At 61.5% G+C, this 194,166-nt stretch carries 169 protein-coding genes, 8 tRNA genes and 1 pseudogene (1 of these 178 cut by a window edge); 83 read left to right on the forward strand and 95 right to left on the reverse strand.

The features are described from left to right. On the reverse strand, nt 1–1,185 hold the 5' portion of the coding sequence (locus ABAC460_RS36575) for an SEL1-like repeat protein (RefSeq protein WP_023453678.1). Its footprint begins 297 nt before the window's first position; 1,185 of the gene's 1,482 nt are visible here — the first part of the coding sequence; its start codon is at nt 1,183–1,185; its stop codon lies off the left edge, out of view. Between the two features lie 88 nt (nt 1,186–1,273). After that, nucleotides 1,274–2,275 carry a porphobilinogen synthase gene (hemB, locus tag ABAC460_RS36580; protein ID WP_023453679.1) on the reverse strand — a complete coding sequence of 334 codons (1,002 nt, stop codon included), beginning with the start codon at nt 2,273–2,275 and terminating at the stop codon, nt 1,274–1,276. A 391-nt stretch (nt 2,276–2,666) separates the two neighbouring features. Between hemB and lon the strand changes: the two genes are divergently transcribed. The 3 genes from lon to ABAC460_RS36595 all read left to right on the forward strand — a co-directional run bounded on the left by lon (nt 2,667) and on the right by ABAC460_RS36595 (nt 5,962). Beyond that, on the forward strand, nt 2,667–5,063 hold the full coding sequence (gene lon, locus ABAC460_RS36585; protein ID WP_031236812.1) for an endopeptidase La: 2,397 nt from the start codon (nt 2,667–2,669) through the stop codon (nt 5,061–5,063). A 439-nt stretch (nt 5,064–5,502) separates the two neighbouring features. After that, nucleotides 5,503–5,775 carry an HU family DNA-binding protein gene (locus ABAC460_RS36590; protein ID WP_023448659.1) on the forward strand — a complete coding sequence of 91 codons (273 nt, stop codon included), beginning with the start codon at nt 5,503–5,505 and terminating at the stop codon, nt 5,773–5,775. Between the two features lie 111 nt (nt 5,776–5,886). After that, nucleotides 5,887–5,962: transfer RNA gene (locus tag ABAC460_RS36595), tRNA-Val, on the forward strand. 181 nt (nt 5,963–6,143) lie between these two features. On the opposite strand, the gene ABAC460_RS36600 is transcribed toward ABAC460_RS36595, so the two are convergent. From ABAC460_RS36600 to ABAC460_RS36610, 3 genes are all read right to left on the reverse strand, one after another. Beyond that, a complete protein-coding gene (locus ABAC460_RS36600; RefSeq protein WP_023453681.1) occupies nt 6,144–7,043 on the reverse strand; it encodes an endonuclease/exonuclease/phosphatase family protein in 900 nt (299 codons plus the stop codon). Between the two features lie 69 nt (nt 7,044–7,112). Beyond that, nucleotides 7,113–10,328: an autotransporter outer membrane beta-barrel domain-containing protein gene (locus ABAC460_RS36605; RefSeq protein ID WP_235075806.1), complete on the reverse strand. Its 3,216-nt coding sequence runs from the start codon at nt 10,326–10,328 to the stop codon at nt 7,113–7,115. A gap of 545 nt (nt 10,329–10,873) precedes the next feature. Continuing rightward, nucleotides 10,874–10,950, reverse strand: a tRNA-Asp gene (locus ABAC460_RS36610). Nucleotides 10,951–11,283: 333 nt separating this feature from the next. Between ABAC460_RS36610 and ndhC the strand changes: the two genes are divergently transcribed. The 19 genes from ndhC (at nt 11,284) to ABAC460_RS36705 (ending at nt 29,994) form a co-directional block, all read left to right on the forward strand. Continuing rightward, nucleotides 11,284–11,661, forward strand: coding sequence for an NADH-quinone oxidoreductase subunit A (ndhC, locus tag ABAC460_RS36615; protein ID WP_031236814.1), 378 nt, complete (start codon nt 11,284–11,286; stop codon nt 11,659–11,661). Continuing rightward, nucleotides 11,631–12,212 (forward strand): NuoB/complex I 20 kDa subunit family protein, encoded by a 582-nt coding sequence (locus ABAC460_RS36620; protein ID WP_162150326.1) that lies wholly within the window; start codon nt 11,631–11,633, stop codon nt 12,210–12,212. Before ndhC ends, ABAC460_RS36620 begins: the two co-directional genes overlap by 31 nt. Nucleotides 12,213–12,227: 15 nt before the next feature. Next, nucleotides 12,228–12,830: an NADH-quinone oxidoreductase subunit C gene (locus ABAC460_RS36625; RefSeq protein ID WP_023453685.1), complete on the forward strand. Its 603-nt coding sequence runs from the start codon at nt 12,228–12,230 to the stop codon at nt 12,828–12,830. A gap of 44 nt (nt 12,831–12,874) precedes the next feature. Continuing rightward, entirely contained in the window at nt 12,875–14,089 is a 1,215-nt protein-coding gene (locus ABAC460_RS36630) for an NADH-quinone oxidoreductase subunit D (protein WP_023453686.1), read from the forward strand. Next, nucleotides 14,086–14,493, forward strand: a complete 408-nt coding sequence (locus ABAC460_RS36635; RefSeq protein WP_031236815.1) for a hypothetical protein — start codon at nt 14,086–14,088, stop codon at nt 14,491–14,493. Before ABAC460_RS36630 ends, ABAC460_RS36635 begins: the two co-directional genes overlap by 4 nt. A gap of 70 nt (nt 14,494–14,563) precedes the next feature. Continuing rightward, entirely contained in the window at nt 14,564–15,220 is a 657-nt protein-coding gene (nuoE, locus tag ABAC460_RS36640) for an NADH-quinone oxidoreductase subunit NuoE (protein ID WP_031236816.1), read from the forward strand. Continuing rightward, the gene (gene nuoF / locus ABAC460_RS36645; RefSeq protein WP_031236817.1) at nt 15,220–16,533 is read left to right on the forward strand and encodes an NADH-quinone oxidoreductase subunit NuoF; all 1,314 of its coding nucleotides are present in this window, start codon (nt 15,220–15,222) and stop codon (nt 16,531–16,533) included. Before nuoE ends, nuoF begins: the two co-directional genes overlap by 1 nt. Before the next feature lie 4 nt (nt 16,534–16,537). Beyond that, the gene (locus ABAC460_RS36650) at nt 16,538–16,972 is read left to right on the forward strand and encodes a TM2 domain-containing protein (protein ID WP_023453690.1); all 435 of its coding nucleotides are present in this window, start codon (nt 16,538–16,540) and stop codon (nt 16,970–16,972) included. 72 nt (nt 16,973–17,044) lie between these two features. After that, nucleotides 17,045–19,105, forward strand: coding sequence for an NADH-quinone oxidoreductase subunit NuoG (nuoG, locus tag ABAC460_RS36655; RefSeq protein WP_023453691.1), 2,061 nt, complete (start codon nt 17,045–17,047; stop codon nt 19,103–19,105). Between the two features lie 12 nt (nt 19,106–19,117). Beyond that, complete coding sequence (gene nuoH, locus ABAC460_RS36660) at nt 19,118–20,209, forward strand: NADH-quinone oxidoreductase subunit NuoH (protein WP_023453692.1); 1,092 nt, start codon at nt 19,118–19,120, stop codon at nt 20,207–20,209. Beyond that, nucleotides 20,206–20,697: an NADH-quinone oxidoreductase subunit NuoI gene (gene nuoI / locus ABAC460_RS36665; RefSeq protein ID WP_023453693.1), complete on the forward strand. Its 492-nt coding sequence runs from the start codon at nt 20,206–20,208 to the stop codon at nt 20,695–20,697. The genes nuoH and nuoI overlap by 4 nt, the downstream gene beginning before the upstream one ends. 17 nt (nt 20,698–20,714) lie before the next feature. Next, nucleotides 20,715–21,329, forward strand: a complete 615-nt coding sequence (locus ABAC460_RS36670; protein WP_023453694.1) for an NADH-quinone oxidoreductase subunit J — start codon at nt 20,715–20,717, stop codon at nt 21,327–21,329. Then, complete coding sequence (gene nuoK / locus ABAC460_RS36675; RefSeq protein WP_023453695.1) at nt 21,326–21,652, forward strand: NADH-quinone oxidoreductase subunit NuoK; 327 nt, start codon at nt 21,326–21,328, stop codon at nt 21,650–21,652. The genes ABAC460_RS36670 and nuoK overlap by 4 nt, the downstream gene beginning before the upstream one ends. A gap of 105 nt (nt 21,653–21,757) precedes the next feature. Continuing rightward, nucleotides 21,758–23,782 carry an NADH-quinone oxidoreductase subunit L gene (gene nuoL, locus ABAC460_RS36680; protein ID WP_023453696.1) on the forward strand — a complete coding sequence of 675 codons (2,025 nt, stop codon included), beginning with the start codon at nt 21,758–21,760 and terminating at the stop codon, nt 23,780–23,782. A gap of 18 nt (nt 23,783–23,800) precedes the next feature. Next, nucleotides 23,801–25,315 (forward strand): NADH-quinone oxidoreductase subunit M, encoded by a 1,515-nt coding sequence (locus ABAC460_RS36685; RefSeq protein WP_023453697.1) that lies wholly within the window; start codon nt 23,801–23,803, stop codon nt 25,313–25,315. A gap of 2 nt (nt 25,316–25,317) precedes the next feature. Beyond that, the gene (nuoN, locus tag ABAC460_RS36690; RefSeq protein ID WP_031236819.1) at nt 25,318–26,763 is read left to right on the forward strand and encodes an NADH-quinone oxidoreductase subunit NuoN; all 1,446 of its coding nucleotides are present in this window, start codon (nt 25,318–25,320) and stop codon (nt 26,761–26,763) included. 11 nt (nt 26,764–26,774) lie between these two features. Continuing rightward, nucleotides 26,775–27,533 carry a biotin--[acetyl-CoA-carboxylase] ligase gene (locus tag ABAC460_RS36695; RefSeq protein ID WP_023453699.1) on the forward strand — a complete coding sequence of 253 codons (759 nt, stop codon included), beginning with the start codon at nt 26,775–26,777 and terminating at the stop codon, nt 27,531–27,533. Nucleotides 27,534–27,550: 17 nt separating this feature from the next. Continuing rightward, nucleotides 27,551–28,324, forward strand: coding sequence for a type III pantothenate kinase (locus ABAC460_RS36700; protein ID WP_023453700.1), 774 nt, complete (start codon nt 27,551–27,553; stop codon nt 28,322–28,324). Nucleotides 28,325–28,326: 2 nt separating this feature from the next. Further along, on the forward strand, nt 28,327–29,994 hold the full coding sequence (locus ABAC460_RS36705) for a ribonuclease J (RefSeq protein ID WP_023453701.1): 1,668 nt from the start codon (nt 28,327–28,329) through the stop codon (nt 29,992–29,994). 313 nt (nt 29,995–30,307) lie between these two features. Here the strand turns inward: ABAC460_RS36705 and phaC are convergent, their stop codons facing one another. Then, entirely contained in the window at nt 30,308–32,293 is a 1,986-nt protein-coding gene (gene phaC / locus ABAC460_RS36710) for a class I poly(R)-hydroxyalkanoic acid synthase (RefSeq protein ID WP_023453702.1), read from the reverse strand. Nucleotides 32,294–32,515: 222 nt separating this feature from the next. Here phaC and ABAC460_RS36715 point away from each other — a divergent pair, with 222 nt between their 5' ends. The 10 genes from ABAC460_RS36715 to ABAC460_RS36760 all read left to right on the forward strand — a co-directional run bounded on the left by ABAC460_RS36715 (nt 32,516) and on the right by ABAC460_RS36760 (nt 38,610). After that, nucleotides 32,516–32,887, forward strand: coding sequence for a hypothetical protein (locus tag ABAC460_RS36715; protein ID WP_155914645.1), 372 nt, complete (start codon nt 32,516–32,518; stop codon nt 32,885–32,887). Nucleotides 32,888–33,054: 167 nt separating this feature from the next. After that, nucleotides 33,055–34,029 carry a class II fructose-bisphosphatase gene (gene glpX, locus ABAC460_RS36720; RefSeq protein WP_031236820.1) on the forward strand — a complete coding sequence of 325 codons (975 nt, stop codon included), beginning with the start codon at nt 33,055–33,057 and terminating at the stop codon, nt 34,027–34,029. A 31-nt stretch (nt 34,030–34,060) separates the two neighbouring features. After that, on the forward strand, nt 34,061–35,917 hold the full coding sequence (recJ, locus tag ABAC460_RS36725) for a single-stranded-DNA-specific exonuclease RecJ (protein WP_023453705.1): 1,857 nt from the start codon (nt 34,061–34,063) through the stop codon (nt 35,915–35,917). 87 nt (nt 35,918–36,004) lie between these two features. Next, nucleotides 36,005–36,079, forward strand: a tRNA-Glu gene (locus ABAC460_RS36730). A gap of 257 nt (nt 36,080–36,336) precedes the next feature. Further along, the gene (locus ABAC460_RS36735) at nt 36,337–36,900 is read left to right on the forward strand and encodes a cold-shock protein (RefSeq protein ID WP_023453706.1); all 564 of its coding nucleotides are present in this window, start codon (nt 36,337–36,339) and stop codon (nt 36,898–36,900) included. A gap of 117 nt (nt 36,901–37,017) precedes the next feature. Beyond that, complete coding sequence (locus ABAC460_RS36740; RefSeq protein ID WP_031236821.1) at nt 37,018–37,533, forward strand: DUF192 domain-containing protein; 516 nt, start codon at nt 37,018–37,020, stop codon at nt 37,531–37,533. Nucleotides 37,534–37,626: 93 nt separating this feature from the next. Beyond that, nucleotides 37,627–37,703, forward strand: a tRNA-Pro gene (locus ABAC460_RS36745). 25 nt (nt 37,704–37,728) lie between these two features. Further along, nucleotides 37,729–37,805 (forward strand) — tRNA-Pro (locus ABAC460_RS36750). A 349-nt stretch (nt 37,806–38,154) separates the two neighbouring features. Next, nucleotides 38,155–38,460: an ETC complex I subunit gene (locus ABAC460_RS36755; RefSeq protein WP_023453709.1), complete on the forward strand. Its 306-nt coding sequence runs from the start codon at nt 38,155–38,157 to the stop codon at nt 38,458–38,460. A 73-nt stretch (nt 38,461–38,533) separates the two neighbouring features. Beyond that, nucleotides 38,534–38,610, forward strand: a tRNA-Arg gene (locus ABAC460_RS36760). A 38-nt stretch (nt 38,611–38,648) separates the two neighbouring features. Here the strand turns inward: ABAC460_RS36760 and sseA are convergent. Together sseA and ABAC460_RS49010 are read right to left on the reverse strand one after the other, a co-directional pair. Beyond that, entirely contained in the window at nt 38,649–39,479 is an 831-nt protein-coding gene (gene sseA, locus ABAC460_RS36765) for a 3-mercaptopyruvate sulfurtransferase (RefSeq protein ID WP_023453710.1), read from the reverse strand. Further along, nucleotides 39,463–40,881 (reverse strand): cryptochrome/photolyase family protein, encoded by a 1,419-nt coding sequence (locus ABAC460_RS49010; protein WP_081716545.1) that lies wholly within the window; start codon nt 40,879–40,881, stop codon nt 39,463–39,465. The genes sseA and ABAC460_RS49010 overlap by 17 nt, the downstream gene beginning before the upstream one ends. Nucleotides 40,882–40,943: 62 nt before the next feature. Here ABAC460_RS49010 and ABAC460_RS36775 point away from each other — a divergent pair, with 62 nt between their 5' ends. From ABAC460_RS36775 to ABAC460_RS36785, 3 genes are read left to right on the forward strand one after another with little or no spacing between them, the layout of a single operon-like run. After that, on the forward strand, nt 40,944–41,711 hold the full coding sequence (locus tag ABAC460_RS36775; RefSeq protein ID WP_023453712.1) for a glycosyltransferase family 2 protein: 768 nt from the start codon (nt 40,944–40,946) through the stop codon (nt 41,709–41,711). After that, nucleotides 41,708–42,637, forward strand: coding sequence for a lysophospholipid acyltransferase family protein (locus ABAC460_RS36780; protein ID WP_023453713.1), 930 nt, complete (start codon nt 41,708–41,710; stop codon nt 42,635–42,637). Before ABAC460_RS36775 ends, ABAC460_RS36780 begins: the two co-directional genes overlap by 4 nt. Before the next feature lie 49 nt (nt 42,638–42,686). Next, the gene (locus tag ABAC460_RS36785) at nt 42,687–43,814 is read left to right on the forward strand and encodes a DUF3089 domain-containing protein (protein ID WP_235075807.1); all 1,128 of its coding nucleotides are present in this window, start codon (nt 42,687–42,689) and stop codon (nt 43,812–43,814) included. On the opposite strand, the gene recG is transcribed toward ABAC460_RS36785, so the two are convergent. Beyond that, nucleotides 43,815–45,881: an ATP-dependent DNA helicase RecG gene (gene recG / locus ABAC460_RS36790; protein WP_031236825.1), complete on the reverse strand. Its 2,067-nt coding sequence runs from the start codon at nt 45,879–45,881 to the stop codon at nt 43,815–43,817. 63 nt (nt 45,882–45,944) lie between these two features. On the opposite strand from recG, the gene ABAC460_RS36795 reads away from it, so the two are divergent. Then, a complete protein-coding gene (locus tag ABAC460_RS36795; protein ID WP_023453716.1) occupies nt 45,945–46,226 on the forward strand; it encodes an FAD assembly factor SdhE in 282 nt (93 codons plus the stop codon). Beyond that, the gene (gene mfd / locus ABAC460_RS36800; protein ID WP_023453717.1) at nt 46,223–49,708 is read left to right on the forward strand and encodes a transcription-repair coupling factor; all 3,486 of its coding nucleotides are present in this window, start codon (nt 46,223–46,225) and stop codon (nt 49,706–49,708) included. Before ABAC460_RS36795 ends, mfd begins: the two co-directional genes overlap by 4 nt. Here the strand turns inward: mfd and ABAC460_RS36805 are convergent. From ABAC460_RS36805 to ABAC460_RS36830, 6 genes are all read right to left on the reverse strand, one after another. Then, entirely contained in the window at nt 49,705–51,033 is a 1,329-nt protein-coding gene (locus ABAC460_RS36805) for a diguanylate cyclase domain-containing protein (RefSeq protein ID WP_023453718.1), read from the reverse strand. The genes mfd and ABAC460_RS36805 overlap by 4 nt on opposite strands. Nucleotides 51,034–51,139: 106 nt before the next feature. Continuing rightward, nucleotides 51,140–51,364 (reverse strand): sulfurtransferase TusA family protein, encoded by a 225-nt coding sequence (locus ABAC460_RS36810; protein ID WP_031236827.1) that lies wholly within the window; start codon nt 51,362–51,364, stop codon nt 51,140–51,142. An 82-nt stretch (nt 51,365–51,446) separates the two neighbouring features. Next, complete coding sequence (locus tag ABAC460_RS36815; protein WP_031236828.1) at nt 51,447–52,802, reverse strand: glycoside hydrolase 5 family protein; 1,356 nt, start codon at nt 52,800–52,802, stop codon at nt 51,447–51,449. A gap of 264 nt (nt 52,803–53,066) precedes the next feature. After that, nucleotides 53,067–54,332 (reverse strand): solute carrier family 23 protein, encoded by a 1,266-nt coding sequence (locus ABAC460_RS36820; protein ID WP_023453721.1) that lies wholly within the window; start codon nt 54,330–54,332, stop codon nt 53,067–53,069. 79 nt (nt 54,333–54,411) lie between these two features. Then, a complete protein-coding gene (locus ABAC460_RS36825; protein WP_023453722.1) occupies nt 54,412–55,353 on the reverse strand; it encodes a homocysteine S-methyltransferase family protein in 942 nt (313 codons plus the stop codon). Nucleotides 55,354–55,424: 71 nt separating this feature from the next. Continuing rightward, nucleotides 55,425–55,514, reverse strand: a tRNA-Ser gene (locus ABAC460_RS36830). 181 nt (nt 55,515–55,695) lie between these two features. On the opposite strand from ABAC460_RS36830, the gene ABAC460_RS36835 reads away from it, so the two are divergent. From ABAC460_RS36835 to ABAC460_RS36855, 5 genes are read left to right on the forward strand one after another with little or no spacing between them, the layout of a single operon-like run. Continuing rightward, complete coding sequence (locus tag ABAC460_RS36835; protein WP_031236830.1) at nt 55,696–56,466, forward strand: SPOR domain-containing protein; 771 nt, start codon at nt 55,696–55,698, stop codon at nt 56,464–56,466. A 47-nt stretch (nt 56,467–56,513) separates the two neighbouring features. Next, nucleotides 56,514–57,170, forward strand: a complete 657-nt coding sequence (tmk, locus tag ABAC460_RS36840; protein ID WP_023453724.1) for a dTMP kinase — start codon at nt 56,514–56,516, stop codon at nt 57,168–57,170. A gap of 1 nt (nt 57,171) precedes the next feature. Then, nucleotides 57,172–58,173: a DNA polymerase III subunit delta' gene (locus ABAC460_RS36845; protein WP_023453725.1), complete on the forward strand. Its 1,002-nt coding sequence runs from the start codon at nt 57,172–57,174 to the stop codon at nt 58,171–58,173. 18 nt (nt 58,174–58,191) lie between these two features. Further along, the gene (locus tag ABAC460_RS36850) at nt 58,192–58,980 is read left to right on the forward strand and encodes a TatD family hydrolase (protein WP_023453726.1); all 789 of its coding nucleotides are present in this window, start codon (nt 58,192–58,194) and stop codon (nt 58,978–58,980) included. Next, nucleotides 58,977–59,789 (forward strand): MBL fold metallo-hydrolase, encoded by an 813-nt coding sequence (locus tag ABAC460_RS36855; protein WP_023453727.1) that lies wholly within the window; start codon nt 58,977–58,979, stop codon nt 59,787–59,789. Before ABAC460_RS36850 ends, ABAC460_RS36855 begins: the two co-directional genes overlap by 4 nt. Nucleotides 59,790–59,861: 72 nt before the next feature. Here ABAC460_RS36855 and ABAC460_RS36860 read toward each other — a convergent pair whose 3' ends face one another. Beyond that, on the reverse strand, nt 59,862–60,143 hold the full coding sequence (locus ABAC460_RS36860; RefSeq protein WP_023453728.1) for a hypothetical protein: 282 nt from the start codon (nt 60,141–60,143) through the stop codon (nt 59,862–59,864). Between the two features lie 422 nt (nt 60,144–60,565). Here ABAC460_RS36860 and ABAC460_RS36865 point away from each other — a divergent pair, with 422 nt between their 5' ends. The 5 genes from ABAC460_RS36865 (at nt 60,566) to ABAC460_RS36885 (ending at nt 65,702) form a co-directional block, all read left to right on the forward strand. Then, complete coding sequence (locus tag ABAC460_RS36865) at nt 60,566–61,987, forward strand: nucleoside hydrolase-like domain-containing protein (RefSeq protein ID WP_023453729.1); 1,422 nt, start codon at nt 60,566–60,568, stop codon at nt 61,985–61,987. A gap of 179 nt (nt 61,988–62,166) precedes the next feature. Further along, the gene (locus ABAC460_RS36870; RefSeq protein ID WP_023453730.1) at nt 62,167–63,504 is read left to right on the forward strand and encodes an MFS transporter; all 1,338 of its coding nucleotides are present in this window, start codon (nt 62,167–62,169) and stop codon (nt 63,502–63,504) included. Beyond that, on the forward strand, nt 63,476–64,282 hold the full coding sequence (mazG, locus tag ABAC460_RS36875) for a nucleoside triphosphate pyrophosphohydrolase (RefSeq protein ID WP_023453731.1): 807 nt from the start codon (nt 63,476–63,478) through the stop codon (nt 64,280–64,282). Before ABAC460_RS36870 ends, mazG begins: the two co-directional genes overlap by 29 nt. An 81-nt stretch (nt 64,283–64,363) precedes the next feature. After that, the gene (locus ABAC460_RS36880; protein ID WP_023453732.1) at nt 64,364–64,960 is read left to right on the forward strand and encodes a DUF6438 domain-containing protein; all 597 of its coding nucleotides are present in this window, start codon (nt 64,364–64,366) and stop codon (nt 64,958–64,960) included. Nucleotides 64,961–65,213: 253 nt separating this feature from the next. Beyond that, nucleotides 65,214–65,702 (forward strand): winged helix-turn-helix transcriptional regulator, encoded by a 489-nt coding sequence (locus ABAC460_RS36885; protein WP_023453733.1) that lies wholly within the window; start codon nt 65,214–65,216, stop codon nt 65,700–65,702. Between the two features lie 113 nt (nt 65,703–65,815). On the opposite strand, the gene ABAC460_RS36890 is transcribed toward ABAC460_RS36885, so the two are convergent. The 7 genes from ABAC460_RS36890 to dusB all read right to left on the reverse strand — a co-directional run bounded on the left by ABAC460_RS36890 (nt 65,816) and on the right by dusB (nt 74,003). Next, complete coding sequence (locus ABAC460_RS36890) at nt 65,816–66,583, reverse strand: tetratricopeptide repeat protein (protein WP_023453734.1); 768 nt, start codon at nt 66,581–66,583, stop codon at nt 65,816–65,818. Between the two features lie 25 nt (nt 66,584–66,608). Beyond that, nucleotides 66,609–67,928, reverse strand: coding sequence for a GTPase HflX (gene hflX / locus ABAC460_RS36895; protein ID WP_023453735.1), 1,320 nt, complete (start codon nt 67,926–67,928; stop codon nt 66,609–66,611). 23 nt (nt 67,929–67,951) lie between these two features. Further along, a complete protein-coding gene (gene hfq, locus ABAC460_RS36900) occupies nt 67,952–68,200 on the reverse strand; it encodes an RNA chaperone Hfq (RefSeq protein WP_006274368.1) in 249 nt (82 codons plus the stop codon). 126 nt (nt 68,201–68,326) lie between these two features. Then, nucleotides 68,327–69,190, reverse strand: coding sequence for a D-amino-acid transaminase (locus tag ABAC460_RS36905; protein WP_023453736.1), 864 nt, complete (start codon nt 69,188–69,190; stop codon nt 68,327–68,329). Between the two features lie 8 nt (nt 69,191–69,198). Further along, nucleotides 69,199–70,599: a nitrogen assimilation response regulator NtrX gene (gene ntrX / locus ABAC460_RS36910; protein WP_031236834.1), complete on the reverse strand. Its 1,401-nt coding sequence runs from the start codon at nt 70,597–70,599 to the stop codon at nt 69,199–69,201. Further along, nucleotides 70,599–72,845, reverse strand: a complete 2,247-nt coding sequence (locus ABAC460_RS36915; protein WP_023453738.1) for a sensor histidine kinase — start codon at nt 72,843–72,845, stop codon at nt 70,599–70,601. The genes ntrX and ABAC460_RS36915 overlap by 1 nt, the downstream gene beginning before the upstream one ends. 162 nt (nt 72,846–73,007) lie before the next feature. Beyond that, nucleotides 73,008–74,003, reverse strand: coding sequence for a tRNA dihydrouridine synthase DusB (gene dusB / locus ABAC460_RS36920; RefSeq protein ID WP_023453739.1), 996 nt, complete (start codon nt 74,001–74,003; stop codon nt 73,008–73,010). Nucleotides 74,004–74,079: 76 nt separating this feature from the next. Here dusB and ABAC460_RS36925 point away from each other — a divergent pair, with 76 nt between their 5' ends. The 4 genes from ABAC460_RS36925 to ABAC460_RS36940 all read left to right on the forward strand — a co-directional run bounded on the left by ABAC460_RS36925 (nt 74,080) and on the right by ABAC460_RS36940 (nt 76,909). Further along, nucleotides 74,080–74,508: a GNAT family N-acetyltransferase gene (locus ABAC460_RS36925; RefSeq protein ID WP_023453740.1), complete on the forward strand. Its 429-nt coding sequence runs from the start codon at nt 74,080–74,082 to the stop codon at nt 74,506–74,508. Continuing rightward, the gene (locus ABAC460_RS36930; RefSeq protein WP_023453741.1) at nt 74,505–75,626 is read left to right on the forward strand and encodes a bifunctional 2-C-methyl-D-erythritol 4-phosphate cytidylyltransferase/2-C-methyl-D-erythritol 2,4-cyclodiphosphate synthase; all 1,122 of its coding nucleotides are present in this window, start codon (nt 74,505–74,507) and stop codon (nt 75,624–75,626) included. Before ABAC460_RS36925 ends, ABAC460_RS36930 begins: the two co-directional genes overlap by 4 nt. A gap of 126 nt (nt 75,627–75,752) precedes the next feature. Further along, nucleotides 75,753–76,364 carry a superoxide dismutase gene (locus tag ABAC460_RS36935; protein WP_023453742.1) on the forward strand — a complete coding sequence of 204 codons (612 nt, stop codon included), beginning with the start codon at nt 75,753–75,755 and terminating at the stop codon, nt 76,362–76,364. Nucleotides 76,365–76,411: 47 nt separating this feature from the next. After that, nucleotides 76,412–76,909, forward strand: a complete 498-nt coding sequence (locus tag ABAC460_RS36940; RefSeq protein ID WP_023453743.1) for a CinA family protein — start codon at nt 76,412–76,414, stop codon at nt 76,907–76,909. Nucleotides 76,910–76,912: 3 nt separating this feature from the next. Here ABAC460_RS36940 and ABAC460_RS36945 read toward each other — a convergent pair whose 3' ends face one another. Together ABAC460_RS36945 and lipA are read right to left on the reverse strand one after the other, a co-directional pair. Beyond that, nucleotides 76,913–77,371, reverse strand: a complete 459-nt coding sequence (locus ABAC460_RS36945) for a type II toxin-antitoxin system RatA family toxin (protein WP_023453744.1) — start codon at nt 77,369–77,371, stop codon at nt 76,913–76,915. Between the two features lie 122 nt (nt 77,372–77,493). Continuing rightward, the gene (gene lipA / locus ABAC460_RS36950) at nt 77,494–78,450 is read right to left on the reverse strand and encodes a lipoyl synthase (protein ID WP_023453745.1); all 957 of its coding nucleotides are present in this window, start codon (nt 78,448–78,450) and stop codon (nt 77,494–77,496) included. Nucleotides 78,451–78,664: 214 nt separating this feature from the next. Here lipA and ABAC460_RS36955 point away from each other — a divergent pair, with 214 nt between their 5' ends. The 7 genes from ABAC460_RS36955 (at nt 78,665) to ABAC460_RS36985 (ending at nt 87,604) form a co-directional block, all read left to right on the forward strand. After that, the gene (locus ABAC460_RS36955) at nt 78,665–79,561 is read left to right on the forward strand and encodes a hypothetical protein (RefSeq protein WP_155914647.1); all 897 of its coding nucleotides are present in this window, start codon (nt 78,665–78,667) and stop codon (nt 79,559–79,561) included. Between the two features lie 54 nt (nt 79,562–79,615). Then, nucleotides 79,616–80,011, forward strand: coding sequence for a BlaI/MecI/CopY family transcriptional regulator (locus ABAC460_RS36960; protein ID WP_023453747.1), 396 nt, complete (start codon nt 79,616–79,618; stop codon nt 80,009–80,011). Further along, nucleotides 80,008–81,846, forward strand: a complete 1,839-nt coding sequence (locus ABAC460_RS48325) for a M56 family metallopeptidase (RefSeq protein WP_023453748.1) — start codon at nt 80,008–80,010, stop codon at nt 81,844–81,846. Before ABAC460_RS36960 ends, ABAC460_RS48325 begins: the two co-directional genes overlap by 4 nt. A 339-nt stretch (nt 81,847–82,185) precedes the next feature. Further along, on the forward strand, nt 82,186–83,727 hold the full coding sequence (locus ABAC460_RS36970) for an AMP-binding protein (protein ID WP_023453750.1): 1,542 nt from the start codon (nt 82,186–82,188) through the stop codon (nt 83,725–83,727). A gap of 54 nt (nt 83,728–83,781) precedes the next feature. After that, a complete protein-coding gene (locus ABAC460_RS36975) occupies nt 83,782–84,183 on the forward strand; it encodes a hypothetical protein (protein WP_023453751.1) in 402 nt (133 codons plus the stop codon). A gap of 56 nt (nt 84,184–84,239) precedes the next feature. Continuing rightward, nucleotides 84,240–86,300 carry a TonB-dependent receptor family protein gene (locus ABAC460_RS36980; RefSeq protein WP_023453752.1) on the forward strand — a complete coding sequence of 687 codons (2,061 nt, stop codon included), beginning with the start codon at nt 84,240–84,242 and terminating at the stop codon, nt 86,298–86,300. Nucleotides 86,301–86,302: 2 nt separating this feature from the next. Then, nucleotides 86,303–87,604 (forward strand): PepSY-associated TM helix domain-containing protein, encoded by a 1,302-nt coding sequence (locus ABAC460_RS36985; RefSeq protein ID WP_023453753.1) that lies wholly within the window; start codon nt 86,303–86,305, stop codon nt 87,602–87,604. 439 nt (nt 87,605–88,043) lie between these two features. Here ABAC460_RS36985 and lpdA read toward each other — a convergent pair whose 3' ends face one another. The 11 genes from lpdA to ABAC460_RS37040 all read right to left on the reverse strand — a co-directional run bounded on the left by lpdA (nt 88,044) and on the right by ABAC460_RS37040 (nt 98,758). Further along, nucleotides 88,044–89,444 (reverse strand): dihydrolipoyl dehydrogenase, encoded by a 1,401-nt coding sequence (gene lpdA / locus ABAC460_RS36990; RefSeq protein ID WP_023453754.1) that lies wholly within the window; start codon nt 89,442–89,444, stop codon nt 88,044–88,046. A gap of 14 nt (nt 89,445–89,458) precedes the next feature. Beyond that, nucleotides 89,459–90,721: a pyruvate dehydrogenase complex dihydrolipoamide acetyltransferase gene (locus tag ABAC460_RS36995; RefSeq protein WP_023453755.1), complete on the reverse strand. Its 1,263-nt coding sequence runs from the start codon at nt 90,719–90,721 to the stop codon at nt 89,459–89,461. Nucleotides 90,722–90,733: 12 nt separating this feature from the next. Further along, the gene (locus ABAC460_RS37000) at nt 90,734–92,086 is read right to left on the reverse strand and encodes a pyruvate dehydrogenase complex E1 component subunit beta (protein WP_031236841.1); all 1,353 of its coding nucleotides are present in this window, start codon (nt 92,084–92,086) and stop codon (nt 90,734–90,736) included. Nucleotides 92,087–92,182: 96 nt separating this feature from the next. Then, nucleotides 92,183–93,190, reverse strand: a complete 1,008-nt coding sequence (pdhA, locus tag ABAC460_RS37005) for a pyruvate dehydrogenase (acetyl-transferring) E1 component subunit alpha (RefSeq protein WP_023453757.1) — start codon at nt 93,188–93,190, stop codon at nt 92,183–92,185. 142 nt (nt 93,191–93,332) lie between these two features. Next, entirely contained in the window at nt 93,333–93,623 is a 291-nt protein-coding gene (locus ABAC460_RS37010) for an FtsB family cell division protein (protein WP_369794106.1), read from the reverse strand. Between the two features lie 309 nt (nt 93,624–93,932). Further along, on the reverse strand, nt 93,933–95,210 hold the full coding sequence (gene eno, locus ABAC460_RS37015) for a phosphopyruvate hydratase (protein WP_023453759.1): 1,278 nt from the start codon (nt 95,208–95,210) through the stop codon (nt 93,933–93,935). A gap of 96 nt (nt 95,211–95,306) precedes the next feature. Next, nucleotides 95,307–95,654, reverse strand: coding sequence for a hypothetical protein (locus ABAC460_RS37020; RefSeq protein ID WP_023453760.1), 348 nt, complete (start codon nt 95,652–95,654; stop codon nt 95,307–95,309). A 41-nt stretch (nt 95,655–95,695) separates the two neighbouring features. Further along, the gene (locus tag ABAC460_RS37025) at nt 95,696–96,322 is read right to left on the reverse strand and encodes an HAD-IA family hydrolase (protein WP_023453761.1); all 627 of its coding nucleotides are present in this window, start codon (nt 96,320–96,322) and stop codon (nt 95,696–95,698) included. Nucleotides 96,323–96,381: 59 nt separating this feature from the next. Next, the gene (locus tag ABAC460_RS37030) at nt 96,382–97,776 is read right to left on the reverse strand and encodes a M56 family metallopeptidase (protein WP_023453762.1); all 1,395 of its coding nucleotides are present in this window, start codon (nt 97,774–97,776) and stop codon (nt 96,382–96,384) included. 2 nt (nt 97,777–97,778) lie between these two features. Further along, nucleotides 97,779–98,156 (reverse strand): BlaI/MecI/CopY family transcriptional regulator, encoded by a 378-nt coding sequence (locus ABAC460_RS37035; RefSeq protein ID WP_023453763.1) that lies wholly within the window; start codon nt 98,154–98,156, stop codon nt 97,779–97,781. An 89-nt stretch (nt 98,157–98,245) separates the two neighbouring features. Continuing rightward, nucleotides 98,246–98,758: a hypothetical protein gene (locus ABAC460_RS37040; RefSeq protein WP_023453764.1), complete on the reverse strand. Its 513-nt coding sequence runs from the start codon at nt 98,756–98,758 to the stop codon at nt 98,246–98,248. Between the two features lie 145 nt (nt 98,759–98,903). On the opposite strand from ABAC460_RS37040, the gene ABAC460_RS37045 reads away from it, so the two are divergent. Continuing rightward, nucleotides 98,904–99,146, forward strand: a complete 243-nt coding sequence (locus ABAC460_RS37045; protein WP_023453765.1) for a hypothetical protein — start codon at nt 98,904–98,906, stop codon at nt 99,144–99,146. Here ABAC460_RS37045 and ABAC460_RS37050 read toward each other — a convergent pair whose 3' ends face one another. From ABAC460_RS37050 to tpiA, 9 genes are all read right to left on the reverse strand, one after another. Next, a complete protein-coding gene (locus ABAC460_RS37050) occupies nt 99,147–100,613 on the reverse strand; it encodes a hypothetical protein (protein ID WP_155914648.1) in 1,467 nt (488 codons plus the stop codon). 137 nt (nt 100,614–100,750) lie between these two features. Beyond that, nucleotides 100,751–100,933: a 50S ribosomal protein L32 gene (gene rpmF, locus ABAC460_RS37055; RefSeq protein ID WP_023449553.1), complete on the reverse strand. Its 183-nt coding sequence runs from the start codon at nt 100,931–100,933 to the stop codon at nt 100,751–100,753. 113 nt (nt 100,934–101,046) lie between these two features. Next, the gene (locus tag ABAC460_RS37060; RefSeq protein ID WP_023453767.1) at nt 101,047–101,544 is read right to left on the reverse strand and encodes a hypothetical protein; all 498 of its coding nucleotides are present in this window, start codon (nt 101,542–101,544) and stop codon (nt 101,047–101,049) included. 38 nt (nt 101,545–101,582) lie between these two features. Further along, nucleotides 101,583–101,969: a RidA family protein gene (locus tag ABAC460_RS37065; RefSeq protein WP_023453768.1), complete on the reverse strand. Its 387-nt coding sequence runs from the start codon at nt 101,967–101,969 to the stop codon at nt 101,583–101,585. A gap of 37 nt (nt 101,970–102,006) precedes the next feature. Then, nucleotides 102,007–103,008 carry a hypothetical protein gene (locus ABAC460_RS48330; RefSeq protein ID WP_155914649.1) on the reverse strand — a complete coding sequence of 334 codons (1,002 nt, stop codon included), beginning with the start codon at nt 103,006–103,008 and terminating at the stop codon, nt 102,007–102,009. Nucleotides 103,009–103,084: 76 nt separating this feature from the next. Next, nucleotides 103,085–103,528, reverse strand: coding sequence for a hypothetical protein (locus ABAC460_RS37070; protein ID WP_023453770.1), 444 nt, complete (start codon nt 103,526–103,528; stop codon nt 103,085–103,087). Nucleotides 103,529–103,626: 98 nt separating this feature from the next. Beyond that, nucleotides 103,627–105,264, reverse strand: coding sequence for a CTP synthase (locus tag ABAC460_RS37075; RefSeq protein ID WP_023453771.1), 1,638 nt, complete (start codon nt 105,262–105,264; stop codon nt 103,627–103,629). Between the two features lie 77 nt (nt 105,265–105,341). Next, nucleotides 105,342–105,884 (reverse strand): preprotein translocase subunit SecG, encoded by a 543-nt coding sequence (gene secG / locus ABAC460_RS37080; protein ID WP_023453772.1) that lies wholly within the window; start codon nt 105,882–105,884, stop codon nt 105,342–105,344. Between the two features lie 399 nt (nt 105,885–106,283). Then, nucleotides 106,284–107,021, reverse strand: coding sequence for a triose-phosphate isomerase (gene tpiA / locus ABAC460_RS37085; protein ID WP_023453773.1), 738 nt, complete (start codon nt 107,019–107,021; stop codon nt 106,284–106,286). 234 nt (nt 107,022–107,255) lie between these two features. Between tpiA and ABAC460_RS37090 the strand changes: the two genes are divergently transcribed. After that, complete coding sequence (locus tag ABAC460_RS37090; RefSeq protein ID WP_023453774.1) at nt 107,256–109,196, forward strand: peptidylprolyl isomerase; 1,941 nt, start codon at nt 107,256–107,258, stop codon at nt 109,194–109,196. A gap of 11 nt (nt 109,197–109,207) precedes the next feature. Then, nucleotides 109,208–110,710 carry an anthranilate synthase component I gene (gene trpE, locus ABAC460_RS37095; RefSeq protein ID WP_023453775.1) on the forward strand — a complete coding sequence of 501 codons (1,503 nt, stop codon included), beginning with the start codon at nt 109,208–109,210 and terminating at the stop codon, nt 110,708–110,710. Between the two features lie 129 nt (nt 110,711–110,839). Here trpE and ABAC460_RS37100 read toward each other — a convergent pair whose 3' ends face one another. Continuing rightward, complete coding sequence (locus tag ABAC460_RS37100) at nt 110,840–111,082, reverse strand: hypothetical protein (RefSeq protein WP_023453776.1); 243 nt, start codon at nt 111,080–111,082, stop codon at nt 110,840–110,842. Between the two features lie 134 nt (nt 111,083–111,216). Here ABAC460_RS37100 and ABAC460_RS37105 point away from each other — a divergent pair, with 134 nt between their 5' ends. The 4 genes from ABAC460_RS37105 to lexA all read left to right on the forward strand — a co-directional run bounded on the left by ABAC460_RS37105 (nt 111,217) and on the right by lexA (nt 114,464). Further along, nucleotides 111,217–111,810 carry an anthranilate synthase component II gene (locus ABAC460_RS37105; protein WP_023453777.1) on the forward strand — a complete coding sequence of 198 codons (594 nt, stop codon included), beginning with the start codon at nt 111,217–111,219 and terminating at the stop codon, nt 111,808–111,810. Beyond that, nucleotides 111,803–112,816 carry an anthranilate phosphoribosyltransferase gene (trpD, locus tag ABAC460_RS37110; protein WP_023453778.1) on the forward strand — a complete coding sequence of 338 codons (1,014 nt, stop codon included), beginning with the start codon at nt 111,803–111,805 and terminating at the stop codon, nt 112,814–112,816. The genes ABAC460_RS37105 and trpD overlap by 8 nt, the downstream gene beginning before the upstream one ends. A 64-nt stretch (nt 112,817–112,880) precedes the next feature. Continuing rightward, the gene (trpC, locus tag ABAC460_RS37115; protein ID WP_023453779.1) at nt 112,881–113,675 is read left to right on the forward strand and encodes an indole-3-glycerol phosphate synthase TrpC; all 795 of its coding nucleotides are present in this window, start codon (nt 112,881–112,883) and stop codon (nt 113,673–113,675) included. An 87-nt stretch (nt 113,676–113,762) separates the two neighbouring features. Continuing rightward, nucleotides 113,763–114,464 (forward strand): transcriptional repressor LexA, encoded by a 702-nt coding sequence (gene lexA, locus ABAC460_RS37120; RefSeq protein ID WP_023453780.1) that lies wholly within the window; start codon nt 113,763–113,765, stop codon nt 114,462–114,464. Here lexA and ABAC460_RS37125 read toward each other — a convergent pair. Then, entirely contained in the window at nt 114,461–116,611 is a 2,151-nt protein-coding gene (locus ABAC460_RS37125) for a ComEC/Rec2 family competence protein (protein ID WP_023453781.1), read from the reverse strand. The two genes, lexA and ABAC460_RS37125, sit on opposite strands and share 4 nt — an antisense overlap. A 401-nt stretch (nt 116,612–117,012) precedes the next feature. Here ABAC460_RS37125 and gltA point away from each other — a divergent pair, with 401 nt between their 5' ends. Next, the gene (gene gltA / locus ABAC460_RS37130; protein WP_023453782.1) at nt 117,013–118,302 is read left to right on the forward strand and encodes a citrate synthase; all 1,290 of its coding nucleotides are present in this window, start codon (nt 117,013–117,015) and stop codon (nt 118,300–118,302) included. A 40-nt stretch (nt 118,303–118,342) separates the two neighbouring features. On the opposite strand, the gene lpxB is transcribed toward gltA, so the two are convergent. From lpxB to dnaE, 16 genes are all read right to left on the reverse strand, one after another. Next, on the reverse strand, nt 118,343–119,488 hold the full coding sequence (lpxB, locus tag ABAC460_RS37135; RefSeq protein WP_023453783.1) for a lipid-A-disaccharide synthase: 1,146 nt from the start codon (nt 119,486–119,488) through the stop codon (nt 118,343–118,345). Between the two features lie 13 nt (nt 119,489–119,501). Continuing rightward, on the reverse strand, nt 119,502–120,338 hold the full coding sequence (locus tag ABAC460_RS37140) for an LpxI family protein (RefSeq protein ID WP_023453784.1): 837 nt from the start codon (nt 120,336–120,338) through the stop codon (nt 119,502–119,504). Between the two features lie 148 nt (nt 120,339–120,486). Next, nucleotides 120,487–121,278, reverse strand: a complete 792-nt coding sequence (gene lpxA / locus ABAC460_RS37145; RefSeq protein WP_023453785.1) for an acyl-ACP--UDP-N-acetylglucosamine O-acyltransferase — start codon at nt 121,276–121,278, stop codon at nt 120,487–120,489. Beyond that, nucleotides 121,275–121,781: a 3-hydroxyacyl-ACP dehydratase FabZ gene (gene fabZ / locus ABAC460_RS37150; RefSeq protein ID WP_031236848.1), complete on the reverse strand. Its 507-nt coding sequence runs from the start codon at nt 121,779–121,781 to the stop codon at nt 121,275–121,277. The genes lpxA and fabZ overlap by 4 nt, the downstream gene beginning before the upstream one ends. 8 nt (nt 121,782–121,789) lie before the next feature. After that, nucleotides 121,790–122,818, reverse strand: coding sequence for a UDP-3-O-(3-hydroxymyristoyl)glucosamine N-acyltransferase (gene lpxD / locus ABAC460_RS37155; protein WP_031236849.1), 1,029 nt, complete (start codon nt 122,816–122,818; stop codon nt 121,790–121,792). Nucleotides 122,819–122,833: 15 nt separating this feature from the next. Further along, nucleotides 122,834–123,523 (reverse strand): OmpH family outer membrane protein, encoded by a 690-nt coding sequence (locus ABAC460_RS37160; protein WP_023453788.1) that lies wholly within the window; start codon nt 123,521–123,523, stop codon nt 122,834–122,836. A 17-nt stretch (nt 123,524–123,540) separates the two neighbouring features. Further along, entirely contained in the window at nt 123,541–125,916 is a 2,376-nt protein-coding gene (gene bamA / locus ABAC460_RS37165) for an outer membrane protein assembly factor BamA (RefSeq protein ID WP_023453789.1), read from the reverse strand. A gap of 59 nt (nt 125,917–125,975) precedes the next feature. Next, entirely contained in the window at nt 125,976–127,178 is a 1,203-nt protein-coding gene (locus tag ABAC460_RS37170) for a M50 family metallopeptidase (RefSeq protein ID WP_023453790.1), read from the reverse strand. A gap of 27 nt (nt 127,179–127,205) precedes the next feature. After that, nucleotides 127,206–128,408, reverse strand: coding sequence for a 1-deoxy-D-xylulose-5-phosphate reductoisomerase (gene dxr / locus ABAC460_RS37175; RefSeq protein WP_023453791.1), 1,203 nt, complete (start codon nt 128,406–128,408; stop codon nt 127,206–127,208). After that, nucleotides 128,408–129,214, reverse strand: a complete 807-nt coding sequence (locus ABAC460_RS37180) for a phosphatidate cytidylyltransferase (protein WP_023453792.1) — start codon at nt 129,212–129,214, stop codon at nt 128,408–128,410. The genes dxr and ABAC460_RS37180 overlap by 1 nt, the downstream gene beginning before the upstream one ends. Before the next feature lie 22 nt (nt 129,215–129,236). Continuing rightward, on the reverse strand, nt 129,237–129,998 hold the full coding sequence (gene uppS / locus ABAC460_RS37185; protein ID WP_023453793.1) for a polyprenyl diphosphate synthase: 762 nt from the start codon (nt 129,996–129,998) through the stop codon (nt 129,237–129,239). 56 nt (nt 129,999–130,054) lie between these two features. Continuing rightward, on the reverse strand, nt 130,055–130,612 hold the full coding sequence (gene frr, locus ABAC460_RS37190) for a ribosome recycling factor (RefSeq protein ID WP_023453794.1): 558 nt from the start codon (nt 130,610–130,612) through the stop codon (nt 130,055–130,057). 15 nt (nt 130,613–130,627) lie between these two features. Next, complete coding sequence (pyrH, locus tag ABAC460_RS37195; RefSeq protein WP_023453795.1) at nt 130,628–131,353, reverse strand: UMP kinase; 726 nt, start codon at nt 131,351–131,353, stop codon at nt 130,628–130,630. A 203-nt stretch (nt 131,354–131,556) separates the two neighbouring features. Continuing rightward, nucleotides 131,557–132,462 carry a translation elongation factor Ts gene (gene tsf / locus ABAC460_RS37200; RefSeq protein ID WP_023453796.1) on the reverse strand — a complete coding sequence of 302 codons (906 nt, stop codon included), beginning with the start codon at nt 132,460–132,462 and terminating at the stop codon, nt 131,557–131,559. A 143-nt stretch (nt 132,463–132,605) separates the two neighbouring features. After that, nucleotides 132,606–133,412, reverse strand: coding sequence for a 30S ribosomal protein S2 (rpsB, locus tag ABAC460_RS37205; RefSeq protein ID WP_023453797.1), 807 nt, complete (start codon nt 133,410–133,412; stop codon nt 132,606–132,608). A 469-nt stretch (nt 133,413–133,881) separates the two neighbouring features. Then, a complete protein-coding gene (dnaE, locus tag ABAC460_RS37210; protein WP_023453798.1) occupies nt 133,882–137,304 on the reverse strand; it encodes a DNA polymerase III subunit alpha in 3,423 nt (1,140 codons plus the stop codon). Nucleotides 137,305–137,979: 675 nt separating this feature from the next. Between dnaE and ABAC460_RS37215 the strand changes: the two genes are divergently transcribed. The 7 genes from ABAC460_RS37215 (at nt 137,980) to ABAC460_RS37245 (ending at nt 147,300) form a co-directional block, all read left to right on the forward strand. Next, nucleotides 137,980–138,876, forward strand: a complete 897-nt coding sequence (locus ABAC460_RS37215) for a BadF/BadG/BcrA/BcrD ATPase family protein (RefSeq protein WP_023453799.1) — start codon at nt 137,980–137,982, stop codon at nt 138,874–138,876. Further along, nucleotides 138,873–139,640: a copper homeostasis protein CutC gene (locus tag ABAC460_RS37220; protein WP_023453800.1), complete on the forward strand. Its 768-nt coding sequence runs from the start codon at nt 138,873–138,875 to the stop codon at nt 139,638–139,640. The genes ABAC460_RS37215 and ABAC460_RS37220 overlap by 4 nt, the downstream gene beginning before the upstream one ends. A 24-nt stretch (nt 139,641–139,664) precedes the next feature. Next, the gene (locus tag ABAC460_RS37225; protein WP_023453801.1) at nt 139,665–140,438 is read left to right on the forward strand and encodes a GntR family transcriptional regulator; all 774 of its coding nucleotides are present in this window, start codon (nt 139,665–139,667) and stop codon (nt 140,436–140,438) included. A 282-nt stretch (nt 140,439–140,720) separates the two neighbouring features. Then, entirely contained in the window at nt 140,721–141,431 is a 711-nt protein-coding gene (locus ABAC460_RS37230) for a GntR family transcriptional regulator (protein WP_023453802.1), read from the forward strand. Nucleotides 141,432–141,564: 133 nt separating this feature from the next. Next, nucleotides 141,565–143,646, forward strand: a complete 2,082-nt coding sequence (locus ABAC460_RS37235; protein ID WP_023453803.1) for an alpha-L-fucosidase — start codon at nt 141,565–141,567, stop codon at nt 143,644–143,646. A gap of 8 nt (nt 143,647–143,654) precedes the next feature. Further along, the gene (locus ABAC460_RS37240) at nt 143,655–145,802 is read left to right on the forward strand and encodes an endo-beta-N-acetylglucosaminidase (protein ID WP_023453804.1); all 2,148 of its coding nucleotides are present in this window, start codon (nt 143,655–143,657) and stop codon (nt 145,800–145,802) included. Nucleotides 145,803–145,806: 4 nt separating this feature from the next. After that, on the forward strand, nt 145,807–147,300 hold the full coding sequence (locus tag ABAC460_RS37245; protein ID WP_023453805.1) for a tryptophan halogenase family protein: 1,494 nt from the start codon (nt 145,807–145,809) through the stop codon (nt 147,298–147,300). Here ABAC460_RS37245 and ABAC460_RS37250 read toward each other — a convergent pair. The 9 genes from ABAC460_RS37250 to ABAC460_RS37290 all read right to left on the reverse strand — a co-directional run bounded on the left by ABAC460_RS37250 (nt 147,297) and on the right by ABAC460_RS37290 (nt 166,748). Continuing rightward, a complete protein-coding gene (locus ABAC460_RS37250) occupies nt 147,297–148,304 on the reverse strand; it encodes a N(4)-(beta-N-acetylglucosaminyl)-L-asparaginase (RefSeq protein ID WP_023453806.1) in 1,008 nt (335 codons plus the stop codon). The genes ABAC460_RS37245 and ABAC460_RS37250 overlap by 4 nt on opposite strands. Nucleotides 148,305–148,316: 12 nt before the next feature. Continuing rightward, the gene (locus tag ABAC460_RS37255; protein ID WP_023453807.1) at nt 148,317–150,602 is read right to left on the reverse strand and encodes a GH92 family glycosyl hydrolase; all 2,286 of its coding nucleotides are present in this window, start codon (nt 150,600–150,602) and stop codon (nt 148,317–148,319) included. Beyond that, nucleotides 150,599–152,005: a glycoside hydrolase family 125 protein gene (locus ABAC460_RS37260; protein WP_023453808.1), complete on the reverse strand. Its 1,407-nt coding sequence runs from the start codon at nt 152,003–152,005 to the stop codon at nt 150,599–150,601. The genes ABAC460_RS37255 and ABAC460_RS37260 overlap by 4 nt, the downstream gene beginning before the upstream one ends. Before the next feature lie 2 nt (nt 152,006–152,007). Next, complete coding sequence (locus tag ABAC460_RS37265; RefSeq protein WP_023453809.1) at nt 152,008–153,843, reverse strand: glycoside hydrolase family 35 protein; 1,836 nt, start codon at nt 153,841–153,843, stop codon at nt 152,008–152,010. A 5-nt stretch (nt 153,844–153,848) separates the two neighbouring features. Further along, a complete protein-coding gene (locus tag ABAC460_RS37270; RefSeq protein ID WP_235075808.1) occupies nt 153,849–156,473 on the reverse strand; it encodes a glycoside hydrolase family 3 C-terminal domain-containing protein in 2,625 nt (874 codons plus the stop codon). A gap of 65 nt (nt 156,474–156,538) precedes the next feature. After that, entirely contained in the window at nt 156,539–159,172 is a 2,634-nt protein-coding gene (locus tag ABAC460_RS37275) for a beta-mannosidase (RefSeq protein WP_031236855.1), read from the reverse strand. Between the two features lie 12 nt (nt 159,173–159,184). After that, a complete protein-coding gene (locus ABAC460_RS37280) occupies nt 159,185–161,503 on the reverse strand; it encodes a family 20 glycosylhydrolase (protein ID WP_023453812.1) in 2,319 nt (772 codons plus the stop codon). A 342-nt stretch (nt 161,504–161,845) separates the two neighbouring features. Beyond that, nucleotides 161,846–163,456: an alpha-L-fucosidase gene (locus tag ABAC460_RS37285; RefSeq protein WP_023453813.1), complete on the reverse strand. Its 1,611-nt coding sequence runs from the start codon at nt 163,454–163,456 to the stop codon at nt 161,846–161,848. A 496-nt stretch (nt 163,457–163,952) separates the two neighbouring features. Beyond that, the gene (locus ABAC460_RS37290) at nt 163,953–166,748 is read right to left on the reverse strand and encodes a TonB-dependent receptor (protein ID WP_023453814.1); all 2,796 of its coding nucleotides are present in this window, start codon (nt 166,746–166,748) and stop codon (nt 163,953–163,955) included. A 508-nt stretch (nt 166,749–167,256) separates the two neighbouring features. Between ABAC460_RS37290 and ABAC460_RS37295 the strand changes: the two genes are divergently transcribed. From ABAC460_RS37295 to secB, 4 genes are read left to right on the forward strand one after another with little or no spacing between them, the layout of a single operon-like run. After that, entirely contained in the window at nt 167,257–168,834 is a 1,578-nt protein-coding gene (locus ABAC460_RS37295; protein WP_023453815.1) for a tetratricopeptide repeat-containing sulfotransferase family protein, read from the forward strand. Between the two features lie 2 nt (nt 168,835–168,836). Beyond that, complete coding sequence (locus tag ABAC460_RS37300; protein WP_023453816.1) at nt 168,837–169,529, forward strand: hypothetical protein; 693 nt, start codon at nt 168,837–168,839, stop codon at nt 169,527–169,529. 42 nt (nt 169,530–169,571) lie between these two features. Then, nucleotides 169,572–170,180, forward strand: a complete 609-nt coding sequence (locus ABAC460_RS48335) for an aspartyl/asparaginyl beta-hydroxylase domain-containing protein (protein WP_023453817.1) — start codon at nt 169,572–169,574, stop codon at nt 170,178–170,180. Nucleotides 170,181–170,214: 34 nt separating this feature from the next. Next, nucleotides 170,215–170,616, forward strand: coding sequence for a protein-export chaperone SecB (gene secB / locus ABAC460_RS37305; protein ID WP_023453818.1), 402 nt, complete (start codon nt 170,215–170,217; stop codon nt 170,614–170,616). Nucleotides 170,617–170,758: 142 nt separating this feature from the next. Here secB and ABAC460_RS37310 read toward each other — a convergent pair whose 3' ends face one another. The 8 genes from ABAC460_RS37310 to rplM all read right to left on the reverse strand — a co-directional run bounded on the left by ABAC460_RS37310 (nt 170,759) and on the right by rplM (nt 177,227). Next, nucleotides 170,759–171,499 carry an ABC transporter ATP-binding protein gene (locus ABAC460_RS37310; protein ID WP_023453819.1) on the reverse strand — a complete coding sequence of 247 codons (741 nt, stop codon included), beginning with the start codon at nt 171,497–171,499 and terminating at the stop codon, nt 170,759–170,761. Beyond that, a complete protein-coding gene (locus tag ABAC460_RS37315) occupies nt 171,492–172,775 on the reverse strand; it encodes a lipoprotein-releasing ABC transporter permease subunit (RefSeq protein WP_023453820.1) in 1,284 nt (427 codons plus the stop codon). The genes ABAC460_RS37310 and ABAC460_RS37315 overlap by 8 nt, the downstream gene beginning before the upstream one ends. Next, on the reverse strand, nt 172,772–174,091 hold the full coding sequence (gene proS, locus ABAC460_RS37320) for a proline--tRNA ligase (protein WP_023453821.1): 1,320 nt from the start codon (nt 174,089–174,091) through the stop codon (nt 172,772–172,774). Before proS ends, ABAC460_RS37315 begins: the two co-directional genes overlap by 4 nt. A gap of 260 nt (nt 174,092–174,351) precedes the next feature. Next, entirely contained in the window at nt 174,352–174,777 is a 426-nt protein-coding gene (locus ABAC460_RS37325) for a DUF1801 domain-containing protein (protein WP_023453822.1), read from the reverse strand. Nucleotides 174,778–174,780: 3 nt separating this feature from the next. Then, complete coding sequence (locus ABAC460_RS37330) at nt 174,781–175,044, reverse strand: DUF1467 family protein (RefSeq protein WP_023453823.1); 264 nt, start codon at nt 175,042–175,044, stop codon at nt 174,781–174,783. Between the two features lie 13 nt (nt 175,045–175,057). After that, complete coding sequence (gene argC / locus ABAC460_RS37335; protein WP_023453824.1) at nt 175,058–175,996, reverse strand: N-acetyl-gamma-glutamyl-phosphate reductase; 939 nt, start codon at nt 175,994–175,996, stop codon at nt 175,058–175,060. 275 nt (nt 175,997–176,271) lie between these two features. Next, entirely contained in the window at nt 176,272–176,751 is a 480-nt protein-coding gene (gene rpsI / locus ABAC460_RS37340; protein ID WP_023453825.1) for a 30S ribosomal protein S9, read from the reverse strand. 2 nt (nt 176,752–176,753) lie between these two features. Next, the gene (gene rplM / locus ABAC460_RS37345; protein ID WP_023453826.1) at nt 176,754–177,227 is read right to left on the reverse strand and encodes a 50S ribosomal protein L13; all 474 of its coding nucleotides are present in this window, start codon (nt 177,225–177,227) and stop codon (nt 176,754–176,756) included. A 251-nt stretch (nt 177,228–177,478) separates the two neighbouring features. On the opposite strand from rplM, the gene ABAC460_RS37350 reads away from it, so the two are divergent. After that, complete coding sequence (locus tag ABAC460_RS37350) at nt 177,479–178,906, forward strand: alkaline phosphatase PhoX (protein ID WP_023453827.1); 1,428 nt, start codon at nt 177,479–177,481, stop codon at nt 178,904–178,906. 525 nt (nt 178,907–179,431) lie between these two features. Here ABAC460_RS37350 and ABAC460_RS37355 read toward each other — a convergent pair. Further along, nucleotides 179,432–180,484, reverse strand: a complete 1,053-nt coding sequence (locus ABAC460_RS37355; RefSeq protein WP_031236861.1) for a COX15/CtaA family protein — start codon at nt 180,482–180,484, stop codon at nt 179,432–179,434. Nucleotides 180,485–180,636: 152 nt separating this feature from the next. Between ABAC460_RS37355 and ABAC460_RS37360 the strand changes: the two genes are divergently transcribed. Both ABAC460_RS37360 and ABAC460_RS37365 read left to right on the forward strand, forming a co-directional pair. Then, nucleotides 180,637–180,894: a transglycosylase gene (locus ABAC460_RS37360; RefSeq protein WP_023453829.1), complete on the forward strand. Its 258-nt coding sequence runs from the start codon at nt 180,637–180,639 to the stop codon at nt 180,892–180,894. A 3-nt stretch (nt 180,895–180,897) separates the two neighbouring features. Continuing rightward, nucleotides 180,898–181,146, forward strand: a complete 249-nt coding sequence (locus ABAC460_RS37365) for a DUF2842 domain-containing protein (RefSeq protein WP_023453830.1) — start codon at nt 180,898–180,900, stop codon at nt 181,144–181,146. Nucleotide 181,147: 1 nt separating this feature from the next. Here ABAC460_RS37365 and ABAC460_RS49720 read toward each other — a convergent pair whose 3' ends face one another. The 4 genes from ABAC460_RS49720 to ABAC460_RS37380 form a co-directional block, all read right to left on the reverse strand. Continuing rightward, nucleotides 181,148–181,324 (reverse strand): hypothetical protein, encoded by a 177-nt coding sequence (locus ABAC460_RS49720; protein ID WP_023453831.1) that lies wholly within the window; start codon nt 181,322–181,324, stop codon nt 181,148–181,150. Between the two features lie 302 nt (nt 181,325–181,626). Next, nucleotides 181,627–181,899: a hypothetical protein gene (locus ABAC460_RS37370; protein WP_023453832.1), complete on the reverse strand. Its 273-nt coding sequence runs from the start codon at nt 181,897–181,899 to the stop codon at nt 181,627–181,629. A 22-nt stretch (nt 181,900–181,921) separates the two neighbouring features. After that, complete coding sequence (locus tag ABAC460_RS37375) at nt 181,922–182,818, reverse strand: glycine-rich domain-containing protein (RefSeq protein WP_023453833.1); 897 nt, start codon at nt 182,816–182,818, stop codon at nt 181,922–181,924. 73 nt (nt 182,819–182,891) lie between these two features. After that, complete coding sequence (locus ABAC460_RS37380; protein ID WP_023453834.1) at nt 182,892–183,491, reverse strand: hypothetical protein; 600 nt, start codon at nt 183,489–183,491, stop codon at nt 182,892–182,894. 158 nt (nt 183,492–183,649) lie between these two features. On the opposite strand from ABAC460_RS37380, the gene ABAC460_RS37385 reads away from it, so the two are divergent. Both ABAC460_RS37385 and ABAC460_RS37390 read left to right on the forward strand, forming a co-directional pair. Continuing rightward, nucleotides 183,650–184,558: a hypothetical protein gene (locus ABAC460_RS37385; protein WP_023453835.1), complete on the forward strand. Its 909-nt coding sequence runs from the start codon at nt 183,650–183,652 to the stop codon at nt 184,556–184,558. Between the two features lie 106 nt (nt 184,559–184,664). Next, a tRNA-Pro gene (locus ABAC460_RS37390) sits at nt 184,665–184,741 on the forward strand. A gap of 69 nt (nt 184,742–184,810) precedes the next feature. On the opposite strand, the gene ABAC460_RS48340 is transcribed toward ABAC460_RS37390, so the two are convergent. From ABAC460_RS48340 to ABAC460_RS37420, 6 genes are all read right to left on the reverse strand, one after another. After that, the gene (locus ABAC460_RS48340) at nt 184,811–185,332 is read right to left on the reverse strand and encodes a MerR family transcriptional regulator (protein ID WP_023453836.1); all 522 of its coding nucleotides are present in this window, start codon (nt 185,330–185,332) and stop codon (nt 184,811–184,813) included. A gap of 38 nt (nt 185,333–185,370) precedes the next feature. After that, nucleotides 185,371–185,673 carry an integration host factor subunit alpha gene (locus ABAC460_RS37400; protein WP_023453837.1) on the reverse strand — a complete coding sequence of 101 codons (303 nt, stop codon included), beginning with the start codon at nt 185,671–185,673 and terminating at the stop codon, nt 185,371–185,373. A gap of 178 nt (nt 185,674–185,851) precedes the next feature. Further along, nucleotides 185,852–186,832 (reverse strand): beta-ketoacyl-ACP synthase III, encoded by a 981-nt coding sequence (locus ABAC460_RS37405; RefSeq protein WP_031236863.1) that lies wholly within the window; start codon nt 186,830–186,832, stop codon nt 185,852–185,854. A gap of 15 nt (nt 186,833–186,847) precedes the next feature. Further along, nucleotides 186,848–187,975, reverse strand: a complete 1,128-nt coding sequence (gene plsX / locus ABAC460_RS37410) for a phosphate acyltransferase PlsX (RefSeq protein WP_023453839.1) — start codon at nt 187,973–187,975, stop codon at nt 186,848–186,850. 106 nt (nt 187,976–188,081) lie between these two features. Further along, nucleotides 188,082–188,621, reverse strand: coding sequence for a YceD family protein (locus ABAC460_RS37415; protein ID WP_023453840.1), 540 nt, complete (start codon nt 188,619–188,621; stop codon nt 188,082–188,084). Between the two features lie 12 nt (nt 188,622–188,633). Beyond that, nucleotides 188,634–189,215 carry a ubiquinol-cytochrome C chaperone family protein gene (locus tag ABAC460_RS37420; RefSeq protein ID WP_023453841.1) on the reverse strand — a complete coding sequence of 194 codons (582 nt, stop codon included), beginning with the start codon at nt 189,213–189,215 and terminating at the stop codon, nt 188,634–188,636. A gap of 143 nt (nt 189,216–189,358) precedes the next feature. Between ABAC460_RS37420 and ABAC460_RS37425 the strand changes: the two genes are divergently transcribed. Further along, the gene (locus tag ABAC460_RS37425) at nt 189,359–189,853 is read left to right on the forward strand and encodes an outer membrane protein assembly factor BamE (RefSeq protein WP_023453842.1); all 495 of its coding nucleotides are present in this window, start codon (nt 189,359–189,361) and stop codon (nt 189,851–189,853) included. 565 nt (nt 189,854–190,418) lie between these two features. On the opposite strand, the gene ABAC460_RS37430 is transcribed toward ABAC460_RS37425, so the two are convergent. The 4 genes and pseudogenes from ABAC460_RS37430 to ABAC460_RS50170 form a co-directional block, all read right to left on the reverse strand. Then, nucleotides 190,419–192,566, reverse strand: a complete 2,148-nt coding sequence (locus ABAC460_RS37430; RefSeq protein ID WP_023453844.1) for a sodium-translocating pyrophosphatase — start codon at nt 192,564–192,566, stop codon at nt 190,419–190,421. Between the two features lie 258 nt (nt 192,567–192,824). Beyond that, nucleotides 192,825–193,247, reverse strand: a complete 423-nt coding sequence (locus tag ABAC460_RS37435; RefSeq protein ID WP_023453845.1) for a hypothetical protein — start codon at nt 193,245–193,247, stop codon at nt 192,825–192,827. Between the two features lie 76 nt (nt 193,248–193,323). Beyond that, nucleotides 193,324–193,788: a glycine zipper 2TM domain-containing protein gene (locus ABAC460_RS37440; protein WP_023453846.1), complete on the reverse strand. Its 465-nt coding sequence runs from the start codon at nt 193,786–193,788 to the stop codon at nt 193,324–193,326. Between the two features lie 15 nt (nt 193,789–193,803). Further along, nucleotides 193,804–194,166 (reverse strand): annotated as a pseudogene (locus ABAC460_RS50170) (hypothetical protein); the annotation flags it as partial.

Below are 194,166 nucleotides of genomic sequence, written 5' to 3' on the forward strand. Positions count from 1 at the left end.
GTTCTGAGCCGCCGGCTGGTCCTTCAGCGCGGCCTCCTTGTAGTAGACGAGGGCTTTTTGCGAATCCTGGGGCAGGGTGTCGCCCAGGTCGTACATCCGGCCGACCTCGTACAGGGCGTCGGGGTGGCCACCGCTGGCCGCCGCCATCAGCCATTGCGCCGCCAGTTTGCGGTCTTCCGGCACCCCGTCGCCCGTGTAGTAGATCAGGCCCAGTTCGTACTGGGACGGGGTAAAGCCGAATTCGCCGGCGCGTTTGTAATATTTGATCGCCTTGTCGATGTCCGGCGTCACTTCGAGGCCGTTTTGATAGATCTGGCCGAGGATATGAGCGGCCGGGATGAAGCCGATACTGTCGGCCTTTTCGAACCACTTGCGGGCCTCCTTGGCGTCACGCGGCACGCCGGCGCCGGTCAGATAGATGTTCGCCAGGGTCATGGTGGCGTCGGCGCGCGTGCTCAAGGCGTAGGGATCGGCCGGGTCGAATTTTTCCTCGTCCTTGAGCTCGAACGGGGCTTCGGCGACCTTCTTCAGCCAGAAGATACCCTTTTCAACATTGGCGGGCGTGCCCAGGCCGGCCAGGTACATCTTGGCCAGCATGAAGGCGGCCTCGTCATAGCCGATCTTCTGATAGGATTTTTCGAACAGTTCCAGGGCCTTGGGGTAATCGCCTGAGTCAAAGGCTTCGAAGGCCTGGGTCAGGGATTTGTCATGGCGCAGAATGGAGTTGCGGCCGGAGGCGGCGGCGACATCGGCCTGGGTACAGCCGCCCGGCGTCGTCGAGGTAAAGCGGTCGCCGGGTGAACTGCCCTGGCCGCTATTGTCCTGGGAGGCGTTGCCGAACGGCGCGATGTCGCGAACGCGGGCGCCGGGCCGCAGTGGATCGGTTTCGTCGCCGCCCGGATCGTTGACGGCGGAGTCGCGGTTGCCGCCGAAATGTTCGAGGTAGTCCTGCATGACGCCTTCGTCATAGGCGCTGAAGCCGCGCATAAAGGCGCAGGAACTGCCGGTGTGGGCGTCGATGCGGACGCTCTTGCGGTCGCGGCGGATTTTTTTGCCCTGGATGATCACCGACTGGGCATTGGGTGTTGCCGGAGAGGCCGGCGGTGGCGCGTTCTGGGCGAAGGCCGGTGCGGCGACCAGACAGGCGAGCAGCGACGCAGCGGCAAGATGGTGACGTTTCGGCATGACCCTTATCCCCCAGTTGTCATTCGGGGGATAATGGCCTTTGCCGCGTCATCGTCAAGCGAAAATGTTTATCGATGATTGAAGTTGATCAATTCTTCAACAGCTGGGCCACGTGCTTGGCGAAGTAGGTCAGGATACCCGACGCGCCGGCGCGTTTGAAGGCCAGCAGGGTTTCCAGAACGGCACGGTCATGGTCCATGAAGCCCTTTTCGACCGCGGCCTTGATCATCGCGTACTCGCCGCTGACCTGATAGACGAAGGTCGGGACCTTGAAGGTTTCCGAGACGCGCTGGACGATGTCGAGATAGGGCAGGCCGGGTTTGACCATGACCATGTCGGCGCCTTCGGAGATGTCGATGGCGACCTCGCGCAGGGCTTCGTCGCTGTTGGCCGAGTCCATCTGGTAGGTTTTCTTGTCGCCTTTCAGCGCCTTGACGCCGATGGCGTCGCGATAGGGACCGTAGAAGGCCGAGGCGTATTTGGCGGCGTAGGACATGATCAGGGTATCGTGGTGGCCGGTCGCTTCCAGGGCATTGCGGATGGCGCCGATGCGGCCGTCCATCATGTCCGACGGCGCGACGATGTCGGCGCCGCCTTCGACCTGGACCAGGGTTTGCTGGATCAGCATCTCGACCGTGGCGTCGTTGACGATGTTGCCGTCAACCAGAAGGCCGTCGTGGCCGTGGTCCGTATAGGGATCGAGCGCAACATCGACCAGCAGGCCGATATCGGGAACGGCGGATTTGATGGCGCGGCAGGCGGTCGGGATCAGGCCGTTCGGGTCGATGGCGGCTTTTGCGTCGGAGGTGCGCAGGCGTTCGTCGAGGTGCGGGAACAGGGCCAGGACATTGATGCCAAGGTCGCGGGCTTCTTTGGCTTCCTGCACGGCCTGGGCGATGCTGAGGCGATCGACGCCTTGCAATGAGGTGATGGGCTCGCAGGCGACGTCGCGGTCGTGGACGAAGATCGGCCAGATCAGGTCGGAGACGTGCAGGCGGTTTTCAGCCACCAGGTCGCGGGTCCAGGCGGATTGGCGCAGCCGGCGCGGGCGGGCGGCGGGGAAGGGGGCGAGGATGGGAGTAAAGCTCATGAGTTTCGCTTTAAGCTGAACAGCGAAGGTTGCCAAGGGTTTGAAGTGTCGGAATATGGGCAGGCGACAGTGCACCTGCCCTATACCCCTCCACCGCTTCGCGGTCCCCCTCCCCATTGTCATGGGGAGGAGAAGTAAGGACCAATTCAGTCTGCTTCATCTAAAGGGCGCCCAGTGACGTATGGGAAGAGTGGGGTGTTCACAACGGTGTCGCAGTTCCGTCTTGCGCAAACCGGCGGAACACACCACATGGGTCAGGAAGCGATAAACCGTGACACTTTTGTCTCCGTCACCGGTGACGCGCTCTTTATGTTAAGACTCTGTTGAGTACGCGAGCTTAGGCTCTTAAGCTTGGGTTAAGGCGGCGGCTGAGTCTTGTGAAGGAGTTATGATGTTAGAAACCCTGACCATTCCTGTCCTGCCGCTGCGCGACATCGTCGTCTTCCCGCACATGGTGGTGCCGCTCTTCGTCGGCCGCGAGAAGTCCGTGCACGCCCTGGATGAGGTCATGCGTGGCAACAAGCAGATCCTGCTGGCCACCCAAAAGAATTCTTCCGACGATGATCCCGATACCGACGCCATCTACGAAATCGGCGTGCTGGCCAACGTCCTGCAACTGCTGAAGCTGCCCGATGGCACCGTCAAGGTTCTGGTCGAAGGCAAGGCGCGCGCCCGTATCAAGCGTTTCGTCGGCACTGACAAGTACTATGAAGCCGAGGCCTATGTGCTGGAGGCCAACCTGTCGGAAGGTCCCGACCTGGAAGCCCTGGTTCGCGCCGTGTCGGAACAGTTCGAAAACTATATCAAGCTGAACAAGAAGATTCCGCCGGAAGCGCTTCAGGCAATTGGTGAAATCACCGACCCCGGCACCTTGGCCGATTCGATTTCGGCGCATCTGGTCGTCAAGATCGGCGAGAAGCAAGGCCTGCTGGAGCAGCTTTCGGTCACCAAGCGGCTGGAGAAGATCTACGCTCTCATGGAGGGCGAAATCTCGGTGCTGCAGGTCGAGAAGAAAATCCGCTCGCGCGTCAAGCGCCAGATGGAAAAGACCCAGCGCGAATATTACCTCAACGAGCAGATGAAGGCCATCCAGCGCGAACTCGGCGAACAGGACGAGGGCAAGGATGAGCTGGCCGATCTCGAAAAGAAGATCAAGGGCACCAAGCTTTCCAAGGAAGCCCGCACCAAGGCCATGGCCGAGCTGAACAAGCTTCGGCACATGTCGCCGATGTCGGCCGAAAGCACCGTCGTGCGCAACTATCTCGACTGGCTGCTGTCGATCCCCTGGGGCGCCACCAAGCCCAAGGCTATCGACCTGCAGAAGGCCGAGGACACGCTGGAAGCCGATCACTATGGCCTGGACAAGGTCAAGGAGCGCATACTGGAGCACCTGGCCGTCCAGGCGCGCATGGGCACGCTGAAAGGCCCGATCCTGTGCCTGGTCGGTCCTCCGGGCGTCGGTAAGACCTCGCTGGGCAAGTCGATCGCCAAGGCCACGGGCCGTGAGTTCGTTCGCATCTCGCTGGGCGGCGTGCGCGACGAGTCGGAAATCCGCGGCCACCGCCGGACCTATATCGGTTCCATGCCGGGCAAGATCATCCAGTCGATGAAGAAGGTGAAGACCACCAACGCCTTCTTCCTGCTGGACGAAATCGACAAGATGGGCGCCGACTGGCGCGGCGATCCCGCTTCGGCTCTGCTGGAAGTGCTGGATCCGGCGCAGAACTCGACCTTCAACGACCATTATCTCGAGGTCGATTACGACCTGTCGAAGATCATGTTCGTCACCACGGCCAATTCGCTGAACATGCCGCAGCCGCTGCTGGACCGGATGGAGATCATCCGCATCCCGGGTTACACCGAGGATGAAAAGGTCGAGATCGCCAAGCGTCACGTTCTGCCGACGCTGATGAAGGACCATGGTCTGACGGTCGACGAGTTCGTGGTGCCGGAAAAGGCGATCCGCGACATCATCCGCTATTACACCCGTGAAGCCGGTGTGCGGTCGTTGGAGCGCGAACTGAGCAATCTGGCGCGCAAGGTCATCCGTGACCTGGTGCGTGAGAAAGCCAAGTCGATCACAATCGATGACGAGCGTCTGGCCAAATATTCCGGCGTCAAGAAGTTCCACTACGGCGCCACCGACGAAACCGACCAGGTCGGCATCGTCACTGGCCTGGCCTGGACCGAGTTCGGCGGCGACATCCTGACCATCGAAGCCATCAAGATGGCCGGCAAGGGCGGGATGAAGGTGACTGGCAACCTCAAGGAAGTGATGAAGGAATCCGTCTCCGCGGCCAACTCCTATGTCCGCGCCTTGGGGCCGCGCTTCGGCATCATTCCGCCGGTGTTCGACAAGACCGACGTCCACGTCCACGTCCCGGAAGGCGCTACGCCCAAGGACGGTCCGTCGGCCGGCGTCGCGATGGCGACCGCTATGGTCTCGGTCCTGACCGGAATTCCGGTGCGCAAGGATTTGGCCATGACCGGTGAGATCACCCTGCGCGGCCGTGTTCTGCCGATCGGCGGGTTGAAGGAAAAGCTGCTGGCGGCTCTGCGTTCCGGTATCAAGACCGTTCTTATTCCCAAGGAGAACGAGAAGGACCTGATCGAACTGCCGGCCAACGTCAAGTCGGGGCTGGAAATCATTCCGGTGGCCCTGGTTGAGGAGGCGTTGCAGCATGCCCTGACCAAGCCGCTGACCCCGGTGGAATGGATCGAGCCGGTGATTGCCGCTTCGGCCACGTCGACCGCGGTGGATGACGCCGATAGTGCCACCGCGCACTGAGGATTGTCGTCTTGAAATAGATCAGAGCCGCGCAGCGATGTGCGGCTCTTTTTTATATGCGTTTGAGCTTCCGACTCCCCCTCCGTCTCGACGCGCTTCAGCCTTCGGCCTCCGCTTGCTCGACACCTCCCCCGCCAACGGGGGAGGATAAGTGATTCCTTTTACCATAAGGCTTTGGGCCGAAAATCGCTGCGCGACTGTACCGCGTGGTTCAATTTCCGCGATTTTCCGTGAACGGAGCCGTCAAAACACCGTGAAAACGCGCAAACCCTTTAAAAAACACGGTTTGCAGTGCAATAAATCGTGATTATTGCTTTGACGCTCGTTAATTTTTGTAGTCTCTATCGGCTTCACCCGACGGCGACTCAAAGCCTTGCTGGGCAAGCACCGACGGGAGCCTGAAGCTAACCGCCCTATCGTGGGTAAGGGAGAAAATAAAATGACGAAAGCTGAACTCGTGGCCGCCATCGCCGATCAGGCCGGTCTGACCAAGGATCAAGCCAAGAAGGCGCTCGACGCTTTCACCGACTCCGTTGTCGGCGCCCTGAAGAAGGGTGACGATGTCCGCCTCGTTGGCTTCGGTACCTTCCTCGCGGTCAAGCGCGAAGCCGGCACCGCCCGCAACCCGCGCACCGGCGAAACCGTCCAGCGTCCGGCTTCGGTCACCGCCCGCTTCCGCGTCGGTGAAGGCCTGAAAGGCGCTCTGAACTAAGGTTTTCACCTGAGGTCAGGTTTTACAGAGCCGTTTCCGCCAACCGCGGAAACGGCTCTTGACTTTTCGGGGGGCGCACGGCAAACGGAGCGTCCCTTTGCAGACTGGAAAGGGCGATTAGCTCAGCTGGTAGAGCGGCTCGTTTACACCGAGTAGGTCGGCGGTTCGAACCCGTCATCGCCCACCAGGCCGCTCATGCGAGGCATGAGAACCTGGTTTTTTTTAGTTGGCGTTCAGGCGCAGAGCGCCTTGGCGCCCAAAGAATCAAGAGAGTTGGGGCTGCGCTCCCGTTGGTCGCAAGTCTCTTCGCTCCAAAGGCCGCAGGCCCTGGACCCTGAATCGCTATAGCGTTGCCATGGGCTTATTTCCTAGAATTGCAGATCAGCACGCACCGGTCGGTGATCCGAGCCGATCGGTTCCAGAACCCTGAACCGGCCCGCCTTCATTCGCTGCGTCAGGATGTGGTCGATCTGGATGCCCAGAAATGATGCCCCCACAGGCCAGGTATAGGCCGCGCCCGAGCCTGACGGCCATTGCCAGCGGTCCTGGATCAAGGGCCGGATGTTCGATGACCACAGGGTGGTGTTGAAATCGCCGGCCAGCACGACCGGTTTGGTTTCGGTCCGCGCCGTCTCGGCAAGCTGTTGCAGGTAGATCCCGTTTTCGGCGGCCTTGTCCGACGATCCCGGCGGCATGGGGTGAACGGCATAGACAACATAGGTGTCGAACTCCGCCCGAATCAGCGGCAGGCGTTCAGGCCCGAGTTCGAGGATTGTGGCCTTCATCGGCGATTTGGCGTGGACGCTCAGGCCGAACGCGCCCCGGCCGGGAATCGTCTCGCTGTAGGGATAGACGTCTTTCAGGTGCTGAAAGTGCGCGATCCACTCCGGATCGGTCTCGCTGGCCACGACGACGTCGGCGTTCTCGCGCCGTATCAGGGCTTCGGCGCGGGTATATTGGGTGTTTTGGTAGAGGACGTTCAGCGACAGGACACTCAGGTTAGGCGTTTCGGATGCCGGCAGAACGGGCCGGCCGAACCAGCGCATCGCCATCGGCCCGGCGTTCAGGGTCGCGACCGCGGCGACAGCCAAGGTCAACTTCCAGGACAGGAAGGGCAGGCTGGCCACGACCAGAATCAGGGTTCCTACCAGCATCTGCGGCCGGAACGGCGCCAGCATTTCTCCCGGCCAGGGCAACAGACTCAGCAGGATGATGAAGGTCGCCAGCCCGCTAAGCAGGCACAGACCGATGAAACAGAACCGGCGCATGTAATCCCCCAAAAAAGAAGCCCTCTCCGGATACGGAAAGGGCTTCGATCATAAACGAAACAGCTCGCTTTAGAACTGGAACCGGGTCCGCAGCGCGATGCTGTAGTTGGTGTAGGTGTCCTGCTTTTCGTAATCGCCTTCGATGCCGAAATAGCTCCATTCATTGTCCGCCGAAACGCGGAAGCCGGCAATCGGGCCGCCGCCTTCCAGGTCGCCGCCTGTTAGGGTGAACGGCGCGCCGTTCTTGAACATGGCAACCGTGTCGGCGATTTCCGCCGAGATGTTTTGCTTGTAGCCGACCCACAGTTCCGGCTTCAGGAAGAAGCGTCCGTAGCTGAAGTTCAGCATGGCGGTCGAGGACAGCAGGTGACTATCGCGCTTGCCGATCGAAAGGTCGAAATAGTCGCCGCCGCCGCTTTCGGCATGTTCCTTTTCGCTGAGCGCGTAATAGTCGGCCAAGACCATCGGCGTGACACTGAATTTGCCCAGCTTGTAGTCGACCGAGGCCCCGACGCCGCCGCTGTAGGAGAAGCCGCTCCATTCCGCCTTCGACGTATAGGCCAGGGTGGAATTCTGACGCAGCGACTCGAAGTTGGTGAAGCCGATCCCGGCATGGGCCCAGCCCTTGAAGGCGCCCGTTTTCAGGCGCCAGTAGCCACCGACGGTGACGTCGGAGTTGATCATCTCTTCTTCGCTGACGGCGAAGGTGTCGGTCGGCGTCGCTGAGGTGTAGGACAGATAGAAGCCGACGGTCTGATTACCGTAGACCTCGGCTTCGCGGCCGGCGGCGAAGCTGAATCCGGTCGATTCAAAGCCAGCCGTGTCGGCGTAGTCGCGCGTGGTGTGGTAGCCGTACTCCTGGAGCCAGTATTGGCCGGCGTCATTACCCGGAATCAGGGTCAGCGAACCCAGCGAACGGTTCAGCGAGTGCGAGCCCAGCGAAAGGCCCAGGATATTTTCGCCCGAATAATCCGGGAGGTACTGATTGTAGACTCGATCGAAGCCTTCCTTGGTCATTTGCGCCATGACCTGGGTCTCGGCGGCGGAGTCCTTGGCGATGACGGTCAGCACAGGCACGAGGGCGGCATACTGGTTGTCCGAGAAGGCCGCTTCCGACTGGGTCTTGAGCCGCATATTGGCGTAGAGCTCGGTATTGCCGGCATTCTTCGACAGATTGGCTGTGTAGAGGTACGAGACGGTCGGCGTCAGGCCGCCGAGATCGATGCTGGAACCCGTCAGAAGCGTGAAGGTCTTCGGATCGGTGAACAGCTTGGTCGGTGCCAGATTCATCTTGGCGCCCGTGGCAAAGGTTACGGCCCCGGTTCCCACCAGCATCGGCGTTGTCGGCGTGGCGGTGTCGACCACCAGGCTAAGCGTACTGGTCGCGCCGACATTCACCGTCGTTGTGTTCAGGTGCGTTCCACCCAGGAGCGCAACGGCCCCGTCGGTGATGTTGAGCGCGACAGTACCGCCCGTGCCATTCGTCATCTTGCCGAAGTAGGTGGCCTTGTTGGTCACGGTGAAGCTGTTGGCGCCTGTACCATAGTCGATATTACCGACAATGTTGCCGCCGGACGAGGAGATGGCGTCATTGCCCGAACCCAGCAGAATGTCGCCCAGGATGGCCGGGGCAGGGATGTCTGTATCGGCTTTGGTGTCACCGGGATTGGTGTCGACCTGGGTCAGGGTCAGGCCTGCCGAGTTGGTGCGCGTATCAATAGCGATGGCCCGGTTGACCAGGGCTTCATTCACCGAGTCGCCATTGTCGTCGGCACTCGTCAAGCTGGCGCTGATCAGGCCATTGTTGGTGATGTTGATCAGACTGTTGGACGAGTCGCGGATGGCGACAGCCTTGTTCTGCGTCCCGGCCGATACCGCCAGAATACCGCCGCTGGTCTTGACATTGATCACCGGCAGGGTCGCCCCTGCCGCGATATCGATAGCCCGGGCTTCGCCGGCGACGATGTCGTAGGTGGTGGTTGTGCCCGAGGTGGTGGTCAGCAGGCTGCGGATCGCCGTTGCCTGCACCTTTCCGTCAATGTCGAGCCGGGGCGTGGTGGCGCCGCTGCCGACCAGCAGGCCGGTCGCGATGCCGCCAACCGCGTTGCCAAGGACCTGGCCCTTAACCTGAATACCATTGGCCAGGTTGACGGCGTGGCCAAGACCGCCCAGTTGGACGCCTGTGGCGTTGACATTGCGGTAGAGGCCGCTGCCATTGATGGTGCCGCGGATGGACAGAGCATAGTTGACGGTGGGGGGGCTGACGGCGCTGGCATTGTAAACCAGGCCACCGATGGTGAGGTCCTGACTGTCCGAGGCGATGCGCAAGGCCGGTTGACCGCCATACGAGGTCAGGGAAGCCGTCGTCTGGGTGTCGTCCGGGATGCCGTTACCGTCTTCATCCGTGCTGGAGGTCGAGCTGTCGCTGACGGTCGAGCCGATCAGGATGCCCTTGTCGACATTACCTCTGATATCGACCAAAACGCCGGATTGCCCCATGTCTTCCGGCGTCGCCAGGACCTTTTTTAGGGCGTCATTGGCCAGGGCGTCGATAGTCGCGTAACCGTAGCCTGTATAGCTGCCATCAATAATGACGGAACCATCGAATTCGCCGGCCAGTTTGACGGCGGAGCTGCCGGTGCCGTGGGTGGCGATCACGCCACTGAGATAGGTCGTGCCGGTCACTCCGTTTTCAAGGGAAACGGCGGTGTTGTTGTCGCCTTCCATCTTGATCCCGCCGTCCATGGTGAGATTGCCCTGGACGTTGTTTTCAAAGCGGATGCCGTAGGCATTGCTGCCTTCGACCTGAATGATGTTCACAGGCGTGCCGGTCGCAGTCGATGCTCCGGACTTGAACTCGAAGTTACCAATGAACGGCGTCGTGCCGGTGGACCGGATGCCGTAGCGCGTCTTGTCGTCGGCAAAGGGACCATCGAGGATGGTGTCCGTATTCTTGGTGTCGGTGGCCGTGTAGTCGTCGGTGACGGTGATGTTGGCGTTGACGATCAGGTCAGACGTGCGTCCGCCATCGATCAGGATGCCCGTCGAGCCCGCGGCCGACTTGGCCATATCGATCTTGCCGTTAAGCGTGACGTCATTATCGGAATTTACCGTAATGGCCGTGCCGCTGGTCAGGGTGATGCTGCCCGTGCTGCTGACGGTCAGGTCGCCTGTGGTCGTGGTGTTGACCGGCGCCGTCGTTGCCGTCGAGATCGTGGTGGCGGCAAGAGTCGGGCCGGCCAGGCTCAGGGCCGCAAGCGTCAAGCTGAGAGCGGTTGCGGTCATAAGTCGGTTTTTGCGCATATGCATAAGCTTCCCTGAGGTGCTCTTCGTCACGATTCATATATGTGGACGGCGTTTGTGTCGCCGCAGTGCCAGTAGCCACCTATTAACCTCAAAAGGCGCAGGCGAAAAGGTGCACGTCACAGATTCGTAACGTTCCATCACCTTTCCGCCACAGGCGGTCATTTTGGTTGTCAAACTTGAAAACAAACAGGGCTTAATTAAGGCACCTGCGACAGCAACGCCATGATTCCTTAGGGGTACGTAACAGGAAAGACGCGGTTGTCGATGAAGTATGATTTTGAAGTGGGGCCGATGACGGCGGGCCAGATCCCCCACCGTCTCATTTGCTTCCAGCAAATGATCCACCGCCCCGTAACACGGGGAGGGATAAGGCATTGGTAATATGTAACTATTTGGGAGTTTATCGTAACAGCTCGCACGGCATACAAGAACGAGCGCGCAGTTTTCGCACAGCGTCGCGACGATGCATTTAAACGATTTACATTTCCAGGAGAGGAGGGATGCGATTGCCACCCGGCGAGGGGTGGCGCGAGTGACGGGGCTCGAACCCGCGACCTTCGGCGTGACAGGCCGACACTCTAACCAACTGAGCTACACCCGCATCCCTTATCTTCGTTGGCGTCGCCGCCCGTCGAAGAGGTGTGCTTGATAGGCGGGGCGGTTTTCTGTGTCAAGCGTGATGTCACGATTAATTCGACAAACTGTGGAAACTTTGGGAAAACGTGCGAATGATTTTCATATACATTTCGGCAATGCGGCATTTCACTGCAACGCCCACCGAAAAAATAAAGAAAATGGCCAAAACGCGGTTTTTTCGCACCGCAATGGTTTGAAGCGCGGCGCGGACTGGTCTAATACGCACTTGTTCTGAGTCCGCCGCATCGTTAATGCGGCGCTTGTCGGCTGCGTAGAGGTGCCCTTCATGAATGACGAAATGGCCAAGTTCCTGCTGAACTATCTGCCGGTCATCATCTTTTTCGCCATCGCCACCGCCCTGGGCCTGGGTTTTCTGATCGCCGCCCTGGTCGTGGCGCCCAAGGCGCCGGATACGGAAAAGCTGTCAGCCTATGAATGTGGCTTTCCTGCCTTCGATTCGGCGCGGCAGAAGTTCGATGTCCGATTCTATCTGGTATCGATCCTCTTCATCGTCTTCGATATCGAGGCCGCCTTCCTGTTTCCCTGGGCCGTGTCGCTGTTCGACATGACGCCGTCGGGGATGCAGTACGCCTTCTGGACGATGATGATCTTCCTGGCCGAACTGGCGCTGGGCTATATCTATGTGTGGAAAAAGGGAGCCCTGGAATGGGAGTGATTATACCTGCGGGCTCGGCGGGACGGTCTTCGGTCGAGGGCTATGACCCCGCGGTCCACGACAAGTTCTTCGAATCGGTGTCCGCCGAACTGGATACCAAGGGTTTTCTGGTCGCTTCGGCCGATGACGTCATCACCTGGGCGCGCACGGGCTCGCTGATGTGGATGACCTTCGGCCTGGCGTGCTGCGCCGTCGAAATGATGCAGGCCTCGATGCCGCGCTACGACATGGAGCGGTTCGGCATGGCGCCGCGCGCTTCGCCGCGCCAGTCAGACCTGATGATCGTCGCCGGCACCCTGACCAACAAGATGGCGCCGGCATTGCGCAAGGTTTACGATCAGATGCCGGATCCGCGCTACGTCCTGTCGATGGGCAGCTGTGCCAATGGCGGCGGCTATTATCACTATTCCTATAGTGTCGTGCGCGGCTGCGATCGAATCGTGCCCGTCGATGTCTATGTTCCGGGCTGTCCGCCGTCGGCGGAAGCGCTCCTGTACGGTCTTTTGCAGTTGCAGAAGAAGATTCGCCGTACCGGCAACATCCGCCGCTAAGAGAGGAGGGGGCTTATGTCGATCGAAAAACTGCAATCCCTCGCCGAACGGGCGCAAGCCGAGTTCAAGGAAGCGATTCTGGACACAAAGTTCGCCTTTGGTGAACTCACCCTGACGGTAGCGCGTGAGCGCATCGTCGAGATTTTGAGTAAGCTGAAGGTGGAGCCGTATCGCTTCCATCAGCTGATCGACCTGTGCGGGGCCGACTATCCGAAACGTGCCGAGCGGTTCGATGTCGTCTACCACCTGCTGTCGCTGAATCATAATGTGCGCCTGCGCCTGAAGGTCACGACCGACGAGGTCGTTCCGGTGCCCAGCGTCCGTTCGGTTTATCCGAATGCCGACTGGTACGAGCGCGAAGCTTTCGACATGTATGGCATGCTGTTCTCGGGCCACCCGGACCTGCGCCGGCTGCTGACCGACTATGGCTTCTCGGGCTACCCGCTGCGCAAGGATTTCCCGATGACCGGTCACGTCGAGGTCCGTTACGACGAGGAGCAGAAGCGCGTGGTGTACGAACCCGTGAAGCTGACCCAGGAATATCGCAAGTTCGACTTCCTGTCGCCGTGGGAGGGTGCGAGTTACGTCCTTCCGGGTGACGAGAAGGCCAAGGCCTGAGGCGGTCGAACGCATAAAGTAGTTGAGGGCTAAGGATTTTTCCTATGGCAGATGATGTAACATCTCAGGTCGGACATAAGGGCGAGGACGATCGTAAGTTCACGATCAACTTCGGTCCGCAGCACCCTGCGGCCCACGGCGTGCTGCGCCTGGTCCTCGACCTGGACGGCGAAATCGTCGAGCGCGTCGATCCGCATATCGGCCTGCTGCATCGCGGCACCGAAAAGCTGATGGAAGCGCGCACCTATCTGCAGAATATCCCGTATTTCGACCGCCTGGACTATGTGGCGCCGATGAACCAGGAGCACGCCTTCTGCCTGGCCATCGAAAAGCTTCTGGGCCTCGAAGTGCCCAAACGGGCGCAATATATCCGCGTCATCTTCTCGGAAATCGGCCGCATCCTGTCGCACCTGCTGAACGTGACGACCCAGGCCATGGACGTCGGCGCCTTGACGCCGCCGCTGTGGGGCTTCGAAGAGCGCGAAAAGCTGATGGTGTTCTATGAACGTGCCTGCGGTGCCCGCCTGCACGCCAACTATTTCCGCCCGGGCGGCGTCCACCAGGATTTGACGCCGGAGCTGATCGAGGACCTTATCGCCTGGTGCAAGTATTTCCCGAAGCCTTTGGCCGATATCGAAAGCCTGGTGACGGAAAACCGCATCTTCAAACAGCGCAATGTCGACATCGGCGTGGTCAGCAAGGAACAGGCCTTTGACTGGGGCTTTACCGGCGTGCTGATCCGCGGTTCGAACGTCGCCTGGGATCTGCGCAAGTCGCAGCCCTATGAGTGCTATGACGAACTCGAGTTCGACATCGTGCTGGGCAAGAACGGCGACTGCTGGGACCGTTATCTGTGCCGTATCGAGGAGATGAAGCAGTCGGTCAAGATCATGCTGCAATGCCTTGATAAACTTAAGCAAACGCCGGGCGAAGTTCTGGCAAAAGACCATAAGGTGACGCCGCCGCGCCGCGCCGAGATGAAAAATTCGATGGAAGCTTTGATCCATCACTTCAAGCTGTATACCGAAGGTTTCAAGACGCCGGAAGGCGAAGTCTATGCTGCCGTCGAAGCCCCCAAGGGCGAGTTCGGCGTCTATCTGGTGTCCGACGGCACCAACAAGCCCTATCGCTGCAAAATCCGTGCGCCGGGCTTCCCGCACCTGCAGGCCATGGACTGGCTGAACCGCGGCCATCTGCTGGCCGACGTGTCCGCCATCCTGGGCTCGCTCGACATCGTCTTCGGGGAGATCGACCGGTGAACCCGCACGACCAGCAACTGCAATACATGCATCAGCATCCAGTGATGATGGCCGCCTTACCGCTGGCCTTCGCCATCACGGTTATTGCGTTGATTATCCTCGGGCGCTGGTATTTCAGCCGCCAGGCCTGGACCTACCATCCTGGTGGCAAGGACGGATTTCTGCGCGATGAATTCCTGCGGTTGGGCGCCATCTTCCTGCCCGTGGCGGTGCTGATGGTGGCGGTACGCTGGTACATCTACACCTTCGACATTGGCCTGATGAATTCGCCTTGGATCTATGCGGCCTTCCTGTCGGTGTTCGTGTTTCGTCGTCTGGCGGGTTTCCTGCCGTTCGTCCGCGACGCCGGCCGCCGCCTCGATGCGGCGCGGAAACAGGCGCATGACGCAAAGGTGGCGGCATGATGTATGTAAAGTTTCGACTGTGTTCGACCGGCTTTGGTTTCAAAGCCGTCCTTAAGAGTAGAGAGGCCTGATGTCCGTACGTCGTCTCGCGGCGGTACAGCCGGCCAGTTTCGCTTTTTCTCCGGAAACCATGGAGAAGGCCAACTGGTGGATCGCCAAATATCCGGAAAATCGCCGCCAGAGCGCGGTGATCCCGATCCTGTGGCTGGTGCAGAAGCAGGAAGGCTGGGTCAGTGAACCCGCTATCTCCGCCATCGCGCGGCTGCTGGCCATGCCGCAGATCCGCGTCTATGAAGTCGCAACCTTCTACACCATGTTCATGCTGGAGCCCGTGGGTTCGGCGGCGCTGATCCAGGTGTGCGGCACGACGCCGTGCATGCTGCGTGGTTCGGACGCGCTGATCGCCGTGTGCAAGGCCAAGATCGGCCCGAAGGACAAGCTGTCGGCCGACGGCCTGTTCACCTGGCAGGAGGTTGAATGCCTGGGCGCGTGCTGCAATGCGCCGATGGCCCAGATCAACGACTATTTCTACGAAGACCTGACCGCCGAAAACATGGTGCAGATCATCGACGACTTCGCCGCCGGCAAGAAGCCTGCGCCCGGCCCGTACAACGGCCGCAAGACGTCGGAACCGCTGGGCGGCGCCACGACCCTGTCCGACCCGAAGCTGTTTGACGGCTCGGCCGCCAAGGCGATCAAGATCCCCAACGCTCCGGAGAAGGCATGATGGTCGGTATTCTGGAAGACAAGGATCGCATCTTCACCAACCTCTACGGCTTCCATGACTGGGGCCTGGAAGGCGCCAAGCAGCGCGGTTGCTGGAACGCGACGCGGGACATCCTGTCCTACGGTGCGCCGTGGATCATCGACAATGTCAAGAATTCCGGCCTGCGCGGCCGCGGCGGCGCCGGTTTCTCGACCGGCCTGAAGTGGTCCTTCATGCCGAAAGAGGTCAAGGATCGCCCGCATTACCTGGTGGTCAATGCCGACGAGTCCGAACCCGGCACCTGTAAAGACCGCGAAATCATGCGCCATGATCCGCACCTGCTGATCGAGGGCTGCCTGATCGCGTCGTTCGCCATGCAGGCCCATGCCTGCTACATCTATCTGCGCGGCGAATACATTCTGGAGCGTGAGCGCCTGGAAGCCGCCGTCAAGCAGGCTTATGAGGCCAAGCTGATCGGCAAGAACAATATCCATGGCTGGGACTTCGACGTCTATGTCCACCATGGCGCCGGCGCCTATATCTGCGGCGAAGAGACAGCTCTGCTGGAATCGCTGGAAGGTAAGAAGGGCCAGCCGCGCCTGAAGCCGCCGTTCCCGGCTGGTTCGGGCCTCTATGGCTGTCCGACCACGGTCAACAATGTCGAGTCGATCGCTGTCGTCGGCACCATTCTGCGCCGCGGTGCTGCCTGGTTCGCTTCGTTCGGCGCGCCGAACAACACAGGTACCAAGCTATTCTGCATTTCAGGTCACGTCGAGCGGCCGTGCAATGTCGAAGAGGCGATGTCGATCCCGTTCCGCAAGCTGGTCGAGGACCATTGCGGCGGTATTCGCGGCGGCTGGGGCAATTTGAAGGCGGTCATTCCGGGCGGTTCGTCCGTGCCGATGATCCCCGCCGAACAGTGCGAAAACCTGGCCATGGATTTCGACACCCTGCGCAACCTGCGTTCCGGTCTCGGTACGGCGGCGGTCATCGTCATGGACAAGTCGACCGACCTGATCCGCGCCATTGCGCGCCTCAGCTACTTCTACAAGCACGAGTCCTGCGGCCAGTGCACGCCGTGCCGCGAAGGCACCGGCTGGATGTGGCGGGTGATGGAGCGCATGGTGAAGGGCGATGCCGAGCCGTCGGAAATCGACACGCTGCTGGAAGTCACCACCCAGGTCGAGGGTCACACCATCTGCGCGCTGGGCGATGCTGCGGCGTGGCCGATCCAGGGCCTTATCCGTCACTTCCGTCCGGAAATCGAAGCGCGCATCGCGGCCTACCGGTCGCGCCGCGCCATCCATACCGGCCACGTGATCGCGGCGGAGTAGGGATATGCAGGGCAAGGTCTTGAGCTACAACGGGTCGACGGGCGTTATCAGCGGTGATGACGGCCGGCGCTACACGTTTTCGGCCGCCGACCTTGGCGATGGCGTCACCTATGTGCCGGCAGGGTCCGCCGTCGATTTCGAAGTTGTGGGTGATACGGCCACCAGCATCTATGTGATCGTGACCGCGCTGGGTGAAAAGAACAAGTGGATCGCCGCCCTGCTGTGCTTCTTCTTCGGCTGGTTCGGGGTCCATAAGTTCTATCTCGGCAAGACCAATGCCGGCATCATCATGGCGCTCTGCGGCACGGTCGGCTGGGTCGTGGTGCTACCGGGGCTGGCTATGATGTTCATCTCGTTTATCGAGCTGATCATCTATCTGGTGAAAAGCGACCAGAGTTTTTATGAGGACTATGTTGCAGGGAATCGTTCCTGGTTCTAGCAGCAAGTCGCAAAGGCCGCGGAAAGTTGATAATTTTCTGCAACTTGTTTGAATGTTTTGAGGTTAAGGCAGATGCCCAAGGCTAAAGTCAACGGTGTGGAGGTCGAGTTCGACCCCGGCATGACCGTGCTTCAGGTGGCGGAACTGGCGGGGGAGGAAATCCCGCGCTTCTGTTATCATGAGCGCCTGTCGATCGCCGGCAACTGCCGCATGTGCCTGGTTGAGGTAAAGCCCGGACCGCCGAAGCCGCAGGCTTCGTGCGCCCTGCCGGCCGCCGATAACCAGGAGATCTTCACCAATACGCCGATGGTCAAGAAGGCCCGCGAAGGCGTGATGGAATTCCTGCTGATCAACCACCCGCTGGATTGCCCGATCTGCGACCAGGGCGGCGAATGCGACCTGCAGGACCAGTCGGTGGCTTACGGCAAGGGCGATTCCCGCTATGGCGAGAACAAGCGCGCCGTCGAGGAAAAGCATCTCGGGCCGACGATCAAGACCTTCATGACCCGCTGCATCCAGTGCACGCGCTGCGTTCGTTTCACCACGGAAGTGGCCGGCGTCACCGAGATGGGCATGATTTCGCGCGGCGAGGGCGCTGAGATCACCTCCTACTTGGAACAGGCCGTGACGTCGGAACTGTCGGGCAATGTCAACGACCTGTGTCCGGTCGGTGCGCTGACGCACAAGCCGTGGTCGTTCAACTATCGCCCGTGGGAGCTGACCAAGACCGAGACCATCGATGTTCATGACGCCTTGGGCGCCCATATCCGCATCGACAACCGCGGTCCGGCCGTGCTGCGCGCCCTGCCGCGGCTGAAGGAAGACGTCAACGAGGAATGGCTGACGGACAAGTCGCGCTATGCCGTCGACGGGCTTTCGCGCAAGCGTCTCGACCGCCCTTACGTCCGCAAGGGCGGCAAGCTGGAACCCGTGTCGTGGGATGAGGCCCTGAACGCGGTGGCCGGCAAGCTGAACGCGACAGCCAAGAATAAGATCGGCGTCATCGCCGGTGACCTGACCGATGCCGAAACCCTGAAGGCCGCCAAGGACCTGTTCTACGCCATGGGCGTGACCAACCTGGATTGCCGTCAGGACGGCGCCAAGATCGGTCCGGTCAGCCAGTCTACGCCGCGTGAATCGTGGCTGTTCAATTCCGGCATCGCCGGGATTGAGGACGCCGACGCCATCCTGATCGTCGGCAGCGACCTGCGCCTCGAAGCCAGCCTGATCAATACCCGTATCCGCAAGACCTGGCTGCGCAACGCCGTCCAGGTCGGGGTGATCGGCCAGGCGGTCGACCTGACCTATGACTATACGCACGTAGGTGTCGGCCCGAAGGCGCTGAAAGATTTCAAGAAAAATGGCTTCCGCGATGTGCTGAAAAACGCTCAGCGTCCGGCCATCCTGGTCGGTTCCGGCGCCTTGGCCGGCGATGACGGTGCGGCAGTGCTGCGCGAAGTCGCCGAGATCGCCGAGAGCTGCGGCGTCGTCAAGGACGGTTGGAACGGCTTCAACGTCGTCCATGCCGCCGCTTCGCGGGTCGCCGGCCTGGATCTCGGCTTCGTGCCGGTGGGTGAGGCGATCGACGCCACCGCCATGCTGAAAGGCGCGGTCGATACCCTGGTCCTGCTGGGCGCCGACGAATTTGACTCCTCCGGCCTGGACAAGACCTTCGTCGTCTATATCGGTTCGCACGGCGACAAGGGTGCGGCGACGGCCGATGTCATCCTGCCGGGCGCGGCCTATACCGAAAAGTCGGGCATCTACACCAATCTGGAAGGCCGGGTTCAGATCGCCGAACGCTGCGTCTTCCCGAAGGGCGAAGCGAAAGAAGACTGGGCCATCCTGCGCGCTCTGTCGGACAAGGTCGGCCACACCCTGCCGTATGACAACTTGGCGCAGCTGCGTGAGAAGCTGATCACCGACCACCCGGTGTTCGGGCGTATCGACGTCAAGCCGGCCGCCAAGACCTTCGACCTGAAAGCGGTCGGCGCCAAGGGCGACATCAAGGACCGCGTGTTCGTGTCGCCGATCGTCGACTTCTATCTGACCAACCCCATCGCCCGGGCGTCCGTCGCCATGGCGGAGTGCTCGGCGGCGCGCGGCGCTCATCTCAAGGCCGCGGCTGAGTAAGGAACCTGGACTATGGATGCTAATTTTTGGGCAGGACCGATCGGCTGGACGATCATCACGGTGGGGCAGGCGCTGGCCGTCATCATGGGCGTGATGGTGTCTCTGGCCTTCCTGCTGTGGGGTGACCGCAAGGTGTGGGCCGGCGTGCAGATGCGCAAGGGCCCGAATGTGGTCGGTCCCTTCGGCCTGTTTCAGTCCTTCGCCGACTTCTTCAAATTCGTCTTCAAGGAAGTCATCATTCCGGCCGGCGCCGACAAGGCCGTGTTCCTACTGGCGCCGCTGATCTCGTTCGTCCTGGCGTTCGCGGCCTGGGCCGTTATTCCGTTCGCCCCTGGCTGGGTGGTGTCGAACATCAATGTCGGCATCCTGTACCTGCTGGGGATCTCGTCGTTGGGCGTCTACGGCATTATCATGGGCGGCTGGGCGTCGAACTCGAAATACCCCTTCCTGGGTGGCCTGCGTTCGGCAGCCCAGATGGTGTCCTACGAAGTCTCGATCGGCTTTATCCTGGTCACGGTCATCCTGCTGACCGGTTCGATGAACCTGAGCGACATCGTCAATCACCAGAAGAGCAGCATCCTGAACTGGAATTTCCTTGGCGGAAGTCTGGCTTCACTGCTGGGCGGCAACCTGTGGGCGCTGATCCCGCTGGTCGTCATGTTCCCGATCATGGTCATGTTCTTCATCTCGGCCCTGGCCGAAACCAACCGTCCGCCGTTCGACCTGCCGGAAGCGGAATCGGAACTGGTCGCCGGCTATCAGGTTGAATATTCCTCGACGCCGTACCTGCTGTTCATGATCGGTGAATACGCCAACATCGTTCTGATGTGCGCCATGATCACCATCCTGTTCTTCGGCGGCTGGTACCTGCCGTTCCCGATCGACGGACTGGGGATGCCTGCCTGGCTCGAAACCGTCGTCTACCTGCTGACCTTTATCGGCAAGGTGGTGTTCTGGTTCATCATGTTCGCTCTGGTCAAGGCGATCGTGCCGCGCTACCGCTACGACCAACTGATGCGTCTGGGCTGGAAGGTCTTCCTGCCGCTGTCGCTGGTCGCCGTGGTCATTATCGCTGCTTACCGCGTTTATGGAGGCGCCCTGTGATTTCCCGCATCCTCAATGGCATCAAGGCGGCGCTGCTGCTCGACTTCGTCGGCGCGACCTTCCTGGCCGTGAAATACATGTTCCGCCACAAGGCGACCATCAACTATCCCTTCGAAAAGGGTCCGATCTCGCCGCGTTTCCGCGGTGAACACGCCCTGCGCCGCTACGCCAACGGCGAAGAACGCTGCATCGCCTGCAAGCTGTGCGAAGCCATCTGCCCGGCCCAGGCCATTACCATCGAGGCCGAGCCGCGTGATGACGGTTCGCGTCGTACGACGCGCTACGACATCGACATGGTCAAGTGCATCTATTGCGGTCTGTGCCAGGAAGCCTGCCCGGTCGACGCCATCGTTGAAGGGCCGAACTTCGAGTTCTCGACCGATACGCGTGAAGAACTGCTGTACGACAAGGACCGGCTGCTGGCCAACGGCGACCGCTGGGAGCGCGAAATTGCTCGCGCTCTCGAACTCGACGCGCCCTACAGGTAAGGTGAGGATTTAAACACATGACCTTGATGGCAATCGCTTTTTACCTGATGGCTGCGGTGACGCTGGTCGCCGGCCTGCTGGTGGTCACGGCGCGCAATCCCGTGCACAGCGTCCTTTACCTAATCCTGGCCTTTTTCTCGGCGGCCGGCCTGTTCGTCCTGTTGGGGGCGGAGTTCCTGGCCATGCTGCTGATCGTCGTCTATGTCGGCGCCGTGGCCGTGCTGTTCCTGTTCGTGGTGATGATGCTCGACGTCGACTTCATCAAACTGCGCCAGGGTTTTGCCAATTATCTGGCGCCTGGTGCGGTTGTCGCCGGCATCCTGGCCTTCGAGCTGGTCTTCGTCGGGTGGGCCGTGGCCGAACGTGGCGCCGCCGCCGGCAAGACGCCCCAGACGGCGACCGCCGAGGCGACCAACATCCAGACCATCGGCCTGGAGCTGTACACCACCTACGCCTACATCTTTGAAGCGGCCGGCTTTGTCCTGCTGGTCGCCATGATCGGGGCCATCGTCCTGACCCTGCGCCACCGCACCTACGTCAAGCGCCAGGACATCTTCAAGCAGGTGACGCGCCGCCGCAAGGACTCGGTCGCTGTCGTCCCCGCCAAGACCGGAGAAGGAATCCAGGAATGAACGCCGTCGAACCGCTGACCATCGGCCTGGTCCACTATCTCACCGTCTCGGCGATCCTGTTCACCATCGGGGTGTTCGGCATCTTCGTGAACCGCCGCAACATCATCATCATTCTGATGTCGGTTGAACTGATCCTGCTGTCGGTGAACATCAACTTCGTCGCCTTTTCCAGCTTCCTGCACAATGTGCAGGGCCAGGTCATGGCGATGTTCGTGCTGACCGTTGCCGCGGCCGAAGCCGCCGTCGGGCTGGCCATTCTTGTGACCTTCTTCCGTAATCGCGGCGATATCGCTGTCGATGACGCCAGCATGATGAAAGGATAGGTCGTCGTGCTTTTCGAGACCTCCGCTCACGCCGCACCCGCCGCGCACGGGGCCGCGCATGTTGCCGAAGCGGCGCATGCTATAGCTTCCGCGCCGCCTGAGGGCATGGCGACCATTGTTACCGTCTGCGTTCTGGCGCCCATTGTCGGCGCGGCCATTGCTGGCTTCTTCGGCCGCCGCATCGGTAATATCCCGTCGCAACTGGTGACCACGGGCCTGCTGTTCCTGTCCTGTGTCCTGGGCTGGTACACCTTTATCCAGCACACCTGGGGCGGCATGCCCGACTTTACGATCAAGCTGCTGGACTTCATCAATATCGGTGATTTCAAGTCGGCTTGGTCGGTGCGCATCGACGCCCTGTCGGCGACCATGCTGGTCGTGGTGACGACGGTGTCGTCGCTGGTCCACCTGTATTCCTGGGGCTACATGTCCGAGGACGACTCGCGGCCGCGTTTCTTCAGCTACCTGTCGCTGTTCACCTTCGCCATGCTGATGCTGGTGACCGCCGCCGACTTCATGCAGCTGTTCTTTGGCTGGGAAGGGGTGGGCCTGGCGTCCTACCTGCTGATCGGCTTCTGGTTCCAGAAGGACAGCGCCAGCTCAGCCGCCATCAAGGCTTTCGTGGTCAACCGGGTCGGTGACTTCGGCTTCGCCCTGGGCATCATGACCATCTTCTGGCAGTTCGGCACGATCAATTTCGGCGAACTGTTCCCGCTGCTGGCCAACCAGCACGGGCATGCCTGGGAATTTGCCGGGATGTATTTCTCCGCGCTGGATCTGGCCGCCTTCCTGCTGTTCATCGGCGCCATGGGCAAGTCGGCGCAGTTCTTCCTGCACACCTGGCTGCCCGACGCCATGGAAGGCCCGACCCCGGTTTCGGCGCTGATTCACGCCGCCACCATGGTCACCGCCGGCGTCTATATGGTCTGCCTGCTGTCGCCGCTGTTCGAAATGGCGCCCCAGGCCAAGATGATCGTCGCCTATGTCGGCGCCATCACCGCCATCTTTGCGGCTTCGATCGGCTTTACCCAGAACGACATCAAGCGGGTCATCGCCTATTCGACCTGTTCGCAGTTGGGCTACATGTTCTTCGCCGCCGGGGTTGGGGCCTATCAGGCGGCCATGTTCCACCTGTTCACCCATGCCTTCTTCAAGGCGCTGCTGTTCCTGGGCGCCGGTTCGGTCATCCACGGCATGCACCATGAACAGGATATGCGGAAGATGGGCGGCCTATGGAAGTACCTCCCGGTCACCTATGCCGTCATGACGATCGGCACCATCGCCATCACCGGTCTGGGCATTCCCTATACTGAAATTGGTTTCGCCGGCTTCTTCTCCAAGGACGCCATTATCGAATCCGCCTGGGTTATGCACGGTACGGCGCAAGGCACGTTCGCCTTCTGGATGGGTATCCTGGCGGCGCTGCTGACTTCGTTCTACAGCTTCCGCCTGGTCTTCATGACCTTCCATGGCAAGAAGACCTGGGAGCAAGGGAAGCATGGGGACCACGGCCACGACGATCATCACGCGCATGACGATCACGGCCATGGCCATGCCCACACGCCGCACGAAAGCCCTTGGATCATGCTGGTGCCGCTGATCGCCTTGGCGGTCGGCGCGGTCGCTGCCGGTTTCGTCTTCGCGCCGTATTTCATCGGCGAACACGCCCACGCCTTCTGGGGCAACGCCATTCAGGTGGCTGCCGACAACCACGTCATGCACGACGCTCATCATATCGAAGAGGTGTGGGTCAAGCTGGCGCCGCTGGTCGTTACCCTGATCGGTCTGGCCCTGGCGTGGTACTTCTACCTGCTGCGCCCGTCGCTGCCGAAGAAGATGGCCGCCAACGAAGGCCCGATCTGGACCTTCCTGTACAACAAGTGGTTCTTCGACGAGATTTACCAGGCGACCTTCGTCAAGCTGACCAAGTGGCTGGGCGACGTCTTCTGGAAGATCGGCGACGTCAAGATCATCGACGGCCTCGGTCCCAACGGCGTTGCCTGGACGGCATTGAAGTCGGCCAAGAATCTGGTCAAGACCCAGACCGGCTACGTCTATCACTATGCCTTTTTCATGTTCCTCGGCGTTGTCGGCCTGCTTACCTGGGCTGTCTTCGGACTGGCGCACTAAGGGGAGACGGAACACATTATGCTACCTGCCATCCCCAACCTCCTCAGCATCATCACCTTCGCGCCGCTATTCGGTGCGGCGGTGATCATGATCCTGCGCGCGCTGTCGCGCCGGGACGACGAGGCCGTCATCGCCCGCAACGCCAAATGGATCAGCCTGTGGACCACCCTGGTCACCCTGGCCCTGTCGGTCGTCATGCTGCTGCAGTTCAAGGGCAGCGACGCCGGCTACCAGTTTGTCGAACGCTATACGTGGTTCGGACCGATTTCGTACCATATGGGTGTCGACGGCATTTCGATCCTGTTCGTTGCGCTGACGGCCTTCCTGATGCCGCTGTGTATCGCCGCCTCTTGGACCTCGATCAGCCAGCGCGTGACCGAATATATGGTCGCCTTCCTGCTGCTGGAGACCCTGGTCATCGGCGTCTTCACGTCGCTGGACATCTTCCTGTTCTATATCTTCTTCGAAGGCGGCCTGGTGCCTATGTTCCTGATCATCGGGATCTGGGGCGGCAAGGACCGGGTCTACGCGGCTTACAAGTTCTTCCTCTACACCTTGCTGGGGTCTGTGCTGATGCTGGCGGCCATGTTGTACATGGTCAACAAGCTGGGCACCGCCGATATCCCGGAAATGACGCGACTGCTCACCGAGGCGCCATTCCCGGTCGATGTCCAGGGCTTCCTGTGGTTCGCCTTCTTCGCCTCGTTCGCTGTCAAGATGCCGATGTGGCCGGTCCATACCTGGTTGCCCGATGCCCACGTCCAGGCGCCGACGGCCGGTTCGGTCATGCTGGCCGGCATTCTGCTGAAGCTGGGCGGTTATGGCTTTATCCGCTTCAACTTGCCGATGTTCGCGCAAGCGTCGGAGATGTTCGCGCCGCTGGTCATGGCCCTGTCGGTGATCGCCGTGGTCTATACCTCGCTGGTCGCCTTCCGCCAGACGGACATCAAGAAGCTGATTGCCTATTCGTCGGTCGCCCACATGGGCTTCGTGACCATGGGTATCTTCGCTGGTAACCAGCTCGGCGTCGAAGGCGCCATCTTCCAGATGATCAGCCACGGCCTGATTTCGGGCGCGCTCTTCCTCTGCGTCGGTGTCGTCTATGACCGCTGGCATACGCGTGAGATCGCCTTCTATGGCGGCCTGACCAAGCTGATGCCGCACTTCGCGTTCATCTTCCTGCTGTTCACCATGGCCAATGTCGGCCTGCCGGGGACGTCGGGCTTCATCGGCGAAATCACCACCATGACCGGCGCCTACGACTGGGGCACCTGGGTCGCGCTGGTCTCGGCCTCGGGCGTCATCTTCTCGGCGGTCTATGCCCTGAACCTCTATAAGCGCGTGATGTTCGGCGTCGTTACCAATGACGAGCTGAAGAAATATCCCGATGTCGACGCCCGTGAGATCGCGATCTTCACGCCGCTGATCATCGGCACGCTTGTGCTGGGTATCTATCCAGCCTTTGTTTTTGACTTCACCACGGCCAGCGTCGATGGGCTTGTAAAAGCCTATCAGGCCGCGATCGGCGGATGAGGATGGATTTCGTTATGGACTTTCCCGCTCTAAGAGAAGCACTTCCCGAAACCATCCTTGGGCTCAGTGCGGTTCTGATCCTCGTCTTCGGCGCTTTCCGGGGCGACAAGGGCATGACCTCGATCAGCGCCCTGTGCGGCGCTGCCCTGATCGGTGCGGCCTTCGCCGCCGCCTGGTCGCCGCTGGGCACGGTTTTCTCCGGCGCCTTCGTGTCCGACGGCGTTTCGGTCTTCGCCAAGGTGGCCATGTATGTCGCCGCCTGTTTCATCATTGTCCTGGGGCAGGGCTATTTCGACCGGCTGAACAACCGCCGCTTCGAATTCCCGATACTGATCCTGCTGGCGACGCTGGGCATGAGCATCATGGTCTCGGCCGGCGACCTGATCTCGCTGTATGTCGGCCTGGAGCTGCAATCCCTGGCGCTGTACGTCCTGGCGGCCTTCCGCCGCGATGACGCCAAGTCGTCGGAAGCCGGCCTGAAGTATTTCGTCCTGGGCGCCCTGGCGTCGGGCCTGCTGCTGTACGGCGCTTCGCTGGTCTACGGTTTTGCCGGCTCGATGAACTTCAACGACATCGCCGCGGCGTCGACCACCAATATGAATGTCGGCTTGATCTTCGGCCTGGTGTTCGTAATCTCGGGCCTGGCCTTCAAAGTGTCGGCCGCGCCGTTCCACATGTGGACGCCCGACGTTTATGAAGGCGCGCCGACCCCAGTCGTGGCCTTCTTCGCCGGCGCTCCCAAGTTCGCGGCCATGGTCCTGCTGGCCCGCGTGCTGGAAACCGCTTTCCTGGCCGAGATCGACCAATGGCGTCAGGTTCTTCTGGTCATCGCTGTGCTCAGCTTCGCCGTCGGCGGTCTGGGCGGGTTGATGCAGAAGGATTTCAAGCGCCTGTTGGCCTATTCGTCGATCGCCAATATGGGTTACGCGCTGTTGGCTATCGCCGCCGGCACCACCCAGGGCATCCAGGCGCTATTGATGTTCTTCGTCCTGTATATGGTCGACACGCTGGGCCTGTTCTCCGCCCAGATGTCGCTGAGCCGCAAGGATGGCGAGCCGGTCACCCGCATCGACCAATTCGCCGGCTTGGCCAAGGTCAATATGCCGATCGCCATCGCCATCACCGTCATGGCGCTGTCGGTTCTGGGCATGCCGCCGATGGGCGGGTTCTGGAGCAAGTACTTCGTCTTCGGCGCGGCGCTGAATGCGGATCTGGCCTGGTTTGCCGTGGCCGGCCTGGTCGCTTCGGTGATCGCCGCCTTCTATTACCTGCGCCTGATCAAGCTGATGTGGTTCGATGCGCCGGTCGTGGAATTCGCCAAGGCGCCGCCGGAAACACGCTGGATCGCCCTGGCCTCGGGGGCCTTCTCCTTCCCGGGGGCGATTGTCTTCCTGATCTTCGGATCGGTGCTGGCGGCGGCTGCGGTCGTCGGCTTCGGCGCCCACTAGGTCCGCGGGCGGTGGCCGATTTCGAGATCTTCGATACCCTGCCATCGACCCAGGATCTGGCTCTGACCCGGCTGCGCGCCGGCCGTAAAGGGCCGGGATGGGTTCTGGCCCGCGAGCAGACCAAGGGCATAGGCCGTCATGGTCGGACCTGGATCGGCCAGAAGGGCAACTTCATGGCGTCGCGCTGGGAGGCTATGCCGCTGGATGTCCGCCGTGCGCCGCAGCTCAGTTTCGTCACGGCCTTGGCCATGTATGAGATGCTGCGGCCGTTGATCCCGGATACGGATGCCAATATGCGCATCAAGTGGCCGAACGATATCCTGCACCGTGGACGCAAGATGTGCGGCATCCTGGTCCAGACCGAGGCGTCGAACGAGCCTGAAACCCTGGGCATCGTCATCGGTATCGGCATGAACCTGCGGGTGGCGCCGATCCTCGAAGGCTATCTAACGGTGGCGTTGAAAGAGATCAATCCGGATGCGGTGCGGAACTTCGATGCGATAGGTATGTTGCATAAGCTGAACGGTCACCTCGACGGCGTACTGGACCTGTGGCGCAACAAGGATTTCAGCGACATCGCCAAGGCGTGGCTGAAACGGGCCTATGGCAAGGACCGCACGGTCAGCGTTACGGTCGACGGCGTCAAGGTCAGTGGCGACATCGTCGGACTCGACGAATTCGGTGCGCTGCAGGTTAGGGCAGGCGACGGCCAGATCTACACCGTCACCGGTGGCGACGTCGAATACGGCGCGCTTAAACAATCCCAATAAATTTTCAGGGAAATCGTATGCTGCTGGCCATTGAACAGGGCAATACCAATACGCTGTTCGCCATTCACGATGGCGCCGACTGGGTGGCGCAATGGCGGGTGGCGACCGAAACCCGGCGCACGGCCGATGAATATGCCGCGTGGCTATATCAATTGATGCAGATGCACGATCTGGATCTCAAGCAGATCGATGACTGCATCATCTCGTCCGTGGTGCCGCAGTCTTTGTTTAACCTGCGCAAACTGGCGCAGCGATACTTTAATAAAACGCCGTATGTCGTTGGCGACAATGCGGTTTTGAACCTGGACATTCGTATCGACAAGCCGCGTGAAGCCGGCGCTGACCGCTTGGTCAATGCCATCGGCGGCTATATCACGTATGGCGGACCGCTGCTGATCATCGACTCAGGCACGGCGACCACGTTCGATGTCGTCGCGGCCGATGGCGGCTATGAAGGTGGTGCGATCGCGCCTGGAATCAACCTGTCGCTCCAGGCGCTGCACGCCGCCGCGGCGAAGCTTCCTAGGGTGGCGATCGAGAAGCCGGCGCGCAAAATCGGCAAGGATACGGTCAGCGCCATGCAATCCGGCATCTTTTGGGGATATGTTGGCTTGATTGAATACCTTATCGCCGCTATTGAGGCCGAATACGGCCAGAAGATGAGCGTCATTGCCACCGGTGGGGTAGCGTCCTTGTTTGAAGGTGCAACGGAGAAGATCGATCACTTCGATCACGATCTGACTCTGCGCGGCCTCCTCGAAATCTATAAGCGTACCTTGTCACACAGCTGATTATGCAAAAAAATCAAAACGAACTGGTGTTCCTGCCGCTGGGCGGCTCGAACGAAATCGGCATGAACCTGAACCTGTATGGGTTCGGCCCGGCGGACGACCGCCAATGGATTATCGTCGATGTCGGCGTGACCTTCGGCGACCTGACGACACCGGGGATCGAGGTGATTGCTCCGGACCCGGAATTTCTGGTGGGTGAGAACCTGCTCGGTATCGTCCTGACCCATGCACATGAGGACCATATCGGCGCCTTGGGCTGGCTGTGGGATCGCATCAAGGCGCCGGTGTTTGCCACGCCGTTCACCGCCTTCCTGATCCGTGAGAAGTTGCGTGAAGCCGGGGTCGATGACGCCGACATCACCGAAGTTCCGTTGAATGGGAATGTGAAGTTAGGCCCGTTCGATATTGATTATATTACGATTACGCACTCAATTCCGGAGCCCAACGGGCTGGCGATCAAGACGCCGCTGGGGACCATCCTGCATACCGGCGACTGGAAGATCGACGAGGAGCCGATCACTGGTCAGCCGACCGACATCGCGGAGCTGAAGCGCCTGGGCGACCAGGGCGTGCTTGCCATGGTGTGCGATTCGACCAATGTCTTCGTCGAAGGCCGTGCCGGGTCCGAAGCCGGCGTGCGCGAAGAACTGGAAAAGCTGATCCGCACCTTCAAGAAGCGCGTGGCCGTGGCCTGTTTCGCATCGAACGTGGCACGGATGGATTCGGTAATGCGCGCCGCCATGGCGTGTAAGCGGCAGGTCTGCCTGGTTGGCCGTTCGATGCACCGTATGCTGGCGGCTTCGCGCCACGTCGGTCTGATGCAGGGGATTCCCGACCCGATTTCGGAAGGTGAGGCCGCCAATCTCAAGCCGCACCAGGTTCTGTATCTGTGTACGGGATCGCAAGGCGAGCCGCGTGCGGCTTTGTCACGGATTGCGGACGGCAACCATCCGCTGGTCAAGCTGAAGGAAGGCGATGTCTGCGTCTTCTCGTCCCGGGTTATTCCTGGGAATGAGATCGCCATCCGTTCCTTGCAGAATCGTTTGTCTGACCTGGGTGTTGAAATCCATACCGAGCGTGATCACCCGGGCATTCACGTGTCCGGCCACCCGTGCCGTGAAGAGCTGAAAGATATGTATCAGTGGGTGCGTCCGGCGATCGCCGTACCGACCCATGGCGAGCGCCGGCATCTGCTAAAGCATGCTGCCCTGGCGGCCGAGCTGGGTGTGCCACGACAGGTGACGCCGCGTAATGGTGATATGGTGCGTCTGGCGCCAGGGCTACCCGAGATCATCGATGAGGTTCCGTCGGGCCGGCTTTTCGTCGACGGCGGTATGCTCGTGCCGGAAGCGTCGGAGGCTCTGCGTGAACGCCGTCATGCGGCCCATAATGGCATGATCTTCGTGGCGTTCGCTTTGAACAGCAAAAACCAACTGGCCTCGATTGTCGATGTCCGAGGATTGGGCCTGGCGTTCGAAAACGACGACACGATTTCAGATCAGCTTGAGTCGCTATGCGCCACGGTTGAAAAGGCTGTGAAGGCCATGCCGAACGAAGCGCGCGACGATGACGAAACAGTTGAGACCGTTGTGGCTCGTGTGGTCAAGAAGGCAGCTCAGGCTATCTGGGACCGCCGCCCAATCGTCGAAACCATTATTCTTCGTACTTGAACCGTTTCGCGCCCGGCGTGAAATCATCAAGGAGGGGAGCGACCTGAAATTGCAGGCGCGGCAGGCGAATTTGCACCATGTTGTCAATGTTGATTGGTCGTTTTTCAACGAATTGGGTTAAGTTTATTTGTTAATGAATATTAACTATATAATACATTGAATAAATGAAGTTTTGTCAACTCTACCCACCGAATTTCAACGTTGATTATATATCCGAAAGTGTCGGTTGAAATGAAACCAAAACCGTCAGAGTTTCATTTCAACCATTTGGATTCGTTAATATCTTCGTTATGGCGAGTTTTTCGCGTGGCGATCACGATTTAACCAAGACATAGGTCCCTGGCGCATCGCCCAGAACCTTGAACTCACCCTTGGAGGGATCGCGCGCTGCAATCTTTTTGCCGGACTGTTTACCCAGCCAACCGGCCCAATGCGGCCACCAGGAACCCGGATGTTCGGTGGCACCTTCCAGCCATTCTTCCAGGGTGTCCGGATGAGCGTCGTTCAGCCAGTGCATATATTTCTGCGCCGCCGGGTGATTGACCACGCCGGCGATATGGCCTGAGCCCGCCAGCATGTAGGTTACCGGGCCGCCGAACAGTTTCGAGCCCTTATAGACCGAAGCCGGTGGGGCAATGTGGTCCTCTCGGCCGGCCTGTTCGTAGATCGGCACCTTGACCTTCTTGAGGTCGAGCTTTACCCCGCCCAGGGTCAGTTCCCCCTTTGACAAGGCGTTGTGGCCGTAGAAGTTGCGCAGATAGAAGATGTGCAGCGCCTTGGGCATGCGCGTCTGGTCGGCGTTCCAGCACAACAGGTCGAACGGTGTCAGGTCCTTGCCCAGGAGATAGTTGCTGACGAAGAAGGACCACACGAGGTCGTTAGCGCGCAGGGCGTTGAAGGTGTCGGCCATGGCCGAGCCGGGCAGGACGCCACCGGCGGCATCCATCTGACGTTCCAGTTCCTTCAGCCAGTTTTCCGATGTGAACAGCAGCAGGTCGCCGGCTTCGGTAAAATCGTGCTGGGCCGTGAAGAAGGTGGCAGAATTGATCGAGGTGTCGCCTTTTTCGGCCATGTGCGCCAGCGTACAGCCCAGCAGGGTGCCGCCGATGCAATAGCCGACGGTATTGACCGTCTTGGCGCCGGTCTGTTCGATGACCTTTTGGGTGGCTTCATAGATGCCGCCGAACATATAGTCTTCGAACGTCGTATCCTTCATAGAGGCGTCAGGATTGACCCACGACACCACGAAGACGGTGAAGCCCTGGCCGACCAGCCACTTGATCAGGGAGTTCTTGGCCTGCAGGTCCAGGATATAGAACTTGTTGATCCACGGCGGGAAGATCAGCAGGGGAATCTCATAGACCTGTTCCGTCGTCGGCGCGTATTGCAGCAGCTCGAAATAGTCGCCGCGGTAGACCACCTTGCCGGGTGTGGTGGCGACGTTTTCGCCGACCTTGAAACGGCTGTAGTCGGCCTGGCTGATCTTGAGTTTGCCGTCGCCGCGCGCCAGGTCATCCGCGAACATCTGCATGCCCTTGACCAGGGTTTCGCCCTTCGAATCGAGCAAGGCGTTGATCGCGACCGGGTTGGTCAGCAGGAAGTTGGCCGGCGACATGGCGTCGGTCAGCAGCTTGGTGAAGAACTCGGCGCGGCGTTTAACCAGCGGATCGATGTCGTCGACGCTGCCGATCAGCTTGTTCAGCCAGTTGGACGACAGCAGGTAGGACTGACGCATCATGTCAAAGACCAGGTTCTGCTCCCAGCGCGGATCGGCGAAGCGTTTGTCCTTGACCGGTTTCTTCTCATCCGGGGCGCCGAGCGTCCGGCGGGCCATCTGGCCCCACAGTTCGAGGTAGCCATTGAGCAGGTCGCTTTGGGCTTCGACAACCTTGTCCGGACGCGTGGCAAGCGACTTCATTACCTCGGTCATGGCTGGACCGACCTGGAAAGGATCGGACGGGGCTCCGGCGGCTTCGAGATCGGGCTGTTTCATGACCGTGCGGGCCAGGACGTTTTGCGCCGTCATGGTCGCCTTGGCGATGTTGAGCGACAGCTCCTCCAGGCGGCGGATATTTTCGGCGTCGAACAGAGGCGAGGCAGCGGCCGTATGGGGTTGCGGCGCCGCTTTCGGCTCTGGGCTGGGCTGTTGAGTGATAGATTCGGGTTTTGGCGCGGGTTTCGGTTTGACGGTCTCGACCTTGGCCTCGGCGACCGTCGCCCTGGCTTTGGCGGGCGCCTTCCGGGCCGTGGTTTTGGCCGAAGTCTTCGTTGTCACAGGGGTTTTCGGGGTCTTGCTCATCCACATCCTCGCAGGTCGAGAGGCCGTCCAATGGGCTTGCAGTGCGGTAAATCACGCCGTAAATCCACTCACATATTATTTTTGTTGTCGTAAGTCTGTTCACGAGCGTAGAATTTTGCCATGCAGTCTGTGGTTACTGCGGAGACGGTTGTCATGATCCTGGCGGTTTGGATGCGTTGTTTGGGCGTAGCGGTGTGCGCCGCAACGTTCGGCGCAAGTGCGATGGCACAGGAATCGGCCGAATCGGCCGCCCAGCGTCCGCTGGCGCCGCTGCCCGGCGTTACGCCGGCGACGACAGCGACACCCGGCATACCCAAGTGGTCTGATTTCCCAGCACCGCCGGGAGATGTTCCGACCGTGGCTGAGTTTGCCCAACGGGTCAAAACCCAGACGGCCGCGTCTGACAAGCTGGCGGCGGAGGTACGTGTCCTGGTGTGGGACAAGGAGCAGCCTGAGCCCTATGCCGCGGCGTCGATCGCGCGCATCAACCCCGTCTATCTCAAGCCGGTCGATGCGATCATGACGGTCGAGCAGATCGAGCGTTTGGCCGAGGATTTGCGCCGGCGGGCGGTGCCCCCGCCGATGGCTGACTGACGTAACGTCAAGGCTGTTCAAGCCTTGGCCAGTCTGATACACGCATTCGACGTGACGATTGCCACGTCGCCACATGACACGACGCATAAAAACCAGAAAGTCGTGGTTCGATAAACTTAAAGCCAGAAGACAGCCACATGCCAGAAACTCTTGAAATTTTGAAAAATATGTCCAGCACAATATCCGGATTTGACCTCAGCCTCGACATTGTTCGGGTCGCCGAGGAAGCCGCCATTGCCGCCTATTCGTGTGTTGGCGGGGGCGACGAAAAGGCCGCCGACCAGGCCGCCGTCGACGCCATGCGCCGCGCGCTCAACGCCATCGAGATGGACGGCCGTATCGTCATCGGCGAAGGCGAGCGCGATGAGGCGCCGATGCTGTACATCGGCGAGAAGGTCGGCACCGGCAACGGCCCGGCGATCGATATCGCCTTGGACCCGCTGGAAGGCACGACCCTGGCGGCCAAGGCCATGGCCAACGCGCTGGCGGTTATCGCCTTTGCGCCGCGCGGCGGGATGCTGCACGCGCCGGATACCTATATGGACAAGCTGGCTATCGGGCCCGGTTACGACAAGGGTGTCGTTGACCTGGATGCCACGCCGGAAGAGAATGTCCGCGCCCTGGCCAAGGCCAAGGGCGTCGATGTTTCGGAAATCGTCGCGTGCGTGCTGGATCGTCCGCGCCACGACGGCATTATCACCTCGCTGCGTAAGGCCGGCGCCCGGGTGCACCTGATCACGGACGGCGATGTCGCCGGCGTTATCCACACCGCCCAGCCGGAAACCGGCATCGACATCTATATGGGGCAGGGCGGGGCACCGGAAGGCGTCCTGGCCTGCGCTGCGCTGAAATGCGTCGGCGGCCAGTTCCAGGGGCGGCTGGTGTTTCGCAACAATGACGAACGCACCCGTGCCGAGCGGCTGGGTTTGACGGATTTCGACCGCAAATACGATCTGAACGACCTCGTCAGCAGCGACGCGGTCTTTATCGCTACGGGCGTTACGCACGGCGCGCTGCTGGACGGCGTGCGCAAGGAGGTCACCGCGCGCGGTGAGGTCTTCCACACCACGGAAAGCCTGGTCATGATTTCCAAGACCGGCACGGTGCGCAAGCTGTCGATGCGCCGGCCCTTGAAAGCTTGATCCAAACCCAGCGGCGTGACAGATTCATGCGATGAGTCTGTCCGCCATTCTGAATCCGCCCGTTCAATCCGAACCTTATCTCGGCGTCCGTGCCTCCCTGACAGGCCGAGGCTGGCGCGAGCGCCTGGCTGCGCACAATGTCGCGCCGGAAGTCTTGCGGGAGGTCACCCATCGGTTGGGATTGATGAATGTCGCCGAGCCGGCCTTTGTTGATACGCTGGCGCGGTTTGTTGCCGGACGCGGCATTACCCCCGATACGCTCGAAACTTTCATATACCCAACCCTGAAGGCGCTGTTTCCCGATCCGTCCTGTTTTATGGACATGGACCGCGCAGTCAGTGCCATGCTGGATGCCTTTCAGGCCAAGGCGAAGATCTGCGTCTTCGCCGACTATGATGTCGACGGTGCCACCTCGGCGGCGCAACTGGTGCGCTGGTTCCGGCATATGGGGCACGATCTGACGGTCTATGTGCCGGATCGGGTGACGGAGGGCTATGGTCCGTCCAACGCCGCGTTCGACAGCTTGAAGCGTCAGGGCGCTGATCTGGTGATCACGGTCGATTGCGGCGCCATGGCACACCGGGCGCTGGATCATGCCGCCGATATCGGACTCGATGTCGTTGTCATCGACCACCACCTGATGCGCGAAGATCCCCCCAAGGCACTGGCGGTCGTCAATCCCAACCGGCCGGGATGCACGTCGGCCCAGGGCAACCTGGCCGCCGCGGGTGTGGTGTTCGTGGTGCTGGCGGCGTTGAACCGAGAAGCCGAAAAGCGCGGCCTGTTTGCCGGGCGCAACCGGCCGGACCTGATGCAGTGGCTGGACCTGTCGGCGCTAGGTGCGATCTGCGATGTGACGGCGCTGACCGGGTTCAATCGCGCCTTGGCGGCCCAGGGGCTGAAGATCATGTCGCAACGGAAAAATCCGGGTATCAAGGCGCTGATGGAGATCGCCGGGTCGGCCAACGAGGCCGGCAAACTGATGAGCACCTTCCATTCCGGTTTCGTCATCGGACCGCGCATCAATGCCGGCGGCCGGGTCGGGCGATCGGACCTGGGGGTGCGGTTGCTGTCGACCGACGACCCGGCCGAAGCCGCCAGCCTGGCAGAGGAACTGGACGAATTGAACCGGCTGCGACGCGACGTCGAAACCCAGGTGCTGGAAGAGGCGGCGCGCATCGCCGAGGACCAGGGGCTGTGGCCCAGCGACGATCCGGTCATCGTGGTGGCGCATCAGGATTGGCACCCCGGCGTCATCGGTATCGTGGCCGGGCGCCTGCGCGAACGCTGGCATCGGCCTGTCATTATTATAGGCGTCGATCCGGTCAGCGGAATGGGGAAGGGGTCTGGCCGCTCCCAGGCCGGCGTCAATCTGGGCGAAGCGGTCGGGGCGGCCTTCGAATCAGGCCTGCTTCTGTCGGGCGGCGGTCACGCCATGGCGGCCGGGTTGAGTGTCGAACGTGATCGCGTTGCCGAGCTGCGGCGTTTCCTGAACGACTATATAAATACGCATGTGGCTGAGGCGGACCAGGTCGAGACAGTCGATATCGATGCGGTGCTCAGCCTCAAGGCCGCGTCACGCGAGTTGTATGACCGATTCGATGTGCTGGCGCCGTTCGGTCAGGGCAATCCGGAACCGTTGCTAGCCTTTACGGATGTCCGTGTCGGATTTGCCCAAGCCTTAAAAGGCGGTCATGTCCGTTTTGAGCTAAGTGACGACAGCGGCGCCAAGGTCAAGGGTATTATATGGCGTGCAGAGGGTACCGCATTGGGCGATGCACTGTTGCGCCCGTCCGGCAAAATCCATGTCCTGGGGCGGATCAAGGCCGATGATTATATGGGGAGGCGTGGAATACAGCTTGAGATTGAAGACATTGCGTTGGCCTGACGAAGTTCGTAACGCGCCTGTGAAAAACTTTAAAATAGGGCTTGCACCGCCAAATGTGAAAGGGTAACAAGCGCACCTCTTGTTCGCGGTCCCTTCGTCTATCGGTTAGGACGTCAGGTTTTCAACCTGAAGAGAGGGGTTCGACTCCCCTAGGGACTGCCACAAGATCTTCGCTTTTTCCGACAAAATTTATGCCATACATCTCCCGACGGTTGCGCGAGGGAGACTTATCCACATGTTTTATTACGCTGGTACCGGTCCCAATTCGTGATCACGATAAATTTCCACTCGCTATAAGTGAGTTTTTGCACTAAAATTCGCAAATACTGCGAAATATCTCTCTTTTTGAATGCCAAAACGAGATATCCGTGTTATGGTTGCGTATGTCACTTGAGTTTCATGCGACATGGTGAGGATAGATGAGTTTGTTTGATTATAATAACAAGAACGATGCCGACGAGTTAGTAACGATCTCAGGTCATGTAAAATGGTTTGATGCCGCCAAGGGTTACGGCTTTATCGTTCCGCAGGATCCCACGTTGACAAGCACGCGTGACGTCCTGCTCCACATCTCAAGCCTGCGCGACTTGGGTCGTGACAGTGCACATGAGGGCGCAAAGATCACCTGCAAGATTGCCAAGCGATCCAAGGGCTGGCAGGTCATCGAAATCGACCATCTCGATCAGGCGGCGGAACAGCCGCATGTGCGCAGCGATGTCAGCCACACGAGGTCCAGCCGTGCCCTGCCGGAAGGCATGCGCGTCGGTGATCTCGAAGCGGCCACCATCAAGTGGTTCAACCGTACCAAGGGCTATGGCTTTGTGGTGCGTGGCAATGATCCCACGGACATCTTCATTCACATCGAAACCCTGCGCCGTTACGGCCTGGAGGATGTGCAGCAGGGCGATACCATCATGGTGCGCTTCGGCGAGGGGCCTAAGGGCCTGGTCGTGACGGAAGTTCATCCGAAGGCCCTGGTCTAAAAGTCAGTATTCGTATCGATTACCGACAAAAAAGCGCGGCAGGCCACTGTCGCGCTTTTTGCCTTGAAAAGGCCATGCACCGGCGGCAGGTTTGGCGCAGAATTCACGGGGTTGACCATGTCGCGACATTTCATTGCCATTTCCTTTTTGGGCGCGCTCGCCTTGGGTGCTTGCGGGGCTCAGGCGTCTCCGTCGGCAGCCGTGCCGCTGAGCCAGGCACCGTCGGAATGCCGCTATATGAACCTGTCGCGCTATTCGGCGCCGGAAAGGCTTGAGGTCGCCTCGGCCAAGGGCAAACGCGTGTTCGCGGTCGAAATTGCGGCAAGCTTCGAGGCCCGCGCCCAGGGCATGATGTGCCGTACGCAGATGGCCGACAACGAAGGCATGCTATTCGAATTCCAGGATGTGGCCGAGCGCGCCTTCTGGATGAACAACACCCTGTTGCCGCTGGACATCATCTATATCGGTTCGGACGGACGTATTGTCTCGATCCAGAAAAATGCCCGACCTCTGGACCGCACGCCTCTGCCGTCGCGCGGTGCGGCCAGCGGGGTGCTTGAGGTGAAGGGGGGCTTGAGCGACCGGTTGGGGCTGAAGCCGGGTGACAAGGTTATCCACCCGTTTTTCCAATAAGCGGAAGAAACGCGCTTTTTCATCGTTTTGGGGGCTTGCGGAGCCTGATCTAAAATGGCATGTAGCGCGCCTCTCAAGTCTCGGCTGAGGGCTCGGGGTGTAGCGCAGCCTGGTAGCGCAGCTGTTTTGGGTGCAGCAGGTCGGAGGTTCAAATCCTCTCGCCCCGACCAAAAGCTGAGAGAGATTTTAAAGTGTCGGGGCGTAGCGCAGCCTGGTAGCGCGTCTGCTTCGGGAGCAGAAGGCCGGAGGTTCGAATCCTCTCGCCCCGACCATTAAAAAAAGGCGGCCCCTTGAGGGCCGCTTTTTTTAATGTCTGCGGCGATCGGTTCGAACCTCCTTGGTTCGTAACTCATGATTTGCCGGTCCAAATCATGAGTTCGGCGGAGCGAAGCGGAGCCAATCCTCTCGCCCCGCGGTGCACAGGCCGCTTTCTTACATAACCTTCTGGTTATGCGACAATGTTCGAGCTTTCGGCTCCCCCTCCGTCTCGAGCCTCGCCGGCAGGCAACGCGGGGGAAGATGAGGAACGGCGCTCCAAAAAGACTCTGAAGTGCACCGCCTTATTGCAACTGCGTTGGATAGTGTAGTAATCACGTTCAGGATTCTTCGTCGGAGCCACCCATGTTCGCGCGTATTTTCAAGCCTGCCAAGACCGCCATGCAATCCGGCCGCGCCAAGACGCACGAATGGATCCTGGAGTTCGAGCCGAAATCCGCGCGCACGCCGGATCCGTTGATGGGCTGGTCGTCGTCGGCGGATACCGATGCGCAGGTGCGGCTGACCTTCGAGACCAAGGATCAGGCCATGGCCTATGCCGAGCATCACGGCATTCCATTCCGTCTGGTCGAGCCGGAACTGCCGCCAAAGATCATCAAGGCCTATGCCGACAATTTCGCCTTCACGCGCCGCCAAAGCTGGACGCACTGATTTTGACGCCTCATGTTATCCAAAAAGTGCACAATTGATATCTTTACACTTTTTGGCATGAGGCTCGCTCTGAGGCTCCGTAGCTCAACTGGATAGAGCATCCGCCTTCTAAGCGGACGGTTACAGGTTCGAGCCCTGTCGGAGTCGCCACGCGTTAACGCTTGATCAACCCAATCACGCCATTCTGACTATTCCGCGCCGGTGACCACCGGTGTGTCGAGCTTATTCTGACCCCATTCCGCCCACGACCCGTCATAGAGTAGGGCCGAGGTATGGCCGGTTTCCGCGAGGGCCATACTGATGATGGCCGCGGTCACACCGGAGCCGCAGGAGGTGACGACCGCAACCTCGTCATGAACACCGACATCGGCAAGGATCTCCTTCAACTCCGCTTCTGGCTTCAGCGAGCCGTCGCGAATCAGGTCTCCGAACGGCAGGCTGCGGCTGCCCGGCATGTGGCCCGACCGCAGGCCAGCGCGCGGCTCCGGCGCCGTACCTTCAAAGCGAGCGCGCGAGCGGGCGTCTAACACCAGATAGTCGTTAGAAGATTCGGCCAAGGTCTTCATATCGATGATTTTTCCTCTCAGCGGGTAAGGGGTATAGGTCACCGCACTGGCCGGTACAACATGGTCCTCAATCGGCAGCCCGGCGGCCTTCCACCCCAGCAGGCCGCCGCGCAGGATCTGAACCTTTTTGTGGCCCATCACCACGAAGGTCCACCACACCCGCGCCGCCGAGAACAGGCCCTGGCGATCATAGATGACGACGTGATCGTCGGCCGAGATGCCCAGTCGCCCGACGGCCGCGGCGAACTGTTCGGGTGAGGGGGCCATGTGCGGTAGATCGGTGGAATGGTCGCTGACAGCCTCGATGTCGAAGAACTGCGCTCCAGGGATATGGTCGGTCTCGAACAGGGCGCGCATATCTGTGCCGTCCAATGCCCAACTGCCGTCGATGACCTTCACGGTCTTCGTGCCGATGAGTCGGCTAAGTTCGCCTGCATCAATCTGAGTCGTCATCCTTGTCTCTTTCTGGCCTGTCTCTCCGGCGATAGGCGTCGAGCGCGCGATCGCGGGCGAAGGCGTGGTCGACGATAGGGGCGTGATGGGAGCCCTCTTCGGCCGATTTGTCAAACCGCCGGCGATAGAGTCCGTCGGGATCGAACTTGTCCGCCTGGGTCGTGGGATTGAAAATGCGAAAGTACGGCGCCGCGTCAGCACCGCAGCCGGCCACCCACTGCCAGTTCCCCGGGTTGTTGGCCGGGTCGGCGTCGACCAGGCAGTCCCAGAACCACTGCTCGCCCCGCCGCCAATCGATCAGCAGGTGTTTGACCAGGAAGGACGCGCAGACCATGCGCACGCGATTGTGCATGAAGCCGGTTTGCCAGAGTTGCTTCATGCCGGCGTCGACCAGGGGATAGCCGGTTTCACCACGGGTCCAGGCGCGGAAATCCTTATCGCTGTCGCGCCACGGAAAGCCGTTAAAATCGTCGCGGAAATTATGGGCGTCGAGTCGCGGTTGTAGGTGGAGGATATTGTAATTGAACTCTCGCCATACCAGTTCCTTGCGGAATTTCTCTGCCGGTGCGGCGAGACGGAGATGGTCACGGGCGGCCTTGTCGAGTTCGATCAGGATTCGGTGCGGGCTGATCTCACCGAAGCGCAGATGAGGTGAAAGGTAGGAGGTCAGGTCCTTATCGGGACGGTCCCGGCCGTCTTCGTAGTCGGCTAAGCCGTGGGCCAGGAAGCGGCGCAGCGCGCCGCGGGCACCCGGTTCGCCCGGTTTGAAGATCGAGAAGCCTTCGGACCAGTCTTTTCCCGATAGCGTTTTTTTCGGTTTGAGGTTCAGGTCGTCGATGGCCAGAGACGGTGGCCAATGGACCAGCGCCGGCCAGTCATGCGTTGACAGGGTAGGGATGGAATCAACATTCAGAGCGCCCGAGGCATCGACGGCTTTGAAAAACGGGGTGTAGACCCGGTAAGGGTTATTTTCCTTGGTTCTGATGTCGCCCGGCTCGGTCAGAAAGCCGGTATTATGACATTGAAGTTCGACGTCGAGGTCAGCCAGTGCCGTTGCGAGTTCGCGATCCGACTCTTCACTTACGGGTTCAAATGTCTTCGAGCAAATTACAGTTTTTGCTGAGGTTTTTCGGCACAAATCGGCCAAAACGAGCTGGGCTTGGCCTCGCTCAATAATCAATCTTGACCCGAGTTTGCGTAATTCTTCATCCAAAACATGAAAAGATTGGTGCAACCACCAGCGCGAAGCGGATCCGAGGGGGCGGGTGTAGTGATCCTCATCCCAGATATAGACCGGCAAAATCGGTCTTTTTGTGGCAAGTGCCGCCGCGACGCCGGCATGGTCGTGCAGACGCAGGTCGAAACGGAACCAGAGGATAACGGGATGTTCTGAAGGGGTCATGGTCACGACAATGTTGCTGAAAAAACTTGCCTGTCAAACAGGTCTTGGGCACAAGGACGATCATGGGCCCGACTTCTCTAAGCTGCTGTATTATCGCCAGGAATGAAGGCGACCGGATAGGTGATGTCATCCGCGCCGTTTCCGGTCTGGTCGACGAGGTGGTCGTGATCGACAGCGGGTCGACCGACAACACGATTGTCGTTGCGGAAGCTCTGGGGGCGCGGGTGGTGCATCATGACTGGCCGGGATACGGACCGCAAAAGCGGTACAGCGAGGACTGTGCCGCATACGACTGGATTCTCAATCTGGATGCCGACGAAGTGGTGACGCCGGAACTTTATTCCGAGATCAAAGCGCTGATGTCCGCCGGACCGACGCTGAACGCCTATCGCTTCCGCATCATGAATGTCTATCCCGGCTGGAATGCGCCGCGACTGTGGGCCGATTTTCATAACTATGTCCGGCTCTACGACCGGCGAGTGGTGCGGTTCCGTGAAAGCCCGGTTCATGACACGGTCGATACCCGAGATGAGCCGGTCGGTCAGTTGACCGGAACGGTGACGCATTTTTCGTCGCGGTCGTTCGAGCACATCCGGCAGAAGTTTGAATCCTACAATACGCTGCAGGCCAAGGTGCTGAAGAAGCCGTCATGGCAATTGTGGGCACGGCTGCCACTGGAATATCCGTTGGGCTTCCTGCGTTATTATGTCTTCCGGCGCCATTTCACCGGTGGCGTCGACGGGCTGCGAGTGAGCCATATCGCCGCCGAGGCCCGTTTCAAGCGGATCCTCAAGTTCCTGGCCGCCAAGCGCAATGGACGGGTTGCATGAGCGACAAGGTGAGCTTCTGGCAGGACCTGATGTGGCGGATTGAGGCTGCGGCTTTTGACGCCACGGTGGGATTGTTGCGGCTGCTTCCGGTCGACACCGCCTCCGACATGGGGGCCGGTCTGCTGAAATTGCTGGGGCCGATCTCGCCGGTGCAACGGGTGGTCGGCCGCAACCTCGACCTGGCCTTTCCGGAGAAGGACGCCGCCTGGAAGGCGCAGATATCGAAGGCGCAGTGGGATAATCTGGGGCGGACCTTCGCCGAGATCGCCATGATGGACCGGATCACAGTCGCCAACGGGCGCATTGTGGTCGAGAATGCCGAGCGGCTGGAAGCGATCCGAACTTCGGGCACGCCGGTCGTCTTCATTTCCGGCCACTTCGCCAACTGGGAAATCATGCCGTCGGTGATCAATGAATCCGGCGTGATCTGCCAGATGACCTACCGCGCTGCCAACAACCCTTATGTCGACGCACGCTGGCGCAAGGCGCGGGAACGTTATGGTACCCAGTTGTTCGCCCCTAAAGGCGGCGACGGCGCCAAGGAACTGCTGGCCGGGATGGCACGCGGCGAGTCCGTGGCGCTGATGAACGACCAGAAGTTCAACCGCGGCGTCTCGACACCGTTTTTCAGCCGGCCGGTCGATACGGCGCCGGGGCCGACACGGCTGGCCATGCGGTTCGGCACGGTGTTGCAGCCGATGACGGTCGAGCGGACCGGCGCAGGGCGCTTCAAGGTGACGGTGTGCGATCCGATCGAGGTTGTCGATACCGGCCGAAAGTCAGAAGATATCGACGCCACCGTATGTCTGGTGAGCCGCTTTATCGAAGACGCTGTCCGCGCCCGGCCGGAGGAATGGTTCTGGGTCCACAAGCGCTGGCCGAACGACGCCTACAGGCGGACGGAAACTCCGGGTCACAAAAATTGAAACCCGCGATCTGGTCAATCCGTCTTGCACGCCTTAGGCTCTTCTGCCGATGAGCATGTGGACACAAATATTGCAGAAGCGCTGGCTGAGCCTGCTGATCGGCGGTGTGGCGGGAGCGTTTGTGACCGTCGCGTGGATTTACCTGCAGAACGACATTCACCGCAACTATCTCGACCCCAAGCTTCCGTTTCAAGTCTATACACCGCCGCGTGCCCCCGATTACGCCAGACCGACGGCGTGGCATCTCAATCCGCAAATGGCGGGCTATTACGCCGACCCGCGCAAGGTCGACGTCTTCTTCGTTCACGGGACGACCTTCAACGGCGGCCGAGACTGGCTGGCGCGGATCGACAGCAAGGCCGTCGACCAGGATGTCCATGCCATCCACCTGCCCAACTATGCGGCGCCGTTCGCCATCATGGGCAATGTCTATGCGCCGAAATACCGCCAGGCCAGTCTTTATACTCAGTTGACCTTACGGGAGGATGCACGCGAGGCGCGGCAGTTTGCCTATCGTGATGTCGAGGCGGCGTTCCGCGCCTTCCTGAGTCAACGCAAGGGCGGCCGCGGCTTCGTCATAGTCGGCGTCGAGCAGGGCGGCGTTCTGGCCGAACGGCTCCTGCGCGACGTGGTGGCGCCCGATCCAGAACTGAAAGGGCAACTGGTCGCCGCCTATCTGCTGGAGACCCTGGTGCCCGAACGCCAGTTTGGCAGCGAGGGCCTGTTCACGCCGGCCTGCCTGTCGCGCAACCAGGTCGGATGCGCCGTGAGCTATCTTAGCGTCGAAGCCAACCGGCCGGACAAGGCGCTGCAGCGGCAGCAGAAGGCCGTCTACTGGGAAGGCGATCGGCTCGAGCCGCTCAACGCCCAGAAGGCGATCTGCGTCAATCCGATCCTGGGCGGCCTCAGTGACGAAAGCGCCGATGCCAAGCGGTCTCTGGGCGCGACCAATGCCACGGGTCTGGAATGGGGCGTGGAACCGGCGCTGATCCCGCGCAAGGTGTCAGCGCGATGCGTGCGTGGTCTGCTGCTGGTCGAAAAGCCGGGGTCATCGTCTTTCCAGGACGCAGGCACATGGGAAGATCAGCGAAAGGTCAATGCTTACAATCTGTTCTACGGTGATCTTCAGGAAGATTTCCAGAAGCGATGGACCGCTTTCCGGACCATTCAGCCCTGATCAATCCTGTTTATCGGCGATGTCAGCGCGCCAGTCGAACAGTTGTTTTAAGACCTCGATGGCCTTGCGCCGCGGCTCCGGCAGGGCATCCCCCTGCTGCAGGATATAGACGGCGTCGCGTGCGGCGGTCGCAATCAGCGCGGTGTGGCGCGTGGGATCGACAAAGCGATAGTCGGGGAAGCCGGACTGTTTGGCCCCCAGGATGTCGCCTTCACCACGCAGTTGCCAGTCCATTTCGGCGATCTTGAAGCCGTCTTCGGTATCGCGCAGCAGTTCCAGCCGCGCCTTCGCGCCCTTCGACAATGGGACGTCATACAGCAGGATGCAGGCGCTTTTGGCGGCGCCACGGCCAACGCGGCCGCGCAGTTGATGCAGCTGCGCCAGGCCGAAACGTTCCGCCTGTTCAATGATGATGATGGAGGCGGTGGGGACATCGAAGCCGACCTCGACCACGGTCGTGGCGCACAGCACGCGCAATTCGCCGGCGGCAAAGCGGGTGATCACGCTGTCTTTGGTTTCCGACGGCATGCGGCCATGGACCAGGCCGATCTCTATGCCGAGGGCTTCCTGAAGCTCTTCATGGCGCTTTTCGGCCGCGATCAGGTCGGATTCGGCGGTGTCTTCAACCAGGGGACAGATCCAGTAGGCCTGCTGTCCGTCGTCCAGGGCGGCTTTCAGGCGTTGCATGACATCGGCCAGACGGGCGCGTGGCACCACGGCAGTGTGGATCGGTTGGCGGCCGGCCGGCTTTTCATCGAGGATACTGAGATCGGCTTCGCCGTACTGTGTCAGGGCCAGGGTGCGAGGGATTGGCGTCGCCGACATCGACAGGTAGTGGACGGCTTCGCCCTTGGAAAACAGCTTCTGGCGCTGGCCGACGCCGAAGCGATGTTGTTCGTCGATGACCGCCAACTGCAGGTTTTTGAAATCGACACCTTCCTGGAAGACGGCATGGGTACCGAAGACCATCCGGACCTCGCCGGAGGCCACGGAAGCCCGTTTGCGTTCTCGCTCCTTGCCCTTGTCACGGCCGGTCATGATTGTGCAGGAAATGCCTAGAGCCTCCAGAATCGGCAGGCTTTTTTCGAAATGCTGCCGCGCTAGGATTTCGGTCGGCGCCATCAGGACACTTTGCAGGCCGTCCTCGGCGACATCGATCATGGCCAGCAGCGCGACCAGGGTTTTGCCGGCGCCGACATCGCCTTGGATCAGCCGGTTCATGCGGTGGCCGGAACGCAGGTCGCTGCGAATGTCGGCCAGAGCGCGGACCTGGGCGCCGGTCAGGCCGAAGGGTAGGGTGGCGAGGGCCTGGTCGGCCCAGTCGTGGCGATCGATCACCCGTGACGGTGTGTTCTGGCGGTATTGCTTTCGGGCTTTTAGCGCCAATTGGTGAGCCAGGGCTTCGTCGTAGGCCAGGCGCTGGCGCGGCTTGGCGTCGGCATCGAGATCAAGCTCGCTCAAGGGCGAATGGGCGGCGGCCAGGGCTTCGTGAAAAGACGGCCATAAGTGTTTGTCGATAAAAGCCTTATCGTGCCATTCGGGTAGGATGGGTGTGGCGGCCAGGGCGCCCTGAACCAGTTTGCGGATCGTGCGCGAACCCAGGTCCAGGGTGGCGGGATAAACGGGTTCGCAGACCGGAATTTCGTCGGCGCGGCCTTCTTCGACAATATAGTCGGGATGCGGCATCTGCAGATAGCCGTTGAAACTTTCCAACTTGCCGCTGATCAGGCGTCTGGCGCCTACCGGGTGCTGGTTTTCGAAGCCGCGGATGCGGTGAAAATAGACCAGGGTCAGGCGGTTGTTGCCGTCGAAGGTATCGATTCGCTGCGGCCCCTTGGGCGGCGATGGCGGATAGCCGCCGATGGTCACCGCCACGGTCTGGACCTCACCGATTCGGGCGCCATTCAGCGGTACAAGTGGACGTTTGATAACGCCCGACGGCAGGAAAAAGGCCAGGTCGCGGACATGGGTTCCCACATGCTGGGCCAGGATCGGCGCCAGCTTGGGGCCGACACCCTTTATCGTGGTGACGGCGGCATAGTAGGGGAACAAAATTTCCGGACGCATGGGCTTATCAAGCACCAAAAATGGTTTATGAGAAGGCCCTCAGTAAAACGAGGACCTGCCGCCGTGAGCGATGCCCGTGAAGCCCGCCTGAAGAAACTGTCCTTCCGCGCCTGGCGCCGTGGTTTCAAGGAGGCCGACATCATCCTGGGTCACTTCGCCGACGAGCGTCTGGGCCAGATGAGCGACGCCGAACTGGACATCTTCGAAGTGCTGCTGGAAGTGCCGGATCATGACCTCTATGGCTGGATCATCGAACGCGATCAGACACCGGTCGAGTTTGATTCGGGAATCATGAAGCAGCTCAATCAGTTCTATAAGTCAGCTTACAAAAAAATTCAGCCATGACCAGCCTGAGCGAGATTACCGGTGCGGCGGCATCCCTGATCCTGAGCGGCAGCCCCGAGGGCTATGAGAGCCTGGTCGCCGCTGACCTGGCCAAGGCCGGCGGGGTCAGCGTGTTTATTGCCCGCGATTTCGGCCGGATGAACGCCGTGGCCGAGGCACTGAAGTTCTTCGCACCGGACCTGGATACCCTGACTTTTCCGGCGTGGGATTGTTTGCCCTACGACCGGCTGAGCCCGACGCCGGGCATCGTCGCTCAGCGCATGTACGCCCTGTCGCAGCTGTCAGCTTATCGCGATAAGCGCCCTGAAAAGCCTGTGCTTTTTCTGACCACGGCCTCGGCGATGGCGCAACGCGTGCCGCCGCTGTCGGTGATCAATCAGGGCCGGCTGAACCTGAAGCCCGGCCTGACGATCGATATCGCTGAACTGGACCTCTATTTCGTCAATAACGGCTATACCCGGGTGTCGACCGTATCCGAACGCGGCGAATTCGCCGTACGTGGCGGCCTGGTCGACGTGTTTCCGCCTTCGGCCACCGAACCGGTGCGACTGGACTTTTTCGGCGACAGCCTGGAATCGATCCGCAGCTTCGATCCCGAAAGCCAGCGATCGCTGAAACAGATTCCGCAACTGAACTTCACCGCTGTGTCGGAAATCCGCATGGATGCGGACAGCATCAGCCGTTTCCGCCAAGGCTATCTGGCGGCGTTCGGCGCCGCCGGAGACGACCCCATCTATGCTGCGCTGTCGTCCGGTATCCGGCGCCAGGGTGTGGAGCATATGCTGCCGCTGTTCTACGACCATCTTGACAGCGTGTTCGACTATTTGCCGGCGCGCAGTCTGGTGATGCTGGACGCCCTGGCCGACAACGCCTTTGCCGAACGTGCCGAGACGGTGGCCGATGCCTATGAGCTGCGCGCCGCCGCCATGAAGGAGAAAGGCGGGTCGGCTTACCGCGCCATCGCGCCCAAGCGGCTGTATCTCGACGATGGCGAATGGCAGCGGGGACTGGCAAGCCATAGGGTTCGCCGTTTCGAGCCGTTCGAGCGCGAAGGCAGCGATGTCATCGATCTGGGCGGACGCCCGGGACGCAACTTCGCGGAAGCCCGCAAACTGGACAGCATGAACCTGTTCACCACGGTGGCCGATCATGCCCAGGCCCTGGCCAAGCAGGGCAAGCGGGTCATTTTCGCATCGTGGACGGACGGGTCTTCGGACCGTCTGGCTGCCATGCTGGCCGATCACGGCTTGACCGCACCGCGTTTGGCGGCCAGCTGGGGGGATGCCCAAACCTACGGCGTCGCTGGCACCAAGGTGAAACCGATTCAGCGCGCCGTCCTGCCGCTGGATCATGGTTTTGAAACCGAATCCCTGGCTGTCATTTCCGAGACGGATATTTTAGGTGACCGTTTAGCTAGGCCGCGTAAGCGACGGAGAGCACAAAACTTTCTGGCCGAAGCGTCTTCTCTGTCGCCGGGCGATCTGGTGGTTCATATCGAGCACGGCATCGGCCGCTATGAGGGGCTGAAAACGCTCAGCGTCAATGACGCGCCGCATGACTGCCTGGAACTGCATTACGCCGCCGAGTCGAAGCTTTATCTGCCAGTCGAAAACATCGACCTGCTGACGCGCTATGGGGCCGACAGCGACAGCGCGCAACTGGATCGGCTGGGGTCGGCCAGTTGGCAGGGACGCAAGGCCAAGGCCAAGCAAAAGCTGCGCGAGATGGCTGAGGGCCTGATCCAGCTGGCGGCGGCGCGGGCCTTACGCGAAGGCGCCCAGATCGATCCGCCGTCGGGTCTTTACGACGAGTTCTGCGCCCAGTTTCCGTATGAGGAGACCGACGACCAGTTGCATGCCATCCAGGATGTGCTGGAGGACCTGGGCAAGGGCCAGCCGATGGATCGCCTCATCTGCGGCGATGTCGGCTTCGGCAAGACCGAGGTAGCGCTGCGTGCGGCTTTCGTTGTCGCCATGTCCGGCAGCCAGGTGGCGATCGTCTGTCCGACGACTCTCCTGGCGCGACAACATTTCAAGACCTTTACCCAACGCTTCCAAGGCTGGCCGGTGCGTGTGCGGCAGTTGTCGCGCCTGGTCGGACGCAAGGACGCCGACGAGACCCGCGAAGGCCTGAAGAAGGGCGAGATCGAGATCGTCATCGGCACGCACGCCCTATTGTCGGAGCAGGTCAGCTTCAAGGACCTGGGCCTGGTCATTGTCGACGAAGAGCAGCATTTCGGCGTGAAGCATAAGGAAAAGCTGAAGGCCTTCCGCGCCGATGTCCATATGCTGGCGCTGTCGGCGACGCCTATCCCGCGCACCCTGCAGATGGCGCTGTCGGGCATCCGTGACATGTCGATCATCGCCACGCCGCCGGTTGATCGCATCGCCGTTCGAACCTATGTGCTGCCGCACGATCCGGTGGCGTTGCGCGAAGCCCTGCTGCGGGAAAAATACCGCGGCGGCCAGGCCTATTACGTCGTCCCGCGTCTTAGCGATTTGCCGGATGTGGCTGATTTCCTTCGCGTTCAGGTACCCGAGATCAAATTCGTCATCGGCCATGGCCAGTTGGCGCCGACGGCTTTGGAAGACGTCATGACCGCCTTCTATGAAGGGCAGTATGATGTCCTGCTGTCGACCACCATCGTCGAGTCGGGCCTGGATGTGCCGACAGCCAACACGTTAATCGTCCATCGCGCCGACATGTTCGGCCTGGCGCAGCTATATCAGATCCGCGGCCGGGTTGGTCGGTCCAAGACGCGCGCCTTCGCCTACCTGACGACCCCGCAGCACCGGACATTAAGCGTCGCTTCAGAAAAGCGGCTCAAGGTATTGCAATCGCTGGATAATCTGGGGGCTGGATTCCAGCTGGCAAGCCATGACCTGGATATACGCGGTGGGGGCAATCTGCTGGGTCATGAGCAGTCGGGTCATATCCGCGAAATCGGGGTCGAGCTGTACCAACAGATGTTGGAAGACGCCGTCGCCGAACTGCGTCAGAAGTCGGATGAGAACCTGTCCGATCACCGGAGTTGGTCTCCGCAGATCAATGCCGGCGCTGCGGTGATGATCCCGGAGAGCTACATTTCTGACCTGAACATCCGCCTGGCGCTATATCGCCGGGTTTCGGAGGCCGAAAAGCTGGCCGATCGTGAGGCCCTGGCGTCGGAACTGATCGACCGGTTCGGTCCCATCCCGCAGGAAGCCGAACAGCTGCTGAAAGTGGTGGGAATCAAGGGCTTGTGCCGGGAAGCCAATGTGGCGAAGCTGGATGTCGGCCCCAAGGGCGCCGTCGTAACCTTCCGCAATGACACCTTTAACAACCCGATCGGGTTGGTGAAGCATATCCAGAGCCGGCCGAACGATTGGAAGCTGCGGCCTGACCAAAAGCTGCTGGTCAAGGGCGAATGGCCCGAGGCGGTTCAGCGTCTCGCGGCGGCGGAAATCATCATGAAGGATCTGGCGCGGCTGGCCGGGGCCTAAACGGCCTGGCGGTCGCGGTTGCCGGCAGCCGCAGCGGCGCGCATAAGGACGTCGGCCGCCGGTTCGCCGGGCCGCATCTCGGCCACGCCGACGTCAAATTCGACCACGAAGGGCGGGCGGCCATGGCCGGAATCGAACGCCGTGCAGCCGATGACCGCTGAAATCCGTTCGGCGACATTGCGCGCGGAATTCAGGGTCGTGGCGGGCAGGGCGAGGGCGAAGACATCATTGGACAGGCGGCCGCCGGTGTCTTCGGCGCGAACCAGACGGGCGATCATCGAACCGATCTGGGGCACGGCGCGGTCCAGCATCTTCTTTTGACGGGCGCGGAGAATCTCAGGAGTTTCGGTGATCTTGAGCACGCAGATGCTCATTGGGCGCTGGCGGTCGACCGCGCCCTTGGCCAGGCGCGCCAGGTGGGAAGCGAAGAGATCGCGGCCGAACAAACCGGTCCCCTTGTCCATCTGGGGCTCTCCACGCATGGCTTCCAGGGTCTTGCGGATGGTCATATGTCGGCGGTGAACGCGTGCCAAACGCATCAGGCGATCGGAGATTTCAGCAATGCCGGCCGAGGGATTGGCAATATCACTGACACCACGCAGAAAGGCGTCGCCCAGGTCGAGTTCCACCACGCGGTTCAGGCGCAGCAGCACCGGGGTATGATAGAGGCGGGTATTGCGACGCATACCCGACGCAATGGCCAGGGCCTCTGACGGCTGATCGCTGCCCCAGAGCAGGACGGCATCGAAAACGCGGTCGTGCAGGTAGTCGAAGGCGCTGTAGCTGGACAGGGCAGCAACGATATCACAGCCCTGGGCCCTGAGCGCGTGACTGAGCGCCAGAAACTCCGGGTCCGGCTGCCCGATCGACAGCAGGCTGAGTGCCGGCTGATTTTGCATAAGCTGATCAAGGCTTTGCGCGCCATTGTTAAAGGTCTGGCAGCGCAGGTCGTATTCTTCCTCGGCGACGCAGGCGCGGACCAGGTGTTCGACGCTGAGCGAAATCTGCTGCGGATGGGCATCCTTGGTGAAGACCATGTCCCAGCCGGGTGGAATGACATAGTCATCGTCGTGCCGCATCATGATGGCGGCGATACGGCGCGGGCGGCAGGCGTCGCGCAATTGATCAAGCAGGCCTGGCCAGGCCTTTTCGCAGGTTTCATTGACCAGGACGGCTTCAATGCCGAGGTCGGCGAGGGCGGCGCAGGCGGCGTCCGGCGTTTCGGCCGAGAGGGTACGCGTGCCCAGGCGATCGAGGTCGCGGCTCAACCCTTGCAGCCAGCCGTCGTCGCGACTCAACAGCAACAGACGCGCATGAAGGGTCAATGCTTACGCTCCTCTACCTTTACCTAAGACGGAATCGCTTCCGTCCGCCCCAGCCGGCCCGATTCTTAGCGGTGAAACCGTAAACAGACTTGTAACACAAAACGGTTCAGTCCGCGCGACAGATTTCAAAGCGCCACCCTTCGGCAGCCGTTTCGGTTGATAGCAACAAATAACTGTTTTGATTGCAAAAATGCGGGACATCGATCTGGGCCATGGGATCGTCGGCCAAGAGCACAACTGTCGTGCCGGCGGGCTGCTCCGCCAGGTAACGGCGCAGCTTGAGCGTCGGAACCGGACAGCGGTGACCGCGGGCGTCGATAATGTGCGTCATGGCCTTGTCCTGGCACAGGATCGTCCGAAAAGCAAAAAGGCCGCGCACGATCGCACGGCCTTTTCGCGAGTCTGAGAGGTTATCAGCCTGCCGACAGGCTATGGATATGGCCGGCGTGGGTCTTGATCAGGGCCTGGGTTGAGGTGTCGGTATTGAACACGCTGTACCAGCCCTGGGGTTCGTGCGGGGGGTCCCCGACATAGGCGGTTTCGCCACGCAGCATGTGGTAGTCGGCGTGCAGGGCACGGCCAGCGCCTCCCCAGGCCCAGAAGTTGGATCCGGCGACCGGCGTGTTGTTTTTAATGGCGTCTTCGACAGCGGCGTAGATCAGGCCGTAGAACTTGTCCTTATAGGTGGTCGGGGTGCCGGGTTCATAGGCAACGTCATCGCGCGGGAAGCCGAATTCTTCGAACACCACGGGCTTGTTGAGCTTGCGGGCAATGTCGATATGGGCCTGGATGTAGGTTTTCACCTTGTCGGCGCCGCCTTCAAAGGTACCGGCCAGGTTCTTGCCGTCGACCCAAGACCAGTTCTGCGGCCAGATGTGCGCCGTCAGATAATCTATGTGTTCATGGGCCTTTACGACGATATCCTCACGTCCGTTGGCGCCCATCAGGCCTTCATGGCCCAGCGATACCAGGTGGTTGGAATCGAGCGAACGAATGAGCGCGGCCGTGTCCTTGATCCAGCCGTAATAGGACTCGACATTCTTATCGATGGCGGCGTCGCTGCCACCCGGACGGGGCTCGTTACATAGCTGCCAGGCCATGATGGCCGTGTCGTCCTTGTACGGCTTGCCGGTGATCGAGTTGGTGCGCGACACCAGCATGCGGACATAGTCGTAATAGACCGCCTTGGCGGCGCCGCTGGCGTAGAACTGGGCCGAGAAATCGGCAAAGGCCGGCCACGGATGGGCCGGGTCGCCCATATTGATGTAGTTGCCGCCGTTGGAATAGTACTGGTTGGTCACCAGGCCGCCCGACCATTCCCAGAAGTTGGTCAGGTAGAGCACGGCCTTCATGTCGCGCTTGGCCATTTCGGCGAGCAGGAAATCGAGGCCGGTCAGCAGATCATTATTGTAGTCGCCCGGCTTGTTGGTGAAGGCCGGATCCAGCGAATTGTTCAGCGGCGACAGCTCCGACGAACCCAGAACCCGCAGGTTATCGATCCCCAGGGCCTTCATGTCGTCCAGTTCTTTGAGGAGACGGGCGCGGTTGCCGAAGGCCGCCGTGGCGCCGAGATAGGCGCCGTACCAGATGTTGGCGCCGACATAGTGGTAGGTGTCGCCCTTCAGCTTGAATTTGATGCCGTCAACAGAGACGAAATCGTCCTTGGCAGGGGCCGAGGTGTTCAGGGACGGCAGGCTGCAGCCCGACAGGGTCAGGCCGGTCGCAGCGGCGGCGGTCCCCATAAGGTGACGACGTGAAATCTCGGGCATTAGGAATCTCCCTGGTTTTGATTGCGGGCAACTTAGGGCAATTCGGCGATTAATTAAATACGAAATAATTATGTCCCGTCCGGGCAGGCCTGGAAATACCAGGCATGACGAAGCGCTACCGGATAAGCCATACCCGGTAGTCTCGCAGTTTGTGGCGGTTGTGAATAGCCCCAGCCTTAATCGTCGCATGATACGCGACGACGATTCCGCAACCTGACCAGAGGGTTGCAGACAGGTCTTGAGAAAGGGTTACAATTTGACGGTTTAGGATCGGCGCGCCGTCTTCAGGTTCAGGATGTGATACAGGGCCATGGCGAAGAAGGTTGCCAAGGCAATGGCGCCGAAGTCGAAGTTGCCGATTTTGAGGCTCAGATTGCCGGCGCTGATGACGGCTGCGACGCCAACGACGATCAAGTTCTTTGGGTCGGTAAAATTGACCTTGTTGTCGACCCAGATGCGGCCAGCCGTCGAGGTGATCAGGCCGAAAACAACGAAGGACAGGCCGCCGATCAGCGGCGTCGGAATGGTTTGAATGAGAGCACCGAACTTCGGTGACAGGCCTAGCAGAATGGCAAAAATCCCCGCAGTTACAAAGGTTATGGCGGAAAAGTTCTTGGTAATCGCCATGACGCCCATGTTTTCGGCATAGGTGGTGACACCCGTACCGCCAAAGCCGCCGGCGAACATGGTGGCGATCCCGTCGCCAAAGAAGGCGCGTCCCAGGTATGGATCCATGTTGCGGCCGGTCATGGCCGAGATCGCGCGGACATGGCCCAGGTTTTCAGCCACCAGAATGATGGCAACCGGCGCGATCAGCAGCATGGCATTGGGCTCGAACACCGGCGTTGTAAAGTGCGGCAGACCGAGCCATGCAGCGTCATTTACCTTCGTAAAATCAATTGGATTTTCCATTTTGTTGAGGTTGCAGGCGACGAAATAGAGCAGGTAGGCGATACCGCCACCGATCAGGATCGGCAGGCGTGCCAGGAAGCTGGGCAGGAAGACGGCGCTTAGGGCGACGAGGACGACGGTGAGCAGGCCGAACAGGATATTGAACTGGGAGCCGCCGACCTGTTGCACGGCCACGGGCGCCAGGTTCAGGCCGATGGTGGCAACGATAGCGCCGGTCAGAACCGGCGGCATCAGCCTTTCAATCCAGCCGTGGCCGGTCTTCATGACGATCAGGCCGATGACAGCGTAGACCGCACCCGCCGCGATGATGCCGCCCAGGGCCAGGGGAATATTGGGATTGGGCCCCGTGCCTGAATAGGCCGTTACGGCGATGATCGCGGCGATAAACGAGAAGCTGGAGCCGAGATAGCTGGGGACCTTGCCGCCGACGACGAAGAAAAACAGAATGGTTGCGATGCCGGAAAAGAAGATGGTGGTGTTGGGATCGAACCCGATCAGCAGAGGGCAAAGGACCGTGCCGCCGAACATGGCCACGACATGCTGCAGGCCGGCCACCAGGTTCTGCCCGATCGGCAGGCGGTCTTCAGGATAGATGATTTGAGTCGGTTCGTTCGCCATGACATTGCCCCTTCAGCTTTCGCATGAGGCAGATAGTGCGGCGCGAACGGCGTTTTGGCAAGGATATCAGGGAGAACGGCTACAGTCTTGCCTGACGCACATTGCGGGCGATTTCATCAAGGTGGGCCTCCCAGGTGCCACAACAGCCGCCCCAGATGTCCATATGCGGATATGTCCGCGCCAGCCGCCCCATGGTTTCGCCGAGGTCGACCGGATTACCGTCATCGAGATGGCCGATCTGACAGAGCTCCCCCTTGTCCTTGGCGCTGGCATTGGGGCGCAGACTGCGCAGGCGCAGGATCCAGTCTCCCGGTTGCAAAGCCGGTTCAAATTCAATGGGATGCGAGCAATTGATGCCATAAACATCCGGCCGTGCGTCGCCGGCTTCGGCGTCGATGGTTTCGATGGCCTCTTTCAAGCTGGGGCCGGACTTAAGGCGGTGATTACCGTCCAGGGTAAAGGAGAGGCTCAGCGGCATGCCGACCCGGGCGGCCGCGCGGGCCACGCCAAGGCCTTCGGCGACACTGTTGAAGGTAACGGCCGTACAGAAATCAACCTGGGCACTCTTGAGAGTTTCGAGTTGGAAACTGTGATAATCCTCTGATTCTTCAGCGGTCATTGTCCGGTTTAGGGAATAGGCGTCGCCGCGTGGACCCATCATACCGCCGATCAGGATTTCAGGAATCTGGCCCTGATAGGGACGCGCAGCATCACGCAGAAAGTCGATCGACTGGAGCAGGGCATCCGCCAGGGCCTGGCGGGAATAGCCCAATTTTTCGCCCCAGTCCGGGCTGGCGCGGTAGTCGAGACCGCTGACCAAGGCAGAAAAGCCGTGTTTTGCCGCTGCATCCAGGAAGCGCGCATACATGCCGTGCAGATCGGCCATGGCCTTGGGATTGTCGAGGAGAGGATACATGGCGAATTCGGGCAGGGCGTGGCCGAATTTGTACATGATCTCGGTTTCCTGGCCGCCTTCGGTCAGATAAAGGACGCCGTCACGCTGTACCGGAAAGCCTGTCATAACAAAACCTCCTGCTGATATGGCAGGGTTAGCAGAGCAGGTCTTGTTCAACAAGACGTTGTAAGGGGAAATGGCGGACAAGGTGGGATTCGAACCCACGGTAGGCTTCCACCTACGGCGGTTTTCAAGACCGCTGCCTTAAACCACTCGGCCACCTGTCCGTGCTTTGAGCGGAAGCGGCTTTTAGCCTGAGTTCGCGTCAGATGCCAAGGCGTTTTTTGAAGAGATATCGCGCTGCCAACCAGCCTCCTTAGTTGCCAAACTTTCGCCGTCAGGATTTCTTAACCAAGTTCTTGATAGTTTGGATGAAGTGAGTGCGTAGAGGGGCGGGATTGCGACCGCATGACGGTTCGAGCAACAGATTCCACATTCAATATCGCGGGCCTAGTCATTGTTTTGACTATGACTTTGAGCGCGTGCGCCTCAACGCCGGGCGGCAGTTCCGGAGTCAATGTGCGTGGGCCCGACGTCGCCGATGAGGCCCGTTATAACAAGGGTAACCTGAAGTCCTATACCGTGCGCGGCAAGACCTACCGTCCGGACATACCCCAAGTAGGACATGAGGAGACCGGTATGGCTTCGTGGTATGGCCACGAATCGCCGAACCTGCGCACCGCCGATGGCGAGGTTTTCGTTGCTGATGGCATTTCGGCGGCTCACAAGACGTTTCCGCTGCCCAGCGTCGCCGAAGTCACCAATCTCGATAACGGCAAGACTATTCGCGTGCGGGTCAACGACCGCGGGCCGTTCAGCGAAGGCCGCATCATCGACCTGTCGCGTGGCGCCGCGAAAGCACTGGGCGTCTACACCACAGGAACCGCAAAGGTGCGAGTGAAGTTCCTGGGACCGGCCGAGCCGCTCACATCGACGCCCGTTTATATTGCTGCGCAATCAGGCGATGACCAAAGCTATATCGTGCAACTCGGCGCGTTTTCTCAAAAAGACAACGCCGAGCGCACGCAGGATAAAATTGACGATGCCAAGGTCGATCGGCGCGACGACATATATATAGTGTATCTTGGTCCCTTTAAGGGCGCGGCTTCGGCCGAAAACCGGCGTCAGAAAGCCATCGATGCCGGATTTACCGGCGCTATCTTGAAGCGCGCCGAATAGGCGAAATAGAGCTTGAGAAATCGCCGGAAGGCGGGCTATTTCAGCGCGTGAGCCATATATCTAACAGCAGGGGCCGGTTCATCGTCTTTGAAGGCGGTGAAGGTGCCGGTAAATCCACCCAGGTTCAGGCCTTGGTCAAGCGGTTGCGCGACTTTGGCCTGGAGGTCGTCCAGACGCGCGAGCCCGGTGGATCACCCGGCGCCGAATTGTTGCGCAATCTGCTGGTTCAGGGTGACGCCGGGCGCTGGTCGCCGATGAGCGAAACCCTGATGATGTACGCCGCACGATCCGACCATCTCGAAACTGTTATCCGGCCGGCTCTGGCGCGCGGCGCCTGGGTGGTGTGCGACCGTTTCGCCGACTCGTCGCGCGCCTATCAGGGCGCCGGTGGCGGTGTGGCGCCGGACTTCATCGAACAGGTCGACGCCGCTGTGGTGGCCGACACCCAGCCGGATTTGGTCCTGGTACTGGATATGCCGGTCGAAGCCGGATTGGCCCGGGCGTCCGCGCGTGGCGACAAAGAAAACCGTTTCGAGTCCAAAGGCCTGGCTTTCCATGAACGCCTGCGCCAGGGATTCCTCAATCGCGCCGCCCAGGTGCCGGAGCGTTACCGCGTGCTGAATGCCGATCAGCCGATCGAGCCGTTATTCAAAGATATTTGGCACGTTATGACCCGCTCTTTTCCCGAGTTGAGAGTTACCTGAGATGGCCGATGACCTCCGCCTGACGCTGCCGCGCGAAAGTTTCGCCTTCGAAGGCGGGGAGGCGGTCGACCGCGCCTTTGTCACGGCGTTTCAACGTGACCGCCTGCACCATGCCTGGCTGTTGTGCGGACCGCAGGGGCTGGGCAAGGCCAGTTTCGCCTTTCGCTGTGCCCGGTTTTTGATGGGCCACGATCGCGACGAAAGCTATGGCGCGCTCGGGATGTCGCCCCAAGATGCCGATGTCCGGCTGATCACTGCCCAGTCGCATCCGGATCTCCTGGTGCTGGAACGCGAGATGGGCGACACCAAGCTGAAGAAGAATATCTCGGTCGATGCCGTTCGCGAGGTTGGGGAATTCTTCTCGAAGGCACCGTCGCGGTCAGCCTTCCGGGTGTGTATCATCGACTCCGTCGACGACCTGAATATCAATTCCGCCAATGCGTTACTGAAAATTCTTGAAGAACCACCTCACAAGGGCATCATCTTCCTGATCTCGCATTCGCCGGGAAAGCTGTTGGCCACCATCCGTTCGCGCTGCCGCCGGCTGAACTTTCCGCCGTGGAGCGACACCGAGGTCAATGCCTTCCTGCGTCAGCGGATCGAACTAGAGGACGAGGCCGTCGACCGTCTGGTCCGCCTGTCGCATGGCGCCCCCGGCCGAGCGCTAAGCCTTATGGAAGAAGGGGCTCTGGAGATGGACAGCCTGGCCGGCAGGATGCTGGAGGCCGCCAAGCCGGCGCGCCAGGAGTTGATGGCAGCGGCGGCACTGTTCAAATCGTCGAGCGCCAAAAACGACGGCGCCCGCAAATTCGCTACCTTTATCATGTGTCTGTGCGACCGGTTACAGGATCGCGCCTTGGGCGCTGAGACGTCGCAGAAGGGCCAATCGGTGGCGAAGTTATGGTCTCGGCTGCAAAATGTGCCGGCGGAAGCGGAATCCGTCAACCTTGATCGCGGCGACTATTTTTGGTCTATTTATAATGACTTATCGGCACTAAGCTAAGATAGAATGTGAATTGAGATGATTGATTGCCGATATATTGATTCCCACGTCAACCTGCATGCGCCACAGTTCGATGAAGACAGGGCCGAGGTGATCGAGCGCGCCCGGGCGGCCGGGGTCGATCTGATGATAAACATCTGTGACCGGCTGTCAAATTTCGATGCGGTTTACGCCATTGCCGAAGCCAACGACGACATATGGGCCACAGTCGGAACCCATCCGCACGAGGCCAAGGAAAATCCGGACCTGACGGTCGAGGATCTGCTGACCCTGGCGCAAAAGCCCAAGGTCGTCGGGATTGGCGAATGCGGGCTGGACTTCCATTACGATTACAGTCCGCGCGACATCCAGGCAAAGGTCTTTCGCGTCCATGCCATGGCGGCGCGCGAAAGCGGATTACCCTTGGTGGTCCATACGCGCGAAGCCGATGACTGGATGGGCCAGGTCCTGGAAGAGGAAATGGCGAAGGGCGCGTTCAAGCTGCTGTTGCACTGCTACACGTCGGGCCCGGAGCTGGCGCGTAAATGTGCGGCGATGGGCGCGTATTTTTCGGTGTCGGGCATAGCGACGTTCAAGGCTGCCCAGGACGTGCGCGACGTCATCAAGGATATGCCGGGCGACCGCATTATTATAGAGACGGATTGTCCCTACCTGGCGCCGATGCCGATGCGCGGTCGCCGCTGCGAGCCGGCCTTCGTGCCGCATGTCTATGACAAGCTCGGCGAGATCCGCGGCTGGACCGCGGATGAGGTGAGGGGGCGTACCCACGAAGCGCTGTTCGAGCTGTTCGACAGGATTCAGCCATGAGCCGGATTTTGACCGTCAAGATTTTGGGTTCGGGTTGTTCGACCGGTGTGCCGCGCATCGACGGTTATTGGGGAGCGTGCGATCCGGACAATCCGAAGAACCGGCGGACCCGATGCTCGGCCTGGTTCGGTCTTCGCGATCTGGAGACCGACGGTGTAACATCAGTCGCTGTGGATACATCGCCGGAGTTTCGCGAACAGATGGTGCGCGCGCAGGTGAAGCATCTCGACGCCATCCTTTGGACCCATGACCATGCCGACCAGGCGCACGGCCTGGACGACATGCGCGCCTATACCTTCGCGCGCGGCGGGCCGATCGACGGTTACATGGACGAAGCGACGCGAGAAACCTTCCTGGCGCGATTCGGTTATGTCTTTGCCGGCAAGTTCAACTATCCGCCGATCTGCGTTCCGCACCTCATTCCAGCTCACGGGTCGGTCTGGGGTGTAGACGGTGCCGGCGGGCATCTGCCGGTTGTGACCTTCGACCAGGAACATGGGCCTATCCGTTCGGTCGGTTACCGCATCGGTGACGTGGCCTATTCCAGCGACATCAATGGCCTGCCGGAAGAGAGTTTTGCGGCTTTAGAGGGTGTGAAGGTGTGGATTGTCGACGCCTTGCGCCGGCGCACGCATCCGACACATGCCCATCTCGATTTGGCTTTGGAATGGATCGCGCGGGTCAAACCGCAGCGCGCCATCCTGACCAATCTGCACCACGATATGGACTATGAGACGCTAAAGGCGGAACTGCCGGATCACGTCGAGCCGGCCTACGATCAGATGCAGATCGACATCACGATCGGATAAAAGTCGTTTTGATTTAATGTATTACATCAACTATTTAGTACCGGATATCAGACTCCGGTGCATGGTTGAGTTTTAATTGTAGTCGATCAAGGACACGCCGCCGTAATAGACTTGGCTTGGCTGCTCGGCGCCAAAGGCCATCTGATCGAACACGAAAAGACCGGCCAGAGCGGCCAAGAAGCCAGCCAGGAACAGCACCATGATCAGTGTATGGGTCAGAGCCTTGCGGTCGATGCCAGCGGACAGGCTGTCCCAGGCCGTGCTGGTGAAATAGGAACCGAAACGGCGGGCGCGCAGAGTCAGTTCGCCAAAAGTGTCAGTGGTGGGTTGAAAATGCGTGGCGGACTTGGCCATGACGAAATCCCCGATAAACTTGGTTACACGACGCCGGGATGGCGTTGATATGAACCTAACGCAAACTCTGTAAGGGGTATGTGGCAAAGCCCGCCGTGTTGCGTAAGGAAGACATAAGCCAGGAAGGTATCCGGCTGTTGACCATAATCAGCCGGTTGCGGCCGGTCGTAGTTCAGCGTGGCGATGGCGGAATATGCCCGTTCCGCACATCTAATTTCCCATAATATTTATTATGCGATATTTGTGTGTATCCCTCCGCAGGCATTGTTTTGCATGATGGGTTCCATGAAGCGATTGAATTTCCCCTTTTGGTCTGGCTGGGTCTTCTATGGCGGCAGACAAAAAATAAGCCAGGAATGGACATCGTGGGCAGCGCGACCGAATTGCCGCATTTTAGCGTCTTGCGAAGGCGCCGCCACGGAATGTGGGCACTCGTACTTGCGTCGGCCGGCCTGCTCTTCACGATCGCCTTTCCGGTCCATGCCACAACAGTGAGCACGCCGGCCGCGCTCCAGACCAAGCCGCGTGTCATCATCCTCACCGACGTGCTCAACGAGCCGGACGACAGCCAGTCCCTAATCCGGGCCCTTCTGTATAGCAATGATATCGACATTCGCGGTCTGGTGGCGACGACCTCGACGTGGCAGAGATCGGTCGTCCATCCGGAAGAAATCGAACGCCTGGTGCTGGCATACGGTCAGGTCCTGCCCAATTTGCGCGTCCATTCGCCTTCCTATCCCGATTCCCAGGCCCTGTTGTCTGTCGTGCGCGCCGGGCGCGCCGCCTACGGCATGAGCGGGGTCGGCCAAGGGCTCGACACCGATGCCTCCCGGCTGATTATCGCCGAAGTCGACAAGGCCGACGCCCGGCCGGTATGGATTTGCATCTGGGGTGGCGCCGTCGACCTTGCCCAAGCGCTTGACCACGTCCAGCGGACGCGGACACCGCGAGAGGTCGAGGCCTTTGTCGCCAAGTTGCGCGTCTATTCGATTTCCGACCAAGACGATGCCGGCCCCTGGATCCGCGCCACATTCCCAAGACTGTTCTGGATCGCCAGCATCCACGCCTTCAACGACTATCCGCGGGCGGCATGGCAGGGCATGTCCGCCGACACCGTTTTTCCCGATCCGGGGCCCGATACTTCCCTGATGAGCCCGCCCTGGCTGGATGCACATATCCGCGTCGGCCCGTTGGGCAGCCTCTACCCCAAGCCGCTGTTCGCGGTCGAGGGTGACAGCCCGTCCTTTCTTTACCTCATTCCAAACGGCCTAGGCGTCCCTGAACGTCCGGACTATGGCGGCTGGGGCGGCCGCTATGGCGCCGTCAGCCCGCAATTCGGTCTGCATGCCGATACCGGGGACACCGCTGTCGGGCATGACGGACAGTTGCATACCGGGAACCGCGTCGATGTCTGGCGATGGCGCGAGGCGGTCCAGCTCGATTTCGCCAACCGTATGCAATGGACGCTTGCAGGGAGCTATGCGGCGGCCAATCATCCGCCCCAGGTTGCCCTGCAAGGCGATCAGAGCCTGGAGCCGATGGAACTTACCGTCAGATATGGCGATACAATCCACCTGAGCGCGGCGGGTTCGACGGATCCGGACGGCGACGGGCTGGCCTATAGATGGTGGTGGTACCGTGATCCCTCGCCGCCCCTGTTCGCGATGACGCCGCAGATCAGCGCGCCGGATGCACCCGAGACCGATATCACCTTACCGGACCAGCAGGTCGTTCCGGGCGAAAAGGTTTATCACATCATCCTGGAAGTTCGCGACCGCCCCAAGACCGGTGATCTGCCCTTTGTGCGCTATCGCCGGGCGGTCATCCACATCCTCCCAAAGTAAGAAATGAACTTAAGTCTCAATATTGATCCGGAGTTCACTCCTTACTTTAACTGTAATCCAACTTGGCTTTTGCCGGGACGCGGCCTAAGACTCGCTATAGAGGTCTGAGGATCGGGATATTACAGGAGAATCGCATGCCATCGGGGGGGACGAATTCCAACAGCGAACGACAAGTGTCGATGGCGCAGATGCTGGCCTTTATTGGCCCATGCCTGCCCTTTGCCGCGCTTGGCCTTCCCCTCGCGGTTATTCTGTCGGAATATTACGCCAGCGAAATCGGATTGAGCCTGGGCGTTGTCGGCGCCGTGTTCATGGTGGTGCGTCTGTTCGATATTTTCGTCGATCCGCTGGTCGGCTGGGGCATGGACAAGACGCGGACGCGATGGGGTCGGTTCAAACTGTGGATGTTCATCTGCCTTCCCATACTCTTCGTGTCGACGGGGTTTATATTTCTGGCGCCTGCCGGCGTGTCGCCAATCTACCTCGGCTGCTGGCTGATCATCATCTATATCGGTTTTTCCATAGCTGCGCTTAGCCAGTCCAGTTGGGGCAGCATTCTGACCGACAATTATAACGAGCGGACGCGGATTTTTGCCTGGTGGCAAATGGCGAATATCGTTGGCATTATTGCGGTTCTGCTGATCCCCATTCTTGTGATGAACGTCATGGGCGGATCCAAAACCCTGGCCGTTCAGGCCATGGGGGTATTCATCATGGTTCTTTTGCCGGTGATGATCGGTATCGCGCTTTGGGTTGTACCGGAAAAGATCTCCAATACCTCGGCGCACGATGTCAGGTTAAGCGACTATTTTCGAATGCTGCGGCGACCAAACGTCATTCGTGTCTTGCTGGCCGACCTGTGGTTGGGTCTGGCGCCGGGCATTATGGGCGCCCTCTTCTTCTTCTACTTCATTCAGACCAAGGGGCTGAACCGCGAGCAATGCAATATTGCCATGTTCCTCTATTTCTTTGCCGGCCTGGTCGGCGCACCGATCTGGAACTGGGCGTCCAAAAAGTACAATAAACACCGCACACTGATTGCTTCCAGCCTGATCTTCGCTGTGATTTATGCCGGCCTGGGCTTCTTGCCGGAAAAGAATTTCCCGGTGACCGCCGGGCTGGTGTTTCTCGCCGGCATTCCTTATGCCGCGTCCCTTCTGCTGACTCGCGCGCTTATGGCCGACATCGGGGATGAGGTCCTTCTGGAAACAGGACATGACCACAAGGGAACCCTGATGGCGATTTTGTCGGCGACGACGAAACTGGGTTATGCCTTTTCGGTCCTGACCATGTCCGCGCTGGCGGCGCTGGGCTTCGACAACAGGGTCGAAACCAATAGTACCGAGGCGCTGATGTGGGTGCAGATATTTTTTGTCGGCCTGCCGGTCGCTTTCCTCTTGCTCGGCGCCCTTGCAATGCGCTCCTATAACCTGACGCCTGAACGCTATGCGGAAATTCAGGCAGGATTGCGTGAAAAGGGCATTTCCAATGACACAGGAACCGCACCCGGCCATTGAGGGTTTGCTGGAAGTCATGCGCCGGCTGCGCGATCCGGTCGGGGGCTGTCCCTGGGATCGGGAACAGACCTTCGCGACGATCGCGCCCTATACCGTCGAAGAATCGTACGAAGTCGCCGACGCTATCCAGCGCGACGATATGCGCGACCTGAAAGAGGAACTGGGCGACCTTTTGTTCCAGGTCGTTTTTCATTCGCGCCTGGCGGAAGAGCAAGGGTTGTTCGACTTCCATGACGTCGCCGCCGCCATGTCGGAAAAGCTGATCCGCCGCCATCCTCACGTTTTCGGCGATGTCGGCGACCGCACGGCCGACGAACAGAACGCTGCCTGGGAAGTGACCAAGGCGTTAGAACGCAAGGCCAAGAACAAGACCGGTATTCTGGACGATGTTCCGGTCGGCCTCCCTGCCCTCACCCGTGCTGCCAAACTGACCAAGCGCGCCGCGAGGGTCGGGTTCGATTGGCCCACCGTGCGTGAGGTGGTCGACAAGCTGGACGAGGAAACCGCCGAGTTAAAGGCCGAACTCGACCACGGCGATCTGGACAAGGCACGCGCCGAACTTGGCGACCTGCTGTTCGTCCTGGCCAATCTGGCGCGCAAGCTGGATGTCGAGCCGGAGGATGCGTTGCGCCTGACGAATGCCAAGTTCGTGCGACGTTTCGAGTCGATCGAAAACGCATTGCACGCCGAGGGCCGGACACCCGACCAGTCCAACCTGGAAGAAATGGACGCCTTGTGGAACGCTGCCAAGCACAAAGAGCGTGAAAGCCAGCCGTGAGTTTCAGCGAGAATTCGTAAGCCGGGCGTAATTGGTGAAAACCTGCCCCTGGCGTAAACTCCGTTAAATCGGAGTTTGTGCATGCTGAAGGCCAAGGCCACCGCTATCAAACGATTAGTCCTATGGGGCGCGCTGGTCGCCGGCGCCGCAGCTTTATTCGGTTTTGCCGCCCCGGCCTGGCAAACCTGGCGTGAAGATGCGGCGCTACGCGACGCCCATATCAGTTATGTGCAATTTCCCTGCACCACCATGACAACGGCCGCCGATTGTCCGAGTTACCGGATCGATGCGTTCGGTGACGGCACCGTGGTCTACCAAGGCGGCGCGGGAACCAAGGTCCAGGGCAGCTACATCTACCGAGTCTCGGACGAGGATTTGCGCGCCTATATCCGCGACTTGCAGGTTTCGTCCTTCTGGTCGCAGGCTATGCCGGCGGGCCCAAACCGGATCGGCGGTTCCTGCCTGATCACGCTTCATGTCAAGAAGGAGGTGCGGCGGAATGGCTGCCTGAAATGGAAACCGGGCAGCGACCAGGCCATGGATGACGCTTCCGTTTCAGATAGCGTAGCACAATTGGAAGCGTTGACCCGCGTCAACAGCCTGGCTCGCGGCGACGCCGGCACCGAAGAGGTGAAGCGCCATATCCGGCCTTTCAAACCGAAGAAAAATACATTTTGATTTGAAAGCGTTCCTGAATGCCCATTGCCATCAGCAAGTTAATCACAATATCGCTTTTAATTTAAAAGTTGCGTTTTCGTTCTGATTGCGAATCGAAAGGCGGTCGCGTTAAGACTTGCGCCACGCCATTCAAAATGACCGGTGCCGCGCCATGAAACGAACCGCTAAAGCTTCACCTCCGCCCCCTGCCCCGCGGCCTTCGGGGCCCAGGTCGCGGCTGATCCGGGCCGAAGCGCCGGCGGCGAAGCCCCCCTTGATCAAGAAGCCTGCGCCGGACAAGACACACCGGTCTCTGTGCCCCGTCAATCTGACGCTGGAGCAGATAGGTGACTCCTGGACCATGCTGATTATCCGTGACCTTATGCTGCGCGGGCATACCGGCTATCAGGCGTTCCTGCGATCGGAAGAGAGGATCGCCACCAACATCCTGGCCGACCGCCTGTCACGGCTGGAGCAAAACGGACTGGTGGTCAAAAAGCCGGATCCGGCCGATGCGCGAAAATTCATCTACAGCCTGACCGAAAAAGGCGCTGATCTGGCGCCGCTGCTGGTCGAACTGGCGCTCTATTCGATTAAGCACGAACGCCGTACCGACATGCCGAAGGATGTCGTGGCCGAGATGCAGCGCAATAAACCGGTCTTCGTCTCGCGTCTGGTCAGGGCCAATACGCCGAAGTCGCCAATAAAGCGCCGCAAGCCGGAACCGCGCGAAGCCGCGGACGAGACCCTGAGCCTGTTCTGAGGTAAGGGAAATTCAGATTTTCTGTCTACAGATCAAATATTTATGAGTTAATCCTCATGCATTTTGGCAGGCCTGAAGCGCAGCTGAATTCGCTGATCACAATCGGGCGTCGATCAGTTTTTCAGACCTCTGACCTCATCCAGAAAGTTTTGGAAGATTTCACTATGTTCGGGAAACTTCAGTAGGCCGGCGGCGAAAACCTGTTCCGCCTCTCTCAGCGATCCCAGGCGCAGCAGGCATTCTCCCTTGGAAAAGAAAGCCGCCATACCATCGGGATTCACGTGCAACGATTCGCGAAAGCCGGACAGCGCCCGATCAAAGAGGCCCAGTTCCATGAGAGCAAAAGCACGGTTGTCGATAGCCTCAAAGAACAAGGGGAAGACGTCTATGGCCTTCTCGTACTGCGGAATTGCCGCCGCGGCCTTCCCCTGATCGTGCAAGATGAGCGCTTCATGATAGTGGGCGTTGGCGCGATTGATCACCTGCTCGACATCCTGGCCGGTAAATTCGATGTAGCGCGGAAAGTCTGTGAGCTTGAGATATTCGACAAAGCCGCCGAGCTCGTCCGGACTGACCTTCTGATTGCCGATATGCTTCCAATCGTGTTCAAAGGCTCCGGCGGAGATCGGGGCATGCCAGACCTTCACGGCCAGGCCGGAAACGGTGACGAGCGTCGGTTCCTGCGGCGTGTAATCGTAGGTCAGGCAATGCGCCGTCGGTGAATGTCCGTCAAAAGGGTCGATGGCCAGGATTTTTACGGCGCACCAACCCTTTCGATCCTTGTGTTGAATGATGATATCACCGGGTTTGAGGACGACATCATTGGCGCCCGGTTCGCGCGCACTGAACCAGCCGGCGAACTTTTGAAAAACGTCTTTCATGTGCGCTCCCCCAATCTCCGCAGTGTTATCCGGCGGCCATCCGCTCATAGCGGCCATAGGCCATGTCCGACAGCTTGACCTTTACGTGGACCCTGCCGTCCTCGTCCTCGTGGCGGGCGATGATCCGGCCATGCTGATACAGGAAGGCCAGGGCCTCGCCTTGGTGCGGTTCCAGAACCAGGTCGATTTCCTCGCCTTCGGCATCGACCAAGGCGGCGATACGCGATAGCAGGGCTTCTATCCCCTCACCCGTGACGGCGGAGACGGGTATGGGTTTCTGGGCATCGCGGGCGGTGACGGCGCGGCTGTACAAAACCTCTTTGGAATCAGCATCCAACAGGTCGATCTTATTCCAGACTTCGAACATGCGGCCGCGGTCGAGATCGGGCAGGATCTGCTGCAGAACCTGTTCGACGTCCTGGCGCTGAGCCTCGGTTTCCTCATTGGAAACATCGCGAACATGCAGGATCAGGTCGGCTTGCTCGACCTCCTCCAGGGTGGCGCGGAAGGCGGCGACCAGTTCGTGCGGCAGGTCCGAAATGAAACCCACCGTGTCGCTGAGCATGGCCGAGCGGCCGTTGGGCAGCTTCAGGGTGCGCAGGGTGGTGTCGAGCGTAGCGAACAGCAGGTCCTTGGCAAGGACCTCGGCCCGGGTCAGGTTGTTGAACAGGGTCGACTTGCCGGCATTGGTATAGCCGACCAGGGCAACGATAGGATACGGCACCTTCTTGCGCTGGACGCGATGCAGGTTGCGCGTCCGGCGGACGTCGTCCAGCTCGGTTTTCAACTGCTTGATCTTGTCGGCGATCATGCGGCGGTCGAGTTCGATCTGGGTTTCGCCGGGACCGCCCGTGGTGCCGGTGGCACGCTGGCGTTCCAGGTGGGTCCAGGTCCGCACCAGGCGCGACTTTTCATATTCCAGCCGCGCCAGCTCGACCTGAAGCTTGCCTTCGCGCGTGCGGGCGCGGCGGCCGAAGATCTCCAGGATCATGCCGGTGCGGTCGATGACCTTTCGCTCCAGTTCCTTTTCCAGGTTGCGTTGCTGGATCGGGGTCAGGGCGCCGTTGACCACGCACAGGGAAGCTTCAGCGTCCTCACACAGGGCCTTGATCTCTTCGACCTTACCGGCGCCGAACAGGGTGGCAGGATTGAGTTTGCGCACACGCACCGACAGCGAGCCCACGATTTCGAGGTCCAGCGCCAGGGCAAGGCCGATGGCCTCTTCCAGACGCGAGTCCTCATGCAGGCGCGGCGCGGCGCGCTGGTCGGCAGCGTGCGCGATATCCGGGTCGACGACAACCGCCCGGACGATGTCGGGGGCGTGATCGATATATTTGTCAGTCAATGAAGAATCCCCTTTTAGGGATATCAATCATCGGCGTCGTCTTCTTGCTCATAGAGCTGGACGGGTGCGGCCGGCATGATGGTCGAGATCGCGTGCTTGTACACCAGTTGCGATTGGCCATCGCGGCGCAGCAACACGCAGAAATTGTCGAACCAGCTGACGATACCTTGCAGCTTGACGCCGTTGATCAGAAAAATGGTCAAGGGAGTTTTTGTTTTGCGGACACTGTTCAGAAACGTGTCCTGCAGGTTTTGCTTCTTGTCGTGGGACATTAATCGGCCCTTCTCATTTCATAAAAATTTGGGGAGCACGATACCCCCCACACAGACAACGCGCGATAATAGGCAAATAACTTCCGTGATTTCAACCGCACTGCGGTAAAATTATTTTGCAAGTCTTCACACCAAAGCCGTACGGCGGGCCCGGCCGATATACGAATCCCTTAAGCCGCTTGCCACCGGCCCGGGTTTGCCATCGCCTATGAGGTGACCATCGATAGCAACAATCGGCATGACTAGGGAAGTGGCGGCGGTAATAAACACCTCCGAAGCCGCTTTCGCAGCCTCGAGTGTAAAGGCTTCCTCGCGGATTTCGAGCCCGGTATCCGAAACCATGTCGAGCAAGGTGAGTCGGGTGACGCCCGCCAGGATGTTCGCCTTAAGGTCGCGCGTGCGGATGACGCCATCATCGCCGACCATGTAGACGTTGGTCGAGCCGCCTTCAGTGACGAAGCCGTCCTTATCGACGAAGATAACCTCGCCAGCGCCCTCTTCCTTGGCCGCCTGCTTGGCCAGGACATTGGGCAACAGGCCCACTGTCTTGATGTCACAGCGTCCCCAGCGGATGTCCGGCATCGACTTGGCCTTGAGGCCGATCAGAGCCTTATTCGCGGCGGCGAGGCGGTCGACCGGCCGGGCTGTGACCACCATGGCCGGGCGGACATTGGTCGGGAAGACGTGGTCGCGCGGCGCGACACCGCGCGAGATCTGGAGGTAGACCATGCCCTCGCGGATATGGTTGCGCCGGACGACCTCGGTCAGCACGACCAGCAGCGCGTTGCGCGGCATGGGCATGACGATCTTCAGTTCGCTTAACGAACGTTCCAGCCGGTTCAGATGGCCTTCGAGATCGGCCAGGCGGCCATCGAACACCGACCAGACTTCGTAGACGGCATCGGCGAACTGATACCCGCGGTCCTCGATCGAGACAACGGCTTCGGACTGGCGGACATAGGCGCCATTGACATAGGCAGTGCGTGACATGGGGTGGGTTACGCGTCCTCTTCCTCGCCGCGGATGTGAGCCAAGCCCAGCGACTTCAGCTTGCGATGCAGGGCCGAGCGTTCCATGCCGATAAAGGTAGCGGTGCGCGATATATTGCCGCCGAAGCGGACGATCTGGGACGACAGATATTCGCGTTCGAACACTTCGCGGGCGTCGCGCAGCGGCAGGGCGATGATGCGTTCCGGCCGGATGGCGCCGGCTACCGCCGATTCCACCACTTCCGACGGCAGCATCTGGGCGGTGATCGGCTCATTGGGCGAGCCCGAGGCCAGGATCAGCAGGCGTTCGATGTTATTGCGCAGTTGGCGGACATTGCCGGGCCATTCGTGGACTTGCAGAGTCGCCATGGCGTCTTCCGACAGGTTGCGGCGTGGCAGGCCCTGCGCGGCCGCAATGCGTTCGATGAAGTAGGTCACCAGTTCGGCAATGTCGCTGCGGCGCTCGGACAGGCCTGGCACGCGCACGGGCACCACGTTCAAGCGGTGGAACAGGTCTTCGCGGAAGCGGCCGCCACCGATCTCCTGGGCGAGGTCCTTGGAGGTCGAAGAGATCACACGAACGTCGACCTGAACATCCTGGGCGCCGCCAACGCGCTGGAAGCGCTGTTCGACCAGCACGCGCAGAATCCGGCTTTGGGATTCCGGCGGCATATCGGCGACTTCATCGAGGAACAGAGTGCCGCCATGGGCGCGTTCGAACACGCCGATCTTGCGCGGCTTGCCGCCCTCGCCTTCTTCGCCGAACAGCTCGACATCGAGACGCTCGGGCGTCATGCCAGCGGCCGAGATGGGCACGAATTCGCAGCGCGCCCGCGGCGAAGACTCGTGGATCATCCGCGCGACCAGTTCCTTGCCGGAACCGGCCGGACCGGAAATCATGATGCGCGAATTGGCCGGCGCCACCTTGGCGATGGTCGAACGCAGCAGTTGCGCCGCCGCCGAATTGCCAATCAGGCCATCCGGCACGACCGCCTGGGAGCGCAGGCGCTTGTTCTCACGGCGCAGGCTGGTCAGCTCAAGTGCACGCTGAACAACCATGATCAAGCGCTCGGTTTTAAAGGGTTTTTCGATGAAATCGAAAGCGCCCTTCTTAATCGCCGTCACCGCTGTCTCGATGGTGCCGTGGCCCGAAATCATGATGGCTGGAATATCGGGATCCAGTTCGTGGATGACGCCCAGCAGCTCGATGCCGTCGAGGCCGCCGCCCTGCATCCAGATGTCCAACACGCACAGGCTGGGCTTTCGTGCCTTGATGGCCCGCAAGGCGGCATTGGAGTCGGCAGCGGTGCGCACGGCATAGCCTTCATCCTCCAATATGCCCGCGATCAGCTCGCGAATGTCGGCTTCGTCGTCGACAACCAGAATATCTACGCCAGACGATACTTTCATCATACCCTCATCAGCTTGCTCCCGGCCGTGGCCGGGATATCGGTGGCAGCGGGCATCAGGCCCGACTGCTGGCGCGGCAGACGCAATACGGCCCGCGCGCCGCTCAGGTGGACAGCGTCGGTGAGCCAGAACTCGCCGCCGTGGTCCTCCAGAATTCTCTTCACAATGGCCAACCCCAGGCCGGTCCCCTTTTCACGCGTCGTGACATAGGGCTCGGTCAGGCGGTCCCTGTCTTTTTCCGGCAATCCGATGCCGTCGTCCTCGACGGTGATCAGCAGGAAGCCTTCCTCCGCGGTCATTTCGACGCGCAGGTGACCCACAATGCCATCGGCCGGCGTGATGACATCGCTGCCGCGGTCGCGAAGCAACCGCGACGATATGGCTTCACCGCCGTTTTTCAGAACATTGCCCAGGGCCTGGCCCAGCATGCGACCATCGCAGACAACCCTTAGCTCGGGCAAGGGTTCGACGATGTCGATGATAATGTCGGCGCGGGCGACGCGTTGGGAGAAAACGCAAGACCGCACCAGTTCGGCAGCCTCTTCCTCGGCGAAATTCGGCGCCGGCATGCGGGCGAACGAGGCAAATTCGTCGACCATGCGGCCGATATCGCCGACCTGGCGGATGATGGTGTCGTTGAGACGATCAAAGGTTTCAACATCTGTCTCAATCTGGGCCCGGTATTTGCGACGCAGGCGCTCGGCCGACAGCTGGATCGGGGTCAGCGGGTTCTTGATCTCGTGCGCGATGCGGCGGGCGACATCCTTCCAGGCAGCGTTGCGCTGGGCGGCGATCAGGCGGGTGATGTCGTCGAAGGTCAGAACCGCACCGCCGGTCTCCAGTCCGGAGACGCGGACACGGACCCGGCGGGTTTCACCGCGGCGTACCAGGTCGACTTCCTGCTCTTCAACGCGGTGGGCAGAGACCTTATCCAGAAGTTCAGCGATTTCAGGGGCTACGTCGCGAATTTTGAGTCCCACCGCATCGTCACTCGGAATCCCGATAAAGTTTGCAGCATGGCGGTTGATGGCGGAAATCTGCTCGCCTTCGTCGAGACCGACAATGCCTGCACTGATTTCGGATAACACGGTTTCGATGAAGCGGCGGCGCGTTTCCGCTTCGTCACCGGCTTGTTTCAGAGCCTGCTGCTGGGTTTGCAAATCGGACGTCATGTGATTGAAGGCGCGCGACAGCACAGCAATGTCTTCGGATTGTCGGGTTGTCATGACTCGTGCGTTCAAATCCCCGCTGGCGACCTTGCCGGCTGCCTGCACAAGTCGGGCCACAGGAATGGCGATGCTTTCCGCCGCCGAAGTACCGCCCCAGATCGCGCCGATCAAAACGAGCAACACAGCTTCAACATAGGCCATTATGAACAGGCCCTGTCCGCGCGCGCGGGCGTCCTTGATATTGCGGTAGTCGAGGATGGCGGCTTCGGAGTCGCGTAAGCGCTTGATGATCCCCTCGGGAAGCAAACGCACGCCGTACAACATGGCTCCATCGTATCCTGTAAGCGGAAACACAACCCGTTGCGCATCCGGGCCTGGATACTCCGCCAGGATTGGGCCTTCACGCGCCACATAGGCCAGAACATCGTCCGCTGGCGCAACATAGACCGGCGCGTCAGGGCTTTCCGCCCGTGCGAGAATCTGTCCTTGCCGATCGATGATATAGATCGCGGTCAGTACACCGTTGCTATCGAGACGGCTCTTGAGCGCCTGCGAAAAGGCCAGGCGGTCGGGATAGAGTTGGTGCGCGGCCTCGCTCTGCAGCGCCGCCTGAAGGTCCACCATCGCCGTCTGGACAGAGTTGCGCTCGGCAGCCAGATAGCTTTTGGCAATCGCTGCGCCGTTTTCAACGGAACTGTCGACGCGCTCCTGAAACCATTGGTCGATACCACGATTGAGCACGCCAAACATCAGGGCGATGATAATCGCGGGCGTAACGGCGGCAACGGAGAAAAGGAATACGAAGCGCAGATGCAGCCGGGCACCGGCGTCGGCGCCACGGCTGCGAGCAATCTTAATTACCCGCCGGATCACCACAGCAATCAGACCGAGCAGCAGGACCAGATTCAAACATGCGAGGATCAGCAGATACTCACTGGTCTGAGCTATGGGACCTATTCCAGGGCCGGCAATAATCAGCCAGACGATAAAGGCGGTCGTGAGGATTGACGCGCCATAACCCGCCGCCAGCAACAGCCTTTTCAGGCCGGCTGAGCGAATATCCCGGATGCTGCGCATCAAGATATGAAGGCCCCGTCGTCTCAAGTATGTGTCTTTCAAGACCCAACACCACCACGTTCTGGTTTCGTGGCATTTGTGCACTACTGTGTCCGAATATCAACAGGAATGTTGCGCCAAAGCGTCAAATTTTGACGGATTTGATCGCAACCGCAACGATCTTCATGCCTTGAACAGCGCCCAGACGGCGGTTTCGATCTCGAGCGGATCCTCCATCCGGCACAGACGCGCCTTGTCCTGACGGCGAATGGCCGCGTCACCATCATACGGCGCGCCCTCGATGTAGGCGCCCAGATGTTTCTTGAACATTCGCAGGCCGAGATTGTCACCGTAGAAGGCCAGACTGTCGTTCATGTGCTGGATAACGATGGCAGCACGCTCTTCCAGATCACGTTGCGGCATGACGTTGTCATTGAGAGCATGGTCGAGGTCATAGGCAAACCATGGCCGGCCGTAGATGCCGCGTCCGATCATCAGGCCATCTGCGCCGGATTGCGCCAGAGCCTGCTGCGCTGATGTCAGATCGACAATGTCGCCATTGACGATAACCGGGATACGGACGGCGCTTTTGACATGGGCGACGGCGCGCCAATTGGCCGCCCCCTTGTAGAACTGCTGGCGGGTACGGCCGTGGACGGTCAGTGCCCTGATACCCAGGCGTTCGGCCCGTTGCGCCAGTTCCGGGGCATTGTGAGAGGCATCGTCCCAACCCAGGCGCATCTTGACCGTCACCGGCCGCGAAGTGGCGTTCAGCGCCGCCGTCATGATCCGTTCAGCCTGGTCGAGGTCGCGCATCAGGGCCGAGCCGCATAGGACACCGACGACCTCCTTGGCCGGGCAGCCGAAATTCAGATCTACGATATCAGCGCCGGACTCTTCGGCCAGGCGGGCCCCGCGGGCGATATGGTCCGGGTCGCGGCCGACCAGTTGCACGATCTTCAGGCCGGCGTGATCGCCCAGTTGCGCCTTGCGTACGATCTCCGGCCGGTTCATGTCGGCGCAGGCGACCATCTCGGTCGCCGCATAGGACGCACCGAGTTTCGCCGCCATGCGGCGGAACGGCAGGTCGGACACGCCGGTCATGGGCGCAATCAGCACCCGGCCGTCGACGGTCACGTCGCCAATGGTCAAGCTATGAGTTTTCCAGGCCATGGTCATGGCGCGACTTTAGCTGAAAAAGCCGCTTGTGGGAATGGCCGTGACGGCTTTAGAACGCGCCGACAGGAGTCTGCCCATGCCCGAAGTGAAACTGGCCGTCAGCGAGGAGGATATCCGCCGCTGTTTCCCCGTCATCCAACGGTTACGGCCCCATGTTGCTGATGCCGATGAGCTTTTGGCGCGGATCGACCGTCAGCAGGCGATGGCTGACTGGCGGTTGGTCTATGTCGAGGACAAAGGCCAGGTCGTGGCCTGCGCCGGGTTTCGGGTGCATGAGTGGCTGGTCTCCGGTAAGATCCTGTATGTCGACGATCTGGTGACAGTAGAGTATGGTCGATCAAAGGGTTACGGAAAAAAGCTGTTAAGTTGGCTGAAGGATTTAGCGCGCCAGGAAGGTTGCGCCCAGCTACGGCTGGACAGCGGTACGCACCGCACCCAGGCTCACAAGTTCTATTTCCGCGAAGGTTTGGTGGTCAGCGCTTTTCACTTCGAGATCGATCTATGACCTGGCACGCCATCATTGTTGCCGGCGGATCCGGCTCGCGGTCCGGCGGGAAGAAACAGTGGATGCTGCTCGGCGGCAAGCCCGTGCTAGACTGGTCGGTCGCCGCCTTTGCCGGCGCTACCCAGGTTGTCGTCGTTGTGCCGACCGAGGACGTGGCTCAGGCGGCGGAACGTTATGGCGACCAATTGACCGTCGTCGCCGGCGGAGCCGATCGCGCGGCGTCGGTCGTCAATGGCCTGCGCGCGCTCGAAGCCGGGGCAGATGACCTGGTGTTGATCCATGATGCCGCCAGGCCGCTGTTAAAATTTCATCATATCAGCTCTTTGCTGGCATCACTTGAGACTCGACGTGCGGCCATCCTGGCTTTGTCTGTCACGGATTCGCTGAAGACAGGCGCGGAGGTTGTCACCGGCGCACCGTCACGGGAGGGCCTGTGGCGCGCCCAGACCCCGCAAGCGTTTCGGTACGGTGACATCGTCGCTGCCTATGAGGCCTGGCCTGGTGGCGCCGCCACGGATGAGGCCACTGTGGCTTCGGCGGCCGGTATCGAGGTTGCCCTGGTCGAAGGTGACGTCCGCCTCCACAAGCTGACCTACGCCGATGATTTCGCCCTGATGGAGGCGCTGATGGATAAACCGGTGAAACAGATCCGCATTGGCCAGGGCTTCGACGCTCATCGCTGGGGTGAGGGCGACAGCGTTTGGCTGTGCGGCGTCAAGATAGTTCATAACCAGGCCCTGATCGGCCACAGCGATGCCGACGCCGGTCTGCACGCACTGACCGACGCCCTGCTGGGCGCAGCGGGTTTGGGCGATATCGGCGACCATTTCCCGCCGACCGATCCACAATGGAAGGGCGCCTCCAGCGACAGGTTTTTGCAACATGCCGTTGATCTGGTTCGGGAAAAGGGTGGTTCGATCGTCAATGCCGACGTTACCCTGATCTGCGAGCGCCCCAAGATCAAGCCGCATCGTGAGGCCATGCGCGCCCGGTTGGCCGAAATCCTGGGCATTGAGATCGACCGGGTCAGCGTCAAGGCCACCACGACCGAGGGTATGGGCTTCACCGGCCGGCAGGAAGGCCTGGCCGCCCAGGCCGTATGCGCAATCGAAATCTAGAAATCCCTTGAAATACTAAGGTTTACTGCGAAGCATTCTCAATAAACTTAGCCTTGAAATGGTTATTTGCGGCCAATATATGGACCGGGTAACTGCGTCTCCTCCCCTAATGCAAAGAGGTTTATCATGGCTTTCGAACTGCCGCCCCTGCCCTATGCCAGCGACGCGCTGGAACCGCACATGTCGGCCAACACCTTCAGCTTCCACCACGCGAAGCACCATAAGGCCTATGTTGACAACCTGAACAAGCTGATCGCCGGCACCGAGTTCGAAAACCTGTCGCTGGTCGAGATCGTCAAGGCGTCGGAAGGCAAGAACCCCGGCGTGTTCAACAATTCGGCCCAGGTGTGGAACCACACCTTCTTCTGGTCGTCGATGAAGCCCAATGGCGGCGGCGCGCCAACCGGCGCCATTGCCGACAAGATCACGGCCGATTTCGGCTCGTTCGACGCCTTTGTCGAACAGTTCAAGACGGCCGGCGCCACCCAGTTCGGTTCGGGCTGGGCTTGGCTGGTCCTGGGCGAGGACGGCAAGCTGAAGGTCACTAAGACCGGTAACGCCGAAACGCCATTCACCAAGGGCGACAAGCCGCTGCTGACCCTGGACGTGTGGGAGCATGCCTATTATCTGGATTACCAGAACCTGCGTCCGAAGTTCATCGAGACCTTCCTGACCAGCCTGGTCAACTGGGACTTCGCCAATGCCAATCTTGACGCTCCTCTTCACCCGGGCGTCTAATTGAATAGAGAGGCGGCTTTCGGGCCGCCTTTTTTATTGGACCTGTCATGAATACGAAGAAGCTGGCCGCCGAACTGGTCCACCTGTTGCAGGCCCTGGGCAAGACCGTCACCACGGTCGAAAGCTGCACCGGCGGGTTGATCGCCGGCGCCATTACCTCTGTCGCTGGTTCATCGACGGTGTTCGAAACCGGCTTCGTCACCTACTCCAATGCCGCCAAGACGGCACTGGTGAGCGTCCCGGAAGATCTGCTGATCGCCTATGGCGCCGTCAGCATCGAGGTGGCTGCCGCCATGGCCGAAGGCGCCCGCGCTGCCGCCGGAGCCGATCTGGCGCTGAGCGTCACCGGCATTGCCGGACCTGGCGGTGGAACGGCTGCCAAGCCGGTCGGAATGGTCTGTTTCGGCCTAAGCTACATCAATATCGAGAAACAGCCTCTAACCCTGGTCCAGATGATGCAGTTCGGGGATATCGGCCGCGACCGGGTGCGGGAGAAAAGCGTCGAACGTGCCCTGCAATGGGCGCTGGACACCCTGAAGGCTTGAGATTCAGGCAGCGTTTTCGCCATAAAGCTGGCGCGCACGATGCTCGAAGATGGCGATCAGGCGATTGACCGCGATGTTAAAATTGGCTTTGAACAGCGCGTTCAGCACCGGATTCTTGAACGCCATGTCCATGTCGAAGTCGATCTTGGTGCCGCCCTCGGCCGCAGTAAAGGTCCAGCGGCCGTCCATCTCCTTGAACGGACCGCGGATCAGGTTCATGTCGACCGTCAGGCCCGGCCCCGTTCGGGTCACGCGGGTAGAGAACTTTTCCTGCAGCATCTTGAAACCGACGCTGACATCGGCGTCAAAGCGCGTGGCCCCTTCACCGGCTGTCTGGTGATTGTAGGAATGCAGGCGTGTGATCCACGGGATGAAATCCGGATAACGTTCGACATCGCCGACCATCTCCCACAGCTTTACGGCGTCGTAGGGCAGGACTCGTTCGATGTGGAATTTGGGCATGTCGTGTCTTTGTCAGGAGAAGAATGCCAAAAAACTCGCATGTGCAGCGTGTTTGTCAAGACTGCGATATGCCGCACTCACCGGAATCTAAAGAGATCAAAGTCTTGTCGGCATTATCTGATCTACTTTTTTGCCGCGCGGGCGGCGCGCAGCTTCTCGAAATCCTCGCCGGCGTGGTGCGACGACCGGGTAAGCGGCGACGATGACACCATCAGGAACCCCTTGGCGCGGGCGATCGATTCGTAAGCCTTGAACTCATCCGGCGTTACAAAGCGGTCAATGGCGGCGTGCTTGCGGGTCGGCTGCAGGTATTGGCCGATGGTGATGAAGTCGATGCCGGCCGAACGCATATCATCCATGACCTGCATGACTTCTTCCTTGGTTTCCCCCAGCCCGACCATGATGCCGGACTTGGTGAATTGCTGTGGGTCGCGTTCCTTGACCTTTTCGAGCAGGCGCAGCGAATGGAAATAGCGCGCCCCAGGCCGGATCTTGAGATAGTTGCGCGGCACGGTCTCGAGATTATGGTTGAAGACGTCGGGCTTGGAATCGATCACGATCTCGGCGGCACCGTCCTTGCGCAGGAAGTCCGGAGTCAGGATTTCAACCGTAGTCGCCGGCGACTGGGCGCGGATCTGGCGCACCACCTCGGCAAAGTGTTCGGCACCGCCGTCCTTCAGGTCGTCGCGGTCAACGCTGGTGATCACCACATGGGCCAGCTTCATCAGGGCGACGGTTTCGCCGACACGGCGCGGTTCGTCGGCGTCCAGCGGGGCCGGCAGGCCGGTCTTGACGTTGCAGAAAGCACAGGCGCGGGTACAGGTGTCGCCCATGATCATGATGGTGGCGTGGTTCTTGGACCAGCATTCGCCGATGTTCGGGCACGCCGCCTCTTCGCAGACCGTGTGCAGCTTGGCCTCGCGGACAATTTTCTGCGTGTCCATATAGCCCGACGAACCCGGCGCCTTGACCCGCAGCCAGTCCGGTTTTTTCAAAATCGGCGAATCCGGACGGTTCTGCTTTTCGGGGTGGCGCAGTTCGCGGTTTGTGGCATCGACACGGTTGATCAGGGTGACCATGGGGCTCACTTACAATGGAATATCCGTTCATTGGCGGTTTGAGCCCCCAAGATCAAGTCAATTCCCGTGGCGCAAAGCGTTAGGATTGTTGCAAAGCGTGATCGGCCGCGGTAGCGCAGTCGCGAAATCTCGCCTATAGTCGGGGCCTATGTCACCGTTCGCGTTTTCCAGGACCCTGCGTTTCACCGCGCTCGCGCTTTGTGTGGCTGCGAGCGTGTTGAGCTGCGACAAGATCAAGGACGCAGCCAAACAGCCGGGCCAGGCCTTTCTGGACAGCCAGATCCCGCCCGGCCTGTCGCCGCAGTATTTCCCGCCGCAAGGCTTTGTGTGGGGTGCCTACCGGCCCAAGAACCTGCCGGAAGTGCGCTACGGCGTGGCGTCTCCGCCGGTCAATCCCCGCGCCCAGGTGCTGATCCTGGCCGATCCGGATTATCCCGCGGAGAGCTATTTCGAAGTCATGCGCCAGTTGCTGGAGGCCGGCTACGGCGTATGGCTGTTCGAAGCCCCCGGCCAGGGCGGCGCCGGCCGTTACATGCTTCAGAATGATGCCGTCTTTGCTGCCGGGGCCAAGGATGCCCAGGTCGCCGCCACGGGCTTTATCAACGAAATCGTCAAGCCGACGCCGGACAAGCCGTTGTTCGTCGTTGGAACGGGCTACAGCGCCGTCAACTCGCTGGCCTTGTCGACCGTGCTCAAATCCGATGCCGTCGGCGGGTTCGTCGGCTACGATCCCTATGTCGGCGGTGACATTACCAAGGGAACCGTGTGGCATCGCGAAGATGTTCCCAAGAGCTATTGGGGGCAGATCGGCCAGAACTGGCAGATGTCCAATCCCGACCTGCGGTTACGGGTGAAAAGCGACAATTGGCAAAAGCAGATCAAGAAGGCCTATACCGACCTGAACGGCCTGCATCTGCCGGTGGTGGCGCTGAAGCGCAAACCGGCATCGGTGCTGGTCATCGCGCCGAAGTCGGATTCGACGAGCGAGGCCAATGCCGCCAGCAATCTGTGTGCCCGATTGCCGCGGTGCCGGATGACGCCCAATGAGGGCCCGCAAGCCCTGGGCAAGGATCTGGCCGCCTTTATCAAGGACGAACTGGCCAAGGTCTGATCATCTACGAAATACTTCGTTGACACGCTACGAAGCATTTCGTATATAGCTTGCATGACCTACTCAGACTCCCTGCCTGCCAAAAAACCCACCGAAGCCGAGCTGGAGATTCTCCGTGTGCTCTGGGCCAAGGGCGAAGCCACTGTGCGCGATGTGCACGACGTCCTGAACGCTGAACGCCCCATGGGCTACACGACGGCGCTCAAGACCATGCAGATCATGACCGAAAAGGGCCTGGTCACCCGGACCGAAGCCGGCAAGGCGCATATCTACCACGCCGCCATGGCCGAGGCTGACATGCAAGGGCAATTGCTGCGCGACCTGAGTGAGAAACTGTTTTCGGGCTCGACAGCCCTTCTGGCCATGCATGCCCTCAACATGCAGCCGGCCAGCGATGAAGAACTGCAACTTATCAAGGCGCTCATCGAGCGCAAGCGAGGCCAATCATGATGTCGCCGGTTGTCTTCTTCGAAGCCTGGGGCTTCACCCTGTTGCACTTCTGCTGGCAGGCCGCTGGCCTCGCCGCCCTGTACAAAGCCGTCGATCTCGCTGCACCGCGGATGCGCAGCCAGACCCGCTACGGCCTGGCCCTGGCAACACTGCTGGCCATGGCCGGCGCTGCGATCGCGACCTTTGTCTATGAAGCTCTTCGCCTGACGCCGGATGCCGGCGCGGCGATGGCAACCAACCCGGTACTGCTGCCCGCCCTGGCCGGCGAACACGGCCTGACACTGCAAACCGTCCTGCCGTGGGTCGAAGCCGCCTGGTTGCTGGGCGTAGTCGCCCTGTCGTGCCGGACCGTCGCCGGCCTGTACATGATCCATCGCTTGAAGAAACACGCGCAACCCGTTCCGGAAGCTCTAGCAAATCGCTTCGCCTGGGCCGTGCGTCGACTGGGACTCACCGGCAAGGTTCGCCTGCGTGTGCACCCGCATATTTCCGGCCCGTTCGTCATTGGCGCCTTCCGTTCCATCGTCTATCTGCCCGTGTCGGCCCTGACTGCCTTGACGCCGGACCAACTGGACGCCGTCTTAGCCCATGAACTGGAGCACATCCGCCGCGCTGACTATGCCTGGAACCTAGTTCAGAACGTGATCGAGACCGTCTTCTTCTTCCATCCGGCCGTGTGGTGGCTGGGCGGGGTTTTGCGGGAACAACGCGAACTGTGCTGCGACGACGCCGCGCTGAAGACCTGCGCTGATCCGCTGACCTATGCTACCGCCCTGCTTAGCCTGGAAGAACAGCGCCGCGGAGCCCCGCGTCTCGCCATGGCCCTGAACGGTCAAGGTGAAGGCAAGAGCCTGATGGGCCGCATTGCCCGCATGCTGGGCGAAAAGGCGCCCATGGCCCGAGGTAAGACCCGCCCCCATGCCGCCTTGGCCTTGCCCGTGATTCTGCTGGTCTTGGCCGCATTTATCACACCCGTGGCCCAGGTTGCCGCCAGTTCCAAGGCGCCGGACTTACTGGCGGCCGATGGCGAGGGAGCTTGCGAAGCCAAGGACCATGACCATGCCAGCGGCGCCACGCATATTCTGGCCGGCCTGGACGGCGATGATGAGCATGGTGACCAGCACTGGAGCGTCAACCCAGACGGCGAATGGAGTGAGGGGGCCCCAGAGGATATCGATCCGGATGCCATAGCCGCACAGGTTCGCGCCGATCTTTTGGCCGCACAGGCCGACATCCAAGCCGCGAAGCATATCGATGCCGACGCGATCGCTGCCGAGGTCAAGGCGGACATGGAGCGTGCCAAGGCCGACATGGAAGCGCAGGGCATTCGTAATCACGGCATTGATCCCGAGGCCATTGCCGCCGAGGTTCGCGCCGACCTGGCCCGCCATAGCGCTGACATTGCCGCCGCACAGGCCATTGATGTCGAAGCCATCGCCGAACAGGCCCGCAGCGACGCCCAGCGCGCCAAGGACGACATGCGCCGCCATCGCCGCATGACGCCGCCACCGGCGCCGGAAGCCTTCAACGAAGTGCCTGCGCCGCTGGCTGGTCCGGAAGATACGACAACCCCGCCCGCTCCACCCGCGCCCCCTGCCCGGGCGGCTCGGGCAGCGCCCGCCGCTCCGGCAACTCCGGCTTCGGTTCCGGCGCCTCCCGCACCGCCGGTCAAGGTCAAGGCAGTGAGTCGTGTGATTGTCGTCGCCGACGTGGCGTCCGTCTCCGCGCCGATCATCCTGTTGAAGGGCGCGCCTGCTCCCGCGCCGACGCCATCGGTCCAAACGCACGTGACCGTCCGTGTGGCTCCGCAAGCGGACATCGAGATCGGCAGCTAAACCCTTCCTCTTCCAGTAAAGCGTACCCCGCCGGCCGTCTTTGTCGCGGCCTGCGGTTCCCCCTGCCCGCATCCCTCCTGGACTGGATGATGAAGATGGACGCCGATCTGTTTGATTTTCTGATGAAACTGGCGATTACCGCCGTGACGACAGCCTTTGACCTGTTGTTCAACGGTGCCGCCACGTAAATCACACTTTACCGCCCCCGCGGATCGTCTATGATGCTCCCCAATTGCTGCTTCGGATCAGGGGCTTGATCGAAACGGTGTCAACCAGGGCACGGGAAGGATCGCGGGCGGTGGCCCCCGGCGACCGTTACCCGAGGGGAGTTCAGAGCGCATGAAGCGCCCACTTAATACCGACGAGCTCAACTCGTCGCTGTTCGATGCCTTCTTCAAGGCGCAGGCTAAATACGGTTCCAGCAAGGTGATCATCGAAGACCAGGAGCGTAAGCCCCTGAGCTATTCGATGTTCCTCACCGGAATTTTCGCTCTGGCTGGACTGTTGAAGAAGCATATCCCGGAGCACCGCATCGGCCTGATGCTGCCGACCTCGGTCGGGGGCGCCATGTCCTTCTGGGCCTTGCACGCCCTGGGCCGCGTACCGGTGATGATCAACTTCACCGCCGGCCAGGCCAACGTCAGGGCAGCCGCCCAGGTGGCTCAGATCAAGACCGTGGTGACCTCGAAGCGCTTCGTGCTGCAGGCCAAGCTGGAAGACCTGGTTGAATCGATGAGCCAGTACGTCCGCATCCTGTATCTCGACGATATCCGTGGTGAGATCGGCACGCTGGACAAGGCCAAGGCTTTTGTCGCCGCCAAGATGCCGCAACTGTTCATCAAGAAGACGCGGCCGGAAGATCCCGGTGTTATCCTGTTCACGTCGGGCAGTTTCGGCACACCGCGCGGCGTCGTCCTGACCCAGGCTAACCTGGTCGCCAATACCCGCCAGATCGAAGCCCACATCTCGCTGAGCCCGGACTGGGTGGCGTTCAATCCCATGCCGATCTTCCACTCTCTGGGCCTGACCGGTGGGGTGGTGTTGCCGCTGCTGACCGGCATGCGCAGCTTCCAGTACCCCTCGCCGCTGCACGTCAAGCAAATCCCGGGATTGCTGAAGTCAACCCATGCTTCACTGCTGTTCTCTACCGATACCTTCGTCAACCAATACGCCCGTAACGGCGACAAGGAAGACTTCGCGACCCTGAAGTTCGTGGTCTGCGGCGCTGAAAAGGTCCGCCAGGAGACCCATGCCCTGTTCGATATGCCGATCGTCGAAGGCTACGGCGTCACCGAATGCTCGCCGGTTGTGGCGGTCAATGACCCGGAAGACAATCGCTTCGGCACGGTCGGACGGTTGCTGCCCGGCGTCGAATATCGCCTGGACCCGGTCGAAGGCATCACGGAGGGCGGCCGGCTTTATGTCAGAGGCCCCAATGTGATGGCCGGATATCTTAATGCGGACTCTCCGGATATCGTCGAAGCGCCGGTCGATGGCTGGCACGACACCGGCGACATCGTGAACATCGATGCCGAGGGCTTTGTCCGCATCGTCGGCCGCGCCAAACGCTTCGCCAAGATCGGCGGCGAGATGATCTCGCTGACGGCTGTGGAGCGTCTGGCCGAGGCCGTGTGGCCGGACAACCGCCACGCTGTGGTCGCCATTGCCGACGACAAGAAGGGCGAGCGGCTGATCCTGGTCACGGACAAGTCCGATGCCGAAGTTGCCAGCCTGACCGACCACGCCAAGAAGAATGGCCTCCCGGCCCTGGCCGTCCCCAAGAAGATCGTCAAGGTTCATGCCGTGCCGGTCCTGGGTTCGGGCAAGACCGACTATGTCACCCTGCAGAAGCTGGCTGAGGTCGAAGCGCGCGCAGCTTGATCCTGCGACAATATTCGCATTGACACCCGCGGCGGCGTCGTTCAAAGCGGCGCCATGACCTCGGCATCGTCCCTGATCCGCAAACTGGTCCCGGAGGTGCGCTTCTGGGCGTGCTTTGCCGTGGTCTTTGCGCTGCTGGGTCAGGCCTTGTTTCCGGTCCAGGCCCTGGCCTTTACCATGGACCATGGCGCCGCAATCCTGTGTAACGATACGACGGCTCAGGCGGTTTCCGACAAAGCATCGTCGACCGACAAATCCGGCATGATGGGCTTGAAGTGCGCCGACTGCGTGTTGGCTTCGGTCACAGCCATTCAGACGCCCGTCCCGGCGATCGAAACCGTTGTTTATACGATTGCCTACGCCGAGTTGAAGCCCGCTGCCGAACGCGCACCGGTCAAGGCTCGTGCGCCGCCGCGCCCGCACTCCTGCGGCCCTCCGTCTCAAACCCAAGCCTGATATCGCCGCGCCGAAATGGCGTGCCCATGCTTGTCGTTTGAAACGGATTCCTCCCTGTGATCTCTCGTAAACGGGCGCTGATCGCCCTCCTGGCCGCCTCGACGGCCCTTACCCCCTTCGTTGCCAGTGCCGATGAGGCCGCCGAGTCCGACACGGTGATCGTCACCGGCCAGCTCAATCCCGATGACCCCGCGCCGGTGCGCCAGGCCCGCGCCCGGCTGTCGCGCACCCCCGGCGCCGTTGCTGTGGTGGCGCGCGAAAGCTATGACAACAGCTATGCTCTGGGCCTGTTCGACACGCTGAAAAGCGTCTCCGGCGTTTTTGCCCAGAAAAAGTTCGGTGAGGACGGCCGGTTTTCGATCCGTGGATCCGGCATCGGGAACGGGTCGCATAACCGCGGTTCCTGGCTGGCCGTCGACGGCGTGCCGATCAATCAGGCCGACGGTTCCGGCGACTTCCAGGAAATGGATCCGCTCAGCGTCCGCAATGTCGAGGTCTATAAGGGCGCCAATGCGCTGAGGTTCGGCGGCGCGCAACTGGGCGGCGCTGTCAATTATGTTACGCCGACGGGGCTGAAGGCCGGCTACCGCAGCCTGGTACGCATCGAAGGTGGATCGTTCGGCACGTTGCGCGGTCACGCCGCCTATGCCGGCGTTATCGGCGACTATGACCTGTACGTGGCGGCGACCGCGACCCGGGCCGATGGCTGGCGCGACAATTCCCAGCAGGAAGCCAAGCGCCTTACGGTCAATGTTGGCCGGACCTTCGGCGAAGAGCGGTCCGTGCGTTTGATCTTGCAGGCCAATGACCTAGAGCAGCGTATCGCCGGAGGCCTGACCTTGGATCAGGCGATGAACACACCCACCGCGACGACGGCGGCCAACTATCCCGACCTGAAATACGGCCGCAACGTCGTTTCGGTCAGGTCGACCGTTCAGACCGACTGGAAGCTGAATGATAACTGGCGCTTATCTGGTGGTGTTTATGCGGCATGGAAGAACCTGATCCACCCGATCTCGGTCTATATCGACTACAATTATCAGAACTATGGCGCCTTTGCCCGCGTCGACGGCCAGGGCGCCCTGTTCGGCCGCCGGGCCGATGTTTTCGCAGGCGTGAATTATCGCGCTGGACTGACCGATGTGCGCACCTATGTCAACGCCAACGGCGCGCCCGGTGCCCGCACGGGTTTGGCGGCGCAGAATGCTTCGAGCTGGGACGTTTTCGGAGAAGGCCGTCTGTTCGTCACCGATGAACTGGCCCTGATTGCCGGCGGGTCCTATGGCTGGACCAACCGAGACTATATCAATCGCCTGAACACGGCCAACAACGCCGACAAGAGCTTCGACTGGTTTGCGCCGCGGTTAGGGCTTTTGTGGCAGAACGAACGCGGCCATCAGGTCTTCGCCAACCTGACCCGCTCGGTGGAAGCGCCGACCTATGGCGCCTTGGTCCAGACGCCCCTACCCCAGTTCACGCCGGTCGCGTTTCAGGACGCCACCACTTTTGAGGTCGGTACCCGCGGACGCAGCGCGCACCTGATCTGGGATCTGGCCGTGTATCGGGCGCAAATTGAGGGCGAGATGCTGAACTTCATCGTTTCGCCCGATATTCCCGCGGCCACCTTCAATGCCGATCACACTGTGCACCAAGGACTGGAAGCCGCACTGGACTGGAAGATCGGCGTGGTCGGTGGCTGGGAGACGACCCTGCGTCAAACCTATACCTGGTCGGATTTCCATTTTGATGGCGACAAGACCTATGGCGACGCCCGGTTGCCCGTTATTCCGGAGCACTATTACCGTGCCGAACTGGCCTTCGCCCGCGACGGTTGGAAGATAGCGCCCTCGGTCGAATGGGTGCCCTCAAAGGTCTGGGTCGATTATGCCAACACCAAACAGGCGCCGGGCTATACGGTGTGGAACCTCAGCCTCGCCAAAAAGGTCAATAAATCCGTCGATGTATTTGTCGATGCTCGCAATTTAGCGGATGCCCGCTACGTATCCAGCGTCAATGCGGTGACCGATTTCACCAAGGTCGCCGCCTCGTCGCAACGGGTCTTCTGGCCCGGCGAAGGTCGCGCTATCTTCGTTGGTATCCGGCTAACGGGAGGCTGAAAATGGACAAGGGACGCAAGGCCATTATCGACTACCGCATGATCTGGCGTTGGCACTTCTATGCCGGCCTGGTGTGCCTGCCGTTCATCATAATCTTGTCGATCACCGGCCCGATCTATCTGTTCAAGCCGCAGATCGAAGCCGCCATCGATGCCCGTTACGACAACCTGCCCTTTGCCGGCGCCGCGCAGCCCCTGTCGGCACAGGTCCGGGCCGCTGAAGCCGCGGTGCCGGGTGCGGTGTTCAAGGCGGTGGAAATCCGGCCGAATGACCATGATGCCGCGCGGGTGACCCTGCAAAAGGGCAGCGAGAAACTGGGGCTCTATGTTCATCCGCAGAACCTCAGCATCCTGAAACACGTCGCTGAAAAAGATCGCTTTATGGAGGTTGTGAAGACCATTCATGGCGAACTGGTCAGCGGCCGTTTCGGCGAGGTCATTGTCGAGCTCGCCGCTTCCTGGGCCATAGTCATGATCCTGACAGGCCTGTATTTGTGGTGGCCGCGTCAGGCCAAGGGATTGGCCGGAGTACTGTGGCCGCGGTTCGGCCTGGGTAAGCGCGTCTTCTGGCGCGATATCCACGCCGTCACCGGCATCTGGGTATCGGGTTTCGCCCTGGTTCTGCTGATCAGCGGCCTGCCCTGGACCTTTGTCTGGGGCAGCGCCTTCAAGGAGGTCCGTAAGCTGGGCCAGCCGGCCATCTCGCAGGACTGGACGCAGGGCCGCACCAGCGAGCGCGGCGCGGCCAAGGCGGAGGGTATGAAGGCGGTTGATCTGACCTATGTCGATGGCATGGCGGATATGGCGCGGGGTCTGGATCTACCGCCGCCGGTCATCCTGTCGGCGCCCGCCAAGGGCAATCTTTGGAAACTGTCGGCCGAACCCGGCTCACCAACCGAACGCGTCAGCTTGATGGTAGAGCCGCAAATGCTGGAGGTGATCAGCCGCGAAAGCTTCGAAGACAAGAAGGTGGTGGATCAGGTGGTCGGGATCGGCATCGCCGCGCACGAAGGCCGCCTGTTCGGTTGGCTCAACCAATTGCTGGGATTGCTGACCGCGATCGGTCTGCTGACATTATGCGTCAGCGCCGTTGTCATGTGGTGGCAGCGCCGGCCCAATGACGCTTTGGGAGCACCAGCCCTGTTGCCGGATGAACGCCTCGGACCTGGACTGTCCACACTCATCCTGGTCCTGGCCATCTGCCTGCCGGTGTTGGGTATCAGCCTCGTCGCGATCGCAATCATCGAACGGCTGATCCTGCGCCGGATCAGTGCCGCAAGGGCGTGGCTGGGGTTAACAGCATAATCAGGTAACGCAACAACTGCACGGTACAAACTCCTGCACAAACAACCCGGTAAGCATGCCACCGGTAAGATAAACAAACGATGAATTTAACCTTTAGGTTTCATCAAGCTTGCAACCTAGCAAGCCTGAATTTCCTTCGGTTCACGGATTAAATATAGGGTGTCCGCCTTCGCACAAAAGACCCGGACACATTTATGAGACGTCAGTGCGGCTTTTATGCTACTGGTCGAGAAACTGGATCGTGTTGCTATCAGTGGCGCCGAATAGCTTTTGGATCAAAAGTTACATCGCTTTTAGAACGCAAGACAACAAAGATCACTTGCAATGATGCAGGGAGCTGAAGCCACACCTCCCCAGACCAAAAGAAAAGCCTGGCCGAAGATGGCCAGGCTTTTCTTTTGGTGAAGGAAAGACTTGGGGTCGCAAGCCCCAAACCCCATTACAGGTTGATCATTCTGCCGTCGGCGTCCAGCGACGCTTCCAAAATCGCTTCAGACATCGTCGGGTGCGGGAACACCGTCCCCTGCAGATCTTCCTCGGTGGCTTCCATGGTGATCGCCAGGCAGAAACCCTGAACCATCTCGGTCACGTTCGCGCCGATCAGGTGTGCGCCCAACAGAGCACCGGTCTTCTTGTCGAAGATAACTTTAACGAAGCCGCCGGACTCGCCGGCCGCGATCGCCTTGCCATTGGCCTTGAACGGGAAGCGGCCGATTTTGACGTCCAGCCCCTTCTCTTTCGCGCCCTGCTCGGTGATCCCGACCGAAGCCACTTCCGGCGTCGCGTAGGTACAGCCCGGAATCGGCGGGTTCAGGTTCGACAGCTTACGGCCGGCCATATAGTCCGCCGCATGCACCGCTTCGTGCGATGCCTTGTGCGCCAGCCACGGCGGACCGGCGCAGTCACCGATGGCAAACAGGCCCTTTACATTGGTCTTGCCATGGCTGTCGTTCTTGACGTGACCGCGGTCCATCTCGACGCCCAGCTTTTCCAAACCGATGCCATCCGTATTGGCCACGATACCGACGGCCACGATACAGCCTTCCGCCGCCAGGGTTTCCGTCTTGCCGGCAACCTCGACCGCAACCGCTACACCGTCCTTGGTCTTTTCGACCTTGGTCACCTTGGCGCCGACGCGGAACTTGATACCGCGCTTTTCAAACGCCTTATGCGCTTCGGCCGACACTTCCGTGTCCTCGACAGGCAAAATCCGGTCCAGGGCTTCGACAACAGTTACTTCCGCGCCCAGCGAGCGATAGAAGCTGGCGAACTCGATACCAATGGCACCCGAACCGATGACCACCAGGGACTTCGGCATCTTCTTGGGCGACAAGGCGTTGCGATAGGTCCAGATGCGATCGCCATCCGAGACGGCGCCAATCGCCGGGATTTCCCGGGCCCGCGCGCCGACCGCCAGCATGACGTTTTTCGCTTCGACGTCTTTCGTGCCGCCGGCGTTCAGCTTGACCACCACCTTGGGGGCGTCCTTGCCGGGCTCCAGAGTCGCAAAGCCTTCGATCACATCGATCTTGTTCTTCTTCATCAGGTAGCCGACGCCGCCATTGAGCTGCTTGGCCACCGCCCGCGAGCGGCCGATCACCTTCTCAAAATCGAAGCCCGGCTTTTCGCCGGTCAGGCCGTAGTCGGACAGGTGGTTGATCTTATCGAACACCTCGGCCGACTTCAGCAAAGCCTTGGTCGGGATACAGCCCCAGTTAAGGCAGATACCGCCCAACAGTTCACGCTCGATAATGGCGACCTTCAGGCCGTTCTGGCTGGCGCGGATGGCGCCTTCGTAACCGCCAGGGCCGGAACCGATAACAACGAGATCATAAGTCATGTGTTTTCAGCCCCTTACGCCAGCATCTTGATAGGATCTTCGATCAGCGGCTTGAAGGCGCTGATGAACTTGGCGCCGATCGAACCATCGACCACGCGGTGGTCGCAGGTTAGGGTCACCGACATGACGGTGGCCACAGCCAGTTGACCGTTGCGGACGACCGCACGTTGCTCACCGGCGCCGACCGACATGATGCAGCCCTGCGGCTCGTTCAGGATCGAGGTGAAGGTCTTGATGCCGAACATGCCCAGATTGGACACCGAGAAGGTGCCGCCCTGGAACTCTTCCGGCTTCAGCTTGCGATCGCGAGCCCGTTGCGCCAGGTCCTTCATCTCCTTCGAGATTTCGGCCAGCGACTTGGTCTCAGCCTTGCGCACGATCGGGGTGATCAGGCCGCCATCAATGGCCACAGCCACGGCGATGTCAGCATTGTGGTGCAGGGCGATGCCTTCGGGCGTGTAGGAGGCATTGGCTTCAGGCACTTGTTTAAGTGCCAGAGCTACGGCCTTGATAATCATATCATTGACCGACACCTTGATGCCGCGTGATTCCAGCGCCGTATTGATCTTGCCACGCGCCGCCAGCAGGGCGTCGAGTTCGATATCGACGGTCAGCGGGAAGTGCGGGATGTCGCGGAAGGACTCGGTCATGCGGCGGGCAATGACCTTGCGCATACCGTCCAGCGGAACCAGGTCGTAGGAACCGGCGGGAATACCCATCTGTTCCAGGCTCTGGACCTTGCGCGGTTCGGCTGTCGATGCAGCGGCCGCGGCAGGCGCCTTGGCGCCGCCCTTCTGGGCTTCTTCGATGTCGCGCTTGATGATACGGCCGTGGGGGCCGGAGCCCTTGATGCCCTTCAGATCCAGCCCGGCGATGGTCGCCAGACGACGCGCCAGCGGTGAAGCGGCGATACGCGAACCGCCCGAAGCGGCCGGCGCCGGTGCAGCAGCGGGAGCCGCGGCGGCAGGCTTGGGCGCTTCCGCCGCCTTCGGGGCTTCGGCGGCGGGAGCGGCCTTGGGTGCGGGCGCCGGGGCAGAGGCGCCACCGGCCAGGCGGGCGATCGGGGTATTGACCTTCACGCCTTCGGTGCCGGCGTCGATCAGGATGGCTTCGACCACGCCTTCGTCGACGGCTTCCACTTCCATGGTCGCCTTGTCGGTTTCGATTTCGGCAATGACCTGGCCGGCGGAGATTTCATCCCCGACCTTGACGTGCCACTTGGCCAGGATGCCCTCTTCCATCGTCGGAGACAGGGCCGGCATCAGAATATCAGTCATGCGGTTGGCTCCTTAGCGATAGGTCACGGCCTTGACGGCCTTGACGATCTTTTCGACCGACGGGACCACCAGGGCTTCGAGGTTGGCGGCGTACGGCATCGGGACGTCTTCCTGGTGGACGCGCAGCGGCGGCGCATCCAGGTCGTCGAAGGCCTCGGCAACCACACGGGCGGCGACTTCGGCGCCGATGCCGCACGGGCCCCAGCCCTCTTCGACGGTGACGAGACGGTTGGTCTTCTTCACCGAGGCGATGATGGTGTCGGTGTCCAGCGGACGCAGGGTACGCAGGTTGATGACTTCGACATCGATGCCTTCGGCGGCCAGTTGTTCAGCGGCCTTCAGGGCGAAACCGACCATGCGCGAGTGCGCCGTGATGGTGACGTCCTTGCCTGGGCGCTGGATCTTGGCCTTGCCGATCGGCAGGACAAAGTCTTCGACATCGGGGATTTCGAACTCGTTGCCGTACATCATCTCGTGTTCGAGGAAGACGACCGGGTTCGGATCGCGGATGGCGGCCTTGAGCAGGCCCTTGGCGTCAGCGGCATCATATGGCGCCAGGACCTTCAGGCCCGGGACGTTGGCGTACCAGGCGCTGTAGTCCTGGGAATGCTGGGCGGCCACGCGGGCAGCGGCGCCGTTCGGGCCGCGGAAGACGATCGACGACTTGATCTGACCGCCGGACATATAGAGCGTCTTGGCCGACGAATTGATAATGTGGTCAATGGCTTGCATGGCGAAGTTAAACGTCATGAACTCGATGATCGGCTTCAGGCCGGCCATGGCCGCGCCCGAACCGATACCGGCAAAGCCCATTTCGGTGATCGGGGTGTCGATGACGCGGCGGTCGCCGAACTCTTCCAGCAGGCCGCGCGAAACTTTATAGGCGCCCTGGTACTGGGCCACTTCTTCGCCCATCAGGAAAACGGCGTCGTCGCGGCGCATTTCCTCGGCCATGGCGTCGCGCAGGGCGTCGCGGACCGTGATCTTGACCATCGGCGTGCCCTCGGGGAATTCCGGATCCCGCAGCTCGACCTTCGGCGCGGCGGGGGTAGCCGCAGCGGCGGGTTCGGCGGCCGGGGCGGCGGCAGCTTCCGGAGCCGTCTGGGCAGGCGCCGGAGAGGCCGAGGCGCCGCCTTCCAGGCGGGCGATCGGGGTGTTGACCTTTACGCCTTCGGTGCCGGCGTCGACCAGGATCGCCTCGACCTTGCCTTCGTCGACCGCTTCCACTTCCATGGTCGCCTTGTCGGTTTCGATTTCAGCGATCACTTGGCCGGCGGAAATTTCGTCGCCAACCTTGATCAGCCACTTGCTGAGCGTGCCTTCCTCCATAGTCGGAGACAGGGCGGGCATAAGTATGTCTGTCATGTATCGTACCACCTGAGCCGGCCTTTTCCGGCCGGATTTCCTTTGAAGATTGAAAACGTTACGGGCGCCGCTTGATGTAGGGCGCCCGCCTCACGCTTAAGCCTCGGTATAAATGTCGGTGAAGAGCTCCGACGGATCGGGTTCGGGCGACGTCTGGGCGAATTCGACCGCTTCCAGCACGATGGCCTTCACGTCGTTGTCGATGGCCTTGATCTCGTCTTCCGCCACGCCGGCCTGTTGCAGCATGGTCTTGATGTGTTCGATCGGGTCGCGCGTCGTCTTGACCTCTTCGACCTCCTCCTTGGAGCGGTACTTGGCCGGGTCGGACATGGAGTGACCGCGGTAGCGGTAGGTCTTCATTTCCAGGATGTATGGGCCCTTGCCGGAGCGGGCATGCTCGGCGGCGCGTTCGGCGGCGTCCTTGACAGCAAACACATCCATGCCGTCGACGGTTTCGCCCGGAATGCCGAACGAGGCACCGCGTTGCGACAGGTTGACCGTCGCCGAGGCGCGGGCCAGCGAGGTGCCCATGGCGTATTCGTTGTTTTCGATGACGTACACGACCGGCAGCTTCCAGAGCTGGGCCATGTTGAAGCTTTCGTAGACCTGGCCCTGGTTGGCGGCGCCGTCACCGAAATAGGTGAAGGAGACATTGCCGTTCTGGCGGTAATAGTCCGAGAAAGCGAGGCCGGTGCCCAGCGATACCTGGGCGCCGACAATGCCATGACCGCCGTAGAAGCCGGTGGCGATGTCGAACATGTGCATCGAACCGCCCTTGCCCTTGGACGAACCGCCGGCACGGCCGGTCAGTTCGGCCATGACGGCCTTGGGGTCCATGCCGGCGGCCAGCATGTGGCCGTGGTCGCGATAGCCGGTGATGACCTGGTCGCCGTCCTTCGAGGCGGCTTCCATGCCAACGGCGACGGCTTCCTGACCGATATACAGGTGGCAGAAGCCACCGATCAGGCCCATGCCGTACAGCTGGCCGGCGCGTTCTTCGAAACGGCGGATCAGCACCATCTCACGATAGTATTTCAGCAGTTCGTCTTTGGAGACATTGCTCAGCTTCTTACCGCTGTCGCTGGCTTTGGCGGCACGCGCCATGGACACCTCCCTCACAAGGTTGTCGGCCGGAAGAGTTCGGCCTGTAAATTCAGGTCGATAGCGCCACACGTAACAGGCGGCGCAAATCGAAGGCACTCTCCTTTAGGAGGGGAATGCCTTCGCGTAAAGGGCTAAAGACGGGTCAGGAAACGACGTTTTCGCGCACAGGTTGGCGAATGATGTAGGCTTTGGGCTCGGAAAGGCCCAAAAGCACACGGGCGCGCTCTTCAAGCAAGTCGCGCGAGAGATTGTCGGTTCGTAAGTATTTGGCGCGGGCTTCAAGGTCGGAACGCTCGGCTTTCAGTTGCGCGAGCTGTTCGGTCTTGGCTTTCATTTCCGCATCACGGGCTTCTTGCGAGAAGAAACCTTTGTCCCCTGTGAGGTATTGGACACAGACATAGGTGAGTACTAGCGCGATAAGAGCAGTGGGCAAGTAAGGCCTCAATCGAAAAAACATAAACTTGCGCCCCTTCTGGACCGGTACTCAACGCTTCATGTCTGTTTTCGGCCATCGCGGTTAACAAACGGTTACGGATCATGTCGCCGGGAGGTGAAGAATTTATCGTATTGATCACATGGTTTTTAACAATGTTGTCAAAACGTGAACCACTGACAAACAATCGGGGTGTGGGGTCCGTGACCCCACGTTCTTTATTCCAATAAAAAAGCCCGCGCCGAAGGGGCGGGGCTTTCTTATTGGAATAAGGAAAGACTTGGGGCCACAGGCCCCAAACCCCGATTGTTAGCAGCGGATCACCGACACGCCAGCGTAAACCGCTTCGTCGTCAAGCTGCGATTCGATGCGCAGCAATTGGTTGTACTTTGCGGTCCGGTCCGAACGGGCCAGCGAACCGGTCTTGATCTGACCGCAGTTCATGGCGACCGACAGGTCGGCAATCGTCGAATCTTCGGTCTCGCCCGAACGGTGCGACATGACCGAGGTATAGCCGGCGCGGTGGGCCATATCGACAGCGTCCATGGTCTCCGACAGGGTGCCGATCTGATTGACCTTCACCAGGATCGAGTTGCCCATGCCTTCGACAATGCCGGTTTCCAGGCGGTCCGGGTTGGTGACGAACAGATCGTCGCCGACCAGTTGGATACGGTCGCCCAGACGCTCGGTCAGGGCCTTCCAGCCGTCGTAGTCATCCTCGGCCATGCCGTCTTCGATCGAGCAGATCGGGAAGGCGTCGACCAGCTTTTCGAGATAGTCGACCATCTGGTCGGCAATCAGCACCTTCTTCTCGCCGGCCAGGTTGTACTTGTTATCCTTGAAGAATTCGGTCGAAGCCACGTCCATGGCCAGCCAGAAGTCGGAACCGGCCTTGTAACCGGCCTGTTCGCCGGCCTTCATGATGAAGCTCAACGCTTCTTCCGACGACTGCAGGTTCGGGGCGAAGCCGCCTTCGTCGCCGACATTGGTGTTGTGACCGGCTTGCTTCAAAGCCTTCTTCAGGGCGTGGAAGATCTCGGCGCCCATACGCAGGGCCTCGGAGAAGTCCGGCGCGCCGGCGGGAACGATCATGAATTCTTGGATGTCGATGGGGTTGTCGGCGTGGGCGCCGCCATTGATGATGTTCATCAGCGGCACCGGCAGGACGCGGGCGCTAAGGCCACCGACATACTTATAAAGCGGCAGGTTGGTCGCGACCGCGGCAGCGCGGGCGGTGGCCAGCGACACGCCCAGGATGGCGTTGGCGCCGAGGCGGGCCTTGTTCGGCGTGCCGTCGAGGTTGATCAGGGTCTGGTCGAGACGGCGTTGGTCCAGCGCTTCAAAGCCCGAAATGGCTTCGAAAATCTCGCCGTTGACGGCGTCTACAGCTTGACGGACGCCCTTGCCGCCGTAACGGGTGGCGTCACCATCGCGCTTTTCGACGGCTTCGTGGGCGCCGGTCGAAGCGCCCGACGGCACGGCGGCGCGGCCGAAGGAACCGTCGTCCAGGGTGACATCGACTTCGACCGTAGGGTTGCCGCGGGAGTCGAGGATTTCGCGGGCTGTGATATCGATGATTTCGGGCATGGGAGGAATCCTGCGTTATGGGACGGTCAAAAGTTCGCGCCCTGTTAGCAAGGGACGCCGCCAGAGGCAAGCGCGTTACCGGTACCGACGATCTGCCTAAGTAAATGTCACAGTGAGACGAACTCTTTTGCCAACGGCAGCTCCGGGAGTTTTTTCCATGTCGACCTGGGCAGTTTGCTCCACAAACGCGGTGCCATACTTTGCGATATACGCGTCATCAGGATCAATCTGGGGGACCTCACAATCGAGGTGCCCTTCGTCGTCACGTATCCGGCATTCAAATTCGAGGCGCCCGCGAAATTCCTCGTCAATGGTCAGCGGCGGATAGAACGCGCCTTTAGTCTCCGGCAGCCACAACCATACAACCTCGTCCAGGACTTCGCTGTCATCAGCTGGCGGAAGGTCACCGCCTATAAGCGCCGCCATCAACAGTACCTCTTTCATACCATCCCCCTTAGGCGCCCCATACTACCCTTCGTGAAGGCTTAAGCAAAGAGGTGCACTATGTCGTCCGGACAGTCGAAGATATGCTGCGGCTCAAGGCGCTCCAGTCCTTCCCGCGTCGCATAGCCCCAGGTGACAGCGCCTGCCGCAAAGCCAGCCGCCCTCGCCGCTTCGATATCACGTATCTCGTCGCCGATCGCCAAAACTTCGGACGGCGCGATCCCGAGCGCCTTGGCCACTGCGCGGAATTTCGCGGCCTTGCCGAACAAGGACGAACCGCAGGCGTAATGATCTATCCGGGAAGCCAGCGCCTCGCCAAGGACAGACTCGACATTTCCTCGGGCGTTCGAGGTCACGATTGCGATCTTCACACCGTGTGTAGACAGATGCAGCACAGTCTCAACTATGTCCGGAAACAGGCTGATTTTATGCAACTCTTGACTCTGCAGTTTCCGAACATGACCCGCCATCATTGGCAGTTTCCACGTCGGAACCTGGTGCAGTTTCAGCAGTTGCCGCGCATCCAAGCCACGCAGACGTTCCAGATCGCTACGCTCCAGGCGCCGGAAGCCGTAGCGATCGGCCATAGAGTCGAAAATATCGAGGAACCAGCCCAAGGAATCGGCCAATGTGCCGTCGAAATCGAAGATGACTAACCTGTAGGCCATGGAAAACGCGGACCTTTCAGCAATCCGCGCTTCATAAGCGATTTTGATGAAACAGGCGACTACGACTCTATAGTGACGGTGACATTGCCTTGGGCCGTCACGATCTCTCGGTTAAAATCCTGAAAGAGAATGTCGGAGCGGATGACGCGGGTGCCAATCTTCACTCGGACATCACCCCACATCACTCCCTGGCTGCCCTCAAGACTCTGTCCGTTCATACCGGTGATGGCGCAATCCGCCGCCGCGGGTTTGCAGTCCCTGACGCTGGCCGTAGCCCGGCGCAGAAACCCATCGCTGCCCAGCACCCGCCCCGACGATACCCTCTCGCCGGTTTTGACCGAACTGTCGCCGACCAGGCTGTACTCCGTCGTCACGCCGGAGCCATGGTCAATTTCCACGACGGTCTCCCCCTGGATGGTTTTGTCAGGTGTCACCGTTCCCGCCGTTTCGTCGCGATAAACACGCGACACAACGCCATCGGCCACCGCCGTAACCTGACCGTGGATGTTCGATTTCTTCGGGACCTGCGACCAGGCATACTGCGTCAAGGCCACCGGCGCCGCCAGGACGGCGATCGCAGCATACAACAGCCGCCGGGGCTTGCGTCCGTCAGTAGACGGGCGCATGATCTGCATAATTCTCATGCGGTAATCTCCAGATTGAGCGTTTGAGAAGGCCGCCGGAGCGTATGCCAGTACGTTTCCGGCGGCATGCTTCAAGGCTATGACGAGGGTTTCGGCATAATCCTTGCGCATATCGGGCCTGGCCGCCGTGACAGCGGCATCGCAGGCGAGTTCCGCCGCCAGCCGGCAACGCCGCGTCTGGTTACGGATAAAGGGGTTGAACCAGGCGAACGCATCGATCCAGGCCAGCACGGCGAACCATAGTGGATCGCCCCAGCGCAGGTGCTCGCGTTCATGGTCGACAATCAGCGACAGCTGAAGCGGCGACAGAATTCTCATCAGGCCCTGCGGTACAAGGATGTTACGTCCCCAGGTGACCGGCGGGATCGGCGCCGGGGTCGTCCTGACATCTTCGCCAATGGCCCCCTCACAGCGCGATGTCGCCTGGATATGTGCCAGTCGCAGATGCGCCAGACCGACACGGACAACCAGCGCCAGGGCGATTATGGCGTATAGGGCGAGCAATGCCTCCGGTAACCAGGCGAGCCAATCGATCTCTGGCGTGACCGGCGCGGCCATGACCGGATCTGCAACGTGCGCGAGCTCCGCCTCGACCATGGGCAGGATAGGAAGCGTATCGTCGAACGGTACGAGGCGGGCGGCGACCACTACGGCAAGGCCGACAAGAACTGGCGCCAGCATCAGCAGCAACAGTCGCTTTTCAGTCCCGTCATCATTTGTTGCCGGCCAAAGGCGGCGAAGCCCCGTGACGGCCGCGCTCCAGATCAGAGGAATCACGAAAAAGACGCTCAGGATCAACTCACTAGACATGCCTATTGATCCTTACTCTCAGCCATTCCCGCCAGCAGCGCCTCCAGTTCGGCGATCTCGTCGAGCGATACCAGCTTGCTGTGGACGAAGGCGGCGGCCGGCAAGGGTTCGTCAGCTTCCAGGACGTCGCGGGCAAAGGCACTGGCCAGAGCCGCCACGGTTTGCAGCTTGGATTGCAGCGCCACATAGGTATTGAGGCCGTGGACCGGCTCGACCTTGACCAAACCCTTGTCCACCATACGATCCAGGGTTTTGCGGGTCGCGGAGTAGGACCATTCGGTCTCGGCCGCGCTGGCGTCGTGCAACTCCCGAGCGCTGAGCCGGCCCTGGCGCCAGAGATGGCGCAGCAATTTCAGTTCGAAGTCGGAGGGCTTTAACATGCAAATGTCCGTCGTGACTACGCGACACATGTCGCATAGTCACGACGGATGTTCAAGACCATATTCGGTCAATTCGTGAATTCATGAACTTAGGGTGCAACCTTGTAACCATCGCTGGGCGAAACCCAGATGACCGGCTGGTCCAGTTCGGGCTGCGGCGTGCCCTGGACCGAGGCTTTCGCTGTCAATCCGTCCCCCGCGGCGACGTAGGTTGTACATATCTCCTGGCCAACATAGTCGTTCACCGCATCTGCCACCGCTGACACGACCAGCGAGGCTTCACCGGAGGACAGTCCCCGGCCGTCGACCTTGACCTTGGCCGCCTCGATGTCTTCATCGCGCAGCGTTCCGCAGACGGCGCCGTCGCGGACCTGAACCTGGGTCGAGGTCGTCATGGTCACAGCTGGCCGGCTGGATAACAGGATGGTCGCTGTATTGGTGTAGCCGCCGCTGTTGGGTGTGTACCTGGCGATCGAGTTGCAGGTTTTGGTGGCGGCATCGGGCGAATAGCACTGCACCTGGCCATATTGGACCGGCGCCAACGGATCGGATGGAAGATCCTGGGCCAGCACCGCGGCGGCAAGGAGGGGGAGGAAGATCATGACAGCTCTTTCTGTTGGCACCCCAGCCGCCGCCATATTACACCTGCCCTATGGCGCAATCGTGACCGTCTTCAGCATGGGCACCACATTGAACCCTTATGCGGTTCGGCCTCACCCTCTCCCTTACCAGCCACAGGAGGATACCATGGCAGAGGTGGAGACTTTACGGGACGGCGACCGGATCAGTCACAAGATCAAGGGATTGGGCACGGTCACGACGCACCCCGAAACCGAGGACAAGATCGTTCCCGACAAGGAAGTGGCCAAGGCGCATGCCGGCACGGTCTATGTCACCTGGGACGACGACCGCTTCCCCGTCGCCGCCGTACCCCGCGGTGAGCTCGAAAAGGTACCAGAAGCGGCCGCGGCGATTTCGACCGGTTTCTGATCAGAAACTATCGGGGAAATCGCGGCGCAGCTTAGCTTCGAGGTCCGGCACGCCGGACAGCATGCTGGTCTTCCAGTCCGGATCTGCGGCACGGGCCAGGTCCCAGACTTCCCAAGCCTTTTCCATATCGTAGCCTTCGTAAAGCATAGTGCCCAGATCGTTGTAGGTGTTGGCCGCCCAGGGCGCGATCGCGATGAACCGCCAGAAACAGTCCGCTGTCGCTGGCATGGCTGCGCGGATAGTTTTGTCCCACCTGCCGGAATCGTCGCTGTAGTTGGACAGGTTGGCAAAGGTGACATAACGGAAAGCGCCGTAAGGCAAGGCATCTAAATCCGTGGCCTGCGCCAGGTACCGCGCCGAGGCTTCGCGGTCGGCGCCCTTGCCTCTTTCACCGGCCAACTGAGATGCGGTCATGAAGCCGGCCGCTTCCGGTGCGGCGAAGGCCTGCTGCAGGGCCGGCCCGATGGATGACCTGAGTTTGGCCAGGCCAGCCGAATCGCCTTGAAGCGCCCCGTAATGGATCTGTGCCAGAGCGAAGAAGGTCGTGACGGCTTCCATCGGCCGTGGTGACGCAGCCGCCGCAATGTCGCTGGCCAGGCTTTCCAGGGACGGCTTCGACGGCCCCTTGCCGTCGACAACCGCCAGGACGGAACGCAGCGCGGTGGCTTCATCACCGGCACCTGTACTGCGCGACCGCAAGGACGAGCTCAGGCCCGGCGGTAGCGGATAGTCGACCCTTCCGCGTTCGAAGCCGGAAAAATTCAGTACCAAGGTCGACGGGGTCTTGCCGATGCGGCGCTGGATTTCGATCCGCTGCGGCCATTGGCCGGAGTCCAAGATCGCGCGACGGATCTGAGGATGCAGATTAACAGAGCGGGAAAAATATCTGGCAAGGCTATGTTTTTCGTCAGGCGTGAAGGCGAATCCCTTCGTACTGACGCGCGCGACGACCTCGTCGCCAAGACGCCATTCGGTATAGTCGCCTACGACCTTGGTCGCCAGAGGGGCCGAAACCGCCTTTTGCACCGACAGCTCCTGTTCCGCCCAGAAAGGCGCCAGGACGGGAACATTTTGCGCCTCAGGAGCGTCCGGGGCAATTTCCGCCATCAAGCCAGCGAGATATTCACGGTTATAGAGCTCCATGACGCGAAACGCCGGCCCCGCGTGGCAGTTCTGGTTGTCAATCTCCCCGGCGCCGGCCGCCCACACCACGACCCGGCACAGGGCGAAATCCTCCAGCCGCGTCGCGTCGCCGACCGTCATGGCGTTAAAATCGGCTGCCAGGATGAGCGTACCGCTTTCAGGGGCCTCTCCCGTTGCCTCGCGGGTGAAGCTGGCCTTCAGAGCGGGCGTTTGCAGCGGACGCGCTGCGCGGATATCGTCGGATGAGGCGTGGGGGCCGATATCGGCCGCCCCAGCGCCGAGTGGCATCAAAATTACCGCAGCCGCCAGCCAAAGAGATCGCACGCTCCCCTCCCATAACATGAACCTTGTTCATAATCGCTACGCCCGGGATGGGCCCAAGTCAATTCATAAGGTAGGGGCGCAAAGAAAAACGCGGGCCTTGCGACCCGCGCTCAAACTTTCAGCACCGGAAGGAAGGATTAGTCCTTCTTCGGGGTGATAACCTGACGGCCCTTGTACATGCCGGTCTTCAGGTCGACATGGTGCGGACGGCGCAGCTCGCCGGTGTCCTTGTCTTCGGTATAGGGATTGGGGCCCAGGGCGTCATGCGAACGGCGCATATTACGGCGCGAGGGCGAGGTTTTCCGCTTGGGGACGGCCATGGAACTCTCTCTCTTGGAATGGCCGAAAGCGCACGCCTTCAGGCACGAAAAAGGGGATGACACACTCTAGGTGAGTCAGAAGGCGGGCCTTATGCCTTATGTTGCCTGGGTGATCAAGGGGTAAAAGCGGAAATATCCGCAGTCTCCGGTTTCAGAGCGGCGATCCGGGATCGCATGACTTCGGCGACCATCGGATCGTAGACCCGCGGAGACTTGTGACGGCGGCCATCGGTCGTGGTGATAGTCACCCAATGGGCCGATTTGCGGCCAAGTTCGTCGTGATTGAACGATTCGACGGCGATATCGGCAATTTCACCGGCCTCCAGCAGGTCCTCATGCGCCCACTGGGTCAGACTCATGGTCCGGACATGGATGCCGTCGGTGGCGATCCGCCAGGACTTCATATGGCCGATCGCCGCCCAGACCAGGATCAGCAAGCCCACGGGCAGGCAGATCAGGCAGGTCAGGACAAAGCCGAACAGGGACGCCTTATGCGCCTGAACCGATGGCCAGTCGTGATACATGGTCGCCACGGCCACAACCAGCAGCAGCAGGCCGATCAGGAAAAAGACGGTTCGCGCCGCCATGCCGAGATTGTCTTTAAGAACCATGGCCGTGTTGTGCGGCCAAATGGCTTTCCTGGCAAGACTTAGTCTTCAATCTGGGCCGAGGCTTCGATCTCGACCAGCCATTCCGGATTGATCAGCGCGCTGGTGCCGATAAAGCTGGAGGCCGGGCGAATGTCACCGAAGACCTCGCCATGGGCCCTGGCGGCGTCCTTCCAGCGCGAAACATCGGTCAGGAAGATGCGCGTGCGGATGATGTCGGACGGCTTGCCGCCGGCCTGTTCCACGGCCTTGACGATGATGTCGAGGCAGGTCTTGGTCTGCTCATACAGGTCGTCGATGCCGGCCGTCTTGCCGTCACGAATCGGCGCGGTGCCCGAAACCTCAATGCGGTTGCCGGTGCGAACGGCGCGGGAGAAACCGATTTCGCCTTCGAACGGAGAGCCGGAGGAAACGAGTTGGCGGGTCATGGCAGCGGTCCTTGTGAAAGATGCCGTGCCTATGCCGTCACGAGGCCGCCGGATCAAGAGTTTCTTTGGCCTGTTGCCGGCGAATATAATCCATACCGGCGCGGATAACCGCCGACCGGTCCGCCGACAGCCTGCAGATCAGGGGCTCGCGGTCGCGCCACAGGTCCGGCGCATCGATGACGGCCTGCATGGCGACTTTTCGGACCTGGGGCGAGCCATCCTGGACCGTGGCGGCCAGGGTGTCGTCGACGGAGACAGTTATCGTCAGCGGCCGGCTGGCATAACGGGTGGTTCGTCGAGAGACGCCCATCGACTTGTCGATCCATCGGGTTTCGAGTCCGACCGGCCAGCGGACTTCACCCCGCATCAGAAAGAGCGCGGCCAGAGCACGAACCGAAGGATGGCGGGCTTCGCGCATCAGGCGCGGCAGGTCGGGGTCCAGGCGCGACTCGCCGGCCGCCGCCAGCAGGATACGCTGTGGCGCGCCCTGGGCGTAGGAGATCATGCGCGCGACCAGGTCCGCGCGGACATCGTCACGCGACGTCGTGTCGTCGATGACCGCAATTTCGAGCGGTCCGCGCTGCCAATGCCGGCGGGCCGCCAGCAGATAGGCCGCTGCCTCACCCAGGACGGCAGCATCCATCGTGGCGACGAGGCGCCCAAAACAACCGGCGGCCGCGGTACGGACCTGAGAGACCCAGTCATTGAGCCGGTAAGCCACGGCGCACACCGGAAATACTGCCGGCACCTGCGTATCCATAAGGCGCAGGGCGGCTTCACGGACATAGCCGCTGCCATGAAAAAGAAACAAACAGGCCAGGCCGGGGTGAGACCGCAACAGCGTCAGATCCACGCTATGGTCGTAGACGTAGAGTTGGGCGCGGATCGGCATTTCCCGGCCGGCCTGCGGCACGGTTTGCGGCGGCAGCGCGGCTATGGCCTCGCAGAGTCCGGCAACCAGGGATTCCGTGACGTGCCGACGGCCCAACGCCCTGGCCTGCGCCAGCTGAACCAACAGCCGCTGAAGCGGCGGCGGCAAGATCGAGCGGCCGTTTTCATCTGCAATGTCCGGATAATCCCCCATCCGTCAGAAATAGCAGGTTTTTCGCGTCGATCTAGGTCTCATCGGCGCCACCAGGCAGGGCGCTATGCGGTGTCCGCAGCGTTTTTGCGTGATGCTTGCGCCGGATGTTGTAGATGGTCTGCGGCGTGTCGATCCGAGCGAGTTCGGCTTCACCGTCAGCGGCCATATCCAGGCCCGCGGCGTGGCATAAGGCCGCCAAGGTGACCACGGCTCCGCCCACTTCCTGCGACGGTTCGCCCTTGTCGCGGCTCCAGGTATAGGCCACCAGGTCGCGCGCCTGGTCCTCGGTCATGCCAAGCGCCTGACACAGTTCGCCGGCCTCTTCGAAGAACCGGAAGCAGCGCTCGGAGAGGCAGTTGGTGATATCGGGACCGAAGCACGTCATCATCCATTCGGCGACACGGGCCTGATAGGACGGGACAGCCTGAGCGTCGTTGAGAGGTATTTCGGATGTCGGCTCGACGGGTACGGTCATGGATTTGGTCTTTGTGCTTACCCGAGATGCTCTCATGCGATATCGCGCGGAGGACGACGTGTTGAGTAGGCTCACCAAAACACCGGGCGATCCGCCAATCAGACCAGGCGGCTGCGGTCCATGGCGGCAGCGATGAAGCTTTTGAACAGCGGATGCGGGGCGAACGGCCGCGACTTCAGTTCCGGATGGTACTGAACGCCGATGAACCACGGGTGGTCCTCACGTTCAACGATCTCCGGCAGCAGGCCGTCCGGTGACAGACCGCTGAACTTCAGCCCGCAGGCCTCCAGGCGCGGAATATAGTCGCGGTTGACTTCGTAGCGGTGGCGGTGGCGTTCCGAAATCTCGGTTCCGCCATAGATTTCAGCTACTAAAGAGCCTTCTCTTAAGGTCGCGTCGTAAGCGCCCAGGCGCATGGTGCCGCCGAGATTTCCACCGGCCGCACGCTTGGTCAGTTCATTGCCCGACAGCCATTCGGTCATCAGGCCGACGACCGGCTCGCTGGTATGACCGAATTCGGTCGACGATGCGTCCTTGATGCCGGCCTGATTACGAGCGGCCTCGATACAGGCCATCTGCATGCCGAAACAGATGCCGAAATAGGGCACGCCATTTTCACGTGCAAAGCGCGCCGCCTCGATCTTGCCCAGGGCACCGCGTTCGCCGAAACCGCCCGGCACCAGAATGGCGTGGACGTTTTCCAGCCGCTCGATCACCGCATCCGGAGCCCCTTCGAAGGTTTCCGATTCGACCCAGTCGATCTTGACGCGGACATTGTTGGCCATACCGCCGTGATAAAGCGCTTCAATCAAGGACTTATAGGCGTCTTTTAAGACGGTGTATTTACCGACCACGGCGATCGAAACCTCGCCGTCCGGGTGCTGATAGCGCTTGGTAATGTCCTGCCAGGACGACAGTTCGGGCTCGCCCACCACGTCCATGCCGAACACGTTCAGCACTTCGGTATCGAGCCCCTGGCGATGATAGTCGACCGGCACGGCGTAGATGTTTTCGCTGTCCAGCGCCTGAATCACCGCCGTTTCACGGACGTTGCAGAACAGGCCGATCTTCCGGCGTTCCTCGGCCGGGATTTCCTGTTCGCAGCGGCACAGCAGGATGTCGGGTTGAATGCCGATCGAGCGCAGTTCCTTGACCGAGTGCTGGGTCGGCTTGGTCTTCATCTCGCCAGCGGTCTTGACGAACGGCAACAGCGTCAGATGGATGAAGCAGCATTGCCGGCGCGGTAGTTCCTGGCCCAGCTGGCGAATCGCTTCGAAGAACGGCAGGCCTTCGATGTCGCCGACCGTCCCGCCGATTTCGACCAGGATGAAGTCGGCATCGCCCTGGTCGGACAGGACGAAGGCTTTGATCTCGTTGGTGACATGCGGCACCACTTGAACTGTGGCCCCTAAGTAGTCGCCGCGGCGTTCTTTTTCGATGATGTTCGAATAGATGCGGCCGGTGGTGATGTTGTCGGATTTGCGGGCATTGACGCCGGTGAAGCGTTCGTAGTGGCCGAGGTCGAGGTCGGTTTCAGCGCCGTCGTCGGTGACGAAGACTTCACCGTGCTGATACGGGCTCATCGTGCCGGGATCGACGTTCAGGTAAGGGTCCAGCTTGCGCAGGCGGACCTTGTAGCCGCGGGCCTGCAGGAGTGCTCCCAGCGCCGCCGACGCCAGTCCCTTGCCGAGCGAGGACACCACCCCGCCAGTGATGAAAACAAACCGGGCCGCCATATCCAATTACCCATCAAAGAAGGACCCACGGGTTGGAACCCGTGGGCCTGAAACCAAAAGTCTAAAGCGATTCGCCGTTACTGAGCGGGCGAAGTTGTCGTCGACGAACTCGAAGGCGCTGCTTTTGCCGGCGCCGGGGCCGACGCGCTGGGCGATGCCGTACGGCTGGACGTCGACGACGCACTGGCCGACGGACGCGCAACCGGTGCCTGAGACGCCGGAGCCGAGGAAGACGTCGGCGTGCCCAGCTTCAAGTCGGACAGGGACGGCGCGGACGACGTGGCCTGCGCCGCGGCCGGAGCCTGCTGTTGTTCTTGTGGCTGGGTGGCCGGGGTCTGGACCGTCAGACCGGACGTATCCAGGTTTTGCAGGGCCGAGGACCGGGTGGCGCGGCTGTCGAGGTTCCCGACGACCGTCATGCCGATGGCGCAGGCAAAAAACAGGAAGCCCAGGATGGAGGTGGCGCGGGTCAGCAGGTTACCGGCGCCACGCGCCGACATGAAGCCCGACGGACCGCCGCCGACGCCCAGGGCGCCGCCTTCAGAACGCTGGATCAGGACCAGGCCGCCCAGAGCAAGGCAGATGATGATTTGGATGGTGAGCAGGATGCCGAATAACATGTCAGGTTTTTGAACCGTAAAGGAAAGTCGCCGGGCCTTAGCATTGTCCCGGCCGGTTGGCCATAGGGCAATGCGGGTGTTGTGTCAGAAATATGATGTCTGAGGCTGGTTACAAGGGGTGAGGAGCCAATTGGTTATGGCCCATTATAGAATTCCGTATAGTAACAGACCTTCCTCAACGTGGGCTGTTGCGACCAAATTTACAGCGGGCCCAATCCCCCACCGTCTCATTTGCTTCCAGCAAATGATCCACGGCACGGGCCGCCCCGCTCCCCGTATAACGGGGAGGTATGAAATTACTCAATTTACGATAGCCCCATCGGGTAATTGGGAACATAAAATTGGGTAACTGGCAGTTGGCGAAGCAAGCTGTGCCATCCCCCAGATTGATACCCAGGCTTAGTCGCCGGCGGCGATGATCGGGGCAAATTCCTCGACCGTGAGCGACGCGCCACCGACAAGGGCGCCGCCGACGCCCGACAGCTTCAGGACATGGGCCGCGTTGGACGGCTTCACCGAGCCACCATACAGGATGTTCGGATTTGCACCCGGAAAACGCTCGCTCAGCCAGGTCCGGATCAGCCCGATGGCCTCAACGATCTGGGCGTCCGACGCGATCATGCCTGTGCCGATCGCCCAGACGGGCTCATACGACACGTGGAACTCACGACCGTCCAGGTCGTCAGGCAGGCTGTCCCTAAGCTGTTTGGTCAGCACGTCGACGGTCTTGCCCGCCTTGCGCTGATCCAGGGTTTCTCCGATACAGACAATGGGAATGAGGTCCGCGCGCAGGGCCGCGCCGACCTTTCGGGCGACCAGTTCACACGGTTCCAGGTGGCCGTGGCGGCGTTCGGAGTGTCCCAGGATCACCAACGAGGCGCCGGCATCGCGAAGCTGGGCGGCGGAGATGTCCCCGGTGTAGGCGCCGCCGTCCATGTAATGGCAGTCCTGACCGCCCAGGCGGACAGGGGTGCCCTCCAGGACCCGGTGCATCAGGGGCAGAAGCGTGGCAGGGGGAAATATGGCGACATCCGAAGCATGGCTTCGGGCGATTTCGGCAATAGCTTCGGCGACCGGAAGGGCGGCCGCAAGGCCGTTCATCTTCCAGTTGGCCGCGATCAGATGGCGTTGTGGCATTACGTTCTGTGCTGGCTGTTTTTGTGGCGGGCGCGCCGCCCCTCCCCGTCATTCGAAGTAATCGGTTGCGCACTTGCGAAAAACCATAGACCGACTGTGCGCATCAAGCCAAGGGAAAAGCCCAGGATTTGCTTGAAACAATTAAATTCCCTTTGTAACAGCCATATTTGTGCCGTAAGAGGAGGCACATTTCAGCGCCATCACCGGCGTTTCTAAAAGGCGGAATACGGCTTCATGATCAACTCTCTGCGCGATTTTACCAAGACCTGGGTTTTCAAGGGACTTATGGTCGTCATCGCGGCCTCGTTCATCACTATCGGTGGAAGAGCCATGTTCCAGCCGCAGTTTTCGACCGACGTCGTGGAGGCCGGCAATCAAAAGGTGACCCCCGCCGAGTTCAAGGCGAAGGTCGAGAGCATGAAGCGCTATTATGAAGAACAGGGCCAGACGATCACGAACGAACAGATGATCGAGGCCAATCTTCCCGGTCGCCTGGCCACGGAGCTGGGTGATCAGAAGGCAACCGTCGCGTGGCTCGACCAACTGGGCATCCGGCCGTCGGCCAAGCTGATCCTGGCCGAAGTCGCCAAGATCCCGGTCTTCTTCAACAGCGTCACCGGCCGTTTCGACATGGACACCTATCGTCAGCAACTGCGTAACCGCGACATGACCGACACCATGTTCGAGTCGGACCTGCGCGACCAGATCGCTGTCCAGCAATATGTCAGCAGCGCTCAAGCCGGCCTTGAAGCGCCCCGGGTCTTTGCCGCCACGACCGCCGCTTTCGGGCTTCAGTCGCGTGACATGAGCGTGTTTATCCTGTCGCCGCAGAACGTCTCGGTTCCGGGCGACCCCACGGACACGGACCTGAGCACCTTCTATAAGGACAATCAGGCGCGGTTCACCCTGCCGGAAATGCGTCAGGCTTCGGTCATCACCTTCTCGGTCGTCAATTACGCCAAGGACGTCCAGGTCAGCGAAGAAGAACTTCGGCAACTGTACGAAACGCGCCGCGCCTCGCTGGCCACGCCGGAGGTGCGTTCCTTCGTTCAGGTTAGTGCCCCTGATATGGGCGCAGCCAACAAGATCTCCGCCGCTCTGAAAGCCGGCCGTACGCCGGAAGACGCCGCCAAGGCCAATAAGGGCGAAGTGATTTCCTATACCCTGCGCCCCAAGACCGCCATCGCGGACGGCAAGGTCGGCGAGGCCGCTTTCAAGATGCAGACGGCCGAGGTTTCGGCGCCGATCCAGGGTACCCTGGGCGTCTCCGTCGTGAAGATGGGCGAGATCAAGATCGGCTCGGCGCCGTCCTTTGAAAGCGCCCGCGCGGAACTGGAAGCGGATCTGCGCCGCCAGCGTGGTGCCGAAAAGCTCAACGAAGCCAGCAATGCCTTTGCGACTGCGCTGGAAAAGGGTGAAGATTTCGACGCCGCCGCCAAGCGTCTTGGGCTGACGGTTGCGCCGCTCGAGCCGATTACGGCCGAGGGTATGGGCCAGTCGGGCAACAACTATTCGACCTATGGCGCGCTGGTGAAGGGTATTTTCGACCTGCCGCAGGTCGGCAGCGTCTCGGAAGTCCTGCCGCTGGGCGAAGGCGAGTATTTTGCTCTGAAGCTGAACGGGATGCGGCCCGCCGGTGCGCCGCCGCTCGAGCAGATCAAGGGTGACCTGACCGTGTTGTGGCGTCGTGAGAAGGCGCAGGAAGCCATCAACGCCGAAGCGGACAAGGTTATGGCGCGTATCGCCAAGGGCGAAAGCCTGGCCGCGGTGGCCGCCAGCTACAAGGCCGAAGTGCGCAGCCAGAAGGGCGTGACACGCCAGACGGCGCAGCAAATGCAAATGCCGCAGCCCCTGGCCGCGCGGGTGTTCACCGCGAAGGCGGGTGAGAGCTTCCGTGCCGACATGCCGGTGCAGGGCATTCCGGCCGTCGCCATCGGCCGCCTGGACGCCATCAACCAGAGCGACGCAGCCCAGGCCAATACCATGGCGACCATGGGCAAGCGCCAGGTCACGCAGGAACTGGGCGGCGACATGACCAGCCTGATTCAGCAGGGTGCGCGCACGGCTGTCAAAGCCAAGGTGCATACGGATGCCGCTTATCGCGCCCTGGGGCTGGAGCCGCCCGCAGCCTCTGCCGGCACGTCGTCGTCGAGCAAGGCCGGCACCAAGTCGTGACGGGTATCGGAATGACAGCCCTCGCCCACAGTAATTTCGAAACTGCCTATGATGCCGGCCAGCCGCAGATCGTCTGGCGCAAGCTGATCGACGATCTGGAAACGCCAGTGTCAGCCTATCTGAAGCTGGGCCGCGACCGGCCGTACAGTTTCCTGTTCGAGTCGGTCGAGGGCGGCGCCCTGTCGGGGCGGTATTCGATCCTGACGCTCAATCCTGATCTGGTGTGGCGCTCGTTCGGCGAGCGCGCCGAGGTCGCTCTGGGCGCCGCATCCATAACCAAAGGGTTATATACGGTCGACAGCGTTCCTACGCTCGACAGTTTGCGCGCATTGGTTGCCGCCAACAAGATGACCATCCCTGAGGGACTGCCGCCGATGGTGTCGGGGCTGTTCGGTGTGTTTGGCTACGACATGGTGCGGTTGATCGAGCCTTTGGGCGAAGCCAATCCGGATCCGTTGAACCTGCCCGATGCGGTGGTGGTGCGCCCCAGTGTCATCTGCGTGTTCGACAATGTGGCGCATGAGATTTTGCTGGCGTCGCCGGTGTGGCCGGACGGGGCCAAGGCGCAGGACGCCTATAGCGCGGCCTGCGCGCGGCTGGATGCGGTCGAGGCCGATTTGCGGGTGCCTTTGGCGGCCCAGCCGACCCCGCGGGACCATCATCAGGAAGCTCTGATGTCGCCGACCTCGCCGCTCGATTTCGGCAGCATGGTCGCGGCGTCGAAAGAGTATATCGCGGCGGGCGACATCTTTCAGGTGGTGTTGAGCCATCGGTTCGAGGCGTCGTATGGGCTGGACCCGTTTGCGTTTTACCGGTCGCTGCGCCGGCACAATCCGTCGCCCTATCTGTTCTATCTGAACTTCGGTGAGTTCCAGTTGGCGGGGTCGTCGCCGGAAATCCTGGTACGGGTGCGAGATGGCAAGCTGACCATCCGCCCGATCGCCGGGACGCGTCCGCGCGGCAAGACGGCGGAACTGGACAAGGCTTTGGAGGCTGAGTTGCTGGCCGATCCGAAGGAACTGTCCGAGCACCTGATGCTGCTTGATCTGGGCCGCAACGATGTCGGCCGGGTAGCCAAGCCGGCGTCGGTAAAGGTGACCGAGAAGTTTATCATCGAACGCTACAGCCACGTGATGCACATCGTGTCGAATGTCGAAGGCGATGCGCCGGCGGATCTGGATCCGGTGGATGCTTTGCTGGCGGCGCTGCCGGCCGGAACGCTGTCGGGTGCGCCGAAGGTGCGGGCGATGGAGATCATCGACGAGCTGGAAGGCGTGAAGCGCGGTGTCGGATACGGCGGTGGCGTCGGCTATATCAGCAGCGGCGGCAGCGTCGATGTCTGTATCGTGCTGCGGACGGCGATTTTCAAGGATCGGATGATCTATGTTCAGGCGGGCGCCGGTGTTGTCGCCGACAGCGTGCCGCAGATGGAATATGAGGAGACTTGCCATAAGGCCGGTGCGCTGATCAAGGCGGCGCAGGACGCCTGGCGGTACACCTACTCGAAAAACTAACGGGGTGTGGGGTCCGTGACCCCACAAAACCTTCTTTTCACTGAAAAAGCCTTGCCTCTTCGGGCAAGGCTTTTTCAGTGAAGGGAAAGTCTTGGGGCCGCAGGCCCCAAACCCCATTCGTTTTCCGTGTCAGTGTTCCACCACGGCGGTTTTGGCCGACAGCTCAAAATCCGCTTGGGGCTTCGCCTTAACGACCGGCTCAGACGTTGCCGCAACCGGCTTTGCCGGTTCGCTCCCGGCCACCGTCGCCAGCAGGGCGCCCGACAGCGCAAAGCCCGCCACCGCCGCCATGGTCAGCAAGCCATTACGCGGTTTCCCCCGCGACGACAGAAGCTCAAGGGCATGATCAAGGCGATGATCGCGGTCGGACATAAAACACCTGCACACAGAATTCGTATCTGCGGCAGTTAAGCCCGCAACGGTTAATCAATCTTAACCATAAAGCAAAATCTTAAGGCTTTTAAACAGCGACACTTTTCCTTACATAAAGGGCGCGGAGGCGCCCCATGATCCTGGTCATCGATAATTACGACAGCTTTACCTACAACCTGGTCCATTACCTGGCCGAGCTGGGCGCCGATACGCAAGTCTACCGCAACGACGCGCTCAGCGTTCAGGACGCCCTCGCCCTGGCGCCGAACGCCATCCTGCTGTCACCCGGCCCCTGCGCGCCCGACCAGGCCGGCATCTGCCTGCCCCTGCTCCGCGCCGCGCCCGAAGACATGCCGGTCCTGGGTGTCTGCCTCGGCCATCAGTCGATCGGCCAGGCCTATGGCGGCGATGTCATCCGCGCCAAGACGTTGATGCACGGTAAGACCTCGCAGATCCATCACAACAATATGGGCATCTTCAAGGACTTGCCTAATCCTTTTACAGCGACACGTTATCATTCGCTGGCCGTCAAAAAGGAAACCCTGCCCGAGGATCTGATCATCACCGCCTGGACAGACGACGGTGAAATCATGGGCGTTCAGCACAAGACCCGTCCAATCCATGGCGTCCAGTTCCACCCGGAATCGATCGCCACAGAAGGTGGCCATCAACTGCTGGCCAACTTCCTGGCCCTGGCCGGCATCGAAAGCCACAACCTCTATGTCTGACGCCTTCAAACCCCTGCTGGCCAAGCTGGCGGACGGCGCCACCCTGGACGGTGATGACGCCGAAACCTTCTTTGCCGCCTGCCTGCGCGGCGAACCGACACCGGCCCAGGTCGCCGCCGCCGTCACCGCTATCCGGTTGCGCGGCGAAACCGTCGGCGAAATCGCCGCCTGCGCGCGGGCCATGCGCAACGCAGCCATCAAGCTGGACCATCCCTACGACGTCGTCGATGTCTGCGGGACCGGCGGGGATGGCCTGCATACCCTCAACATCTCTACCGCCGTGGGATTCGTCGCGGCCGGCGGTGGACTTAAGGTCGCCAAACATGGCAACCGCGCCATCACCTCCAAGTCCGGTACGGCCGACGTGTTGTCCGCTTTGGGCGTCAATATCGAAGCCACGCTGGAACAACAGCGCAAGGCGCTCGATGAGGCCGGGATATGTTTCCTGTTCGCCCAGGCCCACCACGGCGCCATGCGGCACGTTTCGCCGATCCGGCAGCAACTCGGTTTCCGTACGATTTTCAATCTGTTGGGACCGCTTTCTAATCCTGCAGGTGCAAAGCGTCAGGTTGTCGGCGTGCCCCATGTCCGCTTCGTCGAGCCGATCGCTCAGGCCTTGGGTGCGCTGGGCGCGACGCGCGCCTGGTCGGTGCACGGATCGGGTCTGGACGAACTGACGACGACCGGTGAAACCGAAGTCGCCGAATGGCACAACGGCAATGTCCGCCTGTTCCGAATCACACCGGAAGCGGTCGGCTTGCCCCGGGCAGCGCTGGCCGATATCGTCGGCGGGGCGCCGGAGCATAATGCGGCCGCCCTGCGCGCCTTGCTTGAGGGTGAAAAAGGCGCCTACCGCGATATCGTCCTTTTGAATGCCGCAGCCGCCTTCCTGGTCGGCGATAAGGCCGAAACGCTGAAGGACGGCATCGCGCTGGCAGCCGAAACCATCGACAGCGGCAAGGCGCTTCAGGCTTTGGACCGGCTGGCCGCCATCACGCATTCCTGACCAAGACTGATTTTCCACCGCGCTAACCGACAGGTAAGCTTGCGGCAGAGCAAGAGGAGCCTCCATGGCCGATATCCTGGAACATATCGCCGGCTATAAGCGCGACGAGGTCGCTCAACGCCGTGGCGCGATTCTGGTCTCCGATCTGGAGGCGCAGATCGCCGACGTGGGCGCGCCGCGGGGATTTACGCGGGCGCTGGTCGAGGGTAAGCGTCCGCAGAACCTGTCGCTGATCGCCGAGGTCAAGAAGGCTAGCCCGTCGAAGGGGTTGATTCGCGAAGACTTCGATCCGGCCTTCCTGGCGCAGTGTTATGAGGCCGGGGGCGCGTCCTGCCTGTCGATCCTGACCGACAATCCCAGCTTCCAAGGCCACGAATCGCACTTCCAGGCGGCGCGCAATGCCGTCACCCTGCCCTGCATCCGCAAGGAATTCCTTGTCGACACCTGGCAGGTGACCGAATCACGCGCCCTTGGGGCGGATGCGATTTTGGTCATCATGGCTATGATCGATGACGCCCTGGCGGAGGATCTGATCGACGCCGCGCATCATTACGGCATGGATGCACTTGTTGAAGTGCACGACGCCGAAGAGATGGATCGCGCGCTTAAACTTCAGTCGAAATTGATTGGTATAAACAACAGAAATCTTAGAGATTTCATCGTTGATTTGAAAACGACGGAAATCCTGGCGGACAAGGTATCGAATGACCACGTCCTGGTCGCCGAAAGCGGTATCTTTACACCATTTGACGTGCAAAGGCTGGCCCTTACTGGCGCCACGGCCATGCTGGTCGGCGAAAGCCTTATGCGACAAGGCGATGTGACCGAAGCGACCAAAAATCTGCTGGCGTTAGCTTGACATTAACGGGAACACATATAGAACATCGAGCATGAGTTCATGACTTGTTCCGACGGACGGGACAACTGAGCCGCAGGGTGTTCTGACATGCTGACGACCAAACAACGCGAACTGCTGATGTTCATCCATGAGCGCATCAAGGAAGGCGGTGTGTCGCCCTCCTTCGACGAGATGAAGGAAGCGCTCGACCTCGCCTCAAAGTCCGGCATTCACCGCCTGATCACTGCTCTGGAAGAACGCGGCTTCATTCGCCGACTGGCGCACCGGGCGCGGGCTTTGGAAGTCATCAAACTACCTGACCAGGCAACGACCTCGGCGCCGCCGCGCGGCCGCCAGACCTTTGTGCCGCAAGTGGTTGAGGGCACCCGTCAGGTGGCGGAAGCCCCCAAGGCCGTCAATGACGATACCCGCGAACTGCCGTTGCTGGGCAAGATCGCCGCCGGGGTGCCGATCGAGGCCATGGGCCAGGAACGTGACCGGCTGCGCGTGCCGGAATCGATGCTGGGTGCGGGAGAGCATTACATTCTCGAGATCGACGGCGATTCGATGATCAATGCTGGCATCCTCAATGGTGACTATGTCGTCATCAAGAAGACCGATACAGCCCAGTCCGGAGAAATCATCGTCGCCCTGGTTGATGACGAGACCGCGACCCTGAAGCGGTTGCGCAAGAAGGGCGCGTCGATTGCGCTGGAAGCCGCCAACCCGGCCTACAAGACCCAGATCTATAACGACGGCCAGGTCCGCATCCAGGGCAAGCTGGTAGGCCTGATGCGCCGCTATCATTAGTCGTTTTCGGCTTCGGATATCGAAGACCAGTAGCGATTGCCTCTTAAGGGCTGGGCGGCCTTGATCGCCCAGCCCTTTTGCGTGCGGGTCAGTTCCATGGCGCCCAGGCGGCGGAAATCGCCGGCGCTGAGGCGGCTGACCTTGGCGCATGGCCAGTCGCCGACCGGGCTGCGCATGACCACCAACGTGCTGGCGGTGCAGAGTTCGGCCAGGCGTTTGGCGTTGGGAGGTTTGTTGCTGAACCAGAAGCCGACCTTGACCGGATTGGAGGGCAAGGGTGTGCAGCCGTAGCCCTGGCAAATATAATCACGGTCGCGGGCTGTTTCGTCGAGCGCCGTCAGGCCGTAATGCTGAGTCCATTGTTCGAAGCCGTACTGGCGGACCTTGGGACGCAGGACATAGGCGCCGGCGCTGGTACGAATGGCTGCATTGCCACCTTGGGGGTCGATCCAGATGTCGGGCGGAGTCACGCGTGGCCACCACAGGATGGTCGAGGCCACGAGCAGACCGGCCCAGCGGGCTTTGCCGCGGATCAGGCACACCCAGATCAGTCCGAGCGTCGCCAGCACCAGGACAAAGCCCGGGGCTGAGGGCCAGGTCAGCACGGCGTGGGGCAGAGCCGAAGTCCAGGCGGCAATCCGGCCGATCAACCATAGACCGCCGGCGGCGACACGCAGGAATATCCAGCCCAGGGGCGTGCCGGCCAGGACGGTGCCGACGGCCAGGGATGGCATGACCACAAAGGCGGTGATGGGCGCTTCGAGGAGGTTGGCGAGCAGGCTGTATAGCGAAAAGCGGTTGAAATAGGCGATCGCGAAGGGCGTCGTCGCCAAGGTGGCGACGAGGGAGGCTGTCAGCGACAGTTTGGCGCCGTTGATCGAGGCCTGGACGGCGCGCACCCACAGCGGGACGCTGATTTCTCGGATATCCGGTTTGATCGCTTCAGCAAGCGCCAGGAGCGCTGCCGTGGCGCAGAAAGACATCTGGAAGCCGGGCTGAACCACGGCTTCGGGCGTCAGGCCGATGACGATCAGGGCGGCTATGGCCAGGGCGCGCAGGCTGAGCGCCCTGCGGTCGAACAGAATAGCGGCAAAGGCGACGCAGGCCACCACAGCGGCGCGGACGGCCGGTGCCGGCGCGCCGGAAATGGCCAGATAGATCAAAATAAGGATGATGCTGGCGCCGGCGGCGATCTTCTTGACCGGCAGGCGCAGGGCCAGAGGCGGAACGGCGGCCATGGCGCCGCGCAGGAAGAAAAAGATGAAGCCCCCGACCACGGCCATATGAACACCGGAAATCGACAGAATGTGCGCCAGGCCGGAATCGCGCATGTCTTCGATCAGGGGCTCAGGGACATAGGCTTCGTGGCCGGTGACCAGGGCGGCGGCAAAACCGCCTAGCGCTTCGCCATCCTTGAAGCCGGGCTGGATATGCGCCACCAGGGTCCGGGTCAGCTCCCAGCGCGCCCGGTTCAGTCCCAGGGTGAGCTTCAGGCGCAGGTTCTGTGGCGGTGAGTCGATATGCTCGATGCGGCCGGGCACGAAGCCGACGCCGCCGATGCCCTGGAACCAGGCGGTACGGGCAAAGTCGTAGCCGCCGGGCAGGGATGGCGATGGTGGTGGATTGACGAGGGCAAAGACTGAAATCGCGTCGCCGGGCTTGATATTCGCCGCCGCGATGGCGCCCGGCCGTAGGGTGACACGCAAGCGGTGTGGCGTTTCCTGCGGCGTCAAGCCGCGGATGCTGATCGGCGCCAGGAGCAGGCGCGGTTTGTCGGCGGAAGGCGAGATGATGTCGACGACGTAGGCCTGGACGCTGTACTGGTCCTGAGCCGCGCTGATAACCGGGGCGCGGACATTCTCGGTTCGTAGTTTGGCGACCAGGGCGCCGGCCGAGAACAGAAGTAAAAGTAAAAGTATATTATGGAGATAGGCCGAATAGCTGACGCGGCGTATCAGGATCATCACGGCCATGATGACGGCGGATGGCAGAATCAGCCATAGCCAGCCGGGTTCATAGGGCAGTTCCAGATAGGCCGCTGCCCCCAGCCCCATGGCGACCGGCAGCCACAGGAAGATGCGGCCTTGCTGGGCCGTGACGGCCCCCGCCGCCCAGGCTTTTACTTCATCCCTTGTGGGCCACGACAAACGCCGCAAACCTACCCCCGATTGCCGATATCTTGGTCACACCTGACCATGGCCAGGCCTGCACCGCAAGGGTTCGACAAAAATCCGTGAGTGAGGACGCCGCGCGACGGCGCTCTTGCTTCACAAAAGCGTGTACGGAGCGAGCCGGAGCCGACACAGAAGATCAAAAAAAAATATTGCAAATGAATATGTTAGCAATCCTCATCCACAGGCGTTTGTGCACCGGCCTGAAACAAATCCTCCGTTGACGATCATTTCAGGCCCTTTTCGTCCCGCATGAAGGGACGGCTGTCCGACAATCCTTAATGACCCTCTTTTCATTTGGGATCACAGTTTATATAGCAGGCGCAGCGCAAATCTCATTGCGCCGCACAAACACAAAATTTTAGGGGCAAGCGTACATGACCCAGACTTCTCCTGCTCAACTGACACTTGGCGACAAGACCATCACCCTTCCCGTCTCGAAAGGCACGCTGGGTCCGGACGTTCTGGACATTCGCAAGCTTTATGCGGAGACGGATGCTTTCACCTACGACCCGGGTTTTACCTCGACAGCGTCGTGCGAAAGCAAGATTACCTTTATCGATGGCGACGCCGGTGTCCTGCTGCACCGCGGCTATCCGATCGGGCAACTGGCCGAAAAGTCCAGCTTCCTCGAAGTCTGCTACCTGCTCCTGCATGGCGAACTGCCGCAGGCGGCCGAGTACGAGCAGTTCGAGACGACGATTACCCGTCACACCATGCTGCATGAGCAGTTCGACCGCTTCTTCTCGGGCTTCCGCCGCGACGCCCACCCGATGGCCGTGATGACCGGCGCGGTCGGCGCCCTGTCGGCCTTCTATCACGACAGCCTGGACATCCATGACCTGCGCCAGCGCGAAATCTCGGCCCACCGCCTGATCGCCAAGATGCCGACCATCGCCGCCCGCGCCTTCAAGTACAGCGTCGGCCAGCCCTTCGTACATCCGCTGAACAAGCTGAGCTACACCGAAAACTTCCTGCGCATGTGCTTCGCCGTGCCGGCCGAAGAGTATGTCGTCAATCCGGTCGTGGCCAAGGCCATGGACCGTATCTTCATCCTGCACGCCGACCACGAGCAGAACGCCTCGACCTCGACCGTCCGCCTGGCCGGTTCGTCGGGCGCCAATCCGTTCGCCTGTATCGCCGCCGGCATTGCCTGCCTGTGGGGCCCCAGCCACGGCGGCGCCAACGAAGAGGCGCTGAACATGCTGAAGGAAATCGGAACACCCGAGCGCGTCAAGGAATTCGTCGCCGGCGTGAAGGACCGCAAGTACCGCCTGATGGGCTTCGGTCACCGCGTCTACAAGAACTACGACCCGCGCGCGACCGTGATGAAGCAGTCGGCTGATGAGGTCCTGGCGGCGGTTGGTGATCCGAACGATCCGCTGTTCCAGGTCGCCAAGGAACTGGAGCAGGTGGCGCTGAGCGACGATTTCTTCATCTCGCGCAAGCTGTATCCGAACGTCGACTTCTATTCCGGCATCACCCTGTCGGCCATGGGCTTCCCGACCACCATGTTCACCGTGCTGTTCGCCTTGGCGCGCACGGTCGGCTGGATCGCCCAGTGGAAGGAAATGATCGAGGATCCTTCGCAGAAGATCGGCCGTCCGCGCCAGCTCTATACCGGCGCGACGCAACGCGATTACGTGCCGATTTCCTCGCGCGGCTAATTGAGACAGAAAAGCCCGGAACCGATGGTTCCGGGCTTTTTTATGGGATTTGCAGAAAGTCCAGGACCGCCCTCGCCGCTTTTTCCGCCGGCGGGCGCTGGCCGCGGCCCATCAGGTCCAGGGCTTTGAACTGTTCCGCGATCTGTTGGTCGCGCACGGCTTTGTCATCCAGACGTTCGTTGATGGCCTTGAGAAGGTTGTCCGGCGTGCAGGCCGGCTGGATGAATTCCGGCGCGATCTCCTTATCTGCGGTGATGTTGAACAGAGTCACGTATTTGATCGTGGCAATGTTCTTGAAAATCCACCAGGTCAGGGGTTCGACCCTATAGGCTATTATCATCGGGCAGCCGGCCAGGGCGAGTTCGGTCGACACCGTGCCCGAGCACGCCAGGGCCAGGGTCGCCGCCTGCATGGCTGAATATTTGTCGTCTTCGTTCTCGATCAGATGCAAACGTAGCGGCAGGTCTTTGACCGCCGGGACGACCAGGTTGCGGACGGTTTCGGCCACAGGCATGACAAGTGTCAGGTCCGGGCGAGACTTACTTAGGGCCAGCAGGGTTTCGACGAAGGTCGGCAGCAGGCGTTTGATTTCCCCCGGCCGCGAGCCTGGCAGCACCATCAGCAGCGGGGCATCGGGTTCAATGCCGATCTTGCGGCGGAAGGCGTCCGGATCGGCTTTGGAGAAGTCGACATTGAGCGCGGGGTTGCCGACAACGACGGTTTTGAGGCCTTCACGCTCGAAATAGGGCGCGTCCATCGGGTGGAGCGCCAGAAGCAGGTCGACAGCCTTGGCCAGGGTTTTGGCGCGGCCCGGGCGGGTGGCCCAGACCTGGGGGCCGACATATTTGATCAGCGGCACCTTGGGCATGATTTTGCGGATAGCGTGGGCGGCGCGCAGGGTGAAGCCCCAGGAATCGATCAGGACCACAGCGTCGGGCTTTTCCGCAGCGGCCAGGGCGGCTGTGTCGCGGACGCGAGCATTGACCCTCGGCAGGGCTTTCAGGCCTTCCAGCATGCCCAGGATGGATAGTTGTGCGATGTCGAAGGGGCTTTGAACGCCCTGCTCGGCCATGCGGGCGCCGCCGACGCCGACAAAGGTGAAGGCAATGTCGGGCGCCTGTTTGCGCAGTTCGACCATCAGGCCGGCGCCCAGCATGTCGCCGGAGGCTTCGGCGGCGATCAGCATGATTTTGAGCGGCTTAGTCATGGTGGCCGTAGAGGAAGACGCCCAGTTCGGCGGCGCGGGCATGAGTCGTGGCCTTGTCGACGACCAGCAGGTGGCCGGCGCGGGCGACAATACCGGAAAGGCCGGCGGCGGCGGCGTCTTCGATGGTGGAAACGCCGATGGTCGGCATGTCGAGGCGCAGGTCCTGGATGGGCTTGGCGAGCTTGGCGAGCACACCCTTGCGGTTGGCGATCGAGCCACGGAGGGCGTGTGGCAGGGTAGCTATGCGGCGGAGCATATTTTGGGTGCCTTCCTGGGCTTCGACGGCCAGGGTAATGCGGCCGGCGACGACAACCGCCTGACCGATGTCGAGGGCACCGATAGCGGTGGCGATGCGCATGGCTTCCTGGGCGTCCTCCATGGCTTCCGCGGATGGATCGGGACCGGCCTGGAGGCCCTTTCCCAGCAGGAGTTCGGGGTTGGCTTCGTGGGCGCCTTCAATGTCGTAGCCTTGCGAGGCGATAACCTTGGCGACCTGGCGCAGGAGGGAGTCGTCGCCACCCCGGCCGGCCGACTGGATGCTGGTCAGGTGGTCGGCGCCGTGTTCCTTCTTCATGTCGTCGAAGTCGGGACGCTGAACGTAGCCGCACATGGTGACCGCCTTGCATTGCTCGGTCGCCAGAATCTCGAACAGTTTCGCGAAGTCACCGAGGCCGAGGGTATGGCCGGGGTGGTCGTTCAGGTGCGGGTCGGAAAGGCCGTCGATGCGGACGACGGTGTAGGGCCGGTTTGTTTTTGCGAGATATTGCGCGACTTCGATGGGGAGCGCGCCGCCGCCGGAGATGAGGGCGAGTTTGTTGGCAGTCGACATGGCGCTGTCCTGTAATGGGGTGTGGGGTCCGCGACCCCACGTCTTTTTCTACTTCTTTTTCTTGATCCCTGGCCCTTTGGGCCGGGTCAAGAAAAAGAAAAAGGGAAGGCATGGGGCCACGGGCCCCAAACCCCATAACGCGACAGCGTCAATCCGATGGCAAACAAATCGGCCTTGTCGAATCCTCCCGGATAAACCGCACGATCTCCACCACCTGGTCGATATCCGAGAAATTCTCCAGCACATCGTCCAGCCGTTCCTGGAAGGTCCCTTCCTCGGCGAACATCATGCGATAGGCCGTCCGCAGCGCCAGGATCAGCTCACGCGAGAAACCACGGCGCTTCAGGCCCACCAGGTTCAGCCCTTCCAGTCGCGCGTGGTTGCCCCACACCGACCCATAGGGAATGACGTCCTTGGTCACCACGGCCCCGCCGCCGATGAAGCAGTACCGGCCCAGGCGCGCAAACTGGTGCACCGCGCACGATCCGCCCAGGAACACGAAGTCCCCGATTTTCACATGGCCGCCGACGCTGGCCAGGTTCGCCAAAATCACGTTGTTGCCGAGAATACAGTCGTGGGCGATGCCCGACCCCGACATGAACATGCAGTCATTGCCGACTTCGGTAATCCCGCCGCCCTTTTCGGTGCCCGTATGCATGATGACATGCTCGCGGACCAGGTTGCGCTCGCCGACCACCAGGCGCGTCGGTTCGCCCTTGTGCGCCAGGTGCTGCGGCGGACCGCCCAGGCAGGCAAACGGATGAACGACCGTCTCGGCCCCGATCTCGGTAATCCCGTCGATCACGACGTGGGACTTCAAATTCACCCGGTCCTTCAGCGTCACCTGGGGCCCGACAATGCAATAGGGCCCGACATGAACCCCTTCGCCCAGCTTAGCCCCCTCGTGCACGATCGCCGTCGGGTGAATTGTAACCGTCATTTTGGACTCTCGACCACCATAGCCGCAAATTCGGCCTCGCAGACGATCTTATCGCCGACATAGGCCTCACCGCGGAACTTGAAGACATCGCCGCGATGACGCACCACTTCAACCGGCATGCGCACCACGTCGCCCGGACGTACCGGGCTGCGGAACCGTACACCATCCACCGACATAAAGAAGATGGTCTTGCCTTCAACTTCTACGTCCAAAGATTTCGACATCAGCACGGCGCCGGTCTGGCCCATGGCCTCGATCAGCAACACACCGGGCATGACCGGGTTTTCCGGAAAATGCCCGTTGAAGAATGGCTCATTGAAGGTGACGTTCTTGATGCCCGTCATCGACTTGTTCTTGACCCAGTTCTCACCGCGATCGATCAGCAAAAAGGGATAGCGATGCGGGATGCGCTTCAGGATCTCGGCGTAATCCACCGCCACGCCGGCTTGCGGAGTCCCCGTCTCCACCTCAGTTCCCGGCACATCCTGCTCAGTTGTCGTCATCGTATCCATCATCCTTTGTCCTTGCCGGACTCCTTGACCGCCGCATTCTTTTCCAGCCAAACCACTTCACGCAGGAACTGCCGCGAGGGCTTGGCCGGGAAACCCGACACCATGGCGCCGGGCGGCACATCCTTAAACACAATTGCCCCAGCGGCAACCTTGGCACCAGCCCCAATTTCAATATGGTCGATAATTCCGGCACGTCCGCCGAACATGGCGCCGTCACCGATCCGCACCGATCCCGACAGGCCCGAATGGGCAGCCACGATGCAGTTGCGCCCGATGCGCACATTGTGCGCAATCTGGACCATATTGTCGATCTTGGTGGCTTCTCCCACGATCGTATCCTCGAACGCGCCCCGGTCGACGCAGGTCCCCGCGCCGATACTGACATCGTCCTGCAGGATGACCCGCCCCAGTTGCGGCACATCGACCAGCCCGCGCGCGTCACCCGACACGCCAAAACCGGCCTCACCGATTCGCACACCCGACGAAAGCTGAACCCGATCACCCAACAACGCGCAATAAATGGTGCTGTGGGCGCCGATGTGGCAGTCTCGCCCGATACGGACGCCCGGACCGATCACGGCATAGGCTTCTATCCGCGTGCCGGCGCCAATCTCGACGTCCTGGCCGATCACGACCCCGACGCCCAGCATGACCCCGTCCTCGCGTTTGACGCTGGGGTGCACGGGCGAAGCGCCTTCGTGCATGCGCGGCCGGTAAAGCCGCGCAGCCAACCGCGCCCACGACGCCTGGGGCGCCGGACTGATGATGGGGACACTCCGGTCCGGAACATGGTCGATGTAATCGGAATGGACGAAGACGAATTCGGCCTCGGTCCGGTGCAGATTGGTCAGGTAGCGGCGATCCGAGAAGAAGGCGGCCTTACCCGGCCCTCCCAAAGATAAAGGGGCGCAGGCCGTTACGAACCCGCTCCCCTTCCTGCCCGGTACACCCAGGCGCGTCGATGTCAACGCCGCTACCTGATCGAGGTCTATTTTTGAACCGATATCAAAAAAGCGCAGATCAGGCATATGGCAGTCAACTCGTTATTTCTTAGGCGCGGCCCCTTGAGCAGCCTGGGCCTGCGCGGCTTGTTGTTCAAGGTTGACGCGGTTGATTTGCGGCAACTGATCGCCCGAAGCGTCCATCTTCTGCACAACCGCAGCGGTGATGTCCATGGATGGATTCACATAGACGACTTCGACCGGCTGATTGTTAGGCCCGGTCATCTGGTATTGCAACAGACCTTCGGCGCGAACCACCATAGAACACTTGTTTTGCGTCACCACGGTGTTGATCTGAGGGATCATCTTTTCCATGACGGCGTTGATCGCGACCTGACTGGTGTAGCGCAGTTCTTCTTCGCGCAGCTGGACCTTGCGCTGCCAGGCTTCGCCCTTGGCAGCCCAGGCCTGAACCTTGCCTTCCCATTGCTTCTTGCCCGCCTCGGTGGCCGTGGCGGTCTTCTGGGTGTCCTGGAGCTGCTTTTCTTCTGCCTGCAGGGCTTCGCTTTCCCCGCTCACCTCAGCCTTAACCTGCGCCTGCAGTTGCGCCAGGCGGGCATTGGCCTGCTGGCCCAGCTTCGAATCCGCCAGGGCCTTGCCGGTGTCGAGGACGCATTGGCCCGGGATGGCGGCGCCAAAGGACGGCGGGGTCGGCGCGGTTTGAGCAAAGGACTGACCCGCGGCGGTCAGGGCCAGAACGCCGGCGAGAGCGACGAGAGATGTCTTGGTCATGGTGAGGATGCTTTTTTTTAGAATTGAGTGGATTGCGAGAAGCGGAAGGTTTCGACCTTATCGTAATCAGCCTTGGACAGAACCTGGCTGAGATCGAACTGGATCGGGCCCATGGGCGACTTCCACCGGATGGTGATACCCGCGGAAACACGGGCGGTGTAATCGTCCTTGATGCTGGTATTGATCTGCCCCGGCGTATTGGTGCCCGGACCGTAGACCTTAAGCGACTTATCGATACCTCCAAGGGTACCTATATCGAGAAATAAAGCCGTTTTAAGGCCGTATTGGTCCGGCAACCCGTTGGGAATACCCAGTTCGGCCGAACCGATCGCATAGGTTTGGCCGCCCAGGGCGTAGGTCGAATTGATGTCGCGCGGACCGATACCGGCATATTCGAAGCCGCGCATCGTATCACCGCCTTTGAAGAAGCGGTCGTTGATGCGGACCGAGTCACCGCCCCATGGCACTTTGGTACCCGCAGAGCCGGACACGTGCAAAATCATGTCCTTGCGGAAGCCATGGTACCAGTGCGCTTCACCTTCGGTCGCGACATATTTCACGTCACCACCCAGGCCGGCGATGTCCTGGCGCAGGACGGCGTTCCAGCCACGCGTCGGTTGGATGAAGTCGTTACGGCGATCGTAGGACAGCGAATAACCGACCGATGAGGTCAGGCCGTTGCCGCAGCTGTACAGCAGGCTGTCGCAGTTGTTCGCCGTGGTCGAGATATAGTCCTTACGGATGTTGTAGCGCAGGCGCAGGACCGAGTAACCGTTCAGGTTATAGCCCAGGCGCAGGCCGGCACCGCTGGATTCCGTGCGGAAGTCGACGCCGCGATAGCGGTAAGAGCTGGAGAAGATGTCGAAGCCCGCCGAGACGTTACGGCCCATGAAGCGCGGTTCGGTGAAGGAGAAGTCGATGTCCTTCTGGATCGAACCCGTCTGGATACGGGCGCGGACGTCCTGGCCGGTACCGCGGAAGTTACGCTGCGAGATGCCGATGTCGAGGATGAACTTCTGGATCGACGAGAAACCGGCGCCGAACGACAGTTCGCCGGTCGGCTGTTCGATCACGGCGACCTCGATATTGGTCTTGCCGGCGGCCGGAGACGGCTTCTCGCTGATCTTGACGCCCTCTTCGCCTTCCTTGAAGAAGCCGAGGCCGGCGATGTAGATACGGGACCGTTCCAGGAGCGCCTTGTTGTAGGCGTCGCCTTCGGACACCAGCATCTGGCGGCGGACCACGCGGTCCAGGGTCTGGGTGTTGCCGACGATATTGACCTTGTCGATATAGACGCGCGCACCTTCGTGCACGTTGAAAACCAGGTCGACCTTCTTGGTGTTCGGATCGGCTTCTTCCTGCGGACGGATGTCAACGAAGGCGAAGCCCGAAGACCCGGCGGCGAAGGTCAGGTCATCGACCGCCTTTTCGACGCGGTCACTTTCATACAGCTGGCCCGGGCGGATCGCGACCGAACGCTGCAGGTTTTCCGCCTTCAGCTTGTCGTTATCGGTCTTGATGGTGATGCGGCCGAAATTGTACTTTTCGCCTTCGTCCAGGGTGTAGGAGATCACGAAGTCCTTGCGGTCCGGCGTCAGTTCGGCCACGGCCGAGATGATGCGGAAGTCGTAATAGCCGCGGTTGGTGTAGAACTTGCGCAGCTGCTCCCGGTCGTAGTCCATCCGGTCCGGATCGTAGTTGTCGTTCGACGAGAAAAACTTCCACCACAACGACTTCTGCGTCACGACGACGCCCTTCAGGTCGTTGTCGGAGAAAGCCTTGTTGCCGACGAAGTTGATCTGCGACACGCCGGTCTTGGGGCCTTCGTCGATTTCAAAGATCAGGTCGACGCGCTTTTGCGGCAGTTCGACGATCTTGGGTGTCACGGTCGCCGAGATGCGGCCGCCCTTGCGGTACAGTTCGACAATGCGCTGGACATCCTCCTGGACCTTGGCCTTGGTGAAGACACCACGCGGACGAATCTGCACTTCCTCGCGCAGCTTGTCCTTGGTCATGGCCTTGTTGCCTTCGAAGACCACCTGGTTGATGATCGGGCTTTCGACCACGGTCACCACCATCTCGCTGCCCTGCATCTGGATCTGGACGTCCGAGAACAGGTCGGTGCGGTAGAGGGTCTTGACGGCCGTGTCGATCAGTTCGGCATCGACCGTCGCGCCGGCCTGGAACGGCAGGTAGGAGACGATGGTCTGGCTGTCGATACGCTCGTTGCCTTCGACCCGGATGGCGCTGACATAGGCGGTCGCGACGGCCTGGCGCGCGCCGGCCGGTTCGTCCTGCAGGAAGGTGCGCGCTTCGACCCCGGTGGCGGCGACGGTCAGACCGGCCAGTGCCAGGACGCTGACGCCAAGGGTAAGGGAGCGGGAAAGGGTCATGGGGCCTCTTGTCTGCGTGGACCTGGGTGAAGAACTAGCAACGGGACGCGTCGTCTGCATCATGAAAACAACCCCCCGAGGAACTTAACCAGTCCTGTATTATTTAAATCGTTCCATAAGGCGAACGTCATTAAGCCTAATACCAGCACTACGGCAATTCGGAAGGCCGCATTCTGGATTTCCGGCGAAACGGGCTTTCTGGTCACACCCTGCCAGAGATAGAAGGCCAGGTGGCCACCGTCGAGCATGGGAATGGGTAAAAGATTGAGGAAACCGACGGCAATCGAAATGACGGCCATCATGTTGACGCCGTTAATTAGCAGATTCGCCAGCGTGATATGCCAGGGTTGCTTTAAGGCGACGATTTCGGTCGTCATGTCGCCCGTGGCCTTGGTCATGCCGACGATGCCGCCGATCTGGTCGCCGTTTTCCTTGCCGACAAAGATACGGCCAATATAGGTCAGGTTGGTGTCCAGCACATCCCAGGTCTGCGCCACGCTGAGAACCGCGGCCTGCCCCAGGCTGACCCGGCGGGCGACCGGAGTTTCCGATATGGCAACACCCGTTACGCCCCCCTTGACATTCAGTTGCTTACCGTTGGCGTGCAGATAGTCTCTGCGCGGCGTAACGGTGAGCACCAGGGTCGTGTCGGCACGCTGGACCGTAATCCGTGTTGGAGTTTCGGCACGCAAGGCGATGGCCCGGACAACGTCCGCGCCGGTATTCATCGCCTTGCCTTCCACGGCCAGAATGACGTCGCGCGGCTTTAGACCGGCGGCCTCGGCTGGACTGCCGGCGGTCACGACCTGGACGGTCGGCCGGCTGGTAACCTGGCCAAGGGCCGCCGTCAGGACGAAGAAAATGGCGATCGCCAGGATGAAGTTGAAGACCGGCCCAGCCAGGACGATAAGGAAACGCTGCCACAGCGGCTTGAAATGGAAATATTCACCGACCGCTGCCGCCCCTTCACGCCGGGTAATGGCTTCGCGCGAGGCTTCCAGTTCCTCGGCCGACGGCATCATCGAGGTGACATTCTCATCGCCGGCAAACTTGACATAGCCGCCCAGCGGCAGCGCGCTGATGCACCATTCGGTGCCGCGCCTGTCCTTGCGGCGCAGGAGAATCTTGCCGAAGCCGACCGAGAACCGTTCGATGCGCGTGCCGAACAGGCGCGCAACCGAATAGTGCCCCAGTTCATGGAAGGTCACGATCAGCGAAATGATGATCAGGAACACGGGTATGCAAATGATGTAGATTAGCATGCACCGTCCTCCATACTTACCGTTTCCTTACACATGCTGGCGCGCGGAGACGAAAAGGTCCTGTACCAACCGCCGCACCTGAGCATCTATATCCAGGGCCAGAGTCATTCTGTCGCAGGACATATCACGACTTGTGTGATCCTTGGAAGAGATAGTCGGCAATTGAGCCCGCATCATGGCAGTTTCGACATAATCGGCGATTTGTAAAAAACCGATACGGCGGTCCAGAAAGGCCTGCACGCAGACCTCATTGGCCGCGTTGAAAACCGTCGTCATCCCCTCCCCGGCCTCCAGGGCCTGGCGCGCCAGGCGCAGCATCGGGAAGGCGTTTTCGTCTGGCGCGGCAAAGCTGAGACTGGCCATCTTGACCAGGTCCAGCCGCGGCGCCTGCCAGGCGATGCGGTCGGGCCAGCCCAGGCAGTAGCTGATCGGCACGCGCATATCCGGCGGGCCCAGCTGCGCCAGGCTGGAGCCGTCGCGATATTCGACCAGGCTGTGGACCACGGATTGCGGGTGGATCACCACGTCGATTGCGGCGGCCGGCATGTCGAACAGATAGGCCGCTTCGATCAGTTCCAGGCCCTTGTTGGCCAGGGTGGCGGAATCGATGGTGATCTTGGCGCCCATCGACCAGTTGGGATGTTTCAGCGCCTGTTCGACCGTGACCTGGGCCAGTTCGGCGGGCGTCCGGCCGAAGAATGGCCCGCCTGAGGCCGTCAGGATCAGACGGGCGATCTTGTCTCTCTGGGTGGCGTCCAGGACCTGGAAGATGGCGTTGTGCTCGGAATCGACCGGCAGGACACGGCCGCCATGAGCTTCGACGCGGTCGATCAGGGCGCGGCCGCAGCAGACCAGGCTTTCCTTGTTGGCCAGGGCCAGGGTCGCGCCGGTGGCTGCTGCCGCCCAGGTGGGTTTCAGGCCGGCGATGCCGACAATGGCGGCCATGACCAGGTCGGTCGTGCGGCCGGCGGCGGCTATGACGGCGTCTTCCCCGCAGGCGATCTCCAGGCCGGTGCCGGCCAGGCGGTCGCGCAGCACCGGCCACTGCGACGGATCGGCCAGGACGGTGATGGCGGGCCGGTATTTGAGCGCCTGTTCGACCAGCAGGTCGACATTGCGGCCGCCGATCAGGGCTTCGATGGCGAAGTCGCCGCCGGCTTCGTCGAGCAGGCGCAGGGTCGAAACCCCGATGGACCCGGTCGAACCCAGGATGGAAATGCGCCGTGTCATCAGATTTCGGTACCCAAAAGGACGAGCAACCTTATACCCCCCAGGGCGACAATGGCAAACATAAGCCCGTCCACACGGTCCATCAGCCCGCCATGGCCGGGAATCAGGCTGCCGGCGTCCTTGACGCCGAAGCGGCGTTTCAGGGCCGATTCCCACAGATCTCCCGCCATGGTGGCCAGGGAGACGACCACCCCGACAACCAGCGGTGAGGTGTTGTGTTTGAACAGGTGGGTCAGATCGTTGAGTGCGGCGGCCGTCATCATGCCGGCGATCATGCCGCCGGCAAAGCCCGACCAGGTTTTATTAGGGCTGAAGCGGCGCCACAGTTTCGGTCCGCCGACCAGCTTTCCGGTGACATAGGCGGCGCTGTCCGACGCCCAGGCGATCAGGAAGGCGAACATCACCCAGGCCAGGCCGTTATTGGATTCGCGCAGCCACATGATGACGATGGCCGGAAATCCGACATAGAGGACGCCGTAGGCCGCATCCATCCAGCCGGCGCCCAGGCGATAGCCGTAGAGCCCGGTGCACAGGGCGCCGAACAAAAGGATCAGGAAGGACAGGACCGGATGGCCGAGATAGCCGGTAAAGAGGGCGGCCAGGGCGGCAATCGTCAGGGCGGCGGCCAGGCGGGCGCCGGCGTTGGGCGAGGCCATCAGGCCCCATTCGATGCATAGCAAGGCAACCCCGACGCTGATCAGGGTGAGGAACCAGCCTCCGCCCAGCCAGAGAATGCCCAGGACCAGCGGGATCAGGACAAAGGCCGAGGCGACGCGCACCAACAGTTCGCGGCCACGTTTACCCATAAACGGCTTTTTTGCGGGGGTTTCAGGCGGGCTGGGCGGCATGTCCCGGATCCACGGCGCCAAAACGGCGGTTACGCCGGGCAAAGATGTCCAGCGCCTGTTTCAGCGCGTCGTGGCCGTAATCTGGCCAGAGAATGTCCTGAAAAACGAACTCGGCATAGGCGGCTTCCCACAGCAGGAAGTTCGACAACCGGTGCTCGCCCGAGGTCCGGATCAGCAGGTCCAGGGGCGGCAGGCCGTGCGTCGACAGGCTGTTGGCAAAGCTGTCGGCGGTGATGGCGGACGGGTCGATTTCACCGGCTTTTGCCTTGTGAGCCAGGATCTTGGCCGCTTCGACGATATCGGCCTGGGCGCCGTAATTCAGCGCCACCTGGAGGAAAAAGCGGGAATTGTGCTTGGTCTGCTCATGGGCGTCGGCCACCATGTCGACGATATCCCGGGGCAGACCGGCTTCCTGGCCGACGATGCGGACGCAGACGCCTTCACGACGGAGACGGGCCAGATCGGCCTTGATAAAGGCCCGCAGCAGGCCCATCAGGTCACTGACCTCAGCCTCCGGCCGGCGCCAGTTCTCGGTCGAGAAGGCAAAGACCGTCATATGGGTGACGCCCAGGTCGACGGCCGCTGTGATGGTGCGTTTCAGCGCATCGACCCCGGCCTTGTGGCCGACGGTGCGGATCTGGCCGCGTTCCTTGGCCCAGCGGCCGTTGCCGTCCATGATGATGGCGACGTGAAACGGCTTCGCCGGGAGTTTCTCCGGGCGGGACGGTTCACGCGCATCCATGGGGCCTAACGGCATTATCACACCCGCAATTCTACACTTCGAAAGTTCAGGAATTCCTAAACCTGCATGATTTCGGCTTCCTTGGCCTTAAGGACCTCATCGATACGCTTGATGGCGGAGTCGGTGAAGCCCTGGATCTCGGTGCCGCCCTTCTTTTCTTCGTCTTCGCTGATCTCAGACGCCTTTTCGGCCTTCTTCAGGTCGTCCATGGCCTCGCGGCGGACATTTCGCACGGCGACGCGCTGGGTTTCGGCATATTTTCCGGCGATCTTGACCAGGTCCTTGCGGCGTTCCTCGGTCAGGGGCGGAATCGGGATGCGCAGGGTCTGGCCGTCGGTGATCGGGTTCAGGCCCAGGCCGGAATTACGGATGGCTTTTTCGACCGAGACGGTCAGGCCGCGGTCCCAGACGCTGACGCTGATCATGCGCGGCTCGGGGACGCTGACGGCGGCGCAGGCGTTCAGTGGCATGGTCGAGCCATAGGCGTCGACGACAATCTGGTCCAGCAGCGAGGCCGAGGCCCGGCCGGTGCGCAGACCGGAATAGTCGTCCTTCAGCGCCAGGACGGCCTTGTCCATGCGGTCCTTGTAGCGGTTGAGATCGGGCTTTGCCATGGTGGATCCCTTCTTCTAGTTGGTTATGACGGTGTGGGTGCCGCGGCCGTGGATCACCTCGTTCAGTGCGCCCGGCGTGCGGATGGAAAAGACGACGATGGGGATGGCGTTTTCGCGCATCAGCGACACGGCCGAGGCGTCCATCACCTTCAGGTCGCGCGAAAGGACTTCGAGATAGTTCAGTTTTTCGTAGCGCTCGGCCTTCGGGTCCTTTTTGGGGTCGGCCGTGTAGACGCCGTCGACCGAGGTGCCCTTGAACAGGGCGTCGCAGGTCATTTCGGCGGCGCGCAGGGCCGCGGCGGTATCGGTCGTAAAGTAAGGCGCGCCGGTGCCGGCTGCGAAGATGACAACCCGGCCCTTTTCGAGGTGGCGGATGGCGCGGCGGCGCACGAAGGGCTCGCACACGGCATTCATCTGGATGGCCGACTGGACGCGGGTGTCGATGCCCTGCTTTTCCAGGGCGTTCTGCATGGCCAGGGCGTTCATGACGGTCGCCAGCATGCCCATATAGTCGGCGCTGGAGCGTTCCATGCCGACGGCGGCCTTGGACAGGCCGCGGAAGATGTTGCCGCCGCCGATGACCAGGCACAGCTCCACGCCCAGGCGCGCCACTTCGGCGACTTCCTCGGCTACGGCCTGCACCGTCTTCATGTCGATGCCGAAGCCCTGGTCGCCCATCAGAACTTCGCCGGAGATCTTGAGCAGGATGCGTTTGTATTTGAGCTCCGCCGTCGCGGTCATGATACTCTCCGGTGAATCAACTGGCCAGTGAATCGGCCTGGGTGGCGCGCCCCGTGCCGGGTTTAGCGCTTTGTGTCTGCAAAGAAAAGGGCGCGAACGTTGCGAAACGTCCGCGCCCTGTTCATTTTCGTGGCGAATTTTGTGACGCCTCATGTTTATCCCAAAAGTTGCAATCCACTTTTTGGCATGAGGCTGGCTGGCTATTAAGCGGCGCCGCCGGTCATGGCAGCGACTTCAGCGGCGAAGTCGTCCTGCTTCTTCTCGACGCCTTCGCCCAGGGCGAGACGCGTGAAGGCCGTCAGGGTCACCGGGGTGCCCAGTTGCTTGGCGGTGTCGGCGACCAGTTGTTCGATGGTCTGATCCGGGTTCATCACGAAGGCCTGCTTGGTCAGCACGACTTCTTCGAAGAACTTGCGGATACGGCCTTCGACCATCTTTTCAACGACCTGAGCCGGCTTGCCCGACGCCAGGGCCTGCTCGGTGAAGATCGCCTTTTCGCGTTCGATCGCGGCCGGATCCAGGTCGTCCGTGCTCAGCGATTGCGGCTGGGTGGCGGCAACGTGCATGGCGATCTTGCGGCCGACATCGCTCAGCACGGCGACATCGCCGGCCGATTCGAGAGCGACCAGCACGCCGATACGGCCGAGGTCCGGCGCGATGGCGTTGTGGATGTACGAAGCGACGACGCCCTGCGAAACGCTCAGCTTGGCGAAGCGGCGGACCATCATGTTTTCACCGATGGTGGCGATCAGGTGGGTGATCTGGTCTTCGACCGAGGCGTGAACCTCTTCCGCCGAGTTGGCCGTCAGGGCCGCCTGGCCGGCCGCGCGAGCCAGGGCCTGGAACAGGTCGTTACGGGCAACGAAGTCAGTTTCGGCGTTGACTTCGACGGCCGCGGCGGTCGTGCCGTCGGTGGCGATGACGACGAGGCCTTCAGCGGCAACGCGGTCAGCCTTCTTGGCGGCCTTGGACAGGCCCTTGGCGCGCAGCCAGTCCAGGGATGCTTCGATGTCGCCGTTGTTTTCCGACAGCGCCTTCTTGCAGTCCATCATGCCTACGCCGGACTTTTCGCGCAGTTCCTTCACCAGGGCAGCAGTGATCTCAGCCATGGAAATCCTCCAGAATCAGTAAGAGTAAATCGCCGCTGCAATAGCGGTGATACGTGTAGATTTAGCGACAGCCCAAGACGGTTCGGTCCTGGGCTGTCGCGGAAACGATCGGCCGATCTTCCGTCGGCCAGCAATAAGTAGCCTTAGGCCTCGGCGGAAGTGTCCGCGGGGGTTTCGTCAGCGGCCGGGGTGGGCTCCGGCGCGGCAATGGCCGGTTCGACCGGGGCAATGGCGGCGCCCAGGTCGACGCCCGAAGCCACTTGACCGGCGGCCAGGCCGTCTAGGACGGCGTCGGCGATCAGGTCGCAGTACAGTTGCAGGGCGCGGGCGGCGTCGTCGTTACCCGGGACCGGATAGGTGATGCCGTCCGGATCCGAGTTGGAGTCGAGGATGCCGATGACCGGGATGTTCAGCTTGCGGGCTTCCTGGATAGCGATCGATTCCTTGTTGGTGTCGATCACGAACATCAGGTCGGGGATGCCGCCCATGTCCTTGATGCCGCCCAGCGACAGTTCCAGCTTTTCGCGTTCGCGGGTCAGGGTCAGCAGTTCCTTTTTGGAACGGCCGGCTGGGTTGCTGTCCAGGACGTTTTCCAGTTCACGCAGGCGCGCGATCGAGCCCGAGATGGTGCGCCAGTTGGTCAGGGTGCCACCGAGCCAGCGGTGGTTTACATAGTACTGGGCCGAACGCTTGGCGGCGACGGCGACCGGGCCTTGAGCCTGGCGCTTGGTGCCGACGAACAGGACGCGACCGCCGGCGGCGGCGACTTCGCGCGCCTTCAGCAGGGCCTGGTGGAACAGCGGCAGGGTTTGCGACAGGTCGATAATGTGGATGTTCGAGCGGGCGCCGAACAGGAAGCGTTCCATCTTCGGGTTCCAGCGGTGGGTCTGGTGGCCGAAGTGGGCGCCGGCTTCCAGCAGCAGGCGCATCGAGATTTCTGGCATAGCCATGGGTAGAGTATCCTTCTTCCGATAATCCTCCGCAGACAGAAAAGCCCGTCCAGCCCATGCCGGATGAAAGCCTCGGAACGCAATCGCCGAAGGGAGATGGCGCGCGTCTGCGTGTGAGATGGCGTGCACCTATTCACAAATTCGGAAAAAATCAAGCCTATGCGGGAAGAAAATAGAGGCGGATGTAACGAGATGGGAGCTGCGCCCCGGAGCCGATTGGGTCTCACTTTGAACCAGCAATGAATTGAATGATGGAAACACCGGCGGGCCAAATCCCCCACCGTCTCATTTGCTTCCAGCAAATGATCCCATCGGCTCCGCCAAACCCCGTATAACGGGGAGGTATAATATTATTATATATTTGAACCTGAAGAGGCTAATTCGCCTACGGTAAGATACCCCTCCACCGCTTCGCGGTTCCCCTCCCCACTTCGTGGAGAGGAGGGCGTTTGGCTCTCCATTCCGCGCTTTACACGTCTTCAAAGTAGAGGACGCCGGGCATGGCTTTCAGGCGGCCGCGCAGGTGGGGGTCCAGGCTGTAGCGGTGCGGCAAGTCGAACTCGATCTGTCCTTGCCCCGCCAGGTCGCTCAGCAAACTGATCTTGCCGCCGTTAGGCAGTTTCGACGCCTCCAGTTGCGCCCGCAGCGCCGCCAGGTCGATCACCTGCGCCGAGACATGCAGCTTCAGGCCCAGGTCGTCGGTCTTGAGGCTGGTCGCCATAGATCCCGCTCCGTCGCCGAAGAAACGCACCTCCCCTTCCTTGCCTTTGGCGCGGACGGTGAGAATGATCGAGGCGCCTGGTTCCAATTGGTCGCGGCAACGGCGCAGCGATTCCGGCGGGAACAGGACCTCGTATTCACCGCTGGGGTCCGACAGGGTAACGAAGGCGAACTTCTCGCCCGATCCCGCCGCGGCACGTTCCTGGCGGCGGCGGACGATGCCGGCCATACGGAAAGCGTCGTGACCTTCCAGCGCCAGCACCATGGCTTCGGCATAGAGGGTGATCTTGCGGCGTTTGAAGACGTCGACCATGTCCTGCAGCGGGTGGCCCGACAGGTAGAAGCCGATGGCGGCCAGTTCCTCATCCAGTTGCTCCGGTCCCGCCGAGGCAGAAACCTTGGGCAGGCGTGGCCGCGAGGCCTCGGTCGAGCCGAACAGGCTGACCTGGGATGAGGCGCGCTCGGCCGCCACGCTTTGGGCATAGGCGATCAGCATGTCGGCGGCCGCGACGATCTGGGCGCGGTTGGGGTGGAGGGAGTCGAAGGCGCCGGCCTTGGCCAGGTTTTCGATGGCGCGCTTGTTGACCGCCTTGGGGTCGATGCGTTCGAGGAAGTCGAACAGGTCGGTGAACTTGCCACCCTCCTCGCGGGCCTGGACCACGCTCAGCATAGCTTCGAAGCCGACATTGCGGATGGCGCCCAGAGCGTAGAGCAGTTCGCCGTTTTCAACGTCGAAATCGGCCATGGAGCGGTTGATGTCCGGCGGCACGATGGTGACGCCGAAGCGGCGGGCATCCTGATAGAAGACGGCCAACTTGTCGGTGTTGGCGATATCGAGGCTGAACGAGGCAGCGAAGAACTCGACCGGGTGATTGGCCTTGAGCCAGCCAGTCTGGTACGAGATGAAGGCGTAGGCGGCGGCGTGCGACTTGTTGAAGCCGTAGCCGGCGAACTTGTTCACCAGTTCGAAGATGAAGTCGGACTGGGATTCCGGCACGCCCTTCTCCTTGGCGCCGGACATGAAGCGGACCTTCTGCAGGTCCATTTCTTCCTTCTTCTTCTTACCCATGGCGCGGCGCAGCAGGTCGGCTTCACCGAGACTGTAGCCCGACAGGACCTGGGCGATCTGCATCACCTGCTCCTGGTAGATGATGACGCCGTAGGTTTCCTTCAGCACCGGCTCCAGGCTGGGGTGCAGCATGTCGATTTCGATCCGGCCGAACTTACGGTCGACATAGGTGTCGATATTGTCCATCGGGCCCGGACGATAGAGCGAGATCAGGGCGGTGATTTCTTCGAGCGACGAACAGCGAAGTTTGCGCAGGGTGTCGCGCATGCCCTGGCTTTCAAGCTGGAACACACCGATCGACTGGCCCGATGCAAGTAATTCGTAGGTTGCCGTATCATCCAAAGGCAGGGTCGAGAAGTTAATGTCGACGCCGCGCTTTTTCAGATAGCGTTCGGCGCGGTCCAGCACGGTCAGGGTCTTCAGGCCGAGGAAGTCGAACTTGACCAGGCCGGCGCTTTCGACCCATTTCATGTTAAACTGGGTGGCCGGAATGTCGGAGCGCGGATCGCGGTACAGCGGGACCAGTTCGGTCAGCGGGCGGTCGCCGATAACGATGCCGGCGGCGTGGGTTGAGGCGTTGCGGTACAGGCCTTCCAGTTTCAGCGCCGTGTCGAGCAGATTCTTGACCTGTTCGTCGTCGTCGCGGGCTTCGCGCAGGCGCGGCTCGATCTCGATGGCCTGGGCCAGGGTGGTCGGGTTGGCTGGGTTGTTCGGCACCATTTTACACAGGCGGTCGACCTGGCCCAGGGGCAGTTGCATCACGCGGCCGACGTCACGCAGCACGGCGCGGGCCTGGAGCGTACCGAAGGTGATGATCTGGGCCACGCGGTCGCGGCCGTATTTGTGCTGGACGTAGGAGATGACCTCTTCGCGACGTTCCTGGCAGAAGTCGATATCGAAGTCGGGCATGGAGACCCGCTCCGGGTTGAGGAAGCGTTCGAACAGCAGGCCGAAACGCAGCGGATCCAGGTCGGTAATGGTCAGGGCCCAGGCGACCAGCGAACCGGCGCCGGAACCGCGGCCCGGTCCGACCGGCACGCCGTGCGACTTACCCCACTTGATGAAGTCCGAAACGATCAGGAAGTAGCCCGGGAAGCCCATCTTCTGGATGACGCCGATCTCGCGTTCGAGGCGGGCCCAGTAGTCTTCTTCCGGACAGGCCAATTTCACCTGTTTCAGGCGCATCTTCAGGCCTTCGCGGGCCTGCCAGGCCAGTTCCTCGTCTTCGTTACGGCCGGCGCCCGTGTCGAAGCGCGGCAGGATGGGGTCGCGCTTGTTGACCAGGAAGGCGCAGCGGCGGGCGATTTCGATGGTGTTGTCGCAGGCTTCCGGCAGGTCGGCGAACAGTTCGCGCATGGCGGCGGCCGGTTTGAACCAGTGGTCCTTCGTCACACGGCGGCGGTCCTCGATGCCCATGAAGGTGCTGTCGGAGATGCACAGCAGGGCTTCGTGGGCACGATACATGTCCGCGCCGGCAAAATAGACATCGTTGGTGGCAACCAGCGGGACGTCGTTTTGGTAGGCGAATTCGACCAGACCGGCTTCGGTGGCGCTGCCCTTGGGGCGGCCGTCATGACGTTGCAATTCGATATAGAAACGGTCGCCGAAGACCTCCAGCATGGCTTTCAGCGCGGTTCTGGCTTCGTCCGGGCGATTCTGGCGAAACAGAACGTCCACCGGGCCGTCATAGCTGCCCGACAACAGCAGCAGGCCTTCGTTATGGGCTGTCACCTGATCCCAGGTGACGTGGGGTTCGTCCATATTGTCGGAATCGACATAGGCGATCGACGACAGCTTGGTGAGATTGAGCCAGCCCTGCTCGTTCTGGCACAGCACGACGAGGGTCGGGATGCGGGCCCACTTTTCCGACGGTGTTCCGCCGATGCCTTTTACGGGAAGCGCGCAGCCAACAATGGGCTGGACGCCGGAATCCTTGCAGGATTGAGAGAATTCGAGGCCGCCGTAGAGATTGCACCGGTCGGTGATTCCCACGGCCGGCATGCCGTTCTTGTGGGCCAGCTTGCCCATATCATAGGCCTTGATCGCGCCTTCGAGGAGCGAATAGGCCGAGCGCACACGCAAATGAATGAAATCTTCGCTCACGGTTCACGCTCCTGGCCTGAAGGTCACATGGCAGCGACTCAGGCAGCCAGCGACATCAGATGACACATGAAAACGACAAAACCCGCAACCGCGGTGAAAGACAACACGTTATGAACTGCACCAACCATTTGTCCACATCCTGTGACAGCGTAATTCCCGTTTTGTTCTATATTCTCCATTTGTTCTCACCGCAAGACAAATCTGTTCACTATGGGAACAAATCATATACAACATTGAATTTATAGATGTTTTTATTCACAACTTCTGCAAGTTATGAGGTGGAATGTCCGTGGCTTGCACAGTCGTCCACAAGCACCCAAAGTAAGCCCCCCCACCGCACCTCTCTCGCTCCGCCCTGTGGGCTCCACTCGTTCGACTTGCGCTTGCCGAGATATATCTCGGCGGCGCTCACCCGGCCTCCCCGACAAGCGGGGAGGAGCAGGAAAGCCGTTGCTCGGACATTTGGGTGTATTGGGATCAGAACGGGCCGCGGAAACTGTCGAGGCGAGCAAGGGTGCAAAAGTTTTTACATCCGGCAAGGTTTTTATAGACAAATTCAACCGAATTGGATTATTTGATATGACAACAATGCCAATTGGTCAGCATTAATCCCATTCAAGCGAGTCGCCAGTCAGGCGCCCTCGCCTTCCTATCCAACAGCGATTTTTCGAAAACATGGTTCAGGCATTTTCCGAAGCACTCTACCTAGGCGTTGACGGCGGGGGCTCCCGCTGCCGGGTCAGGCTTCAGGATGCGCAAGGCCGGCCCCTGGGCGAAGGCAGCGGTGGACCGGCCAATATCCGCCTCGGACTGGATGTGGCCTGGGACAGCCTCATGACCGCCACCCAAGCGGCGCTGGCGCAGGCCGGCCTCGGTCAGGATGCGCTGGGCAGGATTACGGCCGGCCTGGGCCTGGCCGGAATCGTCACCGCCGACGATACTGTCCGCGTCATGGAACGCGCGACGGTGTTCGGGTCGGTTGCCGTGGCCTCGGATTCGCACACTGCCTGCCTGGGCGCCTTCGCGGGTGAGGATGGCGGGATTCAGATCATCGGCACGGGCAGTTCGGGTTATGCGATCATCGGCGGCAAGGGCCACTCGGTCGGTGGCTGGGGCTTTCCATTGAGCGAGAAGGCCTCCGCCGCGGCGCTGGGGCGCGACGCTATCCGCGCTGCACTCGAAGCCTCGGACGGCCTGGCGCCACGCACCGCCCTTACCGACGCCGTCATGGCCCGGTTCGGCAGCGCCGCCGCTATTGTCGACTGGTCCGAAACCGCACGCCCGACCGACTACGGCACTTTTTCTCCTCTCGCCTTCGACCATGCCGCCCTCGGCGATCCGGTCGCTGTCGAGCTGGTCCAGCGGATCGCCGGCGATTGCGGCCGTTTCGTCCGGCATCTGGTCGCCATGGGCGCGCCCAAGGTCTGCCTGGCCGGTGGCGTGGCGCCCCACATCCTGCCCTGGCTACCGCAAGGGGTAACACAGTGCCTGGCAACGCCGCGTGGCGATGCCCTGGCCGGGGCGCTGCTGCTGGCCCGGCAAGTGGCGTCGCGCGGGGATGTCGACGCATGACCCAGGCCCCCTTTCTCGAAGTCTGTGTCGACACCACGGAAGGTCTTGAGATCGCCGCACGCCATGGTGCCGACCGGATCGAGCTGTGCGCCAGCCTGACCGTCGGTGGGCTCACGCCAAGCACCGGCATGATGCGCCTGGCCACGACCTATGCCACGCCGGTCCGCGTTATGATCCGTCCCCGTCAGGGTGACTTCATCTATAGCGAAGCCGAGATCGGCATGATGTTGCACGATATCGACGCCGCGGCCGATTTCGGCCTGGATGGCGTGGTTATCGGCGCCAACACGCCCAGCGGCGAACTGGACGGTGATGTCATGGAACGCCTGGCGTCACGCGCCAAGGCTGGTGGTTTGAAAGTGACCCTGCACCGCGCCTTCGATATCGCGCCCAACCTGCACGCGGCTTTGGCCACCGCGCAAGCGCTCGGGATCGACAGCATCCTGACCTCGGGCGGGGCGACGGACGCCATGAAGGGCGCCGACGCCATTCGCGGGCTGGTCGCCGCCGTCGAACACAGCGCCACGCCGATCGAATTGATCGCCGGTGTCGGGCTGACGACCGATAATGTCCGCGACCTGATCACCCGTTCCGGCGTGTCGTGGGTGCACGGTTCGTGCAGCCTGCCGCGCCCGATCGAGTCCGCAGCGTCGCTGCGGCTCGGCTACTGTTCCGAACATCACCGGCGCACAGATGCGGCCGCCATCGATCGCCTGCGGGCGATCATGCAGCGCATCCCGCTCGATGCCGTCGTTTCGCGTTAGTCCTCAAAAGGAGAAGGGCCGTCCATGTCGTTCTTCAGCGCCGCCCCGTTTGTTCCGGCCAAGTCGGGACCGCTTTATCTCCAGCTTGAGCAGTATCTGCGCGGCGCCATCGTCGATGGCGTGCTGAGCGAGAAAGATGCCCTGCCGCCGGAACGTGATATGGCCGAACTGTACGGCGTTTCGCGGCTGACCATTCGTAAAGCCCTGGCCGAGCTGGAGCGCGAAGGGCTGCTGACGCGGCGGCGCGGTTCCGGCACCTATATTTCCGGAAACAAACCTGTGGATGGTGGGGGCCTCGCCTTCCGCGAGGATCCGGTCACCCAGGGCCAGATTACGCACAGCGTGTGGACGGAGCGCGTGCGCGATATCGCTACACCCGACGAGAGCATGGCCTTGGGCGTTCGCCCCGGCACCGAGGTTTATCGTCTGTCGCGCGTGCGCTTCAAGGACATCATGCCGGTGGCGATCGAAAGCACCGTGCTTCTGACGGCCTGCCTGAGGTCCGAAGCCATGGTGGAGGAGTCGATCTACGGCGCGATGCAAAAGTCCGGCACCTGCCCGGTTCGCGCGTTGCAACGGCTGCGCGCCATCTCGCTGGAAGGTGGTTATGCCGACATGCTGGAAGTCGAACCCGGCAGCCCAGGCCTGTTCATGGAACGGCGCGGCTTCCTGAAGAACGGGCAAACCGCGGAAGTCACCAAGGCGTGGTACCGCGGCGACGCTTCGGATTTGATATCGGAGGTGTCCGTGCCCCACGCCCTGCCCCAGGCACCGTCAGCGCTACCTTTCGCCGTTTAAGGTTAGAACGCCGGCGAGTTTATATTTTCGTATACGATGTAAGCCTGTTTTCAGAATTGAAAATCGGAAGAACTGTTATTCCATCTATAATCATTCAACACTATTTGTTCCAAATCGGCATGACTTGAGCACCGGCAGGGTCTGTTCTGGCCCTCTCAAGGATTAGATTGACCGGACAATACCAATATCATATATAAAAACGTTCGTTGTGACGGGTTGTAATGCCCTTTATGAGTCGATTCACACGCATTGTCGCCGTCACCGATGAGTTCGAACACACGAATGTCCAAAAAATCCACGAATCTTTACCAACAGCTTCAGGACTGGGTCCGCCAGGCCATAGCCAGCGGTGAGTTGGCGCCAACCGCCGCCATCCCGACCGAGCGCGAACTGGCCGAAAAATTCGATGTGTCCCGCATCACCGTGCGCAAGGCGCTGGACGGGTTGGTCTATGAAGGCCTGCTGACGCGCCGTCAGGGGGCGGGAACCTTCGTCGCCACCCGCGTCGAAAAGACCTATTCCAAGATGTCGTCCTTTACCGAGGACATGATCTCGCGCGGACGCGTGCCCAGCAGCAAGTGGCTGTCGCGGACCTCGGGCTCGGTCAATCCGGAGGAAGCCCTGACCATGGGCCTGTCGCCCGGCACCCTGGTCTACCGTTTCAACCGCATGCGCTTTGCCGACGGCGTGTCGATGGGGCTGGACTATGCAACCGTGCCGGGGGATTGCCTGCCCTCGCTGGAAGCCGTCGAGGATTCGCTCTACGACGCGCTCGAAAAGAACGGCACCCGGCCGGTACGCGCGTTACAGCGCCTGCGCGCGGTGGCCTTCAATGCCGAGCAGGCCAAGCTGCTGGAAATCCCCGAAGGCTCGCCGGGTTTGCTGATCGAACGCCGCGGCTTCCTGGCCAACGGCCGGCCGGCCGAATTCACCCAGTCCTATTATCGCGGTGACTCCTATGACCTGATGTCGGAACTGAGCCACAATCCGTAAGGTCTGTGCCCTTGAGGTTTTATCAGGAAAACCATTTTTATGGTTGCCAAACGGCGCATTGGCTATAAAGTTGTCATGACAAATATAGGCAGCCCAAGCTGCTGAAAAACGGATGGCAGCAAAGGATCGGCCCATGAGCTTTACCCGGCGACATTTCGTCATCATGGGCGCGAGCGCGGCGACCGTGACAGCGTATCCGGCCTTTGCGGCTGATGGACCTTCGCCCTATGGCGCGACGCCGTCGCCGCGCCAGGCCGCGTGGCACAGGCTGAAGACCTACGGCTTCGTCCATTTCACCATCAACACCTTCACCGACCGGGAATGGGGCTATGGCGACGAGCCCGAAGCCCTGTTCAATCCGACCGATTTCAGCGCACAACAGATAGTCGCCGCGGCCAAGGCCGGTGGGCTGAAGGCATTGATCCTCACCGCCAAGCATCATGACGGGTTCTGTCTGTGGCCCAGCGCCTATACGGAACATTCGGTCAAGAACAGCCCCTACAAGGACGGCAAGGGCGACATCGTCCGCGAAATGGCCGACGCCTGCCGCAAGGCGGGCCTGAAGTTCGGGGTCTATCTGTCGCCGTGGGATCGCAACCACGCCGAGTACGGCCGGCCGGCCTATGTCCAGTATTATCATAACCAGTTGCAAGAGCTGACCACCCAGTACGGAAAGCTGTTCGAGGTGTGGTTTGACGGCGCCAATGGTGGCGACGGCTATTACGGCGGGGCGCGCGACACGCGTAAGATCGACGGCCACACCTATTATCAATGGGACACGGTGCGCGCCATCGTGCGCAAGAACCAGCCGGATACGGTGATGTTCGCCGACGCCGACATGGATGTGCGCTGGGTCGGCAATGAGGACGGGGTCGCCGGCGATCCGTGCTGGCCCACCGTCGATGCCACGCCCTTCACCCAAGAGAAAGGCAATCGCGGTGTCCGGGGCGGACCGATCTGGAACCCGGCGGAGACCGATGTCTCGATTCGGCCGGGCTGGTTCTGGCATAGCGATGAGACGCCGCGGTCGCCGGCCAACCTGACGCGGCTGTATTTCGAATCCGTCGGACGTGGTTCAAACCTGCTGCTCAACCTGGCGCCCAACCGCAGCGGCCGGGTCCCGGCCGAGGATGTGGCCGCACTCAAGGCGTGGAAGGCCCTGCTTGACAAGGGTTTCCGGAAAAACCTGGCGCATGGGGCGACGGCGCGTGCTTCCAGCAGCTTCGGTCCGGCGTTCCCGGCCGGCAACCTGGTGTCAGAGAAGGCTTTCTGGGCGGCGGCCGAGAGCGATCGTGGCGGTGCCTGGGTCGAGTTGGAGCTGAAAGGGTCGCGGACGTTCAATGTCATCGCTGTGGCCGAGGACATTACGCGCGGCGTCCGCGTCGACGACTTTGCTGTCGATATCCAACAGGGCGGTGGCTGGGTTGAGATCGCCCGCCATACCGCCATCGGTCCGCAGCGGCTGATCCGCCTCGATAAGCCGGTGACGACGGAGGGTGTGCGCCTGCGTATCGTGACCGCCGCTGCTTCTCCGGTACTGAACGGCTTCGGGCTGTTCCGTTTGCCCGACATTGTGGAAGAACCTGCTATCGGCCGTGATGCCCAGGGACTGGTGGCTTTGCGCGCGGCGGAAAAGGCGCTGGATATCCGCTATACGCTGGACGGTTCGGAACCTGATGGCGATGCAGCGTTGTATGGGGCGCCCTTCCCGCTCCCTGACGGCGGTGTCGTCAAGGCGGTTGCCCGCGATACCGGCAATGGTGTGGCAAGCGCCGTGGTGACGCGCGAATTCGATGTCTCTCCCGTGCGCTGGACTGTGGTCTCGGCCACCGGCGATGCGCCACAGGCCCTGCTGACCGGTGGCACCTTTACCGGCAAGCCCAATGAGCCTGTCGAGGTCGTCCTGGACCTGGGGCAGAGTTATGAGTTGAAGGGGTTCCGCCTGACGCCGTCGCAGAACCGGTCGTTGAGTGTCGAGGCCATAGCCAAGGTTGGGCCGCCAGCTGGCTACGAGGCCTGGGTCAGCGGCGATGGCCAGGGTTGGGGCACTTCGGTGGCCACGGGCGAGTTCTCCAACATCGCCGCCAGCCGGGCGGAACAGAAGATCCGTTTCGCGCAACCGCACGCCGGGCGTTATCTGCGCCTGCGCTTCCCCCGTGCCGTCCAGGACAAGCCGATCATCGTTATCGGCGCCCTTGGTATCCTCACGCGCTAGGATTTTTCATGCACAGCCGCCGTACCTTTCTCGCCCTGACCGCCTCGGCCTCGCTCCTGCCGTGGTCGACTTTGCGTGCCGCCGATGCCCCGGCCGGGCTGGCGCCGAAATACCCCCTGTCCGGTCCGGAAGACGCCTGGCTGGCGTTCAAGGCCTATGATCCCGCGACCGATCCGGATGCGGCACATTTCCGCTCGCGCGTCGCCCGGGCCGAGCGCATCGCGCCGTTTGCCCCTACCCAGGCCCATCCGGCGCTGAATCCCGCGGTGCCGGGCGCCACATTGCTGGCGGCCTATCTGACCCTGAGCGACACCGATATCGACCTGAACCGCACGCGCTATGCCGTCGGCAGCCCGCACTGGGTCCATGTCGAACGGTCCTGGCAATTCCAGGATATAGCGGTCGGATGGAATACAACCGGCCTGGTGCCCAATCCGTCGCTGGTCGACGCTGCCCATCGCAACGGCGCCTTGTGCCTGGGGACCATGTTCCAGCCCGATCCGCGCTTCTTCGATGGCACGGATCTGCCGCGGCCGCAGGTTGCCGCCAAGCTGGTCGGATTGGCGCAGTATTTCGGCTTCGACGGCTATTTCGTCAATTTCGAAAGCTATACGGATGAGGACGCCCGCGCCGTCCAGGACCTGATCGCCGACATGCAGGCGGCTGCGAAAGCGGCCGGGCTGAGCGACTTCCATATCCAGTATTATAACGGCCATACCGGCGCCGACGCTGTCTGGCCGGGTTCACCGCATGTCGACGGCACGCCGCGCGGTCGGGCCGAGGCAAGGTCGGATTCGATGATGCTCGACCAGGGCTGGAGCAATTATGGCCTGACGCGCGGTTGCTGTTCCGGGCGGCCTTTGAAGGCGGTGCCGACGCTGGGGCAGATCGCGGGCAGCTATGATCCGCTGGATGTCTATTACGGCTTTCAGCTGTATCCGGGGCCGGGCTATTTCGGCCTGATGGCGCCGACCGTCATTCAACCCAACGGTGGCAAGGCGCTGGGCGGTTTGCAGATCTACAGCGTCGAGGATGGCCTCCGGAAGATGCGCCGCGCCCGGCTGGATGCGTTGCGTGCCTTGCCGCAGCCGACCGAGGTCGAGCGCGCCGAGATCGCGGCCTTTACCGCGCCAGCGTCGCGCCGCAACGCCTGGTACAACCTGTATCGCCGTTTTTGGGCCGGCCAGAGCGGCAATCCGGCCATGGATAATGCGCCGACGCCGGAACAACAGGCCATCTATGGCCCGGCAGATGTGCGCAAGATCTATACCGACTATCAGGCGCCGGGTCAGGCCAGCGACCAGATCCGCCTGCCCGTCACCTACGGCGTCGCCAACTTCATCGCCGAGCGTTCGGTGATCGGCGCCCTGCCCTTTGTCAGTCATTTCAACACCGGCGACGGCGACCGCTTCTTTGTCGGCGGCGAACGCGTGGCCGAGACGCCGTGGTACAATATGGGCATCCAGGACGTCCTGCCGACCTGGACGTGGTGGACCCGATCGCTGGATGGCGGCGCCGTGCTGGAGGTCGATTACGACTATGTCGACGCCTATGATGGTGGGGCGTCGTTGCGCATCTCGGGTGCCGGCAGCGCCACCGAGGTCAAGCTGTACAAGACGCAGATCGCGATTGACGGTGAGACCACAATTGGGCTGGCCTATAAGGGCGCCGGGCTCGAGGTCGGCCTGGTCTTCGAAGACGCGCCGGACACAACCGAGTGGCTGAAGGTCGGCAAGGGCAAGGCGGTCAATGGCTGGCGGCAGTGGCGGCAGAGCCTTAAGGGCTATGAAGGGCGTGTTCTGGCGGCGGTATCGCTCGGCGCGTCGGGACCCGCCAGTATCGGTGAGTTCGCCCTGACTTCGGAAGCCACGGCTGTAGCCAAACCGGAAGGCTTTGCGGTAACGGCCAGCCAGATTGACGCCAGCGGAAAGTCGGCCGACCTGCGCCTCAACTGGACCTTCGATCCCTCGGTGCGGCACTACGACCTGTTCGCCGTTAACGGCAAGGCGCGAACCTGGCTGGGCAGGATCGTTAATGACGCCTATTTCGTCAAGGGCCTGGCGCGGACGGATGGGTCCACGGTCCTGCAATTGGTACCTTATGGCCGCGACGGTCGGCCGGGTGAAGCGGCGACCACGACATTTGACTGGGGCTAAACCTATGGACACAGCGAAGCGCCGCCAGGTGGTGATCGTCGGCGGCGGGACCGCCGGATGGATGTCGGCGGCGCTGCTGGCCAAGATCACCCAGGGCCGGCTGGGCGACATCACCCTGGTCGAATCCGAGGAGATCGGCACGATCGGCGTCGGCGAAGCGACCATCCCGGCCATCAAACGCTTCAACCGCCTTCTGGACGTCCAGGAGCGCGATTTCGTCCGCCAGACCCAAGCCAGCTTCAAGCTGGGGATCGAATTTGTCGACTGGGGCAAGCTGGGTGCGCGCTATTTCCACCCCTTCGGGCCCATCGGCAATCCGATCGGCCGCACCGATTTTCACCACTTCCTGACGCGGCGACGGCTGGCCGGCGAGGTCGAGGACTTCGAGACCTATTCGCTGAACTGCGTGGCGGCGAAACAGAACCGCTTCGTGGTGGCGCCGCAGGACGACTCGCTGCTGTCGACCTTGGCCTATGCCTACCATTTCGACGCCAGCCTCTATGCGGCCTACCTGCGCCGTTATGCCGAAGCCAAGGGCGTGCAGCGTGTCGAGGGCCGGATCAAACATGTGGCCCAAAACAGCGAGACGGGCTTTATCGAAACCCTGACCCTGGACAGCGGCCAGACGATCGCCGGTGATTTCTTCATCGACTGTTCGGGCCTGTCAGGCCTGCTGATCGAGAAGACCCTGCATAGTGGGTTTGAAGACTGGAGCGCGCTTCTGCCGTGCAACAGCGCCGCCTTTGTGCCCAGCGAAAAGACCGATCCGATCACGCCCTATACGCGGTCGACGGCGCGGACGGCCGGGTGGCAGTGGCGCATTCCGCTACAGCACCGCACGGGTAACGGCCATGTCTTCTGTTCCGACTTCATGAACGATGACGAGGCGGCGGCGACCTTGTTGCGACATTTGGACGGCAAGGCCCTGGCCGATCCGAAGTTCGTCCGGTTCAAAACCGGGCGGCGCAAACTGAGCTGGAACCGCAATGTCGTGGCCATTGGTCTGTCCGGCGGTTTTCTCGAGCCGCTGGAATCGACCAGCATCCACCTGATCCAGTCGGGCCTGGTCAAACTGCTCGATTTCTGGCCGGGCGAGACCATCGATCCCCTGCTGGCCGAGCAGTACAACCGCGCCATGGCCAACCAGTACAACTGGATCCGCGACTTTATCATCCTGCATTACAAGGCGAGCCAGCGCGACGATTCCGAGTTCTGGCGCTATTGCCGCGACATGGCGGTGCCCGACAGCCTCACCTATCGCCTCGACCATTTCCGCTCGTCGTCGCGGATCGTGCTGACGCCGGGCGAGCTGTTCCAGCCGCCCAGTTGGCTGGCGGTCATGCTGGGGCAGCATATCGAGCCTGAGGGTTATGATCCGCTGGCCGATATAGCCGACGCCGAAAAGGTGGCGATGCAGTTCAACCGCATCCGCACCGCCGTCAGCCAGGTGGCCCAGACCATCCCGTCGCATCAGGCGTATCTGGATAGTTTGGGTTAGGAAAACACGCTCTTCGACGCCACAACGCGGTCGGTTTGGGTGCCGTCGCACTGGGCGTAGACAAAGCCCGTCTGGATGGCGAAGGCGCCGACATCGCCCTTGGTGTTCAGCGCCAGGAACCCGACCTGCAAGGTTTTCGCGGCCTCAGGACGGCGGAGGACGATGCGCATCACCGCCTCCTCGCAGGCCTGTTGCGGCGAGCGGCCCTGGCGCATCAGCTCGACCACCAGGAAGCTGCCGGCATTGCGGATGACCTCTTCGCCGACTCCCGTCGAGGTCGCCGCACCGACCTCGCCGTCGACATAGAGGCCGGCGCCGACGATCGGGCTGTCGCCGACCCGGCCACGCAGCTTCCAGGCCATACCGCTGGTCGTGCAGGCGCCCGACAGACGGCCCTGCTGGTCCAGGGCCAGGATGCCCAGGGTGTCGTGGTTGTGCTTGTCGCCCGGCACGATGCTGCCCGGGGCGTGACCATAGGTCGACACCTCGCTATTGGCGACAGGCTCGTACTTGGCCGTCTTCAGCCAGTCCTTCCAGGCGGCTTCCGATTCCGGCGTCAGGAGCTCTTCGGGTTTGAAGCCCTGTTCGATGGCAAATTGCAAGGCACCGGCGCCGACCAGCAGGACGTGCGGGGTCTTTTCCATGACCAGGCGCGCCACCGAGATCGGGTGTTCGATATGCTCCAGCGCCGCCACAGCGCCGCAGCGCCATTTCTCGTCCATGATGCTGGCATCCAGCGAAACATGGCCGTCGCGGTCGGGATAGCCGGCGCGGCCGACGCTGTGGTTTTTCACGTCGACCTCGGGGATGCGCGCGCCGGCCTCGACGGCGTCCAGGGCGTAGCCGCCGCCCTTTATCACGTCCCAGGCGGCCTGGTTGGCGGCCACGCCGAAGTCCCAGGTCGAGACCACAACAGGCTTTGCCGTCGCTGCATGGGCTCCAGTGGCGCCGGCCAGGCCAGCCAGGGCCAGGGTGGTTTTGAACAGGTCGCGGCGGTGGGGCATGGCGTCAGTCTCTCAGGTAAAGGAGGGCGGCCGGTCGGCCATGGCGGAACCGAAGGCGCTGTTGGGTTCGGGTCCCATATCGAAGCTCAGGGTACCGCCGCGGATCAGGTCGGCATGACGGATCCAGCTCTTGCGATAAGGTTTGCCATTCCAGCGCACCGATTGCACGTAGATGTTGGCGGGGCTGTTGTTCGGGGCTTCGATAACCAGGCGGCGGCCGGGCGCAACCGCGAGCTCGGCTCGGCGGACCAGGGGCGAGCCGAAGACATAGACGGCGCTGACCGGATCGACCGGGTACAGGCCCAGCGCGCTCATCAGATACCAGGCGCTCATGGCGCCACAGTCCTCATTGCCTTCCAGACCGTCGGGCGCGGCCCGATACATCGTGGTCATGATCTGCCGGACACGCTGCTGGGTTTTCCAGGGCGATCCGGTATAGGCATAAAGATAGGCGACGTGGTGGCTGGGTTCGTTGCCGTGGGCGTACTGGCCGACCAGACCGCTGATGTCGGCCAGGCTGGCCTCGGCGGCGTTTGGCGCTTCGGTGAACAGGGCGTCGAGCTTGGCTTCGAAGGCCGAGAGACCGCCGAACAGCTTGGCGTAGCCGTAGATGTCGTGCTGGTTCAGGAAAGTCGCCTGCCAGCCATTGGTTTCGGTGTAGTCGCGCCATTTCGCCTGGTCGTGGCCGAGGGAATGCGGGTTGTAGGGTGTGACCCATTGGCCATCGGCGCGTTTGCCGCGCATGAAACCGATGTGGGGATCGAAAAGGTGGCGGTAATTGCCGGCGCGATGTTTGAGCGCGTCCGCCGCCGCGGTTTCGTCGACATGGGCGGCCAGTTTCGAGGTGCACCAGTCGCTGTAGGCATATTCCAGTGTGCGGGATACGCTTTCATCGACCTGGTCGGCGGGGATGTAGCCCTTTTCGCGGTAGAGACCCAAGCCGTGAAGGTCGTCGGTGAAGGCGCGTTTGGCCAGGACTTCGTAGCCGGCGTGATAGTCGATGCCGGGGATGTTTTTGGCGGCAGCTTCGGCCAGGACCGAAGCGCAGTGATAGCCGATCATGGTGTCGGTCTCGCGCCCCTGTAGCGGCCAGATCGGCACGCCGTCGGGGCTTTGCTGGCCCATGCGGACCAGGCCGCCGACCATGCCAGGCAGGCGTTCCGCCTGGGTTAAGGTGAAGAAAGGATGCAGGACGCGATAGGTGTCCCACAGGCTGTAGGTCGAATAGCTGACCTCGCCCGGCTTCAGGGTGTGAATCTCATTGTCCATGCCGCGATAACGGCCGTCGACATCCTGAAAAATCGTCGGCGCCAGCAGAGCGTGGTAGTGCGCCGTGTGGAAGATGCGTTTGTCAGTCTCGCTGGCCAGGTCGACGCGGACCCGCGACAGTTCGCTGTCCCAGGCAGCGCGGGCCGTGGCGCGTACACGCTCAAAGTCGAAATCCGGTAGTTCGGTGTCGAGGTTCTTCAGGGCGCCGGCGATATCGACGGCGGAAATCCCGACCTTGACCAGCAGCGGCGCGGCGCCGGCATCGGGGAAATGCAGGGCCGCCTTGAGGTTGGTGCCGGTCAGGTCAGTGGCATCGGCGCGTTTGTCATTGCTGTAGAGGTCGGCGCGGGCAAAGGGCCGCGACAGTTTCAGCGCGAAGAATATCCACCGGCCCTTGGCCCACTGGAAAACCTGGCGGCCGCCGACGACTGTGTCGTTGCCGATCAGTTTCAGCGAGACATGGTCGAGAATAAGATCCTTATCGCCCCACCATTTGATCGCGCCGTGGGCGAGGTCGAGCAGGATATGACCGCCCTCGCCGGCCGGAAAGGTATAGCGGTGCAGGCCAACCCGGGTTGTGGCGGTCAGTTCTGCGCGCACACGGCTATCGGTCAGGTCGACGGCGTAATAGCCGGGCGAAGCGGTTTCGCTGGCGCGGTCGTATCGCGAGCGGTAGCCGGCATCGGGATTGTCGAGCGGTCCGGGCGTAAGCTTGACCTCGCCGGTCGCCGGCACTAGCAAGATGTCCAGCATATCGGGGCAGCCGGTGCCGCTCAGGTGGGTATGCGAAAACCCCATGATCGAGCCGTCCGACTGGTGGTAGCCCGAGCACGAATCCCAGCGCTTATTGCTGGTATCCGGGGATAGTTGCACCATGCCGAACGGGACGGTCGCACCGGGATAGAGGTGGCCGTGGCCGCCGGTGCCGATAAAGGGATCGACATGATCACTGGGCGACGCCGCCATCGCGGTAGCCGGTGTCATGGCTATGGCGGCGGTGCCCGCCAGGAGGTGTCGGCGCGAGATCATAGCAGGTGCGGCCGTTCGACCTTCAGGGTCAGGATCAGTTCGCCGAACAGGCTGTTGGCCCAGGCAAACCACGACCGGGTAAAGATGGCGGCATCATCCTTGCCGACCGACTCGTTCATGAAGCCGCGCGGCGCCGCGGCGGCTTTCAGCCCGGCCAGGCAGCGCGTGATTTCGGCATCGTCGGTGCTGGTCAGGGCCTGGATCATCAACGAGATCGGCCAGACCGTGTTCAGGCCGGAATGGGGGCTGCCGATGCCGCGCAGCACCTTGCCCTCGTAATAATAAGGGTTTCGGGTGCTCAGGACGGCGGCGCGGGTACGGCGGTAGAGCGGGTCGTCCTTGGCGCAGAAGCCGAGATACGGCAGGCTCAAAAGGCTCGGGACATTGGCGTCGTCCATAAACAGCGCGTTGCCGTAGCCGTCGACTTCATAGGCCCAGATGTCGTTGCCGTCTGCGTCCTTCATCTTGCCGTGGGCATGCATGGCGGCTTCGACTTCGTCGGCCAGGGCGCGGCAATCGGCGGCGAAGGCTTCGTCCAGGCCGGTCGCGGCGGCCATGCCGGCGAGCTGACGCAGACTGACCACGGCAAAGGCGTTGCCGGGAATGAAGTAAGGATAGGTGCAGGCATCGTCCGACGGGCGGAACCCCGAATGGATCATGCCGGTGATCCGCGTCGGCCAGCCATAGCCGCGCGCCAGGGTTTCGGTCGGTTCGGTGGCGGTGCGGTTGAATTTGTAGGGGCCGTCGCCGGTCTTGCGTTGCTGGTCGCGGAAGGTCTGGAGGATGGTGCGCATGGCGGCGCGCCAAGTGTCGTCGAAAGGTGCGGTGTCGCCGGTGGCCGTCAGGTAGCCGTGCGACAGGCGGATCGGATAGCACAGGCTGTCGATCTCCCATTTGCGCTCGGCGACGCCCGGCTTCATGTCGGTCTGGTCGGTCTGGGACCACGACAGGTCGGTGCGCGCCGTGGGGTCGCGCATATAGGCGTTGGCATAGGGGTCGATCAGTATGCAGCGCGCCTGGCGCTGGATCAGGCCGTGGAACAGGGTTTTGAGCGCCGGGTCCCTGGCGAGCGGCAGGTAGGGCGAGACCTGGGCCGAGGAGTCGCGCAGCCATAAGGCCTTGATATCGCCGGTGATAACGAAGGCGTCGCCAGGGCTGATCTCGACCGTGGTGTCCAGGGTGTTGGGATAGCAGTTGGCGAACAGCCGCGCCAGTTCGGGGTCTTTCAAGGACTTGGTGGTCTTCTGGATGACCGCCTCGACCACCGGGCTGGTAAAGTTGCGGTGCGCCGGACGGTTGCCGGAAGCGACTTCCGGCGACATGGCGGGAATTTCCGCCAAGGCGCGCGAGGCGGTCAAGGCCCCCAGCGCCGTCATAGCCATGATCAGTTGCCGGCGTTGCATTCTTAAGCCTCCACCAGGCCGGGGCGATCCCAGATCTGGTTCTTGCCGCCGGCCAGGGACCGTTCGGCGCCGGCGTGCAGGTCCAGCACAATCACCTCGTTTTGCCCGACTTTCAACCACGGCGCGGGCACGAACACGGCATGTTGCGGGCCGACCGACCAGTAGCGGCCGAGGTTATGGCCGTTGACCCAGACGTAGCCCTTGCCCCAGCCGCGCAGGTCCAGGAAGGTGTAACCGGCTTCGGTGACTTCGAAGGTGCCGCGGTGGAAGGCCGGGCCGTCGACATGGGCTTTGGAGAATGTGAGCGGGCTCAGGTCGTCTAGCGGCAGGCCGTAATGGTCCCAGCCGGTCAGGACGGTCTCGCCCAGTTTTACGTTACCGATCAGACCCTTCTGGTCTTTTCCGATGCGGTCACCGTAGTTGATACGGCCCATGGTATCGACCAGGACGTCGATCGTGGCGCCTTTCTTTGCGGCGATGTCGAGGGCGGTTTCGTGGTAGCGGCGATCCAGGGTGCCGGCCGGGATGCCGGCGACCGAGACCTGGGCATAGTCGCGGACCTCGTCAAAGCTGAGGGTGCCGGACAGGGCGGATTTGGTCCTGTGGCGGTAGAGGACCAAGCCGTGGGGCTGGCCGAGTTGTTCGAGGGTCTGGGGCGCGGTGGCGGTGACCAGTTTGCCCAGGAGTTGAGTCAAGGGCGCGCTTTGCGTCAGGCGGAAGCGTTTGATCTCGATGGCTTTTTCGGGTTCGGGTAGCGTCGGAAAGCGGTCGGCCGGCAGGTAGTTTTTGAACAGGGTTCGGGCGGCTTCGAACTTGGGCGTCGGGCGGCCGGCCTCGTCCAGCATGGCGTCGTAATCGTAGCTGGAGATGTCCGGTTGGTAGGTCTGGCTGTTGCGATCGAAGTTGGCGCCGGCGTCGAAACCGTAGGAGGTGCCGCCGTGGACCATGTAAAAGCTGAGCGAAATCCGCTGGTTAAGCATCCACTTCAGGCTGTCGATCAGGGGCGGGATCGGCATGGAGGCGTGCATTTCGCCGAAGTGGTCGAACCAGCCGCCCCATAGCTCGGTGCACATGCGCGGGCCTGTGGGTTTGAAGCGGGAAAAGCGCTCGAATTCCTTTTCGGCCTTGTCGTAGGTGCCGAAATTGATGCCGTTGAACAGTTCCGGCAAGGCGCCGTTTTCGATCACCGCGGCGCCGTCGACCGTGTACAGCGTGCCCGCAAAACCGGCGGCGCGGACCTGGTCCTTCACGGCGCGCATATAGGCTAAGTCATTGCCGTAGCTGCCATATTCGTTCTCGACCTGGGTCATCAGGATGGGGCCGCCGCGGTCGATTTCGAGGTGGGCGATCTCCTGGCCCAGGCGTTTCAGCCAGTCGCCGGACGGTAACATGTAACGCGGATCGAGCGAGCGGGGCCGGATATCCGGATCGTCGAGGAACCACGCCGGGTAGCCGCCGCTGTCCCATTCGCCGCAGATATAGGGGCCCGGGCGGAGCAAAACCCAGAGGCCTTCCTCCTGCGCCGTGCGTATCCATTGCACAATATCCAGATTGCCGGAAAAGTCGTAGATTCCCTTGCGGCGTTCGTGAGCATTCCAGAAGACATAGGTGCACAGGGTGTTGAGGCCGAGCGCCTTCAATTTGCGCAGGCGGTCGCGCCACAGCTCACGCGGGATGCGGGGGTAATGCATCTCGCCGGCCATGATGTGCAGCGGCTTGCCGTCGAGCAGGAAGTCGTCGCCTTGGATGGTGAAACGGGCGTCGGCGGCCAGGGCGGCGCCACCCGGCATCAGGGCCAGGCCGGCGGCAGCGGTCAGGAAATCACGGCGGGTGGTCATGGTACTCACTTAGGTAAGGCTTGGGCGCCGGTAATGGTCAGGGTGACGCCGTCGGTTGAGGGCTGGGCGCCGCCGACGAACAGGCCGTAGTTGCCGGCCGCCTGGGTACGGGTGCCGGCGCGGTCGACGGTGCTTAAGTCGCGCGGGGTCAGGTCGAAGGTAACCTCGGCGCTCTGGCGGGGTTCGAGGTGGACCCGCTTGAAGCCGACAAGGCTGTGGATCAGGCCCTGGGCATTGGCGGGCGGGGTCAGGTAGAGCTGGGCGACCTCGTCGCCGGCCACCTTGCCGGTATTGGTGACCGTGGCGGTGACCGTGACCCCCTGCCCGGCCTGGACCGACGAAGTGGAGAGGCGTGGCTGCGAATAGGCGAAGCTGGTGTAGCTCAGGCCATGGCCGAAGGCGTAGAGGGGCTGGCCCTTGAAGTAGCGGTATGTCCGGCCGGTCATGCGGTAGTCGATGAACGGCGGCAGGTCCTGGACCGACTTATAGAAGGTCACCGGCAGGCGGCCGGACGGGTTGTTTTGGCCCAGCAGGGTTTCGGCGATGGCCGTGCCGCCGGATTCGCCGGGGTACCAGGCCTGAAGCACGGCATTGGCGTTGGCATCGGCCCAGTTGAGCGCCACGGCACCACCCGACAGGTTGACCACGATCAGCGGCTTGCCGGTGGCTTTCAGGGCCTTGAGCAGAGCTTCCTGGCGCGCCGGCAGAGCCAGGTCGGTGCGGTCGCCGCGGTCGAAGCCCGGCACCAGGATCGACAGCTCCTCGCCCTCGATGTCCGGCGACAGGCCGACAAAGGCGACGATGGCGTCGGCGTCCTGGGTGGCTTTTATAGCTTCGGCGATCTGGGCCTCGGCGGGCGCCTGCCATTGCAGGCGCACGCCCCAGTCCTGGCCGACATGGCGGAAGTCGAGCCGGATGGCGTGAGGTTTGGTGTCGGCAAAGTGCAGGTCGGCGCTGAGGGACTTGCCGTCGCCGGTGTCGGTGATGACCGGCTGGCCGTCGACATAGAGGGTAATGGCGTCGTGTTCGTTGTTACATTCCCAGCAGCGCTCGGTGTATATCTTGAGCTGGTAGTCGCCGGCGGCCGGCGGCGTCAGGTAACCGCTCCAGCGCACGCTGTAGGGGGCTTTGTCGAAGCCCTGGACTGGGACAGTGTTGTAGAGGTCGAGATTGACCGTGGTGTCGATCCGGGTCACGGCGGGTTTGCCGGCAAAATTCGGATTAGCGAAATATTGGCCGGTCAGGCCGGGTTGGCCGCCGGTGCTCAAGGCCGTTTCGGGGATGGGAATGGCCACGCCGTCGGCGATGCTGGCGCCCTGGGTGTAGGTGACGCGGTCGTTGCCAAGGGCGGTGCGCAGCCCCTTCAGCGGGGTGACGGGATCGAGGGCGGCGCCGTGGTAATTGGCCTGGAGGATTTCCAGGGTGTCGGCATTGGGGCCGATGACGGCGATGCGGGCGGTCGATTTCAGCGGCAGGACGCCGTCGTTTTTGAGCAGGACCAGGGATTCCCGCGCCGCCTTCAGCGCCAGGTCGTGGGCGGCGGGAGTATGGATCTGGTTGGCTGTTATGGTGCCATAGGGGCTTGCGACGCCGTCAAGACCGAGGCGCGTGCGGGCGGTCCATAGGCGGGTGACGGCCTGGTCGACCTCGGCGGACGTGACCAGGTGTTTGTCGACGGCGGTTTTCAGGTGGCGGTAGAAGTTACCGCAGTTGAGGTCGGTGCCGGCCTTCAGCGCTTCGGCGGCGTTTTCCTCAGGTGTCAGGCGGTAGAAGTGGAATTCGTACATGTCGTCGACGGCGTCGCAGTCGGTAACGACAAAGCCGTCGAACTTCCAGTCGCGGCGCAGGGTGATGTCGAGCAGGTCATCCGAGGCGCAGGCCGGGATGCCATGCAGGGCATTGTAGGCGCACATCACCGATTGCGCCTTGCCTTCGGTGATCACCCGGCGGAAGGCCGGCAGGTAAGTGGCTTCGCGGTCATAGGGCGAAGAGTCGACGTCGAAACCGTGGCGGCCGGCTTCCGGGCCGGAATGGACGGCGAAGTGTTTGACCGAGGCGATGGTCTTGGGGTGCAGCGGATCGGGTCCCTGCAGGCCTTGCACGAAGGCAGCGCCAAGGACGCCGGTCAGGTGCGGGTCCTCGCCGTAGGTTTCCTGGCCCCTGCCCCAGCGCGGATCGCGGAAGATGTTGATATTGGGCGACCAGATGGTCAGGCCCATATAGCGTCCGTGGTCCTTATCTGCGCCGAGGGTGTTGAACTTGGCGCGAGCCTCGGTGGCGACCGTGTCGCCGACGGCGTGCAGCAGGTCGGTATCCCAGGTGGCGGCCAGGCCGATGGCTTGCGGGAAGACCGTGGCGTCGCCGGCGCGGGCGATGCCGTGGAGGCCTTCGTTCCACCAGTTGTATTTTGTGACGCCCAGGCGCGGGATGGCTGGGGCCGCCGCCTGGAGTTGGGAGACCTTTTCGTCGAGCGTCATCTTGGCGATGACGGGCGGGACGGGATCGGCGGCAAGGGCTGGAAGGGCGGTAAGGAGCAGGGCCAGGCTGGCGATAGCGGTTGAGCGGTAAAAAGGACGGCGGCGGACGCGTCTGCGGGCCCAATCCCCCACCGTCTTATTTGCTTCCAGCAAATAATCCACCTCCCCGTATAACGGGGAGGGATTAGAAGTAGGAGATTCCAGTTTGTTTGCGCGCATCACTTGGCCTCCGGTCCGGCGGAACCGTAATAGGAGCGTACCTTCAGGGTCTTTTTCAAGGCGTTGAGTGGGACGTCGGTCGTGACGTGGACCGTGACGGTCTCGCCGCCCGCCATGTCGAAGCTGTTGTCCGACAGGTCGGCCGGGAGCGCGCCGATGTCGAGCCAGACCCCGCGCGCTGCCGACTTGGCCGTCACCGTGATGTCGAAGCCATCGGCCGCCGGTGTGATCGTGGTGGACAGTTTCGGGTCCTGCCAGGCGATCGTCTTGGTCGCCGCGGCATAGCCGTAGACTTTCGCGACGATCGTGGTGCCGTCCAGCACTTCGAACACCGCCTGGTTGGTGGAGGGGTCGCCAAAGTCAGCATCGCTGATGGAAACGGCCAGCGGGCTGGACAAAGGTGCCACGGTCACGGCGCCGGTCTTTTCGCTCAGGACTTTTCCGGACAGGTCGAGCGTGCGCAGGCGCCAGGTCAGGGCTTTTTCGAAGGTCAGATCCGACAGGATATGGGCTTCGGTGACGCCGTCCTTGCGCAGCAGGCTGGCCGACAAAGGGGCGAAGAAGCGTTTGGCGCGGAACTGCAAGGCCTTCCAGCGGCCGAAATGGTCGATACTGGCCCACGAGGCGCCCGGCCAGACATCGTTGAGCTGCCAGTAGAGCGAACCCATGGTGCGCGGCCGTGAGGCACGGTGGTGCGACGCCGCCAGTTCGATGCCGTCGGCCTGCATCAGTTGGCTGAGGTAGACGAAGTCGGCGAAGGTTTTGGGTTCGCCGTAATTGTTGCGGATATAGAGCATCAGGCGCTTGTTGCCATTGCCCTTGTCGTATTTCTGGTGGGCACGCATGACCGGGGTTTCCGGCTGCATGTCCGCAGGCTGCGCGAAGCCCTCGATGGTGGCCATGACGGGGAAGGATTGCAGGCCGTATTCACTCATGAAGCGCGGGGTGACGTTGAGATATTCCTCGACCGGCTTGCCGCCCCAGACCTTCCAGTAGTGGCGGTCGCCGTCATTGTCCTGGTCGGCCGGGCCGTCATAGTCGGTCGACGGCGAACTGGCCCAGTAGGGTGTGCCAGGCGCGTTCTGGTCGACGGCGCCGCGCAGGACCTGGTCGAACATGCGCACCATGCCGATGACGATACGGTCGCGTTCTTCCGGGGCGACGCCGGTCTTGACGGCGTCTGTCCCGCCGCCCCAGTTTTCCCAGTCGGTCTGGACTTCGTTATTGCCCGCCCAGATGACGATCGACGGGTGGTTGCGCAGGCGTTTGACCTGTTCGACGGCTTCGATGCGGGTGCTTTCGCGGAAGTCGCGGTCATAGGGGATGATGGCGCCGCCGAACATGAAATCCTGCCAGATCATCAGGCCCAGCTCGTCGGCCTTGTCGTAGACATGGTCGTCCTGATAGGTGCCGCCGCCCCAGATGCGCAGCATGTTCATATTGGCGTCGACGGCCGATTGCAGCATACGGTCCTGCTGGGCCGCGGTGACGCGCGTCGGGATGATGTCGAAGGGGATCAGGTTGGCGCCCTTGGCGAAGACCGGGACACCGTTGATGACGATCTCGAAGCTCTTGCCCCACTGGTCTGTCTGGCGGCGGATCTGCGTCGTGCGCAGGCCGATGCGGCGCGTCCCGGCGCCGACGGCGTCGCCGTCCTGGATGACGGTGGCGCGCACCGTATAGAGGTCGGGTTTGCCGTAGCCGGTGGGCCACCAGCGTTGCGGATTGCGGATGCGGATCGGCAGCGAGACCGGGTTCAGGCCGGCAAACAGGTCGACGTCCTGGGACACGGTCTGGGTTGCGCCGTCCGGTGCGGTGATGTCGATGCGGACATGGACGGTCTGGACCTTGTCCGACGGGATATCGAGCACGGCGTTGAGCGCCGCCACATCATCGTCGAGATGGACCTGTTCGACATGGAAGTCGGCCAGGCGGATATCGTCCCAGGCTTCGAGCTTGACCGGCTTCCAGATGCCGAGCGTCACCACGCGCGGACCCCAGTCCCAGCCGTACTGGTAGCCGGCCTTGCGGACATAGGTCGAGGAGTTGCGCCCCAGGGGTTCGTCGCCGAACATCGAGTCGTAGGCGCCCGGCATCACATAAGGCATGGCGGCGACCTTGGGCGTCATGGTCTTCAGCGGCGAGGCGAGGTCGACGGTAATGACATTGCGGCCGGGCTTGAGCACGTCCTTGACCGGCACGCGCCAGGTGCGGAACATGTTGTCGGCCGACAGGATCTTGGTGCCGTTGACCGAGACGGTGGCGAAGGTGTCGAGGCCTTCGAAGACCAGGTCGACATGGTCGCGGCGCAGGGTGGCGTCGGAAACGGTTATCTCGGACTGGTACTGCCAATCGGACAGGCCGACCCACTGCACTTTCGCCTCATTGTCGGAGAGGTAGGGATCGGGCAGTTTCTTCAGCGCCAGCAGGTCGCTCTGGGCGGTGCCGGGCACTGTGGCGGCCAGCCAGCCGGCGGCTTCCGGGTGGGCGGCCAAGGCCGGATCGCCCGGCGCTAGGCGGAAGGTCCAGCCTTCGTTGAGCGTGAGGACGTCCGGCGCGGCGGCGAGAGTCGCGGCCGGAGACAGGCAGAAGGCTGACAAGGCGATAAGACCCATGGTGAGAGTTCTGAACATCGGGCTTTCCGGTCAGTTGCGTTTCAGGGTGACGGAGTCGATGGCGTAGTACGGGCCGTCCAGCGGCGCGGTGAAGATCAGGCACAGGGCATGGTTGCCGGTGACCGGGGGCAAGGTGGCCGTCAGGGTGCCGGTGTTGGGGCTGACCGCCGGATTGGGCAGCGGGATGCGCGCTTCTTCCGGGCCGGTGCAGCTGTCGCGGTAGACGACCAGTTCGCCGAAATGGGTCTGGCGCGGTTGGGTGCGGACCTTATGGGCCTCGTTGGCCAGGCCGTAGTTGCGCGCCAGCCGGGCATAGTCGACCGAGATCAGGGTGAGGCCGTCGCGGCGGACCTCCGGGTAGGTCCAGCAGGCGTTGAAGATGTCGATATTGTAGGCGGGCGATTTCGCCGGCGAATCCGCCGTCAGCGGCGTGCGCAGGCCCAGTGCACCGTCGCCACAGGCCTGGAGTTCCTGGCTGACCCGCGTCAGCAGGGCCGTTTCGGTGAAGTCGTAGCGGGCGCTTTTGGCGAGCGGCGCGCCTTCGCGGGTGAAGGCGGCGGCGGTCACGGTCTGGCCCAGGCTCAGGGCGAAGGGTTTGCTGTAGGGTTTGGAGGCTGTGGTCGGTTCCGAGCCGTCCAGGGTGTAGCGGATGACACCGGTCTTGACCTGGTTGCTTAGGCTGAGCTCGGTCTTGCCGGTGGCCAGCGCGCCGTTGCGGCCGTCGGACAGGCTGAAGTCGACGGCAAAGGCGGCATCCGACGCGCCGATACCCTGGCGGCGGTAGCGCGCCATCTGGACCGGCAGGCGGGTCAGGAAGGACGGCCAGTCGCGTGAGGCTTTCGGCGACCAAAGGGCTTCGGACAGGGCGTCGGCGCGCGGGAAGGCGGCGTGTTGCACGTACCATCCCGACATCAGGTACTCGCTCCACAGATTGGCCTGGGCGCCCAGGACGTGTTTGCCCTGGTCGGGGTTGAGTTCCGGCGGCGTCGCTTCGAAGCCGTAGACGTCCTGGAGCGGCACGACCCAGCCGCGGGCAGCGGGTTCGTCGTTGCGGCGGCTTTGCTGGTTGTCGAAATAGAGCGGATTGGTCGGCGACAGGACGACGTCATGGCCAGCCTGAGCCGCGGTGACCGCGCCCTTGGTGCCGCGCCACGACATGATGGCGGCGGTTTGCGGGATGCCGCCTTCGAGGATCTCGTCCCAGCCGATCAGGCGGCGGCCCTTGCTGTTGAGATAGGCGCCCAACTGGTCGATGAACCAGGTCTGCAGTTCGTGTTCGTCCTTCAGGCCGAGGGTCTTGATCTGGGCCTGGATGGCCGGGGATTGCTCCCACTGGTTTTTCACCGCTTCATCGCCGCCGACATGGATATAGGGCGACGGGAACAGCTCCATGATTTCGTCGAGGACGTTGCGCAGGAAGGTCAGGCTTTGTTCGTCGGTGTTGAACAGGTACGGGTTTACGCCCCAGTCGGGCGAGACCTTGGGCTGGTCGCCGCCGTTCCTGAGGTCGCGGATGCCGACCTCGGGATAGGCGGCCACGGCCGCCTGGGCGTGGCCCGGCATGTCGATTTCCGGCACGATGGTGATATGGCGGGCAGCGGCATAGGCGACCAGGTCGCGGATATCGTCCTGGGTATAGAAGCCGCCATAGGGCTCGGTCGGGCTGCCCGGGCCGCCGTTCGACGGCGGGGTGCGCCAAGCGCCGATCTTGGTCAGGTTGGGATAGCGTTTGATCTCGATGCGCCAGCCCTGGTCGTCGCTGAGGTGCAGGTGCAGGCTGTTGAGTTTGTGCTGCGACATCTGGTCGATCATGATCTTGACGTCGCTGACCGGCAGGAAGTGGCGCGCCGGGTCGATCATCAGACCTCGCCAAGCGTAGCGTGGATAATCGCGGATTTGCAGGCCGGTCAAGGTGACCGGGGCGCCGTAGGCGTCGTTGGGGCTGAGGAGTTGGCCCAGGGTGACGGCGCCGTAGAACAGGCCGGCTGGCGTGCGGGCTTTTATGGTGACGCCGGTCGTGGTGATGTCGAGGCTGTAGCCTTCGGGTTGGGCGACGGGGGCTGATCCGTCGAGGCTGAGGGTGATGTTGCCGGGGGTACAGGCGGCTGTCGTCAGGTCGAGCCCGCGGAGGGTTTTGACCAGGGTTTTGAGGTAGTCGGCGGTCGGTTGCGACGACGGGTCGGTGACGCAGATCGTTGTTGTGTTCGTGATCTGGAGGCGGGATTTGGTCGTGGTGATTTCGGCCGGTTGCGGGATCAGGCCCGATGCGAGCGATGGGACAGCGGAGCACAGGGCTGCGATCGCGCCAAAGGTGGTCAGGAGGTGTTTGGCGGTGCGCAGCGGTGTCATCGGTTTACTCCGTATCGGGTTTGCGCCGGCCGTCCGGCGCGTATGGGTTAGACGTTGGAGGTGACAGCGGGCCAAATCCCCCACCGTCTCATTTGCTAACCGCAAATGACCACGGCACGGGCCGCCCCGCTCCCCGTATAACGGGGAGGGATAAGATTAGGAGGCTGGAACCACCTTCTCCTCCCCTGTTTACGGGGGAGGTAGCATCGAGCGAAGCGAGATGACGGAAGGGGCCATTCCACTGACAGTAAAGCCCCTCCCACCGCTTCGCGGTCCCCCCTCCCCGTGAAGAACGGGGCGGGAGAAGAAAAACTAAAATCGCTGTCGTCTGAGATCATCATCTCAGTGGGTCTCGATGCGCCAGACATAGGCCAGTTGATCCGGCGCGGTTTCGGGCAAAGTCACCGTCAGGCCGGCGGCCGTCTGGCGGAAGGTGACAGGGCCGGTGCCGAGGAGGGAAACGTTTTTGACCGGGTAGTCGGCGCGCACCGAGGTGATCGTCACCTCACCCGCCGGACGCGCCATCCCGATCGCATGCAGAACCCCGTCCTTCACCGTGAAGCGGAAATCCTGCGCCGTGTAGGACCGCGACTTGCTTTCTGCGAATGAACCCGAGGCCGTTTCCGTCGGGCCTTCGCCGAAGACCACCCAGGGCCGCGAGCCGTAGACGGCATCGCCATTGACCTTCAGCCATGCCCCCATCTGCATCAGGGTGTCGCGCGCCCCGTCAGGGATGCGGCCGCTGGCGTGCGGGCCGACATTGAGCAGCAGGTTGCCGTTCTTCGACACCACATCGGCCAGCAGATGGATCAGCTGCGCCGGCGACTTGTAGCTGTCGTTTTCGATATAGCTCCACGACTTGTCGCTGATCGAGGTGCAGGTCTGCCAGACGTCCTTACGGATACCCGGCGCCTGGCCGCGCTCGATATCCAGCACGCCGGCGCCGTCGGCAAATTCGCCCAGCTTGTAGTTGACGATGGCTGAGGTGCCTTCGCGCGCGCCCTTGTTGTAGTACCAGGCGAGGAATTTCGGCACGGTGTTGCGGAAGGACGGCTGGCCGATCCACCAGTCGAAATAGACCAGGTCCGGATCGTAGCGGTCGACCAGTTCAGCCTGGCGCGCCAGCCAGTCGTCCAGCCAGGCCTGGGAAACATGGGTGTAGTCGCCGAACAGGTCGGCATCGCCGCCGGAACCGAGGATGCGGCTCTGGGCCGGGCCATAAAGGCCGGCATTGGCCGGGTCGGAGACGTCCGACGGGACCTTGCGGCCTTCGTCGAAGAACCAGTTGTTTTCGGCGCGGTGCGACGACAGGGCGAAGTGCAGGCCTTCGGCGCGGACAGCCTTTGAGATTTCGCCGAGCAGGTCGCGTTTCGGTCCCATCTTGACGGCGGTGTAGTCGGACAGGTGGCTGTCGTACATCGAGAAGCCGTCATGGTGTTCGGCGACAGGGACGACATAGCGGGCGCCGGCAGCGCGGAACAGGCGCGCCCAGTCGTTCGGGTCGAAGCCGTCTGCCTTGAACATCGGGATGAAGTTCTTGTAGCCGAAGGTCGTCTGGGGACCGTAGGTGGCGATATGGTGGTCGAAGGCCGGATGACCCTGGATGTACATGTAGCGCGAGTACCATTCGCCGGCGAAGGCCGGAATGGAATAGAGGCCCCAGTGGACGAAGATGCCGAATTTCGCGTCGGCATACCATTGCGGCGTCGAAAAGCCCTGCAAGGAAGCCCAGTCGGGGCGGAAGGGCCCTGCCCTGTCGCCGCGTTCGACTTCATCGAGCCAGAGCTTGCGTTCCTTGCTGTATTTTTGGGTGGCCGTTTGCCAGGCCTGGTCGCGTTGTTGCGGTGTCGTCGTGTCCGCCGCTGAGGCCCGGCCGGCCAGACTCGCCAGAGCCAGGGAGGCGACTCCGCCGCGCAGGAGGGAACGGCGGTCAATCTTGAAAGTGGTGGTCATCAAAGGCGTCTTCCCTGGTTCATAGCGATAGCCGTGAGAATGACGGGGCTGTTCCACTGATGGTAAAGCCCCTCCCACCGCTTCCTTGCGCTTCGAGCGCAATTCGCTCTCGCTCACCCCCCTCCCCGTAAAGAACGGGGCGGGAGAAGAAAGATAAGCTCAGTTTTCTTTCGATGACCATGCAAGGCACTTCCGCACGCAAGAAAAATTCAGCGCAGCCATTTTTGTGTCCGCGCTGAAAGTTGATCTGAGGGTTGTACGAACACTAGGCTTACTAAAGTTCAGGCGCATCAGAACGGTTACCCGAACCGTCCTGATGCGTCCGTACAGAACACGATCGGGTCATTCTTCACCACACACGTGAAAACCACCGGGATGAGGTATTTCGCAACAGGGAGTATTGCGGGGGGATGAGCATCCCGGAGGGAATGGCGATCGTATTCCGGATTTTGGCGCTCCCCGGCTCGGGAAAAACGGGAAGCGCCAATCTCAAGGCTTAGCGAAGGCGGTAGGTGACACCGAAGGTGACACGCGTACCGTACTTGCTCCAGGCCAGCGGCAGGCCGCCGGTCGTGTAGGGGTGTTGCATGTCGTCGAGGATGTTCTGCGCCGACAGGTTCAGCGACAGTTGATCATTGACGTCATAGGACGCCGAGGCATCCAGCTGACCCCAGCCATCGACATAGCTCGGGGCGGTGGATTCACTGCCGATCGCCGTCGTGTACTTGGAGCGGAAGGTATAGGAGACACGCGCCTGGATCGGGCCGCGCTCATAGTACGGCGAGACCGTGTAGCTCCATTTCGACAGATACGGCATGGGCAGCTTGCCGGCATTCTGGTTGTACTGGTCGGTGTAGGACCCGTACTCTTCGCCCAGCCAGGTCAGGTTGGCCTGGATGCCGAAGCCGTAAGCGATGTCGCCCTGGTAGCCGACCGAGATGCCCGGGATCTTGGCATTGCTGCCGTTGAACGGTGCGTTGATCAGCATGTTTTCGACGCGGTTACACAGGCGGCCGACTTCGGTCCGGGTCAGGCAGTAGCCGAGGGCATTTTCCGGCAGGGTCACGTCGATGAACGTGTTCTTGCGGACAATGTAGGATTCGACGTCCTTATAGGTCAGATCGACGTTGAAGAGGCTGTTCGGCGCGAAATACCATTCGTAGGACGCGCTGTAGTTCCACGCCCGGTACGGCTGGAGGTCGGGATTGCCGCCGCTGCCGCAGAAGTGGTTCGCCGCGTTGCCGCAGAAGCGGTCCAGGCTGTATTCGACCTGGCCCGACATGTCGGCGAAGGTCGGACGCGACATCACCTTGCCCGCCGAGAAGCGAACCATCTGGTCGTCGGTCAGGTCGTAGGCGGCGTTGAACGACGGCAGGAAGTCGTCGTAGCTGCGGTCGATCGAGATCATCTCTTCCTGCCACGGATAGTAGTCCATGGTCGAACGATAGGTCTGGGCGTTCTCGGTCTTGGCGTAGCGGATGCCGACATCGCCATGCCATTTGCCCGAGCGGAAGTTGGCCTGGATATAGGCGCCATTGGTGACTTCGGTCGTATCCCACAGATTGCCGGCGTCGCGGTAATCGCCATTGGCGTTGCCGGGCGACTTGTTGGCCACCGAATAGTCGATGACCGCCTGCTGGGTCATGGCGACGAAGGATTGCAGATCACCCGACGAGCCCAGGCCGTCAACCAGGACCGGATCGCTGATGTAGGTGTCGAAGTCCGACATCGACCCGGTTTTCAGGAAGGTGGTATTGAAGAAGTGCGGCTTGTTCAGGCTGATGTGCTTTTGGTACTTGTAACCGAACAGGACTTCGGTAACCGGGCCCCATTCGACGTAACGCTTGGCGTCCAGCTTGACGTAGTCATACTGGTCCAGCGACTGCGCGGTCTTGACGAAGCCGGCCTGGTTGCCCTGGCGGCGGGTCTTGAACAGGGCCGGATCGGTGGCCGATACGGCCAGGTCGAGGCTGGCGCCGTCCGGAGTCATCGCCCAGCTGCCGGTGGTGTTGCCGTAGAAGCTGAGGAAGTATTCCGGCTGAACGCCGCCGATGGCCTTGGAGGTGCCGATATTGGCGACAAAGTCCCAGTCGCCCGGGGTCCAGCGCGATTCCAGGTTGATGGTGTTGGTGGTCAGGTGCGAGGCCTTGTAGTATTCGTCCATACGCACCGCGACCGCGCCGGTACCGCCGGTGACGCCGCTCGAATTGGTGGTGACCGAGGTCATCTTGGTCGGGCTGATGACCGCGCCGCCGCTGGTGCGGGCATCCCAGGCTTCACCTTCGTTCCAGGAGACGCTGAGGTCGGTCTGGAATGTCTGCGAATAGCTGGAATAGTCGCTCTGGATGGTGGTGCCGGTCAGGTTGAATTCCAGGTCTTCGGTCGGACGGAACTGGAAGGCCAGTTGGCCGGTCTGACGCTCGCGGTTTTCCATCGACGACTGCAGCCAGAGATATTGCGGCACCAGCATGCCCGGCGTCAGGGCCGGACCGTTGGACACCGTCGGCAACGAACCTGGGTTAGCAAACGCCGTCTTGGCCGAGTTACAGCCGCCCCAGCGCGAGGCGTTACAGACGTCCTGATAGGCGGTCGAGACCGAACCGCTGCCCAGGACGGACTTGTTGTAGGCGTAGTGGGCCAGCAGGCCGAAGCGGCCGGTTTCGTCCTTGGTGCTGTAGAAGATGGAATAGCGCGGATCGCTTTCCTTGTTCCGCTGGTTCTGGTTGTAGTTGAAGTTCAGAACAACGGTGTTGGCCGGCAGCGACAAGGGCTTGCGGGTATTGACGATGATGCTGCCGCCGATGCCGCCTTCGTCCAGGCGGGCTTCGGTGGTCTTGTAGACCTGCACGTCACCGATCAGTTCCGGAGCGAGATTGCCCAGGTTGAAGCTGCGGCCGGTGTCCTTGTTGTTGGCGCCGGTATTGGCCGAGGCCACCGGGTTGCCGTTCAGGGTGACATTGATCAGGCGCGAATTGATGCCGTTGATGGCGATATGCTCGCCTTCACCGCCACCGGAGCGGTCGACCGTGATGCCCGGAAGGCGCGACAGCGATTCCGCGACGTTGACGTCGGGGAATTTGCTGACGTCTTCGGCGGTGATGACGTCGATATGGGCCGACGCCTTACGTTTGACGTTCAGCGTCTTCTGCAGGCTCTTGCGAACGCCAACGACAATGATGTCCTGGCTGTCGTCGGTTGGTGTGGTTGCCGCCGGTTCCTGCGCGAAAACGCTGCTGGAAATCATGACACCGGCCAGAGCCGTCGTCACCAAGGCGTATGTTTTTGTTTTCATTCCCTAATCTCCTAAGTTCCTGCCGGCTCAAGGCCCCTACGTGAGCAACAATTGTGTTTCGGTTGACAATACCTTTTGAAGACCAAAACGTCCGAGTGCGTAGCCACTGGTGAAACAAGTCTTACATATAAAATCCGAAAACCGTCAAATCCTTAGTTCCGATGTCATGTCCTTCCGGGCAAATATAAAGATACCAATGTCTACCGTTGTCATGACCATTTTGGCCATTAATGAAATTTGTAATAGCATATGCTTTCAAGACTTTAGGGCTTTGGCGGTGGGTTGGGGGCGTTCGGGTGGTTCGCATTCCGCCCTTTGGTCTTTATACATTTTCGCTTGTCCATGTTGCTTTTCCGTCACATAAATGACATAGGCGGGCCGCCGAAAAGCCCTGTATCGCGCCGTCCGGCCGCGACTCACCTCTTGTGGCAAATGTCATGACACATTCGCGGTTTGACATATTATGCCATATGGCGATGAATGCGGTACGCCCCTTTTTGAGTTTGTTATGATGTCCTTCGCCCAGTCACTATCCGACGCCCACAGCTCCATGCGGCGTGGCGACATGGCCGCCGCCCTGACGGCTGCCGGCGCCGCCACCCGGGCCAATCCCCATTCCGCCGAGGCGTGGTGGGTATTGGGCAGCGCCGCCAGCAACCTGGATGACATGACAACTGCGCAAAACGCCTTCGGAAAGGCCGCCAAGTGGGCTCCGGAGGGGTCGAAGTTGCGGGGCCAGATGCTGGCCCTGCGCTGCAAGCCGCTGATGAGCGAAGGCCGGATGGCGGACGCCGTGCAGTGCGCGCGCGACGCCATGGCGGCCCGGATCGACGATGTGCCGAGCCTGGTCCGGGTCGGCTACACCCTGACCCATGCCGGCCTGACCCAGGAAGCCCTGGCGCCCGCGCAGGAGGCGACGAGGCTGGATCCGAACCACGCCGAGGCCTGGTACACGCTGGGCGGGGTGCAGCGGTCGCTGGGCGACGTCCCGGGAGCGGAAGCGTCGTTCAACAACGCCATCCGGCTGTCGCCGACGCCGCCGGTCGCCGCCTATTTCAACCTGGCCTATCTGCGGCGGTGGAAGGCCGAGGACAATCACATCCCGCTACTGGAGGCGTTGACCTGCCGCACCAGCCTGGAAGCCTGCCGCGTCGCCTATACGCTGTTCAAGGAGCACGACGATATCGGCGAGACCGCGCAGGCGTGGGACTGCCTGCAGGTCGGGGCCGAGTTGGGGCGGAAGATCGAGCCGTGGACGTCGGTCGAGGAAGCCGAGAGCATCGCCGCGTGGAAGCAGTATTTTCCGGCGGAGCGGTTTGGCGCGAGCGATAAGCGCAGGCGCAGCGGGCCGAAGCGCATCTTTATTATCGGGCTGCCGCGGTCGGGGACCACCCTGATCGAGCGCGTCCTGGCCGCCCATAGCCAGGTGCAGGCGATCGGTGAGCTCAAGTCCTTCGGGATCGCTGTCCATAAGCTGGCCGGGATCGACAATGTTCGCCGGCTGGCGCCCGAGGTGATTGCGGCAGCGGCGAAGCTGGATCCACTGGATATCGCCGAGTTCTATACGCGGGAGTCGGCGTTTCTCAATGATGGCAGCGCCTATGTCATCGACAAGCTGCCGTCGAACCACGAATATGCCGGGCTGATCAAGCTGGCCTTTCCGGACGCGATCGTCGTCGCGCTGGACCGCAATCCGATGGACGCCCTGTTCGGCTGCTACAAGGTGCTGTTTACCGGCGCCTATGGCTGGTCGTATGGCCAGGACGACCTGGCGGACCATTATCATCACTTCCGCGACCTGATGGGGTATTGGAAGAGCGTGCTGGGCGAGCAGTTGATCGAGGTGTCGCTGGAGGCGGTCATCGCCGATCCTGAGGCGCAGATCCGGCGGTTGATCGCGGCGTGCGGATTGGATTTTGAAGAGGCTTGTCTGAAGCCGCATGAGGCGTCGGGCGCGGTCTCCACCGCCAGCGCGGTTCAGGTGCGCAGCCCGATCAATTCGCAGGGCGTCAATGCCTGGAAGCGTTATGAGGCCCCGTTGGCGCCGTTGCAGGCGCGGCTGCGGCAGATGGGCTATGTGGAGTAGCCATGCTTGTCTGTGACAGTTTCGTCTTCCTGCATCTGCACAAGGCCGGCGGCACCTTCGTCAGCCGGATGATGATGACCTGCATTCCCTCGGCACGGCGGGTGGGCTACCACCTGCCCTATGCGGAGGTTCCGGAGGCCTGTCGTGCGTTGCCGGTGCTGGGGACGGTACGCAATCCGCTGGCCTATTATGTGTCGTGGTACCATTTCCAGCGGGCGCAGGAACGGCCCAACCCATTGTTCTGGGTGTGCAGTGATAATGGCACGTTGGGGTTCGAGGCGACCATTGAGCGGCTGGTGACGCTGGAAGGCCGCGAGGCGGATATCGATCGGCTGGCGGCGGTGTTTCCGCAGGACTATGTCAATTACGGCCTGAACCTGCGCAAGTCGTGCATTCGCAAGCTGTTGGGATCGGGAGCCGGGTTTTTCACCTTCCTGCACGACCGATTGTATGCGGGGGCGCCGGCGCCGCGCATCATGAAGGTGGAGAGCTTGCGGGAGGAATTGCAGACCCTGCCGGAGGGAATGGGTGTTCATGAAGCGCGGCGGGCGCGGCAGTTTGTCGCCGGAACGCCGGACCTGAATGTCAGCGAGCATGGACCGTACCAGGACTATTATTCGCCGGAGCTGAGGGCGCTGGTTATGAAGATGGACGGGCGGGTCATGGAGACCTATGGCTACGCGCAATGGTCATGATATTTATGGACATTGGTCCTTACATATAGTTAGATTTGCGGCATGAACTTCGGATCCGACGCCCAGAAATTGGGAAATTTCGATATTTCGGCGCTCAAGGCCGCCGTTGCGGCGCTCGGCGAAGAGGCCTGGGCAGCCGACGGCAGCCGGCAGCAGGCGTTCGACGCCCATGCCAGCACCCAGACCCTGAAGCTGATTGCCGATAGCGACTTTCGCCACGTCAATCCGACCCATCATGCGGCGTTTGCGGCGCTGGAGCCCCATCTGCGGCCGCTGATGGTGCATATCCGCAGCCATTACCTCCAGACCCTGCGCCAGCGCCGGGTGGCCGAACAGCACGGTCCGGGTTACTTCATCCGGGCGCTGCTGACGCGGTTGCCGCCAGGTGCCGAGATCAAGCCGCATATCGACGACGGCGAGTCGTTAAAGCGCTGTCATCGCATCCATGTGCCGGTCGTCACCAATGACAACAGTCTGTTCGTTGTCGGTAATCTGAGGTTCCACATGCCCGCCGGAGAGATGTGGGAAATCAACAACCGTCGTGTGCACGCCGTCCGCAATGACGGCAGTGAGGCACGCGTCCATCTGATCATGGACTATGTCCAGCCCGGCGAGACCGTCTTCGACCAGGACGGGTTGCTGACAGCATGATCCTTTCTTTTCAACTTTCGCAACAGGTTCGACCGTGACGCAACAGTTCGCTATCCGCCAGATTTACCTCAAGGACCTGTCGTTCCAGGCCCCGTCAGGCGCCGCCATCTTCACCCGGGAATGGCAGCCCGAAATCAAGGTCGACATCAAGGTGGCGCACGAGGCGTTGCAGGGCGGGTTGACCGAGGTGGTCTTGACCTTATCGGTCGTGGCGCGGAGTGGTGGCGGTACGGCCTTCATGATCGAGATCATGCAGGCCGGTATTTTCCAGTTGGCGGGGTATACGCCGGCGCAACTGGACCGCGAACTGATGATCAAGTGTCCGACCATCCTGCTGCCTTATGCCCGAGAGTCGGTCGATACGGTGCTGATGAAAGGGCGCTTCCCGGCTCTGATCATCGATCCGATCGACTTCGAGGCCAATTACCGCGGGTAAGACGTTAAAATGAAACGGAAGGGACAATTCCACTGACGGGAAGGCCCCTCCCACCGCTTCGCGGTCCCTTCGCTTGCGAAGCTGTACTTCGCTGGCGCTCACCCACGCAAGCGGGGCGGGAGATTCCAGCTATAATCTGTACCTACAGCGCGGCGGGGGCGACCTCGACCAGCTTGCCGTCTTCCAGGCGCACGACGCGGTCCATGTGAGTGGCCAGTTGCAGGTTGTGCGTAGCGATCAGCGCGCCGACGCCCTGGGCCTTGATGATGGCTTTCAAGGCTTCGAAGACCTGTTGCGAGGTGCCCGGATCGAGGTTGCCCGTCGGCTCGTCGGCCAGGAGCAGCTTCGGCGCATTGGCCAGGGCGCGCGCCACGGCAACGCGCTGCTGTTCGCCGCCCGACAGTTGCGCCGGCAGGTGCTCCAGACGTCCGGCCAGGCCCAGGGCGGTCAGCAGTTCCGTCGCGCGCGCATCGGCGTCCCTTGCCGACCGGCCAAGTATCCGCTGCGGTATGGCGACATTGCCCAGCGCCGTATATTCCGCCAGCAGGTGGTGGAACTGATAGACGAAGCCGATCTTGTGCAGGCGCGCCTGGGTGCGGGCTTCGTCATTGGCTTTCGAAAAATCGCCGCCATCGATGCGCAGTTCTTCGACCACGGCGTGAGTCGCGGTCTTCTTTTTCGCGGCGCCTTCTTCGACAATCGCTTCGAGCAGCCCCACCGCATGCAGCAGGGACGACTTACCCGAGCCCGAGGGGCCGACCAGGCCGACCAGTTCGCCCGGCATGACGGTCAGGTCGACGCCTTTCAGCACCGTCAGTTTGCGGCCTTCGCCGACATCGTATTCGCGGTGCAGGCCTTTGAGGCTGAGAACAGGATTACTCATAGCGCAGGGCCTCCACCGGTTCGAGCTTGGATGCCCACAGGGCCGGGAACAGGGTGAAGATGCACGACGCCAGCAGGGAGGCGACGGCGACAAAGATCACTTCCGACAGTTCCATCTTGGCCGGTACATAATCGAGGTAGTAGACCGAAGCCGGGAAGATATCGGTGCCGGTCAGCTTTTCCAGAAGCCATTGGATCTGGCGGATAAAGGTGCAGAACAGCACACCCAGGACAAGGCCGGTGACCGTACCGGCGGCGCCGATAATCATGCCGGTCATCAGGAATATCCGTGACACGGCGGAACGTCCGACCCCCATGGTACGCAGGATGGCGATGTCGCGCGCCTTGTTCTTGACCAGCATGACCACGCCGGAAATGATGTTGAGCGTGGTGATCAGGACCACGATCGACAGGATGAAGCGCATGGCGTTGCGTTCCAGCTTCAGAGCACTCCAGGTGGCGGCGTTCTGGACCGTCCAGTCTTCGAACAAAGCGCCCTCCCCGGCCGCCTTGACGATGGCGGCGCGGTATTTCTGGACTTCGTAGGGTTTGTCGACCTTGATTTCCAGCGCGTCCCATTCGTCCTCGCGGTCGAAGAACAGCTGGGCCTGCTGGAGCGGCATGTAGACGAAGCTCTGGTCGATCTGGCTGACGCCGCTGTGGAAGATACCGCCAACGATATAGATCTTGCGCAGGGGCGTCGAACCGAAGGAGGTCGAACGTCCCGGCGAGATCAGGGTGATTTCGTCACCCGGAAGCGCATTGACGGTGCGCGCCAGGCCATCGCCGATCAGCACGACATCACCACCATAGTCGCCGACGCCAAACTGGTCCATCGAACCGCCGGGCGCGATGGTGCCGGCAATAATCGGAGTGTTCTTCAGGTCTTCCGGCACCACGCCGCGCATGATGCCGCCGCCCGTCCGGCCGTGCGACGACTGGATAAGTCCCGGCGAGTCGACGAACGGGGACGCGCTGGTGACTCCCGGAACCTTTTTGAGCCGAGCGACCATCTCGTCGCGATGGGCGAAGTCGTCAATGGAACGGCCATAGATGTAGCCATGGCCGCCAAACGCCAGGACGCGGCTCATCAGTTCTTCGCGGAAGCCGTTCATGATCGACATGATGGCGATCAGCGCGAACACCGCCGCGGCAATGCCGGCGAAGCTGATGATGGCAATGGTCGCGATGCCGCCGTCCTTGCGCTTGGTGCGCAGGTACTTCAACGACAGGTCGAATTCCCACGCCCGAAAGCGGAACAGCGACAGCAGGTTCATGCTTTGCCTTTGGTCAGTTGGGCCAGGACGTCATCGTACGGCGCCGTCTCCCGTTCGCCGGTAGCGCGGTTTTTCAGCTCGACCTTGCCTTCGGCCAGGCCCTTGGGCCCGATGATGAGCTGCCAAGGGATGCCGATCAGGTCCATGGAGGCGAACTTGGCGCCGGGACGTTCGTCGGTGTCGTTGTACAGCACGTCGCGGCCGGCGGCGTTCAGGGCGGCATAGGCCTTTTCGCAGGCGGCGTCGCAGGCTTCGTCGCCCGGGCGCAGGTTGATCACGGCGACATCGAACGGCGCGACGCTTTCCGGCCAGATGATGCCCGCTTCGTCATGCGAGGCTTCGATGATGGCACCCAGCAGGCGCGAAACGCCGACGCCGTAGGAGCCCATATGGACGGTGACTTCGCCGTCGGGGCCGTTGACCGTGGCCTTCATCGGCTTGGAATATTTTTCGCCGAAATAGAAGATGTGGCCGACCTCGATGCCGCGCGCCGACAGTTGCTTGTCGTCGGGCACCTGATGGAAGGCGGCTTCGTCGTGCATTTCTTCGGTGGCGGCGTACAGCGCCGTGCGCTGGTCGACCAGGCCCTGCAGGTCGTTCCAGTCGACGTCGTGGCCGGGTGCCGGCATGTCGACCAGGTCCTTATGGCAGAAGACGGCGCTTTCGCCGGTATCGGCCAGGATGATGAATTCGTGGCTGAGGTCGCCGCCGATCGGGCCGGTGTCGGCACGCATCGGCACGGCCTTCAGGCCCATGCGCGAAAAGGTGTTGAGATAGGCGATGAACATGCGGTTATAGGCCTTACGGGCCGAGGCTTCATCGACATCGAAGGAATAGGCGTCCTTCATCAGGAATTCGCGGCCGCGCATGACGCCGAAACGGGGGCGTTGTTCGTCGCGGAACTTCCACGAGATCTGATACAGGTTCAGCGGCAGGTCCTTGTAGGACTTGACGCTGGCACGGAAGACCTCAGTGACGGCTTCTTCGGCCGTGGGTCCGTACAGCAGGTCGCGGTCGTGGCGGTCCTTGATGCGCAGCATCTCCTGGCCGTAGTCTTCGTAGCGGCCGGATTCACGCCACAGATCGGCCAGTTGCAGGGTCGGCATCAGAAGCTGGATCGAGCCGGCGCGGGCCATTTCTTCCTCGACGATGCGTTCGACCTTGCGCAGGACCTTCAGGCCCAGCGGTAGCCAGGCATAGATGCCGGCCGCCTGCTGACGGATCATGCCGGTGCGCAGCATCAGGCGGTGCGAGACGATCTGGGCCTCGGCGGGGTTTTCCTTGAGAAGCGGCAGGAAGAAGCGCGACAGGCGCATGGGCAGGGAATCCGTATGTTATGAAAGTGGCCGCAACCTAGAGAGATGCGCCCAGCTTAGCAAAGACAAAATTACGGCGGCAGCGTGTCATTCTTCGGCTCTGGCGCCGGCGGGTAAGAAAGTAAGAAACCCCACCACCACATCTCACTCGCTACCATCCTCGGTCTTCGACCTCGGATATCCGCTCGCTCGTGCGGTCCCCCTCCCCGACAAGCGGGGAGGAACAAGAAAACACGGTCCAATACTGGTGGCGTGGCGTCTCAGGTTGCGCTTGTGGCGGCGAGGCCGGAGCAGATGGCAGCTTCTAGAACAGCCAAGTCGATGTCGGCGAGACGTTTGAACTTGATGCAATATCCGGTCACGGTCGCCTTGCCGAGTTCGGTTCCGTAGGTCCGGGCCAGGTACGTCTTGTCGTCGATGCCCAGAATATAGACGGAGATTCCGGTCGTGTTCGCGCTTATGCCGATCTGGTAGAATTCGCGGGCGCTGCCGTCGGCATAGGTCGTCGTGCGTGTTCCGTAACCTATGTTGGGGTTGGAAACGATCTTGCCGTCGTCATTTTTGCCGTCCAGGAACCAGAGCTTGCAGTCCGGCATGATCTGCAGAATCCTGTGGTGTAAAGCCTGCATGTCACCACGCTTGGCTTCAGGCTGGCTGGCAATATAGGTTTCGATCTGGTCTTGCACGTTTCACCCGCCGGTGCCTGGCAGGTCGAGGTGGAAGATCACGCTCAGGGCAAGAACCACCACCCACACGACGGCAGCGACGATGCTGTTCAGCTTGGCCTTCTGCTTCAGGTTCAGTTTGACCGGGGCGCCCGGGTCGTTACCCTTGATGACTTCGACGCCGGCTTCATGGTGGCTGGGGTTGCCGCCGATCGGCAGAACCACGAACAAAGTGATCCACCAGATCATGATGTAAAAAGCGATCCAGGTGACGACGACGGTGATCATGTACAGTGCTTTCTCAGCTCAGGCCCAGGGCTTCGTCCACGCCTAATACCAGATTGAGGTTTTGTACAGCCGCGCCGGATGCGCCCTTGCCCAGATTGTCCAAAACCGCCACCAGGCGCGCCTGTTGTCCGGCTTCGTCGCCGAAGACGTGGATCAGAAGCTGGTTGGTGCCGTTCAGCATTTCCGGTTGGAGTTGTTTGGTGGATTGCGACTGTTCGAGCGGCGCGACCGTGACGAAGCGTTCGCCGTCATAGGCGGCGCTCAGGATTTCGTGCAGTTGCTCGACGCTGGGCTCGTCCGGCAGGGCCCACAGTTGCAACGGCACCTCGACGATCATGCCCTGGGCGTAGCGGCCGACCGCCGGCGCGAACAAAGGCGGTGATTCCAGCCCGCCGAACCGGGTCATTTCCGGCAGGTGCTTATGGCCCAGCTCGGTCTTGTAGATGCGGTAACTGTCGTTGGTGCCGCCCTGTTCGAACTCGGCGATCATCGACTTGCCGCCGCCGGAATAGCCCGACACCGCGTTGCAGTAGACCGGCCAGAAGGGCGGGATGACGCCGACATCGCTCAGCGGCCGCACCAGGGCGATGAAGCCCGTGGCATAGCAGCCGGGGTTGCTGATGCGTTTCGAGGCGCGGATGGCGTCGCGCTGGGTTTCGGCCATTTCGGCAAAGCCGTAGGTCCAGTCTTCGGCGACGCGATGGGCCGTCGAGGCGTCGATGACCGCCGTGTCCGGGTTGTCGATCAGGGCGACGGCTTCCTTGGCCGCCTCGTCCGGCAGGCACAGGATGACGACGTCGGCGCCGTTCAGGGCTTCGCGACGGGCGTCCAGGTCCTTGCGGCGGTCATCCGGCAGGCGGATGAAGTCGAGGTCGCTGCGGCCTTCCAGCCGTTCGCGGATCTGCAAACCGGTTGTGCCGGCTTCGCCGTCGATGAAAACCTTTTTGGACATGGAATGAACTCCCGTACTGCGTGGTCTAGAGCGCGTCTCGATCCGGAAGAATCGGATCGGCGCTCTAGGCTTTTGTTCTAACGCGCATCTTAATCCGAAAAGTGCGTAACACTTTTCGGGATGCGCTCTAAGAGGCCCCCTCCGTCTCGACGCGCATCGGCCCATAAGGGGCCTCGCTTGCTCGCCACCTCCCCATTGCCATGGGGAGGAGAAGGAACGAAAAAAGCGCTTCGGTTGCCCGAAGCGCTTTCTGCATGAGTAGAAAACCCGTGCGATTAACGCTTCGAGAACTGGAAGGAACGGCGAGCCTTGGCGCGGCCGTACTTCTTGCGCTCGACGACGCGCGAGTCGCGCGTCAGGAAACCAGCGGCCTTCAGCGCCGGGCGCAGGCCCGGTTCGAAGTAGGTCAGGGCCTTGGACAGGCCGTGACGGATGGCGCCGGCCTGACCCGACAGACCCGAACCCTGGACCGAAACGATCACGTCGAACTGCGTCGCGCGGTCGGTCAGGTTCAGCGGCTGGGCGATCATCATGCGCAGAACCGGACGAGCGAAGTAAACTTCCTGCTCACGGTCGTTGATGATCCACTTGCCGGAACCCGGCTTGATCCAGACGCGGGCAATGGCGTTCTTGCGCTTGCCGGTGGCATAGGCGCGGCCGTACTTGTCCAGCTGTTGCGTGCGTTCGACAGGAGCCGCGGCCATGGCCGTCGGCGACAAAGCGGCGAGCGCTTCCAAACCTTGAGTTTCGACCATGATCAGACGCTCCGGACGTTCTTGCGGCTCAGGGCCTTGAAGTCGATGACTTCCGGGTTCTGGGCTTCGTGGGGGTGGGTGTTGCCGGCATAGATGCGCAGCTGGGTCATTTGCTTGCGGGCGAGCGGGCTTTCCTTGGGCAGCATGCGCTCAACAGCCTTGGTCAGGACGCGTTCCGGGTACTTGCCCGACAGCAGCTGGCCCAGGGTGCGTTGCTTGACGCCACCCGGGTGGCCGGTGTGCCAGTAGAAGATCTCGTTATGCTTCTTGCCGGTCAGGTGGACCTTCTCGGCGTTGATGACGATGATATTGTCGCCGGAATCAACGTTCGGGGTATAGGTCGGCAGATGCTTGCCGCGAAGACGCATGGCGATGAAAGCCGCCAGACGGCCGACAACGGCGTCCTCAGCGTCGATCACGATCCACTTCTTCTCGACATCGGCGGGCTTCAGCGCCGCGGTGGTCGAAGTCAACATGGGGTGTAGTCCTGTGGTTGCGCGCCTGATAAGGAAAGGCGCGATTTAAGGTGGGCTGCGTTTACAGGAGGGGGATGTGTGTGTCAATGCACTAATTTTCGGAAACATACGTCAATCCATTTGTTTTTGTTGAGAAATTTGGCAAAGGTAATAAATTACCGCATCGATTTGTCGCAAATATTTCTCTTTTATATCCGGCGGAAGTCGGGCAATGACCCGTTTCAGGACCAAAGCTGTTCCGGAGTTGCCTCATGTCCCTGTCCCGCCGCACCCTGATCGGCAGCGCTGCCGCCGCCACGTCCCTGGCCTTTGCCGGGCTTGGATCACGGGCCAGGGCCGAACGGGTCGTGCCCAATACGGACCCCGGCTATGTCAACGAGGTCGCGGCCTATGGCCCGCTGGTCGAGGATCCGAACAGGCTGATCAACCTGCCCAAGGGTTTCACGTACAAGATCGTTTCGCGCAAGGGCGAGATGATGGACGACGGTTTCTTCGTCCCGGCCAAGCACGATGGCATGGCGGCCTTTGCCCATACCAGCCCCGATAAGGTCGTGCTGGTGCGCAACCATGAGAACGGCATCAAGGCGCGCGAGGCCGGACCGCTGGGGCCTAAGGGCGAACTGATCGGCAAGCTGGACAAGGCGCGCGTCTACGACTTTGATGACAGCGGCTTCCCCCTGACCGGCGGGACGACGACCCTGATCTACAATACCCGCACCCAGCAATTGGAGCAGCACTTCCTGTCGCTCATCGGGACCACGACCAACTGCGCCGGCGGTTCGACGCCCTGGGGTTCGTGGCTCACCTGCGAAGAGAATACCGCGCGTCCGGGCATGGGCGTGAAGAAGGACCACGGCTATATTTTCGAGGTGCCGTCGGGCTATAAGGGCCTGGCCGCGCCGATCCCGATCAAGGCCATGGGCCGGTTCAAGCGTGAAGCCGCCGCCATCGATCCGCGTAGCGGCGTGGTCTACATGACCGAGGATATGGGCGACGGCGTGCTGTACCGCTACCTGCCCAACGACAAGCGTTACCTGCATTCGGGTGGGCGGCTGCAGGCACTGATGATCCTGGACTCGCCCGGCGCCGATACCAGCAACGGCCCGGCCGTGCTGTGGAACCAGGGAGACAGCTTCAAGGTGGCCTGGGTCGACCTGGTCGATCCGGAAAGCCCGGACGACAGCCTGCGACTGCAGGGCCGTCAAAAGGGCGCGGCTATCTTTGCGCGTGGCGAAGGCATCCATTGGGGCAATGGCGAGCTGTTCTTTGCCTGCACCTCAGGTGGCCACAAGGAGTACGGCCAGATCATGCGTTACGTGCCAAGCCCGTATGAAGGTACGGCGGATGAAAAGAACCAGCCCGGCCGGCTGGAGCTGTTCATCGAGTCGAGCGACCTGCGCGTGATGGACTATGCCGACAACCTGACGACGGCGCCGTGGGGCCATCTCTATGTCTGCGAGGACCGCTATTCAGACGTGTTGGTCAACCATCTCCGGATCGTGACGCCGCAGGGCCGGGTCGCGACCTTTGCCGCCAATGCCAGCGGCGGATCGGAATGGGCCGGGGTGACGTTTTCGCCGGACGGTTCGACCCTGTTCGCCAATCTGCAGGACCAGGGCTGGACCGTGGCCATCACCGGGCCGTGGGGCGCGTTCAGCGATCTGCCGGTTCAGGGGTAGGACTGCGTGCTGCGGTTACCTTTCCACAATTCTTGACCGTATTTGCTTTTTTCCAACGATGGTAGTCCGTCGAGGTCGATGGATTTTGACCACGGAAGTCACGGAACGAAGAGGAAAGACACGGAATTCAGGACGGCCGATCCTCCGCGCGAAGCGCTTTATTTGACATTGCTTCAGGTGACGCTCAGTCCGTCCAGCAACCGGAATTCCGTGAGTTCCGTGCGCGCCGCCACAGGCGGCGTTTCAGTGTTTTTCGTGTTCCTCTTAAAAGCCTCCGGTTTGTCTGAAGCGTTCAAGAGGAACACGGAACACACGGAGGCCGCTGCGCGGCGACACTGAAAACACGGAATTCAGGATGCTCCGACACATGTGCGTCGTATCTTGCCCAAGCCAGGAAGGCGCTTCGCGCGGGCGTTTCGGCTACTGGAATTCAGTGCCTTTTCGTGTCGCCGCGCAGCGGCGTTTCCGCGCCTTCCGTGGTTTGATTCTACCGGCTTTGGACGAGAGAGCGCACCGTATTCCCGATCAGAAGCCGCTCGTGCGGAAGACACGGTCGGCGCGGAAGACCCGCCAGGTCAGTACGGTCACCAGGATCAGCAGCAGCACCGCCAAGATCTGGTGCGACAGGGCCAGCCAGATATTGACCACAGTCACCAGGGTCGCGATACCCAGAGCCGCCTGGGCCCAGACCAGGACCGCCGCCAGGGTGCCGGTCGAACGCAGGGCGTCGTCATTGGCCTTCTGGTTCATCCAGACGATGAAGACCACGCTGTAGATCAAGACCAGATAGGCGTTGATACGGTGCATAAACTGCACCAGGCCCTGATCGTGCAGGAAGCTGTAGCCGACGCCCTTCGCCCAGTCGATCGCCGGCACGAATTCGCCGTTCATCAGCGGAAAGTCATTGTACACGAGGCCGGCGCGGTTACCCGCCACCAGGGCGCCCAACAGGCATTGCAAGAAGACCAAACCCAGGAAACCCGCCGCCGCGGCGCGCCACGGCAAGGGGGCCCCACGCCATCGCATTTGACCCTCCGCGGCTTCCAGCGCCGTCCACACGGTACCGATCAGCAGCAGCAAAGCCATGCCCAGGTGGAACATCAGCATTTCAGGGGCGACGGCGACGCGGAATTCCAGCCCGCTCTTCACCATCAGCCAACCGACCAATCCCTGGAACGCCACCAGACCGACCAAGGCGCCGCAGCGCCAGATCAGGCGCCCCGGAATTTCCTTGAGCAGCAGGAAGGCGGCGAAGCCCAGGACGTAGACCAGGCCCAGGCCGCGGGCCAGGAGACGATGCGTCCATTCCCACCAGTAGATGCCCTTGAATTCGGACACGGTCATGCGCGGGTTGATCTGCTTGAACTGAGGAATCTTCTTGTATTCCGCGAATTCCTGCTGCCACTCACCGTCATTCGTCGGCGGGATGACGCCGTGGATCGGCTTCCATTCCGTAATCGACAGGCCCGACTGGGTCAGGCGGGTTGCGCCGCCGACACCGATCAGCACGACGATCACGAAGGCCGCTGCGAACAGCCATGCCGCCACCAGAGGGGACCTTAAGGGGAGTCGCGCCATGAAGCCCTGTCTCACTCTATACTTTTTACCTGTTGCCGGAGCCGTGCCTTGCCGCGCGCGCCGTAAGGCGGTAACAAGGCTGAGTCCGGTGCGGCCAATTTGCCCACACCGCCCTGCCGAATTCAAGCGGCGCACGAAAAGAAATAGCGGTCATGAACGCAGAGAACTACATATTGGCGACGCTCGCCGGCTTTGTCGTCGGATGGATCGCCAATGCCATGAGCAAGTCGCGCTTCAGCTTTCCGATCAACCTGTTCGTCGGGGTTTTCGGCGCCGTGTTGCTGAACTTCTTCGTCCAGACCTCGGACATGCTGGACGACAAATTCATGTCGATTCTTCTGGTGTCCCTGGTCGGTAGCACCGTGCTGCTGGGCCTGTTCCACCTGACCCGCCTGACCGAGAAGCGCTGAGTCATGAGCGACGAGAAAAAGCCCGCCCAAAAGACGATTCTGGGTCTGCCGCAACGCCGCGCCATCGCCTGTGCCGGCATCATCGTCTTCCTGTTCTTCTACGTCTGGCTGGTCGCGTCGCTGGGGGAAATGATTCGCGGTGGCCCCATCACCGCGCTGATCTTCTACGGCCTGGCCGGGACGGTCTGGGGCCTGCCGCTGATCCCGCTGATCGCCTGGTCGGAACGGTATCAGTGGAAAAAGAAGAAGTAGCTCAGCCCAGCCGGTCGTCGTCTCGATCGACTTGCGCCGGGGTGACAATGATCGGCCGACTACGCAGCGCGTCGCGGCGGCGCTGACGGTCACGCTGGTTCAGCGCGAGAACCAGAAAAGTCAGGACCGCCAGCATGGCAGTGATGGGAAACCAGGCCTGTTGCAGGAAGTCGGTCATCTTTAGGCTCCTTGGGTATTCAAGACAGCGTAAAGATTAGGGATCGGGAAATCTGATCTCAATGCGATTTTAGAAATGCTGACGGCTGGGGACCAACGAAATCCCACAGTCAGCGGGCCAAATCCCCCACCGTCTCATTTGCTTCCAGCAAATGATCCACGGCACGGGCCGCCCCGCTCCCCGTATAACGGGGAGGTATAAGGTATTGGTAATTTTCAACTATTCCACCTAACTAAACATAATTGCGGGCGAATTTGCAAAGTTTGAAAGTGGCAATTTCATACCCGTTCGGCCATTTCAGCCTAGTCGCCGCCGCCTCCCCCGCCGCCGCCGTCACTGCTGCTGCTCCCGCCGTCGCTACTGCCGCCACTGTCCGAAGCACCTCCGCCATCGGAGGTGTTGCCGCCATCGTTGCTGCCCCCGTCCGTAGCGGACCACCACAGAAAGCCCGATCCGCTGTCGCCGGACGTATCGCCGCCTGTTCCGCCACCGCGGCGGCCGCTGCTGATGGCAAAGGTAACAATCACAATGACCACGATGATCGAGATCACGATTAGAACCAGTCCTATATTCATCTGTCTCTCTCCTTTTGCTAAATCAATCGCCACCACATCCGCCGCCGCAGCCTGAGCTGCCGCACCCGGAACTACACCCGGAGCTTCCGCCGCACCCGCCGCCGCTGCCGGACCTCCGGCCGCCAGTGTTGGGTGCCAGGTACATCAACATCCAGATCCCCAGGAAGACTGTCGCCATCAGCGCACGGCTGTAGTCCATCGGCAGAAGCCCTTTGGTCATGTCGTGGGCGAAGTCGCCATACATCCAGGTCAGGAACCCAACGAGCGGAACGCCGACGATGAAAAATCCGGCCAGTCCGCCGATCTTGAGGTTTTTCAGGTTCAGCGCCATCAGGATGACGGCCATCACCGCGAAACCGGCCCAGGCCAGGACCGTATCTGTGGCCGCTATGGCCTGGGTCGCGCAGCCAGCCAGCATCAGGGCCGATGCGGACGCCAGGCATAAAAAAACCTGCCGTTTCGGCAGGCGGATCACATGAGATGTGCGGCTGTTGGTTTCGAACCGTTGCCGGGGGCTGGGCCATATCGCCACGGGCGGCGGGGTGCCGAACTCGGCTTCGTAAAGGTCCAGGGTTCGCCGGTAGGCATCGAAGTATTTGGCATCCTCGGCCACGCCGCCCTCGGTCGGGCTGTGGTGGATCTTCCGCCCCAGGGTCCGGTCGCAAAAACGGTCCCAGTAGTCGCGCGTATAGATGAGGTGCAGGTGCCAGGCTTGATCGACATCTTCCGAGGGCGTCAGCACCGTGCCGGATATGCAGATGAGGTAGATAAACCTCTTATATTCCTCAACCGTTGCCTGGGCATGGGCGTAGGACCAGTCATTGTCCCGGGCCAGCCGGCGGCTGAAGGGCAACACCGCGTCGGCGGCGTCGATATCGTAGGCATTCAGGGCCTGCCACAAGGCCATATCAGTCTTCATTCAGTCTCCTCTTTTTCTGTTTTCCTTACGCTTCGGAGTATACGACAGTTATGTGACGGTTCAATGACGCCGCTCAATCGGTAGAGGTGTTTTCGGCATACAAGAAGACCACCTTGTCGTTCTGCAGCCGGACCGTGATGGAGGTTCGCCAGCCCTCACCGCCGCCGCCGAAAACCAGCCAACCGCCGGTTTCCAGGCCCGGCTTTCCATAGAGGGCAACCAGATCGGCGCGCGTCACGCCCAGGCGGACCTTTCCGCTGATAACGACAGGCTGAAACTTGGCCGGAAGGGCGGGACACGTACCCGCGGGCGCGTCGCCCGATGTCAGGGATTTGACCGTCACCGCGTCGACGCCACCTTCACCCATTTCGTCGAAGGTCGCCAGCCAGACTCTTTCGCGCCGTTCCGGCAGGTCGTAGCAAAGATATTGGTAGTAGGCGCCCCCCAGCTCGCGCACCGACCCCACGCCCAGGGACTTGGCGATTACCTGAAGCTTGTCTTTACCAAAGCCATGCTGAAAAGCGCCTAAGGCAAACCGGTCGACGGCCGGCCCCTTGGGATTGAACGGCCCGGCGTGAGGATCAACCATCGGAGACGGCGGCGCCGGCAAGTCGGCAGCCAGGGCCGCGCCCGATAGCAGCAGTCCGCATAGTGTCGCCAGAATCGTCCGCATCGTCCCTCTCCCCGTTTTGCCACCTGACCATAGCACGAACGCCACGATATGGCGCGTTCTTCTCCGGGAAAATTACAAATCCTGTTAATCCGTTGTCGCCCGGCAAAATCCGTGTATCAATGATTGCTTTGGTTAACGGGCTTTTACAGGGGGCTCTCATGATCTTCAAATCCAGGACCTTTTTCGTCGTCCTGACAGCGGCAACATGCCTTTCGCCTCTGACGGCGCTGGCGCAATCCGCTGTCGATCCGTCGGGCATCGTCAACTATCTGCGTGACGCCGGCAAGGTCGACGACGAGATGACCGGCGCGCCGGATGTGGCGGGCTCGGGCTTCGCCGTACCGGGGACCGGCGGCGTGGTGACCGATGCGGGCTCTGCGGCGACCGACAGCGCCGGCGCCGTGGGCACCTGCGACGCCTATTTCACCAAGTCGCAGTCCATGTCCACCGACCTGAGCACGGCCTTTACCGCCATGAACCCCAAGGATCCGGCCAAGATGGCGGCGATCCTGCCGGCTTTGCAGCGGCATCTCGACAGCCTGCCCGCCGCGGAAGTCCGGGCGGAGGTGTGCAACGGCAACCATATCAACGCCTACACCACCTATCAGAACGTCGTGCTGGGGGTTCAGCGCGACAAGGGCATCGACACCGGCTTCCCGGCCATCCTACCGGTGGTCAAGCAGCCGGAACTGAACCATTCGTCCGTCGCCTACACGGTCGGCTGGATCAAGTACGAACAGGGTGACTTCCCGGGCGCCCTGGCGGCGTTCAACAAGGGCCTGATCATGTTCCCGCATAATCACCCGCTGCAGAACGAGTATCTGGCGACCCTGGTGCAGATGCAGAACGGCCCGGGCATCGTGGCCTACGCCGAAAAGATACTGTCGCAAACCTATGACCTGGACGACACCATGCGCGGCAAGGTTTGGGCAGCACACGGGCTGGGCCTGTTCTTCAGCGGCAAGGTCAAGGAGGCCGACGACTCGCTGAGCGTGTCGCTGCGGTACAATTACGACCCCAGCGTCGTCGAGCTGCAGACGGCCCTCAAGCAGGCCGCGGGGCAGTAGGTTCGGGGGGCAGCAGGTTTCTCTGAATAATTCGGAGACGGGGATTGCAGACGCGAATTTTCGTCTCTATAAGCCGCCTTCCTTCACCTTTGTTGTGAAGTGATGACGGAGCGTGGCGCAGCCTGGTAGCGCACTTGACTGGGGGTCAAGGGGTCGCAGGTTCGAATCCTGTCGCTCCGACCATTGAATGAAAAAGCCGATCCTTTACGGGATCGGCTTTTTTTCTGTCTTAGCGGCAGGCCGGTTCAGGGATTACGAGAATTTACCGCGGGGCTGGCCCCGGCCGCCGGTGCGGCCAATATGGCGGCCCAGATGCTCCTGGGCTTCCTCAAGCGCCTTGGCGATGTTCAGAAAACGCTCGCGTGTCTCCTGGGACAGCATCTTGGCCTGAAGGCCGTCGAGATCCTCGGCGAAGTCGAACATCGACTTGCGGACCTGTCCGGCGTCTTCCGGCATGTCGTCCTGCGGCACGACGCCCTGTTCGGTGACGTAACCGCCGGCGCCTTCGCTGCCCGGCGACAGGATCGCCTTCTGGCCTTCATCCTTGAACAGTTTCTGGACGCCGCGAATGGTGTAGCCGCGATCGTACAGCAGGGTCTTCACCCCCATCAGCAGTTCGATATCCTGGGGACGGTAGAAACGGCGGCCACCGGCGCGCTTGGTCGGACGGATGAAGGGAAACTTGGTTTCCCAGAACCGCAACACATGCTGCTGCACGCCGACATGGTCGGCGGTCTCGGAAATGGTGCGTAAGGCTAAAGGCCCTTTGGTCACTGTGCGTCCTGCTCAGTCGTCTCTGAAAATGGGTGTGCCTAGCTTTCGGCCCCGGCGTCGACCCGCGCCTTCATGATCTGGGAGGCGCGGAAGCTGATCACCTTGCGGGGATCGATGGCGGCGGGTTTGCCGGTCTTGGGGTTGCGGCCGACGCGGGCGTTCTTTTCGCGGACCTGAAAGACGCCGAAGCCCGAAAGCTTGACCATCTCACCGCGTTCCAGCGCATCGACCACCAGGTCCAGGGTGCGCTCGACGATGGCGGCGCATTCCTGGCGGGGCAGGCCCAGCTCGTTATGCACGTCTTCAAAAAGTTCGGCACGCGTCAGAGTTTGCGATTTCATGCTCAGTTGCCCCGGGGATTGATGGTCGCCGTATGTCGGGGCCCGGACTCACATTCCGAGCCGCACCCCGGAGACAATGCCGCAAAATCCCGTTGCCGTCAAAGGCTTATGGCGATCTTATGACAAAAAACATGAGTCAGGCGAAATCGCTGATTTTCCGCCCGTTTTGGGGGAAGCCCTACAGCCGGATCGCCGCGGCGCCCCAGGTCAGGCCGCCGCCCAGGGCTTCGATCAGCACCAGGTCGCCCGGCTTCACCCGGCCGTCCTGGACACCGCAGTACCAGGCCAGCGGAATCGACGCCGCCGAGGTGTTGGCGTGCATGGCTACCGTCGAGATCACCTTGTCACGGTCCAAGCCCAGTTTGTCCGCCACGCCATTCAGGATACGCTGGTTGGCCTGGTGCGGAATGAACCAGTCGACGTCGGCTATGTCGAGGTCGGATTTTTTCACCGCATTTTCAGCGGCTTCCGAGATCTTATGCACGGCGTGCTTGAACACCTGGTTGCCCTGCATGCGGATCTTGCCGATGCGGTTCGAGTCCTCAAACACCCCACCGTCGACATACAGCAGGTCCATCTTGGAGCCGTCGCATTGCAGGTCGAAGCCCAGGATACCGCGATCGGCCGAGGTCCCCTCACCTTCCACCGGCTCCAGCAGCACGGCGCCGGCGCCGTCACCGAACAGGATGCAGGTGCCGCGGTCGGTATAGTCGAGAAGCTGGCTCATCACCTCGGCGCCGATGACCAGGACGCAACGCGCGATGCCACGGGCAACGAAGCCGTCGGCAACGCTCAGGGCGTAGACGAAGCCCGAGCACACGGCCTGAACGTCGAAAGCCGCACACGGGCGGGCGCCCAGTTTCTGCTGGACGATCGACGCGGTCGAGGGAAACGGCATGTCGGGCGTGGTGGTCGCGACGATGACCATGTCGACGTCGTCCGGCGACCGACCTGCAGCCGCCAGGGCAATCCTGGCGGCTTCGACCGCCAGGTCCGAAGTCTTCTGGCCCGGCACCACCTTGTGGCGCTGGCGGATGCCGGTCCGTTCGACGATCCAGGCGTCGGACGTATCGACCATCTTGGTGAAGTCGTCATTGGTGACGATCTGTTCGGGCAGATATCCACCTACCCCCGTGACCGCCGATCTCAGCATAGCCATGCTTTTCGAAGTACCTTACTGTCCCGCCACGGCGGTAATATTTGTATCCACCGCGGTTGCGGCAAGGGGGGCCGGATGTTCCGCTACGCTTTGCGAAAAGCGTGCCAGAGCGGCGGCAATGTCTTTTTCATAGTTGCTGGCGGCCAGGGAGACCCCGACGTTGATCGCATTGGAGAAGGCGCGCGCTTCGGCGCCGCCGTGCGATTTGATGACGATGCCTTTCAGGCCGAGCAGAGGTCCGCCATTGCCAGCGCCGGGATCGATGCGCCGCGCCATGGCTTTCAGCGCCGAACCGGCCAGCAACGCGCCCAGCATGGCCAGGGGCGACGACTTGAAGGCGTCCTTGAGCAGGTCCTTGATGAAGCGCGCCGTGCCTTCGGCCGTCTTCAGGGCGACATTGCCGGTGAAACCATCGGTGACAATGACGTCGACGGTGCCGTCGCACAGGTCGGTGCCTTCGACAAAGCCATAATAGTTCAGGCCCAGGGCATTTTCACGCAGAAGCTGGTGGGCTTCGCGGACATCATCGTGGCCCTTGACGTCTTCGGAGCCGATATTGAGCAGGCCGATGCTGGGCTTTTCGGTACCGCGCAGGGCGCGGTGGAAGGCGGCGCCCATAATGGCAAATTCGATCAGCTGGTGCGCGTCCGAAGTGACATTGGCGCCGACATCCAGCACGGTGCCGAAACCACGCCGGTTAGGCCACGAACAGCCGATGGCCGGCCGTTCCAGGTCCGCCGTCAGCATCTTCAGGATCATCTTGGACAGGGCCATCAGGGCGCCGGTATTGCCGGCCGAGATGACCGCGCGGGCCTCCCCCGATTTGACGGCGTGGATGGCGTTGGCCAGCGAGGTGTTGCGGCGGCGGATGGCCTGGGCCGGCTTTTCGTCCATGGCGACGAACTGGTCGGTGTGGACGACCACACTGCGGGCCTTGAGCGCCGGCAGGCGGGCCAGTTCCGGATCGATCTTCGCCGAATCGCCGTGAAGCTGGAAAAACAGGTCCGGCCGGGCCTCAAGGGCGATGGCCGCGCCGGCCACCGTCACCGCCGGGCCATGGTCGCCGCCCATGGCGTCGATGGCGATGACAAGCGCGCCGGCGGGAATCAAGGCGGCCTGGGCAGGTATGGAGTCGGTCGGCACGGAGTGGAAAGACCTGTAAGATGGTTACGCGAAAACGAGCGGCGGACGATAGCGTGAGTTCGCAACTATGCAAGCGATATTGCGGAGGTGCACCGTCGCGCCTCTCTTACTCCTCGCGCTTCAGTTTGGCCAGTACTGCAAATGGCGACGGTTCACGTTCGACCTCGGGTTCCTCGAACACCACGCCCGGCTTGCGCGCGAACGGGTCATAGGCCTCGCCGAGGGCTTCGATGACATACTGGCCCAGGTCGATCTGGCCATTGCTGATGACGTCGGGCTCATCGAGGTCGTTCAGCCGCAGTTCGTGCTCGCCGACTTCAACAACCTGGTTGGTGACCCTGGCCTTTTCGATGCAGTCGATCTCCAGGTCGCCGGACAGGCCGTGGCTGAAGGGCTCCAGGCTGACGCCGCATTCCTGGGTGACGTTTCCATCGAGCGACAGTTTGATATGGACCATCGGCACCGGGCCGGAAACCGGCCGGGTTTCGACATGGGCCGTCAGGGCGTCGAGCGAAACCATGCCGAAGCCTTGCGCGATAACGGCGCGACGTTCTTCGTCCGCCGTCAGTTCCAGTTTCAGCCCGCGCAATGCGGTGTCGAAGCGTACCTTGTGTTCCCACAGGCCCTTGTCGTCTTGCGTATCCATGGTCCCCACTCCTTACGCGGCTTGGTCTAGCGCTGCCGGCTCGGGCCAGCCGATACGGCCGGCCAGCAGGTCGGCCGTTGTCAGGCCGGCGCGTGCATTGTCTATATAGTCAGTCAGGGCGCCGGCTTTAAGGCGTCCGGCTTCGGAGACCTCTTCGTCGTCGCCGGCATAGATGGTGCGCGCGGCGTAGTCGCCCCTCGCCTCCCCATCGGCGCCTTCGCGCCACATCTCATCCCACTTGGCCAGGCGGGTATAGACCACCTGGCCGATCGTCTTCATCTTCTTGGGTACGGTCAGGTCGCCCGTGCCCTGTTCGCGCAGGGTGTCGTCCAGCGCCAGCAGGAAGGCATCGAACAGGGCCTGGGCGGTGTCATCCGCCTGTTCGGTCTTTTCGGATTTCAGCCGTGTTACAACCATGACCACGTGAAGGGTCAAAAGTTCGAACCGGGCGCCGATTTCATCGGCCACGCCATAGTCCAGATAGAAGCGCGGCAGGCGCGCCTGGGAGACGCAGGCGGCGTACAGCCGGTCGCCGGTCGCCTTGACGGGACGGGGTTTGAACAAGCCGGTGAATACGTCGAGGAAGCTGGCCATCTTACCCTCCGCGAACGTCGCCGGACGGCCACGATCGTGGTAAAAAAATTACTGGTCTTTCGCCTTCATTAGGCCTTATGCTTGCCGTAAGCCGTATTTTCCGATAGGTCAAATACCGTTTTTACTTGTCTCACAGGATATCCATGCGCCTGCCTTCCTTCAAGACCGTAGCCCTGCTGAGCGCCGCCACCGGCCTGATGGTCCTGGCTTCGGCCTGCGCGCCGACCGTGACTCACAATGGTTACCTGGCCTATGACGCCTTGCCGTCGCGGGATATTGCTGTCGGCGATACCAAGGCGACCGTTCTGGACAAGCTGGGGGATCCGTCGCAGACCTCGACCTACAAGCCGACGGAATGGTACTATATCGACCAGACGTCGCAGCGCATGACCTACAAGCAGGCCAAGGTCACACAGCGCAATGTGACGGTGATCAATTTCGACCCGACGGGCCAGACGGTGACCGAGGTCAAGACGCTTTTACTGGCCGATGGCCGCGAGCTGACGCCGAACCAGAACAAGACCCCGACCCGTGGTCGCGCCCTGACAGCGCTGGAGCAGGTTCTGGGTACGGTCGGCCAGCAGCGCATCGACAACAGCAGCGACACCAACCCCGGCGGCCGCCGCCGCCGCGAGTAGGTGTTGCGATCTTTTTGAGTTTCAGGAGCCTCCGGTTGTTGCCGGAGGCTTTTTTGATTGGGAGCCCCGAGACGGTCCAGCCCGCCTTGCAAGAGGAACACGGAAAACACAGAAGGCCGCTGCGCGGCGACACGGAAGTCACGGAATTCCGGTTGATCCCTCTCCTGCGCGCAGCGCCTTAATATAAGCTCCGCCTGCGTCAGAAGGTCCGCGATAACGCTGTCCATCTGGCTATTCTGGCTTATCTGTGGACCACCTCACAGACGTCGCCACCGGTCCGAACGTTGGCAGAATTGACCGCCATCGACATGGCGGAACCTACGCAAAGGGTTGTCCACAGATAAGCCAGAGAAGCCAGATGGAGGGTGTCTATGTACGCCACAGGCGCATTCTGCAGACATCAGAAGGGGCTTCGCGCGGGAGATTGAACGCCCGGAATTCCGTGACTTCCGTGCCGCCGCGCAGCGGCCTTCGGTGTTTTCCGTGTTCCCCTTGCGCTGTTTCAGAACGAACAAAAAAGCCCCCGCCGTTGCCGGCAGGGGCTTCAAAGTCAGATCAACGGGGCTTAGTGGCCAGCCAGGACCGCCAGCATCAGCAGAGCGACGATGTTGGTGATCTTGATCATCGGGTTGACGGCCGGGCCGGCCGTATCCTTGTAAGGATCGCCGACCGTGTCGCCGGTCACCGAGGCCTTGTGGGCGTCGGAACCCTTCAGGTGCTTCACGCCGTCCTTGTCGATGAAACCGTCTTCGAAGGACTTCTTGGCGTTGTCCCAGGCGCCGCCGCCCGAGGTCATCGAGATAGCGACGAAGATGCCCGTGACGATCACGCCCAGCAGCATGGCGCCGACGGCTTCGAAGGCCGGGACCGCGCCGCCGAGGTAATAGACAACGGCGAACAGAACGACCGGCGACAGAACCGGCAGCAGCGACGGGATGATCATTTCCCGGATCGCGGCCTTGGTCAGCATGTCGACCGCGCGGCCATAGTTCGGCTTGGACGTGCCGGCCATGATGCCCGGATCCTCACGGAACTGACGGCGGACTTCCTCGACCACGGCCTGAGCCGCGGTGCCGACGGCGGTCATGCCCATGCCGCCAAACAGGTACGGCAGCAGGCCGCCGATCAGCAGGCCGACGACGACCCACGGCGACGACAGCGAGAAGGTCAGGTTTTCCATGCCGACGAAGATGCCGGTGGTGGCGGTTTCGGCGAAGTGCTGCAGGTCGGAGGTATAGGCGGCGAACAGCACCAGGGCACCCAGACCGGCCGAACCGATGGCATAGCCCTTGGTGACTGCCTTGGTGGTGTTGCCGACAGCGTCCAGGGCATCGGTCGTGTGACGGACGTCGCTGGGCAGGCCGGCCATTTCGGCGATGCCGCCGGCGTTGTCAGTGACCGGGCCAAAGGCGTCCAGGGCGACGATCATACCGGCCAGGGCCAGCATGGTGGTGGTCGCGATGGCGATGCCAAAGAGGCCGGCCAGCAGGTAGCAGGAGATGATGCCGGCGCAGATGACCAGAGCCGGGATGGCGGTGGATTCCATCGAAACGGCCAGGCCCTGGATGACGTTGGTGCCGTGGCCGGTCACCGACGCCTGGGCGATCGAGACGACCGGGCGCTTGCCGGTGCCGGTGTAGTATTCGGTCACGACGATGAAGGCGGCGGTGACGGCCAGGCCGACGATACCGCACCAGAACAGGGTCATGCCGGTGAAGGCATGCGGCGCACCATCATAGGTGATGACCGTATCGACGCCGACGAAGAAGTGGATGACGGCATACAGGGCGGCAACCGACAGGACGCCGGTGGCGATCAGGCCCTTGTAGAGCGCGCCCATGATGTCGTTGCTCTTGCCCAGCGACACGAAGAAGGTGCCGATGATGGACGTGAAGATACAGACGCCGCCGATGGCCAGGGGCAGCATCAGCATCATGTTCAGAAGCGTGGGATTGTCACCGAAGAAGATGGTGGCCAGGACCATGGTCGCAACCGTGGTCACGGCGTAGGTTTCGAACAGGTCGGCGGCCATGCCGGCGCAGTCACCGACATTGTCACCCACGTTGTCGGCGATGGTCGCCGGGTTGCGGGGATCGTCTTCCGGGATACCGGCTTCGACCTTGCCGACCATGTCACCGCCGACGTCGGCGCCCTTGGTGAAGATACCGCCGCCCAGACGGGCGAAGATCGAGATCAACGAAGCGCCGAAGCCCAAGGCGACCAGGGCGTTGATGACGTCGCGGTCGGTGGGCGCCAGGCCCAGGGCCACGGTCAGGACGGCATAATATCCCGCCACGCCCAGCAGCGCGCCGCCGGCCACGAACAGGCCGGTCACCGCGCCGGCCGAAAAGGCCATGTTCAGGCCCTTGGCCAGGCTTTCCGAAGCCGCCTGAGCCGTACGGACGTTGGCGCGGACCGAGATCAGCATGCCGGCATAACCGGCGGCGCCCGACAGGATGGCGCCGACCGCGAAACCGATCGCCGAAAGGTGGCCGAGAACAAAAAAGGCCAGAACGAAAATCACCACACCGACGATGCCGATGGTGATGTATTGGCGCTTCAAATAGGCGGCCGCGCCTTCCTGGATGGCGGCGGCGATCTCCTGCATCCGCGCATTGCCGGCATTGGCCTTCATCAAGGACAAGGCCTGTACGACACCGTACAGCAGTCCCACTATGCCGGCCCCAATGGCCAGCATCAAAGCATTATTCATAATTTACCCCTGTATCATTATCAGGAGGTGCGGGTCAGGGGCCGCCCTCCGGGTTTTCGGGATCAGAACAGCGCCAGAATTGCTTTCGAAATCGAAAGAAAATCAGCCCCTTGCTTTCTGATTGGGGCGGAGAGTGCCAAAAGTCGAAACCAGTTTCAAGGCAAGAAAACGCGGCAAGCCATTATAGTCAAAGGCTTTGCCGCGGGTGCGAATATTGTTGCGACGCACCCAAAACCGTTGTTATGGAAATACAAATACTTAGCTTAAATGCTTCTTTGGGCTCTGCGACAGGATATCGATTGATTTGATATTGCCGGGCCCGGCGATCTTGACGAATTCGGGCATCATGACCGATTTGAACCGCGCCTCGTCCAGCAGGTCGTGGCGCTCGGTCTGGCCGAACGAGATTCGGTGCGAGACGCGGATCACCGTATCGCGGAAGACGGGCTCAAGCTCGCGCAGCTTGCCCTCCGGCGCCGTCATCGACAGGTTGATGCGGATGCTGAGGAACAGATAGTTGACGACCTGGCGGTCGCGCATCACCGGGATACCGACCGAGGCCAGGCGGACCGAGGGTTCCGCGGCAGTTTTGGATCCGTGCTCACTGGCCTGCGCCGCGCCGGCGAGGAGGCCTATTGGCAAGGCGGTAAGGACGAAACGGCGACTGGGTAAGCGGGACATGGCCGATATTTTCGCCACAAAGGGTTTAAGAATCGAAAAAGGCCCCCTGTTTCCAGAGGGCCTTTTCGCTTTTATTTTACCAGCGGTCGTCATCGCGGCGGCCTTCGCGGTAGCCATCCTCATAGCCGTCGCGATAGGCCTCGCGACCGGTGTGGACGCGGTCGTAGGAACGGCGGTTCGGCCGGGACTCGTAGTAGACGACGCTGTAGCCGTCCGGCGCCTCGCGCGGCTCGTAATACCCGTTCTCGTACGAGTAGTAGTCGCCGTTGTAGCACTTCACGCTCTTCTTGCCGGCGTTATGGCCGATCGAGCCGCCGATGACGGCGCCACCGACCGTGCCCAAACCGCGTTCGTTCTTGGAGACCTGTGAGCCAATAGCGCCGCCGATAATGGCGCCGACAATGGCGCCGTTGCGGCCGGCCTCCTTCTTGCGCTGATAGCAGTAGCCGTCATAGTCCTGGGCCGAAGCCGCCATCGGGACGGCCATCAGGGCAGCCAGTGTGGCGGCCAGGGTCAGTTTCAGGGTGTGTGCCTTGATCATGGTTTTTCTCCTTCCTCAGTATGGACGATAGCTACGGTCGCGAGAGTCGCGATCCGAATGCCAGACGCCGTAACGGTCGTAATAGCCCTCACGATAGGTGGAACGGCGGTAGTAATAGCCGTCGGCGTGGTAGCCGCGGTCCAGGCCGTTCAGGCGGTAGTCGGGCCCGTTACGGTCGTTGTAGCCGTCGCGATAGCCTTCACGATAGCTGTCACGGCCGCGGTCGTTGCCGTAGGTTTCGGTGTATTGGCGGCGGTCGCGATTGTCGTAGCCATCACCGTAATAGGCGCCTTCGTAGCGCTCATAGCGGCAGTTAACGCTGTCGTCGCCGGCCGCGCCGCCAATGGCGCCGCCCACGACCGCGCCGGCCGGACCGCC

This window comes from Asticcacaulis sp. AC460 (genome assembly GCF_000495795.1).
In the GTDB taxonomy this organism is placed as follows: Bacteria; Pseudomonadota; Alphaproteobacteria; order Caulobacterales; family Caulobacteraceae; genus Asticcacaulis.

Bases quoted from the DNA above. Each gene is read 5' to 3' on its own strand.
- ABAC460_RS48335 (WP_023453817.1), top strand. From the start codon at position 169,572: ATGAACTTCGGATCCGACGCCCAGAAATTGGGAAATTTCGATATTTCG.
- nuoL (WP_023453696.1), top strand. From the start codon at position 21,758: ATGGCGACCATTGTTACCGTCTGCGTTCTGGCGCCCATTGTCGGCGCG.
- ABAC460_RS36905 (WP_023453736.1), bottom strand. From the start codon at position 69,190: ATGTCACGCACTGCCTATGTCAATGGCGCCTATGTCCGCCAGTCCGAA.
- ABAC460_RS37405 (WP_031236863.1), bottom strand. From the start codon at position 186,832: ATGGCTATGCTGAGATCGGCGGTCACGGGGGTAGGTGGATATCTGCCC.
- ABAC460_RS37420 (WP_023453841.1), bottom strand. From the start codon at position 189,215: ATGGCCAGCTTCCTCGACGTATTCACCGGCTTGTTCAAACCCCGTCCC.
- ABAC460_RS37040 (WP_023453764.1), bottom strand. From the start codon at position 98,758: ATGATCTTCCTCCCCCTCCTTGCCGCCGCGGTGCTGGCCCAGGATCTT.
- fabZ (WP_031236848.1), bottom strand. From the start codon at position 121,781: ATGACGACAACTGAGCAGGATGTGCCGGGAACTGAGGTGGAGACGGGG.
- rpsI (WP_023453825.1), bottom strand. From the start codon at position 176,751: ATGGTCGAAACTCAAGGTTTGGAAGCGCTCGCCGCTTTGTCGCCGACG.
- lipA (WP_023453745.1), bottom strand. From the start codon at position 78,450: ATGGTCACCCTGATCAACCGTGTCGATGCCACAAACCGCGAACTGCGC.
- trpC (WP_023453779.1), top strand. From the start codon at position 112,881: ATGGCCGATATCCTGGAACATATCGCCGGCTATAAGCGCGACGAGGTC.
- lpxB (WP_023453783.1), bottom strand. From the start codon at position 119,488: ATGCTGATCGCCGCCGAAGCCTCCGGCGACATGCTGGGCGCCGGCCTG.
- ABAC460_RS37425 (WP_023453842.1), top strand. From the start codon at position 189,359: ATGCGCCTGCCTTCCTTCAAGACCGTAGCCCTGCTGAGCGCCGCCACC.
- ABAC460_RS37355 (WP_031236861.1), bottom strand. From the start codon at position 180,484: ATGGCGCGACTCCCCTTAAGGTCCCCTCTGGTGGCGGCATGGCTGTTC.
- ndhC (WP_031236814.1), top strand. From the start codon at position 11,284: ATGGCCAAGTTCCTGCTGAACTATCTGCCGGTCATCATCTTTTTCGCC.
- ABAC460_RS37440 (WP_023453846.1), bottom strand. From the start codon at position 193,788: ATGATCAAGGCACACACCCTGAAACTGACCCTGGCCGCCACACTGGCT.
- ABAC460_RS37235 (WP_023453803.1), top strand. From the start codon at position 141,565: ATGAGCTTTACCCGGCGACATTTCGTCATCATGGGCGCGAGCGCGGCG.
- ABAC460_RS36820 (WP_023453721.1), bottom strand. From the start codon at position 54,332: ATGGCGAACGAACCGACTCAAATCATCTATCCTGAAGACCGCCTGCCG.
- lpdA (WP_023453754.1), bottom strand. From the start codon at position 89,444: ATGACTTATGATCTCGTTGTTATCGGTTCCGGCCCTGGCGGTTACGAA.
- ABAC460_RS37160 (WP_023453788.1), bottom strand. From the start codon at position 123,523: ATGACCAAGACATCTCTCGTCGCTCTCGCCGGCGTTCTGGCCCTGACC.
- rpmF (WP_023449553.1), bottom strand. From the start codon at position 100,933: ATGGCCGTCCCCAAGCGGAAAACCTCGCCCTCGCGCCGTAATATGCGC.
- ABAC460_RS37300 (WP_023453816.1), top strand. From the start codon at position 168,837: ATGCTTGTCTGTGACAGTTTCGTCTTCCTGCATCTGCACAAGGCCGGC.
- ABAC460_RS36940 (WP_023453743.1), top strand. From the start codon at position 76,412: ATGAATACGAAGAAGCTGGCCGCCGAACTGGTCCACCTGTTGCAGGCC.
- ABAC460_RS37220 (WP_023453800.1), top strand. From the start codon at position 138,873: ATGACCCAGGCCCCCTTTCTCGAAGTCTGTGTCGACACCACGGAAGGT.
- ABAC460_RS37245 (WP_023453805.1), top strand. From the start codon at position 145,807: ATGGACACAGCGAAGCGCCGCCAGGTGGTGATCGTCGGCGGCGGGACC.
- ABAC460_RS37430 (WP_023453844.1), bottom strand. From the start codon at position 192,566: ATGAATAATGCTTTGATGCTGGCCATTGGGGCCGGCATAGTGGGACTG.
- ABAC460_RS36650 (WP_023453690.1), top strand. From the start codon at position 16,538: ATGCAGGGCAAGGTCTTGAGCTACAACGGGTCGACGGGCGTTATCAGC.
- rpsB (WP_023453797.1), bottom strand. From the start codon at position 133,412: ATGGCTATGCCAGAAATCTCGATGCGCCTGCTGCTGGAAGCCGGCGCC.
- phaC (WP_023453702.1), bottom strand. From the start codon at position 32,293: ATGAGCAAGACCCCGAAAACCCCTGTGACAACGAAGACTTCGGCCAAA.
- ABAC460_RS49720 (WP_023453831.1), bottom strand. From the start codon at position 181,324: ATGACCGACTTCCTGCAACAGGCCTGGTTTCCCATCACTGCCATGCTG.
- secG (WP_023453772.1), bottom strand. From the start codon at position 105,884: ATGTTATTCGGCATCCTGCTCACCATCCAAATCATCATCTGCCTTGCT.
- ABAC460_RS37285 (WP_023453813.1), bottom strand. From the start codon at position 163,456: ATGACCACCACTTTCAAGATTGACCGCCGTTCCCTCCTGCGCGGCGGA.
- ABAC460_RS48325 (WP_023453748.1), top strand. From the start codon at position 80,008: ATGATGTCGCCGGTTGTCTTCTTCGAAGCCTGGGGCTTCACCCTGTTG.
- ABAC460_RS37310 (WP_023453819.1), bottom strand. From the start codon at position 171,499: ATGAGTAATCCTGTTCTCAGCCTCAAAGGCCTGCACCGCGAATACGAT.
- eno (WP_023453759.1), bottom strand. From the start codon at position 95,210: ATGCCCGAAATCATCGATATCACAGCCCGCGAAATCCTCGACTCCCGC.
- pyrH (WP_023453795.1), bottom strand. From the start codon at position 131,353: ATGACCGCGACGGCGGAGCTCAAATACAAACGCATCCTGCTCAAGATC.
- argC (WP_023453824.1), bottom strand. From the start codon at position 175,996: ATGTCCAAAAAGGTTTTCATCGACGGCGAAGCCGGCACAACCGGTTTG.
- trpE (WP_023453775.1), top strand. From the start codon at position 109,208: ATGACAGCCCTCGCCCACAGTAATTTCGAAACTGCCTATGATGCCGGC.
- trpD (WP_023453778.1), top strand. From the start codon at position 111,803: ATGTCTGACGCCTTCAAACCCCTGCTGGCCAAGCTGGCGGACGGCGCC.
- ABAC460_RS36970 (WP_023453750.1), top strand. From the start codon at position 82,186: ATGAAGCGCCCACTTAATACCGACGAGCTCAACTCGTCGCTGTTCGAT.
- ABAC460_RS37280 (WP_023453812.1), bottom strand. From the start codon at position 161,503: ATGACACCGCTGCGCACCGCCAAACACCTCCTGACCACCTTTGGCGCG.
- ABAC460_RS36740 (WP_031236821.1), top strand. From the start codon at position 37,018: ATGTCGCGACATTTCATTGCCATTTCCTTTTTGGGCGCGCTCGCCTTG.
- ABAC460_RS37385 (WP_023453835.1), top strand. From the start codon at position 183,650: ATGATCTTCAAATCCAGGACCTTTTTCGTCGTCCTGACAGCGGCAACA.
- ABAC460_RS36835 (WP_031236830.1), top strand. From the start codon at position 55,696: ATGACGGTTCGAGCAACAGATTCCACATTCAATATCGCGGGCCTAGTC.
- ABAC460_RS37330 (WP_023453823.1), bottom strand. From the start codon at position 175,044: ATGATCACCGTCGTCGTCACCTGGATCGCTTTTTACATCATGATCTGG.
- ABAC460_RS37020 (WP_023453760.1), bottom strand. From the start codon at position 95,654: ATGAAAGAGGTACTGTTGATGGCGGCGCTTATAGGCGGTGACCTTCCG.
- nuoN (WP_031236819.1), top strand. From the start codon at position 25,318: ATGGATTTCGTTATGGACTTTCCCGCTCTAAGAGAAGCACTTCCCGAA.
- ABAC460_RS37260 (WP_023453808.1), bottom strand. From the start codon at position 152,005: ATGCAACGCCGGCAACTGATCATGGCTATGACGGCGCTGGGGGCCTTG.
- ABAC460_RS37370 (WP_023453832.1), bottom strand. From the start codon at position 181,899: ATGAATATAGGACTGGTTCTAATCGTGATCTCGATCATCGTGGTCATT.
- ABAC460_RS37265 (WP_023453809.1), bottom strand. From the start codon at position 153,843: ATGACCACCCGCCGTGATTTCCTGACCGCTGCCGCCGGCCTGGCCCTG.
- ABAC460_RS36935 (WP_023453742.1), top strand. From the start codon at position 75,753: ATGGCTTTCGAACTGCCGCCCCTGCCCTATGCCAGCGACGCGCTGGAA.
- ntrX (WP_031236834.1), bottom strand. From the start codon at position 70,599: ATGAAAGTATCGTCTGGCGTAGATATTCTGGTTGTCGACGACGAAGCC.
- ABAC460_RS37230 (WP_023453802.1), top strand. From the start codon at position 140,721: ATGTCCAAAAAATCCACGAATCTTTACCAACAGCTTCAGGACTGGGTC.
- ABAC460_RS36625 (WP_023453685.1), top strand. From the start codon at position 12,228: ATGTCGATCGAAAAACTGCAATCCCTCGCCGAACGGGCGCAAGCCGAG.
- ABAC460_RS37290 (WP_023453814.1), bottom strand. From the start codon at position 166,748: ATGAAAACAAAAACATACGCCTTGGTGACGACGGCTCTGGCCGGTGTC.
- dusB (WP_023453739.1), bottom strand. From the start codon at position 74,003: ATGACCATGGCCTGGAAAACTCATAGCTTGACCATTGGCGACGTGACC.
- ABAC460_RS37180 (WP_023453792.1), bottom strand. From the start codon at position 129,214: ATGGGTAAACGTGGCCGCGAACTGTTGGTGCGCGTCGCCTCGGCCTTT.
- ABAC460_RS36890 (WP_023453734.1), bottom strand. From the start codon at position 66,583: ATGAAAGACGTTTTTCAAAAGTTCGCCGGCTGGTTCAGTGCGCGCGAA.
- ABAC460_RS36985 (WP_023453753.1), top strand. From the start codon at position 86,303: ATGGACAAGGGACGCAAGGCCATTATCGACTACCGCATGATCTGGCGT.
- ABAC460_RS37435 (WP_023453845.1), bottom strand. From the start codon at position 193,247: ATGTCCCGCTTACCCAGTCGCCGTTTCGTCCTTACCGCCTTGCCAATA.
- nuoE (WP_031236816.1), top strand. From the start codon at position 14,564: ATGTCCGTACGTCGTCTCGCGGCGGTACAGCCGGCCAGTTTCGCTTTT.
- ABAC460_RS36715 (WP_155914645.1), top strand. From the start codon at position 32,516: ATGGCACAGGAATCGGCCGAATCGGCCGCCCAGCGTCCGCTGGCGCCG.
- ABAC460_RS36860 (WP_023453728.1), bottom strand. From the start codon at position 60,143: ATGGCCAAGTCCGCCACGCATTTTCAACCCACCACTGACACTTTTGGC.
- mfd (WP_023453717.1), top strand. From the start codon at position 46,223: ATGACCAGCCTGAGCGAGATTACCGGTGCGGCGGCATCCCTGATCCTG.
- ABAC460_RS37170 (WP_023453790.1), bottom strand. From the start codon at position 127,178: ATGCTAATCTACATCATTTGCATACCCGTGTTCCTGATCATCATTTCG.
- ABAC460_RS37030 (WP_023453762.1), bottom strand. From the start codon at position 97,776: ATGTCTAGTGAGTTGATCCTGAGCGTCTTTTTCGTGATTCCTCTGATC.
- ABAC460_RS49010 (WP_081716545.1), bottom strand. From the start codon at position 40,881: ATGACCCCTTCAGAACATCCCGTTATCCTCTGGTTCCGTTTCGACCTG.
- ABAC460_RS36700 (WP_023453700.1), top strand. From the start codon at position 27,551: ATGCTGCTGGCCATTGAACAGGGCAATACCAATACGCTGTTCGCCATT.
- ABAC460_RS36975 (WP_023453751.1), top strand. From the start codon at position 83,782: ATGACCTCGGCATCGTCCCTGATCCGCAAACTGGTCCCGGAGGTGCGC.
- ABAC460_RS37380 (WP_023453834.1), bottom strand. From the start codon at position 183,491: ATGCGGACGATTCTGGCGACACTATGCGGACTGCTGCTATCGGGCGCG.
- ABAC460_RS36685 (WP_023453697.1), top strand. From the start codon at position 23,801: ATGCTACCTGCCATCCCCAACCTCCTCAGCATCATCACCTTCGCGCCG.
- ABAC460_RS36945 (WP_023453744.1), bottom strand. From the start codon at position 77,371: ATGCCCAAATTCCACATCGAACGAGTCCTGCCCTACGACGCCGTAAAG.
- lpxD (WP_031236849.1), bottom strand. From the start codon at position 122,818: ATGCCTGATCTGCGCTTTTTTGATATCGGTTCAAAAATAGACCTCGAT.
- ABAC460_RS36880 (WP_023453732.1), top strand. From the start codon at position 64,364: ATGCTGAAGGCCAAGGCCACCGCTATCAAACGATTAGTCCTATGGGGC.
- ABAC460_RS37075 (WP_023453771.1), bottom strand. From the start codon at position 105,264: ATGGCGGCCCGGTTTGTTTTCATCACTGGCGGGGTGGTGTCCTCGCTC.
- ABAC460_RS37100 (WP_023453776.1), bottom strand. From the start codon at position 111,082: ATGTCCGACCGCGATCATCGCCTTGATCATGCCCTTGAGCTTCTGTCG.
- ABAC460_RS36630 (WP_023453686.1), top strand. From the start codon at position 12,875: ATGGCAGATGATGTAACATCTCAGGTCGGACATAAGGGCGAGGACGAT.
- dxr (WP_023453791.1), bottom strand. From the start codon at position 128,408: ATGACACGGCGCATTTCCATCCTGGGTTCGACCGGGTCCATCGGGGTT.
- ABAC460_RS37070 (WP_023453770.1), bottom strand. From the start codon at position 103,528: ATGACCGTACCCGTCGAGCCGACATCCGAAATACCTCTCAACGACGCT.
- sseA (WP_023453710.1), bottom strand. From the start codon at position 39,479: ATGACGACTCAGATTGATGCAGGCGAACTTAGCCGACTCATCGGCACG.
- ABAC460_RS36670 (WP_023453694.1), top strand. From the start codon at position 20,715: ATGACCTTGATGGCAATCGCTTTTTACCTGATGGCTGCGGTGACGCTG.
- ABAC460_RS37215 (WP_023453799.1), top strand. From the start codon at position 137,980: ATGGTTCAGGCATTTTCCGAAGCACTCTACCTAGGCGTTGACGGCGGG.
- ABAC460_RS36590 (WP_023448659.1), top strand. From the start codon at position 5,503: ATGACGAAAGCTGAACTCGTGGCCGCCATCGCCGATCAGGCCGGTCTG.
- ABAC460_RS37225 (WP_023453801.1), top strand. From the start codon at position 139,665: ATGTCGTTCTTCAGCGCCGCCCCGTTTGTTCCGGCCAAGTCGGGACCG.
- ABAC460_RS37275 (WP_031236855.1), bottom strand. From the start codon at position 159,172: ATGTTCAGAACTCTCACCATGGGTCTTATCGCCTTGTCAGCCTTCTGC.
- gltA (WP_023453782.1), top strand. From the start codon at position 117,013: ATGACCCAGACTTCTCCTGCTCAACTGACACTTGGCGACAAGACCATC.
- ABAC460_RS36785 (WP_235075807.1), top strand. From the start codon at position 42,687: ATGAGCATGTGGACACAAATATTGCAGAAGCGCTGGCTGAGCCTGCTG.
- proS (WP_023453821.1), bottom strand. From the start codon at position 174,091: ATGCGCCTGTCGCGCTTCTTCCTGCCGCTTCTCAAGGAAAACCCCGCC.
- ABAC460_RS36960 (WP_023453747.1), top strand. From the start codon at position 79,616: ATGACCTACTCAGACTCCCTGCCTGCCAAAAAACCCACCGAAGCCGAG.
- bamA (WP_023453789.1), bottom strand. From the start codon at position 125,916: ATGACCCTTTCCCGCTCCCTTACCCTTGGCGTCAGCGTCCTGGCACTG.
- ABAC460_RS37250 (WP_023453806.1), bottom strand. From the start codon at position 148,304: ATGCCCCACCGCCGCGACCTGTTCAAAACCACCCTGGCCCTGGCTGGC.
- hfq (WP_006274368.1), bottom strand. From the start codon at position 68,200: ATGTCCCACGACAAGAAGCAAAACCTGCAGGACACGTTTCTGAACAGT.
- uppS (WP_023453793.1), bottom strand. From the start codon at position 129,998: ATGGATGCGCGTGAACCGTCCCGCCCGGAGAAACTCCCGGCGAAGCCG.
- nuoF (WP_031236817.1), top strand. From the start codon at position 15,220: ATGGTCGGTATTCTGGAAGACAAGGATCGCATCTTCACCAACCTCTAC.
- ABAC460_RS36865 (WP_023453729.1), top strand. From the start codon at position 60,566: ATGTGGGCACTCGTACTTGCGTCGGCCGGCCTGCTCTTCACGATCGCC.
- ABAC460_RS36995 (WP_023453755.1), bottom strand. From the start codon at position 90,721: ATGACTGATATTCTGATGCCGGCCCTGTCTCCGACGATGGAAGAGGGC.
- ABAC460_RS36930 (WP_023453741.1), top strand. From the start codon at position 74,505: ATGACCTGGCACGCCATCATTGTTGCCGGCGGATCCGGCTCGCGGTCC.
- ABAC460_RS37365 (WP_023453830.1), top strand. From the start codon at position 180,898: ATGAGCGACGAGAAAAAGCCCGCCCAAAAGACGATTCTGGGTCTGCCG.
- ABAC460_RS37240 (WP_023453804.1), top strand. From the start codon at position 143,655: ATGCACAGCCGCCGTACCTTTCTCGCCCTGACCGCCTCGGCCTCGCTC.
- ABAC460_RS37060 (WP_023453767.1), bottom strand. From the start codon at position 101,544: ATGGTTCTTAAAGACAATCTCGGCATGGCGGCGCGAACCGTCTTTTTC.
- ABAC460_RS36815 (WP_031236828.1), bottom strand. From the start codon at position 52,802: ATGCCCGAGATTTCACGTCGTCACCTTATGGGGACCGCCGCCGCTGCG.
- ABAC460_RS37090 (WP_023453774.1), top strand. From the start codon at position 107,256: ATGATCAACTCTCTGCGCGATTTTACCAAGACCTGGGTTTTCAAGGGA.
- lon (WP_031236812.1), top strand. From the start codon at position 2,667: ATGTTAGAAACCCTGACCATTCCTGTCCTGCCGCTGCGCGACATCGTC.
- ABAC460_RS36600 (WP_023453681.1), bottom strand. From the start codon at position 7,043: ATGCGCCGGTTCTGTTTCATCGGTCTGTGCCTGCTTAGCGGGCTGGCG.
- ABAC460_RS37375 (WP_023453833.1), bottom strand. From the start codon at position 182,818: ATGAAGACTGATATGGCCTTGTGGCAGGCCCTGAATGCCTACGATATC.
- ABAC460_RS37400 (WP_023453837.1), bottom strand. From the start codon at position 185,673: ATGAAATCGCAAACTCTGACGCGTGCCGAACTTTTTGAAGACGTGCAT.
- ABAC460_RS37065 (WP_023453768.1), bottom strand. From the start codon at position 101,969: ATGACCCGCCAACTCGTTTCCTCCGGCTCTCCGTTCGAAGGCGAAATC.
- ABAC460_RS37350 (WP_023453827.1), top strand. From the start codon at position 177,479: ATGTCCCTGTCCCGCCGCACCCTGATCGGCAGCGCTGCCGCCGCCACG.
- ABAC460_RS37315 (WP_023453820.1), bottom strand. From the start codon at position 172,775: ATGAACCTGCTGTCGCTGTTCCGCTTTCGGGCGTGGGAATTCGACCTG.
- ABAC460_RS36705 (WP_023453701.1), top strand. From the start codon at position 28,327: ATGCAAAAAAATCAAAACGAACTGGTGTTCCTGCCGCTGGGCGGCTCG.
- recJ (WP_023453705.1), top strand. From the start codon at position 34,061: ATGAGTCTGTCCGCCATTCTGAATCCGCCCGTTCAATCCGAACCTTAT.
- ABAC460_RS37360 (WP_023453829.1), top strand. From the start codon at position 180,637: ATGAACGCAGAGAACTACATATTGGCGACGCTCGCCGGCTTTGTCGTC.
- lpxA (WP_023453785.1), bottom strand. From the start codon at position 121,278: ATGACGGTTACAATTCACCCGACGGCGATCGTGCACGAGGGGGCTAAG.
- nuoG (WP_023453691.1), top strand. From the start codon at position 17,045: ATGCCCAAGGCTAAAGTCAACGGTGTGGAGGTCGAGTTCGACCCCGGC.
- ABAC460_RS36925 (WP_023453740.1), top strand. From the start codon at position 74,080: ATGCCCGAAGTGAAACTGGCCGTCAGCGAGGAGGATATCCGCCGCTGT.
- ABAC460_RS36845 (WP_023453725.1), top strand. From the start codon at position 57,172: ATGGCCGATGACCTCCGCCTGACGCTGCCGCGCGAAAGTTTCGCCTTC.
- ABAC460_RS37000 (WP_031236841.1), bottom strand. From the start codon at position 92,086: ATGACAGACATACTTATGCCCGCCCTGTCTCCGACTATGGAGGAAGGC.
- recG (WP_031236825.1), bottom strand. From the start codon at position 45,881: ATGCGTCCGGAAATTTTGTTCCCCTACTATGCCGCCGTCACCACGATA.
- ABAC460_RS36855 (WP_023453727.1), top strand. From the start codon at position 58,977: ATGAGCCGGATTTTGACCGTCAAGATTTTGGGTTCGGGTTGTTCGACC.
- rplM (WP_023453826.1), bottom strand. From the start codon at position 177,227: ATGTTGACTTCGACCACCGCGGCGCTGAAGCCCGCCGATGTCGAGAAG.
- tpiA (WP_023453773.1), bottom strand. From the start codon at position 107,021: ATGCCACAACGCCATCTGATCGCGGCCAACTGGAAGATGAACGGCCTT.
- ABAC460_RS36870 (WP_023453730.1), top strand. From the start codon at position 62,167: ATGGCGCAGATGCTGGCCTTTATTGGCCCATGCCTGCCCTTTGCCGCG.
- glpX (WP_031236820.1), top strand. From the start codon at position 33,055: ATGTCCAGCACAATATCCGGATTTGACCTCAGCCTCGACATTGTTCGG.
- ABAC460_RS36755 (WP_023453709.1), top strand. From the start codon at position 38,155: ATGTTCGCGCGTATTTTCAAGCCTGCCAAGACCGCCATGCAATCCGGC.
- ABAC460_RS36605 (WP_235075806.1), bottom strand. From the start codon at position 10,328: ATGACCGCAACCGCTCTCAGCTTGACGCTTGCGGCCCTGAGCCTGGCC.
- ABAC460_RS37140 (WP_023453784.1), bottom strand. From the start codon at position 120,338: ATGTCGACTGCCAACAAACTCGCCCTCATCTCCGGCGGCGGCGCGCTC.
- ABAC460_RS36810 (WP_031236827.1), bottom strand. From the start codon at position 51,364: ATGACGCACATTATCGACGCCCGCGGTCACCGCTGTCCGGTTCCGACG.
- nuoK (WP_023453695.1), top strand. From the start codon at position 21,326: ATGAACGCCGTCGAACCGCTGACCATCGGCCTGGTCCACTATCTCACC.
- ABAC460_RS36850 (WP_023453726.1), top strand. From the start codon at position 58,192: ATGATTGATTGCCGATATATTGATTCCCACGTCAACCTGCATGCGCCA.
- frr (WP_023453794.1), bottom strand. From the start codon at position 130,612: ATGGCAAAGCCCGATCTCAACCGCTACAAGGACCGCATGGACAAGGCC.
- ABAC460_RS37035 (WP_023453763.1), bottom strand. From the start codon at position 98,156: ATGTTAAAGCCCTCCGACTTCGAACTGAAATTGCTGCGCCATCTCTGG.
- ABAC460_RS36775 (WP_023453712.1), top strand. From the start codon at position 40,944: ATGGGCCCGACTTCTCTAAGCTGCTGTATTATCGCCAGGAATGAAGGC.
- nuoH (WP_023453692.1), top strand. From the start codon at position 19,118: ATGGATGCTAATTTTTGGGCAGGACCGATCGGCTGGACGATCATCACG.
- lexA (WP_023453780.1), top strand. From the start codon at position 113,763: ATGCTGACGACCAAACAACGCGAACTGCTGATGTTCATCCATGAGCGC.
- ABAC460_RS36825 (WP_023453722.1), bottom strand. From the start codon at position 55,353: ATGACAGGCTTTCCGGTACAGCGTGACGGCGTCCTTTATCTGACCGAA.
- pdhA (WP_023453757.1), bottom strand. From the start codon at position 93,190: ATGGCGCGTGCCGCCAAAGCCAGCGACAGCGGTAAGAAGCTGAGCAAT.
- ABAC460_RS37105 (WP_023453777.1), top strand. From the start codon at position 111,217: ATGATCCTGGTCATCGATAATTACGACAGCTTTACCTACAACCTGGTC.
- ABAC460_RS36735 (WP_023453706.1), top strand. From the start codon at position 36,337: ATGAGTTTGTTTGATTATAATAACAAGAACGATGCCGACGAGTTAGTA.
- ABAC460_RS37255 (WP_023453807.1), bottom strand. From the start codon at position 150,602: ATGATCTCGCGCCGACACCTCCTGGCGGGCACCGCCGCCATAGCCATG.
- tsf (WP_023453796.1), bottom strand. From the start codon at position 132,462: ATGGCTGAGATCACTGCTGCCCTGGTGAAGGAACTGCGCGAAAAGTCC.
- ABAC460_RS36915 (WP_023453738.1), bottom strand. From the start codon at position 72,845: ATGCGCAGCATCCGGGATATTCGCTCAGCCGGCCTGAAAAGGCTGTTG.
- ABAC460_RS37045 (WP_023453765.1), top strand. From the start codon at position 98,904: ATGGCAGAGGTGGAGACTTTACGGGACGGCGACCGGATCAGTCACAAG.
- ABAC460_RS37295 (WP_023453815.1), top strand. From the start codon at position 167,257: ATGATGTCCTTCGCCCAGTCACTATCCGACGCCCACAGCTCCATGCGG.
- ABAC460_RS37415 (WP_023453840.1), bottom strand. From the start codon at position 188,621: ATGGATACGCAAGACGACAAGGGCCTGTGGGAACACAAGGTACGCTTC.
- mazG (WP_023453731.1), top strand. From the start codon at position 63,476: ATGACACAGGAACCGCACCCGGCCATTGAGGGTTTGCTGGAAGTCATG.
- ABAC460_RS36780 (WP_023453713.1), top strand. From the start codon at position 41,708: ATGAGCGACAAGGTGAGCTTCTGGCAGGACCTGATGTGGCGGATTGAG.
- hemB (WP_023453679.1), bottom strand. From the start codon at position 2,275: ATGAGCTTTACTCCCATCCTCGCCCCCTTCCCCGCCGCCCGCCCGCGC.
- ABAC460_RS37025 (WP_023453761.1), bottom strand. From the start codon at position 96,322: ATGGCCTACAGGTTAGTCATCTTCGATTTCGACGGCACATTGGCCGAT.